The 230,686-nt window shown below is 43.7% G+C and carries 163 protein-coding genes, 5 tRNA genes, 1 rRNA gene and 4 pseudogenes (1 of these 173 cut by a window edge); 47 read left to right on the top strand and 126 right to left on the bottom strand.

Annotated features, from left to right (window positions below):
* Nucleotides 1-52: 52 nt before the first annotated feature.
* The 4 genes from BACINT_RS02135 to BACINT_RS02145 form a co-directional block, all read right to left on the bottom strand.
* Nucleotides 53-1,575, bottom strand: a 16S ribosomal RNA gene (locus BACINT_RS02135).
* 788 nt (nucleotides 1,576-2,363) lie between these two features.
* On the bottom strand, nucleotides 2,364-2,837 hold the full coding sequence (locus tag BACINT_RS02140) for an N-acetylmuramoyl-L-alanine amidase (protein ID WP_007660187.1): 474 nt from the start codon (nucleotides 2,835-2,837) through the stop codon (nucleotides 2,364-2,366).
* Between the two features lie 10 nt (nucleotides 2,838-2,847).
* Complete coding sequence (locus tag BACINT_RS24110) at nucleotides 2,848-2,943, bottom strand: smalltalk protein (protein ID WP_021967006.1); 96 nt, start codon at nucleotides 2,941-2,943, stop codon at nucleotides 2,848-2,850.
* Between the two features lie 94 nt (nucleotides 2,944-3,037).
* A complete protein-coding gene (locus BACINT_RS02145) occupies nucleotides 3,038-3,550 on the bottom strand; it encodes an HU family DNA-binding protein (protein ID WP_007660188.1) in 513 nt (170 codons plus the stop codon).
* 263 nt (nucleotides 3,551-3,813) lie between these two features.
* Between BACINT_RS02145 and BACINT_RS02150 the strand changes: the two genes are divergently transcribed.
* On the top strand, nucleotides 3,814-4,131 hold the full coding sequence (locus BACINT_RS02150) for a nucleotidyltransferase family protein (protein ID WP_007660189.1): 318 nt from the start codon (nucleotides 3,814-3,816) through the stop codon (nucleotides 4,129-4,131).
* A gap of 85 nt (nucleotides 4,132-4,216) precedes the next feature.
* Nucleotides 4,217-4,465 (top strand): DUF4248 domain-containing protein, encoded by a 249-nt coding sequence (locus BACINT_RS02155; RefSeq protein WP_007660190.1) that lies wholly within the window; start codon nucleotides 4,217-4,219, stop codon nucleotides 4,463-4,465.
* Here BACINT_RS02155 and BACINT_RS02160 read toward each other — a convergent pair.
* The 6 genes from BACINT_RS02160 to BACINT_RS02185 all read right to left on the bottom strand — a co-directional run bounded on the left by BACINT_RS02160 (nucleotide 4,462) and on the right by BACINT_RS02185 (nucleotide 14,077).
* Nucleotides 4,462-6,225, bottom strand: a complete 1,764-nt coding sequence (locus tag BACINT_RS02160) for a DnaB-like helicase C-terminal domain-containing protein (protein ID WP_021967007.1) — start codon at nucleotides 6,223-6,225, stop codon at nucleotides 4,462-4,464. The genes BACINT_RS02155 and BACINT_RS02160 overlap by 4 nt on opposite strands.
* A 146-nt stretch (nucleotides 6,226-6,371) precedes the next feature.
* Nucleotides 6,372-7,430: a DUF7833 domain-containing protein gene (locus BACINT_RS02165; protein ID WP_232288738.1), complete on the bottom strand. Its 1,059-nt coding sequence runs from the start codon at nucleotides 7,428-7,430 to the stop codon at nucleotides 6,372-6,374.
* A 170-nt stretch (nucleotides 7,431-7,600) separates the two neighbouring features.
* Nucleotides 7,601-7,924 (bottom strand): hypothetical protein, encoded by a 324-nt coding sequence (locus tag BACINT_RS02170; protein WP_007660205.1) that lies wholly within the window; start codon nucleotides 7,922-7,924, stop codon nucleotides 7,601-7,603.
* Nucleotides 7,925-8,283: 359 nt separating this feature from the next.
* A complete protein-coding gene (locus BACINT_RS02175) occupies nucleotides 8,284-9,648 on the bottom strand; it encodes a TolC family protein (protein WP_007660207.1) in 1,365 nt (454 codons plus the stop codon).
* A 130-nt stretch (nucleotides 9,649-9,778) separates the two neighbouring features.
* The gene (locus BACINT_RS02180) at nucleotides 9,779-12,958 is read right to left on the bottom strand and encodes an efflux RND transporter permease subunit (RefSeq protein ID WP_007660209.1); all 3,180 of its coding nucleotides are present in this window, start codon (nucleotides 12,956-12,958) and stop codon (nucleotides 9,779-9,781) included.
* 15 nt (nucleotides 12,959-12,973) lie between these two features.
* Nucleotides 12,974-14,077, bottom strand: a complete 1,104-nt coding sequence (locus BACINT_RS02185; RefSeq protein ID WP_007660210.1) for an efflux RND transporter periplasmic adaptor subunit — start codon at nucleotides 14,075-14,077, stop codon at nucleotides 12,974-12,976.
* Between the two features lie 223 nt (nucleotides 14,078-14,300).
* Here BACINT_RS02185 and BACINT_RS02190 point away from each other — a divergent pair, with 223 nt between their 5' ends.
* Together BACINT_RS02190 and BACINT_RS02195 are read left to right on the top strand one after the other, a co-directional pair.
* Nucleotides 14,301-15,209, top strand: a complete 909-nt coding sequence (locus BACINT_RS02190) for an AraC family transcriptional regulator (RefSeq protein WP_007660211.1) — start codon at nucleotides 14,301-14,303, stop codon at nucleotides 15,207-15,209.
* Between the two features lie 109 nt (nucleotides 15,210-15,318).
* Entirely contained in the window at nucleotides 15,319-17,355 is a 2,037-nt protein-coding gene (locus tag BACINT_RS02195; protein ID WP_007660213.1) for a patatin-like phospholipase family protein, read from the top strand.
* Between the two features lie 4 nt (nucleotides 17,356-17,359).
* On the opposite strand, the gene BACINT_RS02200 is transcribed toward BACINT_RS02195, so the two are convergent.
* Together BACINT_RS02200 and BACINT_RS02205 are read right to left on the bottom strand one after the other, a co-directional pair.
* Nucleotides 17,360-17,695 (bottom strand): hypothetical protein, encoded by a 336-nt coding sequence (locus BACINT_RS02200; protein ID WP_007660214.1) that lies wholly within the window; start codon nucleotides 17,693-17,695, stop codon nucleotides 17,360-17,362.
* A complete protein-coding gene (locus BACINT_RS02205) occupies nucleotides 17,692-18,000 on the bottom strand; it encodes an FtsB family cell division protein (protein ID WP_007660215.1) in 309 nt (102 codons plus the stop codon). The genes BACINT_RS02200 and BACINT_RS02205 overlap by 4 nt, the downstream gene beginning before the upstream one ends.
* Before the next feature lie 148 nt (nucleotides 18,001-18,148).
* Between BACINT_RS02205 and BACINT_RS02210 the strand changes: the two genes are divergently transcribed.
* From BACINT_RS02210 to BACINT_RS02220, 3 genes are all read left to right on the top strand, one after another.
* A complete protein-coding gene (locus BACINT_RS02210) occupies nucleotides 18,149-19,999 on the top strand; it encodes a DNA polymerase III subunit gamma/tau (RefSeq protein ID WP_007660217.1) in 1,851 nt (616 codons plus the stop codon).
* Nucleotides 20,000-20,101: 102 nt separating this feature from the next.
* Nucleotides 20,102-21,973, top strand: coding sequence for a tetratricopeptide repeat-containing sensor histidine kinase (locus BACINT_RS02215; RefSeq protein ID WP_007660219.1), 1,872 nt, complete (start codon nucleotides 20,102-20,104; stop codon nucleotides 21,971-21,973).
* 2 nt (nucleotides 21,974-21,975) lie between these two features.
* Nucleotides 21,976-23,922 carry a sensor histidine kinase gene (locus BACINT_RS02220; protein ID WP_007660221.1) on the top strand — a complete coding sequence of 649 codons (1,947 nt, stop codon included), beginning with the start codon at nucleotides 21,976-21,978 and terminating at the stop codon, nucleotides 23,920-23,922.
* A gap of 3 nt (nucleotides 23,923-23,925) precedes the next feature.
* On the opposite strand, the gene porT is transcribed toward BACINT_RS02220, so the two are convergent.
* A complete protein-coding gene (gene porT / locus BACINT_RS02225; protein WP_007660222.1) occupies nucleotides 23,926-24,627 on the bottom strand; it encodes a type IX secretion/gliding motility protein PorT/SprT in 702 nt (233 codons plus the stop codon).
* A 174-nt stretch (nucleotides 24,628-24,801) separates the two neighbouring features.
* Between porT and BACINT_RS02230 the strand changes: the two genes are divergently transcribed.
* Nucleotides 24,802-24,972 (top strand): DUF362 domain-containing protein, encoded by a 171-nt coding sequence (locus BACINT_RS02230; protein ID WP_007660223.1) that lies wholly within the window; start codon nucleotides 24,802-24,804, stop codon nucleotides 24,970-24,972.
* A 73-nt stretch (nucleotides 24,973-25,045) separates the two neighbouring features.
* Here the strand turns inward: BACINT_RS02230 and BACINT_RS02235 are convergent, their stop codons facing one another.
* From BACINT_RS02235 to BACINT_RS02300, 14 genes are all read right to left on the bottom strand, one after another.
* Nucleotides 25,046-26,239: a pyridoxal phosphate-dependent aminotransferase gene (locus tag BACINT_RS02235; RefSeq protein WP_022394054.1), complete on the bottom strand. Its 1,194-nt coding sequence runs from the start codon at nucleotides 26,237-26,239 to the stop codon at nucleotides 25,046-25,048.
* Nucleotides 26,240-26,322: 83 nt separating this feature from the next.
* On the bottom strand, nucleotides 26,323-27,537 hold the full coding sequence (locus BACINT_RS02240) for a bifunctional 3,4-dihydroxy-2-butanone-4-phosphate synthase/GTP cyclohydrolase II (protein ID WP_007660225.1): 1,215 nt from the start codon (nucleotides 27,535-27,537) through the stop codon (nucleotides 26,323-26,325).
* A gap of 26 nt (nucleotides 27,538-27,563) precedes the next feature.
* Nucleotides 27,564-29,462: an LptF/LptG family permease gene (locus tag BACINT_RS02245; protein WP_007660226.1), complete on the bottom strand. Its 1,899-nt coding sequence runs from the start codon at nucleotides 29,460-29,462 to the stop codon at nucleotides 27,564-27,566.
* A 76-nt stretch (nucleotides 29,463-29,538) separates the two neighbouring features.
* Nucleotides 29,539-29,925: an START-like domain-containing protein gene (locus BACINT_RS02250; RefSeq protein WP_007660227.1), complete on the bottom strand. Its 387-nt coding sequence runs from the start codon at nucleotides 29,923-29,925 to the stop codon at nucleotides 29,539-29,541.
* Between the two features lie 135 nt (nucleotides 29,926-30,060).
* Nucleotides 30,061-30,498: a helix-turn-helix transcriptional regulator gene (locus BACINT_RS02255; protein ID WP_044154702.1), complete on the bottom strand. Its 438-nt coding sequence runs from the start codon at nucleotides 30,496-30,498 to the stop codon at nucleotides 30,061-30,063.
* A 34-nt stretch (nucleotides 30,499-30,532) separates the two neighbouring features.
* Entirely contained in the window at nucleotides 30,533-32,494 is a 1,962-nt protein-coding gene (locus BACINT_RS02260) for a transglutaminase domain-containing protein (RefSeq protein ID WP_044154674.1), read from the bottom strand.
* Nucleotides 32,495-32,499: 5 nt separating this feature from the next.
* Nucleotides 32,500-34,128 carry an O-antigen ligase family protein gene (locus BACINT_RS02265; RefSeq protein ID WP_229107017.1) on the bottom strand — a complete coding sequence of 543 codons (1,629 nt, stop codon included), beginning with the start codon at nucleotides 34,126-34,128 and terminating at the stop codon, nucleotides 32,500-32,502.
* Nucleotides 34,129-34,160: 32 nt separating this feature from the next.
* Nucleotides 34,161-35,072, bottom strand: coding sequence for a signal peptidase I (gene lepB, locus BACINT_RS02270; RefSeq protein ID WP_007660232.1), 912 nt, complete (start codon nucleotides 35,070-35,072; stop codon nucleotides 34,161-34,163).
* Nucleotides 35,056-35,952 carry a DUF1573 domain-containing protein gene (locus tag BACINT_RS02275; protein ID WP_007660234.1) on the bottom strand — a complete coding sequence of 299 codons (897 nt, stop codon included), beginning with the start codon at nucleotides 35,950-35,952 and terminating at the stop codon, nucleotides 35,056-35,058. Before BACINT_RS02275 ends, lepB begins: the two co-directional genes overlap by 17 nt.
* A 6-nt stretch (nucleotides 35,953-35,958) precedes the next feature.
* Nucleotides 35,959-37,122, bottom strand: a complete 1,164-nt coding sequence (locus BACINT_RS02280) for a DUF4221 family protein (RefSeq protein WP_044154675.1) — start codon at nucleotides 37,120-37,122, stop codon at nucleotides 35,959-35,961.
* 75 nt (nucleotides 37,123-37,197) lie between these two features.
* Nucleotides 37,198-37,425 carry an NVEALA domain-containing protein gene (locus BACINT_RS02285; protein WP_007660237.1) on the bottom strand — a complete coding sequence of 76 codons (228 nt, stop codon included), beginning with the start codon at nucleotides 37,423-37,425 and terminating at the stop codon, nucleotides 37,198-37,200.
* 264 nt (nucleotides 37,426-37,689) lie between these two features.
* A complete protein-coding gene (locus BACINT_RS02290) occupies nucleotides 37,690-38,676 on the bottom strand; it encodes a BF3164 family lipoprotein (RefSeq protein ID WP_007660241.1) in 987 nt (328 codons plus the stop codon).
* 52 nt (nucleotides 38,677-38,728) lie between these two features.
* Nucleotides 38,729-38,974, bottom strand: a complete 246-nt coding sequence (locus BACINT_RS02295; RefSeq protein ID WP_007660242.1) for an NVEALA domain-containing protein — start codon at nucleotides 38,972-38,974, stop codon at nucleotides 38,729-38,731.
* A 168-nt stretch (nucleotides 38,975-39,142) separates the two neighbouring features.
* Nucleotides 39,143-40,276, bottom strand: coding sequence for a hypothetical protein (locus BACINT_RS02300; RefSeq protein WP_007660244.1), 1,134 nt, complete (start codon nucleotides 40,274-40,276; stop codon nucleotides 39,143-39,145).
* A 208-nt stretch (nucleotides 40,277-40,484) separates the two neighbouring features.
* Between BACINT_RS02300 and BACINT_RS02305 the strand changes: the two genes are divergently transcribed.
* Together BACINT_RS02305 and BACINT_RS02310 are read left to right on the top strand one after the other, a co-directional pair.
* Nucleotides 40,485-40,558 (top strand) — tRNA-Met (locus BACINT_RS02305).
* Nucleotides 40,559-40,698: 140 nt separating this feature from the next.
* Nucleotides 40,699-42,087: an FAD-dependent oxidoreductase gene (locus BACINT_RS02310; RefSeq protein WP_007660246.1), complete on the top strand. Its 1,389-nt coding sequence runs from the start codon at nucleotides 40,699-40,701 to the stop codon at nucleotides 42,085-42,087.
* Between the two features lie 69 nt (nucleotides 42,088-42,156).
* On the opposite strand, the gene BACINT_RS02315 is transcribed toward BACINT_RS02310, so the two are convergent.
* The 12 genes and pseudogenes from BACINT_RS02315 to BACINT_RS02370 form a co-directional block, all read right to left on the bottom strand.
* Nucleotides 42,157-42,909, bottom strand: coding sequence for a NigD1/NigD2 family lipoprotein (locus BACINT_RS02315; protein WP_007660248.1), 753 nt, complete (start codon nucleotides 42,907-42,909; stop codon nucleotides 42,157-42,159).
* A 320-nt stretch (nucleotides 42,910-43,229) separates the two neighbouring features.
* Nucleotides 43,230-43,496: pseudogene (locus BACINT_RS02320) on the bottom strand (MBL fold metallo-hydrolase); the annotation flags it as partial.
* A 125-nt stretch (nucleotides 43,497-43,621) separates the two neighbouring features.
* Nucleotides 43,622-46,870, bottom strand: coding sequence for a S41 family peptidase (locus BACINT_RS02325; RefSeq protein WP_007660252.1), 3,249 nt, complete (start codon nucleotides 46,868-46,870; stop codon nucleotides 43,622-43,624).
* A gap of 80 nt (nucleotides 46,871-46,950) precedes the next feature.
* Entirely contained in the window at nucleotides 46,951-50,925 is a 3,975-nt protein-coding gene (locus BACINT_RS02330) for a hybrid sensor histidine kinase/response regulator transcription factor (protein ID WP_007660253.1), read from the bottom strand.
* Nucleotides 50,922-51,806, bottom strand: coding sequence for a DMT family transporter (locus BACINT_RS02335; RefSeq protein WP_007660254.1), 885 nt, complete (start codon nucleotides 51,804-51,806; stop codon nucleotides 50,922-50,924). Before BACINT_RS02335 ends, BACINT_RS02330 begins: the two co-directional genes overlap by 4 nt.
* A 46-nt stretch (nucleotides 51,807-51,852) precedes the next feature.
* A complete protein-coding gene (locus BACINT_RS02340) occupies nucleotides 51,853-53,175 on the bottom strand; it encodes a DUF6055 domain-containing protein (protein ID WP_007660255.1) in 1,323 nt (440 codons plus the stop codon).
* 17 nt (nucleotides 53,176-53,192) lie between these two features.
* A complete protein-coding gene (locus BACINT_RS02345; RefSeq protein ID WP_007660256.1) occupies nucleotides 53,193-55,526 on the bottom strand; it encodes a glycoside hydrolase family 127 protein in 2,334 nt (777 codons plus the stop codon).
* Between the two features lie 21 nt (nucleotides 55,527-55,547).
* The gene (locus BACINT_RS02350) at nucleotides 55,548-57,032 is read right to left on the bottom strand and encodes a DUF6055 domain-containing protein (protein WP_157448643.1); all 1,485 of its coding nucleotides are present in this window, start codon (nucleotides 57,030-57,032) and stop codon (nucleotides 55,548-55,550) included.
* A gap of 115 nt (nucleotides 57,033-57,147) precedes the next feature.
* Nucleotides 57,148-58,134: a DUF4859 domain-containing protein gene (locus BACINT_RS02355; protein WP_007660258.1), complete on the bottom strand. Its 987-nt coding sequence runs from the start codon at nucleotides 58,132-58,134 to the stop codon at nucleotides 57,148-57,150.
* 18 nt (nucleotides 58,135-58,152) lie between these two features.
* Nucleotides 58,153-59,823, bottom strand: a complete 1,671-nt coding sequence (locus BACINT_RS02360) for a RagB/SusD family nutrient uptake outer membrane protein (protein ID WP_021967972.1) — start codon at nucleotides 59,821-59,823, stop codon at nucleotides 58,153-58,155.
* Between the two features lie 14 nt (nucleotides 59,824-59,837).
* Complete coding sequence (locus tag BACINT_RS02365; protein ID WP_007660263.1) at nucleotides 59,838-62,864, bottom strand: SusC/RagA family TonB-linked outer membrane protein; 3,027 nt, start codon at nucleotides 62,862-62,864, stop codon at nucleotides 59,838-59,840.
* Between the two features lie 67 nt (nucleotides 62,865-62,931).
* Entirely contained in the window at nucleotides 62,932-65,367 is a 2,436-nt protein-coding gene (locus BACINT_RS02370; RefSeq protein ID WP_044154705.1) for a glycoside hydrolase family 127 protein, read from the bottom strand.
* Nucleotides 65,368-65,667: 300 nt separating this feature from the next.
* On the opposite strand from BACINT_RS02370, the gene BACINT_RS02375 reads away from it, so the two are divergent.
* From BACINT_RS02375 to BACINT_RS02395, 5 genes are all read left to right on the top strand, one after another.
* Nucleotides 65,668-66,771 carry a Fic family protein gene (locus BACINT_RS02375; protein ID WP_007660269.1) on the top strand — a complete coding sequence of 368 codons (1,104 nt, stop codon included), beginning with the start codon at nucleotides 65,668-65,670 and terminating at the stop codon, nucleotides 66,769-66,771.
* 352 nt (nucleotides 66,772-67,123) lie between these two features.
* Nucleotides 67,124-69,850 carry a glycoside hydrolase family 97 catalytic domain-containing protein gene (locus BACINT_RS02380; protein ID WP_007660272.1) on the top strand — a complete coding sequence of 909 codons (2,727 nt, stop codon included), beginning with the start codon at nucleotides 67,124-67,126 and terminating at the stop codon, nucleotides 69,848-69,850.
* Nucleotides 69,851-69,917: 67 nt separating this feature from the next.
* Nucleotides 69,918-72,320, top strand: coding sequence for a family 43 glycosylhydrolase (locus BACINT_RS02385; protein ID WP_007660273.1), 2,403 nt, complete (start codon nucleotides 69,918-69,920; stop codon nucleotides 72,318-72,320).
* A 22-nt stretch (nucleotides 72,321-72,342) separates the two neighbouring features.
* A complete protein-coding gene (locus tag BACINT_RS02390; protein ID WP_007660274.1) occupies nucleotides 72,343-74,748 on the top strand; it encodes a glycoside hydrolase family 127 protein in 2,406 nt (801 codons plus the stop codon).
* Between the two features lie 13 nt (nucleotides 74,749-74,761).
* Nucleotides 74,762-77,011, top strand: coding sequence for a S9 family peptidase (locus tag BACINT_RS02395; protein ID WP_007660275.1), 2,250 nt, complete (start codon nucleotides 74,762-74,764; stop codon nucleotides 77,009-77,011).
* 69 nt (nucleotides 77,012-77,080) lie between these two features.
* Here the strand turns inward: BACINT_RS02395 and BACINT_RS02400 are convergent, their stop codons facing one another.
* The 7 genes from BACINT_RS02400 to kdpF all read right to left on the bottom strand — a co-directional run bounded on the left by BACINT_RS02400 (nucleotide 77,081) and on the right by kdpF (nucleotide 85,611).
* Nucleotides 77,081-78,520 carry a sensor histidine kinase gene (locus BACINT_RS02400; RefSeq protein WP_007660276.1) on the bottom strand — a complete coding sequence of 480 codons (1,440 nt, stop codon included), beginning with the start codon at nucleotides 78,518-78,520 and terminating at the stop codon, nucleotides 77,081-77,083.
* 21 nt (nucleotides 78,521-78,541) lie between these two features.
* Nucleotides 78,542-79,666: a sensor protein KdpD gene (locus BACINT_RS02405; protein ID WP_007660277.1), complete on the bottom strand. Its 1,125-nt coding sequence runs from the start codon at nucleotides 79,664-79,666 to the stop codon at nucleotides 78,542-78,544.
* 202 nt (nucleotides 79,667-79,868) lie between these two features.
* Nucleotides 79,869-80,618, bottom strand: a complete 750-nt coding sequence (locus tag BACINT_RS02410) for a TorF family putative porin (RefSeq protein WP_007660279.1) — start codon at nucleotides 80,616-80,618, stop codon at nucleotides 79,869-79,871.
* Between the two features lie 443 nt (nucleotides 80,619-81,061).
* On the bottom strand, nucleotides 81,062-81,640 hold the full coding sequence (locus BACINT_RS02420; protein ID WP_007660283.1) for a K(+)-transporting ATPase subunit C: 579 nt from the start codon (nucleotides 81,638-81,640) through the stop codon (nucleotides 81,062-81,064).
* 72 nt (nucleotides 81,641-81,712) lie between these two features.
* Nucleotides 81,713-83,761, bottom strand: a complete 2,049-nt coding sequence (kdpB, locus tag BACINT_RS02425) for a potassium-transporting ATPase subunit KdpB (RefSeq protein ID WP_007660285.1) — start codon at nucleotides 83,759-83,761, stop codon at nucleotides 81,713-81,715.
* Between the two features lie 19 nt (nucleotides 83,762-83,780).
* Nucleotides 83,781-85,487: a potassium-transporting ATPase subunit KdpA gene (gene kdpA / locus BACINT_RS02430; RefSeq protein WP_007660287.1), complete on the bottom strand. Its 1,707-nt coding sequence runs from the start codon at nucleotides 85,485-85,487 to the stop codon at nucleotides 83,781-83,783.
* 43 nt (nucleotides 85,488-85,530) lie between these two features.
* Nucleotides 85,531-85,611, bottom strand: a complete 81-nt coding sequence (kdpF, locus tag BACINT_RS24805) for a K(+)-transporting ATPase subunit F (protein ID WP_115503135.1) — start codon at nucleotides 85,609-85,611, stop codon at nucleotides 85,531-85,533.
* Nucleotides 85,612-86,213: 602 nt separating this feature from the next.
* Between kdpF and BACINT_RS02435 the strand changes: the two are divergent.
* Nucleotides 86,214-86,764, top strand: a pseudogene (locus BACINT_RS02435) (putative polyvalent protein kinase domain-containing protein).
* Nucleotides 86,765-86,883: 119 nt separating this feature from the next.
* On the opposite strand, the gene BACINT_RS02440 reads toward BACINT_RS02435, so the two are convergent.
* A complete protein-coding gene (locus BACINT_RS02440; RefSeq protein ID WP_007660300.1) occupies nucleotides 86,884-88,227 on the bottom strand; it encodes a sigma-54-dependent transcriptional regulator in 1,344 nt (447 codons plus the stop codon).
* Between the two features lie 290 nt (nucleotides 88,228-88,517).
* Here BACINT_RS02440 and BACINT_RS02445 point away from each other — a divergent pair, with 290 nt between their 5' ends.
* On the top strand, nucleotides 88,518-89,855 hold the full coding sequence (locus BACINT_RS02445) for an amino acid kinase family protein (protein ID WP_044154706.1): 1,338 nt from the start codon (nucleotides 88,518-88,520) through the stop codon (nucleotides 89,853-89,855).
* Nucleotides 89,856-89,865: 10 nt separating this feature from the next.
* Here the strand turns inward: BACINT_RS02445 and BACINT_RS02450 are convergent, their stop codons facing one another.
* From BACINT_RS02450 to BACINT_RS02535, 18 genes are all read right to left on the bottom strand, one after another.
* Entirely contained in the window at nucleotides 89,866-91,053 is a 1,188-nt protein-coding gene (locus BACINT_RS02450) for an AGE family epimerase/isomerase (protein ID WP_044154707.1), read from the bottom strand.
* A gap of 50 nt (nucleotides 91,054-91,103) precedes the next feature.
* A complete protein-coding gene (locus BACINT_RS02455) occupies nucleotides 91,104-92,486 on the bottom strand; it encodes an MFS transporter (protein WP_007660303.1) in 1,383 nt (460 codons plus the stop codon).
* Complete coding sequence (locus BACINT_RS02460) at nucleotides 92,474-93,649, bottom strand: glycoside hydrolase family 130 protein (RefSeq protein WP_007660304.1); 1,176 nt, start codon at nucleotides 93,647-93,649, stop codon at nucleotides 92,474-92,476. The genes BACINT_RS02455 and BACINT_RS02460 overlap by 13 nt, the downstream gene beginning before the upstream one ends.
* 14 nt (nucleotides 93,650-93,663) lie before the next feature.
* Complete coding sequence (locus BACINT_RS02465) at nucleotides 93,664-94,776, bottom strand: glycoside hydrolase family 26 protein (protein ID WP_007660305.1); 1,113 nt, start codon at nucleotides 94,774-94,776, stop codon at nucleotides 93,664-93,666.
* A gap of 92 nt (nucleotides 94,777-94,868) precedes the next feature.
* The gene (locus tag BACINT_RS02470; protein ID WP_044154708.1) at nucleotides 94,869-95,879 is read right to left on the bottom strand and encodes a methylcobamide--CoM methyltransferase; all 1,011 of its coding nucleotides are present in this window, start codon (nucleotides 95,877-95,879) and stop codon (nucleotides 94,869-94,871) included.
* A gap of 5 nt (nucleotides 95,880-95,884) precedes the next feature.
* The gene (locus BACINT_RS02475; protein ID WP_007660308.1) at nucleotides 95,885-96,583 is read right to left on the bottom strand and encodes a vitamin B12 dependent-methionine synthase activation domain-containing protein; all 699 of its coding nucleotides are present in this window, start codon (nucleotides 96,581-96,583) and stop codon (nucleotides 95,885-95,887) included.
* A gap of 17 nt (nucleotides 96,584-96,600) precedes the next feature.
* Nucleotides 96,601-97,239 (bottom strand): corrinoid protein, encoded by a 639-nt coding sequence (locus BACINT_RS02480; protein WP_007660311.1) that lies wholly within the window; start codon nucleotides 97,237-97,239, stop codon nucleotides 96,601-96,603.
* A gap of 24 nt (nucleotides 97,240-97,263) precedes the next feature.
* Nucleotides 97,264-98,520 (bottom strand): uroporphyrinogen decarboxylase family protein, encoded by a 1,257-nt coding sequence (locus tag BACINT_RS02485; protein ID WP_007660313.1) that lies wholly within the window; start codon nucleotides 98,518-98,520, stop codon nucleotides 97,264-97,266.
* Between the two features lie 5 nt (nucleotides 98,521-98,525).
* Nucleotides 98,526-100,970 (bottom strand): glycoside hydrolase family 3 N-terminal domain-containing protein, encoded by a 2,445-nt coding sequence (locus BACINT_RS02490; RefSeq protein WP_007660315.1) that lies wholly within the window; start codon nucleotides 100,968-100,970, stop codon nucleotides 98,526-98,528.
* Complete coding sequence (locus BACINT_RS02495) at nucleotides 100,967-102,265, bottom strand: glycoside hydrolase 5 family protein (RefSeq protein ID WP_007660317.1); 1,299 nt, start codon at nucleotides 102,263-102,265, stop codon at nucleotides 100,967-100,969. Before BACINT_RS02495 ends, BACINT_RS02490 begins: the two co-directional genes overlap by 4 nt.
* Before the next feature lie 28 nt (nucleotides 102,266-102,293).
* The gene (locus tag BACINT_RS02500) at nucleotides 102,294-103,415 is read right to left on the bottom strand and encodes a glycoside hydrolase family 26 protein (RefSeq protein ID WP_007660325.1); all 1,122 of its coding nucleotides are present in this window, start codon (nucleotides 103,413-103,415) and stop codon (nucleotides 102,294-102,296) included.
* Complete coding sequence (locus BACINT_RS02505; RefSeq protein WP_007660326.1) at nucleotides 103,412-106,627, bottom strand: carbohydrate-binding protein; 3,216 nt, start codon at nucleotides 106,625-106,627, stop codon at nucleotides 103,412-103,414. The genes BACINT_RS02500 and BACINT_RS02505 overlap by 4 nt, the downstream gene beginning before the upstream one ends.
* Nucleotides 106,624-108,414, bottom strand: a complete 1,791-nt coding sequence (locus BACINT_RS02510; RefSeq protein WP_007660327.1) for a hypothetical protein — start codon at nucleotides 108,412-108,414, stop codon at nucleotides 106,624-106,626. The genes BACINT_RS02505 and BACINT_RS02510 overlap by 4 nt, the downstream gene beginning before the upstream one ends.
* Nucleotides 108,415-108,534: 120 nt before the next feature.
* Nucleotides 108,535-109,641, bottom strand: coding sequence for a glycan-binding surface protein (locus tag BACINT_RS02515; RefSeq protein WP_007660328.1), 1,107 nt, complete (start codon nucleotides 109,639-109,641; stop codon nucleotides 108,535-108,537).
* A gap of 33 nt (nucleotides 109,642-109,674) precedes the next feature.
* The gene (locus tag BACINT_RS02520) at nucleotides 109,675-111,342 is read right to left on the bottom strand and encodes a RagB/SusD family nutrient uptake outer membrane protein (protein ID WP_007660329.1); all 1,668 of its coding nucleotides are present in this window, start codon (nucleotides 111,340-111,342) and stop codon (nucleotides 109,675-109,677) included.
* Nucleotides 111,343-111,367: 25 nt separating this feature from the next.
* Entirely contained in the window at nucleotides 111,368-114,505 is a 3,138-nt protein-coding gene (locus BACINT_RS02525) for a SusC/RagA family TonB-linked outer membrane protein (RefSeq protein ID WP_007660330.1), read from the bottom strand.
* Nucleotides 114,506-114,846: 341 nt separating this feature from the next.
* Nucleotides 114,847-117,444 (bottom strand): beta-glucosidase, encoded by a 2,598-nt coding sequence (locus BACINT_RS02530; RefSeq protein ID WP_007660331.1) that lies wholly within the window; start codon nucleotides 117,442-117,444, stop codon nucleotides 114,847-114,849.
* 165 nt (nucleotides 117,445-117,609) lie between these two features.
* Complete coding sequence (locus BACINT_RS02535) at nucleotides 117,610-118,497, bottom strand: helix-turn-helix domain-containing protein (protein WP_007660335.1); 888 nt, start codon at nucleotides 118,495-118,497, stop codon at nucleotides 117,610-117,612.
* Between the two features lie 216 nt (nucleotides 118,498-118,713).
* Here BACINT_RS02535 and BACINT_RS02540 point away from each other — a divergent pair, with 216 nt between their 5' ends.
* From BACINT_RS02540 to BACINT_RS02550, 3 genes are all read left to right on the top strand, one after another.
* Nucleotides 118,714-119,721, top strand: a complete 1,008-nt coding sequence (locus tag BACINT_RS02540; protein WP_021967920.1) for an aldo/keto reductase — start codon at nucleotides 118,714-118,716, stop codon at nucleotides 119,719-119,721.
* A 336-nt stretch (nucleotides 119,722-120,057) separates the two neighbouring features.
* The gene (locus tag BACINT_RS02545) at nucleotides 120,058-120,690 is read left to right on the top strand and encodes a DUF4136 domain-containing protein (protein WP_007660340.1); all 633 of its coding nucleotides are present in this window, start codon (nucleotides 120,058-120,060) and stop codon (nucleotides 120,688-120,690) included.
* Between the two features lie 40 nt (nucleotides 120,691-120,730).
* The gene (locus BACINT_RS02550) at nucleotides 120,731-121,360 is read left to right on the top strand and encodes a porin family protein (RefSeq protein WP_007660341.1); all 630 of its coding nucleotides are present in this window, start codon (nucleotides 120,731-120,733) and stop codon (nucleotides 121,358-121,360) included.
* 117 nt (nucleotides 121,361-121,477) lie between these two features.
* On the opposite strand, the gene BACINT_RS02555 is transcribed toward BACINT_RS02550, so the two are convergent.
* From BACINT_RS02555 to BACINT_RS02570, 4 genes are all read right to left on the bottom strand, one after another.
* Nucleotides 121,478-124,627 carry a glycoside hydrolase family 3 N-terminal domain-containing protein gene (locus tag BACINT_RS02555; RefSeq protein ID WP_021967919.1) on the bottom strand — a complete coding sequence of 1,050 codons (3,150 nt, stop codon included), beginning with the start codon at nucleotides 124,625-124,627 and terminating at the stop codon, nucleotides 121,478-121,480.
* A gap of 130 nt (nucleotides 124,628-124,757) precedes the next feature.
* Nucleotides 124,758-127,760 (bottom strand): glycoside hydrolase family 3 N-terminal domain-containing protein, encoded by a 3,003-nt coding sequence (locus tag BACINT_RS02560; RefSeq protein WP_007660343.1) that lies wholly within the window; start codon nucleotides 127,758-127,760, stop codon nucleotides 124,758-124,760.
* A gap of 29 nt (nucleotides 127,761-127,789) precedes the next feature.
* Nucleotides 127,790-128,692 carry a bifunctional metallophosphatase/5'-nucleotidase gene (locus tag BACINT_RS02565; protein ID WP_007660344.1) on the bottom strand — a complete coding sequence of 301 codons (903 nt, stop codon included), beginning with the start codon at nucleotides 128,690-128,692 and terminating at the stop codon, nucleotides 127,790-127,792.
* Nucleotides 128,693-128,729: 37 nt separating this feature from the next.
* Nucleotides 128,730-129,503, bottom strand: coding sequence for a 5'-nucleotidase C-terminal domain-containing protein (locus tag BACINT_RS02570; RefSeq protein WP_007660346.1), 774 nt, complete (start codon nucleotides 129,501-129,503; stop codon nucleotides 128,730-128,732).
* Nucleotides 129,504-129,964: 461 nt separating this feature from the next.
* Here BACINT_RS02570 and BACINT_RS02575 point away from each other — a divergent pair, with 461 nt between their 5' ends.
* The gene (locus BACINT_RS02575) at nucleotides 129,965-130,930 is read left to right on the top strand and encodes a GNAT family N-acetyltransferase (protein WP_007660356.1); all 966 of its coding nucleotides are present in this window, start codon (nucleotides 129,965-129,967) and stop codon (nucleotides 130,928-130,930) included.
* Nucleotides 130,927-132,069 carry a DegT/DnrJ/EryC1/StrS family aminotransferase gene (locus tag BACINT_RS02580; RefSeq protein ID WP_007660357.1) on the top strand — a complete coding sequence of 381 codons (1,143 nt, stop codon included), beginning with the start codon at nucleotides 130,927-130,929 and terminating at the stop codon, nucleotides 132,067-132,069. Before BACINT_RS02575 ends, BACINT_RS02580 begins: the two co-directional genes overlap by 4 nt.
* On the opposite strand, the gene BACINT_RS24710 is transcribed toward BACINT_RS02580, so the two are convergent.
* The 9 genes from BACINT_RS24710 to BACINT_RS02625 all read right to left on the bottom strand — a co-directional run bounded on the left by BACINT_RS24710 (nucleotide 132,066) and on the right by BACINT_RS02625 (nucleotide 144,684).
* Nucleotides 132,066-134,765 carry an endo-1,4-beta-xylanase gene (locus BACINT_RS24710; protein WP_007660358.1) on the bottom strand — a complete coding sequence of 900 codons (2,700 nt, stop codon included), beginning with the start codon at nucleotides 134,763-134,765 and terminating at the stop codon, nucleotides 132,066-132,068. The two genes, BACINT_RS02580 and BACINT_RS24710, sit on opposite strands and share 4 nt — an antisense overlap.
* A gap of 97 nt (nucleotides 134,766-134,862) precedes the next feature.
* A complete protein-coding gene (locus BACINT_RS02590) occupies nucleotides 134,863-136,422 on the bottom strand; it encodes a glycoside hydrolase family 43 protein (RefSeq protein WP_044154678.1) in 1,560 nt (519 codons plus the stop codon).
* A 297-nt stretch (nucleotides 136,423-136,719) separates the two neighbouring features.
* The gene (locus BACINT_RS02595) at nucleotides 136,720-137,817 is read right to left on the bottom strand and encodes a glycosyltransferase family protein (RefSeq protein ID WP_007660360.1); all 1,098 of its coding nucleotides are present in this window, start codon (nucleotides 137,815-137,817) and stop codon (nucleotides 136,720-136,722) included.
* Nucleotides 137,814-138,707, bottom strand: a complete 894-nt coding sequence (locus tag BACINT_RS02600; protein ID WP_007660361.1) for a glycosyltransferase family 2 protein — start codon at nucleotides 138,705-138,707, stop codon at nucleotides 137,814-137,816. Before BACINT_RS02600 ends, BACINT_RS02595 begins: the two co-directional genes overlap by 4 nt.
* Before the next feature lie 75 nt (nucleotides 138,708-138,782).
* Nucleotides 138,783-140,111 (bottom strand): TolC family protein, encoded by a 1,329-nt coding sequence (locus BACINT_RS02605; RefSeq protein ID WP_007660362.1) that lies wholly within the window; start codon nucleotides 140,109-140,111, stop codon nucleotides 138,783-138,785.
* 42 nt (nucleotides 140,112-140,153) lie between these two features.
* Nucleotides 140,154-141,254 carry an efflux RND transporter periplasmic adaptor subunit gene (locus BACINT_RS02610; protein ID WP_007660363.1) on the bottom strand — a complete coding sequence of 367 codons (1,101 nt, stop codon included), beginning with the start codon at nucleotides 141,252-141,254 and terminating at the stop codon, nucleotides 140,154-140,156.
* An 81-nt stretch (nucleotides 141,255-141,335) separates the two neighbouring features.
* Entirely contained in the window at nucleotides 141,336-142,580 is a 1,245-nt protein-coding gene (locus tag BACINT_RS02615) for an ABC transporter permease (protein ID WP_007660364.1), read from the bottom strand.
* A gap of 27 nt (nucleotides 142,581-142,607) precedes the next feature.
* The gene (locus tag BACINT_RS02620; protein ID WP_007660365.1) at nucleotides 142,608-143,867 is read right to left on the bottom strand and encodes an ABC transporter permease; all 1,260 of its coding nucleotides are present in this window, start codon (nucleotides 143,865-143,867) and stop codon (nucleotides 142,608-142,610) included.
* 100 nt (nucleotides 143,868-143,967) lie between these two features.
* Nucleotides 143,968-144,684, bottom strand: a complete 717-nt coding sequence (locus BACINT_RS02625; RefSeq protein ID WP_007660366.1) for an ABC transporter ATP-binding protein — start codon at nucleotides 144,682-144,684, stop codon at nucleotides 143,968-143,970.
* Nucleotides 144,685-144,862: 178 nt separating this feature from the next.
* On the opposite strand from BACINT_RS02625, the gene BACINT_RS02630 reads away from it, so the two are divergent.
* Nucleotides 144,863-145,843 carry an ROK family protein gene (locus tag BACINT_RS02630; RefSeq protein WP_021967915.1) on the top strand — a complete coding sequence of 327 codons (981 nt, stop codon included), beginning with the start codon at nucleotides 144,863-144,865 and terminating at the stop codon, nucleotides 145,841-145,843.
* A gap of 66 nt (nucleotides 145,844-145,909) precedes the next feature.
* On the opposite strand, the gene BACINT_RS24460 is transcribed toward BACINT_RS02630, so the two are convergent.
* From BACINT_RS24460 to BACINT_RS02650, 6 genes and pseudogenes are all read right to left on the bottom strand, one after another.
* A complete protein-coding gene (locus tag BACINT_RS24460) occupies nucleotides 145,910-146,371 on the bottom strand; it encodes a DUF4143 domain-containing protein (protein ID WP_007660368.1) in 462 nt (153 codons plus the stop codon).
* On the bottom strand, nucleotides 146,358-146,540 hold the full coding sequence (locus BACINT_RS24465) for a hypothetical protein (RefSeq protein WP_007660369.1): 183 nt from the start codon (nucleotides 146,538-146,540) through the stop codon (nucleotides 146,358-146,360). Before BACINT_RS24465 ends, BACINT_RS24460 begins: the two co-directional genes overlap by 14 nt.
* Nucleotides 146,541-146,749: 209 nt before the next feature.
* Nucleotides 146,750-146,932 (bottom strand): annotated as a pseudogene (locus BACINT_RS23515) (helix-turn-helix transcriptional regulator); the annotation flags it as partial.
* A 348-nt stretch (nucleotides 146,933-147,280) separates the two neighbouring features.
* A complete protein-coding gene (gene rplS / locus BACINT_RS02640; protein WP_007660372.1) occupies nucleotides 147,281-147,634 on the bottom strand; it encodes a 50S ribosomal protein L19 in 354 nt (117 codons plus the stop codon).
* Nucleotides 147,635-147,772: 138 nt separating this feature from the next.
* The gene (locus BACINT_RS02645) at nucleotides 147,773-148,729 is read right to left on the bottom strand and encodes a hypothetical protein (protein ID WP_007660373.1); all 957 of its coding nucleotides are present in this window, start codon (nucleotides 148,727-148,729) and stop codon (nucleotides 147,773-147,775) included.
* A gap of 119 nt (nucleotides 148,730-148,848) precedes the next feature.
* Nucleotides 148,849-149,697 carry a CvfB family protein gene (locus BACINT_RS02650; protein ID WP_007660374.1) on the bottom strand — a complete coding sequence of 283 codons (849 nt, stop codon included), beginning with the start codon at nucleotides 149,695-149,697 and terminating at the stop codon, nucleotides 148,849-148,851.
* Between the two features lie 241 nt (nucleotides 149,698-149,938).
* Between BACINT_RS02650 and BACINT_RS02655 the strand changes: the two genes are divergently transcribed.
* From BACINT_RS02655 to BACINT_RS02670, 4 genes are all read left to right on the top strand, one after another.
* A complete protein-coding gene (locus BACINT_RS02655) occupies nucleotides 149,939-150,940 on the top strand; it encodes a malate dehydrogenase (protein WP_021967914.1) in 1,002 nt (333 codons plus the stop codon).
* 246 nt (nucleotides 150,941-151,186) lie between these two features.
* Nucleotides 151,187-151,259: transfer RNA gene (locus BACINT_RS02660), tRNA-Phe, on the top strand.
* 18 nt (nucleotides 151,260-151,277) lie between these two features.
* Nucleotides 151,278-151,350, top strand: a tRNA-Pro gene (locus BACINT_RS02665).
* Between the two features lie 91 nt (nucleotides 151,351-151,441).
* Complete coding sequence (locus BACINT_RS02670; protein WP_007660377.1) at nucleotides 151,442-151,933, top strand: DUF456 domain-containing protein; 492 nt, start codon at nucleotides 151,442-151,444, stop codon at nucleotides 151,931-151,933.
* On the opposite strand, the gene BACINT_RS02675 is transcribed toward BACINT_RS02670, so the two are convergent.
* The 13 genes and pseudogenes from BACINT_RS02675 to BACINT_RS02735 form a co-directional block, all read right to left on the bottom strand.
* Nucleotides 151,917-155,084 (bottom strand): DUF4450 domain-containing protein, encoded by a 3,168-nt coding sequence (locus BACINT_RS02675; protein ID WP_007660378.1) that lies wholly within the window; start codon nucleotides 155,082-155,084, stop codon nucleotides 151,917-151,919. The two genes, BACINT_RS02670 and BACINT_RS02675, sit on opposite strands and share 17 nt — an antisense overlap.
* Nucleotides 155,085-155,123: 39 nt before the next feature.
* A complete protein-coding gene (locus tag BACINT_RS02680) occupies nucleotides 155,124-157,274 on the bottom strand; it encodes a hypothetical protein (protein ID WP_007660379.1) in 2,151 nt (716 codons plus the stop codon).
* Between the two features lie 46 nt (nucleotides 157,275-157,320).
* On the bottom strand, nucleotides 157,321-160,221 hold the full coding sequence (locus BACINT_RS02685; protein WP_007660380.1) for a glycoside hydrolase family 2 protein: 2,901 nt from the start codon (nucleotides 160,219-160,221) through the stop codon (nucleotides 157,321-157,323).
* A 627-nt stretch (nucleotides 160,222-160,848) separates the two neighbouring features.
* Nucleotides 160,849-161,775 (bottom strand): helix-turn-helix domain-containing protein, encoded by a 927-nt coding sequence (locus BACINT_RS02690; protein ID WP_007660388.1) that lies wholly within the window; start codon nucleotides 161,773-161,775, stop codon nucleotides 160,849-160,851.
* 127 nt (nucleotides 161,776-161,902) lie between these two features.
* Nucleotides 161,903-163,201, bottom strand: coding sequence for a glycoside hydrolase family 88/105 protein (locus BACINT_RS02695; RefSeq protein ID WP_007660389.1), 1,299 nt, complete (start codon nucleotides 163,199-163,201; stop codon nucleotides 161,903-161,905).
* Between the two features lie 68 nt (nucleotides 163,202-163,269).
* A complete protein-coding gene (rhaD, locus tag BACINT_RS02700) occupies nucleotides 163,270-164,079 on the bottom strand; it encodes a rhamnulose-1-phosphate aldolase (protein ID WP_007660390.1) in 810 nt (269 codons plus the stop codon).
* Between the two features lie 23 nt (nucleotides 164,080-164,102).
* Entirely contained in the window at nucleotides 164,103-165,134 is a 1,032-nt protein-coding gene (gene rhaT / locus BACINT_RS02705; protein ID WP_007660391.1) for an L-rhamnose/proton symporter RhaT, read from the bottom strand.
* A 98-nt stretch (nucleotides 165,135-165,232) separates the two neighbouring features.
* Complete coding sequence (locus tag BACINT_RS02710; RefSeq protein WP_007660398.1) at nucleotides 165,233-166,486, bottom strand: L-rhamnose isomerase; 1,254 nt, start codon at nucleotides 166,484-166,486, stop codon at nucleotides 165,233-165,235.
* A gap of 66 nt (nucleotides 166,487-166,552) precedes the next feature.
* Nucleotides 166,553-168,010, bottom strand: coding sequence for a rhamnulokinase (locus BACINT_RS02715; protein WP_007660402.1), 1,458 nt, complete (start codon nucleotides 168,008-168,010; stop codon nucleotides 166,553-166,555).
* Nucleotides 168,011-168,187: 177 nt separating this feature from the next.
* The gene (locus BACINT_RS02720) at nucleotides 168,188-171,016 is read right to left on the bottom strand and encodes an alpha-L-rhamnosidase (protein WP_007660403.1); all 2,829 of its coding nucleotides are present in this window, start codon (nucleotides 171,014-171,016) and stop codon (nucleotides 168,188-168,190) included.
* A 31-nt stretch (nucleotides 171,017-171,047) separates the two neighbouring features.
* Nucleotides 171,048-172,175: pseudogene (locus BACINT_RS02725) on the bottom strand (glycoside hydrolase family 88/105 protein); the annotation flags it as partial.
* Between the two features lie 414 nt (nucleotides 172,176-172,589).
* Nucleotides 172,590-172,892: a type II toxin-antitoxin system RelE family toxin gene (locus BACINT_RS02730; protein WP_007660408.1), complete on the bottom strand. Its 303-nt coding sequence runs from the start codon at nucleotides 172,890-172,892 to the stop codon at nucleotides 172,590-172,592.
* Nucleotides 172,889-173,143 (bottom strand): hypothetical protein, encoded by a 255-nt coding sequence (locus BACINT_RS02735; RefSeq protein WP_007660415.1) that lies wholly within the window; start codon nucleotides 173,141-173,143, stop codon nucleotides 172,889-172,891. Before BACINT_RS02735 ends, BACINT_RS02730 begins: the two co-directional genes overlap by 4 nt.
* 486 nt (nucleotides 173,144-173,629) lie before the next feature.
* Between BACINT_RS02735 and argR the strand changes: the two genes are divergently transcribed.
* From argR to BACINT_RS02785, 10 genes are all read left to right on the top strand, one after another.
* On the top strand, nucleotides 173,630-174,103 hold the full coding sequence (argR, locus tag BACINT_RS02740) for an arginine repressor (RefSeq protein WP_007660419.1): 474 nt from the start codon (nucleotides 173,630-173,632) through the stop codon (nucleotides 174,101-174,103).
* Nucleotides 174,104-174,125: 22 nt separating this feature from the next.
* The gene (locus BACINT_RS02745) at nucleotides 174,126-174,683 is read left to right on the top strand and encodes a GNAT family N-acetyltransferase (protein WP_007660420.1); all 558 of its coding nucleotides are present in this window, start codon (nucleotides 174,126-174,128) and stop codon (nucleotides 174,681-174,683) included.
* Between the two features lie 12 nt (nucleotides 174,684-174,695).
* Nucleotides 174,696-175,901: an argininosuccinate synthase gene (locus tag BACINT_RS02750; protein WP_007660422.1), complete on the top strand. Its 1,206-nt coding sequence runs from the start codon at nucleotides 174,696-174,698 to the stop codon at nucleotides 175,899-175,901.
* A 2-nt stretch (nucleotides 175,902-175,903) separates the two neighbouring features.
* Nucleotides 175,904-176,116 (top strand): PspC domain-containing protein, encoded by a 213-nt coding sequence (locus BACINT_RS02755; protein WP_007660424.1) that lies wholly within the window; start codon nucleotides 175,904-175,906, stop codon nucleotides 176,114-176,116.
* Nucleotides 176,117-176,136: 20 nt separating this feature from the next.
* A complete protein-coding gene (argC, locus tag BACINT_RS02760) occupies nucleotides 176,137-177,105 on the top strand; it encodes an N-acetyl-gamma-glutamyl-phosphate reductase (RefSeq protein ID WP_007660426.1) in 969 nt (322 codons plus the stop codon).
* A 33-nt stretch (nucleotides 177,106-177,138) separates the two neighbouring features.
* Nucleotides 177,139-178,260: an aspartate aminotransferase family protein gene (locus tag BACINT_RS02765; RefSeq protein WP_007660431.1), complete on the top strand. Its 1,122-nt coding sequence runs from the start codon at nucleotides 177,139-177,141 to the stop codon at nucleotides 178,258-178,260.
* Between the two features lie 172 nt (nucleotides 178,261-178,432).
* Nucleotides 178,433-179,209 (top strand): pyrroline-5-carboxylate reductase, encoded by a 777-nt coding sequence (proC, locus tag BACINT_RS02770; protein WP_007660432.1) that lies wholly within the window; start codon nucleotides 178,433-178,435, stop codon nucleotides 179,207-179,209.
* Nucleotides 179,210-179,242: 33 nt separating this feature from the next.
* Nucleotides 179,243-179,797, top strand: coding sequence for a helix-turn-helix domain-containing protein (locus tag BACINT_RS02775; RefSeq protein ID WP_007660433.1), 555 nt, complete (start codon nucleotides 179,243-179,245; stop codon nucleotides 179,795-179,797).
* A gap of 2 nt (nucleotides 179,798-179,799) precedes the next feature.
* Nucleotides 179,800-181,455, top strand: a complete 1,656-nt coding sequence (locus tag BACINT_RS02780) for an AMP-binding protein (RefSeq protein WP_007660435.1) — start codon at nucleotides 179,800-179,802, stop codon at nucleotides 181,453-181,455.
* 138 nt (nucleotides 181,456-181,593) lie between these two features.
* Nucleotides 181,594-181,791 (top strand): DUF2007-related protein, encoded by a 198-nt coding sequence (locus tag BACINT_RS02785; protein WP_025834708.1) that lies wholly within the window; start codon nucleotides 181,594-181,596, stop codon nucleotides 181,789-181,791.
* Nucleotides 181,792-181,859: 68 nt separating this feature from the next.
* On the opposite strand, the gene BACINT_RS02790 is transcribed toward BACINT_RS02785, so the two are convergent.
* The 11 genes from BACINT_RS02790 to prmC form a co-directional block, all read right to left on the bottom strand.
* Nucleotides 181,860-182,309, bottom strand: a complete 450-nt coding sequence (locus tag BACINT_RS02790; protein WP_007660447.1) for a hypothetical protein — start codon at nucleotides 182,307-182,309, stop codon at nucleotides 181,860-181,862.
* Nucleotides 182,310-182,314: 5 nt separating this feature from the next.
* The gene (locus tag BACINT_RS02795; RefSeq protein ID WP_007660448.1) at nucleotides 182,315-182,959 is read right to left on the bottom strand and encodes a hypothetical protein; all 645 of its coding nucleotides are present in this window, start codon (nucleotides 182,957-182,959) and stop codon (nucleotides 182,315-182,317) included.
* Nucleotides 182,960-183,031: 72 nt separating this feature from the next.
* Nucleotides 183,032-184,711 (bottom strand): beta-N-acetylhexosaminidase, encoded by a 1,680-nt coding sequence (locus BACINT_RS02800; protein WP_021968147.1) that lies wholly within the window; start codon nucleotides 184,709-184,711, stop codon nucleotides 183,032-183,034.
* Between the two features lie 466 nt (nucleotides 184,712-185,177).
* Nucleotides 185,178-185,261, bottom strand: a tRNA-Leu gene (locus BACINT_RS02810).
* Nucleotides 185,262-185,275: 14 nt separating this feature from the next.
* Nucleotides 185,276-185,348, bottom strand: a tRNA-Gly gene (locus BACINT_RS02815).
* A gap of 84 nt (nucleotides 185,349-185,432) precedes the next feature.
* The gene (locus BACINT_RS02820) at nucleotides 185,433-185,882 is read right to left on the bottom strand and encodes a Rieske (2Fe-2S) protein (RefSeq protein WP_007660451.1); all 450 of its coding nucleotides are present in this window, start codon (nucleotides 185,880-185,882) and stop codon (nucleotides 185,433-185,435) included.
* 12 nt (nucleotides 185,883-185,894) lie between these two features.
* Nucleotides 185,895-187,235 (bottom strand): argininosuccinate lyase, encoded by a 1,341-nt coding sequence (gene argH, locus BACINT_RS02825; protein ID WP_007660452.1) that lies wholly within the window; start codon nucleotides 187,233-187,235, stop codon nucleotides 185,895-185,897.
* A 25-nt stretch (nucleotides 187,236-187,260) separates the two neighbouring features.
* A complete protein-coding gene (locus BACINT_RS02830) occupies nucleotides 187,261-187,671 on the bottom strand; it encodes an SRPBCC family protein (RefSeq protein WP_007660453.1) in 411 nt (136 codons plus the stop codon).
* 97 nt (nucleotides 187,672-187,768) lie between these two features.
* Nucleotides 187,769-188,407 (bottom strand): orotate phosphoribosyltransferase, encoded by a 639-nt coding sequence (gene pyrE, locus BACINT_RS02835; RefSeq protein ID WP_007660454.1) that lies wholly within the window; start codon nucleotides 188,405-188,407, stop codon nucleotides 187,769-187,771.
* 81 nt (nucleotides 188,408-188,488) lie between these two features.
* Nucleotides 188,489-188,968: a regulatory protein RecX gene (locus tag BACINT_RS02840; protein ID WP_007660456.1), complete on the bottom strand. Its 480-nt coding sequence runs from the start codon at nucleotides 188,966-188,968 to the stop codon at nucleotides 188,489-188,491.
* Nucleotides 188,965-189,801, bottom strand: a complete 837-nt coding sequence (prmC, locus tag BACINT_RS02845) for a peptide chain release factor N(5)-glutamine methyltransferase (RefSeq protein ID WP_007660465.1) — start codon at nucleotides 189,799-189,801, stop codon at nucleotides 188,965-188,967. Before prmC ends, BACINT_RS02840 begins: the two co-directional genes overlap by 4 nt.
* A 235-nt stretch (nucleotides 189,802-190,036) precedes the next feature.
* Here prmC and ribD point away from each other — a divergent pair, with 235 nt between their 5' ends.
* The 10 genes from ribD to proB all read left to right on the top strand — a co-directional run bounded on the left by ribD (nucleotide 190,037) and on the right by proB (nucleotide 200,491).
* Entirely contained in the window at nucleotides 190,037-191,074 is a 1,038-nt protein-coding gene (gene ribD / locus BACINT_RS02850; protein WP_007660466.1) for a bifunctional diaminohydroxyphosphoribosylaminopyrimidine deaminase/5-amino-6-(5-phosphoribosylamino)uracil reductase RibD, read from the top strand.
* Nucleotides 191,075-191,217: 143 nt separating this feature from the next.
* Complete coding sequence (locus BACINT_RS02855) at nucleotides 191,218-192,618, top strand: DUF6242 domain-containing protein (protein WP_007660467.1); 1,401 nt, start codon at nucleotides 191,218-191,220, stop codon at nucleotides 192,616-192,618.
* Between the two features lie 54 nt (nucleotides 192,619-192,672).
* On the top strand, nucleotides 192,673-193,368 hold the full coding sequence (gene porG, locus BACINT_RS02860) for a type IX secretion system protein PorG (RefSeq protein ID WP_007660469.1): 696 nt from the start codon (nucleotides 192,673-192,675) through the stop codon (nucleotides 193,366-193,368).
* A gap of 6 nt (nucleotides 193,369-193,374) precedes the next feature.
* Entirely contained in the window at nucleotides 193,375-194,109 is a 735-nt protein-coding gene (locus tag BACINT_RS02865) for an isoprenyl transferase (protein WP_007660470.1), read from the top strand.
* Nucleotides 194,110-194,137: 28 nt separating this feature from the next.
* Entirely contained in the window at nucleotides 194,138-196,780 is a 2,643-nt protein-coding gene (bamA, locus tag BACINT_RS02870) for an outer membrane protein assembly factor BamA (RefSeq protein ID WP_007660471.1), read from the top strand.
* A 23-nt stretch (nucleotides 196,781-196,803) separates the two neighbouring features.
* Nucleotides 196,804-197,319 carry an OmpH/Skp family outer membrane protein gene (locus BACINT_RS02875; RefSeq protein WP_044154681.1) on the top strand — a complete coding sequence of 172 codons (516 nt, stop codon included), beginning with the start codon at nucleotides 196,804-196,806 and terminating at the stop codon, nucleotides 197,317-197,319.
* Between the two features lie 133 nt (nucleotides 197,320-197,452).
* Nucleotides 197,453-197,956 (top strand): OmpH/Skp family outer membrane protein, encoded by a 504-nt coding sequence (locus BACINT_RS02880; protein ID WP_007660473.1) that lies wholly within the window; start codon nucleotides 197,453-197,455, stop codon nucleotides 197,954-197,956.
* Between the two features lie 169 nt (nucleotides 197,957-198,125).
* Nucleotides 198,126-198,965, top strand: coding sequence for a glutamate racemase (gene murI / locus BACINT_RS02885; protein WP_007660474.1), 840 nt, complete (start codon nucleotides 198,126-198,128; stop codon nucleotides 198,963-198,965).
* A gap of 159 nt (nucleotides 198,966-199,124) precedes the next feature.
* Nucleotides 199,125-199,361 (top strand): DUF2007-related protein, encoded by a 237-nt coding sequence (locus BACINT_RS02890; RefSeq protein ID WP_021968041.1) that lies wholly within the window; start codon nucleotides 199,125-199,127, stop codon nucleotides 199,359-199,361.
* A gap of 47 nt (nucleotides 199,362-199,408) precedes the next feature.
* On the top strand, nucleotides 199,409-200,491 hold the full coding sequence (gene proB / locus BACINT_RS02895; RefSeq protein WP_007660476.1) for a glutamate 5-kinase: 1,083 nt from the start codon (nucleotides 199,409-199,411) through the stop codon (nucleotides 200,489-200,491).
* Between the two features lie 612 nt (nucleotides 200,492-201,103).
* On the opposite strand, the gene BACINT_RS24470 is transcribed toward proB, so the two are convergent.
* The 18 genes from BACINT_RS24470 to BACINT_RS02985 form a co-directional block, all read right to left on the bottom strand.
* The gene (locus tag BACINT_RS24470; RefSeq protein ID WP_007660478.1) at nucleotides 201,104-202,045 is read right to left on the bottom strand and encodes a hypothetical protein; all 942 of its coding nucleotides are present in this window, start codon (nucleotides 202,043-202,045) and stop codon (nucleotides 201,104-201,106) included.
* The gene (locus BACINT_RS24475) at nucleotides 202,046-202,579 is read right to left on the bottom strand and encodes a hypothetical protein (RefSeq protein ID WP_232288740.1); all 534 of its coding nucleotides are present in this window, start codon (nucleotides 202,577-202,579) and stop codon (nucleotides 202,046-202,048) included. It abuts the gene before it with no gap.
* 93 nt (nucleotides 202,580-202,672) lie between these two features.
* Nucleotides 202,673-203,953: a hypothetical protein gene (locus BACINT_RS02910; RefSeq protein WP_007660481.1), complete on the bottom strand. Its 1,281-nt coding sequence runs from the start codon at nucleotides 203,951-203,953 to the stop codon at nucleotides 202,673-202,675.
* 88 nt (nucleotides 203,954-204,041) lie between these two features.
* Complete coding sequence (locus tag BACINT_RS02915; RefSeq protein ID WP_007660485.1) at nucleotides 204,042-205,145, bottom strand: Gfo/Idh/MocA family protein; 1,104 nt, start codon at nucleotides 205,143-205,145, stop codon at nucleotides 204,042-204,044.
* A 231-nt stretch (nucleotides 205,146-205,376) separates the two neighbouring features.
* The gene (locus tag BACINT_RS02920; RefSeq protein WP_007660491.1) at nucleotides 205,377-208,595 is read right to left on the bottom strand and encodes an alpha-mannosidase; all 3,219 of its coding nucleotides are present in this window, start codon (nucleotides 208,593-208,595) and stop codon (nucleotides 205,377-205,379) included.
* A gap of 32 nt (nucleotides 208,596-208,627) precedes the next feature.
* Nucleotides 208,628-210,562 carry an SGNH/GDSL hydrolase family protein gene (locus BACINT_RS02925; protein ID WP_007660493.1) on the bottom strand — a complete coding sequence of 645 codons (1,935 nt, stop codon included), beginning with the start codon at nucleotides 210,560-210,562 and terminating at the stop codon, nucleotides 208,628-208,630.
* 46 nt (nucleotides 210,563-210,608) lie between these two features.
* On the bottom strand, nucleotides 210,609-212,021 hold the full coding sequence (locus BACINT_RS02930) for a glycoside hydrolase family 30 protein (RefSeq protein ID WP_007660494.1): 1,413 nt from the start codon (nucleotides 212,019-212,021) through the stop codon (nucleotides 210,609-210,611).
* Between the two features lie 8 nt (nucleotides 212,022-212,029).
* On the bottom strand, nucleotides 212,030-213,016 hold the full coding sequence (locus tag BACINT_RS02935; protein ID WP_007660495.1) for a family 43 glycosylhydrolase: 987 nt from the start codon (nucleotides 213,014-213,016) through the stop codon (nucleotides 212,030-212,032).
* A gap of 40 nt (nucleotides 213,017-213,056) precedes the next feature.
* Nucleotides 213,057-215,429 (bottom strand): glycosyl hydrolase family 95 catalytic domain-containing protein, encoded by a 2,373-nt coding sequence (locus tag BACINT_RS02940; protein WP_007660496.1) that lies wholly within the window; start codon nucleotides 215,427-215,429, stop codon nucleotides 213,057-213,059.
* 11 nt (nucleotides 215,430-215,440) lie between these two features.
* Complete coding sequence (locus tag BACINT_RS02945) at nucleotides 215,441-218,233, bottom strand: glycoside hydrolase family 2 protein (RefSeq protein ID WP_007660497.1); 2,793 nt, start codon at nucleotides 218,231-218,233, stop codon at nucleotides 215,441-215,443.
* A 6-nt stretch (nucleotides 218,234-218,239) separates the two neighbouring features.
* A complete protein-coding gene (locus BACINT_RS02950) occupies nucleotides 218,240-220,834 on the bottom strand; it encodes a beta-glucosidase (protein ID WP_007660498.1) in 2,595 nt (864 codons plus the stop codon).
* 26 nt (nucleotides 220,835-220,860) lie between these two features.
* Complete coding sequence (locus tag BACINT_RS02955; RefSeq protein ID WP_021968036.1) at nucleotides 220,861-223,125, bottom strand: GH92 family glycosyl hydrolase; 2,265 nt, start codon at nucleotides 223,123-223,125, stop codon at nucleotides 220,861-220,863.
* Nucleotides 223,126-223,246: 121 nt separating this feature from the next.
* A complete protein-coding gene (locus BACINT_RS02960) occupies nucleotides 223,247-224,713 on the bottom strand; it encodes an alpha/beta fold hydrolase (RefSeq protein WP_021968035.1) in 1,467 nt (488 codons plus the stop codon).
* A 106-nt stretch (nucleotides 224,714-224,819) separates the two neighbouring features.
* Nucleotides 224,820-226,469: a family 43 glycosylhydrolase gene (locus tag BACINT_RS23290; protein ID WP_007660501.1), complete on the bottom strand. Its 1,650-nt coding sequence runs from the start codon at nucleotides 226,467-226,469 to the stop codon at nucleotides 224,820-224,822.
* Between the two features lie 6 nt (nucleotides 226,470-226,475).
* Nucleotides 226,476-227,444 carry a family 43 glycosylhydrolase gene (locus BACINT_RS02970; protein ID WP_007660511.1) on the bottom strand — a complete coding sequence of 323 codons (969 nt, stop codon included), beginning with the start codon at nucleotides 227,442-227,444 and terminating at the stop codon, nucleotides 226,476-226,478.
* 102 nt (nucleotides 227,445-227,546) lie between these two features.
* A complete protein-coding gene (locus BACINT_RS02975; protein WP_007660513.1) occupies nucleotides 227,547-228,806 on the bottom strand; it encodes a glycoside hydrolase family 71/99-like protein in 1,260 nt (419 codons plus the stop codon).
* Nucleotides 228,807-228,848: 42 nt separating this feature from the next.
* Nucleotides 228,849-230,084, bottom strand: coding sequence for a hypothetical protein (locus BACINT_RS02980; protein WP_044154683.1), 1,236 nt, complete (start codon nucleotides 230,082-230,084; stop codon nucleotides 228,849-228,851).
* An 18-nt stretch (nucleotides 230,085-230,102) separates the two neighbouring features.
* Nucleotides 230,103-230,686: the final stretch of an alpha-mannosidase gene (locus BACINT_RS02985; protein ID WP_007660517.1), read on the bottom strand. The gene runs 2,638 nt beyond the window's last position; the window shows 584 of its 3,222 coding nt (coding positions 2,639-3,222); its start codon lies off the right edge, out of view; its stop codon occupies nucleotides 230,103-230,105.

Genomic DNA, 230,686 nt, shown 5'->3' on the forward strand with positions numbered 1-230,686 from the left:
TTTTAATATAATACTTGGCTTGCGCCTCATTATACTCTGAGCGTCGCTCCAGAAAGGAGGTGTTCCAGCCGCACCTTCCGGTACGGCTACCTTGTTACGACTTAGCCCCAATTACCAGTTTTACCCTAGGACGCTCCTTGCGGTTACGTACTTCAGGTACCCCCGGCTTTCATGGCTTGACGGGCGGTGTGTACAAGGCCCGGGAACGTATTCACCGCGCCGTGGCTGATGCGCGATTACTAGCGAATCCAGCTTCATGGAGTCGGGTTGCAGACTCCAATCCGAACTGAGAGAGGCTTTTGGGATTAGCATCACATCGCTGTGTAGCTGCCTTCTGTACCCCCCATTGTAACACGTGTGTAGCCCCGGACGTAAGGGCCGTGCTGATTTGACGTCATCCCCACCTTCCTCACATCTTACGACGGCAGTCTCTCTAGAGTCCTCAGCATGACCTGTTAGTAACTAAAGATAAGGGTTGCGCTCGTTATGGCACTTAAGCCGACACCTCACGGCACGAGCTGACGACAACCATGCAGCACCTTCACAACTGCCCGAAGGAAGATCTGTTTCCAAATCCGTCAGTTGCAATTTAAGCCCGGGTAAGGTTCCTCGCGTATCATCGAATTAAACCACATGTTCCTCCGCTTGTGCGGGCCCCCGTCAATTCCTTTGAGTTTCACCGTTGCCGGCGTACTCCCCAGGTGGAATACTTAATGCTTTCGCTTGGCCGCTTGCTGTATATCGCAAACAGCGAGTATTCATCGTTTACTGTGTGGACTACCAGGGTATCTAATCCTGTTTGATACCCACACTTTCGAGCATCAGCGTCAGTTACAGTCCAGTAAGCTGCCTTCGCAATCGGAGTTCTTCGTGATATCTAAGCATTTCACCGCTACACCACGAATTCCGCCTACCTCTGCTGCACTCAAGACTACCAGTATCAACTGCAATTTTACGGTTGAGCCGCAAACTTTCACAACTGACTTAATAATCCGCCTACGCTCCCTTTAAACCCAATAAATCCGGATAACGCTCGGATCCTCCGTATTACCGCGGCTGCTGGCACGGAGTTAGCCGATCCTTATTCGTATGGTACATACAAAAAGCCACACGTGGCTCACTTTATTCCCATATAAAAGAAGTTTACAACCCATAGGGCAGTCATCCTTCACGCTACTTGGCTGGTTCAGACTCTCGTCCATTGACCAATATTCCTCACTGCTGCCTCCCGTAGGAGTTTGGACCGTGTCTCAGTTCCAATGTGGGGGACCTTCCTCTCAGAACCCCTATCCATCGATGTCTTGGTGGGCCGTTACCCCGCCAACAAACTAATGGAACGCATCCCCATCGATTATCGAAATTCTTTAATAACAAGAAGATGCCTTCTCGTTATGCTATCCAGTATTAATCTTTCTTTCGAAAGGCTATCCCGGAATAATCGGCAGGTTGGATACGTGTTACTCACCCGTGCGCCGGTCGCCATCAACCTATTGCTAGGTCATGCTGCCCCTCGACTTGCATGTGTTAAGCCTGTAGCTAGCGTTCATCCTGAGCCAGGATCAAACTCTTCATTGTAAAAGTATTGTTAGTCGGTATTGCTACCGATTCTTGCTCTGTTCAGGACGCTCGGTCTATTAAAAGTTTTCAAATTACCTATATATATAAGTTACTTGACGGTTCTTTTTTTATACCCAAGATTACTCCAAAAATGCAGTAACCTTGCTCTTGTACTACTTGTATTGTTTATGTAAATTCTTCAAAGATCGCTTCTTTTTTAAACTGATTTTCTTTTCAGAAAGCGGATGCAAAGGTAAGAACTTTTAAGCATATACTCCAAATAATTTCGGAAGTTTTTTTTCTTTTTTCTTTTTCTCGTCGTCTCTCTTTGCGAAAGGGAGATAAAAGAGGAAAGAAAAAGAAGTTCTTAACAACACCGGTTTCTTAATCAGTAAATCAATCAGCGATTGCATTCCTTTCGGAAAGCGGGTGCAAAGGTAAGAACTTTATCACATATCTTCCAAATGTTTTCGGAAGTTTTTTTTCAAATTTCTTTTCGACTGCCGCATTCTTGGTTGGAATTAAGGCAAAAGGAAAGAAAAACGTCAGAGTTCTTACGCCGCTTCTGTCAGAATGTCAATTGCAAGGCTTTCCGTCTCTTGGAAAGCGGGTGCAAAAGTAGCGCATATATCCATTCAATCCAAATATATCTATCATTTTTTCACAAGTTTTTTGAAACTAATTTGTAACTCGTTGATTGATAAGGATGTGTTCACATATTTTTAAAAGGAGGTGTGGGCGGGCACGGAAGAATATACATTATATATATACGTGCACGCGAGAAAGAGAGAATTGAGATAGTATTATTATAAATAAGCAGGATTCTGAGGCGGGGGATCTTGCAAAATAGTGAAAGCATGAAAGCAAGGACACTCTTTTATCCATTCTTCCGGTTCTATTTCACCGTTATGGTTCAGGTCGGGGCTAAGATCACGATGTCCCACTAACCTACTACCGGGATAATCCCGCAATAGCAACATGACCAATACACGGAGGGAATGTTTCTGGAAATCGGTTCTCGTATCGGAAGCGCGGCCGTTCGTATCCAACCCGCCTTCATAGCATACACCTATTGAGTGAGCATTGTAACCTTTCGCATGTGCACCGGGAGTTTTTACCGGACGAAGACTTTTGATATCCCCGTTCTTCCTTATATAATAATGATAACTGCGCCGGAGAAGCCCCGGCGCAGGGTGGTCTGTGGTTAAATCATATTCCGTATAACAACGGTCAGCGCGGGTGGCGCTGCAATGAATCACGATTAAATCAATTTTTCTCATAGATAAAAGATTATACTGTCATCGCATGCGCACTCAGCGCACCCAATAGAGCAGAAGCTACAGCAATTACAATTTTCAAAATCTTGTCCCAAGTCCTTTTCTTCATAAGAGAGTTTTTTAGTGATTAGCGATTAGTGATAAATGATAAGCAGGCGGCGCAGCCTTTAATTTTTAATTTCCAAAGCCTCCGGATTTAGACCCTATCCCAGCGGATCATCTTCAATCCCGCCGTCGCCGCCGGAATCACCACCGCCGGAGTTGCCACCGGAAGAACTGACATCTTCGTCTTTCGGGCTATAAAGCTGGAAGGTAATATTATTGGGCGCACTTCGAGTGGTGGCATTCGCCTCGTTCACCAGTCTCAGACTGCTATCCGTAAGGAAGCGAATATTCACCTTATCGATATTCTTCACCACACAATCCTCGGCTTTCTCAGTGCCCACACTATGAAAGGTGGTATAAAATACTCCGAAGCCATCCAGTTTCACACTGTCCCCGTCCGTCAACTTACGTTTCAGGTTACGCACAATAGCTTTCATTACATGCTCCACGTCCTCGGCAGACATGCCGCCCATTTCTTCGATTTCCTGGGAAAGGCGCTTGATGTCATACAGCCTGGAGGTGCGAGCTTTACGCTTCAGGTAATTCAGTTTAGGAGACGAGACATCCCCGACTTTCCTGTGGCGCAAGGTGCGCTCTACAATTACTGCCATAAAATTAAAAAGGTTTAAGTTATAAAAAATAAGTTCCTGTCGTCTGAAGCGAAAAGAGAGAAAATCCCGCGGCGATCTTCCTTTTCCGATTCGGTGAAACAAAGGTACGACAGGGTGATGAAAGGAATTCCGGTTCAGTCCGGTTGGGGAAGCAATGGGAACAATAAAGCATTAATAAATCATTGTACGTGTTCTCAGAGATATCTACGAACGCTACTTCTTTATCCTGCAAGAATTCTACACTAATTTCAAAGTCAGAGCCGATGAATGAAACTCACTGGAATAAATATGGCATAAGTGCAACAAACGGAAAGTGGATCACAGATATTCTTTCACAATTTGCCGAAGTGCAGGAATCCATTCTTTTTGGTTCGCGGGCTAAAGGAAACTTTAAACCCGGTTCTGACATCGACCTTGCTGTTAAAGGACCGGTTTCTAAAGACACATTATCCGCTCTGCTCACCGCCTTTGAAGAGTCATTATTACCTTACTTCGTAGACGTGGTGATTTACGAACACATCACAAACGAAGCTCTAAGAGAGCATATCGACCGGGTAGGCATAAGTATCTACAAATCATAATATTCCCCTCTTAAAGAGTTGTATTATTCACGAAAAATCAGTAACTTTACGTCATATTTAAAACTCATAAACCTAAACTTTAATTATGACAAAATCTGATGCAAGCCTCTCTACGGAAGAGGTATTCCCCATCCGTAGTTACGGAAAAGGCGAACTCGCCTGTCTCTATATCCACAACGTACAACAGGCAAGCGCCGTCAAGGAATTCAACATTTGGATTCGGAAAGCGCCCGGACTGGAACAGAAACTTTTGGAAACAGGGATGAGCCGCAGTGCAAGGAGGTACACCCCGAAGCAGGTACGGCTCATCGTAGAAGCGTTGGGAGAACCTTAAATCCACGCCTTATTGTCAAACTGCGTATTTATGGGGCCGGGCTTATCACCCGCTCCCTCTTCACAAGGCGAGTAGCGCCCGTTTACGATGTTATACACGAAAGTCGCATTGCCGGGAGTACCCAGATGCTTGAACTTCACCTTCTCAACATGTATCGTCACCAATCCTTTCTGATCGTCACGTTCCACGATGATACCGAAATCGGCCTTGTTATAAAAATCTGAGGAACCGAAGATGTCATACATCCCCACACAGGGAGTGACACCCGTCAGCGGATTGCGGTTCATCTTACGCGGATGGGCTACAAGGATGACCAGGCAATGGTAGTGCGTGGCAAAGCGGCTCAGACTGTTCAGCAGTGAAGACAGGTATTGAAGCTCCGTCTGTCCCGGCGGGAGGCGCTGGTCGATGCGGTTCAGCGGGTCGATAACCAAGATACGGATACCTTTACGCACTACCAACCCGCGGGCTTTCTGGAGGATCGTGTCTATAGAATAATCCTCATCGCCCGGAAGGATGTGGCACACATTTTCCGTAAGGAACTGCACAGACTTTTGGTAAAGCTCCTCCGTCATCCCGACACTGGGATTAAATCCGAAGCCCGTCAACTTCTCAATCAGCTTACGGTGATGATACACGATGGGCATATTCTCTGGGCTGAAATAGGCAACCTTCCACTGGTGGCGCAGGCAAAGTCGCATTACCAGCTCGTCCAACCATTCCGACTTACCGTCACCGGGACGGCCGCTGATTAGCAGCAGACGCTGAAGCTCGAGTGTACAATATTTATCGAAATTCTCCCAACCAGTTTCGGCACCGCTACTCATGCCGTTCTCGTAGAGGGCACGCAGCTCCCCAGCGAGCTCTTCGGCAGTGAAGACTCCTTCCAAAGGGATTTCCTCAGCCTGCTCTATGCAGATACCAAGACTTTCCGCACCAAATTGAGCCAGATGCTCATTGGCGTCCTTGCACCCCGGACCAAAATGCACAATCCGGCAACGCTCCGTTCCTAGGCGGCGGAGAAGCTCATCGCGCAGTTTCAGGCCGGCGGAATCCTCGTCCACGGCGATATAAATGGTTTTCTTATCTTCAAAGTGAGTGGGAATGAAACGGTCCAGCCAGGTCAGGTTACTGTTGGCACCGCTGGGCACGGATACGACATCCCGACGACCGATGGTGACGAACGAGGCAGCATCCATTTCACCCTCGGTGATGATACATTCGGGTGTGTCCAGGATGGAGTCTATGTTGTAGGGGATGAGTTCAGCATCCTTCACCATTTTGAAATGCTTCTGTCCGCTTCGGAATTTGGTGTTAACCAATTCGCCGCTTTCGAAGTAATTGAAGCAGATGCAGTTCTCCAGTTTGCCGGACTGGGGCATAAATTCTTCCTGTTCGGTGATCCGCAGGTCGCGGATGGCGGACTGGGACAGGTAGCGGGTGGAAACGAGGTAATGCTCGGTCTTTTCGCTAAGTGTCAGCCGGGTGGGGTCGAAGGTCGGGCGGCGAAAATGGGCGGGAGGTACTTGCTGCCGTTTACGCGACTCCGCCCTTTGGCGGCGTTCGCGGAGTTCGGTTTCGTCGGGGACACAGCCTTTCCAGCCGCAGTGGTGGCAAAGGAACTTACCATCGTCCAAATTGACGGAAAGGGATTTGTCACGCTTGTTATGGCGGGTTTCTGTGCAGTGGGGGCAAGTGGTTTTGATGTGGCCGGCAGTGCGTCGGTTGACGTCGATGCCGAGGGAATGGAAGTCTCTCATTGTAGTGTATTTGACGGAGTTTTTTTAGACAGAAGAACAAAAGAACATATTTTCGCCTCATGAGGGCGTTGTTTTCGTCCCGTGGAAGGATTTTTTCCGTCCCACGGGGCGAGGTGGTGCCGTCCCGTGAGACGGATTTCGTCACTTCACGAGGCCGCTTTGCTTCGAAGCCGGGGAAGAATCCATTGCTTCGTCCGGTCGTTCCAGATAGCATTGTCTTCCGGGCGGGGAGGTGCTTCGTCGGGGATGGGGCAACCCATGTAGGTGCGCTGCCCGCCGATACGCTTCTCGAAGCGGTAAGGGTCGAGTGAATGGCTCTGCTCGGCAGCCTCCAGCTTCAAAAGCTCTGCATGCAGGAAGGCTGAGGTACGGCTGCCGGGAACCGTGAAATTAGCAAAATACTGGTGTACGTCACTGCTGTTCAGCAAGGACGGCCCTTTGTCGTAGAGCAGGATGTGCTGCTTGAAAAAGCCTACGGCCTCTTTGAAGTGACGGTTCAACAAACCACCATAGCCGGATTTCATGCAGGCGATTTCCGCCCAACTGCTTTCCAGGCACAGCCCGTCCACCAATTCCTGCCAGGGACGAATGGCGTGAAGGGCACTACCGCCGGAAAAAGGAGAAACGGAAGCATTGGTGGAGACACCGGTATCGGCAGGGACACTGGTATCATTACGATCAACAGCAGCAGCAGATATTTCTTTTTCTTTTGCTGCTGTTGTTATTATATCTCTTATATTCTCTTTTTGCTGTAGATTTTCATTCGATAAACCACTGATATTCGGAGTATTGCAATTTATTTCAGATTCATTTCCATCGCGATTTTTGTCCATTGTCTGCCTGTTTTTCGTCGAAAAGCCGGCATTTTTGCCCGGTTTTACATCATTGTCCGGGTACTTTTTGCCATTTTGCCCACTGTTTTCCGCTATGTTTTCTTCTGCTTTTTGCGGTTCTACAACGCATTTCGTATTGAGCTGCACAGGTGAAAAACAACTGTCGGTGACGGTGAACAAACCGAAATCCGTAACGATCTTCATCATATAAGGATAGGTAAAATTACGAGTGGCAAAAGGTTTCAGGTATTTCAGCTCCGCTTCCATATCAGGCAGCAGGCTCAGCTTTTCCATTATATACCAGTAGGCGCCGTAAGCCTTGCCGCCTTCCTGACGGAGCATGTTCTGGATGCGGGGATCATTGAAAGCCATAATCTCATGTTTAAGGTAAAAGTGCTTATTCATTTCTGCTTAATTCTGTTTTAAATAATTTATCTTTTTGACTCTGCAAAGATCCGACATATATACCAATATACCAAAAACGGCTTTTCGCGAAAAAAGCCGTTTTTACCCTATTTGAAAGTCAAAAGAAGAAGAAGAAATCACTCCTTTGGATAAAGTTCAGAATACAACTTATACAGTTCATCTTCAATGCTTTTGACATTCAACACATTACCACTACCGTCCGCATCCATGAAGTTTATAAGCAGATGTAAAGTATTAGCAAGCAAGCGGGCTCCATGCAATCCTTCTCCCCCATTCCGGCTGACAAGCAGATGTACAAATGGAATCAAGAAAAGTATACGCTCTTCATACTCCACACGTAAACAACTGTGACACTGCGACAAACACTCCATTGCGCGATGCAATTCTTCACTCTCTTTCTCAAAAACAACATGAAAACCTTTCCCGCGGAAAAGCTTCACATCCTCAATAGGATTTTTTTAGCCATAATTGTACTATTTGAAAATTGTTTATTTATAATATGATAACATATCGAATACAAAATTAGTAATACTTCACCGGAATATCGTAATTTCGCAGGATTTTATACTCAGTTTTTTCACCTTGCAAAACACTGACAATAAAAAAAGGAAAGATAGATAATAAGGTACGTGTATATGTATAAACCTTCTTTATATAAATATTTAAAATAGGACAATAGCAGATAGATCGTAATTTTATCGGATAAACATCAAAACACAAAGAGCCGCCACGGAACACCTTCCGGGCGACTCTTCTTTCATAGAAGTAATGTAACAGAAAGAGAGTATAATACAGAGATTTAGTCTTGTCCTCCTCCCAATGCTTGGAACAGATTAATTAAGCTTTGTATTTCGGTAAAATGATTGGCAGTTTGCGACAGTTGCGCACTTAGCAAAGTCTGCCGGGCCGTAAGCACTTCCAGATAGGTGGTGTTACCATGCTCCATCAGCAAAGAAGTACTTTTCAGGGCAGTTTGCAGAGAAGCAACCTGTTTATCCAACAGTAGTTTCTTCCCCTGGCTGGTCTGGTAAGCCGTCAAGGCATCGTTCACCTCACTGCCTGCATTGAGCAAGCTCTGCTGGAAACCAAGTGCAGCCTCTTCCTGCCGTGCACGGGCAATGCGGTATTGAGCCACAACCTGCCCCCGATTGAAAAGCGGCTGCGTCAATGAACCTACAGCAGATGCCAGAAACTTGCCCGGATTGAGAATCATGCTTCCTGCCGAGTTCGTCCAACCGGCATTTCCACTTAAAGTAATGGAAGGATAGAAAGCAGAACGAGCCTGATTCGTACCATAGAATGCTGCCTCGAGCGAACGTTCGGCACTACGGACATCCGGTCGCCCGGAAAGCATCTGCACAGGAATACCTACCGAGAAGTCGGCGGGGAATTGCTGCTGCTGCAAGCTGCCACGTTCGTAGTGACGGGGTGTTTCGGCAAGCAAAAGGGCAAGACTGTTCTCGGTCTGGCTGATCTGCTTCTGCAAGTCGAGCACAGAGCCTTGTACCTGATAGTAAGTAGCTTCCATCTGCGATACGGCCGATTCATTCGCCATTCCGGCGTTCATCAGGGCGCGGGTGGATGCCACGGTTTCTTTCCATGCCTCTTCCGTCTGCCGGGAGATGGCGAGTTGCTCGTCCAGCATCAACAGCGTATAGTAAGTATTGGCTATTCCTGCAATCAATTGGGTACGCACAGCCTGGCGGTAGTCCTGGCTCTGGGCATACAATGCCTTGGACTGCTTCTTGGCATTGCGCATACGGCCGAAAACATCCAGTTCCCAACTGGCGGTAACGGGCAGTGAATAAGCCTGTGTAGCCTTATGCGTATCGAAGCTGCTCACAGTGCCCTGCGGAGCAAGAGCAAAAGCAGGAAGGAAGGCAAGCTTGGCAGACATCAGCGTTGCCTGTGCCTCTTCTACGCGAAGCTCGGCAGACTGATAGTCGGTGTTATTCTGCAATCCCTGCTCGATGAGGGATTGCAAATGAGGATCGGTAAAGAGCTCCCGCCAATCCATATTACCCAGACTGGCAGTGTCTTCGGCCACTACTTCCCCACCATAAAGCTGGTCGGGGACAGAAGTAACGGGCTCGTATTTGGTATAGATGCCACAACCGCTCAGCAGCAGGCCGGTGACAGCTAATGTGATGATTTGTTTTTTCATTCTTCAGTATCTTTAATATGTTTCCGGGAATTGATCTTATCAATAATGCACCATAGAATCAAGGCAATGCAATATGCCACCACCTGCTCTATCCAGAATATTTCACCTTGATACATCATTCCTCCTTCATTTATTTACTACTTCGTTCAGCTTCACTCTTCTCCTTTTCAAGCAACACCTGCACGTCTGCTTCTTCTTCCATCGGCGGACGGATTTTTTCCTGCAGGAACTCGAAGATGATGTAGAACACAGGTACCACGAAGAGCAGAGCCAGCGTTCCGACAAGCATACCGCCTACAACACCCGTACCCAGTGAACTGTTACCATTGGCACCTGCACCGGAAGAGAACATCAACGGAAGCATACCGAAGATCATCGTCAGTACCGTCATCAGGATAGGACGCAGACGGACTTGTGCGGCAGAGTAAGCAGACTCCACAATACCCATACCCTTACGGCGACGCTCTATGGCATATTCCGTAATCAGGATAGCCGTCTTGGCCAGCAGACCGATCAACATAATCACACCCGTTTGCAGATAGATGTTGTTTTCAAGTCCGAGGAACTTGGCAAAGAGGAACGATCCCATCAACCCGAACGGAACGGAGAAAATAACGGCAAACGGTACCAGGAAACTCTCATAAAGACATGCCAGAATCAGATAGATCAGGAATACACAAATGGCATAGATGAAAATCGTCTGTCCGCCACCGGTACTTGCTTCTTCACGAGCCATACCTCCGTATTCATATCCGTAGCCCGTAGGCAGAACCTGTTCAGCCACTTCTTCGATAGCCTTTTGCACTTCACCCGAAGAGTAACCTTCGGCAGGGTTCACATTGGCTGCAATGGAGCTGTAGAGGTTGAAACGGTTGGTAGTTTCCGGCCCCAACACTTTCTTCAGTGTCACGAACTGGCTTACCGGAGCCATTTCTGCGCCATTGCGTACAAACATGTTGTCCAGTGACTGCTCGTCCAGGCGATACTCAGGTGAAGCCTGCATCATCACACGATACACTTTACCAAACTGGTTATAGTTGGAAATGTATGCACCACCACAGTAGCTGCCCAATGCATCGAGCACTGCACCCGGAGAAATTCCTGCACGCTTACATTTGGCTGCATCGACTTCTACCGATACCTGCGGGAAGTTAATGGCGTAAGCGGTATAAGCCATATCTACTTCGGGACGCTGGTTCAAGGCACCCAAATAGTCTATTACCGCCTGGTAGAACGTTGCCATATCGCCACCGGTCCTGTCCTGAAGGTTCAGCTCGATAGAGTTACCCATACCATAACCCGGAATCATACCCGGCTGGAAACTGAATACTTGTGCTTCCTTGATACCGTAGAACTGCCCATTGAGGCGGGCAACCACCACATCCGAACTATGATCTTTCCCTTTCCGTTCACTCCAGTCCTTCAGACGGACAATAATGGTACCGTAAGAAGTTCCCTGGCCGGATATAAGTCCATAGCCTGCTACGCGGGCATAATGTTCTATTTCGGGCGTATCTTGAAGAATACTTTCAAGCTTATCCATTACCCTCGTTGTTTCATCGAGCGTGCTTCCCGGAGAGATGCTGACGTTCACCATGATGACGCCCTGGTCTTCCTGCGGAACAAGCCCTGTCTTAGTAGTACTCATCAGATAAACCAGCAATACAACAGCAGCTATCAATGAGGTCCACACCATCCAGCGGTGACGGATGAAGTACATCACACCTTTCTTATATTTACCCAGCACGGCATTGAATGAAGCATTGTAAGCTGCACGCACCCGGCCGTTGATACTCTTGGCGCTCTTGGTTCCGTCCGACGGGCGCATCATGATGGCACACAGAGCCGGACACAACGTCAGAGCCGAAATCATAGAGATACCTACGGCAGTTGCCATCGTGATACCAAACTGTGTATAGAACACACCGGAGGTTCCACCCATGAACGTCACAGGAATAAACACAGCCATGAACACACAGGTACAGGAAACGATAGCCATCGTTACATCTCCCATCGCATCTTTGGTAGCGAGATAAGCCGATTTATATCCGGCATCGAACTTGGATTGCACCGCTTCCACCACCACAATGGCATCATCCACCACCGTACCGATGGCAAGCACCAATGCAAACAGCGTCAGGATGTTGAGACTGAACCCGGCAGCCACCAGGCAGGCGAATGTACCCACCAGCGACACGATGATGGAGATGGACGGAATGAGCGTACTTTTGAGATCCTGCAAGAAGAAGTACACCACCAGAATAACCAGAAGGATAGCAATAATCAGTGTTTCCACCACATTATGGATAGAAGCGAAAAGGAAGTCGTTCGAGCTCATCATCGTGACGAATTCCGTTCCCTCCGGAAGATTCTTTTCCATTTGCTTCATCTGGGCGGTGATTTCTTTATTCACTGCGGTTGCATTGGAACCTGCCGTCTGGAATACCATGTAGAGAACGGCAGGTTTACTATCCATTTCACTACGGAAACTATAGGTCATCGTGCCCAGTTGCACATCGGCCACGTCTTTCAGGCGGAGCACAGAGCCGTCGCTCTGCGAACGGATCACCGTATTCTGAAATTCTTCCACGCTCTTCAACCTACCGCGGTATTTCATGGTAAACTGGAACACATTCTTCGAACTTTCGCCTAACGAACCGGTAGGAGCTTCAATGTTCTGTTCGCCCAACACGGCCGTTATGTCCGAAGGAACCAGGCTGTATTGTGCCATCCGCTCCGGCTTCAGCCAGATACGCATACTATAGGTATCACCCAACTCCATAACGTCTCCTACCCCTTCGATACGTTTGATCTGGGGAAGTACGTTAATATCCAGATAGTTGGCAAGGAAGGTCTGATCGTAACGTCCATCGTTGCAGACCATAGCACCGATCTGTAGGAAGCTAGTCTGACGTTTCTGCGTGCTTACACCGATTTTAGTTACCTCGGCGGGCAGCAATCCCTGTGCCTTGGCTACACGGTTCTGTACATTTACCGCCGCCATGTCGGGGTCGGTGCCTTGTTTGAAGTAAACCTGTATAATAGCCAGACCGGAATTGGAAGCTGTGGAAGTGATATACATCATATTCTCCACACCATTGATACTTTCTTCCAACGGCATGATAACGCTGTTCATCACTGCCTCAGCATCGGCACCCGTATATTGGGCGCTTACATATACCGTAGGAGGCACAATGTCAGGATACTGCTCTACCGGCAGCGTAAGGAGCGAAATAAGCCCTATGACCAGAATCAGCACGGAGATGGATATAGCCATCACCGGCCGCTTTATAAATATGTTTCCTTTCATAATTTAATCTCCTCCTTATTTAACTTGCGTACCCTCACGCATCAACCCGGCACCTTCTGATACGATTTCATCACCGGGGTTCAGTCCGCTCAGCACCACATATTCGCGCCCGTCGCTGATGCCGGATACTGTGACCAGCGTAGAGACGGCTTTACCATCCACTACCTTATATACTACTACTTTATCCTGCATCTGCACTGTGGCTCCCTGCGGAATGGCAATACAATCTTTATAAATGCTCGGTACCACTACCGTACCGGACGCTCCGCTATGAAGCAGGCGTGATTCATTAGGAAATACTACACGCGCCATTACAGTACCTGTCTGGCGGTCGATAACTCCGCTGATGGATTCTATTATACCTTTCTTATTATATACCGAATTATCATTCAATACCAATTCCACTTCCGGCATGTTCTTCAATGCTTCGTCCATGCTGCCGTACTGGCGGGTAAGAGCCAACAACTGATTTTCGTTCATGGAGAAATAGACATACATATCCGAGTTATCACTAACCGTAGTCAACGGATAAGGTATGTTGGCACTTACCAATGCACCTGCACGATAGGGCAATGCACCCACCACTCCGTCACTGGGACTTTTCACTTCAGTATAGGAGAGGTTGTTGCGGGCATTTGTTTCCTGTGCCTCGGCCTGCGTCAATTGTGCTTTGGCGGTGAGGAATGTATTCTCAGCCGTTTTCAGGCTGAACTCTGAAACTACTTTTTGCGCATACAGTTCTTTGTTACTCTTGTAGGTGAGTTCGGCGGTAGCCATTGCAGCACGTGCAGCCTCTACGTTGGCGGTGGCAGTTTTAAGCGCAGCTCTGTACGGAATCTGATCGATAACGAAAAGTAATTGTCCGCGACGCACTGTCTGCCCTTCGGTTACACAAAGTTTTTCGATAGTACCCGATACCTGCGGATAGATGTCGATATCCTGCCGCCCGCGAATAGTAGCCGAATATGAGGTGGAAAGCTCCTTATCCGCCACTTCTACTTTCATAGTTGCATAAGAAGGTTTCACTCCCGCATCTGTTGCCTGCTTACAAGATGCCATCCACACTGTACAACCGACAATCCCTATCAGCCGTAACCATTTTTTGTTCACTGTAATCATACTTTCTCTTAATTGTCATTTGTTAAAACTGGGACAAATGTAGGAGAAAGGAACAAGGGTATAGTGACCAATTTTCCCCCAAGAATGTTCCATTTTCGTTATTTACCATTTTCAATGCTAACTAATTATCAATAAGCAACATATAGGACAAAATTAAAGGCTTATAGGACATCCTGTTTTCCTCATAATTCACCAACTTTGCAAAAAGAAAAAAGGAAATAATATGGAAAAAGAGAACATTAAGACCGTTACCATTGAAGACTTTAAGAACAGTCAGCATATTCTTGACTATTTAGACGATGACTTCGCGATAGTGAACAGTCTGGATGGAATACCTTATAGTAATGAAATAGTCAGACTGGAATGTTTCCTCATTGCCGTCTGCATAGAAGGATGCATTCAACTGGACATCAACAATAAGACTTACCAATTGCAACCGGGCGATTTACTACTGGGTCTCCCTAACACCATTATCGGACATACGATGATGAGTCCTAAATATAAGATAAGGCTTGCGGGGTTCTCCACCCGTTTCCTGCAACGTATCCTCAAGGTAGAAAAAGACACATGGGATACCGCCATTCATATCCACAACAATCCGATAAAATCTATTAGCAGAGAGAATGATAACAGCATTTTTAAATACTACGGAGAGCTAATTATGGCAAAGATTAATGATGAGCCTCATTGTTACCACAAAGCAGTAGTACAACATCTGTTTTCTGCTCTTTTCTGCGAGATGCTGGGTTATCTCAACAAGGAAATTGCCGACTCAGAGAAAGCGTTTTCGAAAGAAGGCATCAAGCAGGCTGACCATATTCTACGGAAATTCATGGAATTACTGTCGAAAGATAATGGTATGCATCGTTCTGTGACTTACTTTGCCGATGCACTTTGCTATACGCCCAAGCATTTTTCAAAGGTCATTAAGCAAGCGTGCGGCAGGGCTCCACTGGACCTGATAAATGAGACTGCCATAGAGCACATCAAATACCGGCTGAAACATTCGGATAAATCCATCAAAGAAATTGCAGAAGAATTCAACTTCCCGAATCAATCCTTTTTCGGGAAGTATGTGAAGGGGCATTTGGGAACATCACCGATACGGTATAGGAGTGAGAGGGAAGGGTGAGATTCATTATGGAAAAGAAAGGAATAAAGGAGTGATAAGGTGGTAATATAAATCTATTTGCCTACTTTATTTGTTACTTATCTGAACGATTAGTAACAAATCACCAATTATGAAATATAAATCTTTGTCCTTATTAATAATTGCCCTGCTTTCCGCCTGTACGCTCGGAGCGCAGAACCGCAAAAAAGTCGGAGTAGTACTGAGTGGCGGTGGCGCCAAAGGCGTGGCGCACATCGGAGCGCTGAAAGTGATAGAAGAAGCCGGAATACCGATAGATTATGTAGTAGGTACCAGTATGGGAGCCCTCGTCGGCGGACTATACTCTATCGGCTACACCCCACAGCAATTGGATAGCATTGTCAATGCACAAAACTGGAAGTTTCTGCTGTCTGATACCCCCGATCCGGAAACTACATTGCTGAGCGAAAAGCTAAAGGAAGAACAGTACTTGCTCTCTGTTCCGATTGCCGGAAAATCAGCGCATGTATCCGATGCAGGGATTATAAAAGGAAGAAACATATCACAGTTGCTTTCCGAATTGACAGTGGGTTATCATGACTCTATCTCCTTCAACCGACTCCCCATCCCATTCGCTTGCGTATCGGACAACATAGTAAATGGCAGCAAGGTCGTTTTCCACAACGGTATACTGGCCACTGCAATGCGTGCCAGCATGTCTATTCCGGGGGTATTTGCCCCGGTTTATCTCAATGGCAAAGTGCTGGTAGACGGCGGACTGATAGATAATTACCCCGTAGATATAGCCCGGCAAATGGGAGCGGAAATTATTATCGGAGTCGATGTACAGAATCCATTAATGAAAGCGGATGAGCTGACAAGCCTCTCGAGCGTGCTGGGACAAATTATAAACCTGGTGGGGGAAGAAAGCTACAGAAAAAATGTAAAGGATAGTAACATACACATACAGGTAGATGTGGATGGATACTCGGCAGCAAGTTTCAACTCTGAAGCATTGGACACATTGATGCGCAGGGGCAAAGAGGCCGCCATGAAAGATTGGGAAAAACTGATTGCACTGAAAAAAGAAATAGGTATCGGCACGGAGTATCGCGCAGAATATCCCGGTCCTTTCAAAATACCAACGCGCACCATGCTGGATACGATCCCCTCCGTAGCACAAATTACTCCGCATGAAAAGCCGGTGAACACTATAAATATAGGAGGCAGATTTGATAATGAAGAGTTAGCCGTATTGTTACTGAATGCAAGGGCATATCTCGGAAAACAGAAGAAATCGCAACTAAGCGCCACTACCCGTCTGGGCAAGCGGACTTTCGGACAACTGGAGTACACGTACTCACTACGCAATAATTGGGACCTCAGTACAGGATATCAGATAGGATATAATGACTTCAATCTTTATAAAGAAGGTGACCGGCTGATGAATCTGACTTATGTGCATCACATGGCTTGGATAGGATTTACGAAAAGCTGGTGCAAGTTGCTTGTCAAGGCAGGTATTCATTTTGAGAAGTATAATTATCACGACTGGCCGTCGGGGCCGGATATCTCTATCACCAAATCAAGTGACAAGGCTTTGCTCAGTTATCAGGCCAGTGTCATGTACAATAGTCTGAATAACCAACGGTTCTCCACGCAGGGAATGGAATGGGAAGCATCGTACAGGCTCTATACGGATAACATGATAGCTTACGGTTCGGGTAGTCCCGTATCGGTATTTCAGACACATTGGAGCGGATATTTCTCACCGAACCGGGTATTTACCATCATGCCGTCGGTATATGGCAGGGTAGTTGGAAAAAATACGCAATCGCTGGCGATATCGAACTTTGTAGGTGGAAATGTACCGGGAAGATACATGGAACAACAAATTCCTTTCACGGGTATCAATCACATCGAAATAAGTCCGGATGCTATGCTGACGGGGATATTGGGAGTCAGAGCACGAACTTACAAGAACCAGTACATCGTAGTGCGGGGCAGTTACGGACGGACAGCCAACAAAATAGAAAATCTGTTTGGTGGAACAAATACCCATGGATTGGCGGGAGGCAGCATAGGATATTGCTACAACAGTATTATAGGACCCATCGAAGCGGAACTTAACTATTCGAATCAGTCCAAGAAGCTGGGATACTATATTGGAGTGGGATTTACTTTTTAATATATTATTCTTTAGCCTCCTCCTGTGGAATACGGATAGCAGTGTATAGCTCAAGTATGGCGGCAACCGTCAGACACACAATCCACTCATTTCCGTGAGTGAAGAACATGAATGCGCCGGTGAGCACCAATAGCAACGCACCGAAAATCTGTTGGCGGCGGAGGCGTTTTACATTGGCCCTACTACTCTTGGAAGGAGAATTGATCTGGGCCAATGCCACCATAGTAGCACCGATTGTATAAACATAGGGAGCAACCTCCCAGCCGGTGATGTAGACGGCAGCACCAAACAGTACCATCAAAGCGCCTACTGTAAACAAAGCAGGTATCAGGGATTTCATTTTTCGATGTCTTCTTCAAATACGTAAATATCCTCATTCGGTTTCTTCATCAGGTACTTCTCACGCGCAATACGCTCGATGGCACCGGAATCTACAGCCAGTTCGTTCAGCCGTTCCGTATTCTCTTCATATTCCGCCCGGTATTTCTCAATCTCAGAATTCAGGCGACTGATTTCATTCGCATAACCCATACGGCGCACGATGCTGTTTTCATCCAGAAAACCTACAACCACTACAAATGCAGCAAACGTAATCAAGTATTTACGCCTGCGGACAAAAGCCCAAAGTGTCGCTAATTTATCCATTGATAAACAAATTAATAATTAAAGAATTAATAATTAAAAAGAAACCGGGAGGGGATTCTTCGCCTACAAAGATAAGGGGAATAACTGAGAAATTCCTTTTTTTTATGTACATTTGCACAAATTGTAATGGACAAGAATATCCCAAATCATGGAAAATTATATCGTATCGGCACGAAAATATCGCCCTACGACCTTTGAGTCGGTAGTGGGACAACGTGCCCTGACTACTACGCTGAAAAATGCCATCGCTACCGGCAAACTGGCACATGCCTACCTGTTCTGCGGTCCGCGCGGTGTGGGAAAGACTACTTGCGCCCGCATCTTCGCCAAGACCATCAACTGTATGAGTCCTACTGCAGAAGGTGAAGCGTGCAACCAATGTGAATCGTGTACAGCGTTCAACGAACAGCGGTCATACAACATCCATGAACTGGATGCCGCATCCAACAACTCCGTTGACGATATCCGCCAACTGGTGGAACAGGTGCGTATTCCGCCCCAGATAGGAAAATATAAAGTATATATCATCGACGAGGTACACATGTTGTCCGCTTCGGCTTTCAACGCTTTCCTGAAAACACTGGAAGAACCACCCCGTCATGCCATCTTTATCCTAGCAACTACAGAAAAGCACAAGATTCTGCCTACTATCTTGTCCCGTTGCCAGATATATGACTTTAACCGCATCAATGTGGATGATACGGTTGCCCATCTGGCATATGTTGCTTCAAAAGAAGGAATTACTGCCGAACCGGAAGCCTTGAATGTCATTGCACTGAAAGCTGACGGCGGCATGCGTGATGCTTTGTCTATTTTCGACCAGGTAGTCAGCTTCACCGGTGGGCACATCAGTTACCAAAGTGTTATTGAAAACCTGAATGTACTGGACTACGAATATTATTTCCGGTTGACGGATCATTTTCTGGCAAACCAGATCAGCGATGCATTGCTGTTACTGAATGATGTGCTGAATAAAGGTTTCGATGCCAGCCATTTCGTAACAGGATTGTCATCCCACTTCCGTGATTTACTTGTGAGTAAAGATCCCGCCACCCTGTCACTACTTGAGGTAGGTGCCAGCATCCGGGAGCGCTACCAGACACAGGCACAGAAATGTCCGCTACCTTTCCTGTATCGCGCTATGAAGCTTTGTAATGATTGCGATTTAAATTACCGCGCCAGTAAAAACAAGCGGTTACTGGTGGAACTGACTCTGATACAGATTGCCCAGCTTACCGCCGAGGGGGACGACGTCAGTGGTGGGCGTGGCCCTAAACAATCTATCAAACCCATATTCTCACAGCCTGCCGCCGCTCAGCAGCCACAGGCCGCACATGCTATGCCCCAACCGCAAGCAACAACTGCCACTCCGGCACAACCCCAGCCGGTGCAACAAGCTCCTGCAGCCCAGGCTGTCCCTGCATCTCCGCAAGTCCAACAGCCTTTTGGTTCGCAAACAGCTGCCATGCGCCCCACTCCTACTGCCGTATTAATGGCACAAGGAAAAGAGGAAAAGAAAATCCCTGTTATGAAGATGTCCGGTTTAGGAGTCTCAATCAAGCATCCACGGGGTGAAGAAGAAAAAAGGCAAGTAGCAGTATCAGCAACACAGCAAAATGTACAGCCTGAAGAAGATTTTATCTTCAATGAAAAAGATGTCAACTACTACTGGCAGGAATATGCCGGACGCCTACCCCAAGAGCAAACCGCCCTTGCCAAGCGTATGCAGGTTATTCACCTGACAATGCTGGATACAACTACATTTGAAGCCGTGGTGGAAAATGATATTGCAGCCAAAGAATTCACAGACCTGATCCCTACTCTGCAAGGCTACTTGCGCAAACGACTGAAAAACAGCAAAGCAACGATGACTGTCCGCGTCAGTGCCCCCACTGAAAAAGTGCGCGCATACAGCCGTGTGGAGAAATTCCAGTTGATGGCACAAAAGAATAATGCCTTAATGCAATTGAAAGAAGAATTCGGTTTAGAGCTTTATTGATGATTATAATTAAGTAATTGCAGTTTTTACCCAACAAATACTTTTGTTTTTTTAGTTTTATCATTACATTTGCGGATGAACTAACAAAACATATCTTTTACTTTGAGAAAAATTGCGATAATATCAGCAGTAACAGGCTTTTTGCTCTTCTCTTTTGCAGCAGGAACACACGCCACCAGTACAGACAAAGAACGTCTGACTGCTTTGCAATCTCTCATAACCAAAGAGGTTCCTTATGATGCCAACATACCGATAGACAGCATTATATCATGGACCGATGAACTGGCTCCCACACTGAAATCTCCCAAAACAGAAGAAGCTTACTTCACTTTAGTTCTGTGGGAAGTGAATGCATATATCATGCGAGGAGACCTCAGTCTGGCAATAGACCGGGCACGATTAATGTACGAATATGCTAAAGATATAAAATCCAATTTCGGTATCGCTCTTTCCAACCAGGCTATTGGACAGGCTTATTCGGCCTCCAACATACAGGATAAAGCCTTGAGCTCTTATATGGATGCACTGCGTTACCTGCCCGAAAACAACCCGCAAACCTACCGGTTATTGGTGAAAATCTCCACGCAACTACAACAAATGAATCGCCTGGAAGAGGCCATGGAATATGTAGAGAAGCTGAATCCGCTTCTTGAACAGAATCCGGAACATCCGCTTGCCATCCCCATACTTATAGAAAATGCAACTTATTACATCTCATCGGGAGATCAGGATACTGCACTCCAGTATCTGCACCAGGCAGACTCGATTTACAAAAACCATACTCATGAAATAGCCCATGAGTTTTCCATCAACTATTACACTGCTGCCTGTTATCGCGCATTGGCTGCCGATTACCACGACAAAGAGAAGGCTGATGAAGCCTTGGCACTTTATAACCAGCTTCTGGAAGTGGTATCCAATAATAAACGCTCGCTGGAGTACCGCTGGATTTGTGCGGAAAAGATCTATTTATATAAACTGCTGGGGCACTTTGATGAAGCCTGCCAGATTTATAAGGAACTATACAGTGTTACTGATACCCTTGCATCAAAAAGCTATATCCGGCAGATTAATGCCCTGAAAGCTACTTATCAGGTTGATGAGATAGAACTGGAAAACAAGGCACAGCAGAACAAGATGGTTGTTGTTCTTATCTTCATCGGATTAGGATTACTGACTTTCATCTCTATGCTTGCCATCTGGCTTAGAAGACAGAAGAAAGTAGTAGTAATGTCTACGGAAACTCTGGAACAATTGCGTCATAATGCTGAAAATGCAACACGTGCCAAGAGTATATTCTTATCAAATATGAGTCACGAGATACGAACTCCTCTCAATGCTCTGTCCGGCTTTTCTGCATTACTGACGGAAGAGGGCTTAGATGACTCTACCCGGAGACAATGTACCGACATCATCCAACAGAACTCCGAACTTCTGCTGAAATTGATTAATGATGTGATCGACTTGTCGAGTCTGGAATTTGGGAAAATGCAATTCAGCATAGCCGAACATGATGCTGTGGCAATTTGCCGGAATGTAACCGACACCGTAGGTAAAGTAAAACAAACTCAAGCAGAATTATTGTTTGAAACATCACTGGAAGAATTATACATTGAAACAGATGACTCTCGTCTGCAGCAAGTGCTGATAAATCTGCTGATCAATGCAACCAAATTTACCCCTGACGGTAGTATCACGCTAAAATTGGAAAAGCAATCGGAAAAGATGGCTTTGTTCTCTGTAACAGATACCGGTTGCGGTATTCCGAAAGAAAAACAGGCAAGCATATTCCAGCGTTTTGAAAAACTGGATGAAAATGCGCAAGGAAGTGGACTTGGCTTATCTATCTGTCAGTTAATTATTGAGCATATCGGTGGCAAAATATGGATTGACCCGGATTATACAGGAGGCTCCCGTTTCGTTTTCACACATCCAATACACCAGACACGCAATAACTCAAAGAAGGAGGATTAATCATGATGAAGCGGTGGATCATACTATGTCTGGCTTTTAGTTCCGGCTTATTATCAGCCAATGCTGGAAGTACTGTTGTAAAAGACAGCCTGTTGCGCATTTATGTCTCTGCTCCACACGATTCTACCCGGTTGGACGTGCTGCATGATATTGCCCGGTTGGACCAGCAGACACCGGTATTCCTTTATTATGAAAACAAATTGTTGCAAGAAGCTACCGCGCAGAACAATCTGCGATATCAGAGTCTTGCCACCTACGAACATATCATCTACTTCTTCAACAAACTGGACTTGGTGCGCGTCACGCAATGGATGGGCAAAATGGAAAATCTGGCAGAGAAGCATAACTATTACAATGACTACTTCAAAGCCAAGAAGTTGCAGATAGAAATGTACACGATCAACCAGCAGATAGAATTTGCCATCTATGAAGCAAACATCATGTACGAGAAAGCTAAGAAGCTAAACGACCGAAATGGTATGCGGGAAGCATGTCTCTGTCTGATGACCAGTTACATAGCTACACTACGCTATGAAGAAGGAATACAAGCATTAGAGGAAGCTTTCCAACTGATGAGTCCGCAAGATAGTCCGATGGACAAGATCAGTTTACTGTCCAAAGCTATTCTGGTTTATTCGTTCCTGCACGAAAATGACAAGATGTTCTCTTCTCTGGAACAGATGCAAACAGCCATAAACGAACTGATAACTGCTAATCCTGCACTACAAAACGCATATTCCGCATTATACATGGGGATAGAAACCCAATATGCCCTTTACTATATCCGCACAAAGGATATGGAGAAAGCATGGGAACACTTGCAGAAAGTGGATGAGTATTATACTCCCAACACTTTCCTGCCTTATCAGATCTCCCGCTTGCAAGCCTATGCAGAATATCACCGTTCGCTAAATGATTACAAGAAATCCCTGGAATATCTGGATGATGCGATTCGCTTGGTAAAGCAAATGTCTTTCCCAGATGTTATCTTGTACACTGCCATGAAGGCAGATATATTGGTAGATATGGGACGGGCAAACGAATCTCTTGACATCTATAAAAAAGTGATGCGCGACAAGGACTCACTCTATAGAAATCTGTCGCACACACAAATGGAACAGATACAAAGTTTGTATGACATGGACAAACTTCTGCTGCAAAGAGAGCAATGGCGTGCTAAAATCCATATAATCTTTTTGGCTGTAATAGGAACAGCCCTACTGGCTCTTATTACTTTTGTAGTCAACATGTATCTCAGTCGGAAACGATTACAAAGAGATGCCAAAGAAGCCGCCCGGTTGAATCAGGTTGCAGAAGAAGCCAATGAGGTAAAAAGCCGCTTCCTTGCGAATATGAGTTATAACATCCGTATTCCGCTAAACAATGTCGTGGGATTTTCTCAACTGCTCTCTACGGATATGGGACTGGATGAAAAGGAAAAACAGGAGTATTCCGAAATTATCCAGACCAATTCTACCGAACTGATTCAGCTGGTAAACGATGTACTCGATCTCTCACGTCTGGAAGCCAAAATGATGAAGTTCCAGATACAGGAATGCGAGATACGGGAAATGTGCAGCGACCTGGTAGGAATGGCCCGGATAAATAGTGACGGACATATCCACGCCCAACTGGAAACGGATGTGGAAAGCCAGGTACTCAGAATGGATGCCAATCGCTTCAATCAGGCAGTGATAAATATGTTACTCTATCCTGTACCCAATGATACCGACCGCGAAGTAAAGATGAGACTGGAAAGGGATGAAAGAAATGAATTGCTGATCTTCCATATTATCAATAGTCCATTAGCGGATCCTGCATTTTCATCTCAGCAGGTCTCCATACGACTTAAGATTAATCAGTTGCTATTTGAGCACTTTGGTGGGAGTTTCATAATAAGCGAAGAAGAAGGTACCCCTATTACATTTACCATTTCCTATAAGGAATAGCATCTACTCAAAGTAGAAAGTGAGCACTATCATACGTGAAGTGATTTTATCAACAGATTGTGTAAACTTCAATAACGATCGATCTGTAAGGTCCTTACGTTCTTTCTTAATCAGATTTGCCAGACCGAAACAAAATTTCAGCTCGGGTATTAACTTGAAATAGGGTAAGTAAAAATCGCATCCTAACCCTACTTCCACATAACAATCGAAAGGCTTTACCAATAAAGCTCCCTGCTTCTTCACACTGAAGTCGTAAGTAGGAGCAATACCTGCCACCACATAGGGACGGTAGTTATTGAAACGCTCAGCAGCAAACTTCAAATCTATCGGAACCGAAAGGTAGGCAGACTTCATGGATTGGGAGTACTCCTCACCACTGGCTTGTTCGCGGAACACGACTTTCTTATCTCCAAAATGCAGTGTTGGGATAAAACGTAGAGAAAGGAAAGTATTCAGATACAGTTCGCCCAACACCCCCACCGTAAATCCGGGAGAATACTCAGGAACATCTGCAAACCAAGTCTGACCATCTTCCGTCACATAGCCCGTATTCACCAATTTATAGTCTTGCACATGAATGCCTGCTAAAAAGCCATAGTGCCACTTTCGCTGGTCGATATACGGGCGATTTTGCACCTTCCGCTTCTGTGCCGAAGCACCGAAAGCAAGGAGTAAAGTAAGGATTATCAGACAAATGCGCTTCACAACCCTAAAACGATGAAAGTGACATTTTATTGCACATGTACTCCCATTTTCTCTTCTTTATTATTTAGACAAGGTACAAATTAAGGGAATTTAAACATGATTGGTAACAACTAATCAAGAAAACCGCTATTTTTGCCGAACTAATTAGTACTAATAATTTAAAATTTGAAGAAAATGGCTTACGTAATTAATGACAGTTGTGTTGCTTGTGGTACTTGTATTGACGAATGTCCGGTAGGAGCTATCTCTGAAGGTGATATCTACTCTATCGACCCTGAAACTTGCACAGATTGTGGTACCTGTGCTGATGTTTGTCCGTCTGAAGCAATTCACCCGGCAGAATAATAACAACACTCAAAGACAAAGAAAAGCCCGGTTCCATAACTGAAGCCGGGCTTTCTCATTTATATACTTTCTCTTATTTCAGTTCAGCCAATGCTGCCTTGATACGACGGATAGCTTCTACAATATTCTCATCACTGGTTGCATAGCTCATGCGGATACACTCAGGTGCACCGAATGAAGCACCACCCACACATGCCACGTGGGCAACCTCCAACAGATACATTGCCAAATCATCCGAGTCGCCAATCTTACGGTCACCAACAGACTTACCAAAGAAAGAATCACATTTCGGGAACAGATAGAAAGCACCCTGCGGTACATTCACTTCGAATCCCGGAACTTCCTTCGCCAACTTCACAATCAAATCACGACGACGCTCAAAAGCTTTACGCATTTCTTCTACCGGAGCCTGTGTTCCAGTGTAAGCAGCTTCAGCAGCCTTCTGAGATACAGAACAAGGACCTGAAGTATATTGACCTTGCAACTTGTTGCAGGCTTTTACAAGCCATTCCGGTCCGGCAATAAAACCAATACGCCAGCCTGTCATAGCATACGCCTTAGAAACACCGTTTACGATTACCGTACGATCTTTCATTTCAGGGAATTGGGCAATACTCTGGTGCTTGCCGATATAGTTGATATGCTCATAAATCTCATCAGCAATTACGATTACTTGAGGATGTTTTGCCAGTACGTCAGCCAAGCCTTTCAACTCTTCCTGAGTATAAACTGAACCGGTCGGGTTAGAAGGAGAACAAAGAATCAGAGCCTTAGTCTTCGGAGTGATAGCAGCTTCCAACTGTGCGGGAGTAATCTTGAAATCCTGTTCGATACCGGCAGTAACAATAACCGGAGTACCTTCAGCCAGTTTCACCATTTCCGGATAACTTACCCAATATGGAGCGGGCACAATAACTTCATCACCCGGGTTCACCAGTACCAGCACTGCATTGCAGACTGATTGCTTAGCACCATTGGCACATGAGATTTGTGCGGCTGTATATTCCAGACCGTTTTCCTTTTTCAGTTTCTCCACGATTGCATTGCGCAAAGCCGGGTATCCCGGAACAGGAGAATAGCGAGAGAAGTTGTCGTCTATCGCTTTTTTCGCAGCCTCTTTGATGTGATCAGGAGTATTAAAGTCAGGCTCCCCCACACTCAGGTTAATTACGTCAACGCCTTGTGCTTTCAACTCAGCGCTCTTTTGCGACATAGCCAGCGTCGCCGACGGCGACAAACTGTTCAAACGATCTGATAATTGATTCATTTTTCTATCTATTTTATGGTTGTTGCATAAATTTGGCTGCAAATTAAGCTATTTTCTTTGATATTAGAAAACAAAACAGCAAATTACTTATTAAAATGTAACGTGTGACCCATGCGTTCTTTCTTAGTACGCAGATAACGTTCATTGTATGGATTCGGAGTTGTCTCGATAGGAACAATCTCTATAATTTCCAGACCGTAAGCCTCCAACCCGACACGTTTCACCGGATTATTCGTCATCAGTCTCATTTTGTGTACTCCCAGTTCACGCAGAATCTGAGCACCTACACCATAGTCGCGTTCATCAGCCAAATGTCCCAGGCAAATATTGGCATCTACCGTATCCAGACCGTCTTCCTGCAATTTATAGGCTTTCATCTTTTCCATCAGACCGATACCACGACCTTCCTGGTTCAGATAAACAACCACTCCCTTACCGGCTTTATCAATCATTTCCATAGCTTTGTGCAGTTGCTCACCGCAATCACAACGCTTAGAGCCAAAGATATCTCCTGTAGCACAAGACGAGTGTACACGCACCAGAATCGGTTCATCCTGATCCCATGTACCTCTAAACAAAGCCACATGTTCCAAGCCATTGGATTTCTGACGGAACGGGATCAAACGGAAATGTCCATGTTCAGTGGGCATATCTACTTCTACGCCTTCTTCCACAATGGATTCTTGTTTCAGGCGATAGGCAATCATATCACGAATAGAAATCAGCTTCAGATTAAATTCATCAGCCATCTTTCTCAACTCAGGCAGACGCGCCATGCCACCGTCCTCAGTCATGATTTCCATGAGGGCACCTGCAGGATACAAACCTGCCATACGAGCCATGTCAATCGTAGCTTCCGTATGTCCGGCACGACGCAAAACACCTTTCTCCTGAGCATACAACGGATTGATATGTCCCGGACGTCCGAACGTTGCAGGTGTAGAAGCCGGGTCAGCCAATGCCCGTATGGTAGCCGCACGGTCAGCAGCAGAAACTCCGGTAGTACAGCCTTCCAGTTTATCGATAGTCACCGTGAAAGGTGTGCCCAGTACAGAAGTGTTGTCACTTACCTGATGAGGTAAATCCAGCTCTTTACAACGGGATACAGTAATCGGTGCACAAAGTACTCCTCGCGCATGTTTCAGCATGAAGTTCACCTTTTCAGGGGTTATCTTTTCCGCAGCGATAATCAAGTCACCCTCATTTTCACGGTCTTCATCATCCACTACAATCACAAAATTACCAGCTTTGAAGTCTTCAATAGCCTCTTCTATTGTATCTAATTTCACTTTTTCCATTCTGTTTTCTCCTTTATTTATTTAGGTTATTTCAGATTAGTTTCTATTATCTTTTGAACATCTTCATTGGTTTTTATAATCCGCTCCATATCTTTATTCAACCGGATACGGAATGCCCAGATGCGGAAGTAGAAAAATAATCCTACAGGTACTACCAAGCCGCAAACCATATTCAGCCAATAATTACGGAAAGGGCGCAAATGGGCATGAACAGAAATAATAGGATAATTATTCAGCGCATTCAACAAATGAACAGATTTGGTGTTGGACATTTCGTCCACCAATTTCTCCAGACGATCATTTATGTTTTCTATCTCCTCATCATTGGAATCTGTCATCCATAATTTAAAATAATTAGGAGCACGCTTCAAAGCTTTCCTCTCAGCGTATGCACGACAATCAGCAGACAATGCCTGCAAATCAGCTGGCAGATGGGTATAATCAGGATCATGTATAATTACTTCCTTACGGAACAGATGACGTACACTACGGATACCTACAATCTTCTTGAACCAGTTAATATAAGCATCGGCATTCAGTACCACAGAGTCATTATTAGACTTATAAGTAAGGAACGCGCCCAATGGAGCCAGGATAGCCGTACTTGTCCACATACCCATCCATACAATCCACTGACCGTCACGTGCCATTTTATAACCTGTATTATTAATAATATAATAGATAATAAAGATAAGCACGGACACCACAACCGGCATTCCCAAACCACCCTTACGGATAATTCCACCCAACGGGGCACCGATAAAAAAGAATATAAGACATGCCACCGAAAGCGTCAACTTCTCGTGCCAGGACGTCATGTGGCGTCGAAGGCTGGTATCTGTCTGCGTGATGTTAAAGCTCTTGAAACTCCAATCGCTTCCCGCACTTTCCGCACGACTCACTGCAGTAGAAATAATCTTCTGTTTCTGTGATAAGGTGGCTACATTGAAAAGACTGTCTACATTGTATTCTCCCAAATGCGCCTGCTCTATTTTCAAAGTATCTGCTTTTTTCAGGTCTGCCGTGATCTTATAGGTACCATTCATGGCTTCCTTGAAATAAGCACGTCCTACACTGTCATTCTGCACTGTCATAGAATCAATACCCGCTTGCAACATCGCCATATCCTTACTGTTGGACTGGCTACTCATGATACCGGCATCCACCATATTAAAATCGGAGTTGAACTCAATGATAGCATGTTTCTCCCGGAACGCTTCCCGACGGTAAGGTACATTCTTCTGATTCATATTCTGAGACTTCAGGTTCTCAAATTGCTCTCCATTATAAAGATGCAGATATAAGTGCTGCTTATCCGCCGTCATTTCCAGACGACCGGAATCGGATTTAATAATTTGGGCATTTTCGAAACCTTTCTCAAAATTATAGATCAATACATCATAAAGCATACCCGTCTTACGGTTCTTGTGCTTCACGTACAGGTTATATCCATCTATCTCATCATAAAACACTCCCTCTGGTATATCCAATTCCGGAGACTTCTGTTTCATGGAGATTAGTAATGTCCATAACTTAGTCTGTGCCTTTGGTCCTATTACATTTTGGAAATAAAAAGAAACGCCACATATGAAAATGATAAACACAATCAATGGGCGCATAATCTTAAGTAGCGAGATACCTGCCGCTTTCATGGCAAGTAGCTCAAAACGTTCTCCAAAATTACCAAAAGTGATAAGTGCTGCCAACAAGATAGCCAATGGCAACGACGCCGGCACCAATGTCAGGGCAGAATAAAAGAAAAATTGTGCAAGGACACTCATTTCCAATCCTTTTCCCACCATCTCATCTACATACTTCCATAGGAACTGCATCATGAAGATGAAAAGGCAAATGAAAAAAGTGCCCATAAAGAGCGTACAGAAGCTCTTTAATATAAATATATCTAACTTTTTTATGCGCAGCATTTTACTCGTTTCATGCAATGAAGACACAAAATTAGCATAAAAAAGGGAGTGTGGAAAATTTTTATATCAAAGTTAACTAAAAACCGCACGTTCTCCGTAGAGTCTCTACCTGAGAGTCCCATAATTCGCGTAAATCGTTCGCTTCATCCGCAGCAGTGAAGTCTGTTACTTCCAATACGAAATCATTAGTCAGTTCGTTGTTTGTCATCTTTAATTCAAAGTATTCCCGTTCATATTCATCATCCAACCAACGGAAACGAATAAAAGAGAAAGCCCGCACAGCTATAATCTCTGCATCACGATGTTCTGTCTTTCCCCAGAAGAAAGTGACAACTTTATCGTCCGACTGCACCCTGTCTGCAAACCAGCCCTCCAAACCGGTGGGGGTACTTATCGCGGACCAAAGAATACTTTTAGAAGTTGCATTCAAGAGGTATTCCCGATGAATTTTCTGTCTTTCCATAGTTCATATTTGCTTTTTATTGCGGTGCCAAGATAGAGACTTTTTTCTAATTACAAAAAAGAATACGACTTTTTTATTCGCATCCTACAAACCGCTGTTCTTCATTCTCTATATAAATCATCTATTTCGAATAAGTTAGCATTGTTGTATATATCTGTCAAAGCTATCTGAACCTGATAAAGATAGTTTTGACTTGATGCGCTGTTTTGACTTCAACACAGACCTGGGCGTAATATTAAAAAGGAGGGCAATAGTCTTATTAGTCAATCGGGCACGTATCAGATAGCACAATCTCAGTTCTTGAGCACTCAAGCAGAATGATGCCAAAGTTTCTAACAAACACCCTCCATAAAGCAAATCAATGACAATAAACAAACTATGCCACTCCGCCTCATCCCTGACAATTCCATAAGCCGGTTTTTGATGCAGACACAATAACTGCCCCATTGCAACCATAAGAGAAGAAGAGCATCCAACTAATGCCGTAACTTTTTGATAGTCTTCCAGTTGCCTTGTCAATTGTTTATTACGATATAATAAGCAGGCACTCCAATTATCCTTATAAGCATCCATACTCTCTCTGGAAGAACTTTTATCAACATTAATATCACCAGAATATTTGTTTTCCATTCTCATACTCAAAAATTCTTTCGTCATTACCTGTGGTATGATTCTTCAGATATAACAAGGCATTTTGAGGTACAGTATATACCAACGAATCAGCAACTGCTGTTTGTCTGCCAAGAGAATTCCAACATCCTTTATCCCAGTAAAATAGTTCGTAAATATTATCCTTATAAATAAAACTCACATCATTTCGGGGAGTATATATTGCCTTACTTACCCGATAAGATTTCCCTAAATCTAAACCTGCCCAGCCGGTATCCGGAAATTTATAATCAAAAGATGTATCCGGATTACCATCAAAGACATTTGTATATTCACGTCTGCCATCGTCTCCGTAACATCCCGGAGTACCTATGATTTTCCCCTTCAACGGTAATGTATCCAAGCAGTTTTCATAGAAAGAGAGTTCTGCTATATTACAATAACTATCTTTTCCACCACGATAGCGAATATACCTATATGCCCTATCCGGATTCAGATAAGCGACAGTATACAACCGATAGGGAGCCTCTTTGATTAAAAATAGCGTATCCACATTCTGAAAATCCTTCTGATTGCTGCCCTCTATTACCCCACCAACCATACGGGTATTAAAATAATTCTTAACTGCAAAATGGAACTTCTTATAAACACTAATTATATGGGATTCTTGCAATGGATTAAGATAATGAATCTCCCCCGTATCATGGTTTAGCGTAAAAGGATTGGACAATGTTTGAAGCCCCTTCTCATTGTATATTGCCAGAATAGCCACTATCCCTCCTTCCACATTATCAAAACAAACAGCCTTCCCGTCAAAAAAAGTACAAGCGACAGGAACCCATTCTTGTTTGTTTGCAAAACACAAGTATATCAATTCACCAGTACGAGGGCAATCATACAGTTCTTTCTGAGGAATAACTATTTGTCCATTCTGTTGCCCCAGATAAGTAGCCGTTACATCATGAAAAAATGGATATCTGAAAACAGGATAGACAGACGGCACATCTTTCAAGTCTTTTGCCAGCTCCTCATTCAGGCTATAAGTCACGCGATATACTTTTCCTTTGGTTATATCATATTCCGATGCCTTCTTCCACTTTTCTTGATAAGGAAATTCCGCCATATATGTATTACGCCCCTTATCCAATATAAAATTCCAAAAATGCGAAGCATTAGTATCGCCCCGCTGCATTACCCTATCCATGCCACACGGAATGCCAAGAGCACGCATCACATATATCATTGCATCAGCAAATTCACGACAACTTCCAGTTTTCCATTTCAATGCTACCGGACCTATATGAGGTCCTTTAGGGAAAAGACTTGTATAACGATACTTCCCCTGTCTTAAAGTATCCATTAAAATCTGAGCCGCCTTTATTATATCATTGCTATCAGCTGATTTGCGGAATTTATCGAGCAGAGGATTATACGTATCATACAAATCCTTACGCCATAACGAAAGAGGCTCATCCCCAATCCTATAGGGCAATATATACTCGCAGAAATCATCAAAAGTTACATTTCCTCCCCATGGCTGTTCTTTCCAAACCTTGAATGCCCATTCTATATGTTCAACTAAGAAAGCGGAGTCTACTACCTCAATATCCTTTTTACGGGTAAGCATATCTATTGAAAACTCTCCATCCGCCTTTTTTAGTGAATCTACAATGAATTGAGCCCCTTTTATATTAGTGGAATGAGCCTCAAAATAGCGAAGATATTTTTGTAATTCTTCCCCTTCATAGAAACTATAATAAGGCATATTCTTTATAAGAAAACATGCAGCACGGTATTTTTGATTATCACTTTCCCGATAATGGCTTAACAACTTCAACAACTCACCTTTATTGGTACCTGCCATATTCAATGCGCTTTCTAAACGGCTATCTTGTTGTTCAATGCAAGCAGATAAAAAAGTCAGAGCACACACGCATACAAATATATAAATACACCTCATATAAATCACTCCAGTTTATTTACTATTTTCTTTATTTCCTTACGCATCTCTTCGATTGCCGTCGAATGTACCTTAGGCTTTTTAGTCAACACAACATCAGCAACCTTTTTCAATTTATCGGGCCGATAAAACTCCGGTTCGGCATAAAGATTCGCTAATAAATAATAGGGATAAATCCTGCCCGGCAGGCGATGAACCGACCGTAGGAAAAAAGCTTCCGCCTGTTCATAACGATGCAGTTCCTGATAGTTCTTACCTATAATATTCAGAACCATTGGATCGGTAGAATATAGGCAAGCCTCTTTCAAATATTTATTGGACTCATTATAAAAGCCCGACTTATACAGGCTATGCCCGTACTCAAACAGAAACGCCCCTTTCTCCTTCAATACCGGATAAATTTCTCCATAAGATTTATTGGCAACTTTATAAGCTCCCGAATTATAGAACATTTTTGCATACACCCACTTTCGGCAGGCATCTTCTTCTTGCTTCCACTTCTCCGTATAGCCGCCTATCCACAAAATGAGGCAAATACACAAGATTAGTGGTTTATAGATAAAATCTCCCACCCCGCAAGCAAGAAGCAGCAATATCCCTGCTACCACAAAAGCCGGAAAATACATAGGATAGGAAGAAAAGGAGAAGATAAGCAAAGACAGGATTGCACCGCAGATGCCGTAGCGCCCACGCTTCGCCCCCATCCATAAACATGTCCCAATAGCAACCAGCACTATTATACAGACGACAACTCCTTCCGTCAATGCCAGCGACAAATATTCATTGAACACATATTCCGGACTTCCGGCCACACGTTCTTCCCACTCTTCATAATCACCCCGAACAAAATAATCTTCCTGCGCCTCACCATACGCAAAAGCAAATCCCTTGTCACACCCCGATGGGTAGTTAACAACAGCCCGACAGGTTATTTTCCATAGAAACAGACGCCCCAATGCAGAATCAGGTTTCAAAAGAAACGCTCCGGCACCTCCCAACATCAAGATAAAAAGTGCACTTACCCCCCATAAGATAAATCGCCTCTTGTACCTCTTCCACAACACATTCCATTTACTTTTATCGCGATGCATATATGCTACCCAACCGCAACCAACCGCCGCAGCCACCCAGGCAGAACGGCTCATTGTAGCGGGCAACACACAAAGAATCAAGATACCCGCTACTGCAACTACCACTTTCTCTATTTTATAGCGAACAAAGCGTTCCTTACGAGCACGCAGATACAAGTGCAAGCAAACAGGCAATACCATTGCCAAATACCCGGCATACGGTCCCGGATTGAAGAAAGACCCTGTTAGTGCATAGCGGGAGTGACCGGAAGCGGAAAAGCCATACAATTGCCGCAAACCCCAAACAGCTTCGACACTCCCCCAAAGCACCAAACTCCATGAAACATAGACAGAAAAATGAAAGAAACACATCACTTTTTTCAAGGAATCTCTCTTCACTAGTTGTAACAGGCAGGTTATAATGATACAGGCAGCTGAAAACAGAGTAGATTTACCAAGCCAGATCCATTGCCCTACATTTTCCCCTACAGGAAGTTCAAGCGTAGTCACCCCAACCACTCCCAACAAAGAGCAGACGGCAGCAAATAGCAGCGACACTGCCATCACATCTTTTACTCTATGTATCCATAGCCTTATCACTCTATCTTTTTAAATATCCGATTCCACCTTATTCTATCTGTACTATTATCTACCGACTTCCATATCCTGACGGCTTTTCCCACAATAAAAGGTTCAGGCAATAATCCCCAATAACGGGAATCCTGAGAGTTCATGACCTTATCCCCCGCTACAAAATAATAATTTTCTATAAAGCTGTAGGTCTGTATCACACTATCATTCAGTAAAACAGTATCTCCACGTACAAACAATTTCTTTTTTTGTTCCCATTCTATTATGTTCTTATATAGAATAACATGCATAGAATCCATCTTCAGGTTATCCCCTTTAGCCGGAATATAAAGAGGTCCAAAGTTCACTATATCCCAAGTAAATGCCGAATTATAAGGATACCCCCTCATTACAATTCCCTGCTCTTCCGCCTTCCCTCTCTTCACTAAACCCATCAACGTTTCTTGCATTTCCACATTACCCAAAGACGTATCCTTTCCTCGCACCTTATATCGTGCATCCTTTATTTTAAATGTATCTCCCGGCAATGCAACACAGCGCTTTACATAATACTTCATCACATCAAAGGCAACACTATCCCAGCGCTGTTTAGAATAGGGGAAATTAAAGACTATTACATCATTCCTTTTTATCTTCCCTAATCCCGGCAAACGAGATATACGTACATCCTTTCCTTCCAAAGCATCCCATACATTGAACAAACGTCCTCCCATTACCCCCTTATTCACCAAGATGTTATCTCCTGCAAGCAAAGACGGCTCCATAGAGTCACTGGGAATTTTGAATGTGGCAATACATGTCACTTGAAGAAATATCCAGATCAATGCTGCCCCAAAGAGCATTAAGAATAGGTTAAGAATCTTATCAATATACCAACCTAAGCCTCTTTTTGTATGAGAATTATTGCTGTTCTGCATTTCCCGTTATTCTCAAAATTATCGGAGAAGTTTCCACATTGCAATATACGGTAATTGTCTTATTAAAATATTCAGGATGATCAGCTTTATACACTGTTAGTAATTCCACACTCATGCCCGGACGAACAGGTTCTTTAGGATAATCAACAGTAGTACAATCACAAGAAGTTATTACTCCTTCAATGACTAAAGGAATATCCCCCTGATTACTAAATACAAAAACTCCTTTTTGTTCCTTATGCCAATCAAAACTTCCAAAATCAACAAAATTCTTATCTATAAACAATTCCGTTTTTGGGGCTTCATTGCCTTTTCTCGTTACAACTTCTTCGTCATGAATAATATTCAGATATAACTCTTTGATTTTAGGATTAAATATAGGGTTACCAATAGCTACCACTCGATTATCCTTATCAAGCAAAAAAGTTCTAAATGCTATATCATCCGGAAAATCATTCAAAAGACGAAGTGAATCATTCAAATCTAAACATATAGGCATATCAAAAGCCTCCTTTCTCAAAATTGACAGCAATTCATCACCGTCCTTATTATGAACAAATATATTTACAGGTATTGAATAATCCGAGACTGAGTCGATTGTTTTTATAAAGCTTTTCCAAGCTTTTGCCTGTAACTTACAACTAAGACATCCCAAAGAGTCAATATAACTAACAATTGAATATTTCACTCCCGACTTTACATAATCCACCACAGTATCTTCTCCATAAATTGTAAAAGCAGTCTCTGAAGGATAAATCACCTGCTTTTTCTCCCATTTCTTGACTAAATTAATCATCTTCTCTTTAGATGCATCCTGCCTACAAGATGCATACATACACAATACAAGTATTGTTAACAGAGCCACCCGAATATATTTCATTATAATCTATTTTCTGATTTCTTTTAACTCTAACTTCTGAAAACGTAGTATATCATCAGAATAGTCAGGATTCTTAATATGACTCAGACTGACATACAATCCATCTTCTAGTATAAAAGAAAGGTTGGGATTATAAGTATATGCTGGAAAAAAAGTCTCTCCAACAACATTCAGTTTGTTATCTAATATCATTATTGAAAACCTCTTTCTGCCAGAGCGAAGTAGTTCAACATAATCTCCGAAATAATCACTTGTATCACATGGGGGATACACAAATCTATAATAAACATCTCTGTATTTATCATACAAAATTTTACCATAGGAAGCGTGTTCACATTGTGCTCTCACCATTTTTTGAAAGTTTCCTTCTGTTGAACGAAAAACAGTTACATTATCTATGTATTTACTTTTAGCTTTCTTTTTCTCAACTTTCTCATGCGCAGAAGTTGTCAAGTACAAATCCTCATCAGCATCAAAAGAATAAATAAAGCGATTCCCATCATAGCAGAAAGAATACTCAGCACCAAAAGCACCAACTGTTCCAAAGTCTTTATAATTAATTAAGGGAGGAAATCTCATAGGAAGTGCTTCCGATGTATTCTCTATTGTATCTAATACCACCTTAATCGGACTCCTTTCTATAGCCTTATCACCCAACCTTAGATTTACAGTTTGAGGAATATACAAATCGTCACCTATAAACACTATTTGGGATTTGTCACTTGGCATAAAAGGTTTTAACTGTTGTCCGTCTTTAGTTGTTGAATAATCTATTTTCCGCTTTACAACTCCGGCAGTGTCTACTACAAATATTTTACTAACATACATACTTGGAATATAAATATGTTCCATATCAGCTATGTAATATCCCCCAAAGCCACCGAGTACAGAATTATCTCCCTCTGTATTCAAGCACAATCTTTTGACTAAGCTTTGTGATTTCATTGAATAAATAAGGATTTCACTTTTAGGCAAATTTTGAAAACTCAAATAGTTTTCTCCTTTTTCCTTAAAAAGAAAAACTGTGATTTGAGGCGCCCTAACTTCTTCTATAACCGGAAAAGACAGAACTTCATCCGTCCTTTCCAACGAATATCGATCCGAATTGGTCATTGGTGAGCACGAAAATGTCAACACGACCAAGAATAACGACAACAGATATTTAATCATACATTATCATTTATTAGCATAGAGGTGTGTAATAATTTCTACTAAAAAGTCACAATTATCACACACCTCATCAGTTTACATAAAACACGGGCAACCTAACCCATCACCCAATGGTGTGCAAAACCAATAGTTTGCATCAGCCCATCGGCAATTAAATCCAGTACCCCATTCCCCATTAGCTAATGCTTCCACATTAGCCAATGCCAAATCAGACAAAGCGTCAGTTTTTTGATTTACATAGACGCCATATCCTGCAATTGCCGCAAATGCGACAACAACAGTTATTTTTACTAATTTCTTCATGTTACTTTTCTTTTTATTAAGAATTTTCCAACAATCAATAAAAGCATAATACTTATACTATACCATAGAAACAAGATTATAAATCTTGTGAGAACTTTTTCATGCCATTCTATCGTAATGACAGAAAAAACACTTCCATTTCAGTTTTAATCACTATCTTTGCCAAGACCTCCTTTCTCTTTTGGTATTTGGAACAAATGGTACGCAATGCGCCAACAATACGTTCACCGTTTATTCCTTCTATTTATATTATTTCTAAATAAATCAAAGTAATTTATATTCTATTATCGGCTCATCCTTATTCACATCCGTAGCTATTATAATGCCCTTCTGCTCATCTACTGAAATCCCATGAATATAGTGATCCAACACATACTTCCGAAGCGGCTTACCTTCCAAACTAAATACATAAATATTTTGTCCACCATCCGGTAAGTTAATGCCTTGCTGCGCTTTCTGCATAATATCCTTAAATGCACGTCCTTGAAAGACAACATAAATAGCACTATCTGTCACTTGTATATCACTGAACCCCATAATACCGATCGGTATACCATAACCTTGGGATATCTGAAACTCCGGTTCGCCATTAGGGCCAATACGTACAATATGCGTACTATCTTTCAGATTATAAATTTCAAGAACTTCACCCAATTGAGTAGCTGCCGCCAGCACTCCATTGCGAGGATTGTAATCAATGAAACTTCGCCACGCCTGCGCTAAAGCAGGGCGGGCACTCTTCAAGGCATCCTCATTGGCAGTGGGAACAGTCCCTATTTTACGGAGTAACTTACCCTGCCGACTTACCAAACAGAAACGACCGTCGCCGGAATAATCGGGAATGATAAAAGTGGAATCATCATATTGCACAAAGTCCAGTGCCCGAAGCAGTTCTTCATCCAGACTCACGGCTTCCAACCGAAGCAATGAGTCACCGGATGAAGCAAAACCTAACCGGGTTAATTCAGACTTATTGGAATCAAGTGTCCACAAAAAGTTCCCATTCCATCGAAGATTTTCGGCTGAAAGCATCTCTTCGGGAGCATCGCCTCGCTTGCCGAAAGAGGACAAATAATGAAAGCCGGGATAGTGAAAGGCATGGAAGAAATATTCCGTTCCATGTAAATCAAGCACTACAGCCTTGTCGTCCTGTACACGTACCCTATAAGGATAACGAAACAAAGCTGAATCCAATGACAAAGTCCGAGCTGTCAATTCTCTTGTTTCAGGAAAATCAACATAGGACGTCATTCTCTCATCAGGCACGGAAGTACAAGCCGTGAAAAGAAACACTAATAATATATTAGTAAAGGCTCTCAAGGCTATAACCGCTCATTACATATTCAACTTTATATTGAGTAGTAGGGCAATCAACACTACCTACCCCCAAACAACTAGTATATCCTCCTCCTTCACCCCAAGCTAAAGCTTCTACGTTCTTCAATAGCAAATCATCCATTTGTTTACCGGAAGATTTCTGACTACAAAAAACAGTTATTGAGCTAACTGCGCACAAACTGATTACAGCAATTTTGATTTTGTTTTTCATATTCCACTACATTTATATTAGATATCCGTATGAAGCATACAAACAAGGTTGCCTCATATTTGTCCGTAAAGGTAGACGGAATTTTCTATCATGCCAACTATTTTGCCTTACAACGACTTACCAACTTTACTTGAAAGCCTTTTGGTAAGCATCGGTAAGGCCGCTTTTTTATCCTTTTTCTGTGTTTTTCTCGATGGAATGGGGCATTTTCAAACAATAATATTCATCTCTATATTCCACGACAAGAGAAGAGATACCTTTCAATGATTCACGCAAATGATGAATAACACCATAGAGTTGGTTAGGCTTTCCTTTCCCCTGCCACAGTCCCTTATCTATTTCTTCTGCAGTCAACCGATAATTTTCAGTCCGTAGAAAGAGCTTCAACAAGGCAACTACTTGAGGCCGGAGTTTCTTCGTCTTTTCCCCATTCATCAGGATGCCTTTTTCTGAATCCAGAATAGTCCCGTCAGCCAATTCATATAATCCGGTTTGCCCTGGCTCTTCCTCCAAATGCATTTTCCTTTCAACAATTATCTTTTTCTCTTGAATACAGACGACTGTTTCCTTTTTCACCAGTTTTTGCCGCAAGAAGGAAGAAATCTGTTTATAATATAAAAGAAGAAGGAAAAAACAAAGCCAAAGTAAGAGTAATATCATGATGGGCGGCCATACCTTTAATACCTGCCACCAGTCATAAGCAATGAACCCCGTTGCCTCCACTTCACAACGAAATCCTATATAGCGAGACAGCAAGCTATCTCCCTGTAGCACCTTTATGCTATCGGAAGAGTAAACGGTGGAAGTCTTCTTCAATAAATCAGTAGTTGAAAGACGAATACCAGTATTAGCCGCTACAGATTTCTCGACCAACAGACTATTCCAAAATAGATTCAACGCATCCGCATCCAGAGGATGTTTCTCAAGTATATAGCTGAGCAACATCCTCTTTTCGGTATCTTTAATAAGACTATTATCAAATTTCACACGCGGTATTTCATAGCTATGCGTTCCATACCTGCTTGTCAAAGTTACAGGACTTTTGAATGGGGTTTCCAATGTTTTCACTTCAGGATAATCAACAGCCACAAATGGCACAACAATGTCCCCTCGTTTCTGCACCTCCAGATTCAGTGCCTCTACGAATGTTTCTTTCGCCAATGCATTCCATTCCGGTATCTGTTCTTTATAGCTAGTATAGAAGATATAGACATACACCCCTGTAACCATAGTACAAATGAAAGTTCCTATCCACAAACATATTAATCTACCGGATTCCGCAGTTCTGCCTTTTTTATTCATAGTTCATCAAACATATTATTCTGCAAAATTAATACAAAAAGGTCAACAAATACATTAATCTACTATTAATCTGACAAATAAGAAGAGAGAAAAGAAGTAAAACATCGCATCAGAACCAGGAGGAGAGAAGAAAAGCACAGAAAAATTCGCAAAAGTTTTGGAGATTTCAAGAAAAGCTATATCTTTGCACCCGCAATCGAGAAACGATGGCGGGATAGCTCAGCTGGTTAGAGCGCATGATTCATAATCATGAGGTCCCCGGTTCAATCCCGGGTCCCGCTACAAGATGAAGATTTAGACTGTTAGGAGGCTTCCACTCTTGGCGGTCTTTTTTTGTTTTTACACATCAGTGAAATCATAGTGAAATCAGATCAGCGTAAAAAACGGCGGATAACACAGTATCATAAAAATAAATAGCTTATATGACTAGTAGAAGAGATTTTATGAAAAAGGCTGGAATGATTGCTGCAGCTGCAGCAATCCCGGGAATAATGCAAGCAACAACATCCACAGAGGAGAGCAATAGTCTTTCCTCAAAAAAAGGAATGATAAAAACAGGTGTCCAATGGGATGTAATTGTTGTGGGAGGTGGTCCCTCCGGTTGCGCAGCGGCAACGGCAGCGGCACGAGAAGGTGCTAAGGTTTTGTTGATAGAATCAACAGGAATGTTAGGAGGAATGGGAACATCAGGATTGTTAAATGCCTGGTGCCCCTTTACGGATAAAGAAAAGATAATTTACAGAGGAATTGCCGAAAGGGTTTTCCTTGAGGCAAAAAAAGGAGTTCCACATAGCAAAGGTAACGACTGGGTCCCCATCAATACGGAATATCTAAAAACGGTATACGACGATCTGGTCACTTCCGAAGGAGTTTCTGTGTTATTCTTCTCCACCATGGCCGCGGTAGAGATGAAGCAGGAAGGAGTGGTGGATGCAATTGTTGTAGCCAACAAAGCCGGACTCACTGCTTACAAAGCAAAACTGTTTATCGACTGCACAGGCGATGGTGATTTAGCAACATGGGCCGGTGCAGGTTTTGATATGGGCGATGAAGAAGGAAATGTTCAGCAAGGCACTCTTTGTTTTTCCTTATCCAACATCGACCCTTACGAATTTTCACTAGTTGGCTCTGTGCACACCAACCGAAAAGACGGACCTATTCATAAGATGCTCGATTCTGGTAAATATAATCTGATAAAAGACAATCATATCAACGATAAATACGCCGGACCAGGATATCTGATGTTCAACGCAGGACATGTAACAGTAGACAGTACAGATCCAGTCTCTCTTTCGAAAGCCATGATGGCTGGCCGGAAAGTAGCCCGACAATTCCAGGAAGGACTCGCCGAATATGAACCTAAGGTGTTTGCTTCCTCTTATCTGGCAAGTACTGCTTCATTAATGGGAATTCGCGAAAGTCGACGCATCAAGTGTGATTATACTTTCACGTTAGATGATTGGTTAGCCCGCAAAGAATTTGAGGATGGCATTGGTCGTAACGCCTATTATATCGATGTACATAAAAGCAATGCCACAACATATCCCAGATACGGAAAAGGAGAATCGCACGGAATTCCTTTCCGAAGCCTTCTTCCAATAGGATTAAAGAATGTTTTTGTAGCCGGCCGTTGTATTTCAACCGATCATTACGCACATGGAAGTCTGCGTGTAATGCCACCTTGCCTGGTGACTGGAGAGGCTGTAGGTGTAGCTGCCGGACAAATCTGCAGATCCAAATCGCCTGACGTACATAATGTAGATATAAAACAACTTAGAAACAGACTTCAACAGGTAGGTCAATTGTTGTAATACTGCAACAAAAAGAAGGACGCCAAAGCTCATGGCGCCCTTCTCTTATCAATCACAGTCTTATGAAAACTATCTCAATTCTAAAGTGCTTCTTACTGCTGTAATAGCCGCTGCACTCGGTGTAACCGCCTTCCGCGTACAATAATCAAATTCGGCTGATTTTTCACCGCTAAATGACTTCCATTTCAATTTCAGTTTAACTGTTTTACCTTCCGTATCAGGCAGTTCGTCCAACTTAAAAGCTACTAAGCCGTCACCTTCACTTCCGTAGGTATCGCCATACGCATTGTGGCGGAACTCTACTTCATAAGGATTCTCCAGATTTTGTCCCAACAACAAGTTTACGAAATGCTTTTTACTACCGCCCCATATAGTCCTGAAACGAAGTGTCAGATATCCATCTTCAGCGATAGTTACCCAATCATTCACAATCTCTACAGGGTCTGTGCCATATACCTCATCATTTTCTTCCCCTAAATCCGGTGCAATAGGCTTGGTCAGGATACTGTCTATCCAGTTTATATGCACGGCTTTCGTGTAGTCGCCACTGGGTTCATTCACTTCACTGTAATTCACCAAGGCTCTGACTTCTTTGTCTCCGAAAGGAGAAGTTTTTACATTGGTTGGCAATAAGGTCGTCTTATCATCCAACTGCAAGAAGAATGCATCGTCGGCAGCGCCCTTCACTGTTACAAGAGCATTAGGATACCTCAAATAATAGGCATTGTTATCATCATCGTCCAAACAGGACTGCAAACCTATAGTACAAACTATGGCCCCAACAAATAAAAGTGTTTTATTAAATACAGAATTAATTTTCATAGTGTGGTTCCTCCTATTAAACATTTAAAATAACTTTTCTACGTTATAGAAATGAGATATTGAGGAAAAGACTGCATGGCATTTTGTTAATTATGCTCAAATAGAATTAGCAAAGTTAATTAGAACAACATATATATCTGATTATCAGCAGATAGCATTTACATCTCATTTACCCAATAATGTAAAAGCATTTACCCCAGGATGTAACGCCCTTTACTCCTTATTGTAACGCTCTTTACCGCGGTATGTAACGACCTTTACCGCGGCGTGTAAATGGAGTTACCGTGTGGAGTTAACAAAGGTTGTTAATCAATAACTGTATATTTCCCACTTTGCATTCGTTGTGCCACCATCCGAATGACCCATACCGCACCTAATATATGATCCGTATGAGCATGAGTCACAAACATATCGTGAATACGTTCAATGGCGATACCGGCTTTCTCTAACTGAACCAATATCCCATTCCCTCCATCGGCATCCACGAGGAGCACATTTTCAGTTGTCAGGATTGCGAAACAAGTATTATAGCATCGGGTAACGCCTGCATTACCTGTACCTAACATAATAATCTGAGTATCCTTCATCTTCTTAATTCTATAATTACGAAATCTGAGCCACAAAGATAAACAGAATATGCCATTCTATAAGGAGAGAGCAAAGCTCTCCTCATAAAATGGCATATTTATAACAGTATAGTGAAAGTATGTGACTACTTACTGAAATCTCTTGGAGCCGGAACAGGCGGCAATGGCTTACGATCCTGCAATTCTTTCATCACTTCTTCGATAGCCTTATTGAGCTGTTCGTCTTCACCGTTCCATTCCTTCACCGGATCGTTATCAATCAAGATATCCGGATCGACGCCATGATTTTCAATAATCCACTGGCCTGTTTTCGCATCATAACTGGTGAAGAAAGGAACACGGATATCCGTACCATCCATATAAGGCAACGGTCCGCTGATACCTACAATACCACCCCAGGTGCGGGTACCGATTAGTTTACCAAGCCCCAATGCACGGAAGCCCCACGGGAAGAGATCACCATCAGAAGCAGAATATTTATTAATCAAACAAACCTTCGGCCCTACTTGCACAGCATCGGGTATAGTGCCGACATGCTTCGTACCACGTCCCATCGTCAAGCGGTAAGGTTCGCGAGACAAACGTTCCAGAATCATAGGAGATACATTACCGCCACCATTAGCACGGTCGTCTATAATCAGACCTTCCTTGTCGAGCTGCGGATAGAAATAACGGGAGAACTCGTTCAGACCTTCCGGACCCATATCAGGGATATAGATATAACCGATACGTCCATTGGATGCCTTTTCCACCTTCTTCAGGTTATTCTGTACCCAATTATAATGATAAAGAGGATATTCATTTTCCAGCGGACTGATGACAATCTTTCTTGCACCTGCCAATTGCGGTTTGCTGTTCAGCGAGATTTCTGTCGGCACATCAGCCTTTCCTACCAGTAAAGCATAGATATTCTTCACCGTATTCGTAGGTATACCGTCAATGGCAACAATGTATTCCCCGGCCTTAGCCTCAATCCCCGGTTCAGTAAGCGGAGAGCGCAGTTCCTTACTCCAGGAAGCACCGGGAAGTATCTTGTCCAAACGGAAGAAACCACTCTTATCTGCCGATATCTCAGCACCCAGCAAACCAGTCTTGATACGTGCCGGTTTATCCGTTTCACCCGGATTGACGTATGCGTGTCCGCAGTTAAGCTCACCAATCATCTCTCCAATGATATAGTTCAGGTCGAGACGTGTCTTTGCATAAGGCAGCAGAACAGAATATTTCTGTTTGATTGCTTTCCAATCCACACCATGCATATTCTCCAGATAAAAACCATCACGATAAGCACGCCAAGCCTCATCAAAGATCTGTGCCCATTCCTTGGGGTAATCTATCGTAATGGACATGTTATCCATATTGACAGGCGTACTCAGATTAGCCGCTCCTTCCGGTATAGCGGTTACATAAAGCTTGTTGTCCTTGTAGAACAAAGCCTTTTGACTACCCGGAGTAACCGTCATCATAGCACCATCGGCAACCGTTTCTTCTTTCTGACCTTCAAGATCGAAAAACTTCGTTCCGCCATTGCTCCAGTAATATACCTTCTTTCCGTTTGAATAGAAATTAGCATAATAAGAAGCCGACAATGGAAGCTTGATGATACGGTCGGTGATACCTTCCGGATCAAACTTGACGAGTGACGCAGAAGCTGTTTCCTGTTTCGCTTCTTTCTTTCCGGCAGTCTTTTCAGTAGCCTTCGAGGCCTCACTCTCACTGTCGTTCTTCATTCCGGCATCTTTCTGTATAAAAGGTGACGGGGTATCTTTCGAGAGCAAAGCAAGATAAACTCCATACATATTATTATAGACATGGTTCCATTCCAACCAGCCGTATGTAGGGTTGAAATCGCGGGCAGATGAGAAAATAAGATACTTACCATCCGTACTGAATACCGGTGAAGAAGAATTATACCACTTGTCCGTCACCGGATATTCCTTCTTTCCGGCAATATCATAGACATATACAACAGTTATTTCATTGTCTGCATCACGGGTATAGGTCAGCCATTTGCTATCCGGTGAAAAAGTCACATCCTGCGGTTCCCCCATTGGGTCTTGTAATAGCATAGTCACCTGTCGTGAAGCTACATCCAGCAGATTGATACGATTTTGACGGTCGGTATAAACAATCTTCTTACTGTCCGGACTCCATTCGAAAGAACGGATATACGTATCATTATTCTTGGTCAGCTGCACCGGATTACCTTCCACTGCATCCTGAAGATAAAGTTCTGTCTCTCCGGTAGCATCCGAGATATAAGCAATGTATTTTCCATCAGAAGACCATTGTGCATTACGTTCGTGGGCACCCGGAGTGCGGGTTATATTTTTCGTCACACCCTTGGTTGAGGGTAGATTAAAGACCTCTCCGCGAGCAGTCACCACCACCCGTTCTCCGTCGGGAGATGCACTGGCGGCTGTCAGATACTTAGCCCCATTCTTTATGGCGCTGCGTGCATAGATATTATCCGAAGCAAGACTGATATTGACTTTCTCGGGCTGACGGGTGGCAGCATCCATCTTATAGATATATCCGCCATTCTCAAACACAATGGTATTGCCGGAAGCACTCGGGAACTTCACATCATATTCAGTAAAGTTAGTAACCTTCGACGTCTGCTTTGTCTTCGTATTATAAACAAAGATATTCATAGTGCGGTCACGGTCGGAAAGGAAAAATATATCATCGCCTATCCACATGGGGAAGATATCCTGAGCAACATTATTCGTTATATTCTCCACTGATTTCTTTGCCGGATCGTATATCCAGACATCATCCGCCATACCACCTTTATAATACTTCCAAGTACGGAATTCACGCATGGTACGGTTGTAAGCCAGTCGCTTGCCGTCGGGAGAATAGCTACAGAATCCACCCTCGGGCAAAGGGATAATTTCGGGCATACCACCCTCCTGATTGACAGAATAAAGTTTACCGGCAAAACCGTCACTGATACGGTTACGATAAATGATCTGTTTACCATCCGGTGTCCAAGTCATCACAATATTGTTAGGTCCCATACGATCGCCCAGGTCATCACGGGAATTCGTTGCAGTATACGTCAGGCGTTGTGGTTCTCCACCAGTTGCCGGGATGGTGTATACTTCCGTATTTCCATCATACTGACCGGTAAAAGCAATCGTTTTGCCATCGGGTGAAAAACGAGGGAACATTTCGTAACCTACATGCGAAGTCAGGCGCTGCGCCTCTCCTCCAGTGACAGGCACTCTATACAAATCGCCTGCATACGAGAAAACAATCTCGTTCCCGTTCGTTGCCGGAAAGCGCAATAAACGCGCTTCATCTGCTGCCGAAAGACAGACTGATACACCTACAAGGGCAAATAAGGATAAAAGTAATTTCTTATTCATACTCTTAAATATTAATTAACTTACAAAAGTATGAAAAGAAAAAGATAGTACAAATTGATAGAATGAATTTGTTGACAGAATTACTCTTTTCCATTAACAAACTCTCCGGGTTTGATACCGAATTGCTTTTGGAAACATTTGGCAAAATAAGATGGATTATTAAAACCTACCATATAGCAAATCTCATTAATCCGGTATTTATTCTCTGAAAGCAAAGCAGCAGCTTTCTTTAACCTCACAATCTGAATCAGTTCATTCGGAGTAACATTAGCCAGCGTTTTTATTTTGGCAAATAATCCGGAACGACTGATGCAAAGTTCTTCTGCCAGAAAATCAACAGACAGTTCCGAATTTGAGAAGTTTTGCTCTATAATCTCATTGATACGGGTAAGGAATTTATTATCCATAGAGTTATTGGCAATACTGTTCAACGGTACCAATGGCATTTTAGAGAATTTCTGACGCAACAAATTACGCAGATCAAGCAGATTCTTAATACATGCTTCCAGATACTGCACCGAGAAAGGCTTTTCAATATAAGCATCCGCCCCGCAGTCCATACCTTCTATTTTGGAGTTCGTATCTGTTTTAGCAGTCAGCAAAATAAACGGTATATGACTGATGGACTGGTCGGCGCGTAAAGCCTTGCAGAATTCCACCCCATCCATGCGCGGCATCATCCAGTCGCTCACAATCAAGGTAACCTCATGTTCCTTCAGTTTCTCCAATGCCTCCATTCCGTCTTCTGCCGTCAGAATGGAATATTGGGCGGAGAAACTGCTTGAAAGGAAGTTCAGCATTTCTTCGTTGTCATCCACAATCAGCATCAACGGTTTGTTCTTAGAGGACATCACCGGCAAGGTTTCCGACAAGATATCCTCGGGTATTACCGGATTGAGAACACCTGCCTCCCCTTCCTGCACCTCCGCCCCGACTTGTTCGATAGGCAACGTCACTATGAAAGAGGAACCTTTATTGATTTCGGATTCCACCTCTATGCAACCGTTATGCGACTCCACAATGCTCTTCACAATGCTGAGTCCGATACCCGTACCGGGTTTATTATCCATGGCCTGAAAGAAAGGCTTAAAGATTCTCTTACGGTCTTCTTTACTGATACCGATTCCATTATCTGTCACTTTCACCACAAACGTATGCTGTTCCGGCTGAACAATACATGAGAGGACAACTTTATCCTTGGTATACTTGCTTGCATTCGTCAGCAGGTTACTTATCATTTTAGTGATCGCCTCACTATCCACCATAGCCGTGAAATCAGCATCGGGATATTCCACTTCCAGATGCGCACCATGCTGGGTGATAAACGGTTTGAACCGTTCGCAAACCGCCTGTAACAACTGGCGGATGTTCTGCGAAGCATATCTCATGGTTATGCCTTCCTGTTCCACCTTACGGAAGTCCAGCAACTGATTGACCAGAAACAGCAGTCGCTGACTATTGCGGTCGATAATATTCAGATCGTCCCTCAGCACTGCAGGCATCGGTATGGACGATTTCATAATCTTCTCCAAAGGACCGATGATAAGCGAAACCGGGGTGCGGATTTCGTGAGCTATCATCGTGAAGAACTTAATCTTAGCTTCATGCACTTCCTTCTCCTTACTGACATTCAGTTGATTGATTTCCGCAGTGTGCTTCTTCTCCGTCCGCTTCAACAAGAAACGGATAAAGAAGGTCAGCGCTATGCACACCCATATGAAATAAAGAATCTTGGAAGCCGTGCTCCAATAAAAAGGAGGATGAATGGTTATTTTCAAGCTCGCTTCCTGATTACTCCAAATACCGTCATTATTCGTGGCTTTTACCTTGAAGACGTATGTTCCGGCAGGCAAGTTGGTATAAGTAGCTTTATTCTGCGAACCTACATAATTCCAGTCTTTATCAAAACCTTCCAGTTTATAGGCGTACTGGTTCTTTTCGGGTGTACAATAGCTCAATGAAGCATAGAGCAGACTGAATACATGGTCTTTATAAGACAAATCCAGTTCCGCCATCCAGTTCAGGGCTTTCGGCAACTTCTTATCTCCTATCCGGATTTCCTTGTTGAAGATTTCCAATCCTGTGATAACAACCGGTGGAAGCACCTTATTCATTTTTATCTGATAAGGATAAAAGGCATTGAAGCCATTGACCGAGCCGACATATATCTTCCCGTCGGAAGCCTTCAAAGCAGCATTAGGCAGGAATTGTTCGCTCTGCAAACCATCGCTACGCGTGAAGACCTGACAACTCTCGCCGGGAGCGTAACGAACCAGCCCTTTCGTCGTGGTCAGCCACAGCACATGCTGATCTTCAACTATACCGCAGATGTTACGGCTGGGAATATCCAGAGGTATCGCTTCAAACCGGTCTTCCCCAGCGTCATACTTGCAAAGCCCGTTCATCGTCCCCACCCACATATTTCCGTTACCATCTATCAACACACAATTCACCTGATCGTTAACCAATGCACCGGGAGTATTACTGTACACGTAATTCTTCCAGGTCTTTTTATCCGGATTATACTTAAACAAACCCTTCCCTTGCGTAGAAAACCAGATGTTACCATCGGCATCCTGATCTATATCAATGGTCAGCGATTCCAAGTCTTTGACACGGATAAAATTGTCTTCTTCACGGTTATACAAGTTTATTCCTGCCATAGAAGTCACCCAGATCCGTTTCTCCCGGTCACGGAAGATGGCGTAAGAACTGGTACCGTCAAGGGTGGTCAAATCGCCCCCTTTGGTGGTATATACCCTGAACGTGCCTGTTTTCGTATTCAGCACATTGACTCCTCCCGTATAGGTACCAATCCATAAATCGTCATCATCCATACAAAGAGCATGCACATTATGGTAAGAAAGACTGTTTCTGTGCTCATCGGGCATATAATGAGTGAATTGTTTATCCTTGGGAGCAAAGCGGCTCAGACCTCCATCGTCAGAGGCTATCCAGATATATCCAGAAGAGTCTTCACAAAAACGTCCGATAACAGTTCCGTTCACCGAGTTGTAAAAGCGCGAATGGGCAAAGCATTCAAACTGCCCGGTATTAGGCGAAAGATAATTCACCCCACCGTAATAAGTCCCGACCCAGATTCCGCCTTCACGGTCTTTTACGATAGGATAGACAAAACGATTGGATAATGAATAAGGGTTTGTTTCATCTTCCGTGAACAGTTGATGTTCACACGTAAGGGTATTAAACAACAAAAGTCCGTCATCCGAACCTATCAATAGTTGGTGGGGAGCATATTCCATCAAAGAGTGGATATGTGTAGCCCCTTTACCTTCCGACGGATGCAAATAAGTGATTGCCTTACCTGTATATCTATCTATCTTCTGCAAGCCGCATTCCCAGGTTCCCAGCCACAGTGCATGTTCAGAGTCTTCGAGCATGACCAGAGAGTTTGAGTCATATTGCCCCGCTTCGTAAGTGATAGGGAAAGGCTCGAATTTATTCTCCGCCTTATTCAGCTTGGACACAGTGGGACTTCCCCAATTAGTGACCGCCCAGATCTGATTTTCACTATCAACCAGCACACTCGCCATTAATCCATTGGCATCTTTAAATTCATAATGTTCCAGATAGTGCTTGGATATATTATACTTGAAAATACCTTGCCCTACTGTCGAGAACCACAAGTTGCCGTCTCTGTCTTCTGCAATATGATTCACATTGCTCTTAATGCTGTCACCTTGGGCTGTCAATACTTTGAATAGTTCAAAGCTTTCCGTTTCATAATCAAAAATATACACCCCGCCTTCTGTCCCTACCCAGATATTGTCCGTAGTGTCGTAAAGAGAAGAGATATAATCATTAGACCCTTGCGGATTCAGATTATAAACCTTTATAGTGGTGCCGTCGTAACGGTTCAAGCCGTCATCCGTACCAAGCCACATAAAGCCATATTTATCCTGCATAATAGCACGCACAGAGTTGGATGATAATCCATCTTCCACGGAGAAATGGCGGAACCAGAAATCAGTAGAAGCTGCCGGAAGCACCAACGGAATAATACCGGCTATTATAGCAAGGATAATCTTTTTCATTTCTTCACCAGATATTGATTGAACATAATTCCCATTACAATCAATGCAAGACCGATGTAAGTTGTAAACACAATCTGTTCACCCAATATGATTGCAATGAAGAATAAAGACAAGAAGGGAGATAAGTAACAAAGCTGGTTGACCAGTGCCGGATTGGATGTTTTCCGCATGGCAAGGCTGAAAAAGATGAAAGGAATACCCATTTCAAACCCGCCGACATACATACCCGACAAGATACCGGGCAATGTATTAAGGTGCACCCCCACTCCCACAGCTCCTATCAACAAATAAACCGTGCCGAACAGGAAACTCATAAACAGAGCGATACTACCATCTGTTTTATCTTTGAACTTATTGTTTATCATCCAATACATGGCCCACAGCAAAGCACTCAATGCCGCCAACAATAAGCCATGCACGGGTATATCCATACCTCCCGACTGCCCGGTTCCTACAGAAATAAGTACCACTCCACCCAGTGAAATGAACATGCCAATATATTTCTTTTGGGGTATGGGCTGATGGGCAAACAAGGCCAACAGAATAAGCAGCACAATAGGCCATGCATAGTTGATGGGCTGCGCTACTTGTGCAGGTAGCAGATCATAAGCCTTGAACAACACCAGATAATAAGCGACAGGGTTCAGCAATCCCAACAATGCAAAATATCCCCATTGGCGACCGGAAAGTTCCGACACCAGTCTCCACTTCTTCTGGAAAGTCAGCAAAAGGGCAAATATGACTAATGAAGTACAACTTGCTATCAGCAGCATCTCAAAATGAGTAAGATGCGTTAATGCTATCTTAAAAGCAGTGGCTACAGTAGACCAACTAAGCACTGCAATGCAGGCATAAACAACGGCACTTGTACTGTTTTTCATCGGTTCATATATGTTTCTTTTGCAGACATCGTATTTATCTGTATGTTTATAAAGGATTGCTTCCCGTAACCCTGATGCGATATGGCCATTGAGCATCTTTCTCTCCCGGAGCGGGATTCATCCAATGCTCCGTCGGCGCTCCCATCACAACCAACCACAAGTGGGTCAGAGTTTGATTTTTTGGAGCTGTAAAAATAATACTTTTCCCGCTATTATCGCCCATTTCGCCATAAATAGATTTACCTTCTGCCGTTACAGCAACAAAACCATAACGCCAACCTGCCTTATCTGTATGGATTGCAGTATATCCTTCCTTTCCTGCTTCTCCGCAGAATTCCACTTTCACTTTCTCTCCCGGCTGAGGAACAGCCAAAGGAATAGCATTGAATCCATAATTTTCAGGACAATTCTCCGGTGCTATCCCATACCATCCATCCGGCTGAGCTATTAGCTGAGAAGTATATTTATTGGCATACGGACGTATTTCTTTCCAGACGCGCGGAAAATCCCAGTTGATAAAGTGGCGGTAAGTATCAAACATCTCGTCACAGAATTGTTTCTGATTCAAAGCAGCCAAACGTTTGTAGGTGATAACCGGATCTTCTCCCCGCTTTCCCTGGCGGTAAAGTTCGGCTATAATGGGAAGTCCCCGTTTCATGCCCCAGTATTCCAATACGTAAGGTGAATGATAAATATTCTCCATGTGGAGATAAGCCTTGTGAGTCAGTTTCATGAAAGCATCCCAATGATATTTTTCATCAGTAATCCATTCGGGATTAACCTGCCACAGCATCCATTGCGAAGTCATTTCAAAGAAACCGCATCCTCCCCAGGCTTCGCCCTGCCCATCGCAACTGATCTGTGCCTGAAAACTATGTCCCAATTCATGGGCGATGCAGTTCAGTTTCTTATCTTGCACACGGTTGGGAGCAATCCATAATGCACCGATTTCTCCGTCATAATCTCCACCGTATGCCGTGCCTTCCAGGGAATAGTTCAGCATCACCATCATGCGATACTTGTCGCACTTGGAACCGGGACGTGAGAATTCCAGTGTATCACGGAAGAAACGGTAAAAACTCTCCAACTTACCCATCAGATTCGGTAAATCAACTTTCATATCATGTCCTTCCAGCTGTGGAGGGTTGGACAAATCGTTCCCAAAGCCTTTTTCCCAGAAGATGACGAAGTTTTCGGTGCAGGCCATGCGGCGGTAGCTCCACTTGCTTTCAGGGTTTTGCAAATCCATTCCCTGAAAGTCTTTGGGAATATAGATAGTTTTTCCCGAAGGAAGAACGGACTGTTGAGCCGAAAGGGAACTTCCGATTAACAATCCAATCAAAAAAAAGATGAAAATATGTAGTTTCATTAGTCTTGAGTCTATTTTTATTTCTTCATTAATCTACAATTATAAATATTGCTCACACGAGTTTTATCATTAGCCCGGAACATGATTCTCACTTTGTCTTTACCTTGCGTTACTTCCAGTGGAATACTGACAGCATGTTCCACGAATCCTTGTGTAGTATCTGTAAGACTGACCGGTTGTACCCAATCACCAATCACAACATCAAACGTATATTTCCGACTGTCACCTCCGTAGTAAGTCAATAAAAGTTCCATGGGTTGATCGTAACCACATTTCATATCAAAAGCAAACCAACCATTTTCGTAAGCAAAACGGTATTTACGCAGATAACCTTCTCCGTTACGAGTATTCTCGCCTTTTAGGTTATGATCCCGTTCGGGTTGCATCTCACCAAAAACGATATAATCCGTTGTCATTTTATCCAATTCGGCAATCCGTTCTAATTCAGCCTTGCGTTTTTCTTCAACAACATTCCATTCGGCTGGTGAATATACATCCCAATAAACGGTCTGATTTTCATCTGCTACTTTATAGAAAGGTAACATCTTCACGTTATCCGGTCCTCCAGGCAGTGTCGTAACAAAACTGACAGAAGTATCACTAATCTTTTTTATGTAATTCGTCAAACTCTTCTCTTCCGAAACAAATACAGGGATATCTCCCATCTTTCGTTTTTCCGTACCAAAGGTTCCTGCCAAAATGGTCGGTCCGTAGAAGACAGCACGGCGGTCAACATTATCGGGCATAGACACAGTATAGAGTGGCATAGGCAAAATTAACTCTATTACATCATTCTTTTTCCATTTACGATGAAGACTGATAAATGAACCGGGAACACTTTCCACTTTTTGTTTACTGCCGTTTATACGAATAGCAACATCTCCCGCAGCCCAAACCGGACGACGCAAATTAATGGTAAGTGGTTCTTTCGACGTCTCTTCCAGCTTAATTACAACTTTACCATGTTCGGGATAATCTGTAGTCATGCGAAGTTTTAAACTTTTCTCTTTCCATGTTAAAACAGAAGGAATATATAGATTTATATTCATCATTTCTTTACCCGGCACATAGCTATAGATAGCTCCACCATACTTGGAATGGTTTTCGAAACCACTACCCATGCAACAACTAAAATTATTGTGCCGACTACCAAAACCTTTATGTGTACCCATTCCTAATGAAAGAAAATAACAGACGTTTCCTGTTTCGGGATGCTGTGAAGCTAAAATATGGTTATACAGTGCCCGTTCGTAATAATCCAGATATTGTACATCGTTCGTCCACTCATAAAGGTGTGCGGTCAGTTTCAACATATTGTAAGTATTGCAAGTTTCACAGGTATTGGTACCCAAGCGGTTATTCAATTTATCAGGAACAGAGAGATACTCACCCATACTATTTCCACCATTAGCATAAGAATGATGATGAACGATCGTTTCCCAAGAGAAACGAGCTATTTCCTCGTCGCGATGGTTACCGGTCAGTTCATATTGGCGGGCACTACCTATCAGTTTTGGTATTTGGGTATTGGAATGCAGCCCCTGCAAAACATCTACTCCCTCTGCTAACTTATCTTGCAAACGCTTATGATAGAAAGCATAGGAAGCATCAAGAAATTTCTTATCTCCAGTCAAGGCATACATTTGCGCAAATGCTTCATTCATTCCTCCGTATTCACAATTCAGCATTGTCTGCATCTGCTCTTCACTCAATGGAGCAATGACATCTGCCAGATAATCGGATAAATTGATTAATACTTTCTTTGCAGTTTCGTTTCCTGCCAAGAGATAAGCATCATTCAGACCCATCATTGTCTTATGTTCATTGTACCAAGGTACCCAAATGCCATTCAAGTCAAAACCCATAGAACGGATAATACCTTTTTTCACTTCCTTGAATACTTTATCACCTCCGGGCATTCCACCGATGAAACCATTGACAAAGTTCATTTGGCAAGAATCCAACTCATTCACCACATAGTCTATCTTGGCTTTAAAAGTCTCGTCACCCGTAGCGGCATAATGCTGTGACATAGCAGTAAGCAAATGTCCCAACGTATGTCCGGCAATGCCCATTGATTCCCAACTACCGTAAGGTTCCGCCTTTGGTTTCAAATTCGCATTCTTGCGGAAATTGGATAACAGCCGATCCAAGTCAAGCTCTTTCATCCATTGCTCATTCTGATTCATCGCATGCAAGAAAGGGCTGTCGAGAAGACGGACATCCTGAATACTAAAGTACCTGGTTTTAGGAGAAATAACATCTTTAACTGCAGGTTTATAATTTTGTGCAAATCCCACCTGATCCACAAGGAGAAATACCGTAAAAATTAATATATACTTTACTTTCATTTCACTCTTATATTTAAATTACTAATTTAATAAGTCTGTCCCTTCAAATTTCACTTTATAGGGACATTGACCATCATCCGTCTCATCTTCATTCCAAGCATGAGAGATATATTGTTCGGGAGCGCCCATTACTACAAAAAAGAGCTTATCAGTCCCTTCCAAAATGATATAAGATACTACACTTTCTTTGTCTTGATACATCGGAGCATATTGAGCCACACCGTTTACGACAGCCACAAATCCATACCTCCATCCGGCAGCAGTATTATTTCTATTATAATTAGTAGCAACACCTACTTTTTTACCATCCGCATTAACAATGATTCCCGGATCTTCCGATGCCAAACTTGTACCTGTATCCAGCCCTTTAAAATCAACCTTCACAGTACTACCTGCCTCCGGAACATCCAATGATATAACATTGAATCCCGTACTCCCCGGACAACTGGAATAGCCTACTTGATAATATCCATCACTGGCGTATAGCTTGGTAGAATATTTCTTTGCACTCTCAGTAACGTATTTACGCACAATATCAATGTCATAGGTAGTCATACGTGTGGCATAATCATACAATTCTTCATAAAGAGTTGCCACCTTGCCTTTACAATATAAACGCTGATAAGTCATAAGCGGATCTTCCGGATATTTCGATTGTTTCCATATTTCTCCCAGTACACTAACACCATGTTTCTGTGTCCAGTAATAAGGTAACCAGTAACTGGCATATCGCATCCATTCGTGATTAAAATGACGGTGATAGTTAGCTTTCCAAACATCAACATGATACCCAAAAAGTTCTTGAGGATAAGTCTGAAGAGATTGCCATTGCGCACACTGTTCCCAAAAGCCATTACCTCCTTCACCATTCGGTCCAAAGCCATAACGAAAACCTTGATGAAAATCTTTGGCAGCTCCATTCAACAGTTTGTCACAATACACTTGATATTGGAAACTATGCCCTATTTCATGTGCAATCGTAGAGCCTACCGGTTTGCAGGTACTCGGATTTATCCATAAAGCACCGATTACATCATCATAACCTGAACCTGTTGCCAACCATTCTTCTTGATAAAGTAAATAGATTTGCATCTTATACCGATCCAAATAAGATTTTCCTTGTCCTACTTCGGCAAACTTCAATGTCTCAATATTCGTCAGATAAAATTGTTCAGCTTTTGCCAGCAAGTCATCTACATCAACCCGCATAGACTCTGAAACACTTTTAGCATTCGGATCTTTACCGAATCCTACTTCCCAGAACACAATAAAATGTTCACTCTGTTTATGACGATAGAATGACCATTTGGCATCCCTCGAAAACATATCCATCATTGCAAACTCTGATGGTTTATAGTACTTCTCGTAACCGGGAATGTCTGAGGGCTTAAGTACATCGGGCTGATTAACAGCTACAGAATCATCCTGACAACTAAAAAAAAACAGAATAGCAACAATAAACATGAAGCCAATCATCCCGTTATAACAGTTTCTTCTTCTATTCATGAAAATATATACTATGTAATTGCCTTCTGAATGAAGAATGGGGATCCCCACTTTATAATACAGAGATCCCCACCTCATTCCGAACGGCCAAGAATGACGTTCACTATTTATAAGATTATTCCATTGTAATGTTAATTACAAAACGCAACAGATTTGCCTTGTTTGTTTTATCGCGGAAACCAATGCTGATAGTATATTTATCACCTGCAACCGGTGTAGCCGAACGACCTATGTTCAAAGTTTTATCACTTATACTACATTCTGCGAAAAGAGAATACCCTGCCGTTCCCCAATTGGTGACCGTACCGTCTTTCATCATCCAATAGCCGGGAGCATTTGCTGTATATGAACTTTCTTCATCCCATTTCAAGGACTCAAGATTAACAGAATACATATGAATATCACCTTCTCCGTCACCATCAAGCCCTTCACAGAATTCAGCAACAGTCATTCCGAAACGTTCCTGTATCTTGCCTGCATAATCATTAAATGCAATGGAAGCAGCCGAATACTCGCCATCCGGAATATTGATTGATACTTCAACAGGCACGTCTACAATTGCAATCTCACTAAGAATGCGTACATATTGGTCGAAGTCAGTTCCATTGATTGCAAACCCCACATTGATACTAACGGACGAACCTACCATTACATTTTCCAATGCACTTACTACAAGTGTTTTGTTCGACACATTCAGTTCTACAGTAAAATTGGCATTCGTTTGAGTGGAAATATTACCCATTTCATCAAAATACCACCCAGTCATCCCCTTATTGGGAGCTGTTTTGTCCCAAGCATTACGAGCAGCATTTATACCGTGAAACACAACTTTGCCACTTGAAATTCCAGCAATGGCTTCATCCAGTGTCATACCCAATTTTACTTGAAATAATTCAGCATAGTCAGACAAATTGATGATTTGTGTTTGACCGGCACCAAATTGTATCTTTTTTGTAACTGTTGCTTCCGCATCAGCACGCAAATAAGGATTTTCATTCTCGCCATACACATGCTTACTTGTGGCGTCTTCCCAGTTTTCGCTGCACGCCGCCAAAGAGAGGAGTAATCCTCCCAATAGTACATAAAGTATATTCTTTTTCATTGTTTACATATTTAGCTGTTAATACCCGGGATTTTGTTTTAATTTCACATTACCTTCAATCGCTTCCTTCGGAATGGGGAAGATGTTAAGATGGTTGTCTGAAACATCAGTTACCCGAGGTTTGCAAAACCATGATTTACCATTGTATACATTCTGACCATTTGTCATTTTGAAACGGATAAGATCCTGACGACGAACATATTCTCCTACAAATTCCCAAGCACGTTCATCAAGTAAACCACCCAATTCAATATCAGCGCCACCTTCTATTTCGTTAAAGATCTTTGTTGGATCATTTTTCCCCATTTCATTGCGATTTTCACGATGTCCATACGGATAATTACTGCCGCCTTTAAGTTGCGCTACGGTACGAACTGCCTTTGCTGGATTAGATTTGAAGTTACGTGCACGAACTTGCGTTACCAGGTCTGCAGCATCTTGTTCTGTCTCTCCTTTGTATCCGCCCAATCTGAGCAAGCACTCGGCTTTCTTCAACAACACATCGGCATAACGGTAGAAGGGTACATCATCGTAATTTGTAGCCATATCACCCGGAAGGATCTCATATTTTACTAAACGTCCACCTTCATATTCGTAACAACCAGGTTGATCAATGCTACGTATTTCTTTGGTGTAGACTACCTGCACACCATTAGCTATAAGAGGTGTTCCATCCATTGCATATTGAGGCGTATCTACATTCCAACAATCTTTGTAGCGCCCATCGGCAGCATCATACGAATCAAGGAACTGTGACAATACGTTAGCACCGCTGGTAGCCCATGTATTAAAGCCATAAGTCTTCTTGCTGATAACGGCAAGCCACATACTGGCATAATAGTTACCACCTCCATATTTTTCTGTATAGGGTATTCCAAAGATAATCTCAGGATTACCAGAGATATCTTCTTTGAAATTGTCCAAATAGTTGGGAGCCAAAGAATAAAGGCCACTCTCAATAATTTCATTCAGCTCATCGATACACTTACCATACCATGACTTGTCGGAATCATCATTAAACCATGCATTGTGGTTTATATACATATTGGCAAGCAACATATTTACGCTATAGTTATTGATGCGTCCCATGATTTTCTCATTCCCGCACTTACCTTTTACATCATTCAGTTCACTAATGATAAAATCCCACATTTGCTGAGGAGTAGCTTGTTCCGGCAACCATCCTGCTTCATGATTAGCCTCCGTGTCCAATGGGATATTACGGAATGCATCGAACAACATATAATAATACAATGCACGGTATGCTCTAAGCTGCGCTACGGTTGTCTCTACCGATTGTACGGCAGGGTCAGCCAATAAGCGATTACATGCGGTAACACCTGCATAAGCCCGTGTCCAGAAAGCGCCAAAATGCCATATCTGAGGGTTAAATTCATGCTTGTGCAACGGAATATAAAGGTCACCCCAACCAATACCTATTCGATTCGGAATACACCAAAGATCGCCCGAAAGTCCCGAAATATCGGAATAACTATACCAGCCCCAAAGAACATCACGTAGACTATTATATACAGGAACAAACAAAGCCTGTGCATCTTCAGGAGTAAATTGATAAATGTCGGGAGACATCGTATCATAAATTTTCTCACTTAAGTCCGTACAACTATTAAACGAGAGTGAACACGCAACAAGTGCAGTTCCAACATATGTTTTTATTTTTGTTTTCATATTCAGTACCATTTTTAAAATCCAATGTTAACACCAAAAGTAAACGAACGAGTAGTAGGGTAAGTATCACGGTATTCAACACCGGGAGCCTGTACATTACTGATATCAAGTTCTGGATCTAAACCCGAATAACCGGTTATACAGAACAAATTATTACCCGATACGTATACACGAAGGCTCTTCATATACTTATTATTGCGTATCGGAAGGGTGTAGCCAATAGTCAGGTTGCTTAATTTAACAAAATCACCATCTTCCAGATAATAACTTACCACTGCCTGTTTTTGTGCTCTCGACAAGGTATATTCTCCACCATAAGGAGCATTGAGCACACTCTTGAGTTTATTCAGGAACACAGCGTTATTCTCGTAGAAGGCACGTGGAGAGTTGAGTATCTTAAAGAAAAATTGCCCCGTGAACTGTGCAGACAAGTCGAAGTTTTTATAACGCAACTGGTTACTCCAACCTGCAAATAATTGTGGTAATCCGGTTCCAAAGTCCTGACGATAGTTTTCGTCAGCCAACATAGTATCATTCATTTCTTCTATTTCTCCGGTTTGAGGATTCTCAACTAAGAATACACCCCGTTCAGAAACACCTACCGACTTAATCATATAGAAATGGCCTAACTCTTTTCCTACTTCCATATAGTGTGTACCTTGTGAAATAGGAGCATCCAATCCTCCTGTAATACGAAAATTGGCTGTTTCATAAAGATCATTCGAAAGACTTACCAGCTTATTCTTGTTATGTGAAGCAGTCACTGTTGTCTTCCACTCAAAGTCTTTTGTACGTACCGGTACGGCATTGATGGCTATTTCAATACCCGTGTTACGCATTTTACCTACATTAGCCAATGTTTGATTATACAAGTTGGGCGGCACCGGAACAGTATAATTCCACAACATATCCGCAGTATGTTTCCGATAAACATCGATTGAACCACCTAAACGATCATTTAGTGTGCTGAAGTCAAGACCGATATTGTATTCTGTTGATTTCTCCCATTTCAAGTCTGGATTAGGATTGGATGTTGCTACCAGACCGGGTTTCCATTCTCCTTTATCATAGAAATACTGGCTACCAAAACTATATTTCAGTAATGAAAGATAGTTATCATTAGGAATAACACCCGTAGTACCCATACCAATGCGTAACTTCAAGTTATTGAGCCAGGAAATATCCTTCATAAATTCTTCTTTGCTGATAGTCCAACCCAAAGATATTGACGGGAATGTTCCCCATTTATGATTAGCGCCAAAACGTGAAGAACCTTCACGGCGAATGCTGGCAAGAATATTGTATTTATCAGCGAATCCGTAACTTATACGCCCGAAGAAGCCTATCAATTTACTATCATTCTTATAACTGCCCATACCTGCTTTACCATCTTTCAAATAAGCACCCAAACCCAAATTATTGTATTGGAAAAAATCGTTGGGAAAATCAGTATTATTGGCATTGAAGCCAGAGTTCTGCGTATATTGGTAGCTATAACCTGCCAACGCATCAAAACGATGTTGCCGAATGGACATTTGATAGTTTGAAGTAAATTCCAGTTCGTTTGTATAACTGCTTCCATACGATTGGTAAGCATAACCTGTATGCCCGGTACTGCGTTGATCGGGATAATCGGCAGTATAATAACCCTTATCATGTGCGCCCCAAGTACGACGTGAGGCTCGAAGGTTATTTTGCCACCCCTTAATAGGCTCAAATGTCAATGTACCGGTCATACGAGTCCATTCAGTTTTGTAATCACCTTTACGTTCTTTGTTCATAGCCACCGGATTGGCATATTCACTACGACCAAAGTTCTCGTACCAGTTACCATCTACATCTTTGATAGGCTCAGTGGGATTGTGAATAATAGCTTGGCGGTATTGGTAAGTAGCATTATTGGCACTGTTAGTATGTTCGCCTTTGAGCAGGTTTACACTTACTTTCAACATATCATCCAAGAACCAATGCGTCAAGTTCATGTTTAGCGTAAGATCTTTACTGTAAGTGTTCAGAATTACACCCTGATCATCACGATAAGTTACATCAGCAGAATAAGTAGTTTTCTGCGTACCACCACGAACGCTGAGGTTATGATTGTGAGAAAAGCTAGTACGTGTAATGGCATCCAACCAATCCGTATCATAACCTTCATCCGTGAAGTCCGTATAACCCTTACGAATCTCTTCGGGTCCCATAAAGTCATGTTTTTTGCCAAATTGAGACAATGACAGATAACCGGAATAATTGATAGAAGTTTTCTGTTCACGTTTTCCGTCAACTGTAGTAATAAGGATTACACCATTGGCACCACGTGTACCGTAGATCGCAGCTGCGGAAGCATCTTTCAAAACATCTACCGATGCAATGTTTTCGGGTGCCACCGTACTCATATCACCTGGAATGCCATCAATCAATACCAACGGACTATTGCTGCCAGTTAGTGTAATGACACCGCGCAAACGGATACTTGAACCGGAGTTTGGATCACCACTACCTTTCGATACGACCAAACCGGCTACTTTACCCTTAATCAAGTCAGCTGCATCACTCACTTTACCTTGAATAAAATCATCTTTCTTCACGCTGCTGATGGCACTGGTGACATCACCTTTCCTTTGCGTTCCGTAACCAATAACCACTACTTCATCCAATAATTCAGTATCATCAGCCAGAGTAACATCGATCTTTCTTTGGCTTCCCACTGCAATTTCTTGAGACTTGTAACCGATATAAGATACAATCAGTACGGAGTTTGCTCCTTTCACTTTTAGCGTGTACTCACCATCAACATTGGTAATAACACCATTAGAAGTTCCTTTTTCAAGAATATTGGCACCGATAATAGGTTCGCCACTTTTATCTTTTACCACACCTGTGATTGTAACAGCCTGTTGCTGTACAATCTCGGTTCCCATAGTTTCTGTCATCTCCGGAAACGCAAATGCCGGACTAACACTGGCACCTGCTGCTAGAAAAAGACAGGTTGTCGCCTTTAAGACAGCTTTGCTGAATAAGGCTCGTTTTTCATGTGTCTTCATGTTACATTTTAAATTAAAAGGTTAATATTTCACTACAAGTTATAAATTCTTAATTAAAAGAAATGGACTAGTTTACTTTCCACTCAATCACCCCACCTGAAGCACCTTTCTGCAACTGGGCGACTATCTTCAATCCTGTCGTCTTTACCGGTTTGAAATCAAGGCTGTTGTAGCAGTCTTTCTTTACCGTATATTCATTCAATGCTTCTACTTCTTTCCATTTCGCTCCATCTTTATAGTAGAGTTTCCAGCTTTCCGGTATGCGGAAATTGCCGTCGTAATGGTCGAAGTCCAGCCAATAAACCTGTACGTTTGAAACGGTATAAGGCTGATCAAATTGATAGGCCAAGGTTTCCAGCGTTCCATTTCTCAACCACCAATAGTGGTAAGGTTTAGAAATATCCGATGAACGTTTCGGTTCCCATTGGTCATTCACCCCCCATGCCCAAGTTTCTACGGAGGCAGATTCAGGAGCGTCTTTCTGGATAGGAGCCTGTATCATCAGCGTCCGTGCCTTGCTGGCAATTGTCGGTTCGGGAATAGGACGGGCATATTCGGCAGCTTCAGGAATCCAAACCGCCATTTGATCTGCACCACGATTATTCCAGGTTGAATAAGGAATGGCTTTGAAAGGAACCTCTTTCACACTACCATCTTTACCTACTTCTTTCGCATTACCGGTCAGCACTACAACTCCGTTCAATAGGTTAGCATCGTAAGCAGACGCCATTGGAGTACCATCAGGGATGAATTTATTGAAGACAGTGCTGTCAGCCTGATCTTTGCCTTCTAGACAGAACATGATAGGGCCACGTTCGATAGCCAGTTTGCCACAGTCATCTTCTACATTGTCATTAGCCTTGATACGACGTACATCCATCGGAAGGTTGATTTCTACCACATCACCCACTTTCCAGGTACGTGAAATAGTAGCATAGCCATCATATTGTTTAGCATTTACTTTCTTACCGTTGACAGAAATGCTGTAAGCACCTGCCTTATCAGTAAATGAGTAAAGATCCGTCGGCACAGGAGCATCTTGCGCCCAACCCGGGATACGGAAACGCAAAGCAAATTCCTGCTCTTTCTCGGGAGTAACTAAGATGGAAACCTTTCCTTCCCAAGGATATTCAGTAGTCTGTTCCAAAGCTATATTATTGCTGTCTGTATTAAGGTCAGCCTTACTCTGGATATAAAGGTTAACATAAATATCATTACCCTGAGTAGCATACATATAATAAGGTACGGAAGCCATGAAGCGGGTTACATTACCCGGACAGCAAGCACAACCAAACCAATGCTGGCGTTCGTGCTGCCCCATAGATTCGAGCGGATTATCATAGAAAAATTTATCGCCACTGAGTGAAACACCCGAAATAACTCCATTGTAAAGAGCACGCTCCAGTACATCGGCATACTTGGCATTTCCCGTAGCCAGAAACATACGGTGATTCCAATAAACATTGGCGATGGCTGCACAAGTTTCGCAATAGTTGGTATGGTTGTTCAACTCATAGTTGGGACCGAAACCCTCGCCTTGAGGACGTGAACCGATACCGCCGATTATATAAAGTTTCTTACTCACCATATTCTCCCAAATACGACTCAGTGCGTTGAAGTAAGCTGTATCCTGAGTCAGGGCAGCCACATCGGCAACACCCGAATAAAGGTATCCGGCACGCACGGCATGCCCTACAATTTCGTCTTGCTGCAAAATGGGTTTATGATCTTGACTGTATTCGCTAAGACGATGTCCGTCTGTTCCTCTACCGGTTTCCTCCACGAAGTATTTGGCCATTTTCAGATATTTTCCATCACCTGTCACTTTATATAATTTAGCAAGCGCCATTTCAACGATGGGGTGCCCCGAAGGAACATGCTTTTGTCCTTCACCCGGACCAAATACCTGACAAACAAGGTCGGCATTCTTGATAGCTACATCAAGCAAGGAGCGTTTACCTGTTGCGCGATAGTGAGCAACGGCAGCTTCATACAAATGACCGCTATTATAAAGTTCATGACTATTAATCTTTTCCCAACGGCTCTTTCCCCACCAACCGGAAAGGCGATAGCATTTATTAGTAACGCAAGTGGTAAGATAACCATCCGGTTCCTGAGCAGCAGCAATCAAAGTAATAACGCTATCCAGATAAGCATCCAGCGCTTTATCATACTTCACAGCCAGCGAATAAGAGGCTCCTTCTATAATCTTATAAGGATCGGTATCATCAAAAGAAAAGTCACCGCGATGTTCTCCCTTCATCAGACCACCGGCTATGGCAAAGTTATCGAAGCGCCCGTTCTTCTCACATTCTTTAAATGCGGAAGGAATAGAAACAGTACGGTTCGTTTCAATGCGTGGAGTCCAGAAGTTATCATTCAGGTGAACTTGCGTAAAAGGAACTTCTTTGATCGGTGCATCAGGCTTAACGTAGGAATTGCTACAAGCACTCATGCCCAGAAGGGCAATGCTACCGAAAAAAAATTGAATTCGTTTCTTCATCATACTATATATGTGCTTTTAAATCATTAGCATTAGTGTACGGCAAAGGAAAGGGATTTCCTGCTAACAGAATGAAAAAATAATCTATAAGGATAAAAGAATAGTCGAAGCACGAGGCTCCAAAAAGGGATTTAGACAATCATTTCATAGATTGGACTATTTTTTCATGCCTGTAGATATTATACCCAGTAAGCTCATAAACAGCAAGCAAAGACATACTCCCAATTCATATAAAGTTGCATGGCAAAACAAAGGATATGAAGAATTATTTGTACTTTTACCGCAAAACATACTGAGATTATGAGAGCAACTTATATCTGGCAACAAAACAAGTGGCCTGACTTCACCTGGAATGACTCTAAATTATCCTATAAATTAGGTAGAGTCCGAAGCTTACAAGGTAAACTTGTAGGAAAAATGAGTGTGCTCGGTTTTGATCTGAAGAATAGTGTTATGCTCGATGCACTAACGGCAGACATTACAAAATCATCTGAAATAGAAGGTGAGATATTAAATATAGATCAAGTACGATTTTCCGTGGCCCGCCATTTAGGAATAGAAATAGAAGGAATACCCGAAGCGGATCGTTATATAGATGGAGTGGTGCAAGTGATGATAGATGCTACTCAGAATTATATGCAACCCTTAACAGACGAGCGTCTCTTCAACTGGCATGCAGCTTTATTTCCTACAGGGCGAAGTGGTGCATATAAAATAACGGTTGCCAATTGGCGGCAAGGATCAGAACCTATGCAGGTCATATCGGGTGCTATGGGAAAAGAAAAAATTCATTATCAAGCACCTGATTCAAGTGAAATCCCCTATCAAATGGGGCTATTTTTGGATTGGGTAAATGATAATCAGGAGATAGATCCGGTGCTAAAAGCCGCCATAGCTCACTTCTGGTTTGTAACTATTCATCCGTTTGACGATGGTAATGGGCGTATTTCCCGAACAATAACAGATCTATTCTTAGCTCGTGCGGATGAGATGCCGCATCGCTTTTATAGCATGTCTGCTGAAATACGTAAACAGCGGAAAAGTTACTATGATATATTAGAGAAGAGCCAAAAGAGTGGTCTGGATATCACGAATTGGCTTGAATGGTTTTTGGACTGTTTAAAAGCCGCATTGATTCATACAGAAAAAATGGTCAGTACTGTTTTGCAGAAAGCTGCTTTCTGGGACAAGCACCGGTTGGTCTCGATGAATGAGCGACAGATAAAAATGGTGAATTTACTATGGGATGGCTTTAATGGGAAAGTAACCTCCTCAAAGTGGGGAAAGATTACAAAATGTTCTGCGGATACAGCCTTACGTGATATACAAGATTTGATAGCAAAAAATGTACTGCGGAAAACAAACGAAGGAGGACGTAGCACCAATTACGAATTAAATCTGTAATATTTCATAGGAAGCACGTCTTATATTCATCGCATATAATGCGGAGATTACAAATCCTAATCTCCGCATTATTGCATCAGATAAATCCTGATCATTCAAAAACCGCACCCAACCAGACAGATATTCGGAATACACCTACGCCCTAAATACGAGATAAACATGGACCAGATAAGCACACGCAAATGGATGAAAAAATAATCCAATCGAATACAAGAATACTACAAACAGCCATTGAGAGGACCATAGAAAGGCATCTTTTGGACTATTCTTTTATTACATTATATTATTCAGTCCTTCCGTTCGCTCTTTTTTCTTTTACTTTGCAGACAGACAAATAAGAATTAACCGAATCATGAAAAACAACCTCTCTTTCAAATTAGTCGTTATTTCCTTATTTCTGTATTGCGGAAATAATTCACTCGAGGCAGCATCAGGAAAGAAATACGCACTGGCATCTCCCGACGGAAAACTGAAAGTAGAAATCAGTACCGGAGACAAATTATCTTATCAGGTAATGCACGAAAAGGATACAATTCTCTCTCTTTCTAACATAGGCTTGGTTCTGGCTGACGGAACCGAAATAGGAAACTATTCTCAGGCAACAGGTATAAAAAGGAAAAAGATCAGGGATAATGTAGAATCCTCTTTCTACCGCTTCAAGGAGTTCGTTGTTGCATGCAATGAACTCGACTTGAAGTTGAAAGGTGGTTTTGGAGTTACTTTCCGCGCTTATAATGATGGAGTAGCTTACCGTTTCTATACCACACGTACAGCAGGTGTTACAGTCAAAGATGAAATAGCTGAATTCAACTTTAATCAAGATTATACAGCTTATCTTCCTTATACGACGAATGACAAAAAGCCGATGGCAATGGCTTTTCAAAATATATACGATGTTACCCCACTATCAAAGGCACAGCCGAAAGTAGCTTTCCTACCCGTTACAGTGGACTGCGGTAAAACCAAATTAACTCTACTGGAATCTGATCTTGAAGCATATCCGGGAATGTTTGTAGAATCTCAGAAAGATGGATATGGGCTAAAAGGTGTTTTTGCCTCCTACCCTACCCAAACAGATTTCTATCCTTGGCGTATGCAGGAGTATGTAACAGAAACCAGTGATTTCATAGCACGCAGTAGTGAGGCACGTACTTATCCTTGGCGCGTACTGGCTGTTACAGAAAAGGATACGGATATGCCTGTTAATAATCTGGTGTATGCACTGGCATCTCCCAATCGCATAGGTGACACATCATGGATAAAGACCGGAAAAGTGGCCTGGGATTGGTGGAATGACTGGAATCTGAAAGATGTCCCCTTTAAGGCAGGTATCAATATGGATACCTATAAATATTACATAGACTTCGCCAGCAGGAATGATATAGAGTTTATAGTGCTCGACGAGGGTTGGTATAACCCGAAAAGCGGTGATATGCTGACTGTTATTCCGGAACTGGATCTTCCGGAACTGATTGCCTACGGAAAACAGAAAGGAGTTGATATCATTCTTTGGACAGTATTCAATGTACTCGACAAACAACTGGAAGCCGCCTGCAAGAAGTACTCCGAAATGGGTATCAAAGGCTTCAAAGTAGACTTTCTAGATCGTGACGATCAGACTGCTGTTGAAATGGTATATCGTATCGCTGATGCTACGGCAAAACATAAGTTGACACTCGACCTCCATGGCATTTACAAACCTACAGGTATCAATCGCACTTATCCGAATATCATCAACTTTGAGAGCCTGTTCGGTATGGAAGAGGTGAAGTGGACGGATATCAAGAATAACATGCCTCTCTACGATGTGACCTTCCCTTATATCCGTATGATGGCAGGGCCGGTAGATTATACTCCGGGTGCCATGCGCAATGCAACGAAAGCCGACTGGCGTGCCGTCTATTACTCACCGATGAGTATGGGAACCCGTTGTCATCAGTTGGCCGCCTATATTGTACACGATTCTCCGCTCACCATGCTGTGCGATGCTCCGACGAATTATCTGAATGAACAGGAATGTGTGGACTTCATCACTTCAATTCCTGTGGAGACGGATTCTACCTTTATCGCCGCAGGTAAAATGGGAGAATATATCGTTAGTGTACGAAAGAAAGATATCAACTGGTACATTGGCGGGATGACAAACTGGGATGAACGTGATGTAGAACTTGACTTTTCGTTCCTGCCTTCCAATGTTCGCTATACAGCCACGCTTTTTGCTGATGGTATTAATGCGAACAAGCAAGCGGAAGATTATCGTACAGAGAAACTGATTATAGATAAAAACAGCCGGATAAAGCTACATTTAGCTTCGGGCGGAGGATTCGCGATGAAACTTGAGTTATATCCGGTGCGAGGTGAAGTAACGTCCATACCCGAGGGAAAGAATATTCCTTCTTTTTATAAGAAATACATTGAAACTGAGGGATTATATGTCACTTCTTCCGAAAGGGTAAGTGATGAAGCGTTGCTGAAAGCCTGCGATATCATCAGTCTGATGCTATCAAAACGTCCGGATGTAAAAGCGCATATGGTGAAAAAAGGCTGCCATGTGATGGTTATCGGTAAAGACGAAGAAACTTGTGATTTACCGGAATTTGCCCATATCTGCAATTCACCGGACAGCATTGCATACTGGAACTGGCGTGCCCGTGGTTTCGGTGGAGCACCGGAAGATGAGTTCTCCGCCAGTTGCGGGGAAGAGAATCTGTTGGCCTTGCCACAAGATAAATATATGGGTGAGAATATTCTGATTCATGAATTTGCTCATCTGATACATATGGTAGGAATTGCAGGTGTGGAACCGGATTTCAATGACCGACTGGAAGCATTGTGGAAAAGTGCTGGAGAAAAAGGGCTATGGGCCGGTACTTATGCATTAAGCAACAAGGAAGAGTATTTTGCGGAATGTGTACAGTCTTTCTTTAACTGTAACCGTTACGCTGATCCAGCCAATGGTGTACACAATTCTATGAATCGTCGCGTAAAGCTGAAAGCCTACGATCCGGAAATGTACAAGTTGTTGAAAGAATATTTTTATGAGATAGAGATACCGATTAATAATGAAATACATAAATGACCAGCGTAGCGCTGGAACAAGGTTTGCTGCGCGGTGCAAGTAATTTTTCTAACAATAAAGTAATAATATGAATAGAACCATTCTTTTAATCACTTTCTTTTTAATAGGAGCCATTTCCGCCTTTGCACAGGCCGCTTTCAATACTCCCGGTGCCGGCAATCCCGTGATTCCCGGATATTTCGCCGACCCTACCATCAAAAAGTTTGGTGATACTTATTATATGTACGCCACTACCGATGGCAGTGGTGCAGGCTTCGGCCCTGCACAAGTATGGACCAGCAAGGACTTCATTAACTGGACCCTGATGCCCATGAACTGGCCCGACAGCCACTGGATATGGGCACCCGATGTGATGCAGCACTCTGATGGAAAGTACTACTATTTCTACTGCCAGCCCTGTATCATTCATTGCGGAGTCAGTGAAACGCCCCGTGGCCCGTGGAAGAATATCCTAGGCAATAGCGAAGCCGTCCTCATCCCCGACCGTTTCGTAACAAATGCCATCACTCTGGATGGACAAACATTTGTGGACGATGACGGTTCAGTCTATATGTACTGGGGAACCTGGGGTATTTACAAAGGTTTCGGTTGCGGTGCCGGAAAATCAGCTCCCGATTTGAAGAGTTTTATCGAAACCCGCCTCATCCCCAATACCGAAGCCACCGATTTCTTTGAAGCACCTTTTGTAATCAAACGCAATGGAACCTACTACTTTATGTATTCCTCCGGTTCCTGCCACGACCACACATACCGTGTGCAATACGCCACCTCAGACAAGCCTCTGGGGCCTTACACCTATGGCGGCTGCATCCTCGAAACCAATGCTGACGGAACCATTCACGGTCCCGGACATCACAGTATCCTCCAGGAAGGCAATGATTACTATATCATTTATCACCGCCACGATAATCCACACTCCAACCGTGGTTTCCACCGCCAGCTTTGCATCGACCGCATGTCATTCAATGCAGACGGGACGATTCAGAAAATCATCCCTACTCATGACGGCGTAGGTGCACTGGCCCCCTCCGTTGTTAAATCAGCCAACCTTGCCTTTGGTAAAAGCGTGCGTGCCTCTTCCTCTTATGATGACAACTTCCGTCCCGAATATGCCGTAGATGATAACAACGGAACTTTATGGCACCCGCGCGGCATGGGACAGGAATGGCTTGAAATAGACTTGGGACGCACCCAGCAGATACAAACGATCTGGACCCAATTTGAATATGGCACTCAGTTCTATCAATACCTGATTGAAACTTCAACAGACGGTAAACACTGGAATATCTTTGCCGACAAGCGAAACAATCATCTGGCAGGCAGTCCGATGGTGGACTTCGGAAAAGCCAAAGCCCGCTTCGTGCGCCTCACTTATACCGGCGGACAGAAGAATGGCTTCGGTGGTGCTATCTGGAACATCAAGGTATTTTCCGGTATCGAAGACTCCGCTCCCCAACAGTGGATCGGTCTGACAGCCGCCGACTGGAATGGTCGCGAATGGCAGAACAATGAAGGAATGTTAGGAGGTGCTTTTATCCTGAAAGCAGGATCAGCCCGCACCAAGCGCATTGACGGACGCGATGCACTGGTTCTCGAACCGGGTACTACACTGGAATACCGTCACCCGTTACTTTCTCCCTCCAAGGAGCATACAATTAGTGGGTTAGTTCATAGGTTAGGTAGATGGCAAAACTACGAAGCGGAGTCCGCCCTTTCATCCGGCGTGATTTCGCTTCAAAGTGGAGCCAAACCCTTAATCATCACTAATCTGCGCTACTATAACTGGAAACAGGCACCTGCCGAACAGGAATATGATACCACTACGGATATCGTCCGCTTACCGACTGCTGATCAGCAAAAGCGTGGCCTAGTAGTAAGCATCACCGCCGATGACTTCGCCGCAGGCGACACCGTACATTATCTTTCCAATCATGGAATAGAAGGATACTTCGAAGCCCACAAAGCCCCCTCCATCATTAAGGAAGTGGAAGGAAAAAAGAGTTTCAGTTTTGATGGTCATCAGGTATTCCAGTCCAACTTCTCCCTGCCTGCAACCTTGCTGGACAATGCCCCCTATACATTGGAAGCCTGGATACTGAATGATTCTATTGCCGAAAACGAATGTGTAGCCGACTTCACGACTTCGCATGACGAATTGGAAAAGATTATGCTCTTCAGTGGTACGGAACCCCGATGCGGTGTCATCAACCACTACGGCTGGTACGAAGATGCCGGATACAAGGACATGAAAGAGCTGACCGGCAAATGGCAGCATATCTATATTTGTTTCGACGGCCGCATGGAACAAGTATATATCAATGGTAAATTAATTAGCGAAAAAGACATTCAATTGCTAATAAAACCATCACAATACGTAACTTTGGGGCGGAATGTAGAACGCAACTGGCCGTTCACGGGCTACCTGCATTCACTGAAACTATGGGACGAATATATTCCAATCAAGAAATAATACCATAAAACGAATAATAACCATGAGAAAAGTATTAGTTACCACCCTGCTGGTTGCCGCCACCATAGGCGGTCAGGCACAAGTGAAAAACCAATCACACGGGTATCCCATCGATCCCGTACCTTTCACCTCGGTGAAAGTAACCGACTCCTTCTGGGGACAACGCCTCAACGCGAGCCGAGAGGTAACCATCCCCCTGGCATTCAGCAAATGCGAGGAAACCGGAAGATATCAGAACTTTGTCAACGCAGCACATCCCAGCGATACGATTAAAGTAGGCGGACTGGCTTTCGACGATACGGACGTCTATAAAACCATCGAGGGCGCCAGCTACCTGTTACAGACTTATCCGGACAAGAAACTGGCTAAATACATTGACAGTGTACTGGTAATTGTAGCCGCAGCACAAGAACCGGACGGATACCTCTACACCAGTCGCACCATGAACCCGAAGCATCCACACGAATGGGCGGGAAGCAAACGTTGGGAAAAGGTAGAAGACCTGAGCCACGAGTTCTACAACCTGGGACACATGGTGGAAGGCGCCATCGCTCACTACCAGGCCACCGGAAAGAAGAACTTCCTCAATATCGCCATCCGATATGCCGACTGCGTATGCCGTGAAATCGGTACAGGCGAGGGACAGCAAATCCGCGTTCCCGGACATCAGATTGCAGAAATGGCACTTGCCAAACTTTATCTGGTCACCGGAGACAAGAAATACCTCGACCAGGCCAAGTTCTTCCTCGACCAGCGTGGATATACCAGCCGTACGGACGAATACAGCCAAGCACATAAACCGGTGGTTCAGCAGGATGAGGCTGTGGGGCACGCTGTTCGCGCCGCATATATGTATGCAGGTATGGCCGACGTAGCCGCCCTGACGGGAGACACCGCCTATATCCATGCCATCGACCGCATCTGGGATAATATCGTCGGCAAGAAATACTACATCACCGGCGGTATCGGAGCTACCGCAGCCGGAGAGGCTTTCGGCAAGAATTATGAATTGCCCAACATGTCAGCCTATTGCGAGACTTGTGCTGCCATCGGCAACGTGTACGTCAACTACCGTCTTTTCCTCCTGCACGGTGAATCCAAATACTACGATGTACTGGAACGCACCTTATACAATGGTCTGATTTCAGGTGTATCCCTGGACGGCGGTGGCTTCTTCTACCCCAACCCGATGGAAAGTATGGGACAGCATCAACGCCAGCCCTGGTTCGGTTGTGCCTGCTGCCCGTCCAACATCTGCCGTTTCATCCCGTCCCTGCCGGGGTATATCTACGCTGTGAAGGATAAGGACGTTTACGTTAACCTCTTCATGTCCAATACTTCCGACCTGAAAGTGGGTGGCAAAGCTGTTTCTATCGAGCAAACCACCCAATACCCGTGGAACGGCGACATCACCATCGGCATCAACAAGAACAGCGCCGGACAGTTCAACCTGAAAGTCCGTATTCCCGGATGGGTTCGGGGTCAGGTAGTTCCCAGTGACCTGTATACCTATAGTGACGGCAAGCGTCTGAAGTACACAGTGAAAGTAAACGGAGAAGCCGTACAGAATGAGCTGAAAGATGGTTATTTCTGCATCGACCGCCGTTGGAAAAAGGGTGACAAGGTGGAAGTACACTTCGACATGGAACCGCGTATCGTGAAAGCCAACAATAAAGTGGAAGCCGACCGCGGACGCATTGCCGTAGAACGCGGACCGATTGTATACTGTGCAGAATTCCCGGATAATAACTTCGACATCTTCAGCGTATTCATGAACCGCAACCCGAAGTTTGAAGTGGTAGAAAAGCCCGATCTCCTGTATGGCATCAACCAATTGAAGACCGGCGCACAGACACTTGGCTACGACGATCAGGGTCGCCTGACCACTACCGATGTGAGCCTGACACTGATACCTTACTACGCATGGGCTCACCGTGGTTCGGGAGCTATGGAAGTATGGTTGCCGCAAGAGCTGAGCGCATCCCGCCCCACCATGCCTGCCACACTGGCTTCGGAAAGTAAAATAGACGCATCCCATCGCGCAAAATCCATCTCGGCCATCAATGACCGCCTGATTCCGAAAGATGAAAATGACCGTTCCCTGCCCTACTACCATTGGTGGCCCAAACAGGGAACTACGGAATGGATCACGTATGAATTCCCGGCAGAAGCTGCCGTATCAAGTTCCACCGTATATTGGTTTGATGATGCCCCTTGGGGCGGCTGTCGTGTACCGAAAAGCTGGAAGATATATTATAAAGATGCGCAAGGCCAGTGGCAGCCCGTCACAGGTGCCGACAAATATGGCGTTGTAAAAGGTGCGGGAAACACCGTAAACTTTGATCCCGTAAAAACCAAATCAATAAAACTGGAAATCACCCTGCCAGACAAACATGCAGCAGGTGTTTATGAATGGGAAGTACAATAAAGGTTAGTTAGATATGAATGTTTGTAAATTAGGTTTGTCGATAGCCATGCTCCTTAGCGGGGGCATGGCTTTCGCACAAGGCACGGTGGACGATTATAACCGTGCCTACGCATTGAGAGAGAAATTCAGTGCCAACAAAGTATTCTACTCCAACGTCACACCGCAATGGATAGAAGGCACACATCAGTTCTGGTATGTACGCAATACGCCCGAAGGCCGTATCTACGTATCGGTGAACGCAGACAAGAAAAGCAGAAAGGAATTGTTCGACCACAAGCGTTTGGCAAGCGCACTGAGCAACGCGTCCGGCAAAGAAGTAAACCCCGAAGCAATCCAGTTGGAACGGTTACGGGTGAATCCGAGCTTAGATACGCTTCGTTTTGTATTCGGCAACCAATGCTGGATGTACACCACCCGCAAGAATCAGTTGGTAAATGAAGGCAGCTTGCCCGACCGTAATGCACCACAGAAGCACTGGATGGAGCGAGATGACGAAAAAGAAGCCGCTCCCGTAACTTCACCCGATGGAAAGTATACCGCCTATATCAAAAATCAGAATGTATATGTGAAGGAACTTGCCACGGGAAAAGAAAAGCAGTTGAGCCTTGACGGTACACTCAGCAACTATTACTCAGCTTATATCCGCTGGTCTCCGGACAGCAAGAAGGTGGCATCCTGCAAAATCCGCCCGGTAGAGAAACGATATGTGTACTATGTAGAGTCTTCTCCGGCAGATCAACTCCAACCGAAGCTGCACAAGCAGGAATATGCCAAACCGGGAGACGAACTTCCTTTCAAGATACCTTGCATTTATGAAGTTGAAACAGGACGAGGCATCATCCCCAGCACCGACCTCTTCGATCGGCAGTATGAAATATACGGTCCCGAATGGAACAATGACAGTCGTGCCGTAACCTTCGAATACAATCAGCGTGGACATCAGGTATATCGTGTACTTGAACTCTCTGCCGAGACAGGCATCGTGCATCCTCTGATAGAAGAAACCTCTGACAAATACGTGAACTATACCCGCCGTTTCCGTCACGACCTAAGGGACAACAAGCACATCATCTGGATGAGCGAACGGGATAACTGGAACCACCTGTACATGTATGACCGCACTACCGCACAGCCCATCCATCAGATAACCCGCGGCGAATGGTATGTGCGCGAAGTGCTCCGCGTAGACGAGGACAACCGACAGATTTATTTCTCCGCAAATGGTGTACAACCCGGTGAGGACCCTTATCTCATCCGCTATTACCGCATTGGTTTCGACGGGAAAGACTTGGTTTGCCTTACTCCGGAAGAAGGAATGCACCGTGCCTGGTTCTCGGGAGATATGAATTATCTGGTAGACGTTTACTCTATGGTAAACAAAGCTCCTGTTACCGTATTGCGCAGTGCCGAAGATGGCAAGGTGGTGATGCCGCTGGAGACAGCCGATATCAGTCGTCTGGAAGCAGAAGGCTGGAAAGCACCGGAAGTATTTACCGCCAAGGGGCGTGACGGCAAAACGGATATGTGGGGACTGATTGTTCGTCCCACCAACTTCGACCCGAACCGGAAGTATCCGGTTATCGAATACATTTACCAAGGTCCCGGCGACCAATATGTACCCAAGACTTTCATTCCGTACAATTGGTACATGACTTCACTTGCCGAACTCGGCTTTATCGTCGTCATGGTGGATGGAATGGGAACTTCTTTCCGTTCACGCGAATTTGAAAATGTATGTTATAAGAATCTGAAAGATGCAGGACTTCCCGATCACATCGCTTGGATAAAAGCTGCCGGAGAGAAGTATCCGTATATGGATATGGACCGCGTAGGCATCTACGGCTGTTCCGCCGGAGGTCAGGAGTCCACCACTGCCGTGCTGCTGCATCCCGAATTCTACAAAGCCGCTTATTCCGCCTGTGGCTGCCACGACAACCGCATGGATAAAATCTGGTGGAACGAACTCTGGCTGGGATATCCCGTGGGAGATCAATATAAGGAAGGATCGAATGTAGAGAATGCCCATTTGTTGAGCCGCCCCCTAATGCTGGTAGTCGGTGAACTGGATGACAATGTAGACCCCGCTTCAACCATGCAAGTAGTAAACGCTTTGATTAAGGCAAACAAGGATTTTGAACTGGTAGTCATCCCTGGCGCACACCATACGATGGGCGAAGACTTCGGGGAACATAAACGGTATGATTTCTTTGTACGTCATTTGATGGGGGGAAACCCGCCAAAGTGGGACAAGGTGAAGAAGTGATAGAGTGATAAGGTGGTAAAGTGATAAGCACTCTATCACCTTATCACTTTATCACTTTATCACTCTCCCCTACCCCTTCAACCGTATTACGAACCTGCTCCCCTTTCCCAATTCACTTTCCACCGTCAACGTGCCGCCATGAGCCTCCACAAAGTCCTTTGAGATGGACAAGCCCAGGCCACTGCCTTGCACCTTCGTACCCGGCACACGGAAATAGCGGTCGAAAATACTTTGATGATAACGCGGGTCGATGCCCTTGCCAAAGTCCTGCACGTACATCTCAATAATTCCGTCTTCATGCTTGGCACCAATCACCACACGCCCGTTTTCTTTGGAGTAGCGGATGGCGTTGCTCAGAAGATTCGTCAGTACCCAAGCTATCTTTTCACTATCCACAAACAGTTTCGGCATCTTCTCGTCGGGATATTCCACTTCTATCTGAATACCAAATTTATCAGCCTGCACCTGATTGGCCTTAATGGCATACTCAATAAGCTCGATAGGCTTCGTTATCTTCGGCATCATCTGGAGCTTGCCGGCTTCTACTTGTGTCATATTCAGGAGTTCACCGGTGATACCCAGCAGGCGGTCGGCATTCTCTTTAATGCTTTTCGATAATTGTTCCTGCTCATCATTCAAAGCTCCTACCCGCTTGTCTTCCAACAACTGCAAACTCATAAGAATAGCTGATATAGGCGTTTTCAGTTCATGGGAGATGGTGGAGATGAAGGTGGTCTTGGCAGAGTCCAGCTCCTTAAACTCGGTGATATTCTTCAACAGGATGACGTCACCCAGGTTTTGCGGTTCGTCCGGATCGGTTTCCGTGTTCATAATCGTGATATAGGACGCCTGAAAATAGCTCTCCTTGTTGTCCGCATAGATTTTCAGCGGTTCCTTCTTTTCACTGGGAGTGATGAGTTCGCGCACCAGACGGCGGAGCAGGTCGTTCTTCAGCGAGAGTTCTTCGGCGGAATGGCGGATAACCTCTTCCCGCTTCAAGTTAAGCACGGTGAGTGCCTCTTTGTTGATGAAAAGTATTTCATGCTCCCGGTTCAAGCCGATGATAGGCTCGTGAATACTGTTCACGATGGCTTCCAGAAACTTCTTGGCAGCAAGAATATCGTTCAGTGTGCTGGCACGGTATTCCGTCAGCCGTTCCGCCATGCGGTTGAAGCTATCGGCCACTGCGCTGAACTCTTCGTGCCCGCTCATGTCGAGGCGTTTCTCGTAATTGTGATTGGCTATTTCGAAGATGCCGTGCGTCAGTTCCTGAATAGGCTTACTGATGGAACGGGGCAACCAGACCAACAACACGATACTGGCAAGAATACAGACGCCTCCGGTAACGGAAATCCACAGCAGAGCACGCTGCAAACCCGGCATGGCGGCAGGGCTGTCCGGTTCGGTGGCTGTCAGTATCTGAAGATTCACTACGGAGAGAGCAACCAGCAGAATGATCATACCAGCCAGAATGCCTACACTGAGTATTAATTTAGTACGAATATTCATAATGCACTGATGAATTAAATTTTATGCAAGTATAATCAAATCTATGTTTGCTTGCGCCAATTCGCTCACAAATTTTCTGTATTTCAACACCATGAACAAGGATTGCGGAAAGCGGAAAGCAGGACTGCCCATGCAAACAGAAGTAATCTGTCTCTCCTTACAAGTACGGATGATGGCATCCAATACATCTTTCGACTGTACCTGGAGGACTTCACCATCCAACTCAGTGACCAGTTTGAAGTGGTTCAGCAGATAACGTTGGCTTGCCAGGTCGATGCGGTCGGCACTCTCGCGGGGCGTCTGCACATACAGGGCAATGAAAGAAGTATTGTAGCGGGTAGCCAGCCGTGCCGCCTTACGGATGATGCGCCGTGGCGTCTTCTCATGACTGCTGATGCATGCCAGAAACTTCTCGTGCCGGACACCTACGCTCGAAATGACGACTTCGTTCTCCACCTTCTTCTCCACTCGCAGGGCTACTTCCTTCAAGGCCAGTTCACGGAGTTGGAGGATGTTCTCGGTCCGGAAGAAGTTGGTCAGTGCCGTCTGCACCTTCTCCGGGCGATAAATCTTGCCGGCTTTCAGACGGGTTATCAGTTCTTCGGCAGTCAGGTCGATGTTCACCACCTCGTCCGCTTCCTGAAGGACACTGTCGGGGATGCGCTCTTTGACTTCGATGCCGGAGATGCCTTGCACTTCTTCGTTCACGCTCTCGATGTGCTGGATGTTGACGGCGGAAATCACGTTGATGCCTTCGTCCAAAAGGTCCATCACGTCCTGCCAACGCTTTTCGTTACGACTGCCTTCTACGTTGGTATGCGCCAGTTCGTCCACGATGACTATTTCGGGATGGATGCGGATGATACCCTCCAAATCCATTTCTTCCAGTTCCTTGCCTTTGTAGAATATCCGTCGGCGGGGGATGACGGGCAGGCCTGCAAGGAGAGCTTCCGTCCCGGCACGTCCGTGGGTTTCGATGTAGCCGATTTGCACGTCTACGCCGTTGTCCAGCAGGTCGTGGGCTTCCTGGAGCATCCGGTAAGACTTGCCCACACCGGCTATCATGCCGATGTAAATCTTGAACTTGCCACGACGGGATTTCTTTATCAGGTCGAGGAAGTGTTGCACGTTTTGTTCTCTGTCCATACCTTTAAGTAGTTATCATTATGGGTTAGCCGGGATTAGTAAGTGAGTTGGCATATCATCAATACGGATGATGGGTATCATCAATACGGATGATGACTATCATCAATGCCGATGATGTCTATCATCAATGCCAATGATGCCTATCATCAATGCCAATGATGATAGGCTAAGTCATAGAGACAAGATACTTCTGTCACTTACATTAAGGCTTTAAGGTTATACCAAAGACTAAGTGGGTATCTTCCAAACAAGGATTCCAGATAGCCTGTGCAAAGATAGGCAATGAAAATGAGTCTGTTATCCTGATAGCCGTAGTAGCTTTCAATGCTACATTGGTAAAGGCAAAACCGGAGTTTCCATATCCTACCGTATAAGTTTCATAAGGAACGAATCCTACGGTTGCACTCAAACCTACCGACTTCACACTGAACGGATAGTTCAGTTCACAATAGGAAGAATAGTTTTGCGCGCCTTCCTCATTTTTATCGGCTCCCGCAAACATAGTGTACCAAGCTATGGACAGGGGAAACTTCTCGCAAGGCAACGTATAGGCCAGACCAGCTTCAAAGAAATGTGCCGTCTCATGACTTTTGAAGTTGAAATACTGACAGGCACCCTGTCCCGCCCACCAAAGGCTCGCCACAGACAGTGACAGACCGGACTCGCCGAATGCGTAAGCTGCCGTCAGGTCTATCTCCTTGTTTGCCTGGCCTTCGGTAGATTTATAACCGTCGAAGTCCGTGGAACCCCACGCAGTCAGAGAGAAGCCGCCGATGCCGAAACCCAGTGTAGGTTGGAAGCTGGCTCCCGTCTGATATACGCCGCGCCAGACGTAAGAGCTTACTAAATCACCCTGCACGGTAAATTCCTGTGCCTTCACATCATTTGTCCCGAAAAAACATGCAGCAACAATGGCTGCTATTACAAAAAACGTTCTTTTTACTTGTTTCATAATTCATTCAATCTTTAAAATACAATCTCTTAAAAAGAGAGAGGCGTGTCTCCGTTCACCCTGTTTTTAGACATCACCATGGCAAAATATGAACGGAGCCTGTCCGCCTCTCTTCTACCAACCTAAAGTTAGATTCTGATTATTAAAATAATTGGTTGTACAAATGATAATTTACCAGCGTGCATTTCCTAAGCCTGTAAGGCTTTTATCTTACAGCCCAGGGTAACACCCTGGGTAATGGATGCTCCCACAGTCTTACGCCCTGTAAGGGCAAAAGCCCATGCGTGCTGTAATGCCCTTACAGGACGCAAAGAGAAACACATGGCAATCCCCCAGGGCGTTGCCCTGGGCTATAAGATAAAAGGCTTTCAGCCTACCAGGTACTATCACGTCAATGAGTATGCCGAAAGGAAACCTTGATCCAGCGCTACGCTGCTAAATTATCATTTAATATTGTCTATCTCTTCGAGTGCAATGTTCAGTTTCAACACATTCACTTTCTCCGTACCGAAAAGGCCGAGAAGCGGTTTCTGTATCGTCTCGTCCACGATACTCTTCACCTTCGCCTCATCCATGCCACGTGCCTGGGCTACGCGTTTCACCTGTACGTATGCACTGGCGGGAGTGATATCCGGATCAAGCCCCGAAGCACTGGCTGTCACCATTTCAGCCGGAACGTCCTTGCGTTGTAGATAGGGATGGTGCACCAGGAAAGTATCGATACGGGCTTCTACTTCCGAAAGGTATTCTTCGTTGGTAGGGCCTTTGTTGCTACCGGAAGAACTGGTAGCATCGTAACCGTCACCGGCATGGGAAGGACGTCCCCAGAAGTAGATGTCTTTTGTAAACATCTGTCCTACATTAGCGGCACCGACCACCTTACCATCCAGAGTCGCTACTTCCGCATTACCCTTATTTGGACCTGCCACCTGGGCAAATATCCACAGGATAAGGATATAGAATACAGAGAAGAACACGCAAAAAGCAAGTGTTATTTTGAGGGATTTGAATAATGTTTTCATTATCTTGTTATTTATTAGTTTGTTATTATCAGGCCTTCTTCCGAAAGGAAACCCGGCCGGGGCGCCTCGCCCCTAAAAGAATAAACTGACTACCATATCTATTAATTTAATTCCGATAAAGGGTGCAATGACACCGCCTAAGCCATAAATCAGCAAGTTGCGGCGAAGCAATGCACTGGCACCAATCGGTTTATACTGTACTCCTTTCAGTGCCAACGGAATCAATATAGGAATAATGATAGCGTTAAAGATTATAGCTGAAAGGATGGCTGACTCAGGACTATGCAGCCCCATGACGTTCAGCGGTGCTAACTGAGGGATGGCTACCATAAACAAAGCGGGAATAATCGCAAAGTATTTAGCCACGTCATTTGCTATAGAGAACGTGGTCAATGTACCGCGCGTCATCAACAACTGTTTACCGATTTCCACAATTTCAATCAGCTTCGTAGGATCGTTGTCCAAGTCCACCATATTACCGGCTTCCTTTGCAGCCTGCGTACCGCTATTCATAGCAACGCCCACATTTGCCTGTGCCAATGCCGGAGCATCATTTGTACCGTCTCCCATCATTGCCACCAGCTTACCGGATTGTTGCTCTTTCTTGATATATTCCATCTTGTCTTCCGGCCGGGCCTCAGCTATAAAATCATCCACACCGGCCTTTTCTGCGATGTACTTTGCCGTCAGCGGGTTATCTCCGGTCACCATTACCGTCTTCACTCCCATCTTGCGAAGGCGTTCGAAACGTTCCTGAATACCCGGTTTGATGATATCCTGCAACTCAATAACGCCAGCCACCTGCCGGTTGACACACACTACCAACGGTGTACCGCCGTTACTTGAAATTGCAGCAATCACATCTTCCACCTCTTTCGGGAAACTGTTTCCGGCACTCTCTGCAATCCGGCGGATAGCATCGAAAGCACCTTTACGTATCTGAGTACCATTTTGCAAATCCACGCCTGAACACTTTGTTTCGGCAGTGAACTTAATCATCCGGGCACCCGTAGTATTCAGGTCACGCATGCGGCGACCTGTTTCCCGTCCCAGTTCTATAATTGATTTACCTTCCGGTGTTTCATCGGAGATGGAGGACAGCAGGCAAGCCTCAATAAAATCACGTTCGTCCACACCGGGAGCTGCATAGAACTTCGTAGCTTTACGGTTACCGATTGTAATAGTTCCCGTCTTATCCAGCAGCAACGTATCAATATCACCGGCCGTTTCCACCGCCTTACCCGATTTCGTTATCACATTGGCACGAAGCGCACGGTCCATACCTGCAATGCCGATAGCGGAAAGCAGACCACCGATTGTGGTCGGTATCAGGCAGACAAACAGGGAGAGAATAGCTGCAATCGAGATGTACGTTCCCGGATGATCTATATTCGTATAGTCCGCCATCGGAATCAGCGTGACGCAAACAATCACGAACACCAGTGTGAAACCGGCCAGCAAGATAGTCAACGCTATTTCATTCGGTGTTTTTTTCCGGGTAGCGCCTTCCACTAATGCAATCATCTTGTCGAGGAAGCTCTCACCCTGTTGTTGGGTTACCAATACCTTTATCTTATCAGAAAGCACCTTCGTACCACCGGTTACGGAACTCTTATCTCCACCCGCCTCACGGATAACCGGGGCAGATTCGCCTGTGATGGCACTTTCGTCAATGGAAGCCAGTCCTTCTACAATCTCACCGTCAGCCGGAATCGTATCACCGGCTTCGCAAATAAAGTAATCACCTTTCTTCAGGCGTGCACTACTGATATGGCAGACTTTGCCATCAATCAGGATTTTAGCGGGAGTCTCCTCACGCGTCTTGCGCAGGCTGTCGGCCTGGGCCTTACCACGAGCCTCGGCAATGGCCTCAGCGAAGTTGGCGAACAGCAGAGTAACAAAGAGAACGACGAACACCAGGAAGTTGTACCCGAATGTTCCATATTCCGTAGTTCCCAGCGAGAGGATGCAGACCACCAACATCACCAGCGTCACAAGCTCCACCGTAAACATAATCGGATTCTTAATCATCACCCGTGGATCCAACTTCACGAATGATTGCTTCAAGCTTTCCATTACTTGCTCCTTTTGAAACAAAGAAGCTGATTTCTTATCTTTCATATCTTTCTTTTTCTACTACTTACAAACTAAAATGTTCAGCAATCGTACTCAACGCATGCACCGGGAAGAATGACAGGGCAGCTACAATGAAGATAACCGCAAAAGTCATCACAGCAAATGTAACCGTATCCGTCTTCAGTGTACCGGCACTTTCCGGGATGAACTTCTTCTGCGCCAGCAAACCGGCAATGGCCACCTGCCCTACAATCGGGATAAAACGGCTCAGAATAAGCACCCAACCGCAAGCGTAGTTCCAGAAATAAGTATTATCTCCCAGTCCCTCGAAACCGGACCCGTTATTAGCTGCACACGAAGTAAACTCATACAATTGCTCGCTCAGCCCGTGGAAACCCGGATTATTCAGCCAACCACCCTCGCTTGCCACAAAGTCGGGATGATGAGCAAACAGATACGTGGACAGAGCCGTTCCTACCAGAATCACAAACGGATGAAGCAACGCCACAACGGTCGCAATCTTCATTTCGCGTGCTTCCACCTTCTTACCGAGGAACTCCGGTGTACGCCCTACCATTAGTCCGCTGATAAACACGGCTATAATTATAAATGTATAGTAGTTCATCCAACCTACCCCGACACCACCGAACCAAGTGTTAATCTGCATATTCAGCATCTCCATCAGTCCGCTGAGCGGCATCGTAGAGTCGTGCATACCATTCACCGAACCGTTGGAAGTGACGGTAGTCGTAATACTCCACAAGGCTGTTGCAGCCGCACCAAGCCGTACCTCTTTTCCCTCCATCGCTCCGCCATCCTGCGCAATACCCAGTTCGTCAATACGCGGGTTACCGTTCATCTCCTGATAGACATTGATGCCGACACCCGTCAGATAGGCAAAGAGCATTACACCGAATATACTATAAGCCAGTTTCTTACGATTGGAATAGAAACCGAGTGCGAAAACCATTGCCATCGGTATGATCAGGATAGACCAACATTCTACCATATTAGACAGATACGTAGGATTCTCCAACGGATGTGAAGAGTTTACACCGAAATAACCGCCACCATTGGTTCCCAGTTGTTTAATAGGCACAATGGCTGCCGCAGGTCCCTGCGATACCAACTGTTCCTGTCCTTCCAGCGTGGTCACCTCCATCTTGCCGTCGAATCCCATCGGAGTACCCTGAAGAATCAGGATAAAGCCCACAATCAAAGAAAGAGGCAACAGGATACGTGTACTACTTAATACAAGGAAGTTCCAGAAGTTACCTATTGTCTTCGTTGTCTTTGCACTGATGGACTTCATGATACCTGCCATAGCCGCCATACCCGTTGCCGCCGTAATAAACTGGAACAGCATGATGACGAACAATTGCGTAAAGTAAGTTAATCCGCTTTCACCGGAATAATGCTGTAAATTACAGTTCACCATGAAGCTGATGCAGGTGTTGAATGCTTGGTCCGGTGTCTGCGGCCCGTTACCGTCGGGATTCAGAGGCAACCAGTGTTGAGTAACCAGCAGCACCATGCCCCACACAAACCAGAAAGCGTTTAATATCAGAAGCGCTTTCAGAAACTGTTTCCAGTTCATCTCTTCGGTGGGGTTGATGCCACACACTTTAAAAATAAGTCTCTCAATCGGCTTCATGAAGTCCGACCATGTCTTTTGTCCTTTATAGACTTTTGCAATATACTTTCCCAACGGATAAGCCAACGCCACCATCAGGACTATCTGCAAGATTACACCTAAAATCTCTGTGTTCATTTCTCTAATTCATTAATAAAATGATACCTTAATTGTCAATTGCCTAAAACTTTTCCGGTCTCACAAGTACATACATCAAATACCCGAAAACCGCAATACCCAATACAAATAATGTTATATACATAATCTTTCTCTCCTTCTTAAATCTTTTCAAACCAATCCACACATTTCCAGAACAGCCCGAAAGCGAGCAACCCGCTCGCGAGGCAGAAAATAAATGAAATCGTTATTCCCATGTCTTTTACCTTTTATCAGATTAATACTATTACTTTGTTTGCCACAACAATGCCAAAGACGTGCCAAAAGCGAGAGAAGAGCCTTAACAATCTGATTTACAATAAGCTGACAATTCCATTACAGCCAATCCGCCTCCGCCCCACCCTTCCAAAATGAAAGGGTGCCCTATCAAAACAGAAAACGGCAGAACCCCAAAAACCAACCCGGACGGCGATGGCAATTTAGAAGAGAACCCGCTAGGATAGACAGCACGCACAAAGGCAGGAAGACAGAAATCCCTTTCGGACAGTAGATTAGTGCTGCTGGAAGGGAATTTTAATGGTTAAGTTGATAAAGGATAACAGGTCTACAGAGACAGATAAATCAACTGTATTTATTTTTAGCCAATGCTTTTTCTATGGTTTCTCCGATAGATTTACTACATTTGCATCAGCCACATAAAACGTGTTAAAGCATGGAAAGAACCTATATTAATGAATTTCATAAGCAATGGATAGAAAGCACCTTGAAGTCGATAACCTCTTGGCAGAAGCAGCCCATCTCGTTAGAAGAGAAAAAGAAGCAACAGGAAATGCTGAACCGCCAGAGGGATATAAGAGAGGGCAAATACTCTTTCTTTATCTTACCTCAATAAAGGCGGGGAGAATGAAGTTTTCACCGGTAATGAAGATATTGTATTCAAATTGAATAACTTTGAATATGCAGGTGATGACCTTACCAACTTCTTCATCCGAATAGAAGCACATAACCATTTCTTCTACAATGTAGCTTACACTTTAGTAGGTTTTGCCTATAATAGTATGCATGAGTTTTGTGCTGTATTAGTTCAGCCTTATGTTAGGGCAAAGCGAGAAGCTACGGAAGATGAAATAGCAGATTACATGGAAGCATTAGGCTTTGAGATGGACTATGAAGATGAATACCATAATGAAGAATATGAAGTTTTTGATGCTGTTCCTGATAATGTTCTTTATGGAATAGATAATAAACTATACTTCATAGATACCCAAATCAGACTGAGATTAAGGCATATTGAGTGATATATAGCTTTTCCTCCTATTCGTTTATAATATAGTATCTTATCTCTTTCTTGTTAAACAATACAAAGATAGCAATGTTTTTCCGAAAAGCCCGTCTCGGCATGCCCCGAAATGCAAGCCTAAATCTTATATTCCTCTATCTTCCTGTACAGCGTTGTCAAGCCGATTTTCAACAGTCGTGCCGCTTCTGTCTTATTCCCTTTCGTATATTCTAGTACACGGGCAATGTGACGGCGTTCCATAGCCGAAAGCTCAAAGCAGCCGGGCATGCCGTCGTCCGATTGCTCGTAATGGGCATTCTGAATCTCCAACGGTAAATCTGCAATATCCAGACGATCACCTTCGCAAACGATGAGGCTGCGCTCTATCACATTACGCAACTCGCGGATATTCCCTTTCCAGGGTTGTTGTTCCAGTGTACTGAGAAATTCGGGAGTAATCTCATTAATGGCACGCGACAGTTGTGCTGAGAAGTTCCGTATAAACGCCTTTGCCAGCAGGCGGATATCTCCCGTACGCTCGCGCAGCGGCGGCAGGTGTACTTGGAATACGCCAAGCCGATAGAAGAGGTCTTCACGGAAACGCCCTTTGGCTATCTCTTCCGGCAGATTACGGTTGGTTGCCGCAATAATACGCACATTGACGCGTGTCGGTTTCGTATCGCCTATCTTGATATATTCTCCTGTTTCGAGGATACGCAACAACTTGGCTTGCAGTTCAAAAGCCATCTCACCGATCTCATCCAGAAAGATGGTGCCATGGTTCGCCTCCTCAAACAAACCCTTCTTATCTTTCAACGCTCCCGTAAACGAACCTGCCTTATGCCCGAACATCTCACTTTCCAGCAGCTCCTTACTGAACGAGGAACAGTTCACAGCCACAAAGTTCTGCTTTGCCCGCTTACTATTATAATGAATGGCTTGGGCAAATACCTCCTTACCCGTTCCCGTTTCTCCCGTCAGTAACACAGGAACATCGGTCACCGCAACCTTCCGTGCAAGCAATACCGCTTCTTTCAGTGATTTGGATTCTCCCAAAATGGACTCGAACGAATACGTCTGTCCCACTTTCTTTTCAAGCTTTTCCAAACGGACATTCATCCGCGCTTTCTCCATGGCACGGCTGATGAGGGGAATTATCTTATTATTGTCATCTCCCTTTGTGATATAGTCGAAAGCTCCGTTCTTGATGGCTTGTACGCCATCGGGAATATTGCCATGAGCCGTCAGGAGAATGACTTCCACATTGGGAGCCGCCTTTTTGATGGACAGCACCAGATCCACCCCATTTCCATCGGGCAGGAAAACATCACACAAAGCTACGTCGGGGGTTTGGAGTTCCAGTTGTCGTAGGGCAGCCCTGCAATCACCAGCCTGACAAACTTCATATCCTTCTAATTCCATCATACGCGCCAAAAGGGTACGGATTTGTACCTCGTCATCAACGATTAAAATCTTACTCATATCTTATTCGGATAAGTGTTTAAACTGATAATGGTAAAAACAGGGTGTGCAAATATAAAACTTTTCCGGAATACGAGCGGCACATCTTTTGAACTTTTATAATAGAGGAACGGAAAGCAACTGAATCTCCTTTATAGCTTAACTCCATATATACAAGGAGATAAGGATTCAGACAACCTCCACACCTTACGGACAAATCTCTTCCATTTTGATAAAATCACCCTGAAATGGAAAGGAAAAATAAACTTCCGGTAAGCATCATTCAATAAATAACTAAAAAAATGAAGAATATGGAAATCTGCAAATTCAATGGAAATTCAACAGCATCCGTAGAAGGAATGCAACATGTTGCCAAACTGATTATGAACAACCAGCCTACGATAGCAATACTATCGGCAGCAGAGGATGTCACTAAACACCTGGACGAAATAGCCGCCTGCTTCTTCAACCGTAATACTGAGGAGGCGCACGAGAAGATCACCCGGCTGGAATTCTACTTCATTGACTTCGCCAATGAGCTCCTCACGGATGATGAAATCAAGCATCAGGCCATCCGGTGCATACTCGATAGTTTCCAGGCTATCTGGAAGTATTGCCTGGAACCCTTTACCTCAACCGACGAAAAAGACATTCTGGCACAAGGAGAACTACTCACCAGTACATTAATGAGTCTTTATCTTCAGGAACAGAAAGTCGATAATGCCATGCTTTGTGCATTCGACTTTATACGCATAGGTACAAACCGAGAAGTGGATATCGAATACATAGAGCAAAAACTGGATAAGCAGCTGAAACTCTACCCTGGCACTCACCTGTTTATCACCCAGGGAAGTATCTGTAAAAATGCTTTTGGCGAAACCGATTACCTGAAACAAGGCGGCAGCGATTATACGGCGGCCCTCATTGGCGTGGCCTTGCATGCAAAAGAGATAAAGCTATGGACAAACTTTGCCATACGCAACAACGACACATTGGTCATAAAGGACGCTGGTACAATCCGGAACCTCAGCTTCAGCGAGGCGGAACGTCTGATCTATTTCAATCCGCAAATTCTGCATCCGTTCTGTCTTGCTACAGCATGGAAAGGAAACGTTCCTATTCATCTGCTCAATCCAATGAATCCGACGGCGGAAGGAACTTACATTTCCGATAATTTGCAAAATGGGGAAGCTGTAAAAGCTGTTGCAGCAAAGGACTCAGTGGTTTATATTCGCCTTGAGTCAAACCATACGCTACGGCCTTATCTGTTTATCAGTAAGATTATGGAAATCTTTGCCAAATACCGGACAAATCCCTGCCTGCTGACTTCATCCAATGATAATATATCAATTGTGACGGATAACAAGGAGTTCCTGTCCCGTATTCTGCGTGAACTGAACAGATATGCCCGGATATGGGTAGAGGACCGTATGTCCATTGTTTCGGTTGTGGGTAATATGAAGTCTTCGTGCATCGCCATGGAAAGCCGGATTATTGATGCACTGAAGAATATCCCGTTGAGAATGATTTCGTACGGAAGCGACGAGAATGATGTATCAATTGTGGTCAGGGGAACAGATAAAGCAGAAGTACTCCGGTTGCTCGATGAAAAGTTACTGAAACCGGAGTACTTCGGAAAAGCTTGTTAGAGGAAGATCTCTATGAAAAGCGTTCCATTATTTCCATACACATACGTCCATTATGGTACGGGCATTTCCAAAAACCCGCTTTATCATCGCCGGTATTTACCGTACCATCTGCACGTATACTCCAGTACCATTCACCATTCTGGGGGTCTATCAGATTCTTCTTGATAAATTCCCAGCAACGGAAAGCTTTCTGTAAAGCTACCTCATCATCAAAGTATTGGTAAAGGTTGATGTGTCCTACTACATTTTCAGCCTGTACCCACCAGTGACGGTCTGTATCCGTCCTTTGCTTCGTAAGAAAAGTTTCATAAACCATAGCCCCGTCAGGTGTCAGGCCTTCATCGGCAGCGGCAGCTATAAACTCAACCAATGGTTCCACCTTTTCCAACAGAGCCTCATCTCCCAGCACCAGCGCTGCTTCATGAATCAGCCAGGAAGCTTCAATGTCATGTCCATAGGAAACAATGCGATATTTACTGTTCCAGTTTTCATCAAAGAAAAGCTCCAGGTGTCCGGTCTCAGCATTCAATATCTTATCGATAAAAATCTCTATCAGGTTACAAAGCTGACTTTTCAGCGAATCATTCTTCCATACACGATAAAGATTAGTATAAGGCTCCAGAATATGCAGATGGGTATTCATGGTTTTACATTCATTCTCATCTTTATCGCTCAGACGCATATCGGCAAGCTCACTCCATCCCCGGGTAAGGGCTTCACAATATCCATTCTTTACGGAATCGAAGCTATACCTTTCAATATCTTCAAACAAGCGGATAGCATAGTCCAAGGCCTCCTTATCACCTGTAGCACGATGGTATTCACTTAAGCCATAAATTGCAAATCCGATGGCATATATTTGTTTTTTGGTATCCAACGGATTCCCTTTATAATCGAGTGACCAATAGATACCACCGAATTCTTTATCATAAAAACGGTCAATGATGATTCGCTTGGCACGGGTTGCTGTAGTCAGATATTCTTCATTTCCTAACAAGCGGTAAGCAGCCGAAAATGTCCAGAGAATACGTGCATTCAAAATGGCCCCTTTCTCTGCTTCCGGCATCAGGATGCCTGTTCCCGTAATACGGCCATAAAATCCTCCGTTCACTTCATCTTTCATTCTGTTCATCCAAAATGGAAGGATGTTGCCTATCAACTCTGCTTCCATTTCTTTTCTCATACTCTTGATGTCCATCATTCAATTTGCAATTTAATCATTTACAAATACCAATTATTTCCCGTCATTTATAGCTGGGCAGCCCGTATCTTCTTCAGTTTTTCATCAACCTCTGCAACACGTTTCTTTGTCAACGGATAAAAGTATACGACTATCATAGCCAAAACGGCCACGGCAGCCGGTATCCAACTCATCAGCAAATTCAGTCCGGTCAAGGCTTCTTCTGTTTGTACTGCTCCCTCGGCCGTATTGTAACCGAATGCAGCCAGAATCCACATAACGGCAGCCCCCCCAAACGCACCGCCAAACTTCTGCGCCATAGATGAAGAAGAGAAAATGAGTCCTGTTGAAGCCGTTCCGTTTTTTAGTTCGGCATAATCTGAAACATCCGCATACATACTCCATACCAACGGAGATACAATACCTGTGCAAACAGATATGACGACTTGCATAGCCAGCATCAACCAAAAACCTGATGGCGTACAAGGCAGGTAAAAGAACAAAATACTTAATACTGCCAAAGCAGCCATAGTCGAAATATAAGTAGATTTCTTACCTAATGAACGGGAAAGGGGAACCGCTAATACAACTCCAATCATATTTGAAACTTCTCCGACACTCAGAAACAATCCGGCATAAAACAAGAGTGAAAAGTCACCCAAACTTAAGAATATGCCATCACCTATATAATCTTTGAAGAAGTATGCGGCTGTAGCACCGCGCACCGTGCTGAATAGATTAGAACACAAAGCCGCACCGATAAGTAGCCACCAAGGAACATTAGCGAGTAACGATTTAATATCTTTTCCGATAGAAACCGTAGAGATACTCTTTATGTATTCCCGCGTCATACTGAAACAAAGTAAGAATATGACGAAACAGAATGCAGCAATCACAATCATGGAATACTGCCAACTTACGGTCAACGAACCCGTCATTTCCTTAAACCAGGCACATAACGGTTCCCAGGCAAACAAAGCAATAAAACTACCACCATAGGCAAAGAACATCCGGTAAGAAGAAAAAACAGTCTTCGTGTCCGAATCATCCGTCATTACCCCCAACATAGCTCCGTATGGAACATTGATAGCTGTATAGACCGTCATCATCAGCATATAAGTGATGTATGCCCAGACAAGTTTACCCGTTGCGCCAAAGTCAGGAGTTGTAAACAGCAACACACCGCAAACAGCAAACGGAAGAGAAATCCACAGTAAATAAGGACGGTATTTTCCCCAACGGGTTTGTGTCCTGTCTGCTATCACTCCCATCATCGGATCGGATACAGCATCCCAGATGCGTGTTACCAATAACAAAACCCCGGTATCCGCTAAGCTCAAACCATATATATTTGAATAAAATATGGGCAGATAGTAGGAGAATATCTTCCAAAACATAGAGGAAGACATATCACCGAAACCGTAGCCAATTTTCTCTTTTAGTGCTGCCATATCTTCAGGTTCTTATCAATAAGTTTCTTCAGAGTCTCTACGGAGGCGAAAGAAGATAAACCGTCAGCCGGCGTGTTCATACAGTAATCGACCAACTTATCCACTGTGGAAGTAGCCACATGCATCCGTGTATCCGAAGAAGCATAATAGATAAACACCTTACCATCTTCATCAGCAATCCAACCATTAGTAAAAAGCACGTTACTTACATCACCGATCCGCTCTTCTCCCACAGGTGCCATAAAATAACCACCAGGAGCGGCAATAAGTTTTGTCGGGTCATCCAAGGCAGTCATATACATATAAAGTACATAACGCAATCCGGCAGCACAAGCACGTACCCCATGAGCCAGATGCAACCAACCTTTCGACGTTTTTACCGGATGAGGACCTTCTCCATTCTTCACCTCTTTAATGGTATGATAATAGCGGTAATCTATAATCTTTTCCTCTTTCACTTCTGCATGGGTCATGTCGTCCACCAAAGCCCAACCAATACCGCCACCGCTTCCGGCATTAATAAATCCATCTTGCGGACGGGTATAAAGGGCATATTTTCCATCTACAAATTCCGGATGAAGCACTACATTACGTTGCTGGCTTCTGGATTTTAAATCAGGCAAACGCTCCCAGTTCTTCAAGTCTTTTGTACGGGCAATGCCGGCCGTAGCAGTAGCTGAAGATAAATCACCCAAAGGTGCATTATCATCATGGCGTTCGGCGCAGAAGATACCATAAATCCAGCCATCTTCATGGGCCGTGAGACGCATGTCATAAATATTGGTAGCCGGAATCAAATCCTCAGGCATAGTTACGGGATAATCCCAAAAACGGAAATTATCGATTCCATTCGGACTTTCCGCAATCGCAAAAAATGATTTCCGGTCGGCACCTTCCACACGTATCATCATCAAGTATTTACCATTCCACTTAATAGCACCTGAATTAAGGGTTGCATTAATGCCGATGCGCTCCATCAGATAAGGATTGGAATCTTCATTCAAATCATATCGCCAGAAGACAGGTGCATGTGCCGCCGTCACTACCGGATATTTGTAACGTGTGAAAATACCGTTTCCACCCTCTACCGGCTCATTTTTTCTTGTTATCAGCTCTTCGTGTTCCTGAAAGAGTCTCTTTACCTTATCACTAAAAGTTTCCATATTGATAGTTTTTCTTATTTATACAAAGAGTTTACATCTGCCGCAAACAAGGTTTTAGGATGCTTATAGAATTCTACAAAATCATCAGCAGAAATCTGTCCCGGATAAGGGGCATAGAAATGAGTAACACGCTCACGGGCATTGCGCCATACCAATACATAAGCTATCGGATATTTCTCAATGGCAGGCAGCAAAGTTCCGGTCCACCATTTCGAATCGGGAATACCCTCATATCCGGTTTCAGTGATAGCAATTATTTTATTGTGTACTTTACCGATGCTATCTATAATGGCAAGCGATTTTTCAAGATTTGCAATATAACTATCACGATCGAATTGATAAGTATCGAAGCCTATTACATCAACCAGATCATCTCCCGGATAACGTTTCAGGTATTGTACGGTATCTTGTGGCTCGGAACCGGGGGAGTAAGCATAAAGAGCATTATTCACACCATCTTCACGAAGAATATCCACCGTCATATGCCAGAGTGCTTTATATTCTTCGGGAGTACAGAGTTTCTCACCCCACCAGAACCAACTACCTGTATGCTCGTGCCATGGTCGGAAAAGTACGGGGACTTTTACTCCATCCTCTGTCTGCAGAGAATTAATAAAGGCAGATACTTTACTTACCCAGCCGGTGAATTTTTCATGATTGCTTCCTCCAGGAAGAACTGACTTCACCACTGTTGTATCCGATACATCCCAAGAGTCTCCACCTGTCAGCGGATTACGTAAATGCCAACTCAAAGAAGACATTCCTCCTCTTTTATATTGGTTCAGTATTTCTCGACGAATCTTACTGAACGGAACATTATCCAGGCTCACTGTATCACCCAGTTCTATATGTCCCAGATCGAAACTGATAACAGCGGGATAATCTCCGCACACGCTTTTTACGTCGGAGCGTCCCTCTTCACCATCCCAGCCTATACCATAGTTAGTATCATCATGATGTCCGAACATAATCCCTTTAGATGATACTTTTTTAAGGTTAGCAAGTAAATTCTCCGTTTCTGTTGTACGCATAGAAGACGAACTAAAATTTGACTGTTTCTGACCCGGTCCACATGCTACAAGAGCAGTAGTGGCCAATGTTAACGCAATCCCTTTAAGCTTATTCATTTTTATACTATTTAGATTCCCATTTATTTTACACGACAAAGATAGCTGACTGTAAACGGATAAACTGATACAATTTTATCTCTTTTTTGTCTTTATCTGCCACACTTATTATTATATTTCTCCACTGCCTGATAAAAAGCTTCAATATTGGCAAATGGAACTTCCGGAGGGGTATCACAACCACTTGAAATTACAAAATTCGGATATGAAGATGTGCGATTCAGAAGCTCCTCTGTCTGACGGACAACTACCTCCGGCAAGGCCATCTTGAAAATACCAACCGGATCCAGATTACCCATAACCAGTACATCTGCAGGACAAGCTTTCAGTGCTTCTACCATATCAGCCTTATTTCCAAAATGATATCCTTTGGCACCGGTTTTCAACATAGCAGGAGTACAATGTCCTGTATTACCACAGTTATGAAGAATCACTGCAAACGAATCATCTTGTACCGCTTCAATGATCTGTTTTACATATAACGAAGAATACTGAAAACAATCCTCATCAGAAAGTAAGCCTGCCGCTGGTTCTGCCATTACGACTCCGGCCACTCCTGTTGCCTTTATTGCCTGACAATAACTAAGAAGGAATTCCGTACATTTTTCAAGCAATAAAGTAGCAGTCTGAGGTTCAGTATATATCGCCATCATTATTTCAGTCATATCAAACAACCGTCCGGCAAGTGAATAAGGACCTATACAACCGGCAAAGACAGGTTTATTTATTCCAGCAGCAGCCAAAGCATTCGCCTTCAGATACTGGGGAACTCTGGCATTATCCAAGGAAGGAATCTGTAATGCGTCCACATCTTCAAATGAAGTCAACAAACGGCCTGTAACCATAGGAACTTCATGTTCACTCATACAGAGTTGAGCCCCGAAAGCTTCTGCTTCTACAGTCAGGTCCATAATAGCAGTACATGCCATAGCTTTGGGAAAACGCTCATTCAAAGCACGAATAGCTTGAAAATGAACTTCACCATCAATCACGGCATCCAACACTTTCTTACCTAATAATTCAATACCCGGATGGGTCATGATAGGCATAGACAAACTTTTATCGGAAGCAATTATATCTTTAATCCATTTTGATACATTCATGGGAATCATTTTTTTAATTTATTTCTATTCTTATAGCAATCTATTTTACCACAAAGCTCACAGCCATATTTACGTTTCACGATTCTCTCACCTACAGCAATTACTCCACTTACCGATTTAATGGGAGACATTAGAGAGGACTCACTCAAAAGAACTCCACAAGGTTGTTCCGGCAGTAAAGAAAATAAAAACTTTTGCTGTGTCACATGCCAACCGCAATATCCCGGACTATATGGATGACTTACACCATATCCCAGTGGCAAAACATGGCTTTCAACTTTACTACACACTTCGCGTACAACTGCCTCCGCAATTGCAGAGCCCAAGGAATCAAGCAAAAACTCCTGCAAAATATCACCGGAAGATTTTACTTCATGCTGGAACTGTTCGAACTCCTGTCCGGCAGTAGCTATAAACAGTACGTATCGATCAGCATCCAACAAATAGGGAGTAATAACTGTACCGGTATGCAGCTCCGTCCCACCTATGCCTATATGATTTTTAGTTGCCGGACTGGCTTCAAAAAAAGCATAAAGGCAATGTGGACGGCACCGAACAGCAATCTCTTTTTTCAAAAGATCAAGTTGCTTTAGCATCTCTTCATCCGGGACATAACCAACTCCTATTGAAAGATAAATATCTTCCGAATTAAGTTGAAGTGCATTCCAAGGTAGCTCGTATTGATAAATCTCCCTATTCATCATAAGATTCTTTTCAAAAATTAATTTGCAGCAATAAGTTTTTTGGCCATTACAACAGCAGCGTTGGCATTACTGGTATATGCATCGGCACCTATTGCTTTTGCAAAAGCATCATTCACAGGAGCTCCTCCAACCATGATCTTCACCTTTCCTTTCAATTCGGAAGCTTCAACGGCTGCAACTACTTCCTTCATATAGTTCATGGTCGTGGTAAGTAGAGCCGACATACAAATAATATCCGCCTTATTCTCCAGAGCAGCACTGATAAATTTATCACTCGACACATCAACCCCCAGATTAATAACTTCAAAGCCACACCCTTCAAACATGGAAGCTACAAGATTCTTACCGATATCATGCAGATCTCCTTTTACAGTACCTATCACAATCTTCCCAATATAAGAATCGCCTTGTCCCTGCATCAAAGGTTTCAGGACATCCAAAGCACCACGCATGGCACGGGCACTCATCAGAAGATTCGGAACAAAAACTTTACCTGCCTCAAAACGACTTCCGATTTCCTCCATCGCTTTAATCATGTATTGGTTTATAATTTCATGAGGAGTCATTCCTTCTTCAACTGCTATTTTGGTTACTTTTACTGCATCTTCCAGTTTACCTACCAAAATTGCATCATATAATTCATTCAGATTATTCATTATTACTTTTCTATATTTAAGTTATTAATTTCTAAGACTTTTCAAAGTATCAAACAAAGCAACTACATTTTCAATCGGAACATTAGCCTGTATATTATGCACTGCATTAAAAATAAAACCTCCATCACGTCCCAGGATCTCACACTGTCCTATCACATGGCGACGGATCTCATCGGGAGTACCAAAGGGCAATATTTGTTGCGTATCGATTCCCCCACCCCAAAAAGTGAGTTGAGAACCAAACTCTTCCTTCAGCCTATGTGAATCCATATCTTTGGCATTAATCTGTACCGGATTGATAATATCGAACCCCGCCTCTATCAAACCCGGAAGGATAGGAATAATAGCCCCACATGAATGTTTGAAAACTTTCCATGTAGTATGCTGATGTATCCAGTCATTCATACGACGATAATGAGGCAACCAAAGTTCTTTGAACGTATCAAGAGAACAGAACTGAGATTCCTGAGAACCGAAATCAGTTCCACAAGTCAGTACAACATCGACTTTATCTCCCAATGTATTCCAAAGTTTTTCATAGTTGGCTATCGCGATATCAATCTCTTTCTCAAATACCTGATGGAGATAATCCTGACGCATAGCTGTCGACATATACCATTCTACGACACTACGGATACCTTTCGGCTCTTTCAATCCCATACCCGGAACGAATGCTACATCCCCTAAAGCCGTCCCTCCAAAACTGGCTACTACGGCTTTTCCTGAACCAGACACTTTATCCACTAGTTCTTTGTAGTAAGCAAGGTCAGCATCCGTCAACAATGTAAACTCTTCAACATTATCTTCGGGATTCAATTTTTCTTCATCAATAGGTTGCTGTCTTTCAATGGCATTGATAAAATAACATCCTTTGGGCATCACAGCACTGGGAGGATATGTTTTATCACCACCGGCATAAACATAAACATCTCCCTGGCTATCCGGCGTAAGATTCATACTCAAAGGAACTAATACACGCTGTCCCCACGGAGTGACCTGTTCGTGAAGTTGTGTGGTATCCAGATCAAATATATCCTTCGCTCCACCAATACCTATACAATCTACTCCCAACAGTTCTGCAAGTTCCTCATCAACTTCACCCAACATTTGAAAAGCATCCACTATTTTCACAGGTTTAGACTCCAATCCATAATGGTTTCGTAAAGCTTCTACAATACGGCAATGAATACCTGTCACTGCAGTAGAACCAAAATCAACCGGAACATAATCAGTATTCTGATGATTCAGCGCCTGGAGCACTCTATCTCTTGATTTACTCATGATATTTACATTTTAAAAGTATATCTTTTGGTTATCTCAATTTCTTTTTGCTGATAAATTTGTTCAGAAGAACCACCAAGCATCAATGTAAAACGACCAGGTTCTACAGCCCACTCTTCATTTTGCATATAGAGTGCCAGTGATTTCTTATCTAACCGGAATGTTATTTCCTTTGTCTCACCAACTTTCAAATGTATCCGTTGAAATCCACATAACTGCTTAAAAGGAGTAGTAAAGCTGGCCACTTCATCACGAAGATAAAGTTGAACGACCTCATCTCCATCCCGTGAGCCTTCATTCCGTACCTTCACTGAAATATTTACCAGGCAGCTATCTTCTGCTTCTACAACCTCCGCCTTCAAGTCCGAATAATTGAAAGATGTATAGCTGAGTCCATAACCAAAAGGATAGCGAGGTGTCCCCTCTTCTTCTATGTATTTACTGCGGTTTCCTTTCCGTTTTGTATTATAATATACCGGAAGCTGTCCCACAGAGCGTGGTACTGAAATAGTCAAGCGTCCGGCTGGATTATAATCACCGAACAATACATCGGCAACTGCATTTCCTCCTTGCATACCCGGATACCAGGCGTCAACGATAGCATCGACTTCTGCTTCAATACCTTCCAGTAATAAGGGGCGCCCTTTAATCAATACCAATACAATAGGTTTATTTAATTTTCCCACTTCTCGTATCAGTTCCCGTTGTCTTCCCAGCAACTCAAGAGTAGAACGGTCATAGCCCTCTCCACTCTCCATATCACTGATATGACTATCAGAGACTTTTGCTGCACCCGTTTCTTCATACTTTGAAGAAAAATCACGGGCACTGGAACCACCCATCACCATTACAACCACATCCGACTGCCGGGCTGCTTCTATTGCTTCCTGAAAACCCGATTTAGAAGAATCACGCACAGCACACCCTTTAGCATATATAATATGTGTATCATTGGAAACTTTCTGACGGATACCATCCAATACCGTAACTACCGAAGACTCACTTTGAGGTGCCGTATAATCTCCCAGCATATTGTATATATTATCAGCATTCGGACCAATAACCGCAATAGTCTTCGTCTTTTTATTCAAAGGGAGCAACTCATTCTTATTCTTTAATAAAATGATGGATTGACGAGCTACTTCACGAGCCAATTCCAGATGTTCTGTTGATGCCACGACTTGTTCCGGTTCCCGCTCATCAACAAAAGGATGATCAAATAAACCCATATGGAACTTTAGAGCAAGTATCCGGCTGACAGCTTTATTAATCACAACCTCCTGTACATCTCCCCTTTTTACGGCATTTACCAATTGCCCGGCATAAACATTTGTTCCTAAATCACTATCCACACCCGCATTTACAGCTTTCACTGCTGCCTCATAATCCGTATCTGCAACTCCATGTTCCCGAAGCCCTCCGATTGCATAAAGATCAGAAACGACAAAACCTTTAAATTGCCAACGTTCTTTCAATAATCCGGTTAATAAATTAGAATTAGCAGTACAAGGAATACCATCGATTTCATTATAGGAACTCATCACAGACAATGCTCCGGCAGCAACAGCTTCCCGGAAAGGGGGATAAATAGCTTCTTCCATTTCCCGATTACCAACATGGGCACTTCCTCCATTATGTCCGCCTTCTGTCCAGCCATAAGCAGCAAAATGTTTTAAAGTAGCGATTACTTTACCTTTAGTTCTTGGAAACTCACCTTGGAAACCTTTTACTAAAGCAGCCCCCATCACGCCATTGAGATAAGCATCCTCACCATACGTTTCTTCTACCCTGGACCAGCGGGGATCACGGGCCAAATCAAGTACCGGACCATAACCGATATGCGCTCCCTGTGCACTTGCCTCAGTAGCAATAGCACGCCCCATTCTTCTGATTAACTCAGGATTCCAGGTACTGGCCTGCCCAATAGACGTCGGAAATACAGTTGTTCCGATAGCCATGTGTCCATGCGGACACTCTTCTGCCAAAAACAGGGGAATTCCTAAACGCCCATGTTCAATTGCATATTTTTGAAGCATATTTGAAGCCTTGGCTGCCAATGCAGGAGTTAACCCGGTAGTCAACGTACGTTGTGTCCATGGGTCAGCACGCATAAATCCCCAAAGCGAACCAGTGTGATACTCTTCAATCTCCCGAACCAATTGCTCAGTCAGGCAGATTGTATTCCCTTGGCGCTCATACATCGGCCATCCTAAAGAAGTAAGCATCTGGCCGACTTTCTCTTCTAGAGTCATCTGAGAGAGTAAAGCACGGACACGTTCTTCTACTGCAAAAGCAGGATTCTCATAGATATCAAGATGGCCGTTCTTATTCAGATCATAGTAGGATATTCCTGTTTTTTTATCTTTCTTCGGCTTAATATAATCTGCTCCTACTAATTGACCAGATACCATCAAGCCTAACAAAACTGAACATATGACTTTTTTTTTCATTTCATCTGAGTGATTTGGTTTATTTCATTCACGATATCCGCAACAAGCTTCACTGTAGTGTCGGTATCATATACAGAATTCAACCCCTGCTCTTCTTGTCCCGGGTCCCCCATATAGTCATCTCCCTTTTGCCAGAAAAGATGTTGCGGTTGTGCAAATCCTCCCCAAGCCCAGAAGTTGCATCCTTGAAATACACTTTTTTGTATAGCATGCTCTTTCACTATTTCAAAAATTTCTCCATAATACCTATCCCTTAGAGCTGTAGAACTTTTCCTATCAAACATTACACTGTCTCTCGGCAGTCCAAATTCTTCAAGAACTAACGGTTTATTCATTTTTTGTGCTTCCGCAACATGTACATCGATATATTCACGAGTATTTGCAATGGCTTTATCCAAGGTTCCCGGAATATCAGTCTTATCTATCCACCCCCAATTATTCGGCCAGATGTGAATCGTTGAATAATCTATATTGATATCCTGATGGAGTTTCACCCACAAACCCAAATCTCCTTCACAACCTGCCATACCTTCCGAACCAACAGAGATCAAGTGGTTAGGGTCAATAGACTTGATAAGTGCAGCACATTCAGCTATCCATTTAGCAAAGCTCTCCTTATTTTCCTCACCAAACGGACGGGGCTCATTACCTATCTGCCATGCCATGATAGCCGGATCATCACTGAATTTCAGCTTAGTATAGCGGTTAACACGACTTACAACCTGACGTACATGATTCTCAAATAATTTATGGGCTTTCTCTGATTTTGCATACTGAGCAACATAGTTTGAAAAGGCATTCCATCCTGCCACTTTAGGCATAGGTACTTCACCATGACCACTCCAATAGAGGTATTGTGAATATCCTCCGGACCACTCCCAACTGTTATTTAAGAACAATACGGCGTGCATACCTCTTTTGCCCAACTCCGACAGGAAGAAATCTAAGCCATCAAAAATAGTATCATTATACACACCGGGAGCCGTTTGAAGCGCTGGTTCTGCTTTTGTCATAATTCCATCTATTCCATCTGCGCCAACTAATACACGCAAATTAGTAATACCATTGGCTTTCATGAAATCAAGTTCTTTAAGCAGACGTTCCCGATTACCGCCTTGCCCCTGTGATCCTAATATAGCGGCATACCAAAAATTAGTGCCAATATAATAATACGGTTTATCATTGATAGAGAAACGTCCATCAACAATCTTCACAAAATTATCTGTCTGCGTAGGTGCTTTCACACATGCTCCCAACAGCAGAAGAGTGAAAAAGAGAATACTTATCTGTTTCATGGCTATTTGTTTTTTCTATAATATTATTTCATTTGGTCAGAACATAAAAATCCGGTGCTTCATCAGCAAATAAAATCAAAGAGTCTTCTTTAAACTGATAAAAATCCGATGCAGCAGGATGTCCTTTATAAGGAGCAAAACCTGACCAGGTACACAAATAATTCAACTCTACTCCTTCAAAATATAAAATATTCAGTAGTTGTGAATACCATAAAGAGTCTCTAGTCTGCGTTCCAGTCTCAGTAATAGCAGACAGCTTATTATGTTCCTTGGCATATTTAGTCAGAATGCGAGATTTCAATACGACTAAACTTGTATCTCCACCATCCGGCCTAAAATCCCAATAATTATCCATACCTACTACATCCACATACTCATCTCCCGGATAGCGCTCCAAAAACTCCTTTTCAGTCGTAAATCCACAATCAGGAGAAAATGCATATAAAAAGTTATGTACTTGCAGAGAATCCCTTAAATAGGTGACAGTAAAACGGTAGAGTTCTTTGAACTCTTCTACTGTACAATGGTTCCTTCCCCACCAAAACCAATTTCCATCAAACTCATGCCAAGGTCGAAAAATAATAGGAATCAGTTCACCGGCATGATTCTTAGCATTATGGGCAAAGTCTGCAATAATCTTCAAATCGCTTTTAAATGTTTCATGACGTGATCCGCCAGGAAGAATATGTTTCACCACCTGCGTAGTATCATAGAAATTATTCCCCGTAACCGGATTATAGTAATGCCAGCAAAAAGTGAGCACATTTCCACGCTCATAAGCAGCATAAAATTTACTCTTAATATAATCCAGATTTTTCGTCTCCCAACTGACCGGATTCGTGAAATGCAGAAAATCAAAACTGGCCATGGCCGGATAAGCCCCTGTCACATCATAAGCATCACAACGATTCTGTTCATCACGCCAACGGCTGGTATCCGAATTAAATCCATCCATTTCATAATTGTGTTGCCCATATACTACATACTTTCCGGTCATTTGCTTCAGATTATGAAACAGAATAGCAGTTAAGTCGGTAGCGTGTTTATCCACTAAGCCCAATCTGGTATCTTCCAAAATCCGCTGACGAGAAGAGGTACATGCAGAAACTCCACATAGAGCAATCACTATATAAATATATACTCTTTTCATTTATAATCTATTTTAATGATTTCAGAAGCATTACTTTCCATATCATCACTGCTAACGGCCGTCACACGATAAAAGTAAGTTCCTTTCAAAGAAGTGCCGTCCAAATCTATCCCATTATCATAAAAAGAAGTTGTCTGTCCTCCTACAAATGTTATAAAGGAAGAAGCATCCGTTGCAAAATCAGAAGATTTACTACGATAAATCCGATACATATCCACATCAGGATTTTTTTCCCACTTTAACCGATTACTGGCAGTGAGTCTTACAACCGGAGAAGGTAATTTATTACTTCCACTGCCCGTCACAATAATTGTATGGAGTCGTGCAGGTGCGTCTGCCGGATACATAGCCACATTACGGGAATCAGAGGCAGTAATATAATATTCCATTCCTTGAATAGAAAACTCTTCAGCAGGAACAGTTACCGCAAAAGCAGCTCTTATTCTATGTTTAAACGGTATCTGCTTCCACTCTTTACAACCTATAGTACGATAATGAAGCACAGCAGAAAGATCTTCAACGGAACGATTATCAACCATAGACAGCTTTATGTTAACATCATGTCCCTGAGCAACCGAGGTCACTGGAGAAGGATTTACAATAACAGGAGCCTCATTATCGGCATCACCAGCTAAGCAATAATACGGAATACTAGGAAGACTTCTATTTCCATCCGTATCAATCACATATACTGTATAGGAGGCTTTTCCATTAAATGTATCGACATATTGATTAGCACTGATAGGTAGTGATGCAATTTCCTTACCATCCCGGCACACAACAAAAATGTCTGCTCCCGGTTCTTCATTACGCCATGTCACCAACGCTCCATTTTGCGTTCCTTTAGCAGTAACATGGGAAGGAGCTTTCACTCTTTGGTATTTACGTAATTTATTTATCTTCTCTACGTAATTCTGCTGTACAAAACGGTTCTGTGTACTCATAATATTTCCAAAAGATGAAATATCATCAATACGGTATAAGAAACTACGAGCCCAACTATCCATTTGACCCGGCAAATCAGTCCATTGGTATTTCTCAAACTCAGAATTTAGTGCAATATGGTGTTTAGCACCTGCAATACGTGCACGTAAATAAGATAAACGTTTCTTCTGCCCTAAATTAGTAACCACAGCTATGCAACTATCAATCGTATTTAATTGCTTTTCAGCCAATTTATTAGCCTGTGTTATATCGTTGAAAGGATGAAAACTAACATAAAGAGAATAAATTCCTTTATCTATTTTAACAGGAACAGTCAAGCTTTTCCATGTCTGCCACCCTTCTGTGTTTTTTACATCAATCGAAGCAATAATAGGTCCATCAAGCTTTCCTACCGAAATAGTAATAATACCTCCATTTGAAGCAGAAGCAACTCTGAGGGATATTAAAGAAACATCATCCTTAAAATGAACCTGATCATATTTCAACCAATCACCAGCCATTATATAACCTACACATTCTCCTCCCTCATCACTTGGCGCATTTTTTGTTCCTTTCTTTTCCTGAAAGTTTACTGCATCTATCTTCATAAGTTCACCATGTTTTCCGGCAAAGGATAACGACTGAATATTCATTAAAGGATAAGTATTTACAACCTCATTAAAACCCGGTGTCGCCTGACACTCTGCAAAATCTGTAGCAAATGGTTCATTTTGATTTATAATGGCAGTAATCGGTTTAGCAACAGACTCTCCATAATTTGTTTTAGCATAGTCTCCATAAACTTTTTCCGAAGAGTTCAATTCTTCAGCTTCATACCAAGGTGCTTTACTTATATACCACATTTTAGGAGAAACTGCATCCGTTAAACGCCAAGTTAAAGCATAAAATCCTTTCATATTCTCCGAAGCTTTCTCATAAGCATGAATTGTTTCTGATAAATCCACATTATAAGGATAATAATATTGTGAACTACTCCAATCTCTCTCTAACCATGGACATCCCCAATATTCACGCTCTCCATATATATTCCCCGGTTCAAATGCTGCGGAATAATAAGATATCGGAGCACAAATAACATCTTTCGGTAGACGAGCAACAGATTCCGCCGTCATTCCCCAACCTGATACAACAATGTGAGTTGACGGTGAAAGTCGCTTCATATCTTCATAAAAACCATCAAAAACTCTCTGCCATTTAGCATAGAAAACAGAATCTTTGCTTCCCTCTGATTGAAAACAGAACAAATAGTCCAAATATGGATATTGCTTGGCTAACTGTGCTGTTTGTGCAGCAATTACACCGCGTTCATCAGCAGACACTTGATATTCAGGAAGAATCACATCAATGTCAAGTCCTAATCCAATCTTTACTCCGCGCTGATGTGCATAATCTATCACCTTACGAAAAACGGTTTCACCTTTTTCTTTTATCTGACTATTAGTCAATGTCTCATTATGAAGTCCATAATCTGCTCCAAAATCATAATCATCATAAATTTCAGAAGCTCCAAAACAGTATTCATTAATATCCCATCCCGGACACAACCAACCATGTCCTGTTTTTACAGTCGGCATCCACCCTCTGGATAAATAGCCATTATATTCAAAATTATGAAAAGTTTCATTATGCCCGCAAAAACCATTATAATTATGAATCATAATAAAATTCATACGCATTTTTGCCGCTTGATCAATAACATACCTCCAATCATTCCAGGAATAAATAGTAGCTGATTGCGGGAAATTGGTCCATGGAAGAAATCCTCTAATACGCATTTGAGGAGTACGTACATCGTTTATCACAGGAAGGTGACCTCTCATTCTTTTTTCAGGCAAGATATCACCACTCATATAAAAACGCACTCCCAAATGATCCTCGAGTAAGCCATATACTCCATAAAGTAACCCGCAAGGATCTGTTCCGGCAATCAATAAAGTACGACGACCTGCATTCTTTACTGTTTGAAGTATATACCCTTGTTCTCCTGGCTTCTCTTTTAGCTTAAGTATACCTTTCTTTTGCCAATCATCCACTAATGGATTATCTAATGTGGTTAATATAAAATCTGATTTTAGATTTGCCGAGGCTGTCCTCTCGATATTCAAAAGTTTACCGGATAGCTGATAATAGTATCTCTGCAGTTCCGATGCTGCATAGTTTTCTAATGAAGTTCCACTACTTATTTGTAAAATCTGTGCTTGAACAGGTAGAACTAAAACAGCTATCAGGCAATATCCTAATAAATATTTCTTCCAATCTTTCATCATCTCTTCAATTTTGTTTCAAGATAAGACTTCAAATCATTGTATTCTCTCCATAAACGCTGGTTTAAAGAGCTTAACACACCTAATTCTCCACGAGAATGAATTCTTTGCATATAAGTCTCAAACATATCTTTCACCGGAGCCGCCATAAGGCTACGATAAGCCTCTTCATATTCTTCGAACGAACTGGCCGCAACGCCCTGTCTGTCATTCTTCTTAAGAATAAATGCAGGCATCATAGCTTTATCAACCTCTCCCAATAGCAATTCAAAACGGAACATTGCAATGAAACGTTGCAAATTATCTCGCTGGCTGCCCTCTGTTTTTTTCAGGACCTGTTCAGCAGTCCGAATCAAACTTTCCCGCAGTTTCACATTTTGATCATCCAATAATCCCCATTCAGGAGTGAAGGCATAAAATTCTGGTGAGGGGACATTCCATTGTATTTGTTTAATATCCATTTGTGCCAACAGAGGAGCCAATAGTTTTGCAGCCTTATTACCCATATCCTCAGTCAGATATTCTTCATATAACTGTTCTACAGTCTTGTTGTCTATCTTATTTGAAGCAAAATGAGCAAATGTTCTAAAATTAAAACGAGGCTCTTCCGTACGCCAGTGAATAGCAATCACCCCATCCAGATTCTGCTTTGCAGCAAGTTTCACATGATCACGCATCATTTCTACACGTGGTTGAAAATGCCAAAGCTGATGATCTCCCTCTAACCAAGGTACTGCCCACACAGTTCTGTTCTTAGCTATATCAGACAAGAATTCAGGCTGTGGACTTTTTCCTAAATCAGGATTTAAACAACTGAATATGATATCCTTTGGCAGAGCTCTGTCCAGTCCTTTCAATAAGGAAGGTAATTGATGACCGCCTCCCCATCCTCCAAGAATTACTTTTGCATTCGAACCTTTAGATTTCAAATAGTCCGATGTCAATTTCATATATTCAAGTGCCCAAACTCCGACAAAACGGGCTGCACTATCAGCTGCCTCTTTAAAATAACCTTGTCCGGCGTTATATGCTTCAGCAAAAGAAGCATTCTCCAAAGCTTTCTCTATATTCACTCCCATAAATGAGTGTTCATTCAACCATAACCAGACATAATCAATATCAGGATAGGTTTCCAAAACATTATCAAGTGCTGCATAATGTATCTCTATCGCTATCTGACTTTTTGGATTCGGAATCATGTTAGACTCCCCAGGCCAGTAAAAACAGTCGCCCGCTACATTCAAAGAAAAATATTCAGGAGGAATTACTCCAAATTCAAATCCCATTGCCATACGTATACCACGTTCATGAGCCATGCTCAAAACATCACGCATCAACGTCTGCGATTTCTCATAATGCTCTCGTGGAGTAGAAGAAGTTACAGAAGCATCACTACCAAAAGCCTCCGCACCTTCCGGCAAAGAAAATACACGGTCAGTACCGAAAGCATAATCTTTCACTTTCATGGGTAAATACCCCCAACGTGCAGTAAGAGAATTATCAAAACAAGCTTGAGGAAGAATATCCTTATATTCTATCTTGATCATCGGTTCCACATAAGTGGCATAACGTTCACCCCCACCGGTATAATTATGAAATCCAATAAAATTAATACCATATTGCTGACATTCGTCCAGATAATCCCGATAGTCTTCCAAATTCCAGCCCGTAGGACCTGAAAGAAAGTTATGCCAAGGAAGTACTCCTCTAATATTAAATTTCTCTTGTGCCAACAAACTGACAGGTAAACATAATAGAATAAATATATATTGGATTTTTCGTATCATCATTCAAGCTTTTTTAAAGGATAAAAGAGAGGTAGCTCGTTTTTCATAACTGCCTCTCTTTTGAAATTATACTCTCATCTGAAAAACTGTTCTTTTAACCTTATAAAAGGATATAGCCAGTACTTAGTCTTTAGGCACAATACGGAAATTGTCAAAACTGATATCGGTATCTTCTGCATAACTGTTACCCATGATCTGTAGAACACCATCGGCAGGAACACTTCCCTTCCACATTGTACCCAATTCAAGAGTTACTGTCTGCCACTCACCATTTGTATTTAAAGCAAGTCCTGAAGCAAAAGGTTCCCAGTCATAATTTATCTGAGAGAAATAGAAACGAATCTGACGCTTAGTCAAAGGCTTCAATGTATTCACTTCAAACTTCAGCAGGTAATTATTTTGATTGGCCAGTACTTCCGGGAAATACTCAACAGCAAGTTGTGAGATACCAGTCACTGAATTCCAGTCCCAATCATTTGCATCGCCTTTGGCTATATTGAAGCGGCAATATTGTCCGCTAATAGCTACCGGGGTAGGACCACTACTCAGATATTGTCCACCTCCCCATCCTGTAAATGGATCATAATCACATAGCATATTGCCCTTTTCTTTATATTTTCCAGGAACCATTACCTCTCCTACAACCGGGCTGACTATTTTAACTTTAGCACCAACTGCAGCATCAGTAGGAAGTTTGAAATATAAAGTATCCTGTACCGCTCTTACTATTTCCATCTCACGGTCACCAAAGTATAACTTACCCGATTCAGTAGTTATCTCATACAGATCAAAATAGTCTCCCACAATTTTCATCATTTCGCCTGCAGGAGTGAATTCATTATACATACCATCAATCCGCAAATCCGGGACAAAGACAGAAAGAGGCGTGGTTACCGTTGCGCTACCAGTTGACAAGGTTATCAGATTATTTACATTTTCAGGAATCACCCTCGGAATAGGAAATGTAATTTCATTGGATGTTATGTATGCCTCTAACATGTCTACCGGAACATCATTCACTAAAATAGATGTAACAGCATTCAACCCAGTACCTTGCACAATAATATATTGTGCAAGATTAGCTTTATCAATAGCTTCCTTACGGTCAGTCACCGTAGACACCTTTGCTATACTTAAGGGAGCAATCGCTTCATCATCATCAGAGCAAGATGAGAATGCACCACACCCTAATATCGCCAAAACTAATAAAGTATATTTTAATGTTTTCATTGTTTCTTCATTTAAGTTTATACAGAATACTCATTACCAACCCGGATTATTAGAGTCAATCTTATCATTGGCATTGACTTCACTAATAGGCAGCGGATAAAGCAAATTACGTTCCAAACGACGTTTAGTAACATTATGCTCATCCATATCAATAGCATTCATTACTCCCAAATAAATACCCCAGCGGAATAAATCGTACCGACGATCTGCTTCATACGCCAACTCGCGGGCACGTTCTTCAAGTACAGCAGAACGGAACTCATTCTGATTCATGCCAGAGAACAGAGTCGCATTTGCACGTGTACGGATTCTATTAACCTGATTATAAGCCTCAGCATCCGGTCCACCATTCAATTCATTCACAGCTTCCGCATAAATCAGCATAATATCCGGCAAACGAAGCAGTGGAAAATGGAAATCACTGTTCTTTTGTTTACGATCTGTCACAAATGTAAATTTAGTCAACTTTGCTAATGTCCAACCTTCGCCTTCCTGATATACTTCCGTACCATCAAATGCATTGCCTTCACTATCATAAACCTCTTTATTGGCTACTTTATCAGCATACCAACGTGGATAATAATTATAAATCACCTTTCCATTAGAAATACCACCAGAAGCATACCGGTGTATAACTCCGTCTACAGCACGCTTATCTTTCTCTTCAAAAAGTAAATACCAGTGGTCACGCATTCCATACCAGTTACCTTCCATCGTACCGTCTTCCTTAAAGATACCTACATAGTCCTGGCAAATCGTATTACCAAAATCAGCATCAGCACTTTTAGCCTGAGCCATCCAGATATGTTCCCCCTTATTACGGTTAGCAATGGACCACACATCCATATATTTATCAAACAAGGTATACTCCTGTATTACTTCCCATGCCTTATCACGTGCCAACTCATAATACTTTTTCGAATCAAAACTTTCATATCCGGCCACAGTTTGTGCAGTATGCGTAATTGCTTGTGGTTCCGGGTTAGAAGGTTTTCCACCTTTAACTACAATGGGTACTCCGGACATTGCTCCTGATGCCATTGTTGCATAAACTTTTGCTAATAGTGCTTTTGCTGCACCACTTGAAGCATGTCCTTCGATGAAACCTGCATCATTTTTAGAATACATATTCTCTGCCTGATCCAGTAGTTCAATAATATGTGCATAAACATCAGCTACGGAAGAACGAGCCTGATGCATATCTTCACCTTCTGATATAGATTTTCTGAAAATAGGTACCGGACCATAATTTCTGACCAGATTAAAATAAGCCCATGCTTTCAGGAAACATAATTGTCCTAAAGCATCTTCCTTACTTTCAGGGGTTAGATTGTTCATTGCAGTAATCTTAGAAGTAGCCAAATTAGCACGATGAATCAATGTATAACACCCTTGCCACATGTGGTCTATTCCCCAAAATCCCTGCGGATTACCAGCTCCCACATTACCAAATGCCCATGAAGCACCAGAAGCATAGTCACAATCCATATTCGTGAGATACAGATAAGAACCCGGAGCAATAAAATTGGTAATAATGGTATTGTAAGCTCCTGTTACAAGTTGTGAAGCAGCGCTTTCACTGTCTCCCAACTGCTCAGGAGAAACAAAATCGTATGCTTTCTCTTCCAACAGGTTGTCGCAAGAGCATGCAGCCACAGCCGCCCACAACAATATGACTGATTTTAATATAATCTTTTTCATAACTTTCTTTGAATTGAATTAAACGTTAGAATGTACATTGCAAACCGAATGAAAAAGTACGGCTGCTTGGATAAGAGAACATATCCACTCCACGACGTGAAGAATCGCTACCGAAAGAGTTTACATCCGGGTCAAACCAACTATAACCGGAGATTGTAAATACATTGCTTACAGAAACATATAGATTCACTGATTCTATCCCTTTAAATGAAGGTATCCATTTATAACCCAAATTAATATTTTTCATTCTGAGGTAAGATCCGTCTTCTACATAACGATCAGACAATTTCATAGTTCTACCATAACCAGCATAAGCTTTCGGCCATTTCGCAATCGCTCTGTTTTCTGGAGTCCACCGGGTATTATACATTTCTTGTGGAATATTACCGATACCGCTCATTGTTACTTCCATCAAGTTAGCATTGAAAATATCACCTCCCACACATCCTTGCAGGAAGAAACTCAAAGAGAAGTTCTTATAAGAGAAATTATGCGTCATACCAAATGTAAAATCAGGATTGGTATCTCCAATAATCTGGCGGTCAGCGTTTGTAATACCGGCTACACCATCAAGGTCCTTATATTTCACTTCACCAATCATAGCTTTACATACAGCATCCGATTCATTGGCATAGAAAGGATCTGATCTCACCTCTGCAATGTTATCATAGAATCCGTCTTCTACAAAACCATAAATTGTACCGATCGGCAATCCATTACGTTGCAAGAAAACATTATCAGCTTTACTCCATCCTTGTGCAAACTGGTCACCAGGAAGTCCACTAATCTTATTACGGTTGAAAGAGATATTTGCATCGAAATCCCAATTAAAATCCTTTGTTGCCACTGCATAGAACTTACCGGAGATTTCAAGCCCCTTATTGGTTACATTACCAAAGTTCGTAGTCATGTTAGAAAAGCCTGTACTTTGAGGAATCTGTATATTCTGCAACAAGTCTGATGTCTTCTTATAATAAAGATCAACTGTTAAGTTTACTCTGTTCTTAAAGAATCCCATATCCACACCCACATTATATTGGCTGGTTGTTTCCCATTTTAAATCCGGATTTGCCGGACCTCTCCAGGTTAGGTTGGCAAAACCACTGGCAAGCGCACCATTAATAGGATAATTGGCCACAGTCAAATAATCGCGTGTAGCATAAGCACCAATAGCCTGATTACCTGTCTGACCATAACTTGCACGTACTTTCAGGTTACTGAAGATATTCAGTCTCTTAATAAATTCTTCTTCCGAGGCACGCCATGCAATAGCACCTGATGCAAAGTTCGACCATTTATTACCAGGAGCAAACTTACTGGAACCATCGCGACGGAAAGAAGCAGTGAACAGATATTTGTTCATTAAACTATAATTGGCACGTCCCAGGAAAGAAACCAAAGAAGTCATGCCGCGCCCACTGGTCGGCTTACCCGGATTAACGGCTGCACTCATATCATAATCTTCTGTTATATCTTGCGGAAAACCGGTGGCAGTCATGGCTTTATTACCATAATCACCTTTTTCATAAGAGAAAGCAACCACTGCATTCAAAGAGTGATTCTTATTAAACTCTTTGTTATAAGTAGCCATTGTTTCGAGTACCAGATTCTTTGCCCAGTTATCAGCTTTAGAAGCATAGCCGTTCACCGGATCCTTACCCTCCACAGTCTCACGATTATAATACACATTACGTTCGTTTCCATTATAAGAGAAACCTACATTCTGACGGAGTTTTAAATCTTTAATCGGAGTTATCTCCAGATAAGAAGAAGAGAAGAATGTATTAGTAGTCAGTTCATCTTTTGCTGCACGCGTATAAACATACGGATTGGAAGAGAACCAATTCAACTGAGCATTATTCGTTTCATCATCCAAAGGAGCAGTAGCTGGATAAAACAAAGTTCCACGAATAATACCATCACTTACAGAGTTTGTCTTTGCCAACTTATTCAATGAATTGGTGAAGCTCATATTAGTTCCGATTTCAATCCACTCATGTACTTTACGAGCTACATTTGCACGGAATGTATAACGTTTATAACCAGAGTTGTTAATAATACCTTCCTGATCCAATATGTTACCGGAAATTGCATAGTACCCTTTATCACTGGAACCACTAACACTCAAGTTATATTCCTGAGAAAGAGCTGTTTCAAACACTTCATCCTGCCAATTCACACTTGGATACTTACCAGTTCTGTAATCGTCCGGTCCCGGAGAGTATACCGCTTCTCCTGTAGCCGGATCAACAGTGGATGTTCCCGGATAAGGTATTTTTTCATTTGCCCCATCATACTTATTAAACATCTCCGCAGCCTCATTACGATATTTAGCATACGTATAACCATCCAGCATATCCATCTTCTTCACCACTTTTGAGATTCCGAAATTAGCGCTGAAACTAATATTATCTTTGCCCTTAGCACCACGTTTTGTCGTAATCAGTACAACACCGTTGGCACCACGTGAGCCATAGATAGCAGTAGCAGAAGCATCTTTCAGGATTTCAATAGATTCAATATCTGCCGGATTGATGGCAGAAAGCGGATTGGTAGTTTGGAGCATACCATCTTTACCGGTTCCCGGAGTACCACTTGTTGTGAAAGGAATACCATCCACAATATAAAGCGGTTCTGTAGATGTAGAGAATGAGTTTGCACCACGGATCTGAATACTTACACCTGCTCCCGGAGCACCATCGTTCTGATTAACCTGTACACCGGCAATACGCCCCTGCAAGCTTTGATTGATACTGATCGGATTGGTTTTCATCAACTCATCACTCTTAATACTGGTGACCGATCCCGTTAAATCACTTTTCTTCATCGTACCGTAACCAACTACCACGACTTCATCAAGTAATTCCGTGTCCTCTGCCATTCTTACATTCAGAGTTCTCTGTCCAGGTTTCAAGGTTATCGTTTGTTCCTTATAACCTATACATGAGAAGACCAGCACATTTTTCCCTTTAGGAACATTCACGCTATACCGACCTTCCGTATCAGCAATGGAACCTACCCCGGCATCCTTAACCAACACATTGGCTCCAATCAATGGAGAACCATCGTTAGCATCAGTAATAGTACCGGTAACGATGGATTCCTGAGCCATCACATGACTACTCATTAAGAGCGCCATCAGAAACAACATAATGTTTTTCATATATAACACTGATTTAAAATAATAAATTCTTCAACACTGCAAATATAGCTGCCGTCTCTATGATAAACAAGTACAATTTTATCATTAACTAATACTATTTCGACACTATGCAATAAGTATCTGATCAGAAGGCATACCCCATTCAAACACGTTATATAAAACGAGTTGAAGAGTTTTTACCTAACATAGTTAAAAGTTAAATTAATACATTTCAAGAAAAGTATTCCTATATTATATTATCCCAATATAAGAATAAAAAAGCATCATATCACAGACTATAAACTATCCATTAAAACAATCTTTTCCCCTAAAAAAGCACCTATATCCTGACTCAACTAACCTTATTCTACCCTTATTTCAAAATTCCTATTTATTCCTTTAGATAGTCCTTCCTGACCACTTCCCACAAACAAGGAATATTTCCCCGGAAGCATCTTCCATATTCCTTCCTGCCATATAGAAAGCTGGCGGGGAGCAATTGTAAAAGTAACCGTTTTACTTTCACCCGGTTTCAGGTCCACTCTCGCAAAAGCCACCAATTTCTTTAACGGGAAAGTATAAACCGGAGTATTTTCACGGGAAATATATACCTGAACAACTTCTTCTCCTGCTACATCACTTATATTTTTAATTTCAATAGAACATTGCAAAGTACCATCCGGGCGAACCACATCATCACTTTGCAAATGTGTATACTCAAAGTTCGAATAACTTAAACCGTGTCCGAATCCGTAAAGAGGCTTACTTGACAAATATTGATAGGTACGCCCTTTCCAAATATCATAATCCAAAATATCCGGCAACTGCTCTTCCGATTCATAAATAGTCATCGGTAACTTACCCGACGGATTTTCTGAACCAAACAAAATGCCAGCCAAAGCCTTACCTCCCTCTTGTCCCGGATACCAAGCTTGAAGAATAGCAGGGACATTTTCTGCAGCCCATTTTGAAGTTAACGGATTTCCCGTGTGGAGTATCAAGGCAGTACGAGGATTCACTTTATAGATTTCTTTTAGCAGCAATTCCTGTGTCATAGGTAAATAAATGGAAGGCAGGTCACGATTTTCACGAGCCAACTTTTCATCATTCCCCAAAGCAACCAATACTAAATCCGCCCCGGATACAAATTCTTTCACCTTATCTATTTGATCTGAATTTCCAAAATCAGAAACCAACATACAAGCAGCAGCCCCCGTCTTATTTATATATTCTATTTTAACTGGCATTTTTCGGCCTGCCTCAAACGGAGCTTCTACAGAATAAAACTGTAAACCACGAGCATTCCATTTATCCAAAACTAAACGATCATTCAACCAAATACGCACTCCACCATCCGCATACATACCAATAGTATGTTTGCCACTTACCGGAGCTTTCAGATATCCACTCCATCTGACAGAATAATTATTTTTAGTTAAGCGTTCATCCGGCGTACCATCTCCCCAGTCAAAACCCACAGTCTTATCAATTCTTGAAAACAAAGGGATATTACTCAGATTGTGCCCACTTATATAGTCAGCAGTAAGTCCCTGGCTCACCCCATCAGAAGCTACCAAATACTCCGAACCAACCGGAGAAATCACGGAAGTGCCTTCCATGTATGAAACCTTCACTTTTTTACCTACTAAATCTTTAACACCCTGAAGCAAAGAAACGTTATGAACAGGTTTCCCACTATATCCGCCCAGATAATTATTATCAGCAAATGGACCGACGATAGCTACAGAACGTATCTTCTTCTTATCTACAGGCAAGAAATCATTGTCATTCTTTAAAAGTACGATGGATTTAACCGCAGCTTCATAAGCTAGCTTCCCAAATTTTTCTCCTGCAAGTAACTTTTTATCATAATGATTATAGGGAACAAGTTCAATAGGGTCGAATTCACCTAATTTAAAACGTGCTGTTAATACGCGAGTCAAAGCCTTATCAATAGCTTGTTCTGAAACCAATCCCATCTTTACAGCTGCTACCAGTTTCTCGCGATAGGTTCCCCCACATTCCAAATCACAACCACTATTGATACCTAAAGCAGCAGCTTCCTCCAATGAGTTTACAACCCGGTGCTGCCAGTTCATGACTCCAATAGCTCCACAATCAGAAACAACAAATCCGTCAAATCCCCACTCTTTTCTCAGAACATCTCCTAAAAGCCAGGTTGAGCCACTCGGAGCCACTCCGTTAAAGGCATTATAAGCAGTCATTACAGATTGCGCATCCGCTTCCTTTACGCATGCCTCATAAGCCGGAAAATAATATTCATACAACTGCTTGGTGGGTATCTGTGAAGAACTGGAGAAACGGTCATTTTCTTGGTTATTGGCAACAAAATGTTTTATTGTAGCGACCGTCTTCAGATAATCGGGATGATCTCCCTGTAATCCCTTCACAAAAGCTACTCCCAAGCGGGAAGTTAAATAAGGGTCCTCACCATAAGTTTCCTCATTCCGTCCCCAGCGGGGATCACGAGCCATATTAATAGTAGGAGACCAATAAGTAAGCCCCTTTCCTATTTCCAAATATTTCAGGCGAGCCTCTGTAGAGATGGCAGAAGCTACTTTCTTAATTAATAATGTATCCCAGGTAGAAGCCAGATTAATAGCTTGTGGAAACACAGTCACTTCACCCGCACGAGCCACTCCATGCAGGCATTCATTCCAATAATTATATGAGGGGAGATTCAGGCGCGGTATGCTATCTGTTTCATTAGAAAGCTGAGCCACCTTTTCTTCAAGTGTCATCTTGCTGATGAGATTCTCTACACGTGCAGATATAGGTTGAGATAAATTGCCAATAATTCGCTCCTTCACTCCACGCACTTCCACTTTTCCACTTGCATTGAAAGCCGGACAGTCATCACATCCACCATTGTCCTGGGCCTTCAATGAAATATTTGCTAATATAAATGCTCCAACTAATAAAGACTTTCTCGCTTGCATATTTTCCAATAGATTAGAATATGTTTTTCTATTTGCAAATGTAGCGATATCCTAATACTCCAACTGATATTATTTTATCCTTTCATTGTACAATTCTTCGTTGAGTAGGGAAATACCTCTTTTAAGAGTAAGACAAACGATATGCCAAATACTAAAAGTTCAAAATCAGATCACTATCTTCTTCTTTCTATAATTCTCCCGGAACTCTTTCGGCGAACAATCCTTCTTCCGTTTAAATATCCGGTTGAAATTGGACAAGTTATTAAAACCACAGTCATAACATATCTCAGCAATCGTATGTGCAGAGTCCACCAGCAAACGTGTAGCAAAGCCAAGACGGATATCAATGATATAATCAGAAAGTGTCTTCCCCGTACGCAACCGGAAAAAACGGCTGAATGAAACAGGTGTCATACCCACCATATCCGCCAAAGTATTCAAGCGAATATCCTCCTGATAATGATCGGCAATATACTTCTGCACTCTTTGCACGCGACGACTATCTGAGAAAGTTTCTATTTTAGCAAAAGAAGAACTGGACAATACTTTCGCATCATCATATTGCGATAGCTCATAAAGTATTCTCAAGAAATGCATCACTGCATAAAAACCTTGTTCCTCCGAAGCCAGTCGATCCAACCAATTATATACTTTCATAATGGCCTGCATAGGGAAACTAATGCCGCACTGAGCTTTCTCCAGCATACAACGAATACTATCGAACTGGTTCTTATTCATAAAGTTCTTGAAAAACAAGTCGGGCGAGAACTGAATTGTAATCTCACGGATTTCTTTAGAGTCACATTCATGCTGTTCCCACACATGTTCCAACTCTTTGCCGGTTATCAACACCAGATCATAATCTCCGATAACTTCGGCGGAATCTCCTACCACACGGCGGACACCGGCCGCATGCTCTGTAAAGTTGAGTTCAAACTCAGCATGACAATGAATAGGATAAGTAAATTCTGTCTTACGACGATCGGCAATATAAAAACAATCGCGATCGGACAAGGGAGTAATTTCCCTCATAATGTAATTTGAGCTTTCCATATTGACTGGTTAAAAAAGTATCATATTGCAAATATAATCATTCTTTATTAATACAATAATTAATAAGCCTGATTTTATTTACAATCTTCACAACGCTCCTATTCCGACATCTTTCACTAAGAAATCCTCTGTACTTTGCTATACTTTTCGACAGTACAATCTGTTCTTTTCCGATAAAATCACTTACTTTTGTATTCTCACTTAAACTTAATAGCAATGATAAACCCCATTTACTCTCCCGACAGCAGTCGGTACGACAACGGTATGAAGTATCGCCGTTGTGGACGAAGCGGCATATTGCTGCCCGAAATATCATTAGGTTTGTGGCACAACTTCGGCGACGTCAATACTTTCGCTAATTCACAGGCAATGGCACACTACGCTTTCGACAAAGGGATTACCCATTTCGACCTTGCCAACAACTACGGTCCATCCTACGGTTCGGCAGAAGAAACTTTCGGAATGATCATGAAGAAATCGTTCATGCCTTATCGTGACGAACTGTTCATTTCCACGAAAGCAGGACATGATATGTGGCCCGGTCCTTACGGCGAATGGGGATCCAGAAAATACTTGATGACCAGCCTTAATCAGAGCCTGCGACGCATGAATCTGGATTATGTAGACATCTTCTACTCGCACCGCTATGACCCGGAAACTCCGTTGGAAGAGACTCTGCAAGCCCTCGTAGATATTGTGCGGCAAGGCAAGGCCCTGTACGTCGGTATCTCAAAATATCCGAAAGCAGCAGCCGAATTTGCCTACCGTTACCTGGCAGAAAGAGATGTGCATTGCCTGCTTTATCAGGGAAGATATAACATTTTTAACCGCGAACCGGAAGAAGAAGGTATCCTGCAACAAGCTAAGGAAAACGGTACAGGCTTCATTGCTTTCTCTCCTCTGGCACAAGGTCTATTGACAAACCGTTACCTGAACGGTATTCCCGAAGACTCACGCATTGCCAAAGGTGGGTTCCTGAAAAAAGAGGCATTGACTGACGAAACGCTGAAGAAGATAAAAGCCCTGAACGAAGTTGCCACGCAACGCGGACAAACTCTTGCTGAAATGGCTCTGGCATGGTTACTGAAAGATGACATGGTTACCTCAGTCATTATCGGAGCAAGCTCTGTAGCACAGTTGGATGACAATCTGCAAAGCATCAAAAATACGAAATTCACAGCAGAAGAATTAGAAAAGATCAATCAGATAGATAGTCTGAAATAAACTGATAATAAGGACTTGTTTTATCGGCTGCAGGCAGGTAAATCAGTTCCTTTTAAGAGTAACGAGCGTTTCCACGAAAGGGAACGCTCGTGAAATTACAATTCCTACGTGAAAAAACAGGCGTTCCCACAGGCAGGAAACTCCAGAACATTAATTTCCAATAAGATACGAACCAGTATTCTATCCCAAAAGCTCACTTTTTTAAGACTTTCTTCACCAAGAATACAATTTTAACACACCCCTTTCTGAACCTTTTATTTTTTATCTTGTTCATGTACCAAAAGCCTGAGGTACCAGGGCAGGATTTTTTATATATAACCTAAACATTATAAAAGTATGAAGAAATTAATTCCCCTATTATTGGTGGTCTTAACTTTCGCAGCCTGCGAAAAAGACCCTGACACGGATAAGCTGGACAACAAATATCTGGTTTATACTAATTATGACTCGAAAGCCGATTTCAAAGCTTTCCAAACGTACTACATGCCGGACAGCATTCTTGTCATCGGCGATAAGAAAGAAGCCGAATATTGGAAAGATGAAAGCGCTCAGGAAATTCTGCAAGCCTATGCTACCAATATGAATAACCGTGGCTTTGTCCGCGTAGACGACCGTGAAGAAGCCAATCTCGGTTTACAGGTCAGCTACATCAAGAGCACTTACTATTTTAATGACTACGGACGTCCCGAATGGTGGTGGAACTATCCAGGTTACTGGGATGCACCTTACTGGGGTAACTGGGGCGGATGGTACTATCCGTATGCTGTGACTTATACTTATAGCACGGGGTCATTCATTACCGAGCTCCTAAATCTGGAAGCCACACAAGGCGAAAAAGAAAAGCTGCCCGTACTCTGGACAAGCTATATGAGCGGATTGCTTAGCGGTTCCACATCTGTAAATACCAAACTGGCTGTTGAAGGCGTAAACCAAGCTTATGCTCAATCTTCATATCTGACTAATAAATAATTAGCAGTAAGTAGTTAAGTCGTTTAAAACAATAACAAGTATGAAAACAATAAAATATATTTCTATGAGAGTACTGGCGATCGCCGCTCTGGCTCTCGTCTTCGCCATGCCGGCAAAGGCACAATTGACCGATAACGGTTATGCCAATATCGATTGGCAATTCAACTTCCCCCTGAGCAACCATTTCGCTGATAAAGCCAGCGGATGGGGTATGAGCTTCGAAGGTGGTTACTACGTCACTCCAAACTTTGCTCTCGGTGCTTTCCTGGCTTATCATAGCAATCACGAATACTTCGGACGCCAAACACTTCCGGTAGGTGAAGGCGGTAGCATCAATACCGACCAACAGCATACATTGTTCCAGTTACCTTTCGGTCTGGCAGGTCGTTATACTTTCGACCGCGGTAGCGCTTTCCAACCTTACGTTGGTGTGAAGGTAGGTCCTCAATACGCTGAAATGAAATCAACTTTCAATGTTTATGAAGCAAACAAGAGTACCTGGGGCTTCTATGTATCACCGGAAATTGGTCTCAACATTTACCCATGGGCTTATGGTCCGGGGTTGCACATTGCCGCTTACTATAGCTATGGCACGAACAAGGGCGACCTGTTCACTTATAGTGTAGACGGTTTAAGCAATTTCGGTCTGCGTCTGGGTATTGCATTCTAACATAATTTGCATTGCAACACAGATAAGTTTGACTGGTATTAATTGATTGTTTCAAGACGTGAAAAAGGGAATAACCGGCCGCGTGAGCGGGGGGCTATTCCCTTCTTCTATATATAGCTATTTTAACGCCTGATACACCACCTCCTGTATTCGTGTACGGATATCCATCTTCATCAGCTTCGTATTCCATACATCCGGATAGATACGATTGCAAAGGAAAACGTAAACCAGCCCATTCGTCGGATCAACCCAGGCACAAGTTCCTGTAAATCCGGTATGCCCATAAACAGTGGCAGGCGTAGCCGTAGCACAAGGACTCTTTGCCAGATTCTGCCGGTCAGGTTTATCGAATCCCAGACCACGACGACTGATGCGAGATACAGTAGTAGTAAATACACGACAAGTTTCCGGACTCAAATAACGCTTACCATCCAACTCTCCCCCATTCAACAACATTTGATAAATTTGAGCCACTTCCGTTGCATTGGAGAATAGACCGGCATTCCCTGATACACCGCCTTGGAAAGCTGCCGACTCATCATGCACGAAGCCCTGAAGAACCGTCTTCCGCAAGAATGGATCCACCGAAGAAGGTATGATTTCCGCTTTCGGTATAGGAGTATGCTTACCAGATACAATGCCTGCATATGCTGTTCCTGCCGTAGCTGCACCCTTCAATGGCAAATACCCCGTACGTTTCAACCCCATCGGAGCATAAAACTCCTGCTCCAAAAAAGCATCCATCGACATGCCCGTACGCGCCTCAACCAATTGCTGCAACAGGATGAAACCTACACAGCTATACCGATAACGGCGATCGCGCAACGGTGCCTTCACAATCGTTTGTTGATAGATTTCTCTAAAGGAACGATTCAGCCATAAGCTATCGGCAACTTGTAAGGTATGCTCTGCCGTCCGCACTTTAGAAGTCAACCCTTTCTGGAACTTAAATTTCGGATTAGCCCAGGTACGAACCCCTATCTGTACAGAATGTGCAGCATCCGGTTTTGCTTTGAAAAGAGTTCCTGCATAGCTTTCTTTATCGATAGCTTCCTGATAAAACAACAATGTGGAAGGTAATCCGGATTCATGCAACAACAACTGGCGGACTGTGATATCTTTTTTATCCGTATCTTGCAACCAAGGCAGATAGTCTGACACACGATCGGTAAGATTCAAACGTCCTTTATCATACAGCTTCATAACAGCGAGCAATGTTGCCGTAGTCTTTGTCAGCGAAGCCAGATCATAAACATCCGTCGGAGATACCGGTAAAGTAGCGCCGGGGATATTGGTCGTAGAGAATTTTTTGACAGAAGCACCCGTAGCACCCAGCCAAGTATGTGTTCCGAAAGCTTTATTATACATTTCCTTTCCGTCTTTCAATATCACAATCTGACAACCGGGATAAGCTCCTTCTTTAATGCCTTCTTTCGCTATTTCATCAATGCGAGTCAACAGACGGGAGTTCATACCATGTTCATCAGGCACAAAGTGAAGCGGTGTTTTCGGAGTAATGGTCCGTCCATCTCCCGTAGTAAACAAGTCACTGATACTTGCCGACAGGCGTCCGTTTGCCGTTGCATCGGCATATAGTATTCTGGCTACCTGACACTGTACATCATCATTCGATGAATGTGCAAGTACTACAGCATTAGCAGCCGATACCGCACGGCGTATCTGCAACATTTGCTTACCGGGTATAAAAAGCAGATAAGCTGTTGGAATATCAGGAACAAATTCCCCAAAGAAGGCCTGATAAGGCGCCAAGCGATGTTCCGTCACACAAACAAGGATACGTTTATACTGTGACAGTGAATCACGCAACTGCTTACGTGCAGCCACCGGTAGCTCTTTTTTCAATTGAAAAACGGCAGGTACTCCTTTTGAACCAACAGGATTAATAAATCCGGAAAGCTCCTTCAGGAACGGTTGTATTTCTTTTGCATCACCTACATTGAGCACAGCCACTTCCCGGGTATCTACATCCAACGGAAGCACATCGTTTTTATTCTTCAATACGGTAATCGCCTCCTGGTTCAGGCGCCGTATCAAATCACGAGTGTGCGCCGTATTAATACGATTACTTAACCCCGAAAGGCGAACAAAAGGTTTCTTTGATAGGCCGAGAGCATATTTATAAGTAAGTACCTTCCGGCACTTTGCTTCAATCTCCGCTTCCGTCAGTTCACCGTTTTTCACGGCATCCAGTATAGCATCTACTTCTTCCTTAATCCGTCGGGGCACAAGCAGCAAATCATGCCCTGCTTTCAAAGCTTGCAGGCAAATACTCGTGTTATTGGCAGAAACACCTTTCATAGCCAATGCATCCGTAAATACCAGCCCCTGAAACTTCATCTCTTGTGTCAGCAAATCATGCACTACACTACGGGAAAGTGAAGAAGGCACCCCTCGTTTCGATTCAAGTATCGGCACCTCCAAATGTCCCACCATCATACCGGATAGCCCGGCCTGAATGGCTTTCTTAAACGGATATAACTCCACGCTATCCAAACGTGCACGAGAAAATGTCAACTTCGGCAACGAATGATGCGAGTCCACATCCGTATCACCATGACCTGGAAAATGCTTGCTCACGGAAAGTACGCCACCTTCTTCCAGTCCACGGGCATAGGCTATTACTTTATCGGCCACATTAGCAGGACTTTCTCCAAACGAACGGGTATTGATAACCGGGTTCTTCGGGTTGATATTCACATCCGCCACCGGAGCAAAGTTAACCTGCACACCAAGTTCCCGACATTGCCGGGCCATCTCGCGACCATATTCATAAAGCAGACTGTCGTTTTGTATGCAGCCCAGAATCATATTTCGGGGAAATACTGGTGTACCTCGCAAGCGCATGGAAAGTCCCCATTCGCCGTCAAAGGTTATCATCAACGGAACATCTGCCATCTTCTGTGCTTCATTGGTCAGTATCGCCTGGTTTTCCATCAATCCACCGGAAAAAAGCAGGCCGCCCACTTTGTAGCCATCCACAACTTTACGTAGCAAATCCCGGTTTGCCTTATCTTGCTGAGGAGCAATAGTATAAATGAATAATTGTCCGATACGTTCTCTCAGATTCATCCTGTTGAGTACCGAATCCACCCACTGCCGACATCGTTCATCATTGGAAACAGATCGTATCATAATAGGTTCAACAGAAGGTACAGGAGATTGTGGCACCGGCAGATGATGCGCCTGAGCATCAAAGCGGAGACAACAACTGTATATCATCAAAAAGAATAGGAATAGTTTTTTCATCATCATTTATGCATTAAGGCTACCAAAGTTATAGTATTTCGAACACAAAGACACGGAAAATACAGAGTTTTTTGGACTAATTAGTAAAAAACACTGTATTTTCCGTGTCTCCTGTATTTCTATACCCAGACTATTTCAGGCTTTTATAAATCGCTTCCTGTATATTGGTACGGATATTCATCTCAGTCAGTTTTGTATTCCACACATTGGGACACAGACGGTTGCTGAGGAAAACATACACCGTTCCATGTTCAGGATCCACCCAGGCACAGGTACCCGTAAAACCGGTATGTCCGTAAACGGTATTGGTAGCCGAAGGAGCACAAGGACTGTTCTTCAAATCCTTCAAATTAGGTTTGTCAAAACCCAATCCTCTGCGACTGATGGCAGAGGCCTCCGTAGTGAACAAACGGCAAGTCGCCTCACTCAAATAACGTTTGCCATTCCATTCTCCCCCATTCAGCATCATCTGGTATATCTTCGCAACTTCCGTAGCTGTAGAGAACAAACCTGCATTACCGGAAATGCCACCCATACAAGCGGCAGTCTCATCGTGCACATAGCCGCATAAATCCTGACGGCGCAGGAAATCATTCGCGGCCGTAGGCATAATCTCTTGTTTGGAGTACCTTAATAAAGGCAAATACATGGTACGCTGCAATCCCATAGGTGCATAAAACTCTTTAGCCAGATAAAGGTCCATTGGCAACTTAACTATAGCCTCTACCACCTGCTGCAACAGGATAAAGCCAAGATCACTGTACACATACCGCTTGCTGTCCATATCACACCGGGCAATCTTTTGCAAGATGGTATTCTTAAAACTCTTGTTCAGCCACATTCTGTCAGCTACATGCAAGTTGTAAGCAGATGATTCTTTTTCAGCTACCAAGCTTTTCTTAAACTTAAAGCTTGAACAATAATAGCTATGTTCACTGACCTGCGTGCGATGCCACTCATCCACCCAACTTTGAGCATACGGGCCATGCACCGAATTCGGGTCGATGGCCTCCAGATAGAAACGAATATAAGGAGGCAGACCGGACTCATGAAGAAGCAAATCCTTTATTGTAATATTCTTCTTATTAGTATTCCGCAAGATCGGCAAATACTGGGACACTTTATCCGTCAGCTTCAACTTACCCGTATCATACAGTTTCATCACGGCAAGCAGTGTTGCAGTAGTTTTCGTCAAAGAAGCAAGGTCGAACATATCTGTAGGGCGTACAGCAGTGGTGTCTTTATCTGAATGAGTACCGAAACACTTATCATATACCGTCTGACCATCTTTCAACACCAGCACCTGACAACCGGGATAGGCTCCGGCAGCCAATCCGCCCTTGACAATCGCATCGATACGGTGCAACTCATTAGACTTCATTCCCAAATCTTCAGGAATAATACGTCCCGGCTTCATCCCCGGAGTAATCACACTTCCCTCACCAGCCTGATAGAGATTACCGATGCTCATGGAAAGCTTTCCCTGAGCAGGGACTTTAGCAAATATCACACCCGCTACATATTGCTGAATATCCGCTTCCGACGAATGTCCCAACACCACAGCACTGGCCTGATTCAAAGCAGGAACTAAAGGTTGCATAGCACGATAGGACGTAAAGAAAACATATATTATGGGGGCGGGTAAATTCAATCCTGCCAGAAAATCGGCATAAGCAAGTGCATCTGTATCTTTACCTGATATGCTGATTACAACCCGACGATAATTCGCCAGTTTGCGTGCCAATTCACGGCGCTCATCTTCACCCATCTCCCCCGTCAAATGAAAACACTCTACAGGAACAGGTGATAATTTCTTCATCTCAGCAATGAAGATGCTGTCTTTACCTTCGACCACACTCAACAGTGCAATCGGAGTGTCGCCGACAGGTGTCAACGGTAATACTCCAAAATGATTACCCAGCACCGTAACAGCAGCCTGGCGAAGTCGCGTTACCAGTGCCTTGGCTTCATCTGTATGGATACGATAACTCATTCCGCTAACCTGCAACTGCGGACGCGGCTGACGTAAACCCAACAGATATTTATAAGTAAGTATCTTACGACATTTCTCTTCTACAACCTTCTCCGAAAGAACACCGTCTTTCACCGCATTCAGGACCTCCTGCACAGCATTTTCAGTATTATACTGCACCAGCACCATATCATTTCCTGCAAGCAAGGCTTTTGTAGTAACTTGGGGCACAGATGAAACTCCCTTCATATCCAGTGCATCCGTAAACACCAATCCCTGAAAGCCCATTTCATTTTTCAATAATCCGGTCACCACATTTCCGGAAAGTGAAGAAGCCGTGATAGCATCCGGTTCCAGCACAGGTACCTGCAGATGACCAACCATCACCCCACCCAAGCCGGCACGTATCATTTCCTTAAAAGGATACAGTTCCACACTATCCAGGCGTTCGCGGTTATAACATAGTGACGGTAATCCTTTATGCGAGTCCACATCCGTATCTCCGTGTCCGGGGAAGTGTTTGCTCACGGACAACACACCGCCACTTTCCAGTCCACGACTATAAGCGACCACCTTTTCAGCCACCTTCTTCGGGTCTTCCCCGAAAGAACGTACATGGATTACCGGGTTCAGAGGATTGGTATTGACATCCGCATCCGGTGCAAAATTCACATGAACACCCAGCTCACGAAATTCCCGTGCCACTTCACGCCCGTATTCATAAATCAGATGGTTGTCTTCAATACAGCCAAGTGCAGCATTCTTCGGGAAATAAGGCGTACCTTCCAGGCGCATAGAGAGTCCCCACTCACCATCGAAAGTAATCATAACGGGAACTTTAGAATTCTTCTGGGCAATATTCGTCAGTATAGCCTGCTCTTCCGGTGTACCTTCAGCAAACAGCAGACCTCCTATCTTATATTTCTTAACCAGATCGCGTATCTGTTTCTTCTTTTGTTTATCCACTTTGGCAGGAAAGGTGGCAACAATCAACTGTCCTACTTTTTCCTGCAGATTCAAACCGGAATATACAGAATCTACCCACTGTTTGCAACGGGCATCTGCCGCTGAAGGGAGAAAAGATGCCTCTGCCTGGGCATGAAGCAATCCTGCGCCCCCCCACAAAAGGGCAGCAAACAATAAGAGAATAGGTCTCTTCATTTTTTTTACTATTTAGATGATTGGGATATTTATTCTTCCGCAAGTGTTAGTTTCAACATACCAACATAAATTCCATTTTTCCCGGTATGCATCACCGATACATTCCGACCGTCTTTATTCAAGTAAACAGCCGGTTCCTTCATAAAGGTATGAGTATGTCCGCCCAGAATGGCATCAATATGGTTCGTTTTCTGTGCCAGTTCTTCGTCACAAGGAGCATTTTTAAGTTGATAACCGAGGTGCGACAAACAAATGACTACATCACAACCTTCCTCATTCTTCAGCAAGTCCGCCATTTTCTGTGCTGCTTCTATCGGATCATTATAAACCACACCTTCACATTTATCAGCCTGCACCAAGCCTTCCATCTTCGGAGCAAGACCAAATACACCTATCTTCAACCCATTGCGGTAAAAGGTAGTATAGGGTTTCACCAAGCCTTCCAGCACTGTACCTGTCACATCATAATTGGAACATACCACCGGGAAATTTGCCATGCGGAACAGACGTGCCATATTTTCCAGGCCGAAATCAAATTCATGATTACCTATTGTCATGGCATCATAGCCCATAAGATTCATCATCTTTACTTCAACTTCTCCCTGAAACAAATTGTAGTAAGGAGTTCCTTGGGAAATATCTCCGCAATCAAACAGTAACAGGTTGGGGTTTATTTTACGCGCTTCCTTAATAAAAGTAGCCCGGCGCACCGTTCCACCCATACCGGCATAGCGGTCGGCAGCATTCACAGCAATGGGTTCAATGCGGCTGTGCGTATCACTTGTTTGCAGAATCACCAGTTGTTTGGTTTTCTGGGCAGAGTCAGGAGCTACCAGGCAGAGAGGCTCTACAGGTATCTCTTTAGTCGATTGCTGTGCGGATATCGAAAATAGGCAGCAAACTGCCATCAATAAAAGAATATATCGTTTCATGATTTATAATTTATGATTATGCTCTTGCGAAACTGGATTACTCATCTTTCACAGTTATCCTGCCTTCCATACGGGAAGTAATCTTCTTTCCGGCAGTAGTCTGTTGCTCCACATAGTCCATAAACAAACCACGCAAAGTAGCCCCATCCGGACATTCACGTTTCTCAGCTTGCGGCAGGGCAGTCATACCATCGTTTCCGTCTGCCAGATAATCAATGGTAGCAATTGTATAAAGCTGTTCATCCTCTATCGGATAGCCTGCAACCGTGCCTTCCAATAGTTTTCCGTCTTTTGTTATCAGAAGCTGCATCCCACTGACACCTTGCCCGTGACATGCTGCAATATTATTGAACAATTCTTTCAGATAAACTCCTTTCATGGTCAATACACAAAGAGAATTTTCGAAAGGCAATATCTCATAAATATTTTCGCAGGTAATAGGACCTTCAGTCAATACATTACGCAAGCCACCCATATTTATTAATCCCATATCGGCAGGCTTACCCAATACTTGTCCGGCTGCATTACGTAGAACATCCGCTACCAGATTAGAAAGCAGACTTTCAGGCGCTCCTTTGTCCATGCTTACTTCTGCAGTACCTACCACACGGAGCATGATACTGTCAACCTTCGCCTTATAGGGAGCAAGCAATGCTATCGCTTCAGCATCAGGATTTACATCCCAGGTAGAGTCAACCGCCACCATCGTCCCCTCCGCCTTCGTCACCTTATATGCAGAACTACAAGAGCTTAGCAAGAATACAGCTACCAAAAGTACGGCAGGGATAAATTTCAAAGTCATTCTTTTCATTTCGTTTGTTTTTTAAATTGCTACAAATATAACGAATAGTCCTTTTTCATCACACCTCAATAGAAGAAAAAAGAAAATGCCTCTTCATTTTCAGGCATATTTTTTAATTCCCGGAAAGTTCTATATAAAAAAGGATTATTTTCACCCGTAGGTTGAAGTAAAGTGTTTCGGTACAGTAATGAATTAAAGATTGCTGGTGAATTCATTGTTAGTATACTGAAAATCAATCAATAGCATTTACCGGCAGCTTACCACAAGATGTAAAAGCATTTACTGCAGCATGTAACAGCCTTTACCGCTTATTGTAACGGGCTTTACCTCGGCGTGTAACGAGCTTTACTTCGGCGTGTAAATGAAGTTACCGTGTGGGGTTGATAATAAACCGCCAAGACTTACGTTATTTATCAGGTAGATATACCTATATTTGAATTCCAGAAGTAATATAAAAGACAGATAAGCACATGGGAATAAGCACAGTAACTGATCAGAACTGGCACATAGTCCGCTACTCAGCAGAAGAAAAAGAACGCTGGGACCGCTTCGTGCGCCGTTCCAAAAACGGTACATTCATGCTGCAACGCGACTATATGGACTATCATGCCGAGCGTTTCCATGATTGTTCCCTGCTGATTTATTGTAATCAGAAATTAACAGCCTTGCTCCCCGGCAACCTTTCCGGTGATTGTTTTTATTCTCATCAGGGACTGACTTATGGAGGAATACTCCTCTCCGCCTCTATTACCTTAGTGCAAGCAAAAAGTGCATTCTGCACCGCCCTGAATTATTTACATACGGAGTGCGGTGTACAATCAATAGTATATCGGGCTATTCCGCACATTTATCACCGCTATCCGGCGGAAGAAGATTTATATATCCTCGTTCGCCTGGGCGCACAACTTACAGCACGTAGCATCTCATCCGTAATTCCACTGGACGACCGTCTGCCTTTCCGCACCCTGCGCCGTCGCCAATTGAAAAAGGCACAGGCCTGTGCACTGACAATCACAGAAGACGAGGACTTCGCCTCTTTCTGGTCAATATTGGAAGAAAACCTACATGAACGATATTGTGTTGCCCCGGTACATTCACTGGAAGAAATCACCCGACTGCACAAAAACTTTCCCCGTCAGATTTCCCTTTTCCGGGTATGCGACGGAACTAAAACACTGGGCGGCTGCGTAGTATATGAAACCGACGAAGTGGCCCACGTGCAATACATCGCCGCTTCCACACAAGGAAAGAAATGTGGAGCACTCGACCTGCTCTTCCACCAACTGATATATAGCCGCTACGGACAAAAGCGTTACTTCGACTTCGGTATTTCCACCGAACAAGGCGGACAAATCTTGAATGAAGGATTACTTTTCCAGAAGGAAGGTTTCGGTGCAAGAGCAATCATGTATGACGTTTACGAATTGAAATTATGATAAAGTATTTAGACCTGCAAAAGATCAATGCTTCCTTTGAGCCTGAACTGTCGGATGCCTTACTACGTGTTTGCCATTCGGGATGGTACCTGTATGGAGAGGCGACGGCCCGTTTTGAACAAGAATTCGCAGCCTACTGCGATACAGTTCATTGTGTAAGTACGGGAAATGGTCTGGATGCTCTTACATTAATATTTCTTGCTTACCGTGAATTGGGAGTCATGGATGCTGGAGATGAAATAATCGTCCCTGCCAATACATACATCGCAACCGTACTCTCTATCCTCCGTGCCGGACTGAAACCGGTGCTTTGTGAACCTGCCTTTGAAACATGTAACATGGACATCACCTATGCAGAATCGCTGATTACCCCTCGTACACGTGCCATATTACCGGTTCATCTATATGGACGTTTAGCCGATATGCAAGGAATATACGATCTGGCTACCCGCTACGGACTAAAAATCATAGAAGATGCCGCACAGGCACATGGTGCCATCTGGAACAAAGGCTTACCAGGAAAAGGAAGCCCAGCTTTGCGAGCCGGTAATTTAAGTGATGCCGCAGCCTTCAGCTTCTATCCGGCCAAAAACCTGGGTGCCTTGGGAGACGGTGGTGCCATAACCACCCATGATGCCGAACTTGCCACCACCGCACGTTCCATTGCCAATTACGGTTCTACAGAAAAATATGTTCATCTGTACCAAGGCATAAACAGCCGATTGGACGAATTACAGGCGGCGGTTCTTTCCATAAAGTTATCCCGCTTAGATAAAGATAATGCCCGAAGGAGGGAGATAGCACAATCCTATAAAGAAAATATTGACTGGCAACGCTTGGGATTACAAAGTACTGTCCATACGGATCATATTAATGAAGCCAATGTCTTCCACATCTTTCCCGTCTTTTCTCCCCGCCGGAATGAATTGCAACGTTATCTGACCCAATGCGGTATTTCTACTCAGATTCATTATCCCATTCCACCTCATCGCCAGGAAGCGTTGAAAAAGGAATATGGAATGCAACAACTCCCCATTACAGAACGTATCCATAATGAGGAGTTAAGTCTCCCCATCTCTCCATTACTCACGAATGAAGAGACAGAGCATATAATAAACCGCATCAACGCCTTTATTTAGAAAGTCAGCACCTTATAATATGAAGACTTCGGTAACAGGTTCTCATCAAACAGAAGCGGATAATTACGCTGACGATTCCCCCAACGACGATCCAACCATGAATCGCCATCATACACATTCCAGAAAGTTACGTTACTAATCACATGCTTATAATCACGCATCACCCGGAACAACATATCATACTGGGCCACTTGTGCCGCATCCGCCTCAGGAGTCAGTTCCAACTTCTTACCCTCCTGATTTACACTGAGCTGTCCGCCTTGTTCCCGAGTGTTGATACGAACATCCAATTCAGTAATATGAATATTATCAACCACTTGTGAATAAAGTTCGAGAGCCTTTCTGAACTCATCTTCCGTAGGAGAAAGAACATTGTAGTGTCCTTGCATTCCGATACCGGAAATGGGTATTCCTTCGGCCTTCATACTCTTAACCATATTATAGATACGATCGCGCTTGGCAGGATTCGTTTCATTGTAATCATTATAGAAAAGCAATGCTTTAGGGTCCGCTTCATGAGCATACTCAAAAGCCTTTTTAATAAACTCATCACCTGCAATCTTGTAATAGAGAGACTGACGGTAAGGAATCTCCGCTTTCGCATCATCTGTCATTGCTTCGTTCACCACATCCCATGCATAAACAACATCTTTATAACGATTGACGATAGTGTGAATATGAGTTCTCATTCTCTCAAACAACACTTCCTTTGAAACTAAATCACCTTTTTCATCATGGAACATCCAATCTCCGGTCTGAGCATGCCAAACCAGGCAATGTCCCCGAAGTCCAATCTTATGGGCACGTGCGAAGTTAGCAATCTTATCGGCATTTTCCCAGTTCCATTTTCCCTCTGCAGGCTGTGTGGGTTGAGGTTTCATATCATTCTCCGCAGTGATACTGTTGAAGTTAGAAGTAATCAATGCTATCTGTTGAGATGAATTAAAATTCGCCATATTCACCGCACATCCTATAGTGAAATAATCAGCATAGGCATCCTTTAGATTATTCACTCGAATATCATTGGCAGAAGTAGCATGCAAACCTATCAGACAACCAGTAAAGCCACCGGCAACATTGGTTGAAAGAATATCACCGGACACGGTGTTACCCAGCAGCACGAAATTATTCCCATCCAGCGAATAACTAAAGTCATAATTATCTCCTACACCTTTCACCTGCAACCGGATTGGATTCTTCATATCCACCTTTGCACTTGCAAGAAGGCGGGTATTGCCTTTTTCTGTCTTCGCCAGCACCATATGGAAATCTTTATCTTGCTTCATCAGACCGAAAACATAATTAAAATTTTCACTCTGCACACAAGTGATACCTGCTAAGTCTTTCTCCGTTTTCGGAGTATAGTTCAAAGTAGTAGTAAATGAGAAGTTATTATGCTGCTGTCTATAGAAAAGCGTCGAAGTTGGTTTCACTTCTTTTATGTTTACCGGGAACGGGGTGACTTGTAATCCTCCGTCCTTCAGAATTGAAATAAATTCTTCACGAGGACCTCTCAAACCAATCCAGCGGTAATCCAGTTGCGGAGATGTGAAGTTTTCGGTAAACGTAAAATTACCGTTAGGGAAATAGCCGTCTTTTCCGGTTTTATTTTCAACACCTGCAGGAGTCTTCAGCTTTGGCTCCATCGGGATAAGTCCGTTTTCAAAGACGGGGAATTCACCCGACCAGTCTACCGGCAGGATAAATGTCTCCCGACCGATATTCACTCTGCCCTTTTCATTGGGGCGGATAGCCAGAAATACACCGTAGTACTTGCCATCAGGTCCCTCTACCAAATCGGCATGTCCTGCCCAATCTACCATATTCTTCCGGTTATGATCCAAATATCTCTGGCTCAGGATAGGATTGCTCGGAGCCGGGATAAAGGGGCCTTTCGGGTTATCACTCACAAAGATAACTTCACTATGCCAGCCCCCCGTACCACCTTCGGCACACATCAGATAGTAGCGTCCGTCTTTCTTATAGATATGGGGAGCCTCAATCCAGATAGGCTTTTTGGATAAATCCACGCCCCCGTTTACAATAACCTGATCCGTACCGGGAATCACCTGATCGTTTTCCACATCATACTCCCAGATTTTAATCACACGGTGTCCGTTATAGAGTTCTTCGCCACGCTTCGGTCCATCGTTATGAACCACATACGCCTTGCCGTTATCATCAAAAAAGATAGATGGGTCGATACCGTCAAAATTCAACTTAATAGGATCACTCCATCCTTTGAAAGGATCTTTCGACTTTACAATGATATTCCCGAATCCCCCTGCAAACTGAGTGGTAATCATATAGAAAGTATCATTATTGGGGTTATACTTGATGGCCGGAGCATATACACCGGCACTGATACCCGTATCATGTACTTTCAACTGTGAAGTACGGTCCAGCACATGGCCGATCTGCGTCCAGTTCACCAAATCTTTTGAGTGGAAAATAGGCACACCGGGAAACATGGCAAACGATGAACACACCAGAAAATAGTCATCCCCTTTGCGAGTTATGGACGGATCGGGATAGCAACCCTGCAAAATAGGGTTATAAAACTCACCGGGCGACAGAGGATTCTCACTGTACACCCGATCATTGCCCTGATAGACCACCTGCGAGAATACCGGAGCACCCTTTACCTTTTTACCTTTAGCTCCCTGGCTAAATCCTGTTACTGAAAACATTACCATACAAACTGACAACAAAATGATACGCTTACCCACGGAAAGCGTTGATTTCACCTTTCTCATTTCTATATAAAATATCTATTTATAATTACGAATCACTTTATTTCTTATCGCTGATACGGAAATAGTCAAAGTCTACATACCCCCCGGAAGTCTTGGTAGCATAATTGAATAGTCCGAAACGGTACCCCATAAAATGTGGGAGGGTATAGGCCATTTTAAGCTGACTACCTATTTTAATCCACTTCTTGCCATCCAGGCTATAGTAGAAGTCTGCCATATCTTTCCTATCCGTGAAGTTACATTCGGCTTTCAAGAATACTGTATCCTGGTTCAGTGGCAGACTTTCCACCTCTTCCGGCTTATCAGTCTGCGCACTTACCATTACAATCTTCTTTACCCCGTTTTCATACATTACACCTACGAATCCATATTTTTTCTGAAGAAGTGCAAGACCTGCAAAATCTCCCTCTTTCATATTAGATACATCCATAGAAGTGGTTCCCGAACATACCGGACCAACCGTTCGCTGTGTCAATGTATTTCGTGCAGACAAGAAATCAGCATCCACCCGTCCGGTTTTAAGGCGCAGATACCCCTTTCGTTCACCAACCGACCAAAGAGAATTATCCGGGTTGTGATTCCACTGCCAAACCAGCGGCAAAGCTGCATCTTTTTTCTTGCGTATAAACTCATCCGAAGCTACAATACCCGGTATTAAGCCTTTACTTGCCGGTAGATCCAATGTTTCCGGAACTTTTCCATTTATTCCAAGAACGGGCCAGCCATCTTCCCATTTTACCGGAACAAGGTAAGGAATACGGCCTACCGCGCCATTATCACGGAAAAGATAAGCAAACCATCTGCCATCAGGCGTATCTATCAAGCCTCCTTGAGCCACACCTTTATCCTGCAAAGCTACTCTACCCTCCCAAGGGCCATTCATATTATCAGCGCGGTGAATAACCACTGTACGCATTCCTCCCCTCGGCCAGGTTATATTAAATAAATAATACTTCCCATTCACCTTAAATAACTGTGAACCCTCAGCGGGCAAACCGACATTATCCCCTGACGGAGCACTGGCATTCTCAATAAAGATACGTTCAGTGCCTTCTTTGATGCCGGATAAATCGGGCTTCAACTCCGCTATATGCAGTTTACCACCTCCCCAGATGATATAAATTCGACCATCATCATCAAAGAAAACCGTATGATCATGATAAGAGGGAGTAAACGTGACTGTTTTCCAAGGACCTTTTTCTATATCTTCCGTAGCATATATATAGGTCTTCCCGGTAGTGCTGGAGAATGTCGATACATAATACATATTATTATGATAGCGAATACAGCTTGCCCATGTTCCGCTTCCATACGCATTTTTTCCATTATTCAGGTTCAGCGCATCCACATCTGCCAGAATATCATAGCAATAATTCACCAATTCCCAGTTTACAAGATCTTTCGATTTCATAATGGGGACTCCCGGAGCCATGTGCATGGTCGTACTACTCATATAATAGGTATCTCCTACCCGAATCATCGACATATCGGGTACATCGGCATACATCACCGGATTTCCGGCTGAGCTTCCCTGGCTCAGAGCTGTGCAACTATACAGGATGGTTACCAGCAAGAAAAGATAAAAACGTCTTTGCATACTATTTCTTTTTTGATATTTCTTTGCTTGTTTCTTTCGCAGGGAAATCTCCCTGCAGCAAATATACAACATAGACATCAAAAGGCACCTACAATCATTTTACACAAACTTTCGCTGATATTACATCTTTCTGCAATAACATTTCATTTTCTTTCACTCATGTTACATCCGAAAGATACAGAAGGTATTCAAGGGCAAATACAGGCTTAAAAAGAAGAAAAAGGTAGGAGGTAATTGTTGCACCATCTGAAACAAACAGTTCCATGCCGTGAAACAAATGATGAGTTATAAAGGGCATTAATGCCGTTCCCAGAAATCGAGGTATTGCCGGGCTACTTTGATATGATCATGATGTTTGGCTACGTATGCTACACTTTGCGCCGACAGTTCCGGAATACGTTCTTTATGAAGAACAATCTCTTCCAGTTTCTTGTAAATATCCTGTTCATCAGGCAAGACATTGATAATGGGGCGAAGCTCCGTTTCATTTAAGATTTCATAGTTTTCGGGTTCACCGCCTCCCACAACAGTTACTCCTTTTGCCATGGCAAGCAGTGAGTTCATAGAAGGAGTATATGAATACAACTGGTCTAACTGGACATCCGCATCATCCATCAATTGCTGATAACGGGCATAAGGCACATCATGCACTTCGGTAATCCGGCAAAGGTCGGGATGCTTGCGTTGCACTTCTTGCAACACAGGCAGCATGACATCAGTACCTTTCACAGTATCTTTAAAGTTCTGGATACCAATAAAAAAGTTCAGTATCTCCGGCACAGTGCGAATACGCGAAACGATTTTATGCAGATTGATCGGTAAAGGTACAAATGCTGTCTTCTCCGGGAAAAGAAGCTGATAAGCAACATAATACTCCCACAGGCAAGCCATTATACCATTGCAACTTTCGGCAATGGTGCGGGTAGCATGAGCAGCTCCCCCATAATACCAATCCTGAAGAGTCATTTTATTAAAATCGGTATCACGATAGCAGTTACCGGTTTTAAAATCAGAGTAGCGATAAGTATCAGTCTCCATACAGGCGCGGATATAATAATAATCAGTTCCAAAAGCACCTAAAAAGACTTTGCCATTAAATCTGCGCAGATAGTGGTAAGCAGGCAAAGTACGCTCACTACGCAAATGCAAGAAATAGGGGCTAATCAGTTGAACGACATCATAATTACGAAAACTTGGCAAATGGCGCAAAATACGTAAAAGACAAGAAATCCCATCATATAAACTATTCGTAGGACGATCCAAAGCTATATCACGCGGATAATTTTTCCAGCCGCAGCCATCGGAAGCAACACAAACTTCATGTCCTAATGCCCGAAGCCCATCAGCAAGGCTACAATGTAATCCACTATATTCTCCAAGTAACAATATTCTCATATAAACAAACGGATATAAGCATTGACAACAGGATATACCAAACCATACTTCCAGGAATACCACTCATCAGACAAAGGTAACAACCCTTCCGCTTTTAAAATACTCATCCAGTGATTTATCTCTCCGACACTACATTTATTGCGCCACATCTGACGGATATAATCAATCATAAGGAAATTCAGGCGCCGACGTAAGGCTTTTACCTGCATGGGAATAATCTTCCCATCACTTTCAAGGGAACATAATAAGTTTCTTACCCTGTATAGCATACCCCGGAAATCATTCAATCTCTTTAAACGTATTTGCAAAGCTCTTTCGTGAATAATAGAAGAGGAACTTCTAAAATAGGCATAAACCGGATAATCAGTAATGAGAGTAGTCGATGCCAAGCAATATGCTTTTGCCACAAAATCTTCATCTTCATGGAAACACGACTCGGCAAATGCCAATCCATGAATATTTAGAAAGCTACGACTAAAGAAATGCCTCCATGCAGTACCCATAAAGTTATTCTTACTCATATATTCGGCTCCTGACTCATAAACCTCCCATTTATAGTTAAAAGATTGAGGTATAACGCCAGGCCGGTTAACCTCACACATCTGAAAAGAACAAACATCTGGCGTATATTTCAAGAGATAAGGAAAGCAATAGGATAGATTTGGGAAAAGATAATCATCTGCATCTACAAACATCAGATAGGTACCCGTTGCCTGACGGATACCCTGATTACGTGCCCCACCTAATCCTTTTCCATTGTCATCCACCACAATTATCTCATAGCTTCCCTCTTCCATCCCTTGCCGGCGGATAGAATCAAGACAACGTTGCAGCAGCACCGGGTCTGCCGTACCGTAAAAGGGAATAATTATGCTGATAAAAGGACTCATGCAGCAAATATACAGAAAATCCTCCCCCAGCCCTACAGCCGGAGAAGGATTTTCAAGAAAAAGACACTAAAAAAGTTATTCAATCGGTATTCCTTTATAGAAGTCCAATATCTTTGTACGGAACAGATATTCATATTTAGCCTGCAATTCATCAGATTGGGCTTTCATCAGATTCTGTTTCGCTTCGTTATACTCTACAGCGGTTGCTTTACCATTGTCATACTTTTCACTCATCAGTTTGAAAGACTCTGCACTGGCATTGGTAGCTGTACTACTACTGGTATATTTGCTCTCGGAAGCCAATGCATTGTACCATGCCTGCTGTATTTCCTTATAGAGCGTCTTCTTTACATCGTCCAACTGCAAAGAATAATTCTCCTGCTGTAAGCGGGCAGTACGTACACGATTGCGAGTGGCAAAACGGTTAAAGATGGGCACACTAAGACTGAGTCCTACGTACTTGCTAAAGTTATCCCGCATTTGCTGACTGAAATTACGATCGAGAGTAGAATAATAATTCGTACCAAGACTACCATTCAGATTCAATTTAGGATAAAAAGCACTCTGAGCAATACGAATACTATGTTCACTACCTTCCAAACGATATTTTGCAGCCTGAACAGCAGCTTTACTTGTTAATGCCGTCTGATAAACCTCATCCGGTGGAGTAAGAGGAAGCAGGTCCAATTTTACCGCAGGAGCTGATAAAGAAAACCCTTCCGGAGTTTCCAACTCTATAAGCTGGCTAAGATCAAGTAAAGCAAGCTGGTAATTATTATCTGCCTGTACAGCTTTCATCTCATCTTGTGCCACGCGAGCCTTAGCCTCAGCAACCTCGGCAGGAGATGCTTTACCCAGTTCGGCAAGACGTGCAATACGTGCCAACTGTTCTTTACTCAATGCCACCTGACTGATGGCTACCTGATATAGCTCCTGATCGAATAGCACCTGCAAATACGCAGAAGCAATATTAATGGAAATATCCTCCTTAGCCTTTTCCAAATCCGCAATAGCGGCTTTCAGATTCAATTTAGACAAAGCATACTGATTGGGAATTTCCAGACCGGAAAATAAGGGAACACTGGCAGACACAGACATATTGGTGCTGTTACTACTTGTATTGACATAAACCGTAGAATAATCACCAGTGGCTTCATTCTTTACAGCCGTTTGCGTACGTCCCCAGTTCCAGCTTTGCCCGGCACTACCATTCAGATTCGGTAGGCGTGCCCATTTAGCCGTGTTCACACTCACGGCACTTTGTTCCGCAGCATTGGCAGTCCGGCGGATGCTAATATTATGTTCTATAGCGTAGTCGATGCACTGGCGCAGCGTCCAGCCCTCCTGAGCCTGTACTGAGACGGCAAAGACGGCCATGCATCCCATTATTAAGTTCTTCTTCATAATCTGTTATTATTGAATTATACAAGGTTACTCCAACGGTTTTTATTTATCCTTCTTTTCTGCACCACGTACTTTAGACTTACCGTCTACACCGTCTTTGATAACAATCTTGATACCATCGCTCATGCCAACTTTCACTTCTTTACGTTCAAACTTCTGGGTAGGCACACTATCCGTCATCACATATACGAATGTGCTGTCCCCACTGAATTCGATTGTACTCTCAGGCAAGGTAAGTGCCTGCTGTGCACGTTCCAGTACAATTTCCGCATTAGCAGAATAACCCGAACGGATCATCACCGTATCCGGTACCTGGATAGCCGCTTTTATTTCAAACTGATTGGCACCATTCTCCTCCACTCCCTTCGGAGAAATATATTCCAGTATAGCATCGAATGAAAGATTCTGCAAAGCGCCGATTGTCAGCTTCACCGGCATTCCTTCATGCACACGTCCTACTTCCGTTTCGTCAATCTTACCTCTAAAGATGAGATCGTTCATGTTAGCAACCGTAGCGATTGTAGTACCATCATTGAATGTATTACTCATAATTACCGAGTTACCGGCCTTTACTGGTACATCCAGAATCAAGCCGTCGATTGTAGAACGGATCAGCGTACTTGAAAAAGAAGCACTGTTCTTTGTAATACCCTCCTTCACAATTTCCAGATTATCCTTAGCTGTTTGCAACTCCTCACGTGCCTGTTTCACACTAACCTCAGCTTTTTCATAGTCCTCACGGCTAACCAGCTTGTCCTCAAACAATTTCTCTACACGAGCGAAGTCAGTTTCACCCTGCTTCGCATTGAGTTCAGCCAGACGCACACGGCTCTCGGCAGAGTTCAGCGTACCCAGTTCGGGAATTACTTTCACTTTAGCAATCACTTCACCCTTACGTATCGTTTGTCCGGCTTCTTTATACAGCTCGTCAATGATACCCGATATCTGAGGCTTGATAAGGATCTCGTCTCTCGGTTCCACCTTTCCGGTTGCCACCGTTGTTTTCTCCAGATCAGCTACTGCCGGAGTAATTGTCTCATAAACCGTAATCTTCGGTTTAGACTTCTGATAAAGGAACACGAACGTGAAGATGAAAATGGCAGCTACAACTACCAACAATGCGATTTTCAGATACTTTTTCATACTATTATTATATTATTGTTTTTCTATTTTAATTTTTACCTTACTGTCTGTAGGGCTTCTCTAAAGATTCAGAGACCTCAATTATTCATCCCTGATAGCCTCGATAGGCTTGATCGCCATGGCACGATAAGCGGGAGCCAGCCCTGCTAGTACCCCCAAACCTATCAGCAACGCACATGTACCGATAGCCAGCCCGAATGAAACCTGGTAATGCGTAGTTATATGCCCCGGATCATTGGCAGCAACCTCCAATACCTGCAACACCAATACGGCAAAAGAAATACCTGCCATACCCGCAATCGTGGTCAGCACCATACTTTCCGAAAGAATCTGTTGCAGAATATCCCGTGGACGTGCTCCAATAGCGCGTCGAATACCGATTTCCGTAGTACGTTCGCGCACCGTTACCATCATAATGTTCGATACACCAATTGCTCCGGCAAATAAAGTACCCAAACCTACCATCCAGATCAAAATCCGGACACCAGTCATCAGATTATCCACCATAGAGAACATAGCCTCTGCATTCAGCATCATCACTGCCTGCTTATCATCCGGAGATATGTAATGAGCCGCCTTTACAATGCGCTCTACCTTATCCTGAATATCCGTTACCTTAATATTCGGTTTCACTGTAAAACATATCACATGTATCCGGTTACCCAGATTATATGCCTGTTTCATGGTAGTATAAGGCAAAGTCACAGCCTCCGATGCTTGTCCCTGGATATTCATATTCCCCTCGGACGAGCACATACCGATAACCTGGTAATAAATACCGTCTACCCGAATATACTTTCCACATGGATCTTCTCCCGGGCGGAATAAGCTTTCATACACACGTTTACCAATCACACACACTTTACGCGCCTCCTTAATATCCACATCATTAATAAAGCGTCCGTATGCCATCTCTTGATGCTCTATATGTTCATACTCGGGATACAGTCCCTTTACACTACAATCATATTTTTTATCTCCGTGTATGGCTGTTCTTCCCCAATAAGCGATGGACGGTGTAATGACATCTATTTCATTCACCCCATGACGCAGACGCTCAATGTCCGATAGTTCCAAATCCCACCAGCGTCCTTTGCGGAAACCTTTATACGCTTCCCCCGTCTTCTGCGAAACCAGAAAAGCAGAATTCGTGGCAAAGCCCTCGAACTGGGAACTCATAGCCTGCTGCATCCCCTGGCCACCACCAATGAGTGCCACCAGCATAAAAATGCCCCAGAATACACCAAAAGCCGTCAGTAAGCTCCGCGTTTTGTTTCTTGTAATCGTGATGAGGATTTCCTCACAAGAGTCTATATCTATTCTCATAATTTCTATTTACGATTTACGTTCGACTTAATCCGCTCTCAATGCTTCTATCGGACTGATACTCACAGCCTTCTTCGCAGGGAAGAATCCTGCCAGTGTGCCTGCGATAATCAAAGTGAGCGTAGCCTGAATGGCAATCCCCAAATCTACTGTCGGGTTCGAGAACATGGTTTGCTGGAACATTCCCGCATCCATAGTCTGATTACCAAAGGCTGAGTTCATCCATTCCGTGACGGCAATGCCGGCCACCATACCTATATATCCGAACAGAGTAGTGATAGTGACACTCTCCACAATTATCAACCAAAGGATGGATAACGGCTTCGCTCCAAGTGCCTTACGGATACCGAATTCACGAGTACGCTCCTTCACTGTAATCAACATGATGTTCGAAACTCCTACAATACCGCTCAGTAAAGTAAAGATACCAATTACCCAGATAGCTGTACGCAGCATTCCCATTGCATTTTGCGTCCGCATATAATCCGTGAAGCGGTTCCATATCCAGATAGCACTGTTATCTTGAGGATCGAAACGGCGACTGGCACCAATTACCCTACGATAGTTTGCCTCAAAAATTTCATTGCTCTCTATCGTTTCCAGATTCTTAGTCGTAAAGATGATATTGTTCAGCTGTTCACCTTTATTATAAATGATCTGCAAAGTAGAGAAAGGGATATAAGCCTCACTGGCTTCACGGTCTCCCTGGTCGTTATAGATACCAACGATCTGATAAGCCACTCCACTTGCATTAACAAACTGTCCGATAGGTTCAGTATGAGTCTTACCGAATAGAATTTCAGCAGTTTTCTTATGTATAACCATCACTTTCCGGCGCTCCTTCAAGTCATTCTGGTTGATAAAACGCCCGTCTGCAGTCTTCACAGTCTCCACCTCCGTATAGTTAGGATGTACCCCCATCAAAGAGATATTAACATACTCCTGCCCAAAACTGACGTTTACATTACTCTGCCGTACAGTAGCACCGGCACTGATGACATGATCCGGAAAAAACTTTTCGGTAGCTTCCAGATCATTATTCTCCAAACGGACACGGCGTCCCTCTTTCAATCCCGCATAAGGCTTGGAAGTCCATCCCGGAAAAATGCGGATAGAGTTCAATGCGCGTTCCGAGGAAGATTGGTCGAAAGCATGGATAATACCGTTTCCGGCACCCAGCAATACGATAAGCATAAAAATGCCCCATGCCACGGCAAACCCTGTAAGGAACGTACGCAATTTGTTCCGTTTGATGGTTCCGTATATTTCTTGCCAAATATCAAACATATATTCATTTACTATTTGACAATTTACAATTTACAATTTGCCTTCCGGAATGTTGGCGAAGCTTCAATTGTACGTTGTAAATTGTACATTGTACATTCTTTTATTTCATGAATCCGTCTTTTCCGAATGGAGAAGCATCATGGTTCTGATTTTCTTCAATACTGCCGATAATACCATCCTTAATATGAATAATCTTATCCGTCTGATTGGCTACACCGCTTTCATGCGTAACCACCACAATAGTCATACCTGTCTTGTGCAAATCTTTAAGAATCTGCATAACTTCCACGGAAGTCTTACTATCAAGGGCACCGGTAGGTTCGTCAGCCAGGATAATCTGCGGCTGAGTGATAAGAGCACGGGCAATGGCGACACGCTGTTTCTGTCCGCCGGACATTTCGTTCGGCATGTGATGCGCCCAATCTTTCAACCCCAAGCGATCCAGATACTCCAGTGCCAGGGCATTGCGTTTGCGACGGCTCACTCCCTGATAGAAAAGGGGTAGCGCCACATTCTCCACTGCATTTTTAAAGGAAATCAAGTTAAAAGACTGGAAGATGAATCCAATCATACGATTCCGGTATTCAGCCGCCTTGGTCTCACTGAGATTTTTGATCAGCGTACCATTCAGATAATACTCACCGGTATCATAATTATCCAGAATACCTAATATATTCAGTAGAGTGGATTTACCGGAACCCGAAGCTCCCATAATGGAAACGAACTCCCCCCGTTTAATTTCGAGGTTGATGCCTTTGAGCACATGTAGGGGTGCCCCGTTGTTGTAGGTCTTGTTAATGTCTTTCAGCTGTATCACGAATCTCTCTGTTTTTAGTCTGTTTCTTATTAATTTTCACTATTAGACGCAGCTATGTTACGAAAAGTTGCAAATGAGGTGAAGTTTTTTTCAAAAAGATTTTGAAGTATCATTTTTCTTTGTGTAATTTGTAACCATAAAACTAATTAACTAACCCTTTAAACAAAACATTAATATCATGAATTCAAGCATGGAAAAGCCCTACGTAGTAGGTATTGACATAGGCGGAACAAACACCGTCTTTGGTATTGTAGATGCACGTGGAACTATTATTGCAAGCGGCTCTATCAAAACCGGCGCTCACGAACAAGTAGATAATTATGTAGACGAAGTCTGCAAAAATCTGTTACCTTTGATTATCGCCAACGGTGGCGTAGACAAAATTAAAGGTATCGGTATTGGTGCTCCCAACGGTAACTACTACAGCGGTACTATTGAATTTGCCCCTAACTTGCCCTGGAAAGGTGTAATTCCTTTGGCAGCCATGTTTGAGGAACGTCTGGGTATCCCGACTGCATTGACGAACGACGCCAACGCCGCAGCTATCGGTGAAATGACTTATGGTGCTGCACGTGGTATGAAAGATTTCATCATGATCACTCTGGGTACAGGTGTAGGTAGCGGTATCGTTATCAACGGTCAGATGGTTTATGGTCACGATGGTTTTGCCGGAGAATTAGGTCACGTCATCATACGTCGCGAGAACGGTCGTCTCTGCGGATGCGGACGTCATGGCTGCTTGGAAACTTACTGTTCGGCTACCGGTGTAGCTCGTACAGCCCGTGAATTCCTAACTGCACGTACCGAACCAAGTTTGCTTCGTTCTATTCCTGCTGAAAACATCACGTCTAAAGATGTGTACGATGCAGCCGTTCAAGGTGACAAACTTGCACAAGATATCTTCAACTTTACAGGTACTATTCTGGGTGAAGCTATAGCAGATGCTATCGCATTCTCCAGCCCCGAAGCTATCATCCTGTTTGGTGGATTGGCTAAATCCGGAGATTATATCTTCAAGCCTATCCAGAAAGCTATCGATGACAATGTGCTGAATATCTATAAAGGTAAAGCCAAGTTGTTGATGTCTGAATTGAAAGACTCTGATGCTGCTGTATTAGGTGCCAGTGCATTGGGCTGGGAACTAAGAGACTTGAAGTAAAAATAGTCCATCATAATTTTAAGTAGAATCCTCCTTTTGCCGGTAAAACGGGAAAGGAGGATTTTTTTATCTCACAAAACTCCAAAAGTTTTCAGGCGTAATTATCTCATAAACAGAGTTTAGATAACTTTCCATAAAAACCTTAAGCTGCTTACTTTTAGCCTTAGCGTTCCATTTAAACTCCAATGCACCCGCATCCGTCCTCAGTTCTAACGGAGCAAAATTGGAAATCACTGCATTTCTGATTCCATTATCATAAAAATAAATTTTCTTTCCTTTTTTTATTTCATTCCTCAGATTTCGACTAAAGGAATCCAGTCTGAATACAACAAAGCATTTTTCCAGAAGACATATATAGTTTTCAACGGTTTCTTTATCTATTCCCAACAGATTACTTAGTTCATTATAAGACACTTCACTTCCTAACTGTAAAGCTAAAGCTCTAACAAGTTTTTGAATAACATCAGGCTTTTTCAAGCCCTTATAAGAAAACAAATCTTTATACAGATAATTGTTATCTTTTGGCATCCCCCGGCTCCGTTATCACTTCCGGATATAAGCCATAAATCAATCTATTCTCTAACAATCGTTTTTCCTCCCGTTCAGAAGTATCAGCAGCCAGCTCAGCCAAAGAAAAAGGATAAAGATTATATTCTATCAAACGCCCAGTAGCCGATTCATTGATTTCATTTGCCATATCAAACGAAGAAGAGCCAGTGACAACAAAAGGGTTGTTTTACCAGCCTGTCTTGCTCCCAATAATACAATTACTTTCTTGCGTTTGAAATCAGCAAGAATTGATTTCTGGATTTCCCGTTCAAGCATAACCACTTTTTTCTACAAAGATATAATTTTTCGATTACAACCGAAAAAATAGTACTTGCAAAACTTCAGACAGTAATTATATCAGTATTGCTGTACATACCGGTCCAAATTATCCTTACCCGACAAACCTATTTTATTCTTAATACGCTGCTTCGTCTTTAATACCGACTTAGGAGTAATAACTGCAATCGCTTTATTGCACAGCCGGGCGCGAATCAGATAACATAGTTTCAAATCCTGCGCACTTAAACCAAACGAATTCAATACAAACCTTTTACTACTGCATATCACCATACCTAAACTATACCCGAGATACACTTGCTCCGTAGTATCTCCCCTCACAGGTACCTCTGAGTGGAGAAACTACGGCCTTGGTACGGAACAAGTGCATCCCAAGTATAGTACGGATAGCCATCTCACACCATTCTAATTTCAACCTCTCAACTCCCTGCCGACAAGGAGTTAACTCCCTGTCGGCAAGAAGTCAACTCCTTGCTGACAGGAAGTTAACTTCTTGTAAGGCACAGAATGTCAGCTACCATCTATTGCAATAAAAAAGGGAAACCAACGAATCGGCTTCCCTTTTTTATCTCGAAATTAGAGTATAACAGATTAGCTATTAACTCTTTTTTCTTTAATTCTTGCTTTCTTACCGGTAAGAGCACGCAGATAGTACAATTTAGCGCGACGAACTTTACCCACCTTGTTCACCTCGATGCTATCGATAGCCGGTGATTCGATTGGGAAAATACGTTCTACGCCTATGGTACCGGACATCTTGCGTACAGTGAAACGCTTCTTGTCTCCGTGACCGGCAATCTTGATAACAACACCACGGTACAACTGTACACGTTCTTTGTTACCTTCGACAATACGATATGCTACTGTAACAGTGTCACCTGCTTTGAAGCTCGGGTGTTGTTTACCGGTAGCAAATGCTTCTTCTGCAATTTTAATTAAATCCATTGTTATTGTTCTTAAATTGTTTGATCGTTACAACGCAACATACCAGGCTTCTCTCTGGGTCCTGACAGCGATTGCGCGAAAGCGGTGCAAAGGAACGAATTATTCGGCAGATACACAAATAATTCGCTCATTTTTTACTTAGCGGCGATCACCCGAAGAACGGCGGGAAGTGTTACTGGAAGAACTGTTCTCTTTACGTTCCGTACCCGGCTTGGTAGTGGTGCTACGGCGAGTAGTGTTCGTTTTGCTTTTCGTTTCACTGCTGCGATTGCTGCGGGAATTATTACTGTTACTGCGGGAACCGCTATTGTTGCGCGTGCTGTTATCTGTTCTGCGCGTAGTGCTACTATTGCTGCGTGAGCTATTATTAGTATTGGTAGTAGCATTACTGTTCGTACTTTCACGACGGGTAGTACCGGTAGTGGCAGAGCGGTTATTATTGGAACTGCTACGACGGGTAGTGTATACATCGTCTCTTGCCGGTGCACGATTGGAACCCGGACGTACAGTTACAGAACCGAAATCCGAACGGCGGTGCGTAGTATAGGATTTAGTATCACGGATGCGGTACGAACCGTTATAGAACGGATGTTTGTAACGTCCACGATAATAGCTTGTATTATTATAATGTGTACGATAGTGCCCACCTGCGTAGGTACGATAATGATATGGTCGAGGGAAATAGAAATGATTGTGATTGGTATACGTGATGTAAACACGGAAGTACCAACGGTTTCCACTGGTATAGATGGGGCGGTAGAAATACTCTGCCTGCATAAAGCGAGCATACTGCCTGCTGCTAAGCACCCAGCGGAGATCGTCATTTCGTACATCCAGATAATCATAATAACGATTGAGCGCCCACTCATTGCCATACAATACATCATCCATCAGATAGCGTATGCCGGAAATGAAATCATAATTGATTTCATACACATCATTGTATTGCTCGGTGTTCAGATTCAACTCATAAGCCATTTTATCGGTGAGGAAACGGGTTTCCTTACGTACTTTGCTATTACTCATAGCGTCCGTGCCTGCACTGCAAACAGCAGTACTCAAAGTGGCAAGCAGGATAAATAATATTCGTTTCATGGTAGCGTTTTTTACTTAGTTCATGAATATCTATTCTTTGTTGAAAACAAAAATAGGGGAAGATTATCCCCTATCCGCTTGTTTCTCTCTATTCTTATATAGGGATTTCCCTAATCAGTTTAGGACTTCGGGGAAGTTACCAACACAATACCATCTCCCGGCAAGAGGATGAGATGCTTTTTATAAAGATCGCCCACTCCTTTCTTAAAGGTCTTCTTACTCACCCCAAAGGTAGAGTAGATTTCATCTGCCGGACTTTTATCATTCAATGCAATCCGTCCGCCATTATCCTTGATGTATTGCAACAGGGTTTTCGAAAAATCGTCTACCTTCTCGAAACCGGGTTTCTGGAGTATCAGGTCTATCTTGCCATCTTCGCGTATCTGCTTGATAAAAGCTTTCACCCGGTCGCCCGTGTGCAGGGACTGGAATATTTCACTATCATAGAGCAAACCGCTGTACTTATTTTCAATGATTGCCTTGAAACCTAAATCCGTCTTTTGCCAGATCAGTATATCTACTTCATCCCCCGCCTGATAAGGGGCAGCCTCCTTGGAAAGATAGCGGTCCACTTTGGCAGAAGCTACGATGCGGTAACTTTCATCATCCAGATGAGCATGAATGACATACTTCTTCCCAACCTGCATCTTCATCTTTTGTTCACGGAAAGGAACGAAAAGGTCTTTCATCAATCCCCAATTCAGGAATGCCCCGTACTCATTTACCCATGCCACTTCCAGACAGGCAAATTCGCCCACCTGCACCAGCGAGGTCAGCGTGGTGGCAACAAGGCGTTCCTCGTTATCCAAGTATATAAATACATTCAGTAAGTCTCCCGGCTGGCAACCTTCGGGCACATAGCGCAAGGGAAGCAGGATTTCTCCGTCTTCACCACCATCCAGATACATGCCAAACTCTACTTCTTTGACTACCTCCAAGACATTGTATTTTCCTAATTCGATGCTCATAATTTCTTTTCCTTTGGGGCAAAGGTAATGCAAACCGAAAGCAGTACAAAATAAGCTTGCTTATTTTTAACGCTAAGATACAGCTAATCTTCGCTTTTGAACAAAGATTAGATATAAGGAATAACTTTTTAATCTAAACCATAACTTTTTTCTATGAACAATTCTCCTGGAAAACAGTTATTTTTGTACCGCGAAATCAGAAATGAGAGAAATAATATTCACCTTTAAATACATAAAAGTTATGGAATTTCTAACAAACGAAAAACTTACGATTGTAGGAGCTGCCGGCATGATCGGCTCTAACATGGCACAGACTGCCATTATGATGCACTTGACACCAAACATTTGTCTGTATGATCCTTACGGCCCGGGCTTGGAAGGTGTAGCGGAAGAAATGTTCCACTGCGGTTTCGAAGGACTGAACCTCACTTACACTTCCGATATCAAAGAAGCACTGACAGATGCCAAATACATCGTATCTTCGGGTGGTGCTGCCCGCAAAGCCGGCATGACACGTGAAGACTTATTGAAAGGCAACGCCGCCATCGCCGAGGAATTCGGTAAGAATGTAAAGGCTTACTGTCCGGATGTGAAACATGTAGTGGTAATTTTCAATCCAGCTGACATCACCGGGTTGATTACCCTGTTGTACTCCGGCCTGAAACCTTCACAGGTAACTACCCTTGCCGCTCTCGATAGTACTCGCCTACGCAGCGAACTTGCCAAGCATTTCCACATTTCTCCCGATAAGGTGGAGAACTGCCGTACCTATGGTGGCCACGGAGAACAAATGGCTGTTTATGCTTCCACTGCAAAAGTAGACGGTAAACCTTTGTTGGAAATCATCGGTACTCCTGCTCTCACAGCCGAGCAATGGGCTGAAATTCAAAGCAAGGTAACCAAGGGTGGTGCCAATATTATCAATCTTCGCGGACGCTCTTCTTTCCAAAGCCCTGCGTACGTATCCATAGAGATGATTGCCGCTGCTATGGGTGGCAAACCGTTCCGCTGGCCTGCAGGTACCTATGTACACAGCCACGGTTTCGACCACATCATGATGGCTATGGAAACAGAAATCACCAAAGACGGCGTACATTACAAAGAACTGAAAGGTACTCCGGAAGAAGAAGCCAAACTGAAGGAGAGCTATGCACACCTTTGCAAGCTGCGCGACGAAGTAATCGGAATGGGTGTACTTCCTGAAATAAAGGATTGGAAAAGCATCAACCCGAATATTGATTAATATAACGTTCTAAAAATAAAAAGGTATAAATGTATGTGTGCCCAATAAGAAAAATATATTTTCCCAGTAGGAAAAAAAAATTAGGCAATAGGCTAATAATTTATTGGGAAATAAACACAAACCTAACCAGAGATTCCCTCTTGCGTCAGCAGAAGCCGAAGGCAAGGGGGATTTTTCTTTTATTTTTTCAGAAATCCTTTGGCTGTATTAAAAAAACTATTTATCTTTGCACCCGCAAACGAAGAAGGTGCCATAGCTCAGTTGGTAGAGCAAAGGACTGAAAATCCTTGTGTCCCCGGTTCGATTCCTGGTGGCACCACTTTTCGAAAGCAAGTATCGGAATGTAGCGCAGTTGGTAGCGCACTACGTTCGGGACGTAGGGGTCGGGCGTTCGAGTCGCCTCATTCCGACACAAAAAAGGTCTGATTCTCAACAAGAGTTAGACCTTTTTTGTTATATATCGGTTCACAAAAGACAATATTTTTCCAAATCCATATCAGCATGGTTGACATTTTACTCATCACATTAGGAGGGATATGCCTTATCGTAGGCTTATTGGGCTGTATCCTGCCTGTCATTCCCGGGCCGCCTATATCTTACGTCGGCTTGTTATTGCTTCACATTACGGATAGATCGCAATTTTCTACCACCCAGTTACTCGTGTGGTTGTTGCTGGTTGTGGTGGTGCAAGTGCTGGATTACTTCACTCCTGTTATAGGAAGTAAATTTAGCGGTGGAACCAAATGGGGAAGTTGGGGATGCCTGATAGGTTCTATTGTCGGAATCGTGTTTTTCAGCCCGTGGGGAATTGTTTTAGGAGCTTTCGGAGGGGCTTTTATCGGAGAACTTTTAGGAGAAAGAAGTGCCCGGGACGCCTTCAAATCGGGCATCGGGGCACTGATAGGTTTCTTGGTAGGAACAGTATTCAAAGTAGTGATATGCGGGTATTTCGTATGGTGCTTTGCCAAGGGATTACTTACCGTTGCAGCGTAATGCTCATCAATCCGATTACCACATCATTAGAAAGAGTTTCGAGAACAAGGTGAGAAAGCTTCTTACCGGGGTTCAAAGGCATTTCGAGCAACACAGCCGCTCCACCATCCAATTCACGGGAAGCACCGGGAAATCCCAACTCCTCACCGAAATTATTACTGATTTCGCCTGTTTTAAGTCGCAGGCGGTAGAGTGCCGGCGTATGGCGATTGAATGCTAAACCATCTTCAAAGAAGATGTGTTCGATAGGAGGCCAGTTATCCGGATTGCGCAAGAACATAACATCACGGGTACCGTCTTTATAATAGATACGGATAACTCCATTATCGATATGACACTGCATATGATTCGTACTGCCCGCCATAAGCAAATAAGCACGGGAAGCTTTTCCTTTGAGAGGAATTTCTAGGCTATCCGGATAATTGTCCCAAAGAGAAGTAAAAGCCACATTATGACCTTCAGCAGGAGTACGGAAAGGTATGCCCAACTCAGTATTCAATATACCATTCTGAACAGAAGAACGAAGCCCGGCATCATTAATATCCACTGTATGTAAAGGATGACACCACTCCCCGATACCCTGTTTGGGTATTTGCAAAGTAGTATAAGGAGAACGGGGAGAAAGATATTCGTTACGGAAAATATCCGTCACAGATGAGTTGAAACGGGTATCCATCACTACCGGCTCACATTTTGCAAAATGAACTTGGGTGAAAGTACTGGGTTCTATCAAACTTTGATTAGCTTCAGAATGAGGTCTGCCAACAGGATACCACCATTTCATTTCATCCTGTTGCATAGGAACAAAGCAGACAGGAGCCTCAGCATATATAACGTTGGCAGGAACTGATGCAGGAGAAGAAAACTCTTCACCACCCCATTCAATACGTACATCTGTCTCTTCACCGGAAGAGGCAGGTACCACGACAGACAGCATTGGACGAGTAATAGATTTCTCAACCAATGTCCACGTGGCAGGTTTCCCATTGATTGTGAGTTTTGCCACCTTAGAACGTTGTGCCGGAAACTGAAGTTCCAGGGTACGGACAGCAGGCAAACGATGAGTTACGACATAAGAGGTAACTCCTTCCTTATCTCCCCGCTGAAAATCGAAATCAATATCCGGTGTATGCAGAGAGGCAGACGGCCATGCGGACGGCAAACCGGGTTTCACTAACAAACGTTCGTTCATTGCATCCGGCAGAATACCATAAAGACCTTGTATCAACACGCGGGAAGCAACACCGATAGGATCACCGAAATCGCGGTAACACTCTCCACGGGCAGCATCATAGAAGCTGATCTGCCCAAAGTTGGCAGGGCTTTCACCTAAATACATACCATCCAGAATGGAACTTTTCAACAATTTGAAACCGGCATCGGTACGACCTGCCTGGAAATAAGCAAGGGCGGTATGCATCACTTCGGCAAAAGCTACATTATTAATACTCCAGGAATAAGGTAGCCAATTGGTAGTGGAAATGGTAGCATATCCTTCATCTTTCAGACCTTCGCCACGAACAGGAATATGAGGAATTTCACGGTCTACATAACTGGTGGCAAGGTATGCCTGGAAAGGATCGGCAATATCGCTGTCGAGCGCATGATAGATGGTCCACACACCGGGAGCGGTATGCAGGCGTTTATGTCCCATGAAGTCCTGGAACTCAGCCCAATGTCCACGTTCGGGCATCCAAAGGCGGGCATTCAGTGCTTTCAATATATTATCAGCTTCCTCGCGGTAAGGTGTGGAATCTTCCCCTATTTTTTCAGCAATCAGAGCAGCAAGGCGATTGGCACGATAGTTATAAGCAGTACTGTGAGTGACGGCACCGCTGTTGTAGTAGAGGGCATCGCTTGCCCAGATACAGGCGTAGGCATCGTAAAGACCGTCATTATCGGGATCATAGTTGAGCTTCTCCCAGGCAAGATGACGAGTAAATACAGGCCACATGCGACGGGCATATTCCAGATCACCGGTCCAGTTAAGATGCCACAGGAGTTCATCTATATAACAAAGATTCATATCATAATGATGCATCTGATCGTTACGACGCGGATTACGACAAATATATCCGTTACTGTACTGCGGTGTACCCCATTGCTTTACGGAACGAGCCAGAGCAAGGGCAGAATCCTGTGCAGGATGTGATATCGTATTGGGTACCTCAGTCACCTGACTGGCAGCATAGGCATCGAAATGCGTACGGGCACGATCGTGCCACCCCAAAGCATCGCCTGTATAAGCTGCACGCCAGCCGCTAAGGGGCATACGCCAACCAATGGCACCATGCAACCAGACTTCACCATCCCAAATACCATCGGCAGCTACGGCAAGGGCACCACCCAGGGTATTAAAAAATGGATCGGGAGTTGTAATCCGAATGCGGGAAGCCAGTTCGGCACGGGCTCGCTCTGATTTATCATAGAGAGCAACACCCTCTTCAAAGGAAGGAATCACCAAGGAATAATCGCGGACAAGAATATAGATATTCTGTGGATCAGTATCCAGAGCTATATCCATAGTCTGTAATTGTTCAGGGTGCTCCGGCGCATCGAAGCAACCCGGAGGATCAGCTCCCATATCACCGTTACGGCTCAGTTTGTCAAGACGGATTTCGCTCAGCAAAGAGCGTAAAGTAGCCCCCTGAGGCATATTGATGGGAGTAATCTTCCAGATAGCAGCATCTTCATCGGGCAAGGCAAGAGCGAAGATCTGCAGTTCTGCATTTTCACTCCAGGCAGGATGCGTCAGGCGATACGAACGGCGACCGGGAGTGTAGCGTGATTCACACCAGGCAGTAGAGTCAAGAGCTACAGAACTGCCATCACTCAGCAGAAGACGAAAACTGATATTCTTACTATTACGTTTCTCATAAACGGCAAAAACGGGACGGTCGCTCGTCTCTAAACGGAAAGCTGTGTGGCTGCCATAGAGAGCGCGGGTATAGCGGTTCTTACCGTTGACGCTTACAAAGTCTTCTCCATCCGGACGATATTGCAAGGTACGGGAGGCACCACGTTTATGATCGTTGAAAGAGGTGGACTCTATGCGATCGCCAGCACCTTGCGGTTTATTGCCAGTGGTATACTGTGCATAAGCGATAGCAGGCAACAGAGAGATAGCGGCATAAAGAAATATTCGTTTCATATAGGGTGATGGATAAGATGTGATAAAGAGTGATAGCACTTACGGCATCGGACTCAAACCTTCCCAACGCACATCCCATGTTCCGTCCTGCGGGAAGCCCGGATTCTTCACCTGACACCCATCCCAACCGGCACACATCAATGCTACGGCAGTCAGCAAACCACCATTACCGGGCAGGTAACAGCGCAGACGGCCATCCTGATAATTATGTCCATTCAACAGGTAGGTATTAGTGCGTTTATCCATCAGTAAAGCGCCTACAGCCTTTTCGGGTTCGCCCAGACGAGTGGCGTTCATTGCAGTCATCGGATAGTCCCACCCCCAGGTTTTCCCCCAATTCCAGTTGTCCCACACCCAGTGCAGGGTATTCTTCATATAGTCGTCACGAATGAGCTTGTTTATCGGAAGGATACCTACGGAACCGAGCACGGCCATGTGATCGCTGGTAAAACGAATATCTTTGTAAGTATCAACGGCATCTTCGGATGCCAGGTAGAGATGATCCTCGTTATAAGCAAGCGGAGAGAGTTTGTCTATCATTTCGTCCCATTCCAGATTGCGCTTTCCACCGGCACGCTCGCGCCACTTCTGGGCTGTCTGCATAGCAAAGTGCCAGTAAGAGAGTTCGAAAGGTGGGTTGATGGTGGTAGCTGCACGCAGTGTTTCCTGTGCAGGGATGGCACCTTTCAGGATGAAACGACCGTGGAATTCATCATAAGTTGCGAAAGCATACATAAACTCGGCAGTTTCCTGCACCAGTTTGTTGTACTTTTGAATCACTTCGTCTGAAGGATTGGAACGGTAAACAAGTTCGGCCAGATAAATGAAATGCGGTTGTTGCCAGATCAGGAAAGAACCTACATTGGAAGGCGCTTCCGTACCGCTAGGATCGGTCATCTTCATCCAGCGCACACCGGGAAACCCCTGGCGACGGGCTATTTCACGGGCAACGGGTTCTACGGTTTCATACCAACCCAACGTACGGTCCAGCAGATCAGTATGCCCCCAAAGCGGCTGCCAAGCTTGATGCCACCAAATCATTTCAAGATGGAACTTACCGAACCAAGAATTATAAGTCAGACCTGTCTCCTGCGGAGGTACACTACCGGCAGACTGGATAGCGAGAAGATACTGACTGAGTACCACACGACGTTCCAGCTCCTTTGCACGCGGATCGGTGCAATGTGAGAAATCGACAGCAGCGCCATTCGTCCAGAAGTTCGTCCAATGAGAGGCACTGGCAGCAGCAGTTTCTGCGAAAGAGGGCAATACCTGACCGTCAGCATAGACAGGAGGTTCACTTTCAAATACGGTTCCCTGAAAATTCGGTGTAAAGAGACAGGAGAATGCCAGCATATCTTCATCCGGAGTCAAGACGAAATAGTTCTTGGATTTCTCAGCCAGGTTGGCTTTGCCTTCCCAACGCAGGGTTACATAATAAGTGGTTTCATCGAGCACACGCTTCAGCACGGCACTTTGGGCATCCTGACGGACAATGGTTGTAGAATGTTTATCGTTCGCATCCCAATTGCAGGCATCATCAGCATGTGCACCCGTGGGATACGGAAAGCGCAGATTGACACCGGCATGTGCACGGCTGGTGACACTGGCGGAAATCATATCCTGATCGGGATGGCAGACTGTCTGTACATCGAAAGTGTTACCATTCAGTGTGAAGTGGCTGGTGATTTCACCTTTCCACATATTCAGTGTTTGGCGGATATCGGTGATATCAGATGCTTTCACTCCGTCACCCAGTTCCAAGCCAACGATCCCCAAGTGCAAGCGGTGCGGATTGACGCGGAACCAGTCGGAAGCTTCTTTTTGCCGTCCTTCTTCCTTGAACTGGCAGGCGTAGAGTTCTTCGTGTCCACGACCGAAGTCAAAGGCTTTCAGGACTTCTTCAGACTTGTATCCCTGCGGATTGGCAAATGAATGCCAGCCCCACTGGCTCTGTGTCCCCAAAGGCACACCCTTACTATACATAGACGGGAATGTTTGTAAGCCAGTAGCATCTACCGTGAACGCAAATTCACCATTACCCACGCTGAGCGAAGCCAACGAATCGAACGAGGCTACTTGAGGATTGTTACGAGTCACCAATGCTTCACGGTCTATCGGAGCTTGTTTCTCCGAACCACAAGCCGTCAGCACGAAAGCAGCGAAAAGGGAATAAAATACTTTTTTCATGGTATTCTTGATAACAGATAATTAGATTAATAGTATTTGGGGGAAGCTAACGGAAGTCGAACATCAGATTCAGCCGTAGTCCTTCGTCTCCTTTCTTGATGCGGATAATTCCCGGCTGGCTCTGTGGACCATGTTGGCTGATGGGCTTGAAACAACGGATACCCGGAATATCGAGTAAGAAAGAAATATCTCCCGCGGGGAAGTCGGGCATGGTATTGATGCCATCCTGGCGGCCGTGGGGTTCTTCGGGCGTGAATACCCGCAAGAAGATGCCATCACTGGCGGCATACACAGTGAAAGGAACCGTAGGACTTTGCAGGGTAGCCCAATAGAAGTTGGCATGATAGCCCTTGAATTCGGGGTACACAAGGCGGTCGGTGCTTTCACCGGTAATGGTGTTGTTATAATCTTTCTGCCAGATGCCATAATTGGCACCGGGGATACGGTTCTTCCAAACACGGTACGGGCCACGTCCCATCCAGCGCATGCCGGAGCACTCGGATTCGGGATATGAGAAGGTGAGCCCGAGGTTCAGGACTTCGGTGTCGGTAAAGGCATCGTCGAAGCCACCGCCACCGGAAGCACGGTTCAACAGCACGGCATCCATAGAGAGGAGACCAGCTGGGGTAAGACGCCAGACGATGGAATCGGCAGCACCCCGATAGCGTGCACAAAGAACAGCATCACCATTTTCCGTACGAGCGGAGAGATTAGACAGGATCATCTTCATACCCACGGCAACGGGACCATCTTTCAGAGGGATAACCCGACTGTCGGCATTCCTTATCACAGAAGTGATAGTAGCGTCACTCTTCCGGAAAGAGACGGTAACGGCAGGAGAATGCAAAGTAATCAGAGTATCGGTTTCTTCAACACGGCAATTACCCGTGACTGAAGTTTGTGAAGCGGACGAATGAGCATTTGCCTCCAGTTCACCTTGCAGATAATCTTTCGCATAATGTATCGGGAAGGTACGTGTACAGATACTTTCGCCATCCACTCCATACGCTTCAAGTTCCAGAATGTCCCCCTCAAAAAGCTTGGGAGCAGTGATTCGGGCGAACCCAGTCTCACCGGGAACCAACGAAGGAAGTTGTACCATTCCGCTATCTACTACCTGACGCCAGGCTTGGGCACCTCCATCGGCTACAGATACCGGGCTGCCCACAGTTTCACCTTGCAACGGCGATGCACAATGGAGTACGCGCCAACGCATGGAACACTTGTCTAGGTTCGTAAACAGGAATCGGTTCGACACCCGGAATTCACCACGGAACGAGGGGGTAATCATCAGAGGCTCCACATAGATAGGTGACCAGACTTCACGGACAGAATAGTAACTGCCCTCCTTTTCGCGATAGGGACCGAGGATACCATCCGGGGCATTGTAATCTTCACTATCCAGTGCTCCGCCACGGTCGGAACGGCGTACAGCTTCGTCGCTGTATGCCCACATGAAACCTCCGGCAAAGAGAGGATGGGCGGTGTAACGTGCCCAGAAATCCTCCAGTCCGGCACCATGTCCCTGGTCGTACTGGCCATGCATGAATTCGGCAGGCATGAAGACTTTATAGCCATTGGTAAAACGGGCCACTCCGGTGAGATAAGCAGGATAGTGGTGTGTATCGAGTTCGTCGAAATCCGCCCAGGGGTGGATGACATGACGTTTTTGCGGGTCGTAAGTACGGAACAGGCTATCAATTGCAGTATTCCATCCACCTTCGTTACCATTACTCCAGAGCACGATACAGGGATGATTCACGTCACGCGTCAACATTTCACGAACAAGACGAGTACCTGTAGGGGTATCATAAGCATCTTGCCAACCAGCCAACTCGTCGATGTAGAGTAAACCAAGGGAGTCGCAGGCATCCAGGAAGTGTTCATCAGGGGGATAGTGAGAACGGACGGCATTCATGTTCATCTCTTTTATAAGCTTGACATCCTGTATGCTGAGTTCTTTATTCGTAGTTCGTCCGCCATCGGGGTGGAAGGTGTGTCGATTGATGCCTTTCATAACAAGCTTGGTACCGTTCAGGTAGAGTCCGTCGCGAGGACGGAAATCAATGGTGCGGAAGCCGATGCGGGTATCCATGGAGTGAATGACGTTTCCTTCCTTACCGAGCAGAGAAACTGTAAGCCGATAGAGTACAGGAGACTCAGGAGTCCACGGAGATATACCGTCGAAATGAGCAGTCAGCAACTGAACGGAATCTTTAGTAACTTTCACGGGACGGTGTTCGGCATCCTTGGCAGATATCGGCGCCACTTCCATGGAAAGACTTTCTTCTCCGGTAGTACCTTGCAAATGTACTTCTACTTTTAGCTCTCCATCCGCACGGGCATCTACAGCCAGACGTTCGATATGCGTAGCCGGCTTTGCTTCCAGCCATACGGGGCGATATATTCCACCAAAGAGCCACCAGTCCGCCTTGCGCTCGGCAGCGTTGATGGACTTGTTGTCAGAGTGCTTCTTTACACGAACTTCAATTTGATTGTTGCTTCCGAATTTCAGCAGATCGGTGACGTCATAAGAGAAGCGATAGAAGCCTCCCTGATGTACGGGGCCTGCGGATTGGCCATTGACGAAGACTTCGGTATCAGTCATTACGCCACCAAACCAGAGGCGTACATTCTGTCCCTGCCAGTTGCGGGGAACACGGAAAGAGCGCTTATAAGTACCTTCTTCCATCGAAGGATTCTTCACTCCGGCTTTCTTATACCAACGGCCATAGGTATATTCACCGAAGCCTTGCAGTTCCCATTGTGAAGGAACTTCTATTTTACTCCAACGCCCGCTGTTGTGTCCTTCGGATACACGAAACTGCCAGGTTACGGTGTTACCCAACCCTGTGCCGGAAAGATATTGACGTTCTGTTTCCTGAGCTTGTACAACCCAAGCTGTCAGTAAGAAAAGGATGGTACCCAAAAAGTGCTTTCTACTCATAGTATTTGGCTTTATTATTCGATTTTACAAAGAAAGACATTCTCTGGCAAATAATAAATAAGCAGAATGATTTTCTGGCTGTACAAAATGACGGAGAGAGAATCTCCGCTTCTTCCCACTTAACTCTTTATATCACAAGAAGTCACTCATTCCGCCTCACTGCGAACAAAAAGCTATCAAAACAATCCTTTTCCCAACAGAACATTTTCCACAAACAGTTCAAATAGAATCCGGCTGCATAATCTATAGAATATAAATGCAGTATTTCCGTATAAAACAGACAACGAATGCAATACTTATGCAAGAAACTATAGTTCTTTCACAAAGGAACTATAGATCTAACGCAAACAATCTATAAATGAAACACGTCTGATCTATAGATGAAGAACAAACGATCCATGGATCGAACATAAACGGTCTATAGATGGGAAGCAAACTATGTGTTTTCAGTGGACAGACCATCTGTTTTTCTTTTTTCAGAGTTGTACGTATTTCTGTATTCCACTCTCAATCAACAATATGCTGATTTCCGTTCGTTTCTTTTCGTTCTCCCCCTCCGTCGGACGGAAATATCACATTCTCATTATGCATAAAAAGCAAAGTGTCAAAGTGCTTTCCGCTTTAACTTTACAATAAATCTTCCTCCTCTACATTCGTCTCACGCCCGAAAGACCTGTATTCTAATGGAGTAAATCCTGTACGTTTTTTGAAGAGAGAGAAAAAGTGTTCAGTAGATTTATAATCGAGCATAAACGAAATTTCCTTTACCGATTGGGAAGTGCCAACCAGTAACTGCTTTGCCTTACGCAACTTAAGTTCCTGGAAATACTTAGCAGGCGCATATCCCGTATAATCCTTAAAAACCTTACGAAACCAAGAATAACTGATATTCAATTTCATGGCCAACTCTTCCGGGTCAATATCCTTGAATATATTCTCATTCATAATAATTTTCGCCTGTTCAATCTTTTGATCAACATCACCCATCTCGAATATCTTATTCTTGGATATGGAAAGAATCATTCCTATCATGTGCAATACAATACCTGAAAGATATTGCTGGGATGAAATCTTATCAGCTTCAGCTATCTCCAATGCACGTGAAAAAAGGGTAACCAGTTCCTCGTTCAGACCTACTTCCAGTATTTGATTGTCTTTAGAGAGGAAGCCTCCTCTCAGCATATCATCGATGACCGGCCCCTCAAAACCGATATAATATTCATTCCAACCTGTTTGCTGATATGGATGATACGTATGCCATTGCCCAGGGAAAAGAACCATAAGTCTGCCTTTACAGACTTGTTTCTCCGGAGTAGTATCGGAAGCAAACAAACCTCGTCCTTTAGTTATATAAACCAACTGATATTCACGTAAAACACGCCCCTTCTGGGCATTGAAGAAATAGCCTGAAGGGTGATCCTTCAAGGGATAAGGAGAATTTGGCTGAATGGACTGGAAACCCACGGTATTTACCCACAGACCAAATTTCTGGTCCATATCATTCACTATCAAATATTTGAATTCAACCCCTAAATCATTATAGTTCTTAGTCATAACACGTGTTTTACATAATAGATATGTGGCAAAAATAGAAATTATTTATGAATAAAAAAATGTCCGTTCCGGCTTTATTCTAAAATATACCGGAGCGGACTAATAAAAACGAGTAATAGGGGAAAGATTATTTTTTTACAACAATTTTATCATATTGTTCTTCGGCCTTTATTTCTGTGTACTTGGGTGCATCTATCATTTCAACCAATGCACGGAGTACAGGGCCTTCACCCATAGGATCATTTTCCTGTGTAGGACGGTTATAATAATATACCAATGAAGGCATGATACCTGTTCCTACACAAATAGAAGTAACATCTCCATTATCAGAAATCTTTTTCATCATACCTTTCAATCCCTGCTCAGCTACGTAAATGAAATCAGGATGTAGCCATCCTTCTTTCACACCACGGGCAATACCAAAAACAAACATTGCTGTTCCTGTGATTTCCTCATAAGAATCTTCTTTATCCAACAACTGATGCCAAAGTCCATTCTTACCTTGATAACGGGCTACACCACTTGCTTGTTGGCGGAAATTTTCGATAACAGCTTCACGCATCGGATGATCTTTCGGCATCATACTAAGCAGATCAGCCTGTGCCATAAATACCCATCCGTTAGCACGGCTCCAGTGAGCTACTCCATGCTCCTTGTTATCCGTATGATAACAATGATAATAAATCTGTTTTTCAGGACACCAAAGATAACGGGTATAGTTTAGCACCTGATTGGCTGCATCATTAAAATACTTCTCATCACCAGTCATCTTACCCATGCGTGCCAGAAAAGAAATTGCCATAAAGGCATCATCTGCCCAAATCGTATTGACATGCGGCCATATACGGGCAATAGTTCCATCCACCAAACGAGGTTCACCGTAATTCAGGTGTTCGGCTGTTTCGTTAACATAATCCAGAAAAGATTGATTAGGATATCTCATCTGCAGTTCAATCAGACTGGCTCCCATCGGGCCATTATCATCCAGACGCTTGCCACGGAAGATCATGTGCCAACTCAATTTTCGCACGGCATTCCAACCATCTTGTTTAAAGGCCTCATCGTACTGTTTGCGAAAGAATTCGAGATTACCTTCATTGAACACAAAATTCATGTTCTTCAAAACATATTTCTCATACTTCTTGTCAGCAAGTTTATCCCCCAGTTCCATGAGAGCCATATTGGTTACACCATTCGTATAATGCCAGTTATTGTACTTGCATGCTACCTTCACATTCATGTCAAGAGGTAATTTCTTGACGGACTTATAAGTTTCACCAGTCTTCGTATTCTTAAACTCGTATGTGGTACTGGCAAGAATGCGGTCTGCAATCTTTACAGCAGCTTCTCTTGCCGTCATATTGGTCTGGGCGGCGAGAGTTGTTACTGCCAGCAGCAGAGCGAGAGAAAAGAATATTCGCTTCATATTATACTTTTAAAGAATTAGTAAAGTAGATAGTAGCCAATAAGAAATGCCTACTATCTACTTAAGAATCATTTAGGCAGATTGAATGCACGAGTCATTTCCTGCATTTGTTCCTGGCTCATACCGTCAGGTTCAAAGCCCATATTTTTGGCAGCAATATAAATCAGGGCAGACTTATTCAGTACATCCACCTGATCGAAAGCCGACATGATATCCACATCTACTGCGAATACACCATGCTTTTCCCACATAGCCACATCATAATCTTCCAATTGCTCAATAGTAGCCTCTGCCAATTGTACGGAGCTTGGCAATTCATAAGGAATGATACCCAAACCACGCGGACAGAAAGCCTTAGTTTCGGGAATCATACTCCAAAGCAAATTGGTAGCAACATCTTTTTCAAGGAATTTCTTACAATGAGTCATAGCAATCAATTCAATGGGATGAGTATGCAATGAAGCTTTATAAGGCGAACCTTTCTCAATCAGACGATTGTGTACACTGAGATGGGCAGGTAATTCAGAAGTAGGCATCACAGGATGATCCGCAATAATCACATAGCTGGCACAGTCATCCAGAATACGGATTACAGAACCATGTTCCATCGGCCAACGAGCCAAATCGCGCATACGCTTATTAGTTCCTTTGCAATAGAAATAACAGCCTTTCAGATAAGGTAGAGTAGCACCTATCTGCTTTACATCACTAATAGCAGGCAACGACTTTATCTCATCGTCTACAAATTCAGTAATATTCAGTGTGATGTTGCCGCCATTACGTTCAGCCCATCCTTTTTGCCAGAGATATCCAGCAACTTCTGCCGCTTGATTGACTGCATAGGTCAATGCCTGGCGATTTACGAGAATTGATTTCATATTAATATAATTTAGTTACCACTTTATACCTGTGCCATTGCCACTACTATAATGGAAGATATCAGAACCACCAAGCCTAAGATAAGAACGGCAATCGTAGTATTGCTGACACCTTTCCACTCTTTCAGTAAAATACCCCAAACATTACTGAACGTAACATTCAGTGACATCAGGATACTCCAAGAGAAAGCAAGAAGTATAGGGCTGTCTGTCAGGAAACTCTTACCCATTTCAAGCCCAAAGAACTGTGAATACCACAGTACACCGGCAAGAGCACAAAATAAGAGATTATTCGTCAGTACCACACCTTTTACAGAGAAATATTCCTTACCGGTTTTATTCTTGATATTCTGCCAGATGCAATAAATAGCATTCGTACAGAAGCCACCGAGAGTAACCAAGAAAATTACGGGTAAACCAGCATAAAGAGCTTCTACTCCACCTGCCAAAGCTGCTTCTTTTATAGGTGTTCCGGCATCCAGTCCAAGAGCAAAACACGCACTCATCACACCTGCCAGCAATGCCACGAGCAAACCTTTCGTCAAAGCAAAGTCCTTAACAGCTGCCCGTTTTTCTTCTTCCGTCATATTCTTAGAGCGAAGGCTACCAGCATATCCGATGATAGCAATACCAGCCAGCGTTATACAGACGCCAATAAGTAGCATCAGTCCTTCACCATGCAGCAAATCTTTTCCGGTAAACAAAGCGGGAAAGAGTGTTCCGAATCCAGCACATGTACCAAGAGCAATACTTTGTCCAAGTGCTACACCCAGATAACGCATACTCAACCCGAAAGTTAATCCACCAACGCCCCACAAGACGCCATAAATCATTGCAGGCAAAGCACCACCTGCTCCCCAGAGTTCTAACAGTGAACTTCCTGCCGGAATAGCAAGCAATGCCCCCAACAACGGAAAAACAAGCCACGCAAAGATTCCCTGTACAAGCCAGAAACTTTCCCATGACCAATTTTTCACCTTATTGATAGGCACATACGAACTACTCTGTCCGAAACTCCCGATAGCTATAATCAACAATCCTATCAGTGTATTCATGATAATAACATTTAGTGATTAGTGATAAGTGCTTAGCACAGGAAAACGCACAAAGATACAGCTTTCCCACCAAACACTCATCACTAACCATTAATCACTTAATTACGTTTCGACGTAACGTCTGCTTCGTATTTCTGTATCTCAGTAATGAATTCTTCACCTACAGGTACACCGTTCTTTAAGCAGAACATATCCCAAACTGCATTCCAAGGTAAAGATTTTCCTTCTTCGAGCAAAGCAAGACGCTCAAATAACTGATCATTTGCTTCATATTTGCGCAAAGTATCCAGTGGTTCCAACAGAGCTTGCAACACACATTTCTGTGTAGCACGGCTACCTATAACATACGCACCGATACGGTTAATAGAAGCATCAAAATAATCCAGACCGATATGTACGCGATCCAAAGCATTACAACGTACAATTTCTTTGCAGAGATCCATTGTTTCATCATTCATAATCGTCACGTGGTCAGAATCCCAACGTACCGGACGGCTCACATGCAACATGATTTCCGGAATGAATAATAATAAAGAAGACAGTTTGTCCGCAACGCTTTCAGTCGGGTGGAAGTGACCTGTATCCAGTGTAACAATCTTATTACGGCTCACACCATAACCAATATAGAAGTCATTGGAACCTACCGTATAACTTTCCAGACCGATACCAAATACTTTAGACTCTACACAGTCTTTCATATTCTTGTATTCCACTTCGAAAATGCGATCCAGAGAATCCTTCAGTAATTCACGATACAACATACGGTTCACAGTGATATCCTTGCTGCCATCATGTACCCACAGATTCATGATACAAGGATCACCCTGGCGCTTACCCATCTCTTCTGCAATAGCACGGCAACGCTTTGTATGCTCTACCCAGAAGTCACGAATACCTTTATCAGGATTAGAAAGGGAAAGATTACCACTCTTCGGATGAGAGAAAGAAGTGGAATTGAAATCCAACTTCATATTATTTTCAGCTGCCCACTGTATCCAACTTTCGAAGTGAGCCGGTTCTACCTGGTCACGGTCAACAAATTTGCCACCGAAGTCACCATAGATTTCATGAAGATTCAAGCGGTGAGTTCCAGGAATATAGCTGGCTGCTTTCAATACGTCTTGTCTCAGTTCTTCCATATTACGAGCCTTGCCAGGATAGTTTCCGGTAGCCTGAATGCCTCCGGTCAATGCACCCTGTGCTTCAAATCCGGCTACATCATCTGCCTGCCAGCAATGCAGGGAGAGGGAAATCTTTTGCAAGGTGTCCATTGCTTTCTCTACATCTACGCCGATAGCTGCGTAACGTTCTTTTGCCACTTCATAGGCTTTTTGAATCAATTCTTCTTTCATGATGGTACTAGTTTTTTAGTTATTAGTTATAATTTATTAGTTATACGTTATCACTGACAAGTAATATTAGGCTAACTGCAAGAAATGCAGATAAGCGGTATTCCAAACTTCAACGTTCTCCGGAGTAAAAGTCTTCAATGGAATAGAACGATTGATAAGTTGGCGCATGGAAACAATGTCACTTGCTGCACCTGCTGTGAGAGCTTGTATCATTACGTTGCCGATAGCGGTCGCCTCCGACGGTCCGGCAACAACAGGAATACCTACCGCATTGGCAGTCCACTGATTCAGCAAATCATTACGGCTTCCTCCTCCAATAACGTGCAGTACTTCTACAGGACGGGGAGAAAGGCTACACAGGTTCTCCAAAACTTGGCGATAGCGCAGTGACAGGCTTTCAAAAATACAACGTACAATTTGTCCACGTGTCTCCGGTATCGGTTGATGATGGTCAGCGCAATAAGTACGAATAGCCTGTTCCATATTCATCGGGTTGGCAAACAGAACATCATCCGGATTTATCAGACTACGGAAAGGTTCGCATGCCTCTGCTTCAGCAATCAGCTCAGGATAAGATATTTCTTCCCAATCGCAACGGCAGCGTTCCAACAACCACATGCCACAAATATTCTTCAGTAAACGAATCGTCCCCGCAACACCTCCTTCATTCGTGAAGTTCAGTGCTTCTGTTTCTTCATTAATAACCGGTGCATCTGTCTCCACTCCCATCAATGACCATGTGCCACTGCTCAGATAAGCAAAGTTACGGTCCAATGCTGGTACGGCAGCCACAGCGGAAGCCGTGTCATGTCCGGCAACTGCAATCACAGGTATTGCTCCCAGTCCGGTAATCGTTTGTATTTCTTTGGTCAATACGCCTATTTTCTCACCCGGATATACAAAACGCCCGAAGTTATCTTCCGTTAATCCAAGCTCTTTCAGCAATGCCGGTTCCAGACGACGCGTTTCAGCATTTACCAATTGAGCCGTACTGGCAATGGTATATTCAGTCACCATCTCTCCGGTCAGTAAATAACTAAGTGCATCCGGCATGAAAAGGATCTTATCAGCCATTTCCAGTGCACTATCCTTATTCCGGCGTAAAGTATCCAACTGGAAAAGCGAATTGAAATTCATGATCTGAATACCTGTCCATCCATATACCTGCTTGCGGGGAACGCGGGCAAAAAAAGCCTCAGGAGCTCCCATCGTATGCGGATCACGATAAGAATAGGGCTGACGAAGCAAACCACCATCTTTACCCACACATACAAAATCGACTCCCCAGGTATCAATTCCAATAGAGGTTATCTGCACATCATCCATCCGGGCAGCCAGTTTCAAACCTTCCAGAATATGACGGTACAATTCGTAGATATCCCAGTAGTAATGTCCTCCAACTTCAATCAGATGGTTAGGGAAGCGGTTCACATCTTGTAGTTCTAATCCTTGCGGAGTGAATGCTCCCAGTATGGTACGGCCGCTGGTAGCACCCAAATCAACCGCAAAAAAGCAATGTTTCATGATATTAAATAGATTTTTGACGATACAAAAATAGGGGATTACTCCCCTATACTCTGTATTAGTTTTGATTGAAAAGATGTTATTTCTGATATTCTTACCACAAAGGATACTGTATATGCAAACGCTCAAAAGATAATATGGTACATAAATGATAATTTAGCGCAGAACGCTAAATTATCATTTTATACTCTGCATCGGAATCAAGCGCACAGGCCCCAACAAACCACTTGGCACCGATTCCCACTTTCCATAAATATCCTTCTTATAATGGATATTCACAATATTGGCATCTTTATAGATACGCCAAGGCACATTACGACGATCCATATCCGCAATACGGTTGGCAGGCAGATTCGTTACTTCCACTTCAAGTGTATTCACACCCGGACGAAGATATTTACCCACTAAACAACGGTAAGGAACAGCTATAAGCGTAGCTACCTCTTGTCCATTAATGCGTACACGTGCGCTCTCGCGAACATCGCCAAGATCAAGCATCCATTCTCCAGCCTCAGCAGGAGTTTTCAAAGTGAATGTGGTGGTATAACAAGCTGTCCCCATTGTATTTTTCACACCTTCGGCAGCTATTTCCGTCCACGAACCAAGAGAAACACTATCCGGTACATTACTTACCACAGGCATTGCTTCTACGAAACTAAATCCCCATTTACCGGCAAAAGAACAAGCACCCGGAAGTATCTTTGCCGCTTCATCCTGGGGCATAGATGTCCAATACCCATATTCCGGTACGGCAACATCGTGATCTGTAAATGTTTTCAGAATAATAGACTCACCGGATGCCAATTGCAGGAAGACTTCTGTCCTGCCATTATTCTGACGCAACCACGCCTTACCGGATGTACCATTCATCGGATTATAAAGCATTGCAGAACGTGCCTGTACAGCCAATGGTATCCAACTTTCAGTGTCTTCTGTCTTTAAAGCTGAGATAAAATAGTGGTATCCTTCGGAATGTGAGCGGCGGATGCTACTCAATCCAAAAGCAGTCTTCATTTCTTCGGGAACGGTGGCAGTGGCAGCCAGTGTGCGGGCATAATCTGTTCCGAAAAGGACATGCCCTTTTCCTTCCCGTTCCTTTATTTGTGCCAAAGCTTTATTAAACTCTGCACGACGTTGACCCAAATCATTCAATCCCGGTACATCTTCCGGATACTGTTCCAGGAAAACAATCGTAGCTCCCTCATCCGCCAGGCGAAGTAATTTCTCCATCACATCAGCAGGCATCAAGCGCGCACCGGGAACTACCAATGCCTTATAAGAAGCTCCACCGGAAGTCAATATCTTACCGTCCTGACACATAGCGTTACGGATAAAGTTATCGGAAATATAATCCATATCATATCCTGCACCATAAATGCGATGCACTGCCTCTATAAACCGAGGAGCACGTTTCGCCATCTTATGAATATCGAAAAGCAGCAGACGACCGTCCTGATCGTCCCACATATCATAAACAGGCAGATAAACCAGGAAGTCATTATCCGGTTGTCCCATTTGCAGGAAACTCTGGCAACGGGTGACATAATCAAAGAATGCCGGAGCATCCCGCCAGATATTATTTGTAGGGCTCATATCAATAGAAGCATAAAACTTCCATCCCGGCCATGCGGCCTCAGCCGGCGAGTAAGTCGTTCCATGGAAATACATGTGATTCACACCGGAAACGAACATCAAATCCATATCGGGCTTACACTGCGATAGTGAAGTACGGAAATGCTCTGTCAACCAAGTGAATGTCTCCGAAGTCGTATAAGGCTTTCCTGCGATATGTGCCGCCGAAGAAGCATATTTCAGCATGGAGAGATCAGAGTCGTTAGGACGAGTCAACGAGTCTTTACGTAGTCCGCGGATACCGAAGTCCGACAGTCCAAAGCCCTCACATTCGGGAACATCGACCGTTGCATAAAGATCTATAAGATTACCGGGTGAGCCGTGTGCCTGATTACGGGTACGTGAACCATGTTTGTGCGCCCAGTCCGTCCACTGACGGGTAAAGTTCTCCTGAAGCAGTTCTGCAAGAGTCTCACGATAATCGGAAATAACACGGCGGGTAGTCTCTGTACGCTCTTCTGAAAGGAAATCGGGCAAGAACTCCTCCAATTTATATCCACGACGAAGAGCAAATTGCTCGAACAGGTCACCTGTCCAGTCAGCACCGTAAACCTCATAAGAATCATTAAAGAAATTATGTGGATACTCAGTTGGAGTCCCGGCTGTTCCATTAGCTGTCTTTCCTGAGAAAGCCTGTTCAAAACGATTCAAGTAATTGGACACAGCTTTTGCCGAGAAGTGATTCATCACATATCCTTCACCGCCGGGTGCAGCACGTTTTACCTTCTGAAATGTTTTTCCTATGAAAGCGGCAATCAAACGCCACTCTCCTTTCGGAGCTTTCCATACCAGCTTTCCGTTTTCTATCTTCGATGTCAGGTCATAGCAGCGCACAGCTTTTTGTTCTTTCGGAGTAGAAGTGTCTGTCAGAACCCTAAAAGCCATCAGCCGACACAATTTGGCATACGGACGTTGTTTTTCATCCGTCACTTCTATGGTTGTATTCAAGCGTTCGCCGCCTTTCAATGTATATTCTTCAATCAATAATTTACAGGCAGCATCTTCTATACCTACTTCCGGACCACCAAAAGGCCATCCCGTACCCGTATTCATATCAATCTTCATGCCCAGGCGCGCAGCCTCACTTTCCGTATGGCGCAACATCCGCATCCACTCGGGCGTAAGGAACTGAATTTCGTTTGCGTCATTGCCCTGCACTCCATAAATAGGAGTAATTTCCATCGTCCCCATTCCGGCTTTGGAGTATGCTTCCAGATTACGAGTCAGATTAGCCGCATCTACTGCACTCCCCATCCACCACCAACGGGCACCGGGTTTAGCTTCCGTGGTTACCTCAGGCCACGAGATGTTCTGTGCAGAAATGGTTCCGGCACAGAAAGAAGCAAAAATTATTGCTAATAAATTCTTTTTCATGATATATATTATTTATAAAAGCGACAGTTTGTCACTTTCCCAGCTCAATGCACCCCATAATAAACGGTCCTGTTGCTTTCGCATCATTATCCCGCATCTTTTCACCTATATAATATTCAAAGCTGCCATCGCGATACGGATGTCCACCCAAGCCGCCTACCTGACAGCAGCGTGTCAATGTCAATGTACCATCCTGGCACTCTACTATCAATTTGCTCTTCAAACCATTGAAAGCCTTCTCCGCCACAGCACGATACTTTTCATCAATATATCCCTTGTTCACAGCCTTTGCATAAGCATACATGAATTGCGTTGTCACAGATGCCTCCGGGAAGTTTCCTTTCCGTTTCGGCTGATCAAGCACCTGATACCACAAACCATTCTTATCCTGATATGCAGGTAACACCTCAGCCAACCCTTGTATCCACCCGATCATCCGGGCACGGCCTTCATGGTCTTCCGGAATATAATCCAATGCATCCACCATCGCCATAAACCACCAGCCGATACTGCGTCCCCAGAAATTAGGGGAATGCCCGGTTTCCGGATCAGCCCAACGCTGGCTCTTACTTTCATCCCAAGCATGATGATAAAGCCCGGTCTTGGCATCATAGGTATGTTTCTGACAAAGCGTGAATTGTTTCACTGCCTCATCAATCCATTCGGGTTTATTGAATTCTGCACCATACTGGGCAAGGAAAGGGGAAGCCATATACAAACCATCCAACCAGATCTGGTGTTGATAAATCAACTTATGCCAGTAAGCACCTTCCAACGTACGCGGATGATTTTTCAACTGTCTGACAAGGGCATCCATTGCCGTCTTATATTTCTCCTTACCAGTTTCACGATACAAGTCGAACAGAACCTTACCTGAATTTATATAGTCAAGGTTGTATGTTTCCACACGATACAGATGGATTTCCCCTTTGTCATCAATCAAGGAGTCTGCCCATTGCTCCACATAGTCAAAGTAACGGCGTTCTCCCGTCTTCTTCCACATTTGCAGCATCGCACAGCAACCTACCCCTTGTGCATACCCAAAGAAAAGACGCTTTCCATGATCCAGCTGATACGCCTGCGGAAAACGTACCATCTCCGAATCAGCAAACCAACGGGCATACGAATCCGGTTGCCATGTATCTGTACGGAAAGGATTGGTCATTGCATCCGGGTTTTTCAGTTTTAATGTCCATTTACCGTTGGCAGCTGCTTTTGCTGTTACTACTTTGTCTGCCCACGATGCTTTAACAGTTACTTTTTCTCCGGGCGTAGCCTTGCCCCACACATTCACTTGTGCATTTTGTTGCAATACCATGTTATCTGAGAAAATGGCAGGGAGCGTCACCTTTGCTTCTGTGGTGAGAGAAGCAAATAAACCTAATACAAGGAATATTGAAAATCTAAGAAGCTCTTTCATGTGCCTTTAATAGTTTATAGATTCACATAGATTATTTTATAGAACATGCCAATACCTGACGGCACAAAAATAGGGGTTTCCACCGAAACCCCTTCTTTATATTTTGATAGTTTTCTTATTGCTTTTGTTGTTTCCATAAAAGCTTGCAATGATTCAAATGTCATGTTTCCGTAGGCCGTCCCTACTTTTCTTTGCATAAGCCTCTCCTCTGGGAACAAGATACTTAAATTTCACCGTATCGTCTTTTACTTCTACATGGAAGATAAAAAATGCCCGGTAACTACCTATCCGAATCCGATAAACAAAATCGTATCCGATTAGTTTCTTACAATCTGTAATCTGTTCTATACATTCAGCCTCTTTCACCTCACGAATCACTTCTCTCACAGAATCAAGCAGCTTTCCCGACAACTTACGAACAGTCTTTTCGAAGTCTTTAGAATATTCAACTTTCATAATCCTAACCAATCCTCAAAGGATTTCGTTTCTTCTTCGTTAAGCATATCTTTTCCTTCGGGACGTTTCTCACATAAATAAGCATACAAATGCGAATCGTCTGCACTATCTGCATAGTCCACTAACATTTTCTCAATAAAAGCTTTCAGATTAGTTCCGGAAGCCGCAGCTCTTACTGATAAAGTCCTGAACGTTTGTTCCGGTATATCAATGACCTTTCTTCTTTTTGCATTTGATAATGATGTATCCATAAGTCTTATTTTTAGCAAATATATATCATATATATGAGATATACAATAATGCACCTGAAAGTTTACGTTTAAACAATGTCCATTTTGATTCTTTACATTTTCATATAAACCATTATTAGTTTTGATGTAAAAGACCGTTTGTTTTCCGTAAAAACATTATATGTTTAAGACCAGAAAAAGCATCAAACTGAATAATTCTTCATATCCACTTCGGACTTGACCCGCACCTGAGGCACACTTGCTCCATACATTCTCCGTCCAGAGGTACTTCCGACCGAAGAAATCCCGGACTTGGTACGGAGCAAGTGCGCCTCAGATACGGGTCAATCAGTTCCTAATCTCCGATTTCGATTGCATATATTCTCCGATTTATGCATAAAACATAGCATTCATAGTATAAAAAGTACAAAATTTCTCTCTTTAATGCATATTCTTTCCAAAATTATCCCTACTTTTGCGCCATTCTTAGAATAATTATACAGAAAAATGAAGAAAAAAGCCAATCGGTTAGACGCCATCAAGATGATTATCTCAAGCAAAGATGTCAGTTCTCAGGAAGAACTGCTGCAAGCTTTAGGTAAGGAAGGCTTTGAGCTGACACAAGCCACTCTTTCCCGCGACTTGAAACAACTGAAAGTTGCCAAGGCGGCAAACATGAATGGGAAATACGTATATGTATTACCCAATAACATCATGTACAAGCGTTCCAATGACCAGAGTGCCAGCGAAATGCTGATGACCAGCGGTTTTGTTTCCCTGCAATTCTCCGGTAACATTGCCGTTATTCGCACACGGCCTGGCTATGCCAGCAGTATGGCCTATGACATTGACAACCGCGAATGTCCCGCTATCTTGGGCACCATCGCCGGTGACGACACCATCATGCTGGTAGTGCACGAAGCCGCTTCGCACAGCGAGGTACGCGAATTCCTGTCACAAATCATTCCGAACATTAAATAAATAAAGAACGAATCAATAAGAAATGGATACCAAAAAAGTGGACGTGATGGTGGCTGACGCCTCTCACGAAATTTATGTGGATAAGATTTTGGATACCATCAGAGAAGCGGCCAAAGTACGTGGAACGGGCATCGCAGAACGCACACACGAATATGTGGCGACAAAAATGAAAGAAGGAAAAGCCATCATCGCCTTATGCGGAGACGTGTTTGCAGGTTTCAGCTACATCGAAAGCTGGGGAAACAAACAATACGTCGCTACTTCCGGTTTGATTGTACATCCCGACTTTCGCGGCATAGGATTGGCTAAGCGTATCAAAATGGCATCCTTCCGCCTGGCACGCTTGCGATGGCCCAACGCCAAAGTATTCAGCCTCACCAGCGGAGCTGCCGTCATGAAAATGAATACGGAACTGGGATATGTCCCTGTTACCTTCAATGAACTGACAGACGATGAATCCTTCTGGAAAGGTTGCGAAGGTTGCATCAACCACGATATATTAGTAGCCAAGAACCGCAAGTTCTGCATCTGCACCGCAATGCTCTACGACCCGGAACTGCATGAAGATGATAAAATTTAAAAAACAAAGGATATGGAAGATAAGAAAAAAGTAGTAGTCGCATTCAGCGGCGGTCTTGATACTTCATTTACGGTAATGTACCTTGCCAAAGAAAAGGGGTACGAAGTGTATGCAGCTTGTGCAAACACCGGTGGCTTCAGTCCTGAACAACTGAAAACGAACGAAGAAAACGCCTATAAACTGGGCGCAAAAGAATATGTTACTATCGACGTAACTCAGGAATATTACGAAAAGAGCTTGAAATACATGGTATTCGGCAACGTGCTGCGTAATGGCACCTATCCTATTTCCGTAAGTTCCGAGCGTATTTTCCAGGCACTTGCCATTGCACGTTATGCCAACGAGATTGGAGCAGACGCTATCGCTCATGGTTCTACAGGGGCAGGTAACGACCAGATTCGTTTCGACATGACATTCCTCGTACTGGCTCCGGGTGTAGAAATCATCACACTGACCCGTGACATGGCATTGAGCCGCCAAGAAGAAATCGATTATCTGAACAAGCATGGTTTCTCAGCAGACTTCACCAAGCTGAAATATTCCTATAATGTAGGCTTGTGGGGTACTTCCATCTGCGGTGGTGAAATTCTGGATTCAGCACAAGGCTTGCCCGAAAGTGCTTATCTGAAACACTGTGTAAAGGAAGACAGCGAACAACTGCGTCTTACTTTTGAGAAAGGTGAGTTAAAAGCAGTAAACGACGAAAAATTCGACGATCCCATCAAAGCCATCCAGAAAGTGGAAGAAATTGGTGCTGCTTACGGCATTGGTCGTGATATGCACGTGGGTGATACCATTATCGGCATCAAAGGCCGTGTAGGTTTCGAAGCTGCTGCCCCGATGTTGATTATCGGTGCACATAAATTCCTGGAAAAATATACGCTGAGTAAATGGCAACAATACTGGAAAGACCAGGTTGCTAATTGGTACGGTATGTTCCTGCACGAAAGTCAGTACCTAGAACCGGTAATGCGTGACATCGAAGCAATGTTGCAGGAGAGCCAGCGCAACGTAAACGGTACAGCTATATTGGAACTCCGCCCGTTGTCATTCTCTACAGTAGGTGTAGAGTCGGAAGACGACCTTGTAAAAACCAAGTTCGGTGAATACGGCGAAATGCAAAAGGGATGGACAGCAGAAGATGCAAAAGGCTTTATCAAGGTTACTTCTACTCCGCTGAGAGTATATTATAACAACCATAAAGACGAGGAAATCTAAGCATGGATACTAATAACAAGAAACTCACCCGCTCACGCAGTGACAGAATGCTTGCCGGAGTTTGCGGAGGTTTAGCCGCCTACTTCGGACTCGATCCATCACTCGTACGCATCGGTTATGCATTATTGACATTTTTCACCGTATTTGCCGGTATACCTGTATACCTTATAATGTGGCTTATCGTTCCCGAAGAAAGAAACTTATATAACAGATAAAGAACATAGTATAAACTAACATGATTAAAGTAGGAATCATCGGCGGAGCCGGATATACGGCAGGTGAGTTAATTCGTTTGCTGGTCAATCATCCGGAAGCGGAAATCGTATTCATCAACAGCTCAAGTAACGCCGGAAACAAAATTACCGACGTACACGAAGGATTGTACGGCGAAACGGATCTTGTCTTCACCGACGAGTTACCTTTGGATGAAATTGATGTATTATTCTTCTGTACCGCTCACGGCGATACGAAGAAATTCATAGAGAGTCACAACATTCCTGAGGAGTTGAAAATCATCGACCTCTCTATGGACTACCGTATTGCTTCTCCGGAACATGACTTTATTTACGGTCTGCCGGAGTTGAACCGTCGTGCTACTTGCAAAGCAAAGCACGTGGCCAATCCAGGCTGTTTTGCCACTTGTATCCAATTGGGCTTGCTGCCCCTTGCCAAGCACCTGATGCTGAACAACGACATCATGGTGAATGCTATCACCGGTTCTACCGGAGCTGGCGTGAAACCGGGATCAACCAGTCACTTCAGCTGGCGAAATAATAACCTGAGTGTTTATAAAGCATTCGATCACCAGCATGTTCCCGAAATCAAGCAATCTCTGAAGCAATTGCAAAATAGCTTTGATGTGGATATCGACTTTATCCCCTACCGTGGCGATTTCCCGCGTGGAATTTTTGCCACCATCGTAGTAAAAACCAAAGTTGCACTGGATGAAATCGTCCGCATGTACGAAGAATATTATGCAAAAGACTCTTTCGTACACATTGTAGAGAAGAACATCGACCTGAAGCAAGTGGTAAACACCAATAAGTGTCTGCTACATCTGGAGAAGCATGGTGATAAGTTGCTTATCATCTCCTGCATCGACAACTTGCTGAAAGGTGCCAGTGGACAGGCAGTACATAACATGAACTTGATGTTCAATTTAGAAGAAACCGTCGGCTTGCGACTGAAGCCCAGCGCCTTCTAAGTAATTTGTATTTCGTAATTTATAATTAAAGAAATGAATTTATTCGACGTATATCCTCTTTTTGACATCAATATTGTCAAGGGAAAAAGCTGCCACGTATGGGACGAAAAGGGTACTGAGTACCTCGATCTCTACGGCGGACACGCTGTTATCTCCATCGGTCATGCGCATCCGCACTACGTGGAGATGATAAGCAAGCAAGTTGCCACGTTGGGATTTTATTCCAACTCTGTCATCAACAAGTTGCAGGAACAGGTTGCTGAACGCTTAGGAAAAGTTTGTGGTTATGATGACTACTCCTTATTCCTGATTAACAGCGGTGCAGAAGCCAACGAGAATGCCTTGAAACTCGCTTCGTTCTACAATGGACGTACACGTGTGGTTTCTTTTAACAAAGCATTTCACGGACGCACTTCACTGGCTGTAGAAGTAACCAACAACCCGAAAATCATAGCTCCCATCAACGATTGCGGACATGTCACTTATCTCCCGCTGAACGATATCGAAGTTATGAAAGCCGAACTGGCGAAGGGGGATGTTTGCGCAGTAATTATTGAAGGTATTCAGGGTATAGGTGGTATCCAACTGCCGACAGATGAATTCATGCAAGCTCTGCGCGAAGCTTGTACCGCTCATAACACTGTACTGGTTTTAGATGAAATCCAAAGTGGTTATGGCCGCAGCGGTAAATTCTTTGCTCACCAACACAACGGTATCAAGGCAGATATTATCACTGTAGCCAAAGGCATCGGCAATGGTTTCCCGATGGCTGGTGTACTCATCAGTCCGATGTTTACTCCGGTTTACGGACAGCTGGGTACTACCTTTGGTGGTAATCATCTGGCATGTAGCGCAGCGTTGGCAGTACTGGATGTCATAAGTCAGGAAAATCTGGTTGAAAATGCAGCAAAAGTAGGTGAATACTTAATGACGGAACTGAAGAAATTCCCACAGATCAAGGAAGTTCGTGGACGTGGTCTAATGATCGGTCTTGAATTTGAAGAGCCAATAAAGGAACTTCGCCTGAAACTTCTGAAAGAGCAACATGTATTTACAGGTGTCAGTGGTACAAACGTACTCCGTTTGCTTCCGCCCCTCTGTCTCAGCATGGAAGAAGCCGATCTCTTCCTCGAACGTTTCAGAAAAGTACTTTAAAGTATATTTGACTATATAATCAGCAATAAACAGGCAGCCTTCGGACGTTTCAACGCGTCTTAAGGCTGTTTTTTGTTTTAGTGCACAAGTACTTTTTTACATCAATTAGCTTATAAAGGTGGAAAAAATATCTACCTTTGCCCATCGACAACCCTTTTAATAACAGAATGATATGAAAACAGCAATTATCGGAGCAGGAAACATGGGCGGTTCTATAGCCCGTGGATTGGCAAAGGGAAGCATTATCCCCGCCTCGGATATCATAGTCTCTAATCCCTCGCAAGGAAAGTTGGATGAACTGAAAGTAGAGTTTCCCGCTTTACAGATTACGCATGACAATCAGGAAGCCATCATCGGTGCCGAATTTATCATACTTGCTGTGAAACCGTGGCTTATCAAAAGCGTACTGCGTGAATTGAAACTGAAAAGCAAGCAAATCATTATTTCTGTCGCCGCAGGCATCAACTTCGAAGAACTGGCTCACTACGTACCGGAACCGGAAATGACCATGTTCCGCATCATTCCCAATACTGCCATCAGCGAAATGGAAAGTATGACTTTGATTGCCAGCCGCAATGCTACCAAAGAACAGGAGCAACTGATGCTGGATATCTTCAACCAAATGGGACTCGCCATGCTTATCCCTGAAGAAAAATTCGCAGCTTGCACTTCCATGGCTTCCTGCGGCATTGCCTATGTACTGAAATATATTCAAGCTGCCATGCAAGCCGGCATAGAAATGGGAGTTTACCCCAAGGATGCCATGAGGATGGTGGCCCAATCCGTAAAAGGAGCAGCCGAACTGATACTGAACAATGACACACACCCCAGTGTAGAAATAGACAAAGTATGTACCCCTGGCGGTATCACCATCAAAGGCATTAATGAGTTGGAACATGACGGTTACTCTTCTGCCATCATCAATGCCATTAAAGCCAGCAAACAATAAGACGAACAATTAATTCATTAAATAAACAACCACATGGACGAACAAATTAAGCAAATTGCCGAACGCCTCCGTGGCCTTCGTGATGTACTGGAACTGACAGCCGAAGACATTGCACGCGAATGTGATATTTCTGCCGAAGAATACCGTCTCGCAGAATCGGGAGAGTTTGATATTTCCGTCAGCATGCTGCAAAAGATTGCGCGCAGATACGGAGTTTCGTTGGATGCACTGATGTTCGGCGAAGAACCGAAGATGAGCTCCTATTTCCTAACCCGTGCCGGAAAAGGAACCAGTATTGAACGTACTAAAGCCTACAAATACCAATCGCTTGCCGCGGGCTTCATGAATCGTAGCGCCGATCCGTTCGTCGTGACCGTAGAACCGAAACCGGATAGCGAACCAATACACTACAACAGCCACGCCGGACAAGAATTCAGCCTCGTACTGGAAGGGCGCATGATGGTCAACATCGACGGCAAAGAACTTATACTAAACGAAGGGGACAGCCTTTACTTCAACTCCAAGCTGCCACATGGCATGAAAGCGCTGGATGGAAAGACGGTACGATTCCTGGCAATAATAATGTAATTATGGTAGAAAGATTTTTATCGCAAACCTCTTTCACTTCACAAGAGGACTTTATCAAGAATTTTAAAATAAACGTACCGGAAAACTTCAACTTCGGCTACGACGTAGTAGATGCCTGGGCTGCCGAACAACCAGACAAACCAGCATTGTTATGGACTAATGATAAGGGTGAACACCACCAGTTTACGTTTGCCGACATGAAACGCTATACGGACATGACAGCTTCGTATTTCCAAAGCCTCGGCATCGGTCATGGTGACATGGTAATGTTGATATTGAAACGTCGTTTTGAATTCTGGTTCAGCATCATAGCTTTGCATAAACTCGGTGCTGTCGTTATTCCTGCCACTCACTTGCTGACCAAAAAAGATATTGTATATCGCTGCAATGCTGCGGATATCAAAATGATTGTTTGTGCTGGCGAATCGGTTATCACGGAGCATATCACAGCTGCCATGCCAGATTCACCCAGCGTGAAGAAACTCGTCAGCGTAGGACCTGAAGTAGCTGAAGGATTCGATGATTTCCACAAAGGCATCGAGAATGCTGCACCTTTCGTGAAACCGGAACATCCGAATGCGAATGAAGACATTTCGTTGATGTACTTCACCAGCGGAACCACAGGTGAGCCGAAAATGGTTGCCCATGACTTCACTTATCCGCTGGGACACATTGTCACCGGTAGTTTCTGGCACAATCTGACGGAAAATAGCCTGCACCTTACCATTGCCGATACCGGCTGGGGAAAGGCTGTATGGGGCAAACTTTACGGACAATGGATTGCCGGAGCAAATATATTCGTATATGATCACGAAAAGTTTACTCCTGCCGCCATTCTGGAGAAGATACAAGATTATCATGTAACCTCTCTTTGTGCCCCTCCCACCATCTTTCGTTTCCTCATTCACGAAGACCTGACGAAGTACAACCTCTCGTCCCTGCAATATTGTACAATTGCCGGTGAAGCACTGAACCCTGCTGTATTCGAAACCTTCAAGAAACTGACTGGTATCAAACTGATGGAAGGATTCGGACAAACAGAAACCACCCTGACCATCGCCACTATGCCTTGGATGGAACCGAAACCGGGTAGCATGGGATTGCCCAATCCACAATATGATGTAGACCTGATAGACAACGACGGTCGTTCTGTGGAAGCCGGCGAACAGGGACAAATCGTAATTCGTACGGATAAAGGCAAGCCGTTGGGATTGTTTAAAGAGTACTACCGTGATTCGGAACGTACACACGAAGCTTGGAATAATGGTATCTACTATACGGGAGACGTTGCCTGGAAAGATGAAGACGGTTATCTTTGGTTTGTAGGCCGTGCAGACGATGTGATCAAGAGCTCCGGTTATCGTATCGGCCCATTCGAAGTGGAAAGTGCCTTGATGACGCATCCCGCTGTAATAGAATGTGCCATCACAGGCGTACCCGATGAAATCCGCGGTCAGGTAGTGAAAGCTACCATCGTACTGGCTAAAGAATATAAAGGGAAAGAGGGTGAAGAGCTTATCAAGGAATTGCAAAATCATGTAAAAAAAGTAACGGCTCCTTACAAGTACCCACGTGTGATTGAATTTGTAGACGAACTACCGAAAACCATCAGTGGAAAGATCCGTCGTGTGGAAATCCGGAAGAACGATACAAAATAAAGGAAAAAATAGAAGGAATAGGCTACTTCTAAATCGTTTGCACCTTTTATGTTACTTTTTGATCAATTTGAGTTATTCTGTTTCCCGCAAACCGCTTACATTTGCGACCGGAAAGTACAACTAAAAGATTTAAAGCACATGATTACAAGTAGAAAGATTTCTCAGATTAACGTTTTCGCAGGTAGTCCCTGGGAAGTGGAAAGCGTGAAGCAGCTGTTAAAGTCAGCTTACATCAACGCTTCAACTGAAGACAAAGGCAACGGCATTCATGTGTCTGTTCCCTGTCAACAGTACACCGCTGCTGTACGGGTTATCAGCAACCGAAAGGCTTTATAAGACTTGAGAGAAGACGAAGTGAAAAAGACTGCCCCTTGGAAGCAATTCCTTCAGGGGCAGTTTTTATATCAATATACCGCTTCTCCACCTTCGGGTTTCTCACGATATTTTATATCAAAACGCCCCTCTTTGATACTCCCACCACTAAATGTGCCACTGATAATGGTTCCATCCATACGAGTAATATAGGCTTCACCATCTTCCAAATCTTCTCTATCAAAAACAGCATCTATGTAAGTACAACTAGCTCCTTGTCGGGGATTTACAATCACCAGATGCAAACCACTAAAGATACCGACTTCCGCATCAATTGCAACATAATGATTTTCCTCATCATCATAAAAACGAGCAGATGGTATTCCATACCGCCCACTGGTATATACCCAACCGTCTATCAGACAACCCAATGTATTTTCACCTGTAGTTGTAGCTTCCGGCATCAATGTCGGGTCTACACTTCTATCTTCTTCACAGGCACAGCAACAAATCAGCAGGAACAGAAATAACAACTTTTTCATAGCGCTCAAAAATGATAGTTTAAACCGAAGACTAAAGATAACTGACCGAAATAACCGGTACCGGTTTTCGGATTTTCCACATTCCACTTCTCATCGTGATACTTCACCGAATAAGTTTCTGTGCTGGATGCCAGCCAGTTCAGGCGGGCCGAAGCTCCCCAGTGGCTCGTCAGGAAATACTCGCCCGAGAGGGCCAGGTTACCTGCAAGTTTATCCATCGAAACATCCCGCGGCTTGCCATACACCTTACTTTTATCCTTATAGAACTGATAGCCTATTCCACCTGCCAACTGAAGTTGATAATGTTTCTTCACCATCGTCAAAGATATCTGCGGCGCCATGTAGTGCATCAGAATCTTATCCGCCCCGGTGTCGTGCGTATTTTTATAGGAACTTCCCTGATACAGCGCTCCCACCCCGAACTGAAACTTCCGGCCGGCAACTTGTGCCAGATAGCTGACATCCCAAGCCACTCCTTTTCGTAAATCACTGCGATAGGCATCCGATCTGTCGGTGATTCCCATCAATTGTCCCAAATACCATGACGGTCCGGCATGAACAGAAAAAGAGGACCTTTTATCACCTGCACTTTGGGCGTACAGAGAGGTAGTTAACAACACCCCTACAAGGAAACAAAGCAAGTACTTCATAATGATTTGTATAGCGTTTTTTTTATTAAATGCAAAAAAAAGAAAAGTACTGCATACCGACAGCTTTTTCTGTTATCTTTTTCGTTCCACGTCTTGCGTACGGAAGAATGCTTCGGAATAGCGCGCCCCCCAAAGTTCATAACGTTCATACTGCGTCTCTACTTTACGGGAGAAGTTCTCCCAGTTCTTCTTCTCCAAAGGCGACCAGACATTTTCCGCCAGTGCCGACATACGTGGGAAAACGGCAAACTCTGCTTTCCAGGTAGTAGGGATGTATTCAGTCCACAAGCACCCCTGTGCTCCCCAGACAAGTTTCTGTTGTTGCGCAGTCAGCGAATCGGGCACAATCTGAAAACCATATACTTTCTCCAGAGGCAACGGACCACGCGGACCGATTTCCACTTGGGTACGGCTCTCTTTCAGATTGAAGTACGACCAGGCAGAGCAGGTAAATATGGTGCGGTGATTCGTCTTCAACGCCTTCTTTCCAAATTCCGGACGGCGCCAGTTCATCACGATGCAATCTTCCGAAATACCTCCTTCAAGGATTTCATCCCAACCGATAAGCGTCTTTCCTTTACCGTTCACCACATCTTGCACATAATGAACGAAGTAACTTTGCAATGCCTTCTCATCTTTCAGTCCATGTTCACGCATGAATTGCTGCGTTTCTTCCGACTCCTGCCACCAACGCTTGGCACATTCGTCTCCGCCAACATGGATATATTGGCCGGGGAACAAGTCACACAATTCAGAAAACACATCTTTCAGAAAGTCGAAAACTTCCGGTTTGGGCGCCAGCACGTTACTGAATTTATTGAAGATACCCCACGTCAGTGCCGCTTTCTTCGGCTCATCCGGCGTAGTACTGAATTGCGGATAGGTGGCAAGGACAGCCATGCAGTGACCGGGAATATCTATTTCGGGTATCACCGTGATGTGACGTTCGGCAGCATAGCGCACTATCTCGCGCACATCTTCATGGGTATAATATCCGCCATAAGGCAACGGTTGGTATTTTCCCGGATAAAGTCCGAGGATTTCCCCTTCACGGACGGAACCTTTCTCTGTCAGTTCCGGTCGGCATTTCATTTCAACACGCCAGGCTTGGTCGTCTGTCAGATGCCAGTGGAAATAGTTGAGTTTATGCAGTGCAAGATAATCGATATACTTCTTAATGAATGATACCGGAAAGAAATGGCGCACCACATCGAGATGCATGCCCCGATAGGCAAAGCGGGGATAGTCATTCACCTTCACAGCCGGAAGGATAGGCAACACTCCGGCACGGGTAGGCAGCAATTGTATCAGTGTCTGCACACCATAGAAAACACCTGCTTCGTCATTTCCTTCAATGCGTATGCCCTCCGCCGGAATAATCTCCAACTGATAACCACCGGAAACCTCTCCGTTCTTCCGGTTAATTAGAACGATACAAGCTGGTTCACCAGGTTTCAGAGTGATTGCTTCTACCGCAGGATTCCCTTTCCTCCGGGATTTACCCGTCTTAGGAATTTCCGTTTGCAGCGGTATGCCGAGATAACGGTCCATATAATCCGCCAGATACGTAGCCGAGGAAGCCAATGCAGGCTCCGACACACGAATCGTCGTATTACGTTGGATTTGAAACTCTCCCTGTCCGGTCACGGTAGTTTCCACCGGTTCGGGAATGATGTTGAAAGGTTTCTCCTGTGCCTGCCCGGCAAGCGCAGTAAGGGCAAGGGTTGCAGCCATAATTTTCTTTAAGTACATAGATGATGATGATTTATACTGCAAATATAAGGCTTTTACGGAAAGCTGCTTAATCATTCGCCCGGAATAAAGGGAAAAATGAAGTAATGCCCAAGGCAAAACATGCTTTTGCCTGATGCATTTTCCCATTTTAGTGCCGACAAATCTTCGTCCTTCAATTGCAGGCCCGACAGTTTCCATGTGGAGGCCCGGCAGCCCGCAGTTGGAAAACGGACAGCCCGCAATTGGAAAACGAAGTTTTGAACCGGGCATCCGGGCATTTTCCTTTAAGCAAATCAACAAAAAGAATAGGGTAAATGCAAGTTTATCTGCCTTCTACGCCTCCATTGCTGCCCATACCACCCGGAAGTACCTATCAATAAAGAGTTTAAAGCATAGCGGTGTGGAATGTAAAGAGTAGAGAAACAAGAAGATGCCTAAAAAAATAAAACTCCATAAATCAATGATTCATGGAGCTCTAATCAAGTACTCGAAGCGGGACTTGAACCCGCACAGCCGCAATGGCCAAAGGATTTTAAGTCCTTCGTGTCTACCATTCCACCATTCGAGCATCCTATAAAGGAGAGCGGAAAACGAGACTCGAACTCGCGACCCTAACCTTGGCAAGGTTATGCTCTACCAACTGAGCTATTTCCGCAGGTCTTTTTTGTAGAACGGGTGCAAAGATAAGGAGTTTCCCCGTTACAGCCAAATTTTTTACATAGAAAAAGTTGCTATTTTATCAGTTACGGACTTGCAAAGTAGTACCGGATACAGAGACTTTATAATGTTTCAGGTATTCCGTACCTTCTCCTGTGGGGAATCCACCACTGCTTAAATTATATTTAGTGTGGCATTTAGGACATTCAGCAGTGCCCAATCCATCTTCTACCAACTCGACTGAAACGCTACGATTGGCCTCCACCGGACAGGCGGCATCATAAGCGACATAGGTATTGCCATCCGAATATACGCTTTGTCCTATTATTAATCCTGCATAGCCTACAGGTAAGCCATTCACATTCTTATCTACCTTCAAGAATTGGCCGGGGGTCGTAATCTTATAATAAGGAGACTGTGAAAGACTGCATGAGAAATTAAAACTAATAGAAGGAATGCTTGACTCGTATGAATCACCGCAACCGGCAACACACAGCCAAAGCATCCCTATAATTATACAGAATTTCCGCATACAATGTTATACTTATCGTCCAAGCAAGGCTTTTTCAGCCACTTCCATCCCATGAAAATTAAAACCATCTACCACTTCTTGCATCAGTGCAGAGATTTCATCGTTACAGAGATTACCAATACTTCCTTCATGCGTATGATGCACTTGCTTACTATGTGAGAAGTTCCCGGCTTCAATATCCAGTCCCACTTTCTTATAAGCATCCCGGAAAGGCATACCTTCACGTGCCAGACGATTTACTTCCTCCACACTGAAAATAAGCAGATACTTGTCATCATCAAGAATATGTTCATTCACTTTGATTTCATTCATGATATAAGTCGTCATCTGCAAACAATCTTTCAGTTCCTGGAAAGCAGGCAAGAATACTTCTTTAATAATCTGCAAATCACGGAAATATCCAGAAGGCAGATTATTAGCAATCATCATGATCTGTTGTGGCAATGACTGCAACTTATTACATTTAGCACGTGTCAGTTCAAAAACATCAGGATTCTTCTTATGAGGCATAATGCTGGAACCGGTCGTGCAATCATCAGGCAACTTCACGAAACCAAAATTCTGGCTATTGAACATACAAGCATCAAAAGCCAGTTTAGAAATAGTACCGGCAATGCTTGCCAAGGCAAAAGCTACATTACGTTCCATCTTGCCACGCCCCATCTGTGCATAAACAACATTATAGTTTAAGGAGTCAAATCCCAATAAACTTGTTGTCATTGTACGGTTCAGTGGGAATGAAGAACCATATCCGGCAGCTGATCCCAAAGGATTCCGATTACACATTTTAAATGCTGCCTGCAGGAAAAGCATATCATCTACCAGACTTTCAGCATAAGCACCAAACCACAAACCGAAAGAAGATGGCATTGCTATTTGCAGATGAGTATAGCCAGGCATAAGCACATCCTTGAAACGCTCGCTCTGGCATATCAGCACATGGAATAGTTGCTCCACCGCCTCGGCAATATCCTTGATCTGTTCACGCGTGAAAAGTTTCAGGTCGAGCAGTACCTGGTCATTCCGAGAACGGCCACTGTGTATCTTCTTACCGACATCACCTAATTTACGCGTCAGCATTAACTCCACTTGCGAGTGTACATCCTCTACTCCCTCTTCTATCACAAACTCGCCTTTTTCAGCAGCTGCATAGATATTCTTCAATTCATCAAGTAGGAGACCCAATTCTTCGTTTGTCAACAGACCGATACTTTCGAGCATTGTAATATGGGCCATAGAGCCTATCACATCATGCTTTGCCAAGTAAAGATCCATTTCACGGTCACGCCCCACTGTAAAACGTTCTATATCCTTATTTACCTGAACGGATTTCTCCCAAAGTTTCTGAGCCATTTATTTAGTGATTAATGATTAGTGATTAATACGGTATAATCGAAAGCATATCCGCCATTTTCTCTAATCCTTCCTGCAAAGGTTTCTGAACCAGACCTTTCATAAAAGGATTCAATTCCATGCCGATGGTTAGCTTCATTTTACATTCAGTCTCTGTTACCGGCACAATCTGTATCCACAGATTAAACGGCAACGGTGAAGTGGTCGTGGCAAACTTGATACATTTACACGGGTCTTTCTCTACTATACTTAACGCGATCTTACCCACAGGAGCAGCTTCTATCACTATACTCTCCGAATCAAAGCTCAAGTTCTTCACTTTATCCTCCGGCAAGCTGTCTTTAAACTTTTCCAGATTATTCAAATCAGATAATTTCTCATAAACAGCTTCCTGCGAAGCAGGTATTGTCTTCACACCACTTTCAAATTTTGTCATATTTTGAATCTCTTTAAAAGACAAAAAGAACTATCCGGACAGAATCTATCCGAATGGCCCTTTCGTCATATTATTTATTTTATAGAATAAACCGCTGTTACTTTCCAGCATCCCAATGTGCAGGGTCCTTACGCCATTCGTTCAGCGTTGCTATATCTTCTTCTTCTATATAACCCGTACGAAGTGCAACATCCAACACAGCCTCATAATTTGTCAGCGTTACCAAAGGAACTTTGGCATCTTTGAATGCTTTTTCCGCAATAGGAAAACCGTAAGTATATGCAGCTACCATACCGATAACTTCACATCCATCACGGCGTATAGCCTCTACAGCCTTCAGACTGCTTCCACCTGTAGAAATCAAATCTTCGACCACAACAACCTTCATACCCGGACGAAGTTCTCCTTCAATCAGGTTTTCCAGACCATGGTCTTTCGGGGTAGAACGTACGTACACAAACGGCAAGTTCAGCGCATCGGCAACCAAAGCTCCTTGAGGAATGGCACCTGTTGCTACACCGGCAATTGCATCCACCTGCCCGAAACGTTCCAATATCAAACGGGTAATTTCAATCTTTACAAAATTACGCAAGGAAGGATAGGAAAGAGTTTTGCGGTTATCACAGTAAAAAGGAGATTTCCATCCGGAAGCCCAAGTAAAGGGATTAGCCGGTTGTAGTTTAATCGCTTTTATCTTCAGCAACTTCTCTGCGAATAGTTTTTCTAAAGTTCTCATAACCAAATTAGCTATTTATAGTAAATATGGCACAAAAATACGGAAACTGAATGAGAATAAAAAAAAGAATAAAGAGATTTTTCACTCAAAGTCATCATTTTCATCAGAAAGCTGTATACAATGACGAATATCTTTCATTTCGAACCCACGGCTCAGCGCAAAACGCATTAACTTTCCATTTAACTCATATTCATTCTCCGCATGTACACTTTTACGTTTTGCAGCCAACAGGCCATCTAAAACAGATAGGTATTCTTCCTCATCTATCTCATTCAAAAAACGCCGGCATACATTATAAGAAACCTTTTTCATCTGGAGTGCCTGGGCTATTTTCACTTTTCCCCATTTCGCAAAGCGATACTTGTCATTGACAAAAGCCCGGCAAAATCGTTCTTCATCAATATACTTCTCATCTTCCAGCCGTTTAAGGATACGATCAATGGCATCGTACGGCAATCCCCAACGTTGTAGTTTCTCGGAAATCTCGGCACGGCAATGCTCTGCTGTAGAGCAATAGCCTGCAACTTTACTTAAAGCCTCTGTTTCAGTAATATTTGTCATTTTTGCGCTATTACAAATCGATCATTATGGGAAATATCCTTTTGAAGACGCACAAAGCGATATCCTAATTCACGCATCATAAGCACGATATCTTCTCCAAAAGTACGGTTAATTTCAAAATAAAGTTTTCCGTCAGGTTCAAGTATTTCAAGCCCAAGCACGGATATGCGACGATAGAAACGCAAAGGATCTGCATCAGGCACAAACAGCGCCAAAGAGGGTTCCCAATCCAGCACATTCCGTTCCATATCTTGTTTCTCTGCTTCAGTAACATAAGGCGGATTGCTCACTATCACATCATAACGTTCTGTTACACCGGGAATATAAGTCAGTACATCACGCTGTTCAAAACAGACAGGCACTTGTAAAGCCAGACTGTTAGCAGCAGCAATAGCCAAAGCTTCTTCAGACACATCCCAGGCAGTAACCTGTGCTCCGGGCAATTCCTTTGCCAACGTGGCAGCAATACAACCACTGCCTGTTCCAATATCTAAAACACGAGAAGTAGAAGAAATCTCTTTCAACATTATTTCCACCAGTTCTTCCGTTTCAGGGCGTGGAATAAGGACACCGGAAGCTACCTGAAATGTTCTCCCCAGAAAACGTGCTTCTCCTAAAATATATTGTATTGGTTCAAAATTCCGTAAACGCCTGAGAAGGCTTTGCAATTCCTGTTCTGCTTTTGCAGATAAAGTTATATCTTTGCCCAAATAATAATCCACAACCGACTGCCCCAGAATCTCGCAACAGATAAGTCTGGACAAATTTCCGGCTTCCTGCGGTGTATAATAATCCTGCAGTTCACGGCGGATATAAGAGGCGGTAATATTCATAAATGGATATTTTGGGGATTCTTCGTCAGTTCTATTACCGGACCAAGATGAGACCAAGTCCGTGTCAAGTCCGTACCAACTCCATACCAAGTCCAAGCGTATAGATACGGAGATGGTACGGACTTGGTAAGTACCGGACAGATATCGGGTATATCACCGGGAAACCTGTATTCCGAACGACGAAGAATCTATTTCGGAGTGCAAAAGTAAGAATTATCATAGAAAGATAACACACATGGAAGAAGAAAAATACATGCGTCGCTGTATACAACTGGCACAGAACGGATTTTGCAATGCCGCCCCTAACCCAATGGTAGGAGCAGTCATCGTATGCGATGGGAAAATTATCGGAGAAGGATATCATGTACGCTGCGGAGAAGCGCATGCTGAAGTGAATGCCATTCGTTCCGTAAAAGACACTTCATTATTGAAACGCTCAACAATTTACGTCAGTCTTGAGCCTTGTTCTCATCATGGAAAAACGCCGCCTTGCGCCGATTTGATTATTGAAAAACAAATTCCCCGCATTGTTATCGGTTGCCAGGACCCTTTTTCCAAAGTTGCCGGACGAGGTATACAAAAGCTGAAAGATGCCGGACGAGAAGTAACCGTAGGAGTATTGGAAAATGAATGCCGACACCTCATCAGACGTTTCATCACTTTCCATACCTTACGCCGCCCGTATATCACCCTGAAATGGGCAGAATCTGCGGATGGTTTCATTGATTTACACAGGAACGGAGGCAGCCCTGTCATCCTATCCACTCCGTTGACTTCCATGATGGTACATAAAAAGCGTGCAGAGCATGCTGCCATACTTGTAGGTACACGCACCGCCGAACTGGACAATCCCTCCCTTAATGTACGCAACTGGTATGGGCGTTCTCCCGTACGCCTTGTCATCGACCGGAGACTGAGCCTGTCACCGACGCTCCACTTGTTTGATGGCAACGTGCCTACACTCGTATTTACCGAACATCCCCATAATTCCCTTCCCGGCGTAGAATATCTTCCGATAAACTTCGGACAAGATATATTGCCCCAGATCATGCAAGTTCTGTACGAACGCAATCTCCAATCCCTTTTAGTAGAAGGCGGGAGTACCTTACTGCAATCTTTCATTGATGCCAGCCTCTGGGATGAAGCCTTTGTCGAAGAGAGTCCCATTCATCTGACATCCGGTGTTAATGCACCTAAAATGAACGATAAAAATAGTTATGTCAACGAACAATATTTCGGTAGAAGTATACGGCATTACACTACGGCAAAATAGCGCGAATTACCTCATTTTGATGCTTTTTTATCGAGAAAAACGGGCATATTATCTATAATTTTATATAAAACTTGCCTGTTATGCTGTTTATCGAGAAAAATGTTCCTATTTTTGCAACTTGTAAATAAACACTATCTTTAGAAATGAGAATAAAGTTTTTATCCGTAATCATGAGTTTTCTTCTTATGTCGATTGCCATAAGTTCGTGCCTTAACTCAGATGATAATTATGAATACAGTTCCGACGCAACGATACGTGCCTTTGGTCTTGACACCATAAAAAAAGGTATATATTATAAGTTTACGATTGATCAACTGAAAAGAGAAATTTATAATGTTGACTCACTTCCTGTTGGATCAGACACTATCATAGACAAGATATTGATTGACACACTCAATGTTACAGGCTGGGTTACATCCGGTTTACAAGATACACTATTCAACAACCTTACTGACTCCGTTGACCTGAGAGAACCGATCACTCTGAAAGTACATGCAGCCGACAGAGTTACTACCCGTGAATATAAAATCACAGTAAATGTTCACAAGCAAGATCCGGATTCGCTAATCTGGAGAGAAATGTCATCATTGCCAACTTCCCCTGCCGCCAACAAGCAGAAATCAGTAATTCTTAAAAATGATGCCGAAGAAGAAAATCTATTTGTCTATACTTCTACAACATCAGCATACCGCAGTTCATTAGGAAATCCAGCCTATTTATCTTGGAATGCCATCGAAGTTACGGGCATGCCGGCCAATGTCGACTTGGGATCTATTGTAAGCTTCAAAAACCAACTTTTTGTAGCAGCCCCAAATGGAGATATATTCTGCTCCAATAATGGAAGTACATGGGTAAATGCCGGTATACAGGAAGTGAAGGAGAACAAGGAAGTACAAAACATGCAAATGAGCATACTGGTTGCTACACTTAAAGCTGATGCACTAACAGGCATATCAGAGGAAACCTTAATCGGTATTCTTCTGGATGGAGGCCAGAAATATTTCTGCATAAGTACTGATGGTAAAAACTGGACCAGAAGCAAAGAAACAGTATCCAATGATTTCCCAGTAAAAGACATATATGCTACTGTATTTACGAATGCAAGCGGCATCAAGCAAACAGTAGTAGTGGGTAAAACAGAAACATCAGCCAAAGCAGTAGTTCCTTGGTTCACAATGGATGGGCTGACATGGGCTGACATGAGTACTCCAAGCGATTTCTACTGTCCGGCTATGGAGAACCCGGCTATCATGTATTATGGAGGCCTGTTTCACATGATGGGTGGAAAATTTGAAACTATCTATTCCTCACGAGTAGGTATCGCCTGGAATGAATCTGCTGAGAAGTTCAAGTATCCAATGAAAAAGATAGTAACTCCGGGAGAAGATGAAGACGATGAAGAAGAAGTTACATACGAAAGCCTCTTCAAGGACAAAGGAGATTATTCTTTGACTATCGATAAGAATCATTATATTTGGATTGTATGGAACGACGGTAGTATATGGCGAGGTCGTCTAAACAAACTGGGTTTCAAGATACAATAATAAAATAGTCTATTTTCCGTTTCCCTAATAAATAAGGAACATAAAGAGAACGGTATGACTATTGCAAGGAATATAAAGATAGTGTTTTTTCTGCTCATGTTTCCCTTCTGTTGCGCCATTGCGCAAGAGGAATATACTTGGGAACTGGGAGGAGCCATTGGAGGAAGTTTTTATATGGGAGATGCGAATAGCAGTACCCTGTTTAAGAACACAGGAATAGCGGGAGGTTTCATTGCCCGATACTTACTGAATCCACACATGGCTATAAAAGGTAACCTGACAGCCGGCAGGATTTCCGGCGACACGAGAGATTTCAAAAATGCGTATCCCAATGAAGAGTATGCCACCTTCAAACGGACTATATTCGATTTAGGAGCGCAATTTGAATATAACTTTTTGGGATATGGTATTGGTAACACGTACCGGGGTGACCGTCGGTTTACACCTTATATATTAGGTGGATTAGGTTTTACGTTTGCACCAAAACCTGTAAAGACGATCTTTACAATGAACATTCCTATTGGAGTGGGAGTAAAATACAAAGCAACCCCGCGCATCAATATAGGATGTGAGTTTACGATGCGGTTCAGTCTTAGCGATCAGTTGGATGTTACCCAACGGGAAGGCTTGCAGCTGGAAGATCCGTACCAGATAAAAGGAAAAGGTTGGAAGAATAAAGATAGTTACGCATTTACTGTTTTTTTCATCACCTACGACCTCTTCCCAAGATGTAAGGAATGTAACAACTAAAAAAAGATGCAATATAAAGAACAAATTGATTTGAGCCGGATACCCCAGCATGTGGCGATTATCATGGACGGCAACGGACGATGGGCGAAGCAGCGTGGACACGAACGCAGCTACGGACATCAGATCGGTGCAGAAACCGTTCATGTGATAGCCGAAGAAGCCGCCAGGCTGGGCATCAGATATCTGACCCTATATACGTTCTCAACCGAAAATTGGAACCGTCCTACAGACGAAGTTGCTGCTCTGATGAGCCTTCTTTTCGATTCCATCGAAGAAGATACATTCATGAAGAACAACATCAGTTTCCGGATTATCGGAGATATAGAAAAGTTACCCGCAAATGTACAAACCCGTTTATACAATTGCGTAGAACATACATCTAAGAATACAGGCATGTGCCTGGTACTTGCTCTTAGTTATTCTTCACGTTGGGAAATAACAGAAGCCAGCCGGCAAATAGCTGTCTTGGTACAGAAAGGAGAATTGACACCCGAACAAATCAACTGCGATTTAATGTCGAAGCACCTGACAACCGGCTTCATGCCTGATCCCGACTTGCTGATACGTACCGGTGGAGAAATCCGCCTGAGCAATTACCTACTTTGGCAATGCGCGTATTCGGAACTTTATTTTTGCGAAACCTATTGGCCTGACTTCCGGGAAGAGGAACTTCGCAAAGCCATCTGCGACTACCAGAGACGGGAACGCAGATTCGGTAAAACCAGTGAACAAATCAGTTAAACTCAAACATATTTAATCCAAAACATAAATGCACTATCGTATTTTCTCTATACTCACAGCGTTTATCTGCCTCTTTGGTTGTGTATTGACAAGCGCGGCTCAAGATGCCAATGGCACCGATGACGACGCAGCAAAGCCGGTTATTCTCTACTCGGGAGCACCCAAAAAGTATGAAATTGCAGAAATTAAAGTAGAAGGAGTAAAGAACTATGAGGACTATGTACTGATCGGACTTTCCGGTTTGTCTGTAGGCCAAACGATTACTATCCCGGGTGAAGAAGTCACTCAGGCTTGTAAGCGTTACTGGCGTCATGGCTTGTTCTCCAATGTTCAGATCACCGCAGACAAGATAGAAGGTGACAAGATTTGGTTAACAATTCATCTGACTCAACGCCCTCGTGTCTCTGAAATCCGCTATCACGGAGTGAAGAAATCAGAACGTGAAGACATCGAGAGCCGGATCGGTATGATCAAGGGGGGACAGGTGACACCCAATGTCATCGACCGTGCCAAGACTCTGATCAAACGTTACTTTGACGACAAGGGCTTTAAGAACGCAGAAGTTATCATCTCACAAAAAGACGATGTATCCAACGAAAACCAAGTAATCGTGGATATTGATATCGACAAAAAAGAGAAGGTAAAAGTGCATGAAATCACCATCGTTGGTAATGAAGCGATCACAACCAAGAAGTTGAAACGCATCATGAAGAAGACCAACGAAAAGAATAAACTGCTCAACCTGTTCCGTACCAAGAAGTTCGTGGAAGAAAACTTCGAGGCAGACAAACAGTTGATCATCGATAAGTACAACGAGTTGGGTTATCGCGATGCCATGATTGTAGAAGACAGCATCAAACCGTATGATGACCGCACCGTGGATATCTTCATGAAGATTGATGAAGGAGAGAAATATTATCTGCGCAATGTAACGTGGGTAGGTAATACTCTGTATCCTTCCGAACAATTGAACTTTATGCTTCGTATGAAGAAAGGTGACGTATACAACCAGAAGTTGCTGGAAGAACGTACCATGTCAGACGAAGACGCTATCGGTAATCTCTACTATAACAACGGTTATTTGTTCTACAGCCTTGAACCCGTAGAAGTGAATATCGTAGGAGACTCTATCGACCTCGAAATGCGTATTTTCGAAGGTCGTCAGGCTACCATCAATAAGGTCAGCATCAATGGTAACGACCGTTTGTACGAAAACGTTGTTCGTCGTGAACTCCGTACCCGTCCGGGCGACCTTTTCAGCCGTGAAGACTTGATGCGTTCTATGCGTGAAATCCAGCAGATGGGACATTTCGACCCGGAACAAATCAAACCGGATATCCAACCAAGACCGGAAGACGGAACAGTGGATATAGGTTACGATCTGGTATCCAAAGCTAACGACCAGGTAGAATTCTCTGCCGGTTGGGGACAAACCGGTATCATCGGTAAGTTGAGTTTGAAGTTCACCAACTTCTCACTTGCCAACTTACTGCATCCGGGTGAAAATTATCGTGGTATCCTGCCACAGGGTGATGGTCAGACTTTGACCGTCAGCGGACAAACCAATGCCAAGTATTATCAATCCTATAGCATTTCATTCTACGATCCATGGTTTGGAGGCAAACGTCCGAATGCATTCTCTCTGTCAGCATTCTATTCTGTACAGACAGACATCAGTAGCCGTTACTACAACTCAGCATACATGAACAGCTACTACAACAGTATGTATAGTGGTATGTATGGTTACGGTATGTACAACTACGGCAACTACAATAGTTATGAAAACTATTATGACCCTGATAAGTCTATCAAGATGTTCGGTGTAGCCGCTATGTTCGGTAAGCGTTTGAAATGGCCGGATGACTACTTCCAGTTCACTGCTGAGTTATCCTACCAACGCTATATCCTGAGCGACTGGCAATACTTCCCTGTTACAAATGGTAAGTGTAATAACCTCAGCATTAACCTGACTTTGTCTCGTAGTTCTATTGATAACCCGATTTATCCTCGTTCAGGTTCTGAATTCTCATTGTCTGTACAGTTGACTCCGCCGTACTCACTGTTCGATGGAACTGACTACAGCAAATACAGTACCAGCAATCAGGATGATATGAACAAGATGCACAAATGGATTGAATACCACAAATGGAAATTCAAATCTAAAGTGTACATCCCGTTGATGGACCCGATAGCAGTTAAACGTACTCCGGTATTGATGGGGCGTGTTGAATTCGGTTTGTTAGGACATTACAACAAGTATAAGAAGTCTCCGTTCGAAACATTCGACGTGGGTGGTGACGGTATGACCGGCTACTCCAGCTACGCTACGGAAAGTATCGCTCTTCGTGGTTATGAAAACAGTTCATTAACCCCTTACGGCTACGAAGGTTATGCGTATACCCGTCTCGGACTTGAGTTAAGATATCCGCTGATGCTGGAAACAAGTACCAGTATTTATGCGTTAGGTTTTGTAGAAGCCGGTAATGCATGGCACGATGTAAAGAACTTTAATCCGTTCGAATTGAAACGTTCTGCAGGTATTGGTGTCCGTATCTTCCTGCCGATGATCGGTATGATGGGTATTGACTGGGCTTATGGTTTCGATAAAATACGTGGTTCGAAAGATTACGGTGGCAGTCAGTTCCACTTTATCTTAGGACAGGAATTCTAATTGTATCACAAAAACCAAACGTTATGAGAAAGTCTGTTTTATTAATGATCTTGCTGTTTGCCGTAGGCATGACAGCCAGTGCACAAAAGTTTGCCTTGATTGACATGGAGTATATTCTGAAAAATATTCCGGCATACGAACGTGCTAACGAACAGTTGAACCAAGCTTCCAAGAAGTGGCAAAGTGAAGTAGAGAAAGTTGCCGAGGAAGCCAAAACGTTGTACAAGAACTATCAATCGGAAGCCGTCTTCCTTTCTGAAGAACAAAAGGGAAAGAAAGAGGAAGCGATTGTCGCTAAGGAGAAAGAAGCCGCTGAACTTCGCCGCACTTATTTCGGACCTGAAGGGGAATTATTCAAGAAACGGGAAAGTCTGATGCAACCCATTCAGGATGAGATTTATAATGCGGTTAAAGAAATATCGGAGCAGAAAGGATATTCGGTAGTTGTAGACCGGGCATCCGCAACAAGCATTATTTTTGCTTCTCCGCGTATTGACATCAGTAATGAAGTGCTTGAGAAGTTAGGATATTCAAATTAATTTCATACATTTGCTAGTCGAATATAGGCGGTATCTCAATATTAAAAATAAGCTGGCTTATTTTGTTTTACATTTGCTTTGCACTATATTTGCACCAAACAACGACTAATTATTAAAATAAACAATAAACATTATGCTTAAAAAAATCGCACTACTCGTAGTACTATTCGCCCTTCCGTTAGGAGCGATGGCACAGAAATTTGCTCACATGAACTCTCAGGAGGTTATTGTTGCTATGCCGGAATATACTAAGGCACAAGCTGACCTCGACGCTATGTCAAAACAGTATCAGGAAGAAATGCAGCGTTCTCAAACTGAATTCAATAAGAAAGTTCAGGAATTCCAGCAACAAGCAGACTCTCTGCCGAAGAATATTGCAGAAAGACGCCAAAAAGAATTGCAGGACATGGCTCAAAGACAAGAAGAGTTCCAACAAGACGCTTATCAAAATATGCAGAAAGCACAGCAAGAAGCTTTAGTGCCTATTTATAAAAAATTGGATGAAGCTATTCAAGCTGTAGGTAAAGCAGAAGGTGTAATCTATATCTTCGACTTGGCTCGTACACCGATACCTTATGTAAGTTCAGAAAGTGTAGATGTTACAGCTAAAGTAAAAACCCAGTTGGGCATCAAATAAGAAAGACTAATCGTTTAAAGATAGAAAAAGGCGTGGACTGTATACAGTTTACGCCTTTTTCTATCTTTAAAGAAGATAAGCTGCATCTCAGCAGAACTTTTTCATGCAAGCATGAAAGTTCTGCATCCGATTTGCATTATCTTTGCAACGTGTACTAAGCTTTTCCAGTATGAAACAAGAATTACCTACTATTCCCGGCCCCATCGGTGTATTCGACTCCGGATATGGCGGACTTACCATTCTGAGTAAGATACGTGAAGCCTTGCCCCAATATGACTATATCTATTTAGGAGACAATGCACGTACTCCCTATGGCACACGATCTTTCGAAATCGTATATGAATTCACCCTACAGGCAGTCACTAAACTGTTTGAAATGGGATGTCATCTTGTTATCCTGGCTTGCAATACGGCGTCTGCCAAAGCATTACGCAGCATACAGATCAATGATTTACCCGGAATGGATCCGGCACGCCGTGTATTGGGTGTCATCCGCCCTACCGTTGAATGTATAGGGAGTATTACACAGAGTCGCCATGTCGGTGTTCTTGCCACAGCAGGAACCATTAAATCAGAATCCTACCCGTTGGAAATTCATAAGCTTTTCCCGGATATTCAGGTAGCAGGTGAAGCCTGTCCGCTATGGGTATCTCTCGTAGAGAACAACGAAGCGGAAGGAGACGGGACAGATTATTTTGTTCGTAAATATATCAACGAACTTCTGGCGAAAGACGCACAAATTGATACTGTGATTCTTGGTTGTACTCATTACCCCTTACTTCTACCTAAAATTAAAAAACACATGCCAGACGGAATTACCACCGTGGCACAAGGCGAACTGGTAGCCGACAGCTTGAAAGACTACTTCCACCGACATCCGGAAATGGATGCCAAATGTACAAAAGGTGGAAACTGCACTTACTACACCACGGAAGCAGAAGAAAAGTTCATTGAATCGGCATCCACCTTCCTGAAAGAGGCGGTAACCGTACAACGAATAGAACTATAATCATCAATATTTACCGGAAAACAAACCTTTTCTCCAAAATACTTGTTATATTTGAAGAAGATAAGCTGCATCTCAGCAGAACTTTTTCATGTAAACATGAAAGTTATGCATTCGATTTGCATTATCTTTGTAATATTAAACCTATTAATACTTACCATTATGAAATCAACAGACTATAGCCGCACAGTTGAAGTGTTCAAAGGATCACCGTGGGAAGCAGAACTTGTTAAAGGTCTACTCGAAAACAATGGTATAGCAACTATTATCAAGGACGGGCTTATGAGCACCATCGCTCCTTATATAGCACCGGATGTAACCATTCTCGTCAGTGAGGAAAGATACGAAGATGCCATGGAGATAATTCGTGAGCGCGACAAAGGAAAAGACGAAGAATAACCTTTTCACCCTCCTACTCAAAACCACATAAGAACGATATACAACACATGGAACAACAATTTTCGAGAATAGCTGTAAAAGTAGGCAGCAATGTCTTGACGCGCCGTGATGGTGCTCTGGACGTAACACGTATGTCTGCCTTAGTCGATCAGATAGCCGAACTGCATAAAACAGGAGTAGAAATTATACTTGTCTCATCCGGAGCCGTAGCTTCCGGACGTAGTGAAGTGCATTCTGCCAAGAAATTGGATAGTGTAGATCAGCGTCAGCTTTTCTCTGCCGTCGGGCAGGCTAAACTTATCAACCGTTATTACGAACTCTTTCGGGAACATGGCATTGCTGTAGGGCAAGTGCTGACTATGAAAGAGAATTTTGCAACACGCAGGCATTACCTCAATCAAAAGAACTGTATGACGGTAATGCTGGAAAATGGGGTCATACCTATTGTCAACGAAAACGATACAATCTCTGTAAGTGAACTGATGTTTACGGACAATGATGAGTTGTCCGGTTTGATAGCATCCATGATGGATGCACAGGCATTGATTATTCTAAGTAACATCGACGGTATTTATAACGGTTCTCCTGCCGATCCCACTTCTGAGGTCATCCGGGAAATCGGCCAGGGGAAAGATCTTTCTTCTTATATACAGACTTCCAAATCCAGCTTCGGCCGTGGCGGAATGCTTACCAAAACCAATATCGCCCGTAAAGTAGCCGATGAAGGTATTACTGTTATCATCGCCAATGGTAAACGGGATAATATTCTTGTCGATTTGATTCAACATCCTGAAAGTACTCTCTGCACTCGCTTTATACCTTCTGCCGAACCTGTATCCAGTATAAAGAAATGGATTGCTCACAGCGAGGGTTTTGCCAAAGGCGAGTTGCACATCAATTATTGTGCTACGGAACTGCTTTTTTCGGATAAGGCAGTCAGCATTCTGCCTGTAGGCATTACCGACGTCATCGGCGAATTTGAGAAGGATGATATTGTGCGGATTGTTGACTTCGGAGGTAAACCCATTGGTGTGGGCAAAGCAAACTGCGACTCCACACAGGCCAGAGAAGCAATGGGAAAGCATGGCAAGAAACCGGTAGTACATTACGATTATCTATATATAGAATAGAAGAAAGGCACTATACACAATATTTTGTATAGTGCCCTGCCACTGTAAAGGAAAACATAATAAAACAAATCATCCTTTGCCTTTTGTACACTTCTTTTTTCTAATCACATCATTTTCAATGATATAAAAACAGAAAGTGTACAATTTACATATTCGTATTTTTTAACTATTCATTCTACTTCTTACAATCCATATTTCTTTTTTTCCCTTTCTCTTTTTCTTCTTTCTTCTCCTTCCATGTAATCCAAGAGAAGCTTGGTGAGAGTCTTCAGAATACGTCTCACTATTCTGGCCCCTTCCTCGCTTAATAACTTTTTTTCGCCAGAACAGCACAAAAAGCATCCATACTCCTCAACTCTTTTAACTCAGCAATATTAATTTTAAGTCGCTCTTCCAAAACTTAATCAGTCTATCCTGTTGCTACATTTTATTTCAGTTTGCATCAGGTTAAGCTCGGGATATCCACAAAGGATAGACAGGGGAAAGACCTGTAGTATACACAATGGCTACTTTTATGCACAGAGAAAATTATATATTATCAGTTACAGCAATTCTTATGATTTTGTATGAATTACTATAGTTAAAATAATTAATTTGCAAAAGTAATAAAATTTAGTTTCCTAACACACTTATTTGCTTACTCTCTGCAGGCAATTTATAATAAAAGCCTACACTAAAATTATATAGCGGATATTTCTTTCCATAAATTACTTTTCCTTTTCGTTCTCTCGGCTCATAGTCAGGACGAAGTCTTGTCTCAAAGCTATCGCGTGGATGTATAAAAGTACCGTTTTTATGCACCTCATCCAAATCTTCGTATTTAAAGAAAGCCTTGTACGGATCGCTATCACGTAAATTCCCATGTCCTTGCAGTCCATCTTTCCCCTTCGGGCGGTCTTCTATAAATGAACGGGTACCGGCATACACCACAATGACATCTCCAACTAAGGGTTGCTCACAGGTCAATACCACATCATCACCGTCTATCTCTACCTGCTTTATGATTTGTTTGTTTTCCTGACGGTAATCACGCAAGTATATTTCAAAACCGTAATCCTTGATTTTGGGTACCAAATTAACATCGAATACCAACGGACGAACCGGTACATGACACTTGATACGTATTTGGGTAGGCAGTGTTTCTCTCGCAATTACCGTCGGTTGCAACGGCTGGAATGGCTTGCCCTGTACTTGAGATTGATAATACACTTTCCCCAGCATCTCACCAAACCAGCGATATCCATTACTGTCAAGATGTCCGCCTCGGTCGGTCATCGGGTAAATGGGACCCGCACAGATAATGTCATCATATTCGTTGGCCGCTTCCAGTTGAGCCATTGAGATTGATAATGTATCCCGCATATATTGCGCACCCGTCTGATAAGTGATAAACACCGGTTTATCGGTCTGACCATACTGTCGCTGTATGTCTTTCTGCATATTATTCTTTATATTCACAAGCAGCTTCTTATACTCCCGTTTTTCAGTTGTATTGGGCACATTAGCGCGTAGTCCCTTTTCCGGATTCGGATCATAGTTGAACTCGCCTTGCATTCAGAAAATTGCAGGACAAATAATTTTCGCATCCGTTTGTGCGGCTATTCGGGCTACCGATTGCAATGAGGTTACAAACTCTTTATATGCCGTACGCGTCTCCGATTCTTTGGAAAGTTCTTCTACGCTTGCTCCGCTCACTCCTACCGAAGTGGCTAGAATACGGGGCATCTTGGGTTGTTTTAACCGGAGGTGATTGACGGCACCCAGTAAAGGACATTCGGCTATAGTGCCAGCTCGCCTGCTCTTGAAATGTTTCTCATGGGCAAAAGCCTCGGAAACAGTTCCCACCAATGGTTCAAACTTAAGTTCTCCTGTATTTCCATAATTTATCCACACTTGGTTGCCCAGCATATAATTACCTTTGAAATGTTCCGTTGAGATAACCGGATAGGACTGATGTCCCGTTGACAGGCTCTGCCCGTTCATAATGAAGTGTATGAAAGTTCTATCTTTATCTTTCTCAGAAGCAAACAAAGAAGTACAGCAAAATAAGATACTGCACAACTCAATTACAAATATTGTAGTTCTCATTTCTTATATATACCATAATATGGTAAGAATAGATAATCTGTAGAGTATCTATTCTTACCAATCATCTATTTTCTTTATTTCATTATACCTACTTTATTTAAGGTGTATGCTCGCACGCTGATCATTGAGTATATACAAACTCTCTAAATGCTTGTTGATGATGGCTTCGCCACCTCCTACTTGTATACGGTTGCCACCCTCGGCACCAAAGCCTCCCAATGCCGCCGAGCGTACATCGGCTACATAGCCGGGTGAGCGTCCCTTCACATACGTATAGCCAAAGAAGAGAGGAGTCACATCGGCCAGTCTGGCTTTTGCCTTCCATTCCAATTGAAGTTGTACGAACATTTCACCCGGGCAAACGGCTATTGCAAAGTCATTAATGAGGAATGTAGCGATATGGACATTTACCTTACGGTTTTTGTCCGCGCGAGTAGAGAATTGCAACGAGTCTGTACGCATTTTGAAAGAGGTGTTATCACCGGAAGCATGTAATGCATTGGCAAGTTTAATTACTTCGATTCCGAGCAATTCTCCTGTGCGCTGAATGGGCTTGTAGTCTGTTTTGATAGGATCATTGGGACCTGAGCGTCGCCGGCTAATCATCAGCCCTTCCACATTACCACCGCCACCTGCTACAAAGAGGCAGACAGCTTTGTTACCGAACGCTTCTTCCACCTTCCTACAAGCATATCCGGGATAGTCGGCCGAAATTTCATAGCTGAAACAACCAAGGTCTGCATGCATGGCATAACTCATAACGATGGCACGTGCATTACCTTGCATATCTTCTACCTTAATTACGCCTACTTCGGGGTCAACCGGGCCGAAAGGTATCCGTTCGGGGTTTTCTACATTATAGTGTTCATCGCCTATCCACGATTCGCGAGCCTTACCGTCTTTACGGATAATGAGGCGATTGAAACCCAATTGCGGAAACGTACGCGTGCCGGCCGAGATACGTGCGGGGAACATATTGCCAATTGCTTCGCCCACTACCTTAATGATGCACTCTTCAAAGAACGGAGTGTGGTCAGGTTTCTTTTCACGAGGTCTGGCATCAGCCATGTTGGGATCTTCGTGAGTATGCGAAGCACAGATCAGCAACTGCGTGATGCCGTATTTTTCTTTGCAGACATCAGCCACGCGGTCGCTATAAAAATTAGCCAAGTCGACAGACACCTGTGCTACACGCATATCGCCTACCTCCATCACCAAAGCACGTGCATACACAGAGTCGTGTAGGGGGATGTTTTGTTTGGGAGTAATGTTTATTTTAGCCGTTCCGGCCATTAGCTGTCCTTCGGCAGCCTTGAGTGTGCCCGATAGAGCCAGACATCCACAGAGCAGGATGAAAAGGAATACTTTTTTCATGATTAAAATGTTATTATTCAGTTAATATTTCATATGACCTTGCAGATTGAGCATCTATCATGCAACCCCCAAAGTCTCATAATTCGGCTTAAAATCTGACGGGTTTACCGCTTTTAGCACTTTTGATTGCAGATTCTAATATTTCTACAACGATCAGGTTATTTTCCAATGAAGACAAATCATAAGGCTGTACCTGAATTTCCTTCCTAACAGCAGCTTTCAGGTAATAGAAAGAATCATTATAAGGCTCTTTAAGCTTGGGAGGCAATGTCGTTTTTTCTTTTCGATGGGTATAAACACGCATAGAACCCGGAGTATCCTGATAGATATATCCTTCGCTACCATAAATATGCATATCTTTCCGTCCCTTCGGCCAATTCCATGAGCCCATAATTTGTACGGTTGCAGAGGGGTACTCGACTAAAATTGTAGCATCGTCATCTACTTTCGGATATTTGTCCGGCTTAAGTTGTTTCAGAATGGCGTATACACTTTTAGGTCTTTCACCGTTCATCAGCCAGGTTACCAAGTTTGCGCCATAGCAGCCAAAGTCTATTACGGCTCCACCTCCATTCAACTTCGGATCGGTCAGCCAGTCGGTGAACTCTTTTCCGCAACCTATTTCAATAGGGCCTTCATGCCCGTCGTACACTTCAATACGATTTATCTTGCCTATTGCGTTTTCATTCTTTATTAACCGATAGGCTTCATGATTCGTATCATACCAAGTCGTTTCGTAGTTTGTCAGTAGCAGCGTATTGTTTTCACGTGCCAACCGAGCCATTCGATTCGCATGATTCATGTTGACTGCCAGAGGCTTTTCCACCATTACATGTATACCGCGCGGTGCGCAGGCTTCTACAATAGCCAGATGATCGTAGATAGATCCGTAAGCGACAACCGCCTCCGGTTTAGTCTTATCCAGCATTTCCTCCAAATCGGCATAGAAAAGAGAACTATCCACCTTTTTGCGCAACGGGTTATTGACTCTTAACTGTTCATCGGGTTCTGCCACTCCTACAATTTCGAAATCACCTCTTTCCAGCCGAATCAGCACTTCATGGAGATGTCCGTGTGATACTCCCGCTACACCCAGACGGAGTGGTTTCAATTCTTGAGCGTTCAGTGTAAAAGACAGACTAATAACAGACAAGCATAAGAAAAATGTCTTAAAGATGTTTTTTGTATTCATACCACATTATAAAGATAAAAGGTTTTTTATTTACAGCAACAATAATACGTGAGGAGTATTAATAAAATCATTAATTTCCTATTAACTCAAAAAGAAATTATCATTTTTTGTATGAACTAACCATCTACGGCAGACATTATATTGAACGTACATTAAAAACACAAGCCGCTCATAACAAGATATTATCAGCAGCTTGCAAATATCTCAGATTCCGACATTCCCTCAGTCCTCTCAACGGCGACGGGAAGCAGCCACAGGTTCAGTCGTATATTCCACTTTTGCAGTTTCATGAGGCAAGGCACGCATCTCTGTTGCAGGCTTTGTATCATCGTTCGAATTATCGGAAAGAGTTACTGCAAAAAGGGCTACTCCCGCATCCTTCGGCAAAGTCAGAGCCTTGGCATCCGGAGCAATATCAAGGCAGATTTTATACAAATAAGTATAAATATAGGACTCATTACCCCCCACCCGGCTACTGTGGCGATGCGTTCCGATATAAGCTATCGAAGCATCCTTCATATAGCCTTCACTTTCACCCGTCCATCCCCACTGACCTATAAATCCTGAGTAAAAGGGTACATTGACACTATAATCTTTCCCATCTACCTGGAACGAAGCTTTGCGGTCACCGTGTGACGAAGTCACCAGCAGGTAACATTTCGTATATCCGTGCTTCTCAGGAAGGGGTATTGTTTGCCCGTCGCAACGGATATAGTTATAGTCGGCAGGATTGTTTTCCATCCGGAACGTTACCCCCTCGGCTTCTACTACATCCGGCATCAGTTCGGCAGCAAAAGAATTGCCTTCTCCATCAAAATTCCCCGACATACTGAATTCGTCCGCTGTAAGAGCAGTCGCGTTACATTCAATATCTATAGAATGATTTTCTGGAATCTCGAGGCATGCATTTTCCTTAAGTCTCACACTGAAAGTGCGTGGTTGGAAAGCTGTCCCGCTAAAAACAATTTTGTCACCCTCATATTTTGTCTCGCCGACATACTCCTCGATACCGTTCACCTCACAAGCGCTCTCCACTGCACTTGCAAAAATGATTTCTGCATTTTCAAAATCTTTTCCATAAATTTCGTTCACCCTTACGATGTAGCTCTTACCGTCTTCCGCTTTCTTAACAGCCTTTATCGCTATGCCGGGCATATTGGTCTTGACGAACGATAACTTGCGTCCCAACGTTCCGGCATGTTTCGGAGTAGTGAAAGAAAGTAAGAGCTGATTGAATGCTTCAGCTTTCCATGCAGTCCCCGCTTCTGCAATATCGGACTTATGACCATATATGGAATAGCTAAAAGTATGATGCCCCATGTCCAGATGTTCCTGATGAGCCATATTGGGATCCTTGCCTACCGCCGGAGTATTCAAGAGAGTAAGCCTCAACGTATGGTTGTCCGGTTTATCCCATCCGTATTTGCTGTCGTTCATCACAGAAATGCCGTAACTGCCATCCGCAGACGTAATGTCGGCCCATTGCTGGGCTACCACCTCATACTTGTTATCTGTATTGCTGCCGCGTCCGATATAACCTATGCCAAGGTCGTATGTAGCTATTTCATTCGACACATTCATTGGGAACTCGGCTTTAAGGAGGGTATTCCTTTCGTTCCAGTCTATCTCGTTACGAATATCTATCCGGTCATCTTGTCCTCCTTCCGTAAGAGTTATATACTGTACGAAGTTGGAAGTGCCGTAAGTACGTTTCACTTTGAGTGAAGCACGTACCGGTCCGTTTTCCGCCACGGAAATCTCAACATTACCATTTACCGGCAACGGTGTCTGGTCAATCGTTTTCTTGAACAGCTCCCATGCCGGCCATGTGCGTGACTCACTAGGGGTGAAAAGCGCAAGGCGAAAAGCCTTACCTGGTTCCACCAACTCACGTCCGTTGCGTTTATCAGTTATCGAAGCGATGTCTCCGTTCTTGTCCAGTACAACTTTATAAATCGAATTCTCCAAAATATTACTTTCAGCTTTCAACTGCTTAGTACCGGATATTTTTCCGCTACGCACGTCGTAAACCGAAAAACTTACCGGATCCATATCCACCGGAAAAAGTACGGTAGCCTTACCGTTCTGCCATGAAAGAAGTTGCCCGAAAACCTTTTTCCCATTGGGGGCAACGGCTACTATGTCTTTCGGTTGCGAAGCCATATCCACTGTGGCTGTAACTATATCGCAACGGCTTTGGGCAACAGGATTATAAACCACAACCGAAATTCCTCTTGTCCGCGTATCAAGTGCCCTACTTACCGCACCGACCGCACCTGTAGTGATTTCTGCAAATTCCGACTGAGCAATAAGTTCATCATTCCATGAGAAAGTATAAGCGACCGGAATACTTGTACCCGTCAGGTCATCGTGGAATTGATGCCACAAAAACCTTTGCCACGATTCACGCAACGGCTCTTCGGGGTATGCCGCCCCTCCCAGCCATTCAGCCACTACTGAAGCTCTCTCAGCAGCATCGGCCAACAGTTCGTTGCGACGGTTGAAAAGTTTCATGGCTGCTTGAGATGTATAACAGCCTGTCGCATGTACATCCATAAGTAATTCCCCTTTGAAAACAAGCAGTTCCGGATGCTTTTCAAAAGGATAATAATCATCAAACAACTGCCCCGAACGTGCACTTATTATCTGCACCGGTCCCTCACCCTTCATTCCTGTTTCAACCGATCTTACGGAAGCAATTGTAGGCGAACCTCCACGGTCTCCGGCTCCATAATAATGGTAGACGGTATTATTAAGACCGTTTTTAGCTAAATCCACCAGTTTACCATTGTTACTCAACTCTTGTCCATCAAATCTAGAAACGTAGTCTTGGGCATGCGGCACCGCCATAATGCGCGCCCCGTCTATACCTTCCCACAACCCGAACATGAACGGTAGTTTGTGGTCACCATAAAACGGCAACTTGCGATGCTGGAGCTTCTGTGTGGAAAAACCAATGATACCAGAATGGGCAGCTATCGTGGGCAGGGTGTATCCGAAACCAAAACAGTCCGGAAGAAAAATATCATTTGATTTTTTACCAAATTCTTTCTTAAAGAATTCCTGTCCGTAAAGAAGATTACGGAAAAATGATTCCGGTGAAGGTATATTGGGATCAGTAGAATCCCATGAGCTCCCTGAAATATTCCAACGACCTGCCTTTATATAATTTTTCAGCCGTTCATACTCGGTTGGATAATACTCTTTGGCCCATTGGTAACGAACCGCTCCTTCGAAATTGAAGATATAACCGGGATAATGGTCGATCAGCCAGAAATTCTGAGTGAGTGTACGGTATAAATAATGGTCAATGGTTGTCTGTACAGTCCACAGCCACTGTGTATCAAGATGGGTATTGGAAACCATGTATGCTTTATATGGTTTCTGCGCATCAACATGGGTACTTATACCCAACACAAACAACAGGGGAAAAATCAGTTTTTTCATCATATCAAATTTAATAGTACATGGCAATCGAACTTTTATCTATTAACCACAAAGTTCCTTATCTGGCATTCCGTGCCCAATGAACGGGGATTCTTGTCGGACGAGATACGCAAGCGCAAGGTATGCTCAGTATCCTCCAACTCTGTCTCTAACATGTATACCCATGGAATATACAAGGCTGAGCTCCATGCCGTATAAGTATCCAGTTTCTTGAACGGAGCATTATCCACACTATATTCCAGTATGCCTGCCGACGGTCCGCAAACACAAAAAATCCCGATAGCCCTTCCTTTGAAAGAGAGTGTCAGCCGATCACCCGGACGTGCAGCTTCCAACATAGGAACATGCACAAATCCTTTCCGCTTTTCATATTTGTTATCCGGATTCCAATCGTCTGTAATCTTCCATCCACGACCAATACGCACACGACTGAGAGGGATGAAATGCCCTTTGGTATAACTGTATGGATCAAGTTGCGCAGCAGGAATCTCATGCAGTCGGCGTATACTTTCAGCATTTATTTCCCGTTGCATTTCATCCAGCAGATTACTAATGGCAGCAGTATAAACAGATTGCCCATAAGGATGGGGATGTGCGTATCCAAACTCTTTCCAAGTAAACTGTCCGTCCTGCAACCGTTCTGAAATCTCTTGTGCCAGGTTGACTGACGACACCCGATAATGATTGGCTACCCGCTCGTAATTTAGAATAGCATCCGGCATCTGCCGTCTGGCGATGATAGGCAGGAAACCGTCCGTTGCAAAATGAGTCAGCACAATATCGGTTTCCGGATTAACTTCCAAAGCATGACGGATTTCCCCCTCCACTCCACGCACCTGCTCCTCGGGCGTAAAACCATTTGTCATATCGTTCGCAGATCCATCAATGAACAGCAAATCTATTTTACCTTTCGACAATACATCGTTATCCAACCGGAAGGCTCCGGGTGTACTTCCTGTAGAACTGATACCGGCTTCTACGAACTCAAAAGTTGTAAAAGGGAAACGCTGTTGCAACTGTTGTTCCATCATGTCTTTCCACCCCACCATCTCTGTGATGGATCCACCGATAAAAGCTACCCTTCCCCGACGTTCCCGTTCAAACTTAATGAACGAGTTGTTCAGACTGCCACGAATGGTGTAGTGCTGGAACTTCTTATGTTCAGGCTGTTGGCGCATAATAAAATCGACTATAGGTTGAGGATCTTCAAGACTATGCGGATGGTGGTCGCATCCCGGTTTTATTATCAATTCCACATTTCCACCCAATGCCAGGTAACGTTTACGCATCACCATCATGTTCTCCTCAATCGGTACACTCCGGTCGCTGTCTCCACAAACACTGATAATGGGCACACCCGCTTTGGCCAACGGTTCCAGATTGTCTATGGGATTGCCGTCAAAACGATCAATGGTTTCTTCCGTCAGGTTCCATTCTTTCAACAAAGTTTTCCATGCTGCCTTATGCAATCTCTTCAGGCAAGTGAACACATCACTGAGTGGTGCATCAAGATAAAGGCAAGCAACGTTATCCGGGTTTTGAGAAGCCCAAATGACAGAATAGAGTCCTCCACGGCTAAACCCTTCCATTACTACTTTAGAAGAAAGCCCGTAATTCTCCACCATTTCCTTGTAGAAACGGTTACCCAATTCAATAGCCCACGGACTGGCATAATCATTTGTAACATCCAGATAAGCCACGTGGAAACCTCTTTCCAACAGGGCTTTATCCACAGCAGGAAACGCATCGAAGAAAGCCGGACGCCATATCCACGGATTACCGGCAGCAGCTTTTTGAGGCACAACAACAATAGCGTCCCGTCCCTGGAATTTAAAATCATAACGGTCTCCTTCATGCCATTTGCTTTTAGAAATACCGTTTTCTATTTTCCCTTGAACGGGAGTTGAGTAAAAGGATATTGCCAGCACCCAAAGCAGGCAAAAGAAATAAGGAAAACTTTTTATGTTCATAGCATTCTCATATACAGGTTATTAAAGAGAAAACCGAAGGACGAAATTATTTCTTCCAGCTTACTGTATGGAAAGAGTGAGGTGGCAGAGTCAATGTAACTTTCTGTCCCCCTATTTCAATGCTCATCGTCTCTTCTGTATCAGTCACATTGGCAACAATCACACTGACCGTACCATCCGGATTTACGAAAGCCAACATATTTTTATCTGACGGTGTTTCCAGCCTATAAGCACCTGTCTGCACAAAATGCCCTAAATGCTTCATCAGATAGAATTCCGGATTATACTTCACGGTTTGTTGCTTCTTGTCAATGGACACCATAGAATTCTGATTCCATCCCCAAGGACTGATGCCCGGAGTAGGAAGAATCATATTCCAATAGTGATAAGAATTGATGCCATTACTGAAATAGTGCTTCATCAGGTTCCATGTATATTCAGCATAATCCCATGAATTTGCTCCGTTACCACATTCTGTCTCGGTTTGCATCAAGTTCAGATTAGGATATTCACAATGGATAGTCGGAATAGCTTTCTTACCATCCCACTGGAAGCCAACGCCTTTAATGTACTTAGCTGCCTGTTCATCCCGCAAAGCAGTGCGCACATAATCCGGATTGGACGTATTGATAGTTCCAAAATAAATATCAGTTTTGATATTTTCCCGCTCAAAAGTCGGTCCCAGATAATGCCCCAAGAAAAAAGTCAGATCTTCCGTGCGCCATTTACAACTGGGAAAGACCTGGTTGGAACAAGGCTCATTCTGGACATGAATACATTCCAGTGGCAATCCTTCGGCTTCATAGGCTTTGATAAAACGTGCAAAGTAATCGGCATACGTTTTCAGATATCCTTCCTCCATCCGGAAACCTGTACTGAACTCTGTTATAGCCTCGCGCGGAAGTAATCCATTCACATCTTTCTCTCCAGACGGACGAACCGCAGAAGCATAATGATTATTCGTCTTCATCCAAGCCGGAGGACACCAGGGAGAAGCCCAAATACGCAAGTCAGGATTTATCTGACGGGCAGCTTTAATATAAGGAATCAGAATATACCTGTCACGGTCGATATTGAAATTCACCAGGTTAAAGTCTCCCGCAACATCCGCAGAAGAGTAGAAACTCAGGGCAAAGTCATTGGCCCCCATCGGAAGACGGCAATAGTTAAAGCAAGCTCCATCTTTGCTGAAGATAGCTTGAAGAACAGCTTCACGATCTTCAGCCGACAAAGCATTCAGCGCATCCCACCCCATTTCATTGAAGCAGCCGCCTATACCCATAATCAACTGTAAGCGTAGAGTCGGGTCAAGCACGATCTCTGCTCCGGTAGTTACACGTTCCGGCTTTACCTTTTGTTTCACCCACGGAGAAGTCTGAGTGGTAGTATACCACTCGACTTTCTGCGCTGAAACAGTTCCACTCAACAGGAACAATAAAATCAGACTTATTAACCTCATAATCTATCTCATTTTCTTTGTTTCACCATCTGGATAGTTCCATCTTCATTGTAATAAAGTTTATCCACACAAATAGAACGTAGCCAATCATGATTGGATAAAGCACTGTTGTGATAAAATGCAAACCACTGACCTTTATATTCTACGATAGAGCCATGATTGGTATAGCTATCGGTAGGCTCCATATAGATACCCATAGATTTCCAGGGACCGAGCGGGTTATCACTGATAGCATAACGCATACGGTTGTCGCCTTTCACGCCGTCGTTCCAGTTTTCATCGTGGTTATCGGAATAAGAGAAATAGTATTTTCCATTATATTTATGAACCCATGTAGCTTCGTGAAAGTCTTCCAGACCTTCCATTTCCTTCATTTCTCCATCCAGTTCCACCATATTATCTTTCAGCTTACCGCCTTTACAAATCCGGCCGCCACCGTTATAGATATAAGCCTGACCGTCATCATCCACAAATACACAAGGGTCGATCAACGGGTCCATTCCTTCAATATATCCCTGCACAGTAAAGTTAGCAGCCGGTTCTTTGCTGGTAGCTACACCGATCTTCCAACTATTATTCCATTTCGTGTCACTGGGATGCGGGAAATAGAAATAATACGTACCATCTTTGTAAGCACAGTCGGGAGCCCACATAAATCCGCCTTCTTTGCGCCCCCAGGGAACTTGTGATGAATTCAAAATTTCACCATGATCTGTCCAATTCACCATATCATCTGTAGAGAATACATGGTAACGGTCCATCAAATCGCAACCACGTGGAGGATCGATATCATGAGAAGCATATACATACAAACGTCCATCCGCCCATACATGTGCCGAAGGATCGGCTGTGTACATATGCGTGATAAATGGATTGGGAGCCATACTGTCAATACCAACTGTTTCTTCTTTTGCCGAATTACTTCTAGGTGACTGACAAGAGAACATAGATCCTACCAGGAATAATGCAAAAATAGAATAAAAATGTTTTTTCATAAGTAATGTGTTTTATATTAGTAATTAATAGCAACCGTTGCTATCGATAATCGATTGTAGCTTTATAAGTTTTCCCTTTCTTCAACTGAATAGTACGATCATACGTCTGACCGGCTTTCATTCTTATTTTCCGGTCTTTCGCTGAATACAAGGTTACAGACACCTTATTTTGTGAAAGATTCCATGAAAGATGTTCGATGGTAACTCCGCAACGAGTCTTTATTCCACCAATGCTACCTTGCCGGATACCATCCACCAAAGCTGGTAATAAATCAACACCTTCTTCATTGGAGCCAACCAGCATTTCTATCAGTACCCCGGGTACGGAATGACAAACATCAGTACAGAAAGTACCATGGTTCGGATAATGTGCGGTAGACAAACTGTTATAATAGAAATCCTTCTGAGTAAGCGTCATCATTTTCTTCTTTAGCGAAGAGGCATCATGCAGTCCGGCAGCAATCAAGGCAGCGTGAAGATAGCCGTGACCGGCATTCTCGTAATTGTATTGATCACGCATTTGCAATGCCCTGTGAGCAGCCTTGTAAAGTTCCGGTGTCTTATCTTCCGAGAATTCCCGATAGGGCCATACCATCATCAAATGACTGGAATGACGATGATTATAGCTCTCTTCAAGTCCCGACCAGCCCCACTCTTTGATGGCGCCATCCTTATTAATCCGATAGGGAGGCAATTCATTCAATAAGCGTTGCCAACGGACTTTACCACCATTTATACCCTGTTCTTCACCCAATAAATCGCATACCTTAACCAATGTAGACAGCAGGAAACGGGCTCCGGAAAGATCAAAAGCGGAATTATTAAGCAAAGATACCCGCAAATTGGACGGCTGGTTTTCCGGTGAAACAGATCCTGCAATAATGTAGTGTCCTTCCTCATCCTTGTACTTCAGGAAGTCTTCATAAAAATCTCCCATACACTTCAGCAAAGGGAACAAACGATTTTTCAGGAAGCCTTGATCTTCCGTTATCAGATAGTGTTCCCAGAAAGGATAAAGTAACCAGGCTTCTTCACCTGTCGCATAATGGTAAGGGTAGAAATCATTGATAGAGGCCATTAGTCCTGAAGAAAGTCCGGGTGTGTTTCCACAGGCCAACATTCCCCGACAACCCAATAGTTTGGCAGCATTGGTTTCAAAGTCTTTCCGCCACACCTCATTCAGATGGAAATAGCCTTCCATCACTTCAGGCATGGCACCCGTATTGCCACCACTGACTTGCAGATTCAGATTGGCATCCAAATGATAGTAACCACCCCATCCGGCATTACAGTCGCCAGTCCAGATTCCCAACAAATCAGGAGGAGTCAGTTCGTTTCCAGAAGATAGGAAATGATACCTTCCGGCATCAAAGATACGCTCCCACAAAGCCAGTACAGGCTGGTCGGTATTCTTTTGCTTCTCCAACAGCTCTTCGTTAGATAGTGAGCGTTCCTGAGGAGTCGCGCCCAAATCAATCCGCACCCGATTATAAATAGAGGTGTGGAGAGCTTTATGAGCTTTCAATAATCCATTATAATTGGCACGAATCGCATCGAGTCCTTTTTTCAGAAGTCCTTTATTCCATTCAGCCCCGCAATTCTCCGGATACTTTTGAGTTCGGGACAGTAAAAGGATTTCCGAGGCATCCTTTATGTATAAGGTATCGTTACGCAAAAAAGAAGAGCCTCCTTTCTGTTTCACGCGGATACCTCCTTCATAGCCTATGGTATCCATAGGTGCGGCATAGTTCACACGGATATTCAGATAGTCTTTCGTATGCAGACATTTTGTTTTCAGTCCTTTCGGGAAATTCATCTCTGCGGGCATTTGCAAACTGATGGCACAATTTAGTTTACCAGCAGAGGATGCCTGTAGCTCGAAGACTGCAACATCGGCATCTCTTGAAACAAACGACCGACGCTTCCATGCTCCACGCTCATCACTCCACTGGACAGTAATTTCACCGGTTTCATAATTACAAATACGGCGATAATCTCTTACCGCTCCGGAAGCATCCATATCTATTTTAAGTGCAAAGCCCGGATGTCTTCCATCCTCTCCCCCGTCCTGCCAATGCGAGGTACGGACAGCCAAATCATTCGCTTCTTTAAACTTCCCGGTTGCGCAGTACTTCTTTATCAAATCGAGCGTATCACGGGGAACCTCCGCAAACGTGCGCGGGTTCTGCCGTGGAAAGTTGAAAGAGCGATCATTGAATACCACCGTTTCGTGCAAAGGATTTCCAAAAACCATGATACCCATCTTACCGTTACCTGCCAGCAGAGCTTCCTGCCACTTCGCATAAGTCTCAGGAAAATGAATGGAATATCCTTGACGTACAGCCGACTGAGCGCATACTCCCAGCGATGCTATACCGATTAATATGGAGTATAGTATCTTTTTGTTCCACATAATGACCTTATTTATTTCAGTGTGAGTAATCTGCTGCGCTTTAAATTATACCCTTCAGCAGAAATGGCGACTTTTCCCCGGGATACATATTCCACCGTTACCGTTCTCTTCTCTCCCGGTAACAGGTTAAAATAGCCGTCGGAAGCATAAGCCGGCAAAATACGTTTATCTGTATCCGCCTCACGGACATTGAGTTTCAGAGCGAGGGCAGGCATTGCTCCGGTGTTCTGTAATTCTATTTGTATCTGACTCTCCTTTTGCCGGATTAGTTTACAGTTTATGGAAGCTTCTTCCAAAGCATTGAATCCCTGGAAATCACCCTCACCGTTATCTTGCCAATAATCATTGATCGAAATAACCTTGCCACGCTTATCCTGAAGTATCAAGCGTTCCATATATACTCCGGATGCAGAAATTGGTTTATCTTGTACGAAGCACTCGGTCAATCCATTAGCCAATACATTCAGCTTGGAAGTGCGTTTAAACAATGACTTACCTTCAAGGGAATAAACTTCATATATAACTTTAGCCCCCTTTATTTCTTTTAAAGAAGTATTTACAACCACTACTTTCTGATCATCCAGATTCTTCTGAATATGAATCGGCTCACACGCTTTACGGCATCCATAGAAAGAACCGAAAGTTTCATAATCCCAGGAATAAATCTGCCAAACCATACTGGGCCAAGCCGGGTGACTCATCCACAACAACAGCCCACTTGTGCTATTCCACATTTTACTGTTCCAAGCTTCCATCATGGCGCGGTGACTGTCGTAATTGACAATCTGTGCTTTCCGGCTAAAATCTTTCAGGTCCGTCGGCTTTCCATATTTCCGGTCTATCGCCTCCATAAATTCTCTTTGCCCCCCATGTAAATCATGGTAATACCACACATCACTGATGGGCCAGGCATCTTTCACATCCATCATAGCCAGGATGGATTCTTCCGTAGGAATGGAAGTTGAACCTTGTTCCGTATTGAACCCATGTGCCCGATCGCGATAGTAATCCACCGGATTCTTATGATAGTTCCATGGTCCGCTTGGTCTCAGGTTGCAATGGGTAGAATTCGGACTGTAATAACGGGTACCGTCTTTCTCGGCAATCATCTTTGCCAGATGTTCTTCGATATAAACAGGTGCAAAGCCTTCATTCCGGGGATTCCAGACAGCAATGGAAGGATGATTGCGGAAACGTACCACTACATCTTCTGCATTCCGTAAGAATAGGTTATCATTATTTATCGGCATATTGTAGCCTTGCGTACTCAGCCAGAAGTCATTGAAAACCAGCATACCATATTCATCACACAATTCATAGAAGTTCTCTTCCGTACTCTCGCCCGTCCAGTTGCGGATCATATTAAAGTTCGCTTCCTTGTGCAACCGGAAATAAGGTTCAAGATGTTCACGCGAAACGCGCTTCATGGCATCATCCATTCCCCAGTTTCCTCCTTTACAGAAGATACGCTTGCCGTTGACTTTTATAACCATATAATGCTGCATGGCTTTGTCGGGTGCCGGCACAAGAATATCAGAAGAAACATTCTTTTTCAGACGAGGCATACACATGCCTCCTTCTATATATTTGCGGTTTATATTATCAAAGATAGGTTCGCCCTGCCCCATAACCGTCGGACGATATTCCACCCGGCGGATAGAGTCATCGGGGAAACAAACTTCCAATTCATAAGAAAGCTCACGGACTCCGAAACGAACTTTCTTAGAATCAGAGGATACGCCTTTTTCCGCTACAACCACATCCATCGTATAAAGCTCCTGACGACCGTAATTATTCGGCCACCACAAACGGGGAGACTTCAGTTCCAATGTCTTGTGAACATCCGGAGTAAAGACAACCGTTTTCCGCTCCTTCGGTGCAAGGTTTACTTCCTGAGTCACCTTTTTTCCTTCAAGATTCAGGTCAACGGATACTTGTTTGGCTATCGGTTGCAGGTTCTCCACTTCCGTACGTACGGTAATTTCAGCGACCGTAGTATCTGGTAATGCCAGATGAGTAACTACCTGCGTATCATGCAGACGGATGCCGTTCGTGAAACGTAAATGTACATCCTGCCAGATTCCTATATTCCGGTCACGGATACCAGGCACCCAGTCCCAGCCCTCTGAAGAAATAAAGGTAGGTCCGTCCAAACACAATTGTCCGCCATTCATACCGTTTCCGGCGGATGGAGATTGTTCGTGAGGAATTCCTGGGTTAGGCGGTGGAAGAATACGAACAACCAACGTATTCTTGCCATCCACCAAATGATCCGTTGCGTTAAATTCACCCCGGATAAAAGCACCTTTCATTGTACCCAGGCATACATCGTTCAGCCATATCTCGGCTTGATAATTGATACCTTTGAAAACCAGCCAGGCTTCCCGGCCTTCTGTAGGAACAGGTGAATTGAATTCCAAACGATACCACCAATCCATCCTGCACAGAGTGTCGGGAATTGCCAGATTATTCAGTCCATAATAAGGATCGGGATACACCCCCTGATCCACTAAAGTAGTCAATACAGTACCCGGAACGGTTGCATTATACCATCCATTTTTGCCATCTGTCAGTTTCCAGCCCCGGTTCAACAGGAAATCATTCTCCCCAACCTTCTCTACCACCGCTTCCACCGGTGTCTGCGTTTTCGGGGTGGGCATCATGATTTGCGCTTTCGACTTCGGTAACGTCTCTTTCGGCTGAGGATGAGTCAATCCCCAATTTGCCACATTCTGCGCTACCAATGAAGTAGCACAACCCAATAAGAGACAAAATATCCACTGAAATTTGGCATTCCGTTCCATACTTATTTATTTTTCCGAGTGAGACATTGGATAATTATCTTTCTGTAATACCGAAACCACTTTCTGTAAACGAATATCAGCAGAAGAAGCACCTACCATGATCGTATAATCACCGGAAGGATAAACAAACTTGCCTTTCGCTTCATCCCAATAGCGTAACAGATCTTTACGTAATTTCAAAGTCATTTTTTTGTTTTCACCACTCTTCAATGCGACACGCTCAAAACCTTTCAGTTCTTTGACAGGCATTACTTCATCCCGTTCAGGCAACTTCACGTATACTTGAGCAACCTCATCACCTGCATATTTACCTGCATTCTTCAGTTGGAAGGAAACATTTATTTCCTCTTCACCATCTGCCACTTGCAGGTTGGAATACTTGAATGTGGTATAACTTAAACCATAACCGAAAGGATACAGGACATCCCCTTTGAAGTATTTATAAGTACGTCCCTTAGTTATATCATAATCATCAAACGGAGGGAGTTCATCCAGACTTCTGTAATAGGTCAAGGGCAGACGGCCACCCGGATTATAATCACCGAACAGGACTTCCGCTACAGCTTTACCTCCGCTTTCACCGGGATACCAAGCATTCACAATGGCTGGAACATGTTCATCCATCCAGTTGACAGCCAACGAACTGCCGGCAACCAATACAACAACGATATTCGGATTTACTTTGTAAATTTCCTGCAAGAACTCCATCTGGTCTGCCGGAAGCTGAATATCATATCTATCTTGTCCTTCACGTTCTATCGACTTATTGATTCCTAATACGGCAACTACCGTCTCACACTCGCGCACCGCTTTTCCTGCTTCACCATACAAATCCAAGCGAGTGACTTTGCCAACCTGGGGAACCCGCCATTGCAGTCTCGCTACAGCATAATCACGATTGTCATAGTACTCTGCTTTCAACTGGTAATCTTTTCCAGCTTCCAGATAAATAGTAGCGGTATCAGTCCGGACAGCATGTCCCCGCCATGCATCAATCAGCATTTTTCCATCAATGCTCAAGCGACAACCATCATCCGATGTGAAACTAAGTGTATATTGTCCGGTAACCGTAGGACGCAATTTTCCTGTCCAGCGAACTGACAAAGGAGATTTAGGTAAGAAAGGATCGGGTGCCTGGTTGGCTGGCTCAAAGTTAATCCATTCTTCTTTGCGCACTTTCGGAGTCCCCTGTAACTTGGTATTGTCAAAATACTCGGCCTTCAATCCTTCCGGGAAATTGACTCCCTGTATGAGTTCCATACCGTCTACAGCTGATTTCCAAGGAGCATATACCACTTTCACACCATCGCCTACTCTATCTTTGATACCCTGCAACACTGAGATCGGAGCAATCACTGGCGAACCACTATAATCTCCAAACTCACAATTACCGGCATTGATGCCTACCACAGCTATTGATTTCACCTTTTTGGCATTAAGCGGCAACATTTTCTTCTGATTCTTAAGCAATACAATACATTCACGTGCTGCATTCAAAGCTACTTCCTGATGCTTTGCCGACCCTACCACAGCCGGAGATATTTTCGTATAAGGATTCTTTTCTCCGCTATCAAACAACCCCAACTGCATACGTGCCCGTAACACACGATAGGCAGCCGAATCTATATCAGCATTCGTAACCATATATTGACGGTAAGCACTCAACAAAGGCTCATCAAATACATCATCACCACATTCCAAGTCTAAGCCTGCTTTTATGGAAAGGGTAGCCGCAGCCTCTTTAGTCTTCACATATTTATGTGCATTCACCAACAAGGAAGGTCCACCGCAATCGGAAACCACATATCCTTTGAATCCCCAGTCCTCACGAAGTACTTTCGTCAATAACCAGGCGTTCAAGGTACAAGGCACATCATTCAGCGCATTATACGCTGACATGATGGAAGCTGATTTACCATCCTTCACGCACGCTTCAAAAGCCGGAAGGTAATATTCACGTAACTGTTTTTCTGAAATCTGCGGATTACATACAAAACGATTATGTTCTTCATTATTGGCTGCGAAATGCTTAGGAGTCGACACAATCTTCAGATAACGGTCATCATCGCCTTGCAGGCCTTTCACAAAAGCAGTACCCATGACACCACTTAAATAGGGGTCTTCTCCGTAAGTTTCCGGAGTACGTCCCCAACGTGGGTCACGCGCCATATTCACTGTGGGAGACCAGAAGGTCAACAAGTCACTAAACTGGCTTTTTTGTTCCCGTCCCTGATCCAGTTCGTTCCAACGGGCACGTGCCTCATCAGAAATAACCGTAGCCACCTGCAATTGCAATTCCGGGTTCCAGGTTGCCGCCAGTCCGATAGCCTGCGGGAAAACGGTAAAGCGTCCCGGACGAACCACTCCGTGAAGCGCTTCGTTACCGTGGTAATATTTGGGAATATCCAAACGAGGAATACCCGGAGAGGTTGCACGCAACAGGCTGATTTTTTCTTCAACCGTCAAGCGTGATAATAGATCCATGATGCGCTCATGCATCGGCGCTTTCTCATCTTTATATAGCTCTTGAGCCTGTGCCACTCCGGCACAGGCAATTAGAGCGAATAATCCTGTAAATACAATCTTTTTTAGTGTTCTCATGGTTTTTCCTATTGACTTATTATACCTTATTGTTTTTCTGCAGATGGAGGTACTGCATCGCCTGCGCTACCCCATGTTTTATTAGGCCTGCTGCCCATCACCAATACCAATTTTCCGCCTTCTTTTATGTCGTCATGACTAAACCAAGGCTTATTCCATTCTTTTCCGTTCAATGTGGCAGACTGAATGTATTTGTTTTCATCCGATGCACCTTGTGCCTCTATCTCAAATACCTTTCCATTGCTCAACATTACCTTAGCCTTAGTAAACAAAGGGCTGCCGATATTATAAGACGGAGAACCCGGAGTTACCGGATAGAAACCTAAAGAAGAGAAAACTACAAATGCTGACATACCGCCACCGTCTTCATCACCCGGTAATCCCATCAAGTCATTACGGAACCAAGTCTTCAGCAACTGACGAATACGTTTCTGCGTCTTCCAAGGCTGACCTGCATAGTTATACAGATAAGGAATATGCAGAGAGGGTTCATTGGCCATTGAGAATTGTCCCACATTTCCGGTATGGTCCGGTATCTGTGCATAGAAAGCATATTTACCACGTCCCAACGGTTCACGGAAGGTCTGATCCAAGTTCGCAATAAACTGTTGGTTACCTCCCATCAGATCAATCAGATCAGCTACATTGTGAGGAACATCCCAACGATAAACCCAACCATTATTCTCACCATAATATTCACGTGCACCCATACCTCCGGAGAAACGATAATCGAATGGTTCGATCCATTTACCATTCTTATCCTTCGGATGGAAGAAAGCTGTTTCTGCATTATACACATTACGGTAATTATGAGCACATTGTAGATAATGAGCAGCATCTTCTTTTTTTCCCAACATATCGGCTATGCGCGACAAACACCACTGGTCATAGGAAGTTCCCAACGTTACTGCAATCGGCTGACGCTTTTCGAAATGATGTACATTCGGATCTGTTTCTTTTTCTCCTTCCTGAAGTGCAGGGATATATCCGTTCTTCTTATAGAAATCATCAATCCAACCGGCAGCAGCACCCGACCACGGAGCCAGTGTTTTTTCTTCAATACCTTTACGGCAAGCTTCATAGGCTTTAGCCAAATCGAATTGTAAGCCTTTAGCAGCCGCATCCGCTACGGTTGCCACAGCATGATTAGAGTTCATACGACGAGAGTCACCTGTAATCTCAGGGAAAGTAGGCATCCACATATCTCCCATCTGTTCCGCCATGCGCAAATAAGAGTCAATCACATTCTTTTCTGTTCCTTCATCAATCAAAAGACGCAAAGGATGGGCAGCACGGTAAGTATCCCAAATCCAATCGTCTGTGTAGAACGGCTCACCATTATCTTCGTGTATCTTTCCGTCGAATGCACTGAAATAACGACCGCCTTCGCTGATACAAACCGGACGTTCGAATACACGGTAAAGCGATGTATAAAGAACCTGTTTATCTGTCTCACTGCCACCTTCTACCTGAATATCGCTCAATGCTTTATCCCAGATCTGACGTCCCTTTTCTGCTAAAGCCTGCAGATTATAATCAGCCAATTCACGTTGCAGGTTTTTCTTGGCTTGTTCTTCACTTATAAATGAAATTCCATAGCGCAAGTTGACTGTTTTTGTTCCGTCTGCAAAGTGCATTACAGCACAGGCATTACGCCCTTCTGCTTCTTTCTTGTCTGCATCTATTTTACCATCAGCCAGAATACCTGTTTCTATAGGGGTAACGTCCGATTCTATATACAGGTAAACCCGCGTATTATTCTCCAGTTGTTGATAACCGCTCACAAAACCGTCACCTGCCTTGATAGCACCGTTACGCGAATTGATCATCATGTATACAGGCTTATCCTGCTGACTATAATCTATCTGATAAAGAGCCGACTGATGAGAAGGTGCATACTTCACTTTAATTTCCTCGTCATCGAGAACCACCTCATAATAATAAGGTTTCAACTTCTCATCATCATAGCTATAAGCTATAACCGGACGAAGTTTATCTCCCTGATACGGACTCAGATTGAAAGCAGAACTACCACGATGACTAGTCACAATCAAAGGAAGACCTTTCAACTGATCTGTTGTATAATCCGCCCGTTCGGGATAGACACGAAGCATACTATTCGGCAGGTGAATAGTCGGGAAAGTAGGCACCAGCAAGTGACTGATATTTCCCATGTAAGGATTCACATAGTCCACCGGACCTTTCACGGCGGCTACTTGGTTTTGTACTCCACTACAAGCGCCCAACATGGAAACTAAAGCTACAGAAGCCAGGCAATGTGTAATTTTCATAATATAACAGTTTTAGTTTATATTTATTTCTTGAAGGCAAATGTAAGGCTCAGCACTTTCCCTTTCAATTAAAAAAGACTTAATCGCTAATTAAATTTGAATAAAGTGGCTAATTAGTCTACTATTTAATCATCTTTTCAATCAATTCTACTAATTTCTTTGGATTTTCAGGAGTAATCGGATAATGCCCACGTCCAGCATCAATGATTACTGTCATCTTGCCTGCATAGCGTTTTTTAGCTTCACCAGTCTGAGTCTTCAAATTAGGATCCAGACTCCCGCAAGCGTGCAGAATAGGAACCTTCGCCTCGGCAAGCGGTTTCAGATTATCCAATGGCTGAATCTTCGCTAAAGAAGAACGCAAAATAGGATTTTCCCCATAGATTCCGGCTATCTTATCAGGGTTCTCAATAGCCCAGGCATAAACTTCTCCTGTCGCACCTTCACGACCGGCTACAACCGGATGTGCTGCAAATCCCTTACTCACAAGATAATTGTATGCAATGCTCCACTGGTCAAATAAAGGACCATCAGCATTATAAGCAATGGGAGCAACCACTATGTGAAAACCACGTGCAAGCAATCCCAAATCTACAGCAGAATTACCATCCGGCTGATCGCAACGGAAAATCCAAGGATTTCCGGCAGCAGGTTTCTCAGGAGCGATAACCGTAACCAGTCCTTCCACACCTTCCAATGAGAACATATATTTATTATAATTACCTGTAAAATAAGGTCCCCATGAGGTAATCCAGAGTTTATCATATTCAGCATACGAATAAATAGGATCTGTACTGTAGAAATTACTTTTTTTGTATTTATCGGGCAGAAATGCAGGCTTCTCAGCCGGTTTTTCCTTATAAGCCTGTTCGACAAAATCCGCAATAATATTCGGATCCTGCAAGCTGTGCGGATGATGTGCCGTACCGTCTTTGATCAAAACCGACATACGCCCACCATTACCTTGATAAACACCTTGAATGGCATAAGTATTATTGAGTATAGGGTCGATGCTACCACAGATATTCAAGATAGGGACATCCTGTCTGGCAAGTTTATCCATTCCCATCAAACTTTTTTGTGAAAGTCCGGGATTATCGGCACAAATAGCCAGAACTTTATCAGGATGTTCTGTCCCCCAAGTAAAAGAATTAGCTCCGCCGCGACTCATACCAATAAACGCAGGTTTAGGAAAAAGGCCGTGCTCATTCACCAGGAAATTATACCATACTTCCCATGTCTGATCGGGATCGGTAGTGATGTAAACAATATGAAAGCCACGCTTCAATAACTCAATTTCCGCTTGTGGCTGATGATCCCAATAACAACCACGCCATGACCATGGATTACCTTCAGCAGCCTGTTTCGGGACAACGACAATGCATCTACGCATTCCTTTTTCCGGGCCCGCAACACCTGCTCCTTCACGTTGTGTTGCCTTGATAGGTTTAATTTGGAATGTTGTTTCACTCATTACAAAATCGTAGCGATCGAAGCCGTGCCAATCCGTCTTCTCACCGGTAAAAGACTGAGCCCTTACGGACATCGCTACAAGAGAAAAAAGGAAGAGAAAAAATAAGTTCTTCATCGTATTATTCATTAAATTCAAGTTAATCAATTAAGTCTGACAGACTTTCATTGTATAGCATAGGGCAATACCCTATGCTACATTTTTTATCCTGCCAATCTAACTTCTATTTGTTTCCGCGGGTCTGCTTTACGACCTGTATGGTTCCATCCGAATTATAGAGCAACTTATCTACACAAACCGAACGTAGATTTCCCTGTCCTGAAAAATCAGAAGTGTGATAGAAGGCATACCATTGACCTTTATACTTTACAATAGAACCATGACTTGTGTCACAAGTGGTCGGTTCCAGATAAATCCCCTCATACTTCCATGGACCTAACGGGGAATCGCTTGTTGCATACCTCAAACGATTGGCACCCGGGTTATTATCCGCATACGATAGATAGTACTTGCCATTGTATTTATGTATCCAGGTCGCTTCATGGAAATCACTCAAGCCGGTCATCGGTTTAACCTCTCCGTCCAGTTTCGTCCAGTCATCTTTCCGTAACTTACCACCATAGCATTTACCTCCACCTCCATTATAAATGTAAGGTTGCCCATCCTCATCTATAAATACGCAAGGGTCAATTTCCGGAGGCATACCCTCAATATAACCTCTTACACGGAATTCCTTATTCGGATACTTACTGGTAGCTACTCCCACCCGCCAGGTACTATTCCAATTAGCAGCATTGGCCGGGTGCGGGAAGTAGAAATAATAGATTTGATTCTCCGGATTATAAGCACAATCTGGAGCCCACATGAAGCCATCACACCCCCAACCATTATGTTTTCGCACTGTGGCTGCATTCATTATCTCCCCATGATCGGTCCAATTCACCATATCTTCCGTAGAAAAAACATGATAGCGATCCATGCGGTCGCATCCAAGTGCAGGCTCCATATCATGCGAAGCATACACATAAAGTACTTCTTTCCCATCAATGTTCCATACATGCGCAGAAGCATCAGCTGTGTAAAGAGGTCCCTTTATCCAACTATTGTACATCGGTGACTCCCACTCTACAAACAGGGGATTACTCATTGCTTCCGTAACAGGGTAAGTGAAAGAATTAGAAATATCTTCCAACTCACCTGTACGCGTTAAAACGAACTTATCGATGTTTCCCGGTGTATTGGCACAATACTTCAGTACATGTTTCCCTTTAGTCAGCTGGATTCCATTAGCTTTCACTTTATGGCTAAAATCCGTCCATCCCCCAAGAGGCATATCTATACTGCGGCTTGCACCCCGACCATCTACCTCAAAGTAAAAACTTCCCTCCGATCCGTCCCCTTTCACACAGAATGTTTCAATGGCATAGGCACCATCCTCATCTACCTCAATCGTATAACACATCCATTCACCTGGCTGTACATCACCGATATAATAACCTCCGGAAGCCTTACTTTCTGCACGAACATCAACGGCGTGGGAACCTCTGTACCCCGCATCAGCCAGTTTAGAGTCGCTCTCATAATAGGCCACATTCTGTGCTCCCTCATCAAAGTCTTCCGCTTCTACAGTGCCGGGCACGCGGTGCGGACCTTTATAGGCCGTCCCTTTATAAGCTTTCAGATATTTTTCCGAATCATAGTCCATATCATAATCGTACTCATACGGCCCATCAGGAACCGGAGGATCTACCTCTGGCACTTCAGGGGGAACTTCTGGAGGTATTTCCCCCGGCGTATCTTTATCGCTGCAAGCTGTAAGAGCAAGTGCAGCAATAAAGAAACCCAACTTCAACAGATGAATAAATAGACGCATACAAATTTATTTTGTTTGTTCTACTACTTTGATAGTTCCATCCGGATTATAGTATAGCTTGTCTACACAAATAGAGCGAAGGTTTCCCCTTCCGGAAATAGAACAGTTATGATAGAAAGCATACCATTCACCGTTATATTCAGCTATAGAGCCATGACTTGTATCGCAACCTGTCGGTTCCAGATAAACACCCTGATATGTCCATGGTCCTAACGGTGAATTACTGGTTGCATAATTTAAACGGTTAGCCCCCTTGCCATTCTCCGCATGGTTATCAGCATAGGACAAATAGTACACACCGTCTTTTTTATGTACCCAGGCAGCCTCATGAAAATCTTTCAGACCCTCCATAGCACGCAGCGGTTCTGCCAGTTCCATCATATTATCCTTCATTTTGGCACCTACACAACGGCCTCCACCGCCATAGTAGAAGTAAGCCTGATCATCATCATCCACAAAGACGCAAGGGTCTATCATGGCAAAGCAATCGTCTTCCATTCCTATCATGTCAATATACTTATCCTGTACGGTAAAGTCTTTGGCAGGATGCTTACTGGTAGCTATACCCACTCTCCAGGTATTGTTCCAGTCATCACCACTCGGGTGCGGAAAGTAAAAATAATAAGTACCATTCCTATATGCACAATCGGGTGCCCACATGAAGCCACCATCTTTACGTCCCCAAGACACTTGCGAAGAGTTCAATATTTCACCATGATCTGTCCAGTTAACCATGTCATCTGTAGAGAATACATGATAGCGGTCCATTAAATCGCATCCACGCGGAGGATCAATATCATGAGAAGCATAAACATACAGACGTCCGTCTTCCCATACATGGGCAGAAGGATCAGCTGTATACATGTGAGTAATGAAAGGATTCGGACCTAAAGTAACCGTTTTAGCTTGCTTCTGGTTGTTGCAACTCATCAATGTCAACGACAAAGCAGCCAAGGTAATCAAATAATTTTTCATACGCTTTTTATAGTTTTAATATTTAATATGAGCAAAATTAGAGTTGGCTGATTAACAAAGCTCTTAATTTCAACTTAATAATTCGCTGTTTTTTTCGATTTTCTATTTCGCATCCCGCCGGGGCATCTCAAAGCTCAGCGGTTTCTCACGACGAAGCATCTTTGCCGCCTCACCCGTCAGCCACAGGTAATGATCGGATGGCATCCCATCCATACCCACAAACTTGACTTCTTTTCCCACCGGAGGATTATCTGTACACTTGAAAATGGCAGTACCTTCATTCACTTCATCGAACATAGCTACATACAGCATCGTAGCCCCTGCATTGATTGCCGTAGAAATCTGTTGCCAATAGAAGCGTCCGCCCTGACGGGGAATAGAACCGGAAGGTTTCACATCATCCTTAAAAGCATGGCGGCTCAGATTATGCCAACTGAATCCCGGAGTCACACAAGGCACATAACCGATATTATTCTCTTTGCACCAAGCTATATCATCGAGAATAACATCCCGATAACGGTCCATATCATTGTGGAGCAACGGAGTAAAGCGCTGCACCATCCATGGCAGAACAATATCCGCCTGTCTGATAAGCTCGTGCAAGTAAGGATCATGTACGCAATCGGCATTCAGGTCTCTCCAGAAAGTAGGTACTCCCAACATTACGCTACAGCCTCCGTATTCCGGATCATTTTTGAGAAAATCAATAAAACGTTCCAAACCGATATTACGAATATCATACGGACGATCAGGAAAACCGACACCCCAGATAGTAACCAACGGTTTGCCATTATAAAAGACATAAGTCTGTTCACCTGTCTGATTAGTTACACGCAGCGAATCAACCAGATATTTCCAGTCGTCAATCAACATGGAGCAATCTTCACCTTTAGCTGCCAGGCCGGACAAATCATACATAACCCCAATAGCACGTCCATATTTTGAAGCCGCCTTCATGGCATGCTTCAGCACTGTGCTCCGCCTGCGTGCTTCCGGACGGGCAGCCCCGAAGAAACGTTGCATGAATACACCATCCAACCCATACTCCTTCATCCACTTGAAATGCAGATCTACCGTGCTCTCATCCGTAGAACAGAAAAAGCGGGCAGTAGAACCATCTGCCAATTTCTGTCCCGTCGGATATGTTTTCTCATACTCACTCACATCCGGCCACATATCTATGCGGACACTGTTCTCATCCGGGTACATTACCCCTTTCCTCGGTTGGTGAAACCAACCTTGATACCCAGCCATAACCAAACCTTTGTAAGATGGATATTTAGTATTCTTAGAATGTTTGGGTGCTGCATTCAGACTCCCGAACAAGAAAAAAACGAGCAATAGTAAAAAGCATTTCTTCATGGTAGCAATAATTTAATTAGATATTTAATATTTCAGTTGTTATTATTTGTTCCAAAGTTCTTTGATTGTTTCTTCCTGAGAGTATCCAAAGGGACATGCTTCACTTCTCATATTGGCACGATAGTTACCTTCGGTTTGATTCGGACAGGTTATCATCCGGCAACCGGGCATTTCCAGATGCCCATTCGGGTCGGTACGATGTATCCAATGATACGCATACGTCAACCACTCATTCCGGTAATCTTCCGGTTGCAGGGACAGCCAGGAAATTTCGTCCCATCCCCATACAAAATGGGAGTTCAGATCCGCCACATTCGCTTCTTTCCCCCTGCCATAATTATCAAACTCCACGAGATATGGCAGATGCTCGCATTTCCATCCGCTAGGGGAAATACGCCCTTTGCTCTTTTTATAAAGAGCATCCAGATGATTCACAGCAAGTTCAGCTTTATAGGGTTCAGAAGGAATTTCCTTGATGCGAAGCGGGAAAGAATTGAAGTCGAGCAAGCTCACCCCATTCCTTACCATTCCTCCATAAGGAGTATGGGCATCCAGCAACACCCAGTGACGGCGGGCATGAGTACGCGCATACTCACGTATTTTAGCAATGACACGAGCCCAGGAATCCCGTTCCGGATCATTCATTCCAATCAACTCGATCTGCCCAAGATGAAAAGCCTCGCAACCGACATTGATGTAAGAACAAGCAAGATAATAGAACCAAAGTTGAGTTTCCTGTCGACTAATATCCGGTACACTACCGCCTTTACGCCAATGATCGACCAGAAGCCCTTCTTTATTCAGCATATCAACATAAGAAAAGTTACGTGATTCAACCGGCAATCCATACCCCTTAAACACCCAATCGGGTATCTTCACCTGATTCACCTCCTCTGTAACGATCTCAAACAGGCACCCCAGAAGGATTATATCAGGGTCATAGGCGTGCAATTCACCAGCAAATGCTTTCGCTTTACTCCAGAATTCAGGTTTGTCCAACAAGCTTTCGCCTCCCCACCGGTAAATGGAACGACCGATAAACTTTGCTCCGATATCCTTGACCATACGCATATCATCGGCATGATAAGAATACACTCTACGTCCTTCCGGTTTATCTGGCATCAACAGATAGACCATTGTAATGGAACGCTCCAGATAATTTTCCAACACCTGCCGGGAAATGCCTCTCTCATCGAAACTGTACTCCTTCCCCTGCCCCCACATGGAACAAGGGCAAAAGAGAATCAATATAATAAAATTATATATAATATTTTTCATAATAGCCAGTTAATAGGTTTACCAAGCACTCCGTTCCCGATAGAAGGGTACCGGTTCGGATGTATACTCTATTTGTTTGGTCAGGTAAGGCAACACACGCATTTCCGTAATCGGTTCGGTATCATAGTTCTGATTACCGGTCAGCGTTGCAGCGAATAAAGCGATACCTGCATCTTTGGGCAGAACCAGCATTCGGGCATTTGCCGGAATATCTAAACATACCTTGTACAGATAAGCAAAGTTATAAGAGTCATTTCCTTTGCGTGCACTATGTTTATGATTGGCAATATAGCCGATAGAAGCATCTTTGATATATCCCTCACTTTCGCCTTTCCATCCCCACTGTCCATAGAAACCGGAATAATAAGGCACATTTACCTGATAAGGCTTATCATCCACCAGGAAAGTAGCCCGACGGTCATCCTTTACAGAAGTCACCAGAAGAAATAGTTTATCCATGCCATGATGCTCAGGCAAAAGAATGGTATCCCCATTCGCCCGGACGTAATTGAAAATAGCAGGATCATTCTGTATACTGAATTCAACCCCATCCGAAAGGATCTTTTCGGGCATCAGTTCGGCTGCCAGTGAATTACCTTGCC

This window comes from Bacteroides intestinalis DSM 17393 (assembly GCF_000172175.1).
GTDB classification, from domain to species: Bacteria; Bacteroidota; Bacteroidia; order Bacteroidales; family Bacteroidaceae; genus Bacteroides; species Bacteroides intestinalis.

Bases quoted from the DNA above. Each gene is read 5' to 3' on its own strand.
- BACINT_RS02720 (WP_007660403.1), bottom strand. From the start codon at position 171,016: ATGAAAAAGAATTTATTAGCAATAATTTTTGCTTCTTTCTGTGCCGGA.
- BACINT_RS02370 (WP_044154705.1), bottom strand. From the start codon at position 65,367: ATGAAGAAACGAATTCAATTTTTTTTCGGTAGCATTGCCCTTCTGGGC.
- BACINT_RS02495 (WP_007660317.1), bottom strand. From the start codon at position 102,265: ATGAAACAGATAAGTATTCTCTTTTTCACTCTTCTGCTGTTGGGAGCA.
- BACINT_RS02730 (WP_007660408.1), bottom strand. From the start codon at position 172,892: ATGAAAGTTGAATATTCTAAAGACTTCGAAAAGACTGTTCGTAAGTTG.
- BACINT_RS02390 (WP_007660274.1), top strand. From the start codon at position 72,343: ATGAGAAAAGTATTAGTTACCACCCTGCTGGTTGCCGCCACCATAGGC.
- BACINT_RS02515 (WP_007660328.1), bottom strand. From the start codon at position 109,641: ATGAAAACATTAAAATATACTTTATTAGTTTTGGCGATATTAGGGTGT.
- BACINT_RS02300 (WP_007660244.1), bottom strand. From the start codon at position 40,276: ATGAATAAAAAAGGCAGAACTGCGGAATCCGGTAGATTAATATGTTTG.
- BACINT_RS02255 (WP_044154702.1), bottom strand. From the start codon at position 30,498: ATGGATGCTTATAAGGATAATTGGAGTGCCTGCTTATTATATCGTAAT.
- BACINT_RS02935 (WP_007660495.1), bottom strand. From the start codon at position 213,016: ATGAAAAAACATTTTTATTCTATTTTTGCATTATTCCTGGTAGGATCT.
- BACINT_RS02465 (WP_007660305.1), bottom strand. From the start codon at position 94,776: ATGAATAAGCTTAAAGGGATTGCGTTAACATTGGCCACTACTGCTCTT.
- BACINT_RS02455 (WP_007660303.1), bottom strand. From the start codon at position 92,486: ATGGCAGCACTAAAAGAGAAAATTGGCTACGGTTTCGGTGATATGTCT.
- BACINT_RS02340 (WP_007660255.1), bottom strand. From the start codon at position 53,175: ATGAAACTACATATTTTCATCTTTTTTTTGATTGGATTGTTAATCGGA.
- BACINT_RS02440 (WP_007660300.1), bottom strand. From the start codon at position 88,227: ATGAGTAAGATTTTAATCGTTGATGACGAGGTACAAATCCGTACCCTT.
- BACINT_RS24710 (WP_007660358.1), bottom strand. From the start codon at position 134,765: ATGGTAATGTTTTCAGTAACAGGATTTAGCCAGGGAGCTAAAGGTAAA.
- BACINT_RS02235 (WP_022394054.1), bottom strand. From the start codon at position 26,239: ATGAATCAATTATCAGATCGTTTGAACAGTTTGTCGCCGTCGGCGACG.
- BACINT_RS02865 (WP_007660470.1), top strand. From the start codon at position 193,375: ATGCAATATAAAGAACAAATTGATTTGAGCCGGATACCCCAGCATGTG.
- BACINT_RS02800 (WP_021968147.1), bottom strand. From the start codon at position 184,711: ATGTACTTAAAGAAAATTATGGCTGCAACCCTTGCCCTTACTGCGCTT.
- BACINT_RS02735 (WP_007660415.1), bottom strand. From the start codon at position 173,143: ATGGATACATCATTATCAAATGCAAAAAGAAGAAAGGTCATTGATATA.
- rhaT (WP_007660391.1), bottom strand. From the start codon at position 165,134: ATGAATACACTGATAGGATTGTTGATTATAGCTATCGGGAGTTTCGGA.
- BACINT_RS02250 (WP_007660227.1), bottom strand. From the start codon at position 29,925: ATGGAAAGACAGAAAATTCATCGGGAATACCTCTTGAATGCAACTTCT.
- BACINT_RS02755 (WP_007660424.1), top strand. From the start codon at position 175,904: ATGGATACTAATAACAAGAAACTCACCCGCTCACGCAGTGACAGAATG.
- BACINT_RS02475 (WP_007660308.1), bottom strand. From the start codon at position 96,583: ATGATGAATAGGGAGATTTATCAATACGAGCTACCTTGGAATGCACTT.
- BACINT_RS02145 (WP_007660188.1), bottom strand. From the start codon at position 3,550: ATGGCAGTAATTGTAGAGCGCACCTTGCGCCACAGGAAAGTCGGGGAT.
- BACINT_RS02670 (WP_007660377.1), top strand. From the start codon at position 151,442: ATGGTTGACATTTTACTCATCACATTAGGAGGGATATGCCTTATCGTA.
- BACINT_RS02295 (WP_007660242.1), bottom strand. From the start codon at position 38,974: ATGAAAAACAAAATCAAAATTGCTGTAATCAGTTTGTGCGCAGTTAGC.
- BACINT_RS02550 (WP_007660341.1), top strand. From the start codon at position 120,731: ATGAAAACAATAAAATATATTTCTATGAGAGTACTGGCGATCGCCGCT.
- BACINT_RS02745 (WP_007660420.1), top strand. From the start codon at position 174,126: ATGGATACCAAAAAAGTGGACGTGATGGTGGCTGACGCCTCTCACGAA.
- BACINT_RS02150 (WP_007660189.1), top strand. From the start codon at position 3,814: ATGAATGAAACTCACTGGAATAAATATGGCATAAGTGCAACAAACGGA.
- BACINT_RS02265 (WP_229107017.1), bottom strand. From the start codon at position 34,128: ATGGCAGTGTCGCTGCTATTTGCTGCCGTCTGCTCTTTGTTGGGAGTG.
- BACINT_RS02750 (WP_007660422.1), top strand. From the start codon at position 174,696: ATGGAAGATAAGAAAAAAGTAGTAGTCGCATTCAGCGGCGGTCTTGAT.
- BACINT_RS02245 (WP_007660226.1), bottom strand. From the start codon at position 29,462: ATGCTGCGCATAAAAAAGTTAGATATATTTATATTAAAGAGCTTCTGT.
- BACINT_RS02855 (WP_007660467.1), top strand. From the start codon at position 191,218: ATGAGAATAAAGTTTTTATCCGTAATCATGAGTTTTCTTCTTATGTCG.
- BACINT_RS02185 (WP_007660210.1), bottom strand. From the start codon at position 14,077: ATGATTACAGTGAACAAAAAATGGTTACGGCTGATAGGGATTGTCGGT.
- BACINT_RS02780 (WP_007660435.1), top strand. From the start codon at position 179,800: ATGGTAGAAAGATTTTTATCGCAAACCTCTTTCACTTCACAAGAGGAC.
- BACINT_RS02410 (WP_007660279.1), bottom strand. From the start codon at position 80,618: ATGAAACAAGTAAAAAGAACGTTTTTTGTAATAGCAGCCATTGTTGCT.
- BACINT_RS02385 (WP_007660273.1), top strand. From the start codon at position 69,918: ATGAATAGAACCATTCTTTTAATCACTTTCTTTTTAATAGGAGCCATT.
- BACINT_RS02775 (WP_007660433.1), top strand. From the start codon at position 179,243: ATGGACGAACAAATTAAGCAAATTGCCGAACGCCTCCGTGGCCTTCGT.
- BACINT_RS02220 (WP_007660221.1), top strand. From the start codon at position 21,976: ATGATGAAGCGGTGGATCATACTATGTCTGGCTTTTAGTTCCGGCTTA.
- BACINT_RS02540 (WP_021967920.1), top strand. From the start codon at position 118,714: ATGATAAACCCCATTTACTCTCCCGACAGCAGTCGGTACGACAACGGT.
- BACINT_RS02790 (WP_007660447.1), bottom strand. From the start codon at position 182,309: ATGAAAAAGTTGTTATTTCTGTTCCTGCTGATTTGTTGCTGTGCCTGT.
- BACINT_RS02685 (WP_007660380.1), bottom strand. From the start codon at position 160,221: ATGAGTAGAAAGCACTTTTTGGGTACCATCCTTTTCTTACTGACAGCT.
- BACINT_RS02165 (WP_232288738.1), bottom strand. From the start codon at position 7,430: ATGGCTTTCAATGATCCCCGCATCCAGAACATGCTCCGTCAGGAAGGC.
- BACINT_RS02920 (WP_007660491.1), bottom strand. From the start codon at position 208,595: ATGATGAAAAAACTGATTTTTCCCCTGTTGTTTGTGTTGGGTATAAGT.
- BACINT_RS02380 (WP_007660272.1), top strand. From the start codon at position 67,124: ATGAAAAACAACCTCTCTTTCAAATTAGTCGTTATTTCCTTATTTCTG.
- BACINT_RS02930 (WP_007660494.1), bottom strand. From the start codon at position 212,021: ATGAGGTTAATAAGTCTGATTTTATTGTTCCTGTTGAGTGGAACTGTT.
- ribD (WP_007660466.1), top strand. From the start codon at position 190,037: ATGGAAGAAGAAAAATACATGCGTCGCTGTATACAACTGGCACAGAAC.
- BACINT_RS02970 (WP_007660511.1), bottom strand. From the start codon at position 227,444: ATGAAAAATTATTTGATTACCTTGGCTGCTTTGTCGTTGACATTGATG.
- BACINT_RS02785 (WP_025834708.1), top strand. From the start codon at position 181,594: ATGATTACAAGTAGAAAGATTTCTCAGATTAACGTTTTCGCAGGTAGT.
- BACINT_RS02155 (WP_007660190.1), top strand. From the start codon at position 4,217: ATGACAAAATCTGATGCAAGCCTCTCTACGGAAGAGGTATTCCCCATC.
- BACINT_RS02530 (WP_007660331.1), bottom strand. From the start codon at position 117,444: ATGCAAGCGAGAAAGTCTTTATTAGTTGGAGCATTTATATTAGCAAAT.
- BACINT_RS02950 (WP_007660498.1), bottom strand. From the start codon at position 220,834: ATGAGAACACTAAAAAAGATTGTATTTACAGGATTATTCGCTCTAATT.
- BACINT_RS02630 (WP_021967915.1), top strand. From the start codon at position 144,863: ATGAATTCAAGCATGGAAAAGCCCTACGTAGTAGGTATTGACATAGGC.
- BACINT_RS24460 (WP_007660368.1), bottom strand. From the start codon at position 146,371: ATGCCAAAAGATAACAATTATCTGTATAAAGATTTGTTTTCTTATAAG.
- BACINT_RS02275 (WP_007660234.1), bottom strand. From the start codon at position 35,952: ATGAAATATATTCGGGTGGCTCTGTTAACAATACTTGTATTGTGTATG.
- BACINT_RS02325 (WP_007660252.1), bottom strand. From the start codon at position 46,870: ATGAATAAGAAATTACTTTTATCCTTATTTGCCCTTGTAGGTGTATCA.
- BACINT_RS02690 (WP_007660388.1), bottom strand. From the start codon at position 161,775: ATGACTAAGAACTATAATGATTTAGGGGTTGAATTCAAATATTTGATA.
- BACINT_RS02575 (WP_007660356.1), top strand. From the start codon at position 129,965: ATGGGAATAAGCACAGTAACTGATCAGAACTGGCACATAGTCCGCTAC.
- argH (WP_007660452.1), bottom strand. From the start codon at position 187,235: ATGGCTCAGAAACTTTGGGAGAAATCCGTTCAGGTAAATAAGGATATA.
- BACINT_RS24470 (WP_007660478.1), bottom strand. From the start codon at position 202,045: ATGCAAGGCGAGTTCAACTATGATCCGAATCCGGAAAAGGGACTACGC.
- BACINT_RS02615 (WP_007660364.1), bottom strand. From the start codon at position 142,580: ATGAGAATAGATATAGACTCTTGTGAGGAAATCCTCATCACGATTACA.
- BACINT_RS02400 (WP_007660276.1), bottom strand. From the start codon at position 78,520: ATGAATATTCGTACTAAATTAATACTCAGTGTAGGCATTCTGGCTGGT.
- BACINT_RS02490 (WP_007660315.1), bottom strand. From the start codon at position 100,970: ATGAAAAAAAAAGTCATATGTTCAGTTTTGTTAGGCTTGATGGTATCT.
- BACINT_RS02345 (WP_007660256.1), bottom strand. From the start codon at position 55,526: ATGAAAGTAAAGTATATATTAATTTTTACGGTATTTCTCCTTGTGGAT.
- BACINT_RS02190 (WP_007660211.1), top strand. From the start codon at position 14,301: ATGGAAAAAGAGAACATTAAGACCGTTACCATTGAAGACTTTAAGAAC.
- kdpA (WP_007660287.1), bottom strand. From the start codon at position 85,487: ATGAACACAGAGATTTTAGGTGTAATCTTGCAGATAGTCCTGATGGTG.
- BACINT_RS02330 (WP_007660253.1), bottom strand. From the start codon at position 50,925: ATGAAAAAGATTATCCTTGCTATAATAGCCGGTATTATTCCGTTGGTG.
- BACINT_RS02505 (WP_007660326.1), bottom strand. From the start codon at position 106,627: ATGATGAAAGATTGGAAGAAATATTTATTAGGATATTGCCTGATAGCT.
- BACINT_RS02520 (WP_007660329.1), bottom strand. From the start codon at position 111,342: ATGAAAAAGATTATATTAAAATCAGTCATATTGTTGTGGGCGGCTGTG.
- BACINT_RS02840 (WP_007660456.1), bottom strand. From the start codon at position 188,968: ATGACAAATATTACTGAAACAGAGGCTTTAAGTAAAGTTGCAGGCTAT.
- argR (WP_007660419.1), top strand. From the start codon at position 173,630: ATGAAGAAAAAAGCCAATCGGTTAGACGCCATCAAGATGATTATCTCA.
- BACINT_RS02175 (WP_007660207.1), bottom strand. From the start codon at position 9,648: ATGAAAAAACAAATCATCACATTAGCTGTCACCGGCCTGCTGCTGAGC.
- BACINT_RS02880 (WP_007660473.1), top strand. From the start codon at position 197,453: ATGCTTAAAAAAATCGCACTACTCGTAGTACTATTCGCCCTTCCGTTA.
- BACINT_RS02450 (WP_044154707.1), bottom strand. From the start codon at position 91,053: ATGGACATCAAGAGTATGAGAAAAGAAATGGAAGCAGAGTTGATAGGC.
- BACINT_RS02355 (WP_007660258.1), bottom strand. From the start codon at position 58,134: ATGAAAAAGAATATACTTTATGTACTATTGGGAGGATTACTCCTCTCT.
- BACINT_RS02565 (WP_007660344.1), bottom strand. From the start codon at position 128,692: ATGAAACGATATATTCTTTTATTGATGGCAGTTTGCTGCCTATTTTCG.
- BACINT_RS02395 (WP_007660275.1), top strand. From the start codon at position 74,762: ATGAATGTTTGTAAATTAGGTTTGTCGATAGCCATGCTCCTTAGCGGG.
- BACINT_RS02925 (WP_007660493.1), bottom strand. From the start codon at position 210,562: ATGAACATAAAAAGTTTTCCTTATTTCTTTTGCCTGCTTTGGGTGCTG.
- murI (WP_007660474.1), top strand. From the start codon at position 198,126: ATGAAACAAGAATTACCTACTATTCCCGGCCCCATCGGTGTATTCGAC.
- bamA (WP_007660471.1), top strand. From the start codon at position 194,138: ATGCACTATCGTATTTTCTCTATACTCACAGCGTTTATCTGCCTCTTT.
- proB (WP_007660476.1), top strand. From the start codon at position 199,409: ATGGAACAACAATTTTCGAGAATAGCTGTAAAAGTAGGCAGCAATGTC.
- BACINT_RS02290 (WP_007660241.1), bottom strand. From the start codon at position 38,676: ATGACGTCCTATGTTGATTTTCCTGAAACAAGAGAATTGACAGCTCGG.
- porG (WP_007660469.1), top strand. From the start codon at position 192,673: ATGACTATTGCAAGGAATATAAAGATAGTGTTTTTTCTGCTCATGTTT.
- BACINT_RS02510 (WP_007660327.1), bottom strand. From the start codon at position 108,414: ATGATGATACGAAAAATCCAATATATATTTATTCTATTATGTTTACCT.
- BACINT_RS02180 (WP_007660209.1), bottom strand. From the start codon at position 12,958: ATGAAAGGAAACATATTTATAAAGCGGCCGGTGATGGCTATATCCATC.
- BACINT_RS02795 (WP_007660448.1), bottom strand. From the start codon at position 182,959: ATGAAGTACTTGCTTTGTTTCCTTGTAGGGGTGTTGTTAACTACCTCT.
- BACINT_RS02605 (WP_007660362.1), bottom strand. From the start codon at position 140,111: ATGAAGAAGAACTTAATAATGGGATGCATGGCCGTCTTTGCCGTCTCA.
- BACINT_RS02480 (WP_007660311.1), bottom strand. From the start codon at position 97,239: ATGAATAATCTGAATGAATTATATGATGCAATTTTGGTAGGTAAACTG.
- BACINT_RS02655 (WP_021967914.1), top strand. From the start codon at position 149,939: ATGGAATTTCTAACAAACGAAAAACTTACGATTGTAGGAGCTGCCGGC.
- BACINT_RS24110 (WP_021967006.1), bottom strand. From the start codon at position 2,943: ATGAAGAAAAGGACTTGGGACAAGATTTTGAAAATTGTAATTGCTGTA.
- BACINT_RS02910 (WP_007660481.1), bottom strand. From the start codon at position 203,953: ATGAAAAAAGTATTCCTTTTCATCCTGCTCTGTGGATGTCTGGCTCTA.
- BACINT_RS02570 (WP_007660346.1), bottom strand. From the start codon at position 129,503: ATGAAAAGAATGACTTTGAAATTTATCCCTGCCGTACTTTTGGTAGCT.
- BACINT_RS02230 (WP_007660223.1), top strand. From the start codon at position 24,802: ATGGCTTACGTAATTAATGACAGTTGTGTTGCTTGTGGTACTTGTATT.
- BACINT_RS02525 (WP_007660330.1), bottom strand. From the start codon at position 114,505: ATGAAAAACATTATGTTGTTTCTGATGGCGCTCTTAATGAGTAGTCAT.
- BACINT_RS02765 (WP_007660431.1), top strand. From the start codon at position 177,139: ATGAATTTATTCGACGTATATCCTCTTTTTGACATCAATATTGTCAAG.
- BACINT_RS02955 (WP_021968036.1), bottom strand. From the start codon at position 223,125: ATGAAAATTACACATTGCCTGGCTTCTGTAGCTTTAGTTTCCATGTTG.
- BACINT_RS02680 (WP_007660379.1), bottom strand. From the start codon at position 157,274: ATGAAAAAAGTATTTTATTCCCTTTTCGCTGCTTTCGTGCTGACGGCT.
- lepB (WP_007660232.1), bottom strand. From the start codon at position 35,072: ATGCAGAACAGCAATAATTCTCATACAAAAAGAGGCTTAGGTTGGTAT.
- kdpF (WP_115503135.1), bottom strand. From the start codon at position 85,611: ATGTATATAACATTATTTGTATTGGGTATTGCGGTTTTCGGGTATTTG.
- BACINT_RS02210 (WP_007660217.1), top strand. From the start codon at position 18,149: ATGGAAAATTATATCGTATCGGCACGAAAATATCGCCCTACGACCTTT.
- BACINT_RS02600 (WP_007660361.1), bottom strand. From the start codon at position 138,707: ATGAGTCCTTTTATCAGCATAATTATTCCCTTTTACGGTACGGCAGAC.
- BACINT_RS02960 (WP_021968035.1), bottom strand. From the start codon at position 224,713: ATGAAGAACTTATTTTTTCTCTTCCTTTTTTCTCTTGTAGCGATGTCC.
- rhaD (WP_007660390.1), bottom strand. From the start codon at position 164,079: ATGAAATCAATTCTCGTAAATCGCCAGGCATTGACCTATGCAGTCAAT.
- prmC (WP_007660465.1), bottom strand. From the start codon at position 189,801: ATGAATATTACCGCCTCTTATATCCGCCGTGAACTGCAGGATTATTAT.
- BACINT_RS02915 (WP_007660485.1), bottom strand. From the start codon at position 205,145: ATGAATACAAAAAACATCTTTAAGACATTTTTCTTATGCTTGTCTGTT.
- BACINT_RS02945 (WP_007660497.1), bottom strand. From the start codon at position 218,233: ATGGAACGGAATGCCAAATTTCAGTGGATATTTTGTCTCTTATTGGGT.
- BACINT_RS02375 (WP_007660269.1), top strand. From the start codon at position 65,668: ATGAGAGCAACTTATATCTGGCAACAAAACAAGTGGCCTGACTTCACC.
- BACINT_RS02580 (WP_007660357.1), top strand. From the start codon at position 130,927: ATGATAAAGTATTTAGACCTGCAAAAGATCAATGCTTCCTTTGAGCCT.
- BACINT_RS02195 (WP_007660213.1), top strand. From the start codon at position 15,319: ATGAAATATAAATCTTTGTCCTTATTAATAATTGCCCTGCTTTCCGCC.
- BACINT_RS02310 (WP_007660246.1), top strand. From the start codon at position 40,699: ATGACTAGTAGAAGAGATTTTATGAAAAAGGCTGGAATGATTGCTGCA.
- BACINT_RS02590 (WP_044154678.1), bottom strand. From the start codon at position 136,422: ATGCAAAGACGTTTTTATCTTTTCTTGCTGGTAACCATCCTGTATAGT.
- BACINT_RS02500 (WP_007660325.1), bottom strand. From the start codon at position 103,415: ATGAAAAGAGTATATATTTATATAGTGATTGCTCTATGTGGAGTTTCT.
- BACINT_RS24475 (WP_232288740.1), bottom strand. From the start codon at position 202,579: ATGAGAACTACAATATTTGTAATTGAGTTGTGCAGTATCTTATTTTGC.
- kdpB (WP_007660285.1), bottom strand. From the start codon at position 83,761: ATGAAAGATAAGAAATCAGCTTCTTTGTTTCAAAAGGAGCAAGTAATG.
- BACINT_RS02240 (WP_007660225.1), bottom strand. From the start codon at position 27,537: ATGGAAAAAGTGAAATTAGATACAATAGAAGAGGCTATTGAAGACTTC.
- BACINT_RS02485 (WP_007660313.1), bottom strand. From the start codon at position 98,520: ATGAGTAAATCAAGAGATAGAGTGCTCCAGGCGCTGAATCATCAGAAT.
- pyrE (WP_007660454.1), bottom strand. From the start codon at position 188,407: ATGAGAACTTTAGAAAAACTATTCGCAGAGAAGTTGCTGAAGATAAAA.
- BACINT_RS02980 (WP_044154683.1), bottom strand. From the start codon at position 230,084: ATGAAAAATATTATATATAATTTTATTATATTGATTCTCTTTTGCCCT.
- BACINT_RS02535 (WP_007660335.1), bottom strand. From the start codon at position 118,497: ATGGAAAGCTCAAATTACATTATGAGGGAAATTACTCCCTTGTCCGAT.
- BACINT_RS02595 (WP_007660360.1), bottom strand. From the start codon at position 137,817: ATGAGAATATTGTTACTTGGAGAATATAGTGGATTACATTGTAGCCTT.
- BACINT_RS02715 (WP_007660402.1), bottom strand. From the start codon at position 168,010: ATGAAACATTGCTTTTTTGCGGTTGATTTGGGTGCTACCAGCGGCCGT.
- BACINT_RS02620 (WP_007660365.1), bottom strand. From the start codon at position 143,867: ATGTTTGATATTTGGCAAGAAATATACGGAACCATCAAACGGAACAAA.
- BACINT_RS02830 (WP_007660453.1), bottom strand. From the start codon at position 187,671: ATGACAAAATTTGAAAGTGGTGTGAAGACAATACCTGCTTCGCAGGAA.
- BACINT_RS02420 (WP_007660283.1), bottom strand. From the start codon at position 81,640: ATGAAAACATTATTCAAATCCCTCAAAATAACACTTGCTTTTTGCGTG.
- BACINT_RS02555 (WP_021967919.1), bottom strand. From the start codon at position 124,627: ATGAAAAAACTATTCCTATTCTTTTTGATGATATACAGTTGTTGTCTC.
- BACINT_RS02365 (WP_007660263.1), bottom strand. From the start codon at position 62,864: ATGAAGACACATGAAAAACGAGCCTTATTCAGCAAAGCTGTCTTAAAG.
- BACINT_RS02545 (WP_007660340.1), top strand. From the start codon at position 120,058: ATGAAGAAATTAATTCCCCTATTATTGGTGGTCTTAACTTTCGCAGCC.
- BACINT_RS02650 (WP_007660374.1), bottom strand. From the start codon at position 149,697: ATGAGCATCGAATTAGGAAAATACAATGTCTTGGAGGTAGTCAAAGAA.
- BACINT_RS02975 (WP_007660513.1), bottom strand. From the start codon at position 228,806: ATGAAGAAATGCTTTTTACTATTGCTCGTTTTTTTCTTGTTCGGGAGT.
- BACINT_RS02140 (WP_007660187.1), bottom strand. From the start codon at position 2,837: ATGAGAAAAATTGATTTAATCGTGATTCATTGCAGCGCCACCCGCGCT.
- BACINT_RS02285 (WP_007660237.1), bottom strand. From the start codon at position 37,425: ATGAAGAAATTAGTAAAAATAACTGTTGTTGTCGCATTTGCGGCAATT.
- BACINT_RS02335 (WP_007660254.1), bottom strand. From the start codon at position 51,806: ATGAAAAACAGTACAAGTGCCGTTGTTTATGCCTGCATTGCAGTGCTT.
- BACINT_RS24465 (WP_007660369.1), bottom strand. From the start codon at position 146,540: ATGGCAAATGAAATCAATGAATCGGCTACTGGGCGTTTGATAGAATAT.
- BACINT_RS02405 (WP_007660277.1), bottom strand. From the start codon at position 79,666: ATGGACAGAGAACAAAACGTGCAACACTTCCTCGACCTGATAAAGAAA.
- proC (WP_007660432.1), top strand. From the start codon at position 178,433: ATGAAAACAGCAATTATCGGAGCAGGAAACATGGGCGGTTCTATAGCC.
- BACINT_RS02350 (WP_157448643.1), bottom strand. From the start codon at position 57,032: ATGAATAGAAGAAGAAACTGTTATAACGGGATGATTGGCTTCATGTTT.
- BACINT_RS02460 (WP_007660304.1), bottom strand. From the start codon at position 93,649: ATGGAAACTTTTAGTGATAAGGTAAAGAGACTCTTTCAGGAACACGAA.
- rplS (WP_007660372.1), bottom strand. From the start codon at position 147,634: ATGGATTTAATTAAAATTGCAGAAGAAGCATTTGCTACCGGTAAACAA.
- BACINT_RS02820 (WP_007660451.1), bottom strand. From the start codon at position 185,882: ATGCGGAAATTCTGTATAATTATAGGGATGCTTTGGCTGTGTGTTGCC.
- BACINT_RS02470 (WP_044154708.1), bottom strand. From the start codon at position 95,879: ATGAATGTATCAAAATGGATTAAAGATATAATTGCTTCCGATAAAAGT.
- BACINT_RS02610 (WP_007660363.1), bottom strand. From the start codon at position 141,254: ATGAAAAAGTATCTGAAAATCGCATTGTTGGTAGTTGTAGCTGCCATT.
- BACINT_RS02445 (WP_044154706.1), top strand. From the start codon at position 88,518: ATGGAAATCTGCAAATTCAATGGAAATTCAACAGCATCCGTAGAAGGA.
- argC (WP_007660426.1), top strand. From the start codon at position 176,137: ATGATTAAAGTAGGAATCATCGGCGGAGCCGGATATACGGCAGGTGAG.
- BACINT_RS02675 (WP_007660378.1), bottom strand. From the start codon at position 155,084: ATGAAACGAATATTTCTTTATGCCGCTATCTCTCTGTTGCCTGCTATC.
- BACINT_RS02160 (WP_021967007.1), bottom strand. From the start codon at position 6,225: ATGAGAGACTTCCATTCCCTCGGCATCGACGTCAACCGACGCACTGCC.
- BACINT_RS02560 (WP_007660343.1), bottom strand. From the start codon at position 127,760: ATGAAGAGACCTATTCTCTTATTGTTTGCTGCCCTTTTGTGGGGGGGC.
- BACINT_RS02710 (WP_007660398.1), bottom strand. From the start codon at position 166,486: ATGAAAGAAGAATTGATTCAAAAAGCCTATGAAGTGGCAAAAGAACGT.
- BACINT_RS02645 (WP_007660373.1), bottom strand. From the start codon at position 148,729: ATGAAACGAATATTATTTATCCTGCTTGCCACTTTGAGTACTGCTGTT.
- BACINT_RS02695 (WP_007660389.1), bottom strand. From the start codon at position 163,201: ATGAAGCGAATATTCTTTTCTCTCGCTCTGCTGCTGGCAGTAACAACT.
- BACINT_RS02260 (WP_044154674.1), bottom strand. From the start codon at position 32,494: ATGAGGTGTATTTATATATTTGTATGCGTGTGTGCTCTGACTTTTTTA.
- BACINT_RS02360 (WP_021967972.1), bottom strand. From the start codon at position 59,823: ATGAAAACAAAAATAAAAACATATGTTGGAACTGCACTTGTTGCGTGT.
- BACINT_RS02200 (WP_007660214.1), bottom strand. From the start codon at position 17,695: ATGAAATCCCTGATACCTGCTTTGTTTACAGTAGGCGCTTTGATGGTA.
- BACINT_RS23290 (WP_007660501.1), bottom strand. From the start codon at position 226,469: ATGCGTCTATTTATTCATCTGTTGAAGTTGGGTTTCTTTATTGCTGCA.
- BACINT_RS02205 (WP_007660215.1), bottom strand. From the start codon at position 18,000: ATGGATAAATTAGCGACACTTTGGGCTTTTGTCCGCAGGCGTAAATAC.
- BACINT_RS02315 (WP_007660248.1), bottom strand. From the start codon at position 42,909: ATGAAAATTAATTCTGTATTTAATAAAACACTTTTATTTGTTGGGGCC.
- BACINT_RS02890 (WP_021968041.1), top strand. From the start codon at position 199,125: ATGAAATCAACAGACTATAGCCGCACAGTTGAAGTGTTCAAAGGATCA.
- BACINT_RS02875 (WP_044154681.1), top strand. From the start codon at position 196,804: ATGAGAAAGTCTGTTTTATTAATGATCTTGCTGTTTGCCGTAGGCATG.
- BACINT_RS02280 (WP_044154675.1), bottom strand. From the start codon at position 37,122: ATGATTAAATATCTGTTGTCGTTATTCTTGGTCGTGTTGACATTTTCG.
- BACINT_RS02940 (WP_007660496.1), bottom strand. From the start codon at position 215,429: ATGTGGAACAAAAAGATACTATACTCCATATTAATCGGTATAGCATCG.